The 229421-nt window shown below is 67.1% G+C and carries 207 protein-coding genes and 1 tRNA gene (2 of these 208 only partly in view); 119 read left to right on the forward strand and 89 right to left on the reverse strand.

The annotated features are described in order from the left end of the window. The 3 genes from AS031_RS05950 to AS031_RS05960 all read left to right on the forward strand — a co-directional run. Positions 1-415, forward strand: the 3' portion of a protein-coding gene (locus AS031_RS05950; RefSeq protein ID WP_058267208.1) for an SGNH/GDSL hydrolase family protein. It extends 278 nt beyond the left edge of the window; only the last 415 of its 693 coding nucleotides appear in the window; its start codon lies beyond the left edge, outside the window; it ends in the stop codon at positions 413-415. An 87-nt stretch (positions 416-502) separates the two neighbouring features. Further along, a complete protein-coding gene (locus AS031_RS05955) occupies positions 503-1891 on the forward strand; it encodes a sigma 54-interacting transcriptional regulator (protein WP_058267209.1) in 1389 nt (462 codons plus the stop codon). Between the two features lie 31 nt (positions 1892-1922). After that, entirely contained in the window at positions 1923-3920 is a 1998-nt protein-coding gene (locus AS031_RS05960; protein WP_058267210.1) for a vWA domain-containing protein, read from the forward strand. Between the two features lie 56 nt (positions 3921-3976). On the opposite strand, the gene AS031_RS05965 is transcribed toward AS031_RS05960, so the two are convergent. Next, on the reverse strand, positions 3977-6139 hold the full coding sequence (locus AS031_RS05965; RefSeq protein ID WP_058267211.1) for an amylo-alpha-1,6-glucosidase: 2163 nt from the start codon (positions 6137-6139) through the stop codon (positions 3977-3979). 148 nt (positions 6140-6287) lie between these two features. Here AS031_RS05965 and AS031_RS05970 point away from each other — a divergent pair, with 148 nt between their 5' ends. The 3 genes from AS031_RS05970 to AS031_RS05980 all read left to right on the forward strand — a co-directional run bounded on the left by AS031_RS05970 (position 6288) and on the right by AS031_RS05980 (position 9971). Further along, complete coding sequence (locus tag AS031_RS05970; protein ID WP_058267212.1) at positions 6288-6914, forward strand: dihydrofolate reductase family protein; 627 nt, start codon at positions 6288-6290, stop codon at positions 6912-6914. 121 nt (positions 6915-7035) lie between these two features. Continuing rightward, positions 7036-8967: a GTP cyclohydrolase II RibA gene (ribA, locus tag AS031_RS05975; RefSeq protein WP_058267606.1), complete on the forward strand. Its 1932-nt coding sequence runs from the start codon at positions 7036-7038 to the stop codon at positions 8965-8967. A 56-nt stretch (positions 8968-9023) separates the two neighbouring features. Beyond that, positions 9024-9971, forward strand: a complete 948-nt coding sequence (locus AS031_RS05980; RefSeq protein ID WP_176716511.1) for a 5'-3' exonuclease — start codon at positions 9024-9026, stop codon at positions 9969-9971. 38 nt (positions 9972-10009) lie between these two features. Here AS031_RS05980 and AS031_RS05985 read toward each other — a convergent pair whose 3' ends face one another. From AS031_RS05985 to AS031_RS06010, 6 genes are read right to left on the reverse strand one after another with little or no spacing between them, the layout of a single operon-like run. Further along, positions 10010-11221, reverse strand: a complete 1212-nt coding sequence (locus AS031_RS05985; protein ID WP_058267214.1) for an aminotransferase-like domain-containing protein — start codon at positions 11219-11221, stop codon at positions 10010-10012. After that, positions 11218-12972 (reverse strand): dipeptide ABC transporter ATP-binding protein, encoded by a 1755-nt coding sequence (locus tag AS031_RS05990; RefSeq protein ID WP_058267215.1) that lies wholly within the window; start codon positions 12970-12972, stop codon positions 11218-11220. The genes AS031_RS05985 and AS031_RS05990 overlap by 4 nt, the downstream gene beginning before the upstream one ends. Beyond that, positions 12969-13820, reverse strand: coding sequence for an ABC transporter permease (locus AS031_RS05995; protein ID WP_058267216.1), 852 nt, complete (start codon positions 13818-13820; stop codon positions 12969-12971). Before AS031_RS05995 ends, AS031_RS05990 begins: the two co-directional genes overlap by 4 nt. Further along, complete coding sequence (locus tag AS031_RS06000) at positions 13817-14770, reverse strand: ABC transporter permease (RefSeq protein WP_058267217.1); 954 nt, start codon at positions 14768-14770, stop codon at positions 13817-13819. The genes AS031_RS05995 and AS031_RS06000 overlap by 4 nt, the downstream gene beginning before the upstream one ends. Beyond that, positions 14767-16410: an ABC transporter substrate-binding protein gene (locus AS031_RS06005; protein WP_058267218.1), complete on the reverse strand. Its 1644-nt coding sequence runs from the start codon at positions 16408-16410 to the stop codon at positions 14767-14769. The genes AS031_RS06000 and AS031_RS06005 overlap by 4 nt, the downstream gene beginning before the upstream one ends. Positions 16411-16451: 41 nt before the next feature. After that, positions 16452-17888 carry an FAD-binding oxidoreductase gene (locus AS031_RS06010; protein ID WP_058267219.1) on the reverse strand — a complete coding sequence of 479 codons (1437 nt, stop codon included), beginning with the start codon at positions 17886-17888 and terminating at the stop codon, positions 16452-16454. 346 nt (positions 17889-18234) lie between these two features. On the opposite strand from AS031_RS06010, the gene AS031_RS06015 reads away from it, so the two are divergent. The 5 genes from AS031_RS06015 to AS031_RS19930 all read left to right on the forward strand — a co-directional run bounded on the left by AS031_RS06015 (position 18235) and on the right by AS031_RS19930 (position 23040). Then, positions 18235-18747, forward strand: a complete 513-nt coding sequence (locus AS031_RS06015) for a flavin reductase family protein (protein ID WP_058267220.1) — start codon at positions 18235-18237, stop codon at positions 18745-18747. Between the two features lie 153 nt (positions 18748-18900). Further along, positions 18901-19260 (forward strand): hypothetical protein, encoded by a 360-nt coding sequence (locus AS031_RS06020; protein WP_058267221.1) that lies wholly within the window; start codon positions 18901-18903, stop codon positions 19258-19260. Beyond that, complete coding sequence (locus tag AS031_RS06025; protein WP_141688766.1) at positions 19250-19933, forward strand: hypothetical protein; 684 nt, start codon at positions 19250-19252, stop codon at positions 19931-19933. The genes AS031_RS06020 and AS031_RS06025 overlap by 11 nt, the downstream gene beginning before the upstream one ends. 121 nt (positions 19934-20054) lie before the next feature. Continuing rightward, complete coding sequence (hrpB, locus tag AS031_RS06030) at positions 20055-22724, forward strand: ATP-dependent helicase HrpB (RefSeq protein WP_058267223.1); 2670 nt, start codon at positions 20055-20057, stop codon at positions 22722-22724. 151 nt (positions 22725-22875) lie between these two features. Continuing rightward, entirely contained in the window at positions 22876-23040 is a 165-nt protein-coding gene (locus AS031_RS19930; RefSeq protein ID WP_158505822.1) for a hypothetical protein, read from the forward strand. A gap of 10 nt (positions 23041-23050) precedes the next feature. Here AS031_RS19930 and AS031_RS06035 read toward each other — a convergent pair whose 3' ends face one another. Further along, positions 23051-23737: an alpha/beta hydrolase family protein gene (locus AS031_RS06035; RefSeq protein WP_058267224.1), complete on the reverse strand. Its 687-nt coding sequence runs from the start codon at positions 23735-23737 to the stop codon at positions 23051-23053. 69 nt (positions 23738-23806) lie between these two features. Here AS031_RS06035 and ligD point away from each other — a divergent pair, with 69 nt between their 5' ends. Then, a complete protein-coding gene (ligD, locus tag AS031_RS06040; RefSeq protein ID WP_058267607.1) occupies positions 23807-24829 on the forward strand; it encodes a non-homologous end-joining DNA ligase in 1023 nt (340 codons plus the stop codon). A 36-nt stretch (positions 24830-24865) separates the two neighbouring features. Here the strand turns inward: ligD and AS031_RS06045 are convergent, their stop codons facing one another. Next, complete coding sequence (locus AS031_RS06045; RefSeq protein WP_058267225.1) at positions 24866-25486, reverse strand: L-threonylcarbamoyladenylate synthase; 621 nt, start codon at positions 25484-25486, stop codon at positions 24866-24868. 76 nt (positions 25487-25562) lie between these two features. Continuing rightward, positions 25563-27539: an APC family permease gene (locus tag AS031_RS06050; protein ID WP_058267226.1), complete on the reverse strand. Its 1977-nt coding sequence runs from the start codon at positions 27537-27539 to the stop codon at positions 25563-25565. Positions 27540-27723: 184 nt separating this feature from the next. Between AS031_RS06050 and AS031_RS06055 the strand changes: the two genes are divergently transcribed. From AS031_RS06055 to AS031_RS06090, 8 genes are all read left to right on the forward strand, one after another. Beyond that, positions 27724-29568: a DUF4118 domain-containing protein gene (locus tag AS031_RS06055; RefSeq protein ID WP_228379574.1), complete on the forward strand. Its 1845-nt coding sequence runs from the start codon at positions 27724-27726 to the stop codon at positions 29566-29568. Beyond that, positions 29565-30287, forward strand: coding sequence for a response regulator (locus AS031_RS06060; RefSeq protein ID WP_058267228.1), 723 nt, complete (start codon positions 29565-29567; stop codon positions 30285-30287). The genes AS031_RS06055 and AS031_RS06060 overlap by 4 nt, the downstream gene beginning before the upstream one ends. Positions 30288-30396: 109 nt before the next feature. Beyond that, positions 30397-30828 carry a VOC family protein gene (locus tag AS031_RS06065; RefSeq protein WP_058267229.1) on the forward strand — a complete coding sequence of 144 codons (432 nt, stop codon included), beginning with the start codon at positions 30397-30399 and terminating at the stop codon, positions 30826-30828. Between the two features lie 139 nt (positions 30829-30967). Then, the gene (locus AS031_RS06070; RefSeq protein ID WP_058267230.1) at positions 30968-31648 is read left to right on the forward strand and encodes a hypothetical protein; all 681 of its coding nucleotides are present in this window, start codon (positions 30968-30970) and stop codon (positions 31646-31648) included. Positions 31649-31664: 16 nt separating this feature from the next. After that, the gene (locus tag AS031_RS06075) at positions 31665-32171 is read left to right on the forward strand and encodes an HAD domain-containing protein (RefSeq protein WP_058267231.1); all 507 of its coding nucleotides are present in this window, start codon (positions 31665-31667) and stop codon (positions 32169-32171) included. A gap of 153 nt (positions 32172-32324) precedes the next feature. Then, positions 32325-33644 (forward strand): inorganic phosphate transporter, encoded by a 1320-nt coding sequence (locus AS031_RS06080; RefSeq protein ID WP_058267232.1) that lies wholly within the window; start codon positions 32325-32327, stop codon positions 33642-33644. After that, positions 33641-33862, forward strand: a complete 222-nt coding sequence (locus AS031_RS06085; protein WP_058267233.1) for a hypothetical protein — start codon at positions 33641-33643, stop codon at positions 33860-33862. The genes AS031_RS06080 and AS031_RS06085 overlap by 4 nt, the downstream gene beginning before the upstream one ends. Positions 33863-33930: 68 nt before the next feature. Further along, positions 33931-34482, forward strand: a complete 552-nt coding sequence (locus AS031_RS06090; protein WP_058267234.1) for a dihydrofolate reductase family protein — start codon at positions 33931-33933, stop codon at positions 34480-34482. 4 nt (positions 34483-34486) lie between these two features. On the opposite strand, the gene AS031_RS06095 is transcribed toward AS031_RS06090, so the two are convergent. Further along, positions 34487-34954 carry a hotdog fold thioesterase gene (locus AS031_RS06095; protein ID WP_141688767.1) on the reverse strand — a complete coding sequence of 156 codons (468 nt, stop codon included), beginning with the start codon at positions 34952-34954 and terminating at the stop codon, positions 34487-34489. A gap of 184 nt (positions 34955-35138) precedes the next feature. On the opposite strand from AS031_RS06095, the gene polA reads away from it, so the two are divergent. From polA to rpsA, 3 genes are all read left to right on the forward strand, one after another. Then, positions 35139-37781, forward strand: a complete 2643-nt coding sequence (gene polA, locus AS031_RS06100; RefSeq protein WP_058267235.1) for a DNA polymerase I — start codon at positions 35139-35141, stop codon at positions 37779-37781. A gap of 74 nt (positions 37782-37855) precedes the next feature. Further along, complete coding sequence (locus tag AS031_RS06105; RefSeq protein WP_141688768.1) at positions 37856-39154, forward strand: GNAT family N-acetyltransferase; 1299 nt, start codon at positions 37856-37858, stop codon at positions 39152-39154. Positions 39155-39391: 237 nt separating this feature from the next. Beyond that, complete coding sequence (gene rpsA, locus AS031_RS06110; RefSeq protein ID WP_058267236.1) at positions 39392-40867, forward strand: 30S ribosomal protein S1; 1476 nt, start codon at positions 39392-39394, stop codon at positions 40865-40867. A 196-nt stretch (positions 40868-41063) separates the two neighbouring features. Here the strand turns inward: rpsA and AS031_RS06115 are convergent, their stop codons facing one another. After that, entirely contained in the window at positions 41064-41564 is a 501-nt protein-coding gene (locus AS031_RS06115) for a GNAT family N-acetyltransferase (protein WP_058267237.1), read from the reverse strand. Continuing rightward, positions 41548-42237: an IMPACT family protein gene (locus AS031_RS06120; RefSeq protein ID WP_058267238.1), complete on the reverse strand. Its 690-nt coding sequence runs from the start codon at positions 42235-42237 to the stop codon at positions 41548-41550. The genes AS031_RS06115 and AS031_RS06120 overlap by 17 nt, the downstream gene beginning before the upstream one ends. Positions 42238-42349: 112 nt before the next feature. Here AS031_RS06120 and coaE point away from each other — a divergent pair, with 112 nt between their 5' ends. The 4 genes from coaE to AS031_RS06140 all read left to right on the forward strand — a co-directional run bounded on the left by coaE (position 42350) and on the right by AS031_RS06140 (position 48456). After that, entirely contained in the window at positions 42350-43564 is a 1215-nt protein-coding gene (gene coaE / locus AS031_RS06125; protein WP_058267239.1) for a dephospho-CoA kinase, read from the forward strand. Positions 43565-43643: 79 nt separating this feature from the next. Next, positions 43644-45758, forward strand: a complete 2115-nt coding sequence (gene uvrB / locus AS031_RS06130; RefSeq protein ID WP_058267240.1) for an excinuclease ABC subunit UvrB — start codon at positions 43644-43646, stop codon at positions 45756-45758. A 202-nt stretch (positions 45759-45960) separates the two neighbouring features. Continuing rightward, positions 45961-46989 (forward strand): TerC family protein, encoded by a 1029-nt coding sequence (locus AS031_RS06135; protein ID WP_058267241.1) that lies wholly within the window; start codon positions 45961-45963, stop codon positions 46987-46989. Between the two features lie 138 nt (positions 46990-47127). Further along, the gene (locus AS031_RS06140; RefSeq protein ID WP_058267242.1) at positions 47128-48456 is read left to right on the forward strand and encodes an MFS transporter; all 1329 of its coding nucleotides are present in this window, start codon (positions 47128-47130) and stop codon (positions 48454-48456) included. Here the strand turns inward: AS031_RS06140 and AS031_RS06145 are convergent. From AS031_RS06145 to AS031_RS06155, 3 genes are read right to left on the reverse strand one after another with little or no spacing between them, the layout of a single operon-like run. Then, positions 48442-49761, reverse strand: coding sequence for an alpha/beta fold hydrolase (locus AS031_RS06145; RefSeq protein WP_058267243.1), 1320 nt, complete (start codon positions 49759-49761; stop codon positions 48442-48444). The two genes, AS031_RS06140 and AS031_RS06145, sit on opposite strands and share 15 nt — an antisense overlap. Continuing rightward, complete coding sequence (locus AS031_RS06150; RefSeq protein WP_058267244.1) at positions 49754-50272, reverse strand: GNAT family N-acetyltransferase; 519 nt, start codon at positions 50270-50272, stop codon at positions 49754-49756. The genes AS031_RS06145 and AS031_RS06150 overlap by 8 nt, the downstream gene beginning before the upstream one ends. A 13-nt stretch (positions 50273-50285) precedes the next feature. Then, positions 50286-52829 carry a DEAD/DEAH box helicase gene (locus tag AS031_RS06155; RefSeq protein WP_058267245.1) on the reverse strand — a complete coding sequence of 848 codons (2544 nt, stop codon included), beginning with the start codon at positions 52827-52829 and terminating at the stop codon, positions 50286-50288. Between the two features lie 104 nt (positions 52830-52933). Here AS031_RS06155 and AS031_RS06160 point away from each other — a divergent pair, with 104 nt between their 5' ends. From AS031_RS06160 to AS031_RS06240, 17 genes are all read left to right on the forward strand, one after another. Then, on the forward strand, positions 52934-53713 hold the full coding sequence (locus tag AS031_RS06160) for a trans-aconitate 2-methyltransferase (RefSeq protein ID WP_058267246.1): 780 nt from the start codon (positions 52934-52936) through the stop codon (positions 53711-53713). A 161-nt stretch (positions 53714-53874) separates the two neighbouring features. Beyond that, positions 53875-55605: an ABC transporter ATP-binding protein gene (locus AS031_RS06165; protein WP_169793866.1), complete on the forward strand. Its 1731-nt coding sequence runs from the start codon at positions 53875-53877 to the stop codon at positions 55603-55605. Next, a complete protein-coding gene (locus AS031_RS06170; protein WP_058267248.1) occupies positions 55602-57407 on the forward strand; it encodes an ABC transporter ATP-binding protein in 1806 nt (601 codons plus the stop codon). The genes AS031_RS06165 and AS031_RS06170 overlap by 4 nt, the downstream gene beginning before the upstream one ends. Next, entirely contained in the window at positions 57404-57784 is a 381-nt protein-coding gene (locus tag AS031_RS06175) for a GntR family transcriptional regulator (RefSeq protein WP_058267249.1), read from the forward strand. The genes AS031_RS06170 and AS031_RS06175 overlap by 4 nt, the downstream gene beginning before the upstream one ends. Positions 57785-57831: 47 nt before the next feature. Continuing rightward, positions 57832-60753, forward strand: a complete 2922-nt coding sequence (uvrA, locus tag AS031_RS06180) for an excinuclease ABC subunit UvrA (protein WP_058267250.1) — start codon at positions 57832-57834, stop codon at positions 60751-60753. Positions 60754-60844: 91 nt separating this feature from the next. After that, positions 60845-61561 (forward strand): HAD hydrolase-like protein, encoded by a 717-nt coding sequence (locus AS031_RS06185; protein WP_058267251.1) that lies wholly within the window; start codon positions 60845-60847, stop codon positions 61559-61561. Then, positions 61548-62216 carry a lysophospholipid acyltransferase family protein gene (locus AS031_RS06190; RefSeq protein WP_058267252.1) on the forward strand — a complete coding sequence of 223 codons (669 nt, stop codon included), beginning with the start codon at positions 61548-61550 and terminating at the stop codon, positions 62214-62216. The genes AS031_RS06185 and AS031_RS06190 overlap by 14 nt, the downstream gene beginning before the upstream one ends. A 76-nt stretch (positions 62217-62292) precedes the next feature. After that, positions 62293-64317: an excinuclease ABC subunit UvrC gene (gene uvrC / locus AS031_RS06195; protein ID WP_058267253.1), complete on the forward strand. Its 2025-nt coding sequence runs from the start codon at positions 62293-62295 to the stop codon at positions 64315-64317. Between the two features lie 67 nt (positions 64318-64384). Beyond that, a complete protein-coding gene (gene rapZ, locus AS031_RS06200) occupies positions 64385-65308 on the forward strand; it encodes an RNase adapter RapZ (protein WP_058267254.1) in 924 nt (307 codons plus the stop codon). Next, the gene (locus AS031_RS06205; protein WP_058267255.1) at positions 65308-66327 is read left to right on the forward strand and encodes a gluconeogenesis factor YvcK family protein; all 1020 of its coding nucleotides are present in this window, start codon (positions 65308-65310) and stop codon (positions 66325-66327) included. Before rapZ ends, AS031_RS06205 begins: the two co-directional genes overlap by 1 nt. Positions 66328-66336: 9 nt before the next feature. Continuing rightward, entirely contained in the window at positions 66337-67317 is a 981-nt protein-coding gene (whiA, locus tag AS031_RS06210) for a DNA-binding protein WhiA (protein ID WP_058267256.1), read from the forward strand. 99 nt (positions 67318-67416) lie between these two features. Continuing rightward, complete coding sequence (locus AS031_RS06215; RefSeq protein ID WP_058267257.1) at positions 67417-68043, forward strand: superoxide dismutase; 627 nt, start codon at positions 67417-67419, stop codon at positions 68041-68043. Between the two features lie 257 nt (positions 68044-68300). After that, the gene (gap, locus tag AS031_RS06220) at positions 68301-69311 is read left to right on the forward strand and encodes a type I glyceraldehyde-3-phosphate dehydrogenase (RefSeq protein WP_058267258.1); all 1011 of its coding nucleotides are present in this window, start codon (positions 68301-68303) and stop codon (positions 69309-69311) included. A 10-nt stretch (positions 69312-69321) separates the two neighbouring features. Continuing rightward, complete coding sequence (locus AS031_RS06225; protein ID WP_058267259.1) at positions 69322-70548, forward strand: phosphoglycerate kinase; 1227 nt, start codon at positions 69322-69324, stop codon at positions 70546-70548. 98 nt (positions 70549-70646) lie between these two features. Continuing rightward, positions 70647-71462, forward strand: a complete 816-nt coding sequence (gene tpiA / locus AS031_RS06230) for a triose-phosphate isomerase (RefSeq protein WP_058267260.1) — start codon at positions 70647-70649, stop codon at positions 71460-71462. 49 nt (positions 71463-71511) lie between these two features. After that, complete coding sequence (gene secG / locus AS031_RS06235; protein WP_058267261.1) at positions 71512-71769, forward strand: preprotein translocase subunit SecG; 258 nt, start codon at positions 71512-71514, stop codon at positions 71767-71769. A gap of 129 nt (positions 71770-71898) precedes the next feature. Next, complete coding sequence (locus AS031_RS06240; protein WP_058267262.1) at positions 71899-72294, forward strand: RNA polymerase-binding protein RbpA; 396 nt, start codon at positions 71899-71901, stop codon at positions 72292-72294. Here AS031_RS06240 and pgl read toward each other — a convergent pair. The 6 genes from pgl to tkt are packed head-to-tail and all read right to left on the reverse strand — an operon-like array spanning position 72247 to position 80475. Next, a complete protein-coding gene (gene pgl / locus AS031_RS06245) occupies positions 72247-73065 on the reverse strand; it encodes a 6-phosphogluconolactonase (protein WP_058267263.1) in 819 nt (272 codons plus the stop codon). The two genes, AS031_RS06240 and pgl, sit on opposite strands and share 48 nt — an antisense overlap. Next, positions 73055-73996 carry a glucose-6-phosphate dehydrogenase assembly protein OpcA gene (locus AS031_RS06250; protein WP_058267264.1) on the reverse strand — a complete coding sequence of 314 codons (942 nt, stop codon included), beginning with the start codon at positions 73994-73996 and terminating at the stop codon, positions 73055-73057. Before AS031_RS06250 ends, pgl begins: the two co-directional genes overlap by 11 nt. Next, a complete protein-coding gene (zwf, locus tag AS031_RS06255) occupies positions 73993-75564 on the reverse strand; it encodes a glucose-6-phosphate dehydrogenase (RefSeq protein ID WP_058267265.1) in 1572 nt (523 codons plus the stop codon). The genes AS031_RS06250 and zwf overlap by 4 nt, the downstream gene beginning before the upstream one ends. Before the next feature lie 14 nt (positions 75565-75578). Continuing rightward, positions 75579-77210 (reverse strand): glucose-6-phosphate isomerase, encoded by a 1632-nt coding sequence (locus tag AS031_RS06260; protein ID WP_058267266.1) that lies wholly within the window; start codon positions 77208-77210, stop codon positions 75579-75581. A gap of 6 nt (positions 77211-77216) precedes the next feature. Further along, entirely contained in the window at positions 77217-78332 is a 1116-nt protein-coding gene (gene tal, locus AS031_RS06265; RefSeq protein WP_058267267.1) for a transaldolase, read from the reverse strand. 25 nt (positions 78333-78357) lie between these two features. After that, positions 78358-80475 carry a transketolase gene (gene tkt, locus AS031_RS06270; RefSeq protein ID WP_058267268.1) on the reverse strand — a complete coding sequence of 706 codons (2118 nt, stop codon included), beginning with the start codon at positions 80473-80475 and terminating at the stop codon, positions 78358-78360. 438 nt (positions 80476-80913) lie between these two features. Here tkt and AS031_RS06275 point away from each other — a divergent pair, with 438 nt between their 5' ends. Then, positions 80914-81873, forward strand: a complete 960-nt coding sequence (locus tag AS031_RS06275; RefSeq protein ID WP_058267269.1) for a heme o synthase — start codon at positions 80914-80916, stop codon at positions 81871-81873. A gap of 248 nt (positions 81874-82121) precedes the next feature. After that, positions 82122-84419, forward strand: coding sequence for a SulP family inorganic anion transporter (locus AS031_RS06280; protein ID WP_058267270.1), 2298 nt, complete (start codon positions 82122-82124; stop codon positions 84417-84419). 104 nt (positions 84420-84523) lie between these two features. Here the strand turns inward: AS031_RS06280 and AS031_RS06285 are convergent, their stop codons facing one another. The 3 genes from AS031_RS06285 to AS031_RS06295 are packed head-to-tail and all read right to left on the reverse strand — an operon-like array spanning position 84524 to position 87262. Further along, the gene (locus tag AS031_RS06285) at positions 84524-85468 is read right to left on the reverse strand and encodes a COX15/CtaA family protein (protein WP_058267271.1); all 945 of its coding nucleotides are present in this window, start codon (positions 85466-85468) and stop codon (positions 84524-84526) included. A gap of 7 nt (positions 85469-85475) precedes the next feature. Further along, positions 85476-86288, reverse strand: coding sequence for an ABC transporter permease (locus tag AS031_RS06290; protein WP_058267272.1), 813 nt, complete (start codon positions 86286-86288; stop codon positions 85476-85478). Further along, the gene (locus tag AS031_RS06295; protein ID WP_058267273.1) at positions 86285-87262 is read right to left on the reverse strand and encodes an ABC transporter ATP-binding protein; all 978 of its coding nucleotides are present in this window, start codon (positions 87260-87262) and stop codon (positions 86285-86287) included. Before AS031_RS06295 ends, AS031_RS06290 begins: the two co-directional genes overlap by 4 nt. Positions 87263-87372: 110 nt before the next feature. On the opposite strand from AS031_RS06295, the gene AS031_RS06300 reads away from it, so the two are divergent. The 6 genes from AS031_RS06300 to AS031_RS06325 are packed head-to-tail and all read left to right on the forward strand — an operon-like array spanning position 87373 to position 92477. After that, the gene (locus AS031_RS06300) at positions 87373-88215 is read left to right on the forward strand and encodes a helix-turn-helix transcriptional regulator (RefSeq protein ID WP_074446926.1); all 843 of its coding nucleotides are present in this window, start codon (positions 87373-87375) and stop codon (positions 88213-88215) included. Next, entirely contained in the window at positions 88215-89678 is a 1464-nt protein-coding gene (gene sufB, locus AS031_RS06305) for a Fe-S cluster assembly protein SufB (RefSeq protein ID WP_058267275.1), read from the forward strand. The genes AS031_RS06300 and sufB overlap by 1 nt, the downstream gene beginning before the upstream one ends. Next, positions 89678-90919, forward strand: coding sequence for a Fe-S cluster assembly protein SufD (gene sufD / locus AS031_RS06310; protein WP_058267276.1), 1242 nt, complete (start codon positions 89678-89680; stop codon positions 90917-90919). Before sufB ends, sufD begins: the two co-directional genes overlap by 1 nt. A 28-nt stretch (positions 90920-90947) precedes the next feature. Then, entirely contained in the window at positions 90948-91298 is a 351-nt protein-coding gene (locus tag AS031_RS06315; protein ID WP_058267277.1) for a non-heme iron oxygenase ferredoxin subunit, read from the forward strand. A gap of 44 nt (positions 91299-91342) precedes the next feature. Beyond that, the gene (sufC, locus tag AS031_RS06320; protein WP_058267278.1) at positions 91343-92131 is read left to right on the forward strand and encodes a Fe-S cluster assembly ATPase SufC; all 789 of its coding nucleotides are present in this window, start codon (positions 91343-91345) and stop codon (positions 92129-92131) included. 13 nt (positions 92132-92144) lie between these two features. Further along, positions 92145-92477 (forward strand): metal-sulfur cluster assembly factor, encoded by a 333-nt coding sequence (locus AS031_RS06325; RefSeq protein ID WP_058267279.1) that lies wholly within the window; start codon positions 92145-92147, stop codon positions 92475-92477. 195 nt (positions 92478-92672) lie between these two features. Here the strand turns inward: AS031_RS06325 and ypfJ are convergent, their stop codons facing one another. Then, positions 92673-93557 carry a KPN_02809 family neutral zinc metallopeptidase gene (ypfJ, locus tag AS031_RS06330; protein WP_058267280.1) on the reverse strand — a complete coding sequence of 295 codons (885 nt, stop codon included), beginning with the start codon at positions 93555-93557 and terminating at the stop codon, positions 92673-92675. Positions 93558-93615: 58 nt separating this feature from the next. On the opposite strand from ypfJ, the gene AS031_RS06335 reads away from it, so the two are divergent. Together AS031_RS06335 and AS031_RS06340 are read left to right on the forward strand one after the other, a co-directional pair. Beyond that, on the forward strand, positions 93616-95022 hold the full coding sequence (locus tag AS031_RS06335; protein ID WP_058267281.1) for a class I adenylate-forming enzyme family protein: 1407 nt from the start codon (positions 93616-93618) through the stop codon (positions 95020-95022). Then, positions 95012-96193 (forward strand): thiolase family protein, encoded by a 1182-nt coding sequence (locus AS031_RS06340; RefSeq protein WP_058267282.1) that lies wholly within the window; start codon positions 95012-95014, stop codon positions 96191-96193. Before AS031_RS06335 ends, AS031_RS06340 begins: the two co-directional genes overlap by 11 nt. A gap of 13 nt (positions 96194-96206) precedes the next feature. Here AS031_RS06340 and AS031_RS06345 read toward each other — a convergent pair whose 3' ends face one another. From AS031_RS06345 to AS031_RS06360, 4 genes are all read right to left on the reverse strand, one after another. Then, the gene (locus AS031_RS06345) at positions 96207-96848 is read right to left on the reverse strand and encodes an energy-coupling factor transporter transmembrane component T family protein (RefSeq protein WP_058267283.1); all 642 of its coding nucleotides are present in this window, start codon (positions 96846-96848) and stop codon (positions 96207-96209) included. Further along, positions 96845-97606, reverse strand: a complete 762-nt coding sequence (locus AS031_RS06350; protein ID WP_058267284.1) for an energy-coupling factor ABC transporter ATP-binding protein — start codon at positions 97604-97606, stop codon at positions 96845-96847. Before AS031_RS06350 ends, AS031_RS06345 begins: the two co-directional genes overlap by 4 nt. An 11-nt stretch (positions 97607-97617) precedes the next feature. After that, positions 97618-98259 (reverse strand): biotin transporter BioY, encoded by a 642-nt coding sequence (locus AS031_RS06355; RefSeq protein ID WP_058267610.1) that lies wholly within the window; start codon positions 98257-98259, stop codon positions 97618-97620. A gap of 179 nt (positions 98260-98438) precedes the next feature. Further along, positions 98439-99218, reverse strand: coding sequence for an isocitrate lyase/PEP mutase family protein (locus AS031_RS06360; protein WP_058267285.1), 780 nt, complete (start codon positions 99216-99218; stop codon positions 98439-98441). A 157-nt stretch (positions 99219-99375) separates the two neighbouring features. Between AS031_RS06360 and AS031_RS06365 the strand changes: the two genes are divergently transcribed. The 3 genes from AS031_RS06365 to AS031_RS06375 all read left to right on the forward strand — a co-directional run bounded on the left by AS031_RS06365 (position 99376) and on the right by AS031_RS06375 (position 102829). After that, positions 99376-100440, forward strand: coding sequence for a spore photoproduct lyase family protein (locus AS031_RS06365; protein WP_058267286.1), 1065 nt, complete (start codon positions 99376-99378; stop codon positions 100438-100440). A 144-nt stretch (positions 100441-100584) separates the two neighbouring features. Then, positions 100585-102183 (forward strand): ABC-F family ATP-binding cassette domain-containing protein, encoded by a 1599-nt coding sequence (locus AS031_RS06370; protein WP_058267287.1) that lies wholly within the window; start codon positions 100585-100587, stop codon positions 102181-102183. A 79-nt stretch (positions 102184-102262) separates the two neighbouring features. Continuing rightward, complete coding sequence (locus tag AS031_RS06375; protein WP_058267288.1) at positions 102263-102829, forward strand: GNAT family N-acetyltransferase; 567 nt, start codon at positions 102263-102265, stop codon at positions 102827-102829. A gap of 523 nt (positions 102830-103352) precedes the next feature. Here the strand turns inward: AS031_RS06375 and AS031_RS06380 are convergent. Genes AS031_RS06380 through AS031_RS06395 form a run of 4 tightly spaced genes read right to left on the reverse strand, consistent with a single transcriptional unit; the run spans position 103353 to position 105401 of the window. After that, the gene (locus AS031_RS06380; protein WP_058267289.1) at positions 103353-103829 is read right to left on the reverse strand and encodes a YbaK/EbsC family protein; all 477 of its coding nucleotides are present in this window, start codon (positions 103827-103829) and stop codon (positions 103353-103355) included. 1 nt (position 103830) lies between these two features. Beyond that, the gene (locus tag AS031_RS06385) at positions 103831-104706 is read right to left on the reverse strand and encodes an SURF1 family cytochrome oxidase biogenesis protein (RefSeq protein ID WP_058267290.1); all 876 of its coding nucleotides are present in this window, start codon (positions 104704-104706) and stop codon (positions 103831-103833) included. Then, positions 104707-104973: a hypothetical protein gene (locus AS031_RS06390; protein ID WP_058267291.1), complete on the reverse strand. Its 267-nt coding sequence runs from the start codon at positions 104971-104973 to the stop codon at positions 104707-104709. It abuts the gene before it with no gap. Next, positions 104970-105401, reverse strand: a complete 432-nt coding sequence (locus tag AS031_RS06395) for a DUF3099 domain-containing protein (RefSeq protein ID WP_058267292.1) — start codon at positions 105399-105401, stop codon at positions 104970-104972. The genes AS031_RS06390 and AS031_RS06395 overlap by 4 nt, the downstream gene beginning before the upstream one ends. A 152-nt stretch (positions 105402-105553) precedes the next feature. On the opposite strand from AS031_RS06395, the gene AS031_RS06400 reads away from it, so the two are divergent. Together AS031_RS06400 and AS031_RS06405 are read left to right on the forward strand one after the other, a co-directional pair. After that, the gene (locus AS031_RS06400) at positions 105554-106279 is read left to right on the forward strand and encodes a beta-ketoacyl-ACP reductase (protein WP_058267293.1); all 726 of its coding nucleotides are present in this window, start codon (positions 105554-105556) and stop codon (positions 106277-106279) included. Between the two features lie 138 nt (positions 106280-106417). Next, on the forward strand, positions 106418-107170 hold the full coding sequence (locus AS031_RS06405) for an SDR family oxidoreductase (protein ID WP_058267294.1): 753 nt from the start codon (positions 106418-106420) through the stop codon (positions 107168-107170). Positions 107171-107248: 78 nt separating this feature from the next. On the opposite strand, the gene serB is transcribed toward AS031_RS06405, so the two are convergent. After that, positions 107249-108142, reverse strand: a complete 894-nt coding sequence (gene serB / locus AS031_RS06410) for a phosphoserine phosphatase SerB (RefSeq protein WP_058267295.1) — start codon at positions 108140-108142, stop codon at positions 107249-107251. 143 nt (positions 108143-108285) lie between these two features. Here serB and AS031_RS06415 point away from each other — a divergent pair, with 143 nt between their 5' ends. The 5 genes from AS031_RS06415 (at position 108286) to AS031_RS06435 (ending at position 112318) form a co-directional block, all read left to right on the forward strand. Further along, entirely contained in the window at positions 108286-109071 is a 786-nt protein-coding gene (locus tag AS031_RS06415; protein WP_058267296.1) for an ABC transporter ATP-binding protein, read from the forward strand. 21 nt (positions 109072-109092) lie between these two features. After that, complete coding sequence (locus AS031_RS06420; RefSeq protein WP_058267297.1) at positions 109093-109878, forward strand: sulfite exporter TauE/SafE family protein; 786 nt, start codon at positions 109093-109095, stop codon at positions 109876-109878. Positions 109879-109885: 7 nt separating this feature from the next. Continuing rightward, entirely contained in the window at positions 109886-110695 is an 810-nt protein-coding gene (locus AS031_RS06425; RefSeq protein WP_058267298.1) for a TrmH family RNA methyltransferase, read from the forward strand. A gap of 167 nt (positions 110696-110862) precedes the next feature. Continuing rightward, a complete protein-coding gene (locus AS031_RS06430) occupies positions 110863-111120 on the forward strand; it encodes a type B 50S ribosomal protein L31 (protein WP_058267299.1) in 258 nt (85 codons plus the stop codon). A gap of 100 nt (positions 111121-111220) precedes the next feature. Further along, positions 111221-112318 (forward strand): lipoate-protein ligase LplAB, encoded by a 1098-nt coding sequence (locus tag AS031_RS06435; protein ID WP_058267300.1) that lies wholly within the window; start codon positions 111221-111223, stop codon positions 112316-112318. A 57-nt stretch (positions 112319-112375) separates the two neighbouring features. Here the strand turns inward: AS031_RS06435 and pepN are convergent, their stop codons facing one another. Together pepN and AS031_RS06445 are read right to left on the reverse strand one after the other, a co-directional pair. Further along, the gene (gene pepN / locus AS031_RS06440; RefSeq protein WP_058267301.1) at positions 112376-115018 is read right to left on the reverse strand and encodes an aminopeptidase N; all 2643 of its coding nucleotides are present in this window, start codon (positions 115016-115018) and stop codon (positions 112376-112378) included. Positions 115019-115070: 52 nt separating this feature from the next. Then, positions 115071-116114: a YeiH family protein gene (locus tag AS031_RS06445; RefSeq protein ID WP_058267302.1), complete on the reverse strand. Its 1044-nt coding sequence runs from the start codon at positions 116112-116114 to the stop codon at positions 115071-115073. Positions 116115-116229: 115 nt separating this feature from the next. Between AS031_RS06445 and AS031_RS06450 the strand changes: the two genes are divergently transcribed. From AS031_RS06450 to AS031_RS06460, 3 genes are read left to right on the forward strand one after another with little or no spacing between them, the layout of a single operon-like run. Beyond that, positions 116230-117786, forward strand: coding sequence for a circularly permuted type 2 ATP-grasp protein (locus AS031_RS06450; RefSeq protein ID WP_058267303.1), 1557 nt, complete (start codon positions 116230-116232; stop codon positions 117784-117786). Positions 117787-117834: 48 nt separating this feature from the next. Then, positions 117835-118761, forward strand: coding sequence for an alpha-E domain-containing protein (locus AS031_RS06455; RefSeq protein WP_058267304.1), 927 nt, complete (start codon positions 117835-117837; stop codon positions 118759-118761). Further along, positions 118758-119609 (forward strand): transglutaminase family protein, encoded by an 852-nt coding sequence (locus AS031_RS06460; RefSeq protein WP_058267305.1) that lies wholly within the window; start codon positions 118758-118760, stop codon positions 119607-119609. Before AS031_RS06455 ends, AS031_RS06460 begins: the two co-directional genes overlap by 4 nt. Positions 119610-119641: 32 nt before the next feature. Here AS031_RS06460 and AS031_RS06465 read toward each other — a convergent pair whose 3' ends face one another. The 3 genes from AS031_RS06465 to glgC form a co-directional block, all read right to left on the reverse strand. After that, positions 119642-120109, reverse strand: coding sequence for a pyridoxamine 5'-phosphate oxidase family protein (locus AS031_RS06465; RefSeq protein WP_058267306.1), 468 nt, complete (start codon positions 120107-120109; stop codon positions 119642-119644). Positions 120110-120127: 18 nt separating this feature from the next. Then, positions 120128-121579, reverse strand: coding sequence for an SDR family NAD(P)-dependent oxidoreductase (locus tag AS031_RS06470; RefSeq protein ID WP_058267307.1), 1452 nt, complete (start codon positions 121577-121579; stop codon positions 120128-120130). Positions 121580-121676: 97 nt separating this feature from the next. After that, positions 121677-123083, reverse strand: a complete 1407-nt coding sequence (glgC, locus tag AS031_RS06475; protein WP_058267308.1) for a glucose-1-phosphate adenylyltransferase — start codon at positions 123081-123083, stop codon at positions 121677-121679. A 102-nt stretch (positions 123084-123185) separates the two neighbouring features. Here glgC and glgA point away from each other — a divergent pair, with 102 nt between their 5' ends. Next, positions 123186-124391 (forward strand): glycogen synthase, encoded by a 1206-nt coding sequence (gene glgA, locus AS031_RS06480; protein ID WP_058267309.1) that lies wholly within the window; start codon positions 123186-123188, stop codon positions 124389-124391. Positions 124392-124478: 87 nt separating this feature from the next. On the opposite strand, the gene AS031_RS06485 is transcribed toward glgA, so the two are convergent. Together AS031_RS06485 and AS031_RS06490 are read right to left on the reverse strand one after the other, a co-directional pair. After that, positions 124479-126593 carry an acyl-CoA dehydrogenase family protein gene (locus AS031_RS06485; protein ID WP_058267310.1) on the reverse strand — a complete coding sequence of 705 codons (2115 nt, stop codon included), beginning with the start codon at positions 126591-126593 and terminating at the stop codon, positions 124479-124481. A 1-nt stretch (position 126594) separates the two neighbouring features. Continuing rightward, a complete protein-coding gene (locus tag AS031_RS06490) occupies positions 126595-127377 on the reverse strand; it encodes a TetR/AcrR family transcriptional regulator (protein ID WP_082641962.1) in 783 nt (260 codons plus the stop codon). Between AS031_RS06490 and AS031_RS06495 the strand changes: the two genes are divergently transcribed. The 3 genes from AS031_RS06495 to AS031_RS06505 are packed head-to-tail and all read left to right on the forward strand — an operon-like array spanning position 127376 to position 131055. After that, a complete protein-coding gene (locus AS031_RS06495; RefSeq protein WP_058267311.1) occupies positions 127376-128737 on the forward strand; it encodes an acetyl-CoA C-acetyltransferase in 1362 nt (453 codons plus the stop codon). The two genes, AS031_RS06490 and AS031_RS06495, sit on opposite strands and share 2 nt — an antisense overlap. A gap of 9 nt (positions 128738-128746) precedes the next feature. Continuing rightward, a complete protein-coding gene (locus AS031_RS06500) occupies positions 128747-130087 on the forward strand; it encodes a 3-oxoacyl-ACP reductase (protein ID WP_058267312.1) in 1341 nt (446 codons plus the stop codon). Next, positions 130084-131055, forward strand: coding sequence for a MaoC family dehydratase (locus tag AS031_RS06505; protein ID WP_141688769.1), 972 nt, complete (start codon positions 130084-130086; stop codon positions 131053-131055). Before AS031_RS06500 ends, AS031_RS06505 begins: the two co-directional genes overlap by 4 nt. Here AS031_RS06505 and AS031_RS06510 read toward each other — a convergent pair. From AS031_RS06510 to AS031_RS06530, 5 genes are all read right to left on the reverse strand, one after another. Further along, a complete protein-coding gene (locus AS031_RS06510; RefSeq protein WP_058267612.1) occupies positions 131045-132160 on the reverse strand; it encodes an FUSC family protein in 1116 nt (371 codons plus the stop codon). The two genes, AS031_RS06505 and AS031_RS06510, sit on opposite strands and share 11 nt — an antisense overlap. 67 nt (positions 132161-132227) lie before the next feature. After that, a complete protein-coding gene (locus AS031_RS06515) occupies positions 132228-133337 on the reverse strand; it encodes a serine hydrolase domain-containing protein (RefSeq protein ID WP_058267314.1) in 1110 nt (369 codons plus the stop codon). Between the two features lie 35 nt (positions 133338-133372). Continuing rightward, positions 133373-134452, reverse strand: a complete 1080-nt coding sequence (locus AS031_RS06520) for a glutathione S-transferase family protein (protein ID WP_058267315.1) — start codon at positions 134450-134452, stop codon at positions 133373-133375. A gap of 10 nt (positions 134453-134462) precedes the next feature. Continuing rightward, a complete protein-coding gene (locus AS031_RS06525) occupies positions 134463-135203 on the reverse strand; it encodes a M50 family metallopeptidase (RefSeq protein WP_058267316.1) in 741 nt (246 codons plus the stop codon). Between the two features lie 153 nt (positions 135204-135356). Further along, complete coding sequence (locus AS031_RS06530) at positions 135357-135659, reverse strand: DUF4193 domain-containing protein (RefSeq protein WP_058267317.1); 303 nt, start codon at positions 135657-135659, stop codon at positions 135357-135359. Positions 135660-135868: 209 nt separating this feature from the next. On the opposite strand from AS031_RS06530, the gene AS031_RS06535 reads away from it, so the two are divergent. The 4 genes from AS031_RS06535 to AS031_RS06550 all read left to right on the forward strand — a co-directional run bounded on the left by AS031_RS06535 (position 135869) and on the right by AS031_RS06550 (position 138901). After that, positions 135869-137005: a glycosyltransferase family 9 protein gene (locus AS031_RS06535; RefSeq protein ID WP_058267318.1), complete on the forward strand. Its 1137-nt coding sequence runs from the start codon at positions 135869-135871 to the stop codon at positions 137003-137005. Next, complete coding sequence (locus AS031_RS06540) at positions 137002-137967, forward strand: glycosyltransferase family 9 protein (protein WP_058267319.1); 966 nt, start codon at positions 137002-137004, stop codon at positions 137965-137967. Before AS031_RS06535 ends, AS031_RS06540 begins: the two co-directional genes overlap by 4 nt. A gap of 57 nt (positions 137968-138024) precedes the next feature. Then, on the forward strand, positions 138025-138261 hold the full coding sequence (locus AS031_RS06545; protein WP_058267320.1) for a hypothetical protein: 237 nt from the start codon (positions 138025-138027) through the stop codon (positions 138259-138261). A 139-nt stretch (positions 138262-138400) separates the two neighbouring features. Further along, entirely contained in the window at positions 138401-138901 is a 501-nt protein-coding gene (locus AS031_RS06550) for a DUF805 domain-containing protein (protein WP_058267321.1), read from the forward strand. A gap of 296 nt (positions 138902-139197) precedes the next feature. Here AS031_RS06550 and AS031_RS06555 read toward each other — a convergent pair. After that, positions 139198-139280, reverse strand: a tRNA-Leu gene (locus AS031_RS06555). 166 nt (positions 139281-139446) lie between these two features. On the opposite strand from AS031_RS06555, the gene AS031_RS06560 reads away from it, so the two are divergent. Both AS031_RS06560 and AS031_RS06565 read left to right on the forward strand, forming a co-directional pair. After that, on the forward strand, positions 139447-140751 hold the full coding sequence (locus AS031_RS06560) for a M20/M25/M40 family metallo-hydrolase (protein ID WP_058267322.1): 1305 nt from the start codon (positions 139447-139449) through the stop codon (positions 140749-140751). Positions 140752-140761: 10 nt separating this feature from the next. Further along, complete coding sequence (locus AS031_RS06565) at positions 140762-141922, forward strand: acyl-CoA dehydrogenase family protein (RefSeq protein ID WP_058267323.1); 1161 nt, start codon at positions 140762-140764, stop codon at positions 141920-141922. Between the two features lie 48 nt (positions 141923-141970). Here AS031_RS06565 and AS031_RS06570 read toward each other — a convergent pair whose 3' ends face one another. Then, complete coding sequence (locus tag AS031_RS06570) at positions 141971-142204, reverse strand: DUF5703 family protein (RefSeq protein WP_058267324.1); 234 nt, start codon at positions 142202-142204, stop codon at positions 141971-141973. Positions 142205-142243: 39 nt separating this feature from the next. Between AS031_RS06570 and AS031_RS06575 the strand changes: the two genes are divergently transcribed. Beyond that, complete coding sequence (locus tag AS031_RS06575; RefSeq protein ID WP_058267325.1) at positions 142244-142510, forward strand: hypothetical protein; 267 nt, start codon at positions 142244-142246, stop codon at positions 142508-142510. Between the two features lie 71 nt (positions 142511-142581). Here the strand turns inward: AS031_RS06575 and AS031_RS06580 are convergent, their stop codons facing one another. Further along, positions 142582-143517, reverse strand: coding sequence for an aldo/keto reductase (locus AS031_RS06580; RefSeq protein ID WP_058267326.1), 936 nt, complete (start codon positions 143515-143517; stop codon positions 142582-142584). 52 nt (positions 143518-143569) lie between these two features. Between AS031_RS06580 and AS031_RS06585 the strand changes: the two genes are divergently transcribed. Both AS031_RS06585 and mshC read left to right on the forward strand, forming a co-directional pair. Beyond that, a complete protein-coding gene (locus AS031_RS06585) occupies positions 143570-144403 on the forward strand; it encodes an undecaprenyl-diphosphate phosphatase (RefSeq protein WP_058267327.1) in 834 nt (277 codons plus the stop codon). 15 nt (positions 144404-144418) lie between these two features. Next, positions 144419-145696, forward strand: a complete 1278-nt coding sequence (gene mshC / locus AS031_RS06590) for a cysteine--1-D-myo-inosityl 2-amino-2-deoxy-alpha-D-glucopyranoside ligase (RefSeq protein WP_058267328.1) — start codon at positions 144419-144421, stop codon at positions 145694-145696. Positions 145697-145810: 114 nt separating this feature from the next. Here mshC and AS031_RS06595 read toward each other — a convergent pair whose 3' ends face one another. Beyond that, positions 145811-146716: a PAC2 family protein gene (locus tag AS031_RS06595; RefSeq protein WP_058267329.1), complete on the reverse strand. Its 906-nt coding sequence runs from the start codon at positions 146714-146716 to the stop codon at positions 145811-145813. A gap of 151 nt (positions 146717-146867) precedes the next feature. On the opposite strand from AS031_RS06595, the gene AS031_RS06600 reads away from it, so the two are divergent. The 18 genes from AS031_RS06600 to AS031_RS06685 all read left to right on the forward strand — a co-directional run bounded on the left by AS031_RS06600 (position 146868) and on the right by AS031_RS06685 (position 167410). Continuing rightward, entirely contained in the window at positions 146868-147605 is a 738-nt protein-coding gene (locus AS031_RS06600) for an HAD family hydrolase (protein ID WP_058267330.1), read from the forward strand. Positions 147606-147631: 26 nt separating this feature from the next. Further along, positions 147632-148780 carry a site-2 protease family protein gene (locus AS031_RS06605; RefSeq protein WP_058267613.1) on the forward strand — a complete coding sequence of 383 codons (1149 nt, stop codon included), beginning with the start codon at positions 147632-147634 and terminating at the stop codon, positions 148778-148780. A 96-nt stretch (positions 148781-148876) separates the two neighbouring features. Beyond that, positions 148877-149938 (forward strand): tRNA (adenine-N1)-methyltransferase, encoded by a 1062-nt coding sequence (locus AS031_RS06610; RefSeq protein WP_058267331.1) that lies wholly within the window; start codon positions 148877-148879, stop codon positions 149936-149938. Positions 149939-150020: 82 nt separating this feature from the next. Then, complete coding sequence (arc, locus tag AS031_RS06615) at positions 150021-151772, forward strand: proteasome ATPase (RefSeq protein ID WP_058267332.1); 1752 nt, start codon at positions 150021-150023, stop codon at positions 151770-151772. Continuing rightward, positions 151769-153442 carry a depupylase/deamidase Dop gene (gene dop / locus AS031_RS06620; protein ID WP_058267333.1) on the forward strand — a complete coding sequence of 558 codons (1674 nt, stop codon included), beginning with the start codon at positions 151769-151771 and terminating at the stop codon, positions 153440-153442. The genes arc and dop overlap by 4 nt, the downstream gene beginning before the upstream one ends. 85 nt (positions 153443-153527) lie before the next feature. After that, positions 153528-153731, forward strand: a complete 204-nt coding sequence (locus AS031_RS06625; RefSeq protein ID WP_058267334.1) for a ubiquitin-like protein Pup — start codon at positions 153528-153530, stop codon at positions 153729-153731. An 81-nt stretch (positions 153732-153812) separates the two neighbouring features. Continuing rightward, the gene (gene prcB / locus AS031_RS06630) at positions 153813-154634 is read left to right on the forward strand and encodes a proteasome subunit beta (RefSeq protein ID WP_058267335.1); all 822 of its coding nucleotides are present in this window, start codon (positions 153813-153815) and stop codon (positions 154632-154634) included. Between the two features lies 1 nt (position 154635). Continuing rightward, positions 154636-155346 (forward strand): proteasome subunit alpha, encoded by a 711-nt coding sequence (prcA, locus tag AS031_RS06635; protein WP_058267336.1) that lies wholly within the window; start codon positions 154636-154638, stop codon positions 155344-155346. Between the two features lie 8 nt (positions 155347-155354). Further along, positions 155355-156719 (forward strand): Pup--protein ligase, encoded by a 1365-nt coding sequence (pafA, locus tag AS031_RS06640; RefSeq protein ID WP_058267337.1) that lies wholly within the window; start codon positions 155355-155357, stop codon positions 156717-156719. Between the two features lie 114 nt (positions 156720-156833). After that, the gene (locus tag AS031_RS06645) at positions 156834-157802 is read left to right on the forward strand and encodes an FKBP-type peptidyl-prolyl cis-trans isomerase (protein ID WP_058267338.1); all 969 of its coding nucleotides are present in this window, start codon (positions 156834-156836) and stop codon (positions 157800-157802) included. 75 nt (positions 157803-157877) lie between these two features. Then, the gene (locus AS031_RS06650; RefSeq protein WP_058267339.1) at positions 157878-158273 is read left to right on the forward strand and encodes an FKBP-type peptidyl-prolyl cis-trans isomerase; all 396 of its coding nucleotides are present in this window, start codon (positions 157878-157880) and stop codon (positions 158271-158273) included. Positions 158274-158390: 117 nt separating this feature from the next. Beyond that, positions 158391-160379: a helix-turn-helix transcriptional regulator gene (locus AS031_RS06655; protein ID WP_058267340.1), complete on the forward strand. Its 1989-nt coding sequence runs from the start codon at positions 158391-158393 to the stop codon at positions 160377-160379. 10 nt (positions 160380-160389) lie between these two features. After that, positions 160390-160749 carry a hypothetical protein gene (locus AS031_RS06660; RefSeq protein WP_058267341.1) on the forward strand — a complete coding sequence of 120 codons (360 nt, stop codon included), beginning with the start codon at positions 160390-160392 and terminating at the stop codon, positions 160747-160749. Between the two features lie 32 nt (positions 160750-160781). Continuing rightward, the gene (gene tatA / locus AS031_RS06665; protein WP_058267342.1) at positions 160782-161054 is read left to right on the forward strand and encodes a Sec-independent protein translocase subunit TatA; all 273 of its coding nucleotides are present in this window, start codon (positions 160782-160784) and stop codon (positions 161052-161054) included. Positions 161055-161102: 48 nt separating this feature from the next. Next, complete coding sequence (tatC, locus tag AS031_RS06670; RefSeq protein ID WP_058267343.1) at positions 161103-161897, forward strand: twin-arginine translocase subunit TatC; 795 nt, start codon at positions 161103-161105, stop codon at positions 161895-161897. 20 nt (positions 161898-161917) lie between these two features. Then, positions 161918-164857, forward strand: coding sequence for a DEAD/DEAH box helicase (locus tag AS031_RS06675; protein ID WP_058267344.1), 2940 nt, complete (start codon positions 161918-161920; stop codon positions 164855-164857). A gap of 66 nt (positions 164858-164923) precedes the next feature. Further along, positions 164924-166573: an amidohydrolase gene (locus AS031_RS06680; protein ID WP_058267345.1), complete on the forward strand. Its 1650-nt coding sequence runs from the start codon at positions 164924-164926 to the stop codon at positions 166571-166573. Between the two features lie 93 nt (positions 166574-166666). Further along, positions 166667-167410 (forward strand): polyprenol monophosphomannose synthase, encoded by a 744-nt coding sequence (locus AS031_RS06685; RefSeq protein WP_058267346.1) that lies wholly within the window; start codon positions 166667-166669, stop codon positions 167408-167410. Positions 167411-167500: 90 nt separating this feature from the next. On the opposite strand, the gene AS031_RS06690 is transcribed toward AS031_RS06685, so the two are convergent. From AS031_RS06690 to AS031_RS06710, 5 genes are all read right to left on the reverse strand, one after another. Next, positions 167501-167848, reverse strand: coding sequence for an RNA polymerase-binding protein RbpA (locus AS031_RS06690; protein WP_013600997.1), 348 nt, complete (start codon positions 167846-167848; stop codon positions 167501-167503). A 270-nt stretch (positions 167849-168118) separates the two neighbouring features. Next, positions 168119-169066, reverse strand: a complete 948-nt coding sequence (locus AS031_RS06695; protein ID WP_058267347.1) for an SPFH domain-containing protein — start codon at positions 169064-169066, stop codon at positions 168119-168121. 33 nt (positions 169067-169099) lie between these two features. Beyond that, positions 169100-169564, reverse strand: a complete 465-nt coding sequence (locus tag AS031_RS06700; protein WP_058267348.1) for an NfeD family protein — start codon at positions 169562-169564, stop codon at positions 169100-169102. A 140-nt stretch (positions 169565-169704) separates the two neighbouring features. Further along, a complete protein-coding gene (locus AS031_RS06705; protein WP_058267614.1) occupies positions 169705-170583 on the reverse strand; it encodes a putative RNA methyltransferase in 879 nt (292 codons plus the stop codon). 18 nt (positions 170584-170601) lie between these two features. Further along, positions 170602-171282 carry a peptide deformylase gene (locus AS031_RS06710; RefSeq protein ID WP_058267349.1) on the reverse strand — a complete coding sequence of 227 codons (681 nt, stop codon included), beginning with the start codon at positions 171280-171282 and terminating at the stop codon, positions 170602-170604. 56 nt (positions 171283-171338) lie between these two features. Here AS031_RS06710 and AS031_RS06715 point away from each other — a divergent pair, with 56 nt between their 5' ends. Then, the gene (locus tag AS031_RS06715; RefSeq protein ID WP_058267350.1) at positions 171339-171752 is read left to right on the forward strand and encodes a nuclear transport factor 2 family protein; all 414 of its coding nucleotides are present in this window, start codon (positions 171339-171341) and stop codon (positions 171750-171752) included. 9 nt (positions 171753-171761) lie between these two features. On the opposite strand, the gene AS031_RS06720 is transcribed toward AS031_RS06715, so the two are convergent. Genes AS031_RS06720 through AS031_RS06730 form a run of 3 tightly spaced genes read right to left on the reverse strand, consistent with a single transcriptional unit; the run spans position 171762 to position 174826 of the window. Beyond that, positions 171762-172925, reverse strand: coding sequence for an FAD-dependent oxidoreductase (locus tag AS031_RS06720; RefSeq protein ID WP_058267351.1), 1164 nt, complete (start codon positions 172923-172925; stop codon positions 171762-171764). A gap of 1 nt (position 172926) precedes the next feature. After that, entirely contained in the window at positions 172927-173613 is a 687-nt protein-coding gene (locus tag AS031_RS06725) for a class I SAM-dependent methyltransferase (protein WP_074446927.1), read from the reverse strand. Between the two features lie 4 nt (positions 173614-173617). Then, positions 173618-174826 (reverse strand): type III polyketide synthase, encoded by a 1209-nt coding sequence (locus tag AS031_RS06730; RefSeq protein WP_058267352.1) that lies wholly within the window; start codon positions 174824-174826, stop codon positions 173618-173620. 389 nt (positions 174827-175215) lie between these two features. Between AS031_RS06730 and AS031_RS06735 the strand changes: the two genes are divergently transcribed. The 3 genes from AS031_RS06735 to AS031_RS20130 all read left to right on the forward strand — a co-directional run bounded on the left by AS031_RS06735 (position 175216) and on the right by AS031_RS20130 (position 178161). Further along, positions 175216-176322 (forward strand): tyrosine-type recombinase/integrase, encoded by a 1107-nt coding sequence (locus AS031_RS06735; protein ID WP_058267353.1) that lies wholly within the window; start codon positions 175216-175218, stop codon positions 176320-176322. Continuing rightward, positions 176316-176654: a helix-turn-helix domain-containing protein gene (locus AS031_RS06740; RefSeq protein ID WP_228379575.1), complete on the forward strand. Its 339-nt coding sequence runs from the start codon at positions 176316-176318 to the stop codon at positions 176652-176654. The genes AS031_RS06735 and AS031_RS06740 overlap by 7 nt, the downstream gene beginning before the upstream one ends. 649 nt (positions 176655-177303) lie before the next feature. Beyond that, a complete protein-coding gene (locus tag AS031_RS20130) occupies positions 177304-178161 on the forward strand; it encodes a recombinase XerD (RefSeq protein WP_228379576.1) in 858 nt (285 codons plus the stop codon). A 1076-nt stretch (positions 178162-179237) separates the two neighbouring features. Here AS031_RS20130 and AS031_RS06750 read toward each other — a convergent pair. Beyond that, positions 179238-180089, reverse strand: coding sequence for a hypothetical protein (locus AS031_RS06750; protein WP_058267354.1), 852 nt, complete (start codon positions 180087-180089; stop codon positions 179238-179240). A 12-nt stretch (positions 180090-180101) separates the two neighbouring features. After that, entirely contained in the window at positions 180102-180251 is a 150-nt protein-coding gene (locus AS031_RS20005; protein WP_169793867.1) for a hypothetical protein, read from the reverse strand. A gap of 277 nt (positions 180252-180528) precedes the next feature. On the opposite strand from AS031_RS20005, the gene AS031_RS06755 reads away from it, so the two are divergent. The 3 genes from AS031_RS06755 to AS031_RS06765 all read left to right on the forward strand — a co-directional run bounded on the left by AS031_RS06755 (position 180529) and on the right by AS031_RS06765 (position 181666). Beyond that, a complete protein-coding gene (locus tag AS031_RS06755) occupies positions 180529-180801 on the forward strand; it encodes a hypothetical protein (protein WP_058267355.1) in 273 nt (90 codons plus the stop codon). A 54-nt stretch (positions 180802-180855) separates the two neighbouring features. After that, complete coding sequence (locus tag AS031_RS06760) at positions 180856-181254, forward strand: DUF3054 domain-containing protein (RefSeq protein WP_058267356.1); 399 nt, start codon at positions 180856-180858, stop codon at positions 181252-181254. 130 nt (positions 181255-181384) lie between these two features. Further along, a complete protein-coding gene (locus AS031_RS06765; protein ID WP_058267357.1) occupies positions 181385-181666 on the forward strand; it encodes an Lrp/AsnC family transcriptional regulator in 282 nt (93 codons plus the stop codon). Positions 181667-181676: 10 nt separating this feature from the next. On the opposite strand, the gene trpD is transcribed toward AS031_RS06765, so the two are convergent. After that, positions 181677-182732, reverse strand: a complete 1056-nt coding sequence (trpD, locus tag AS031_RS06770) for an anthranilate phosphoribosyltransferase (protein WP_058267358.1) — start codon at positions 182730-182732, stop codon at positions 181677-181679. A gap of 148 nt (positions 182733-182880) precedes the next feature. Here trpD and ctaE point away from each other — a divergent pair, with 148 nt between their 5' ends. From ctaE to qcrB, 4 genes are all read left to right on the forward strand, one after another. Next, the gene (gene ctaE, locus AS031_RS06775; protein ID WP_176716513.1) at positions 182881-183519 is read left to right on the forward strand and encodes an aa3-type cytochrome oxidase subunit III; all 639 of its coding nucleotides are present in this window, start codon (positions 182881-182883) and stop codon (positions 183517-183519) included. A gap of 86 nt (positions 183520-183605) precedes the next feature. Continuing rightward, positions 183606-184394 carry a cytochrome bc1 complex diheme cytochrome c subunit gene (qcrC, locus tag AS031_RS06780; protein WP_058267359.1) on the forward strand — a complete coding sequence of 263 codons (789 nt, stop codon included), beginning with the start codon at positions 183606-183608 and terminating at the stop codon, positions 184392-184394. A gap of 98 nt (positions 184395-184492) precedes the next feature. Then, positions 184493-185563 (forward strand): cytochrome bc1 complex Rieske iron-sulfur subunit, encoded by a 1071-nt coding sequence (gene qcrA, locus AS031_RS06785; protein ID WP_058267360.1) that lies wholly within the window; start codon positions 184493-184495, stop codon positions 185561-185563. Further along, the gene (qcrB, locus tag AS031_RS06790) at positions 185541-187211 is read left to right on the forward strand and encodes a cytochrome bc1 complex cytochrome b subunit (protein ID WP_058267361.1); all 1671 of its coding nucleotides are present in this window, start codon (positions 185541-185543) and stop codon (positions 187209-187211) included. The genes qcrA and qcrB overlap by 23 nt, the downstream gene beginning before the upstream one ends. Positions 187212-187356: 145 nt before the next feature. On the opposite strand, the gene AS031_RS06795 is transcribed toward qcrB, so the two are convergent. Then, the gene (locus tag AS031_RS06795) at positions 187357-188127 is read right to left on the reverse strand and encodes a GntR family transcriptional regulator (protein WP_058267362.1); all 771 of its coding nucleotides are present in this window, start codon (positions 188125-188127) and stop codon (positions 187357-187359) included. A gap of 163 nt (positions 188128-188290) precedes the next feature. On the opposite strand from AS031_RS06795, the gene AS031_RS06800 reads away from it, so the two are divergent. Next, positions 188291-188602 (forward strand): HPr family phosphocarrier protein, encoded by a 312-nt coding sequence (locus tag AS031_RS06800; RefSeq protein ID WP_058267619.1) that lies wholly within the window; start codon positions 188291-188293, stop codon positions 188600-188602. 90 nt (positions 188603-188692) lie between these two features. On the opposite strand, the gene AS031_RS06805 is transcribed toward AS031_RS06800, so the two are convergent. The 5 genes from AS031_RS06805 to AS031_RS06825 all read right to left on the reverse strand — a co-directional run bounded on the left by AS031_RS06805 (position 188693) and on the right by AS031_RS06825 (position 193908). After that, positions 188693-189094, reverse strand: a complete 402-nt coding sequence (locus AS031_RS06805; protein ID WP_058267363.1) for a cytochrome c oxidase subunit 4 — start codon at positions 189092-189094, stop codon at positions 188693-188695. Continuing rightward, a complete protein-coding gene (ctaD, locus tag AS031_RS06810) occupies positions 189091-190818 on the reverse strand; it encodes an aa3-type cytochrome oxidase subunit I (protein WP_058267364.1) in 1728 nt (575 codons plus the stop codon). The genes AS031_RS06805 and ctaD overlap by 4 nt, the downstream gene beginning before the upstream one ends. Before the next feature lie 10 nt (positions 190819-190828). Continuing rightward, positions 190829-191701, reverse strand: a complete 873-nt coding sequence (gene ctaC / locus AS031_RS06815) for an aa3-type cytochrome oxidase subunit II (protein WP_058267365.1) — start codon at positions 191699-191701, stop codon at positions 190829-190831. 188 nt (positions 191702-191889) lie between these two features. After that, the gene (locus AS031_RS06820) at positions 191890-192276 is read right to left on the reverse strand and encodes a HesB/IscA family protein (RefSeq protein WP_058267366.1); all 387 of its coding nucleotides are present in this window, start codon (positions 192274-192276) and stop codon (positions 191890-191892) included. Between the two features lie 189 nt (positions 192277-192465). After that, the gene (locus tag AS031_RS06825) at positions 192466-193908 is read right to left on the reverse strand and encodes a dipeptidase (RefSeq protein ID WP_058267367.1); all 1443 of its coding nucleotides are present in this window, start codon (positions 193906-193908) and stop codon (positions 192466-192468) included. A gap of 89 nt (positions 193909-193997) precedes the next feature. On the opposite strand from AS031_RS06825, the gene AS031_RS06830 reads away from it, so the two are divergent. Then, positions 193998-194600, forward strand: coding sequence for a DUF3043 domain-containing protein (locus AS031_RS06830; protein WP_058267368.1), 603 nt, complete (start codon positions 193998-194000; stop codon positions 194598-194600). Between the two features lie 172 nt (positions 194601-194772). On the opposite strand, the gene AS031_RS06835 is transcribed toward AS031_RS06830, so the two are convergent. Next, on the reverse strand, positions 194773-195843 hold the full coding sequence (locus AS031_RS06835) for a quinone-dependent dihydroorotate dehydrogenase (RefSeq protein WP_058267369.1): 1071 nt from the start codon (positions 195841-195843) through the stop codon (positions 194773-194775). Positions 195844-195934: 91 nt separating this feature from the next. Here AS031_RS06835 and AS031_RS06840 point away from each other — a divergent pair, with 91 nt between their 5' ends. After that, a complete protein-coding gene (locus tag AS031_RS06840; RefSeq protein WP_058267370.1) occupies positions 195935-196930 on the forward strand; it encodes an alpha/beta hydrolase in 996 nt (331 codons plus the stop codon). Beyond that, positions 196927-197952: an alpha/beta hydrolase gene (locus AS031_RS06845; protein WP_176716514.1), complete on the forward strand. Its 1026-nt coding sequence runs from the start codon at positions 196927-196929 to the stop codon at positions 197950-197952. The genes AS031_RS06840 and AS031_RS06845 overlap by 4 nt, the downstream gene beginning before the upstream one ends. On the opposite strand, the gene AS031_RS06850 is transcribed toward AS031_RS06845, so the two are convergent. The 3 genes from AS031_RS06850 to leuA form a co-directional block, all read right to left on the reverse strand. Continuing rightward, positions 197949-198800 (reverse strand): isoprenyl transferase, encoded by an 852-nt coding sequence (locus AS031_RS06850; protein ID WP_058267371.1) that lies wholly within the window; start codon positions 198798-198800, stop codon positions 197949-197951. The two genes, AS031_RS06845 and AS031_RS06850, sit on opposite strands and share 4 nt — an antisense overlap. 2 nt (positions 198801-198802) lie before the next feature. Beyond that, on the reverse strand, positions 198803-199555 hold the full coding sequence (recO, locus tag AS031_RS06855) for a DNA repair protein RecO (RefSeq protein WP_058267372.1): 753 nt from the start codon (positions 199553-199555) through the stop codon (positions 198803-198805). Positions 199556-199636: 81 nt separating this feature from the next. Next, positions 199637-201376, reverse strand: coding sequence for a 2-isopropylmalate synthase (gene leuA, locus AS031_RS06860; RefSeq protein ID WP_058267373.1), 1740 nt, complete (start codon positions 201374-201376; stop codon positions 199637-199639). Between the two features lie 252 nt (positions 201377-201628). On the opposite strand from leuA, the gene AS031_RS06865 reads away from it, so the two are divergent. Continuing rightward, positions 201629-203581 (forward strand): M13 family metallopeptidase, encoded by a 1953-nt coding sequence (locus AS031_RS06865; RefSeq protein ID WP_058267374.1) that lies wholly within the window; start codon positions 201629-201631, stop codon positions 203579-203581. Between the two features lie 79 nt (positions 203582-203660). On the opposite strand, the gene AS031_RS06870 is transcribed toward AS031_RS06865, so the two are convergent. From AS031_RS06870 to AS031_RS06890, 5 genes are all read right to left on the reverse strand, one after another. Continuing rightward, positions 203661-205247 (reverse strand): LCP family protein, encoded by a 1587-nt coding sequence (locus tag AS031_RS06870; protein ID WP_058267375.1) that lies wholly within the window; start codon positions 205245-205247, stop codon positions 203661-203663. A 96-nt stretch (positions 205248-205343) separates the two neighbouring features. Next, the gene (era, locus tag AS031_RS06875) at positions 205344-206303 is read right to left on the reverse strand and encodes a GTPase Era (protein ID WP_058267376.1); all 960 of its coding nucleotides are present in this window, start codon (positions 206301-206303) and stop codon (positions 205344-205346) included. Next, positions 206287-207618, reverse strand: coding sequence for a hemolysin family protein (locus AS031_RS06880; protein ID WP_058267377.1), 1332 nt, complete (start codon positions 207616-207618; stop codon positions 206287-206289). Before AS031_RS06880 ends, era begins: the two co-directional genes overlap by 17 nt. Then, positions 207615-208088 (reverse strand): rRNA maturation RNase YbeY, encoded by a 474-nt coding sequence (ybeY, locus tag AS031_RS06885; protein WP_058267378.1) that lies wholly within the window; start codon positions 208086-208088, stop codon positions 207615-207617. Before ybeY ends, AS031_RS06880 begins: the two co-directional genes overlap by 4 nt. Then, on the reverse strand, positions 208085-209173 hold the full coding sequence (locus AS031_RS06890) for a PhoH family protein (RefSeq protein WP_058267379.1): 1089 nt from the start codon (positions 209171-209173) through the stop codon (positions 208085-208087). The genes ybeY and AS031_RS06890 overlap by 4 nt, the downstream gene beginning before the upstream one ends. Before the next feature lie 407 nt (positions 209174-209580). On the opposite strand from AS031_RS06890, the gene AS031_RS06895 reads away from it, so the two are divergent. Beyond that, the gene (locus tag AS031_RS06895) at positions 209581-210495 is read left to right on the forward strand and encodes a GerMN domain-containing protein (RefSeq protein WP_058267380.1); all 915 of its coding nucleotides are present in this window, start codon (positions 209581-209583) and stop codon (positions 210493-210495) included. Here AS031_RS06895 and AS031_RS06900 read toward each other — a convergent pair. The 3 genes from AS031_RS06900 to hrcA all read right to left on the reverse strand — a co-directional run bounded on the left by AS031_RS06900 (position 210488) and on the right by hrcA (position 213483). Continuing rightward, positions 210488-211261, reverse strand: coding sequence for a 16S rRNA (uracil(1498)-N(3))-methyltransferase (locus tag AS031_RS06900; protein WP_058267381.1), 774 nt, complete (start codon positions 211259-211261; stop codon positions 210488-210490). The two genes, AS031_RS06895 and AS031_RS06900, sit on opposite strands and share 8 nt — an antisense overlap. Before the next feature lie 2 nt (positions 211262-211263). After that, on the reverse strand, positions 211264-212391 hold the full coding sequence (gene dnaJ, locus AS031_RS06905) for a molecular chaperone DnaJ (protein ID WP_058267382.1): 1128 nt from the start codon (positions 212389-212391) through the stop codon (positions 211264-211266). A 78-nt stretch (positions 212392-212469) separates the two neighbouring features. Beyond that, a complete protein-coding gene (gene hrcA / locus AS031_RS06910; protein ID WP_058267383.1) occupies positions 212470-213483 on the reverse strand; it encodes a heat-inducible transcriptional repressor HrcA in 1014 nt (337 codons plus the stop codon). 169 nt (positions 213484-213652) lie between these two features. Here hrcA and AS031_RS06915 point away from each other — a divergent pair, with 169 nt between their 5' ends. After that, positions 213653-214507 (forward strand): DUF3097 family protein, encoded by an 855-nt coding sequence (locus AS031_RS06915; protein ID WP_058267384.1) that lies wholly within the window; start codon positions 213653-213655, stop codon positions 214505-214507. A 115-nt stretch (positions 214508-214622) separates the two neighbouring features. Beyond that, positions 214623-215042 (forward strand): DUF4870 domain-containing protein, encoded by a 420-nt coding sequence (locus AS031_RS06920; protein WP_058267385.1) that lies wholly within the window; start codon positions 214623-214625, stop codon positions 215040-215042. 162 nt (positions 215043-215204) lie between these two features. On the opposite strand, the gene hemW is transcribed toward AS031_RS06920, so the two are convergent. Continuing rightward, positions 215205-216434, reverse strand: coding sequence for a radical SAM family heme chaperone HemW (gene hemW / locus AS031_RS06925; RefSeq protein ID WP_058267386.1), 1230 nt, complete (start codon positions 216432-216434; stop codon positions 215205-215207). 36 nt (positions 216435-216470) lie between these two features. Further along, entirely contained in the window at positions 216471-218324 is a 1854-nt protein-coding gene (gene lepA / locus AS031_RS06930; protein ID WP_176716515.1) for a translation elongation factor 4, read from the reverse strand. Positions 218325-218517: 193 nt separating this feature from the next. On the opposite strand from lepA, the gene AS031_RS06935 reads away from it, so the two are divergent. Together AS031_RS06935 and rpsT are read left to right on the forward strand one after the other, a co-directional pair. Continuing rightward, entirely contained in the window at positions 218518-219039 is a 522-nt protein-coding gene (locus tag AS031_RS06935; RefSeq protein WP_058267388.1) for a type II toxin-antitoxin system PemK/MazF family toxin, read from the forward strand. Positions 219040-219206: 167 nt separating this feature from the next. After that, positions 219207-219467, forward strand: a complete 261-nt coding sequence (gene rpsT / locus AS031_RS06940; RefSeq protein WP_018761400.1) for a 30S ribosomal protein S20 — start codon at positions 219207-219209, stop codon at positions 219465-219467. 140 nt (positions 219468-219607) lie between these two features. Here the strand turns inward: rpsT and holA are convergent, their stop codons facing one another. From holA to AS031_RS06975, 7 genes are all read right to left on the reverse strand, one after another. Further along, entirely contained in the window at positions 219608-220624 is a 1017-nt protein-coding gene (holA, locus tag AS031_RS06945; RefSeq protein ID WP_058267389.1) for a DNA polymerase III subunit delta, read from the reverse strand. Continuing rightward, positions 220558-222141, reverse strand: coding sequence for a ComEC/Rec2 family competence protein (locus tag AS031_RS06950; protein WP_228379577.1), 1584 nt, complete (start codon positions 222139-222141; stop codon positions 220558-220560). The genes holA and AS031_RS06950 overlap by 67 nt, the downstream gene beginning before the upstream one ends. 655 nt (positions 222142-222796) lie before the next feature. After that, positions 222797-223660: a ComEA family DNA-binding protein gene (locus AS031_RS06955; RefSeq protein WP_058267391.1), complete on the reverse strand. Its 864-nt coding sequence runs from the start codon at positions 223658-223660 to the stop codon at positions 222797-222799. Positions 223661-223709: 49 nt separating this feature from the next. Then, on the reverse strand, positions 223710-224699 hold the full coding sequence (locus tag AS031_RS06960; RefSeq protein ID WP_058267392.1) for a DegV family protein: 990 nt from the start codon (positions 224697-224699) through the stop codon (positions 223710-223712). Positions 224700-224780: 81 nt separating this feature from the next. After that, the gene (gene leuS, locus AS031_RS06965) at positions 224781-227300 is read right to left on the reverse strand and encodes a leucine--tRNA ligase (protein WP_058267393.1); all 2520 of its coding nucleotides are present in this window, start codon (positions 227298-227300) and stop codon (positions 224781-224783) included. Between the two features lie 334 nt (positions 227301-227634). Beyond that, positions 227635-229149 carry a glycerol kinase GlpK gene (gene glpK / locus AS031_RS06970; RefSeq protein ID WP_058267394.1) on the reverse strand — a complete coding sequence of 505 codons (1515 nt, stop codon included), beginning with the start codon at positions 229147-229149 and terminating at the stop codon, positions 227635-227637. A 40-nt stretch (positions 229150-229189) separates the two neighbouring features. Then, on the reverse strand, positions 229190-229421 hold the 3' portion of the coding sequence (locus tag AS031_RS06975; protein ID WP_058267395.1) for an MIP/aquaporin family protein. Its footprint extends 518 nt past the window's final position; 232 of the gene's 750 nt are visible here — the last part of the coding sequence; its start codon lies beyond the right edge, outside the window — the gene reads right to left on this strand; the stop codon is at positions 229190-229192.

Raw genomic sequence — 229421 nt, forward strand, 5'->3', positions numbered from 1 at the left:
AGACGACGACGGCACGTTCGGGACCCAGGTGGAAGACTACGTCACCCCCGACACTGGCATCGTCGTGTTCTTCGGGTCGGAGAACGACCTGGGCTACCCGGCCGACGACATCGCCGGCGCGGCGCTCGCCGCCATGGACCGTGCCGGGGAACTCGCCCCCGCAGCGAGGATCATCGTGGTGGGGCCGCCGTCGTACCTGCCCACCCCCGACCCCGCCCTCGCCGCGATCAACGGCCGGCTCAGGGAAGCCGCAGCGCAGGCCGGCGGGGAGTATGTCGACCCCATCGCGGAGGGCTGGATCAGCGGCGACGTCGCCGACCTGATCGGGCCGGACCAGGACCACCCCACCGTCGCCGGCCAGCACTACCTCCTCGAGCACATCGGTTCCCACCTCGGCCCGGCCGTCCGAAGCTGAACCACCGCGGCCAGGTCCCGGGTGCCGGTGCCCGTGAATCTGCCCGGATCCCTCGATTAGCGGCAGGACCGGGATTACGGTAGAGGGGTGACTGAGCGTCCCGAAATCTTCACTGTTGGTGAACTCCGCGCGTCGGGCCATGAGCAGAAGGACCTGCGCCGGGAAATCCGCGACAACCTGCTGGCCGCGCTCGCGGACGGCCGCGATCCATGGCCCGGGCTTTACGGCTTCAGCCGGACCGTGCTTCCGCAGCTGGAACGAGCCCTGATCGCCGGCCACGACCTCGTGCTGCTCGGTGAACGGGGCCAGGGCAAGACCCGGCTGCTGCGGACCCTGGCCGGGCTCCTGGACGAATGGTCACCGGTGATCGAGGGGTCGGAGCTGAACGAGCATCCCTTTGAACCGATCACCGATGCCTCCCGCGCCCTTGCCGCCACGGAGGGGGACCGGTTGCGCATCGCCTGGCGGCACCGCTCGGAACGCTACGTGGAAAAGCTCGCCACTCCTGACACGTCCGTGGCGGACCTGATTGGCGACGTCGACCCGATGCGGGTTGCCGAAGGCCGGCGCCTCGGCGATCCCGAGACCATCCACTACGGGCTGATTCCACGCTCCAACCGCGGCATCGTGGCCATCAACGAACTTCCGGACCTCGCCGAACGCATCCAGGTGGCCATGCTCAACGTCATGGAGGAACGCGACATCCAGATCCGCGGCTACGTGCTGCGGCTGCCGCTGGACGTCCTGGTGGTCGCGTCCGCAAACCCGGAGGACTACACCAACCGCGGACGGATCATCACCCCGCTGAAAGACCGCTTCGGCGCCGAAATCCGGACGCACTACCCGATCGAACTGCAGGACGAGGTGGCGGTGATCAGGCAGGAAGGCAAGCTGGTGGCCGACGTTCCCGCAGTCCTGCTGGAGATCCTGGCCAGGTACACCCGCGCGCTCCGGCAGTCCCCGGCCATTAACCAGACGTCCGGGGTGTCCGCCAGGTTCGCGATCGCGGGCGCTGAGACGGTGGCAGCCGCGGCCCTGCGCCGGGCCAGCCTCAGGGGCGAGGATGAGGCGGTGGCCAGAATCATCGACCTCGAACCGGCCGTGGAGGTCCTCAGCGGCAAGCTGGAGTTCGAGTCAGGCGAGGAAGGCCGCGAACAGGGCATCCTGGACCACCTCCTGCGGACGGCCACCGCCGAGGCCGTCCGGGCACACTTCAAGGGCATCGACATGGGCCCGCTGGTCGCCGCGCTCGACGGGCACCGGACGGTGACCACCGGTGGCCAGGTCACCGCACGGGAATTCCTGGGGAACCTGCCCTCGTTGAACGGCTCCGGCCTGTACGACCAGATCGGCCAGCGCCTGGGTGCCACTAACGACGGCCAGCGGGCCGCCGCCGTCGAACTCGCCCTCGAAGGGCTGTACCTGGGCCGCCGGATCTCCAAGGAGTCCGACGACGAAGAAACGGTCTACGGCTGAGCCTCGTCCGGCAGCCACAACAGGAGGCAGCATGACCCTGCACGACCGGTCCCGGTACGGCCGGTACACCGGCGGCCCCGACCCCCTCGCCCCTCCGGTGGACCTTTCCGAAGCGCTCGACGCCGTGGCCGAAGACGTCATGGCCGGCTATTCGCCCCGGCACGCCCTGCAGGAGTTCTTGCGAAGGGGCGGACGGAACCGCGACGGCCTGGACGACCTTGCCCGCCAAGTGCAGCAGCGCCGCCGTGACCTGGTGGGCCGGCACCGGCTGGACGGCACCCTGGACGACGTCCGGAAACTGCTGGACACGGCGGTCCTCGAGGAACGCAAGCAACTGGCCCGGGACGCCATGATGGACAACACGGACCGCGCGCTCCGGGAGATGCAGCTGCAGGACCTCCCCGCCTCCACGGCCGCGGCGGTCAACGAACTCGCCTCCTACGACTGGCAGTCCCGCACAGCCCGGGACGCGTATGAACAGATCAAGGACCTGCTGGGCCGTGAGGTGCTGGACCAGCGGTTCGCCGGCATGAAGCAGGCGCTGGAAAACGCCACGGACCAGGACCGTGAAGCTGTGGGTGCCATGCTCCGGGACCTCAACGGGCTCCTGGCCAAGCACCGCCGCGGCGAGGACACGGACGCTGATTTCCAGGACTTCATGGCCAGGCACGGGCAGTACTTCCCGGAGAACCCGCGCTCGGTGGAGGAACTGGTGGACGCGCTGGCCAAACGCGCCGCCGCGGCTCAACGGCTCCTGCAGTCCATGTCCCCGGAGCAGCGTGACGAGCTGATGCGCCTTTCCGCCCAGGCCTTCGGGTCCGGGGAACTGATGGCGCAGCTGGACGAGCTCGACGGCAACCTGCAGGCACTGCGGCCGGGTGAAGACTGGAGCGGTTCTGAACGCTTCGACGGGCAGGACGGGCTGGGCCTGGGGGACGGCACCGGGGTGCTGCAGGACCTTGCCGAGCTGGATGAGCTGTCCGAGCAGCTCTCCCAGTCCTACAACGGCTCACGGCTGGACGACCTGGACCTGGACGCGCTGGCCCGCCAGCTCGGCCCGGACGCCGCCGTCAGCGCCCGGACCCTCGCGGAAATCGAACGGGCCATGCAGGACGGCGGCTACCTGCGCCGCGGAGCCGACGGCGACTTGCGGCTCTCTCCCCAGGCCATGCGGCGGCTGGGCAAGTCGCTGCTGCGCGACACTGCCCGGCAGCTCTCCGGCCGGCAGGGGCAGCGGGACACCCGCCTGGCCGGGGCTGCCGGGGAGCAGACCGGCTCCAGCCGTGCCTGGGAGTTCGGCGATGCCGAGCCCTGGGACGTCACCCGCACCATGACCAACGCCATCCGCCGGACCATGGCCGACGGCGGAAACCCCCGCCCGGGCCTCCGGCTCGCCCCGGAGGACATCGAGGTGGCTGAAACCGAGGCGCGCACCCAGGCCGCCGTCGTCCTCCTGGTGGATGTGTCGTTTTCGATGGCCGCGGAGGGGCGGTGGGTGCCGATGAAACGGACGGCCCTGGCACTGCACCACCTGGTTTCCACGCGGTTCCGCGGTGACAGGCTGGAGCTGATCACGTTTGGCCGCTACGCCCAGTCCATGGACATCGGGTCGCTGACCGCGCTGCCCGCGCTGCGGGAGCAAGGGACCAACCTGCACCATGGCCTGCTGCTCGCCGGACGCTTTTTCCGCCGCCACCCCTCGATGCAGCATGTGCTGCTGGTGGTCACCGACGGGGAACCCACCGCGCACCTCCTCCCGGACGGCGACTCATGGTTCAACTGGCCGCCGGACGCGGAAACCATCCGGGTCACGGTGGCCGAACTGGACCGGCTGGGCCGGTCCGGAACGCTGGCAACATTCTTCCGGCTCGGTGATGACCCGGGCCTGGAACGGTTCATCCAGCGGTTGGCGCTGCGGGTGGACGGGCGCGTCGTCGCCCCCGACGTGGGCGGACTCGGCGCGGCGGTGTTGGGGGAGTACCTCCGGGCCCACGTCCGCAGCACCTATTCCGACGCCGACTGGTTCTGACCGCTTCCAGTTCGAGTTCATTTCCTGGGAGCCTTCGCCGCAGCCGCGGGAACGCGCTAACTGCCCGTGCCGCCGGTGCCAAGGCCCGCCTGCGCCAGCAGCTCGGTCAGCCACGGGCGGTGTTCGCGGTGGTAGGAAAGCCCGTCGGGGAGGCCGCGGACCTGGGCTCCGGCCGCAGTGATGTCGATGGTCATCCGGCCGCCCGCAAGCGGCGCGTTGGTGATGTGCAGGTCGCCGTACGATTCCGGCAGGGCGGGATCCATCCAGAAGCCGCCGCGGGACACATGGGCGTCGTACCGCATCAGGCTGGTGATCAGCATGATGGGCGTGGTCGCCGCCCACGCCTGCGGCGAGCAGGCAGTGGGATACGGCACCGGTTCGGCCACCTGGTCCCGGCTGAACCCGCAGAACAGCTCCGGCAGCCGGCCGTCCGAAAAATCCGCTGCTTCCAGCAGGGCCGTGGCGATCCGCTGCGCCTCATCCACGAAGCCATACCGCATCAGGCCCGCGGCGATGATGGCGTTGTCATGCGGCCAGACTGACCCGTTGTGGTAGCTGGCCGGGTTGTAGGCCCCCATGTCCGTGGCCAGAGTGCGGACGCCCCAGCCGCTGAACATCTCAGGAGACATGAGCCGTTCGGCAACGAGCGGCACCTTGTCGTCGTCGACGATGCCGTGCCACAGGCACTGCCCCATGTTGGACGCACACGCGTCCACCGGCCTTTTCCTGCCGTCCAGCGCCACTGCGAAATAGCCCCGGTCCGGCAGCCAGAACTGGTCGTTGAATTTCCCCTTGAGCCGGGCGGCTTCGGCGGTGAGCTTTTCCGCCAAGGGTGCGTCCCCGGCGTCGTGCGCCATCCACGCCCGGGACAGGAGCGCGGAGTACACCAGCGCCTGGACCTCGCACAGGGCGATCGGAGGTTCTGCCACCGTGCCGTCTGCGAAGTTGATGCCGTCCCAGGAGTCCTTCCAGCCCTGGTTCACCAGGCCCTGTTCATGGAGGCGGGAGTATTCCACGAAGCCGTCCCCGTCCTTGTCCCCGTAGTTGCGGACCCAGTCCAGCGCACGGTCGGCGTGCGGCAGCAGCGCTGCGATGGTGTCCCTGGCAAACCCCCAGCGGCTGACCGAGCCCAGCGTCATCACGAACTGCGGTGTGGCGTCAACGCTCCCGTAGTAGACCGACTTGCCGCCCAGCGCCAACCCGGTGGACACGCCCAGCCGGACCTCGTGCAGGATCTTCCCGGGTTCCTCCTCCGTGACCGGGTCCACCACTGAACCCTGCCGGTCAGCCAGGGTCTGCAGGGTTCCCAGCGCCAGTGACGGGTCCACCGGGAGCGCCATTTCCGAGGCCCACAGGGAGTCCCTCCCGAACAGGGTCATGAACCAGGGTGCGCCCGCGGCAACCACCACGCGCTCGGGGTGGGCCGGATCCTCGATGCGCAGGGCACCCAGGTCGTCGTAGCTGCGGCGGAGCGTCCGTTCGATGGACCGGTTGGTCATCTGCAGCCGGGGGATCTTCGCCACCCACTCCTGCCGCCGGAGGTCACTGAGCGACATGCCCTGCGACGCCGGTCCGGGCACTGTCCGGGGAACGATGCCGTTCCCGGCAGGCAGCACGCTCAACTGCCTGCTCCAGGAGCCGCTGGCCGGGATCACCGCCTGGAACGTGAGGCCTTGGGCGGCGGCGGTGGCGCCGCTGCCGCGGATGAGGACGGTTTTGCGCAGGTCGTTCCAGGTGGCGCTGATGATGAGCGAACCGCCGTCGGAGCCCCGGGTCTCCTCCCAGCGGCGCTGCACCCTGGCTTCCTTCACTTCGAAGAGGTCCGCAAAGTCCGCCTCCACCGAGACGGACACGGTGCAGGTGGCGGGACTGGTTGAGTAGTTGCGGATGGTGACGCCCTCCAGCATTCCGGCGGCAACCTCGCGCAGCCGCTCCACGATGAGGGGGCTGTCCGCGTAGCCGTCCGACTGGGGAACCCGTCCAGTGAACAGTGCCCGGTAGGGTTCCTTGGTCTCTGCCGTGAGGGGCTCCAGGGGCTGGCCGTTCACGGTCAGTTTCCACGCAGACAGGATGCGGGTGTCGTCGTGGAAGACGCCGTGCGGCAGGTCCGGGAGGATGTCCCCGTTGGCGGCTGAAATCGAGAAGGATGAGCCCTCCACCAGCGTGACCGTCCCGGCCCCCACCGGTCCCGCTGCCGTGTCTGCATTCCATCCAGCCATGTCCGCTCCTTTGACGGCGTTGATGGTTCCGGCGCTATAGACGCTACGCCCCGGGCAGGGCCGGGGAAAGGGCCGGGACCTTGAAGGTCCCGCCGTGCGGGCATAGCATTGCCGGCACATCCACGCCCGTCAGTCCAAGGAGCCGGCCATGGGCAGCACCGCAGCGGAACCGCAAGCCACCCTGATGGTGGACCTCATCATCTCGCTGGACGGGTACGCCTCCGCTGAGGGGTGGCCCGGATGGTGGGGCCTGGAGGGGCCGGAGTACCTGGCCTGGCTCGACCAGGAGGCAGCCAAGGATTACACCTTCCTCCTGGGCGCCAACACCTACCGGCTGATGCACGGCATGTCCGCGCAGGCGTCCGCGGACCGGTCGGGTTTTTCCGAGGAGGAGGGCAGCAGCCTTGCGGGCCTGGCCGCCGTTCCCAAGGTGGTCTTCTCCTCGTCCCTGCGGGAGCCCCTCAACTGGGCCAACTCCACTCTCGTCAGCGGGAATGCCGTGGAAGCTGTCCGGGACATGAAGCGCGCCGGAACCGGACCCATGAGCACCCTCGGCAGCATCAGCCTGGCCAGGTCGCTGCTGGTGGCGGGCCTGGTGGACGCGTTCCGGCTGGTGGTTTTCCCGGTGATCACCGGGGCCACGGGCCGGGAACGGATCTATGACGGTTATCCGGACGTCAGGCTGGAGATGGTCCAAAGCCGAACGTTCGACGGCCGCCTGCAGCTGCTGGAGTACGTCCCCACGGTACTCAAAGGACCGCCGGGCTCCGGGTAGCCGGAGCGCCCGCAAGAGCTCCTGAAACGGGAAGCCGCATTTACTTGAAGATTGAACTAACGAGCCGTAGGATTTAGTTAAAGCTTCAAGTAATACCCGCTTGCGAATGCCGAGGACCATCATGACTGCCGTTGCCCACGACGCACCGCCGAACGCCACCCTTCCCGCGGCCGGGGTCCGCAGCCGGGTCACCGTTCCGCTGCGCTTCCACGATGGTTACGCCACCACCGCGGAAGTGTTCACCTTCCACGGCCTTTCCGACGGCAAGGAACATCTCCTGCTGGCCCTGGGCCCGTGGGAGCAGGCGCTGCTCAGCGGCGGACCCTTGGTCAGGATGCACAGCGAGTGCATGACCGGCGACGTCTTCGGCAGCGAGCGCTGCGACTGCGGTCCCCAGTTACGGGAAGCGGCGGAACGCATCACCGGCGCGGGCGGGTTCCTCCTCTACCTCCGCCAGGAGGGGCGGGGAATCGGCCTGTACTCAAAGCTTGACGCCTATGCGCTGCAGGACCCGGGGCTCGATACCTACGACGCCAACCTCGCGCTGGGGCACGGCGAGGATGAACGTGACTATTCCGCAGCTGCGCAGATGCTGCAGGCCCTCGGCGCCACCAGTGTGCGGCTGCTGACCAACAATCCGGACAAGGCCGCCCAACTGGCTGCCCTGGGCATCGGTGTGGGCGAAAAAGTTCCGACAGGAGTGCACCTGTCCGCAGCGAACAGCCGGTACCTGGCAGCCAAGCGGGACCGCACCGCGCATACACTCGACCTGGACATCGCGCCGGACGCGGGCAGCATCCCGGACCCGGGCAGCATCCTGGCCCCGGGCACCAAGGCCGGCCCGGCCGCCGTCGCGCCTTCCGGCAAGGTGGCGCCCGCACCGGCAGTCAACGGACCGGGCCCCACGCACGAGGAGATGGTGGCGCGGGCTGCGGCACTGGTCCCGGGCCTGCGGTCCGCGGCCGAAGAGACCGAGCGGCTGCGCCGGCTGCCGGACGCCACGGTGTCGGACCTGGAGGCGGCGGGAATCTTCAGGATCCTGGCACCCGCCGCCGTGGGCGGTTACGGCCTGGGTGTTCAGACCTACGGTGAGGCGGTCCGGACGCTGGCGCGCGGCTGCGCCTCCACGGCCTGGACCGCCGGCCACCTGGCCGAACACGTGTGGATGCTGGCGCGCTGGCCGCGCGAGGTACAGGACGAGGTCTTTACCGGCGGACCGATGCCGCTGGCTGCCGCCACCAGCGCACCCGTCGGGGCGGCACGGAAAGTACCCGGCGGCTACGCGATCTCGGGGCAGTGGAGTTTCGCTTCCGGCATCATGCATTCGCAGTGGGCGCTGCTGGCCGTGCAGCACGACGGGACGCGGCTGCAGGCCCTCGTTCCCCTCGCCGACCTGGACCTGATCGATGCCTGGCATACGGACGGCCTCCGGGGGACCGGCAGCAACGACCTGCGCGCCAGGGACCTGCTGGTGCCGGACTACCGCGTCATGGACTGGGCGGAGTTGAGCGGCACGGACAGTCCCGGCAGCCGCATCCATCCCGATCCGCTGATCCACGCCCCGATGGCCACGCTGCTGAACCTCGTGGCCCCGGCAGCGGCGCTGGGCTCCGCCGAGTATGCCGTGGAACTGTTCCGCGACCAGCTGCTGGCACCCAGGCTGAAGAATGGGGCCGAACTCCGCCAGGCGGACTCACCGCTGGCGCAGGCACGCTACGCACGTGCGGCGGGGAAGGTTGCTGCGGCGCAACTGCACTGGCAGGCGGCGCTGGCCGGGGCGGCCTCACCGGAGCGTTCGGCGTCCGGCCCGGCGGACGGGGAACGGGCCGCGTTCCGGCTGGCCCTGGCACTGAGCGCCGAAGCCTCCCAGGAGGCCGTGCGGACGGTCCTGGCCGGTTCCGGGGGAAGCGCCCACCGGCTGGCCCATCCGCTGCAGCGCATCCAGCGGGACGTCGGAGTCCTCCTGAACCACCCCACGCTGGGCATCGACACCATCATGGAACAGGCCGGCAGGGGGCTGCTGGGCCTGGGATTCACCTCGGCGTCCTTCTAGCGCCGGCGCAGGGGCCGGCTGCCACCGTTCCGCCCGGTTCCGTGGCAGGATCAGGTATGCCCCAGCGCCTGATGCTGCTCGACACCGCCTCCCTCTACTTCCGCGCCTTCTACGGCCTGCCGGACACCATCCGCCGCCCGGACGGGATACCGGTGAACGCTGTGCGCGGCCTGCTGGACATGATCGCCCGGCTCACCACCGACTACCACGCCACCCACCTGGTGGCCTGCTGGGATGACGACTGGCGCCCGCAGTGGCGCGTGGACCTCATCCCCACGTACAAGGCGCACCGCGTGGCCGAAGCCATCCCGCAGGGGACCGACCTGGAAGTGGTTCCGGATGCGCTGGAGGCGCAGTTGCCCATGATCCGCAAGGCCCTGGAGCTGGCCGGAATCGCCATCGTGGGAGCCGCCCGGCATGAGGCCGACGACGTCATCGGCACCTACGCCAGCCATGCCGAACTTCCGGTCGACGTCGTGACCGGGGACCGCGACCTGTTCCAGGTCTGCGACGACGGCCGCCAGGTCCGGGTGATTTACACGGCCCGCGGCATGCGCAACCTGGAAGTGTGCACGGAAGAAACGGTGGTCGCCAAGTACAAGGTCCTGCCGCAGCAGTACGCCGACTATGCGACCCTCCGCGGCGACGCCTCGGACGGCCTGCCGGGCGTCGCCGGCATCGGGGAGAAGACCGCGGCGTCGCTGCTGCTCAAATACGGCACCCTTGAGGAGCTGCTCGCGGCGGCGGGCAGGAACGACGGCGGTGTGTCAGGTCCGGTGCGCGCAAAACTGGCCGCAGCCGCCGGTTACCTCGAGGCAGCCCCCGCCGTCGTCCGCCTGGTCCGTGACCTCGAGCTGCCCAGCCTTGCCGAGGCGGGTGCCCGGCTCCAGCCGGTGACCGGCGAACCGCGCGCCGAACTGGAGCGGCTCGCCACTGACTGGAACCTGGGCGGCTCGGTCCGGAGGCTGCTGGACGCGCTGGACCTGCGCGGGCAGGCAGACTGACCCGCGCAGGCCCGCCGGCTGCTTGCCGTGCGGCCGGCTCAGAGGCTCTTCAGGGCCCGTCCCAGCCGGGCCGCAGCCTCCTCGAGGCGGGGCACGGAGACGTCGCCGAACGCAAAGCGCAGGTGCCGGTCCGAGTCCGTGCCCGGCCCGGAGGCGAAGAAGGAGCCGCGCTGGTATTCCACTCCTTCGGCGCTGGCTGCAGCCGCCAGCAGGTCAGGGTCGACTCCGGCATCGCGGAGCCGTGGCCACAGGAAAAGTCCGCCGCCGGGCAGCACACTGTCAAACGCTCCCGGAGCCTCCCGGTCCAGCGCCGCGATGAGCGCTGCGGCCCGGGTCCGGTACAGCTCACGCGCACGGCCCAGGGTGGCGTCGAAGAGGCCGGGGTCCGCCGTCAGGGCCTCGCCCACCACTGCCTGAACCAGTGTGGAACTGTGCGAGTCCTGGCGGCTGCGGAGCGCCACGAGGTCCGGGAGCAGGCGCTCCGGTGCCACCAGCCAGCCCAGCCGGAGGCCCGGACCCAGGGTCTTGGTGAAGGTGTTGATGTGGATGACATGGTCCGAGACGTTGAAGGCGTCAACGCTTTCTGGACCGCCCTCGTACCACAGCTCGCGGTAGGGGTTGTCCGCCAGGACTACGAAGCCGTACTCCTTGGCCAGCCCCACCAGCCGGGTGCGGGCCACGGCCGGGAGGGTGCCCTGGGACGGGTTGTGGAAGTCCGGCACCGTGTACAGGGCCGTAGGCCGGGCCCCTCCGCGCAGCTTGTCCTCCAGCTCGTCCACGTCGATGCCGCGGGCTCCAACGGTCACCGGCAGTGTCTGCGCCCCGGAGAGCTGCAGCCCGCGCAGGAACAGCGGGAAGATCGGATTGTCCACGGCCACCAGGTCACCGCGTTCCACTACTGACTGGATGCCGAGGGACAGGCCGTGGAAGCCGCCGTTCGTGATGATGATCCGCTCCACGGGGACGCCTTCGCGGGCGGCGATCCATTCCCGCAACGGTGAAATGCCTTCGGTGCGTGAGTACTGGAGGGACGGCAGTCCGGGCCTGGACAGCACCCGCGCCGTGGCGGCTGCCAGTTCTTCGGCCGGCAGGACGCCTGGGTCAGGGACGCCGCCCAGCAGTTCGATGGCATCCTCCCGCTTGTCCCGCAGGGTGGCATCGCCAAACCCTTGGGGCGCCGTGAAGCCGGCGATCAGGGCGGGCTTGCGTGCGGGAGTCCGGGTGATGGTTGTTGTGGGTGTCAATGTCATAGGGAAGCCTCTGCCAGTTTCGGGGTTTCTTGGATGTCGGGTGCCGTGCCGGTCGGGGACTGGAGGCCGGTGGTGCCGGGGATGGCGTCCAGCAGCGCCCGCGTATACGGATGCCGGGGCTGGTCGAAGACCTGGTCCACGGTGCCCTGCTCCACCACCTGTCCGCTGCGCAGGACCGAGACGGTGTCGGCCACCTGCCGCACCAGGGCCAGGTCATGGGAGACAAACACGTAAGCCAGGCCGAGCTCGCGCTGCAGCCGGGCCAGCAGCTCCAGGATGCCGGCCTGCACGGTGACGTCCAGGGCCGAGGTGGGTTCGTCCAGCACCACGACGTCGGGACGGACCACGAGTGCCCGGGCGATGGCCACGCGCTGCCTCTGGCCGCCGGAGAGCTGGCCGGGGCGGCGGTCCACCACGTCCGCCGGCAGGCCGACGGACTGCAGTGCGTCCCGCACCTGGTCCGCGCGGTCCGCTGTGGTGCCCACGCCGAACCGGTCCAGGGGCTCCCGGACGATCCTGCCCACCCGCCACGTGGGGTCAAGCGAAATGAACGGGTTCTGGTACACCAACTGCAGGTGCCGGCGGACATCACGGATCCCTGCCCGCGACAGGCCTGCCGTGGACTGGCCGCCCACGGCGATGGTGCCGCTGTCCGGTTGCTCCAGTCCGAGCAGCAGCCGGACCGCCGTGGTCTTGCCGGAACCTGACTCGCCCACCAGGGCATGGGTCCGGCCCCGTTCGACGGCGAAGGAGACACCGTCGACGGCACGCACCTCCTTGCCGCGGGTCTGGAAACGCTTGGTGATACCGGTGACGCTGACCTGCACCGGCCGGTCTGCCGTCGCGCTCTCCTGCGGAAACTCCTGTGGCACGTCCCGCGGTTCCTTCAGCGCCACGTCGAGGCGCTGGCTGCGGTACCGGCCCGGATTCAGGGCCGGTACATCGGCCTGAAGCTCCCGGGCGTAATCCGTGCGGGGCGCGGCGAAGACCTGCGCCGAGGGGCCCTGCTCCTGGACAGCCCCGTCCTTGAGCACCACCAGCGTTTCGGTGCGTTCCGCAGCGATGGCGAGGTCGTGCGTGATGAGGAGAAGGCCGATGTCCAGTTCCTTCCGCAGGTCGCCGAGGAGGTCCAGGATGAGTTTCTGGACCGTGACGTCCAGCGCGGAGGTCGGCTCGTCCGCGACGATCAGGGATGGCCGGGGCAGGACGGTCAGGGCGATGAGCACCCGCTGCAGCATGCCGCCGGACAGCTGGTGGGGGTAGGAATCAAAGACCCGGACGGGATCCGGCAGGCCCACCTGTTCCAGCGCCTCCAGGATCATCCGGCGGCGCGCCCCGGGATCCCGTTCGCCGGTCAACGCCGCAGCCTCGTGTGCCTGGGCGCCGATGGTCCGGACCGGGTTCAGTGCCGAGCCCGGATCCTGCGGAATGAACCCGAGCTGCCGGCCTCGCAGGGGACGGAACTGCCGCTCCGGCACGGCCAGCACTTCCTTCCCGTCCAACCGGACGCTGCCGGTAACCGACGCCTCCGACGGCTGCAGCAGCCTTAGGACGGCTTTGGCGATGGTTGATTTCCCGGACCCGGATTCGCCGATCAGGGCAAGGCTGCCGCCCCGGTCCAGCCTGAAGCCGACATCGCGCACCACCTCCTTACGGCCATAGGAGACGTGCAGGCCGTCGACGGCCAGCAGCGGGGGAACGTGGCTTTCCGGCACTGGTGTTTCCTTCCTTCGATTGTCCGGGGTACTCATGATGGGTTCCTCAACCAGCGGCTGATCCGGTTGATGGACAGGACCGTGGCCACGATGACCAGGGCCGGGGCGTAGACCAGCCAGGGGGCCGTGACATAGGTCTTGCCGGATGCGACCAGCAGGCCCCAGTCCGAGGACGGGGGCGGATCCCCATATCCGAGGAACGCCAGCGAGGCGATCACCAGGATGGAGGTGCCGAACTGCAGCACCGCCAGGACCAGCACCGGGCGGTAGGCGTTGGGCAGGACGTGGGTCAGCAGCGCCTGCAGCCGGTTGCCGCCCTCCAGGTAGGAGGCCTCGACAAACGTGGAGCGGCGGACCCGGATGACCTCGGCGCGCATGAGCCGGGCGAAGACGGCCACGGCCGAGACTCCGGTGGCGATGGCGGCATTGATGGTCTGGAACCCCAGTGAGCTGACGATCACCACGGCCAGCAGGAAGCCGGGGATGGCCAGGAGCACATCCACGAACCGGCCCAGGGTGGCGTCCAGCCACCCGCCGCGGAAGCCGCTGGCCAGGCCGATGGCGCTGCCCGCCACGAGCCCGATCGCCACGGCCACCAGTGCGCTGGTCACCGAGGACGCCGTGCCGTACACCACGCGGGCGTACTGGTCCCGGCCCAGGTAGTCGGTCCCGAACCAGTGCTGCAGGCTGGGGGAGTCGAGCTTGCTGCCGGTGTCCCCGTTGACGGGGCTGTAGCCCGTAAACACGGAGGGGAACAGGGACCAGAGCACCACCACCAGGACCACGAGGAGGGACATCAGCACCGTGGGCGGAATGGCTGCCCGGGTGCGGATGGACGCCGCTCCGTCGCTGCGGAGCCGGGCGAAGTTCAGGTCCGCGCTCATGCGTTTGCTGCCTCTCTGACGTTGACCCGCGGGTCAAGCAACGGGGTGAGGAGGTCCGCGGCGAGGTTCACGGCCACGAAGACGACGGCGGACAGCGACACGACGGCCTGCAGGACCGGCTGGTCCTCGCCTGTGACGGCCTTCTGGACCACGGTGCCGATGCCGTCGCGGCCGAAGATGGTCTCGGTGATGACGGAGCCGCCCAGGAGTTCGCCCACAATCAGGGCGATCATGGCCACAGACGGCAGCGCTGACGGCTTCACCAGGTGCCGGGCGAAGAGCTGTGCCCCGGTGAGGCCCCGCGACCGGGCCACGAGGGCATACTCCTGGCGCGATTCGTGGTCCAGGCCGGCGATCAGCACTTCCGCGAGTGGTGCGGAGACCGGGATGGCCAGGGTCACGGCGGCAAAGAGAGTGGCGGTGGCGCTGTTGGGGTCCGTGGTGGTGAATGAGTGCAGCCGGAAAGCGAAGAGCTCGATCAGGACCAGGCCGATCACGAAGTTGGGCACCGACAGGAAGAAGGACGGGATGCAGCGGAGGATGCCTGCCCACCGGGGCGGGGCGTAGTGTGCGCCGTAGGCGATGGCGACGGCGAAGGCCACTGCAATGAAGAGTGCCGTCGAGGCCAGTGTGAGCGTTGAGGGCAGGGCATCGCCGACAATCTGCGACACGGCGAGGTTGGACTGCAGGGAGAAGCCCAGCTCGCCGGTCAGGAACCTGCCCAGCGACAGGGCCAGCTGTACCAGCACGGGCTGGTCCAGCCCGTAATAGGACACGATCCGCTGGATGTCGGCTTCGCTCAGCCCGGACTGCGGGTCGCGCAGCGAGTTGGTGATGGCGTCCCCGGGCAGCACACTGATGACCAGGAACGTCAGCACGTAGGCGAGGAGGACCACCACCGCCGCCTGACCGGCCCTGGCCAGGGCGAAGCGGCCGTAACCGCTGCTCACTTGGCCAGCCAGGCGGTGTAGAAGTTGGCGTAGGCCAGGCCGTTGTACTGGACCCCCTTGACCGTGGGGGAGATGAGGTACAGCCGCTGCACCAGCTGGTTCAGGGGGATGAAATAGCCCTGCTCCAGGACGTACTGCTGCAGTTCGCCGGCGATCTTTTCGCGGGAGGCCCGGTCCGAGGCGCTCGCGATGGCCGTGGACAGGTCGTTGAGCTTCTGGTCGCCGGTGCCCAGGTTGAACCAGTTTTCACCGTTGTTCTGGCTGGTCAGGACACCGGCAACGGTGCCGACGTCGACGAAGCTGCGGGAAGTCTGGAACAGCGGCGGCCGGCTCGCCTGGATTGCGGAGTAGCCGGCGACGTCCACCACCTTGAGGTTGACCTTGATGCCGATGCGCTCCAGCTGCTGGGCAATCAGCTCGTCCTCCGCCTTGGTGGAGGGGACGTAGGGGTTGGGGGTCAGCGGGAATTCGAGGACCTTGCCGTCCTTGACCCGGAAGCCGTCCGGCCCCGGCTTCCAGCCGGCGTCGTCCAGGAGCTTCCTGGGCTTGTCGGCGTCAAAGGCGAAGGCGCTGCTGTAGTCGCCGGCTTCCGGGACATTGCCCTGGATGAACGTGGTGGCGGCGTCCCAGTCCGCGGTGTAGACGGTGGCGCGGATCTCCTCCCGGTCGATCCCGTGCTGGATGGCCTGCCGGACGCTGGGATCATTGGTGGGGAAGGCCTGGGTGTTGACCTGGAAGCCGTCCACGAAGCCGAGGTACTTGGGTGTTCCCACGGTGAAGCCTTGGGCCTTGAGGGACTCAATTTCCTGGGGTTCCACGTTGAAGGCAACCTCGGCCTGGCCGGACGCCACCGTGGACGTCCGCACGGAGGTGTCCTTGATGACCTTGTAGGTGATGGTGTCCAGGCGGGCAGGTCCGGTGTGGCTCAGCGCTGCCGGTCCCCAGTTGTAGTCCTTGCGCTTTTCGAGCACGTAGGAATCGCCCTGCTTCCAGGACTTGAGGACGAACGGGCCGCTGCCGATCTCCTGCGCAAGGTCCGCCTGTGCATCCAGCGGCAGGGCCAGCGTCTTGGGAGACAGCAGGATGCAGCCGTGGTAGGCGAGGGTGGCGATGAAGCCCAGGGCGGGGGAAGAGAAGGACACCTTGACCGTCTTGGCGTCAGCGGCTTCGGCGCTGACGAAGTTGCTGGAGGGGAACAGGCCCACCTTGCTGATGCCGCGGTCCGGGGCGCCCTTGGCCCAGGCATTGAGGTTGGCCACGACGGCGGCCGCGTCCAGGGGCGTGCCGTCGGAGAAGGTCACGCCGTCCTTGAGGTGCAGGACGAAGTCCTTGGCCCCGTTGAGTTCCTCCCAGCTTTCGGCGACCCAGGGGCTGAGCTGGCCCTTGTCGTCGACGTAGACCAGCTTGTCAGTGATCTGGCCCCAGAGGTTGCCTTCGTAGCTGGAGATGGAGGTCTTGCTGGAAACCCAGCCGGTGTCGTAGCCCTGGATCAGGAAGGTGATGTTGCCGCCGTCAACGGGCGTGCCGGCGTCGGACGACGTGCTGGCGGCGGGACCGCCGCAGGCGGTGAGGACGGCGGAGCCGGTTATGGCGGTGATGCCGGCGAGGAAGACGCGGCGGCGGAATTCGGTGGTGTTCATGGGAGGGTCTCCTGGGTGGAAGTGTGGGCAGCCGTGCGTGGCTAGATGGCTTTGCCGGGGTTCAGCAGTGAATGCGGGTCCAGTGCAGCTTTGATGGCGTGCTGGGCCTGGCGGATCCGCGGGGACAGTTCCAGCGCAGCCCAGTCCTGCTTGAGGCTGCCGATGCCGTGTTCTCCGCTGACCGTGCCGCCCAGCGACAAGGCCACACGCACCAGTTCTGTGGCGGCCTCCTGCAGGGCCGCCGGCGGCTGGGCGGGATCGTCGCCGGGCAGCCTGTCGAGGGTGATGAGCGGGTGGAGGTTGCCGTCACCGGCATGCGAGACGGCGGAAATGTCCACTCCAAAACGTGCTTCCAGCACCGGAAACGCCGCATAGACCTCGGCAAGCCGTGACTTGGGAACAGCGATGTCTTCGCCGATGTACCACTTGTGCCGGGGAAGGCCGCGGCCGCTGCGCCGCAGTTCCCAGAGCCGGGCTCCGTCGTCATCCGTTTCCACCGTGACCCGGGCCCCGGCGGCGGTGAGTGCGGTGGCGAGGTCCGCCGACTGTTCGTCGATGCCGTACCCGTCCAGTTCAACCAGGACCAGGGCGGCGCCGCGGCCACGCAGGCTGGTGCCCGAGTGGCTGTCGATGCTGTCCAGGCTGGGGGTGTCGAAGAATTCTATGGCCACCGGACGGACCGGCGAGCCGGTGATGGCGGCGAGGCCGTGGGCGCCGGCGGCTGTGCTGTCGAAGAACGCCGTGACGGTCCTGCGGGCCACCGGGAGGGGCCGGAGCCTGACGGTGGCGCTGACCACAATCCCGAGGACCCCTTCCGAGCCAACGAACAGGGAGGTCAGGTCAAGCCCGGTGACACCCTTGATGGAGCGGTGGCCCACGCTGACCAGGCTGCCGTCCGCCAGGACGACGTCGAGCGCCAGCACCGACTCGCGGGTCACACCGTACTTGGCGCAGCGCAGCCCCCCGGCGTTGGTGGCGATGTTGCCGCCGATCGTGGAGATGTCGAAACTTGCCGGATCGGGGGCGTAGAACAACCCGTACGGGGCCAGCTGCGCATTCAATTCCGCATTGATGATGCCCGGTTCCACCACGGCCACTTCATCGAGCGGTGAGATCTCGATGACCCGAGCCAGCCTGCCGGTGGACACCACCACCTGGCCGGGCCGGGCAGCGGCGCCGCCGGAGAGGCCTGTCCCGGCGCCGCGGGGCACCACAGTGATGCCGAGCCCGGCGGCGAGGCGCACCACGTCCTGCACCTGCCCGGCAGTTTCGGGGAAGACGACGGCGGGACCTTGGCCGGCGTCGTCGTGCAGGGCGGACTTTGCCGTCGCGGCATCGTAACGGTAGGGGCGGGTTTCGGGTCCGGCCGCCAGCACTGCAATACCGGGGTGGCGGGAAGAAAGTTCGCGGAGAAACGACTCCACCGCCTGTTGCGGGTGGACGCCGCGCTGCCGGGCTTCGGGTTCTGCTGATGTCATGCCGGGATCTCTTTCGGACAGTGGCGGAACGAAATAATGCGACGGGAAAGGTCGCCAGGAGTTTCACGTGCGTCATTTTTCGAAGGGGCTTTATGGGAAATTAGCGGTCCGGCGGCTAGTGCCGGAAACCGGGATGACGCCGGAATCAACAATTCGAAATTGCGGGAAATGCGGATCAATAAGCAGTAAGAAAAGGTCATTCAGTGCGTCATGTTGGCGCGATGTGACGCTGTTGGTCCCGGGATGAAGCTGCATTTCGGCCTGCGTCAGCGCATTGCGGCGGTGGTTGTCCAAAACAATTTACGGATGGTTTGGTGAGGTAACGATTCCAACGAGAGGCCTACACATGACTGCCACATCAGATCTGAATCCCCGCCGGCTTCGGGATATTTTTGGAACCTTTGCCAGTGGGTTGACGGTTATTACCGGCTCAACGCCGCAGGGGCCGGCAGGATTCACCTGCCAGTCATTCGCGTCGTTGTCGTTGGAACCTGCCCTGGTGACTTTCAGCCCGGCGCGCACGTCGAGTACCTGGCCCGTCCTCAGGGACGCCGGTACGTTCACCGTGAACATCCTTCCCGCTGAACACCAGCACCTGGCCGGGCAGTTCGCCCGCTCCGGAACGGACAAGTTCGCCGGCGTCAGCCATACCGCCTCGCCGCTGGGCAATCCCATCCTTGACGATGCCCTGGCCTGGATCGACTGCGAGCTGCATGCCGAACACGACGGCGGCGACCACACCATCGTGGTGGCAACCGTGCGGCACCTCAGCGCCCGGGACAGTGCTGATCCGCTGCTGTTCTTCAAGGGCCGGTACGCCGGACTGGCGCCGGCGCGCCTGCTCGAAGCCGCCGGCTGACAGCCTCCTCCTAAGGCCGCCCGGAAGCCGCCCCGCGCCGGGAAAGTCAGCACCGCCGGCACGCCTCCGCCTTGCATCCGGAACTGCTGGTAGTAAGCTTGCTGAGCATTACTACTAAGCTTGCTGATTAACCGGACGAGGGAAGCAGGAGTCATGGGCACAGTCTTTGGTGTCGCCTGGGCGCTGATGCTGGCCGCCGGGGGCGCAGCCTTCGCTGCCGCAGCTCCCGACGGCGGTGCAGCGCAAGGCGGGCAGTATCTCGCGGGCCACGTGCTCCTGGGCGTGGGCATCGGCCAGCTGGCGGCCTTGCTGCTCCGGCACTTTGCCCGCCTGGTGGTTGGCCGGCTCCGGGTGCGCTCCACCGTCCCCGCTCCCGCCCCAGGGCTTCCCGACGGGGAGGCTGCCGCAACACCGCAGCCCGCGGCAGCCGGACCGGCAGTGGCCACCGTGGCCGTCCTGCCCGTGAGGCCGGCGGCGTCCATGGCCCGCCTGCGGGGCCGGCATGCCGCCTGAGCTGCCGCAGGCCTTGCCGGCAGGAACCGCGGCGGCCATTGCCGCAGCGCCGCCGGCGCCTTGGCCCGTGCCCGGTCACGCCCCAACACCCGCGGCACGTCCCGCACCGCGTGCGCAGCGGGCCGGGGCACCCGTGGCCCGGCGCCTGGCAGCCGGTGTGGCGGCCCTGCTGGCCGTCACTGTTGCAGTGATTTTCGCTGTTTCCGCCACCGGTCCGCGCTCCGACGCCGAAACATCCACCCTGCGCGGGCTGCAGATCCGCGTGCTGAGCATCAGCCAGGCAGCCGCCGAAAACAGGCTCGACGGCGCCCTGGCGGCACTGCAGGCCCTCCAGGACGACCTTGACGGCGCCGCGCGTGACGGCAGGATCTCCGCACCGAAGGCCCGGGGAATCGAGTCTGCCCTCGCGGCCGTCCGAGCAGACATCACGGACCGGCTCGAATCCCAGGCCGCCGCAGCGGGCACTGCGGCCGGGACCGCGCCCGTGGCCGCAACGACGGACACTCCCGCGGCGCAGGCACCGGCTCCCGCGCCGGCAGCGGACGTGCCTGCCGTACAGCCGGTGCCACCGGCAGCTCCTGACCCTGCGCCCGCCTCCGGCGCCGGGCAACCCGGTGTACCCGGTCCCGCCAAGGCACCGCCCGGGAAGGCCAAGGGGCACAACAGGCCCTGATCCGGGCACGCGGCCCAGCACGGCCGCGCCACCTGCGGCGGCCGCCCTCAGCGGCCACCTTCAGCGGTCGCCCGGGACGGACACAGCACGCCCCAAGGTCCAACCACGGCAGAATGGACGGGTGAGTTTCCCCCCAAGCCCGGACACGCAAACCGCCCGCGGGCCCTTCAACCTGGAGGCGGCCGGCCATGGCCTGGCCTTCACGGCTTCGCTGCCCGCCCTCCGGGAAACACTGGCGGCCGGAGGCCCGGGCGCTGCGGCAGTGGTCCAGGCGCCGCCCGGTACCGGAAAGACCACGCTTGTGCCGCCGCTCCTGGCCAACCTGGCGGACGGCTCCGGCCGTATCATCGTCACCCAGCCGCGCCGCGTGGCGGCACGGGCGGCGGCCCGGCGCCTGGCCGCCCTGGACAACAGTTCAGTTGGCGGACGTGTGGGCTTTACGGTACGCGGCGAGCACCGCGCGGGACCGCGGACCCTGGTGGAGTTCGTCACTCCCGGCATCCTGCTGCGCCGCCTGCTGGCCGATCCCGGACTGTCAGGGGTGGCCGGCGTAGTGCTGGACGAGGTCCATGAACGGGGCCTGGAAACCGATCTGCTGGTGGGAATGCTCGCCGAGGTGCGCCAGCTCCGCGGCGACCTCCGCCTGGTGGCCATGTCCGCCACCGTGGAGGCCGGCCGGTTCGCCGGACTGCTGGGAGATCCCGACGGCGGCGGGCCGGCTCCCGTCGTCGACTGCCCCTCGGTGCTCCACCCCCTCGAGGTGGAGTGGATGCCTGCCGCCGCGGCGCGCCTGGATGAACGCGGCGTCACCCCTTCATTCCTGGACCATGTCGCGGAGGTGGCCGCAGCGGCGCACCAGCGTGCCGCCGCCGCAGATCCGGGTACCGACGCCCTGGTCTTCCTGCCCGGAGCCAGGGAGGTTGCCAGGGTGGCGGAGGCCTTGCGGAAGCGGGCGGGGACCACCACCGATGTCCTGGAACTGCACGGCCAGGTGGGCCCGGCGGAACAGGACCGGGCGGTCTCCGGCCGCCCGGCCGGGGGCAGGCCGCGGATCATCGTGTCCACTGACCTTGCCGAATCGTCGCTGACGGTGCCTGGTGTCCGGCTGGTCATCGACTCCGGACTGGCCAGGGAGCCCCGGCGGGACGCAGCACGCGGCATGTCAGGCCTGGTGACAGTCTCCTGTTCACGGGCGTCCGCCGAGCAGCGCGCAGGCCGCGCCGCCCGGCAGGGCCCGGGAACCGTGGTCCGGTGCTACAGCCAGCAGGCTTACGGCGCCGCTTCGGCGCACGCCACCCCCGAGATCCGGGTGGCGGACCTGGCAGCCGCAGCCCTGACCCTGGCGTGCTGGGGAGCTCCTGGCGGGCGCGGCCTGCCACTGCCCGACGCACCGCCGCCGCAGGCCCTCGACGAAGCCATCGAGGTGCTGCGCGAACTCGGTGCCGTCACCGACGACGGCCACGCCACCGCCGCGGGCCGGACCTTGGCCGAAATCCCCGCGGATCCGCGGCTGGCCAGGGCGCTGCTCGACGGCGCCGCGGCGGTGGGCGTCCACGAGGCCGCCGGGGTGGTCGCGGCCCTCGCCGGTGACCAGCGCGCGCCCGACGCCGACCTGCCGCGGCTGCTCTCGCAACTGCGCCGTGACGCTGGCCCCGCCGGCCGCCGCTGGCAGGATGAGGCCGTCCGGCTGGAGGCCCTTGCCCGGCGGCACGGCAAGGACAGCGGCAGCGAGGCAAGCCGCCGGTCCGGACGCCGGAACGCGCCGGCCGGCCCCGACCCCGCCGCGGAGGTTGACGGCGGCGTGGCGGGCGCCGTCGTCGCCCTCGCCTACCCGGACCGGGTTGCTCGGCTGGTGCCCGGCGATGGACCCGCCCGGTACCTCCTGGCGTCCGGCACCAGGGCAGGTCTGCCCGCGGGCAGCTCCCTGGGCGGTCACGAATGGCTGGCTGTTGCGGAGGTGTCCCGGGCCGGCGGCCGCGACGCCGCCGGGACGGGCGCGGTCATCCGGTCGGCCGCGCCGCTGACCCCGGACCGCGCCGAAGCGGCCGCCGCCCACCTGCTGGCGGAATCCGTCGAAGCCGGCTTCGGCCAGGGGCGGGTCACCGCGCGGAAGGTCCGGCGGCTGGGGGCGATCATCCTCGCGGACACGCCGGTCCGGCCCACCCCCGAGGCCGGGCAGGCAGCGGTTGCCGAGGCTCTCCGCCGGGACGGCCTGGGCCTGCTGGAATGGTCGACGGCGGCACGCGGCCTGCGCGGCCGTCTCGACCTGCTGCGGCGGGAGCTGGGCGAACCGTGGCCGGACGTTTCCGACGAGGGGCTCCTGCGGCGCCTCGATGAGTGGCTGGGTGCGGAACTGAAGGCTCTTGCCGGCGGCGCCGCCGTCGGCAGCCTGGACCTTGCGGGGGCGCTGCGGAATCTCCTGCCGTGGCCCGAGGCGGCACGGTTCGATGAGCTGGCGCCGGAATGGATTGACGTCCCCAGCGGCTCCCGGGTGCGGATCGCCTATCCGGTGCCGGGGGAGGAAACCACCCGGCCGGTGGCGGCGGTGAAGCTTCAGGAGTGCTTCGGCCTGGCCGAATCGCCGCGGCTTGCCGGCGGCCGGGTCCCGGTCCTGTTCCATCTGCTGTCCCCGGCGCGGCGGCCGCTGGCGGTCACGGACGACCTCACCTCGTTCTGGTCCGGCCCGTACGCCCAGGTGCGGGCCGAGATGCGGGGACGGTACCCCCGGCACCCGTGGCCCGAGGATCCCTGGACGGCCCCTGCAACGGCCCGGACCAACCGCAGGAACTGACACCGGGCGGGTTCGGCCATGGCCCGGTACAGCGGAGTGAGAACTCCGATACGCCCGCGAAACGCGGCGTCGACGTGTTGAAACATCCCTTGCCTACGCTGGTTCCCACGCGGACACGGTGGTCCGCTCCCGCCGACACGAAGGATCCACCATGATGTTTCTCCTGGACAGCCTCACCCTCCTGCTCGACGGCCGCCGCAGCGGCTCCGGCTCGTCCCCGGACAGCGCCGCCGGCGCCTTTCCCGCGGGCAGGCTGACCTCGGAAGCATGGGAAGGGTGGTGGCACGAGGACGCCGGCCACGCCGGGTCCCGGTAATCCTGCCCGGTCAGCGCAGGGACCGGACGAACTCCGCCACGGGCGCCGCCAGGGAGGCGCCCACCTCATCTGCCGGCCGTTTGGTGCCGGCCACCGCAAACGAGTGATCACCGCCGTCCACCCACTGGAGCGCCGCCGTCGGGCCGATCCTGGCCACCACATCCTCCAGGAGGTGGGCGGTGGCAAAGGTGTCCCGGCTGCCCTGCAGGAAGAGCATGGGGGTGGTCATGCCGTACAGGTGTTCGTCCCGCAGCTTCTCCGGCTTTCCCGGCGGATGCAGCGGGTAGCCGAGGTAAACCAGCCCGGCGGCGGGCATCCCCTCAGCGACTGCCATGGACGCCATCCGGCCGCCGAAAGACTTGCCGCAGGCCACCAGGGGACCAGTGTCGCCGTTGTCTGCCGCGTGTCCGGCGGCGGCCTCCATCACCGCCCGCCACGTTGCGATGGCCAGCGGCGGCCGGTCCGGAAACTTCCGCCCGGCGTCGCGGTAGGGAAAATTGAACCGCAGCGTGGCAGCCCCCAGAGCATTCAACGCATCAGTGAATCCGCGGAGGAAGGGGTGCTCCATCCCGGCGCCGGCGCCGTGGGCCACCACCACCGTGGGTACCTGCGCTCCAGGATCGCCGGGCCGGGCGTAGGCGGCGGACACCACGGTGTCGCCAACCGGGATGGACAATTGCTGGTCGGTGTCAGGCATGGCTCCATCATGCCGGACCCTGCAGCGCAAATGTGCCCCGCCGCTGCCGGCGGGGTGTACGTTGGCCCCATGGCGAGCGAACAGACCACCATCACCGTCCCGGGCCCCAACGGCGAGCGCGCGATGCGCATATCAAGCCCCAGCCGGGTCCTGTGGCCGGCGCTCGGCCTGACCAAGCTCGACCTTGCACGCTATATCTGCGACGTCGGTGAGGCGTTCATCGCGGCCAACGGCGACCGGCCGGTATCCCTGCAGCGGTACCCGGACAACATCGACGGCGAGATGTTCTTCTCGAAGAACCCGCCCCGCGGCACGCCGGACTTTGTCCGCTCGGTCAAGGTGGTGTACCCCAGTGCGCGTTCCCACCCGCAGCTGGTGCTCGACGAACCGGCCGCCGCCGTCTGGGCGGTCCAGATGAACACCGTGGTGTTCCATCCCTGGCCGTCGCGGGCGGAGAACACGGACAGTCCGGACCAGTTGCGCATCGACCTGGACCCGCAACCGGGCACTGACTTCGACGACGCCATTCCTGCTGCCAAGGTCCTGCGGGATGTCCTGGCCGAGGCTGGACTGGAATCCTTCATCAAGACCTCCGGCAACCGCGGCCTCCACGTCTACGCACCCATCAAACCCGTCCGCGAGTTCCTGGACGTCCGGCACGCCGTCATTGCGGCCGCCCGGGAGGTGGAACGGCGGATGCCGGACAAGGTGACCACGGCCTGGTGGAAGGAGGAACGCGGTGAGCGGATCTTCCTCGACTTCAACCAGGCGAACAGGGACCGGACCATCGCCGGCGCCTACAGCCCCCGCGCCCTGCCGCACGCCCCGGTGTCCTGCCCCATCACGTGGGACGAACTGGAAACGGTTGATCCGAAGAACTTCACCGTCCTCACCGTCCCGGACCGGCTCAAGACCGTCGGGGACCCGTGGGCCGGGTTCGGGGACAAGCAAGGCAGCATCGACACGCTGCTGGAGTGGTGGGAGCGGGACACGGCCTCCGGCCTCGGCGAAATGCCGTTCCCGCCCGATTACCCCAAGATGCCCGGCGAGCCGCCGCGCGTCCAGCCGAGCCGCGCCCGCAAGCAGGACTAAGCCGCACACCCCGAAACGGGCAACCGCGGCACGGATTTACTCGAAACGGGAAGGATCGCCCATCCCGCGGCGGACCACTTCCGCAACCCCGCTGGAGAAGTCCACCACCGTGGTGGGCTCGGATCCGCAGTCGCCGGCGTCGATCACCGCATCCACCTGGTGGTCCAGCCGCTCCTTGATCTCCCAGCCGACGGTCAGCGGCTCATCCTCGTCCGCCAGCAGCAGGGTGCTGGAGAGCAGCGGCTCACCGAGTTCGGCCAGCAGGGCCTGCACCACCCGGTTGTCCGGGATCCGCACTCCCACCGTCTTCTTCCTGGGGTGCAGCAGCCGCTTGGGGACCTCCTTCGTGGCAGGGAGGATGAACGTATAACTGCCAGGGGTGACGGACTTGATGCTCCGGAACACGTCGTTGCCGATGTTCACGAACTGCCCCAGCTGCGCGAAGTCGCGGCACACCAGCGTGAAATGGTGCTTGTCGTCCAGGTGGCGGATGCTCCTGATGCGGTCCAGTGCTTCCCGGTTGCCCATCTGCGCCCCCAGGGCGTAGCAGGAATCCGTGGGGTAGGCGATCAGGCCGCCGTCGCGCACAATGCGGACGGCCTGCGCGATGGCGCGGGGCTGCGGATCGTGGGGGTGGACATCGAAGAACTTTGCCATCACACGAGCCTACGTTCCTTTTGGTCGGCGGCCAGCACATTTCCCGGTTGCGTCGCCCCTCGGGCGGCGGGGCGGGTCAGCCAACATGCACCCACGGCCGCTGCGTCACATCGGGTTCGGCCTCGCGCAGGATTTCGCGGGTGACCGGGGCGATCTCGCCTTCCCCCAGCACCAGGAAGCGCAGGAGGTTGGACACCGGGTTGCCTTCGGTCCAGCGGAAGTAGATGTGCGGCATCAGGCCGGTGACGTCCCGGATGTGGAGCAGCACGGAGGCGATGGTGTTGGGCACCACCGGTCCGTGGACCTCCAGCACCGGGTAGCCGTGCCGGAGGATCCCGCGCACTTCCAGGGCCGTTTCGAAGTCGGATGAATCGTCCACCACCACCTCCAGGAACAGGGGCGTGACGTTGTCCGGGAAATGGCTTGCCTCGGTGGCGGAGGCCAGCTTGCGGCGGTAGGCCTCGGCGGACTGGCGCAGCGGTTCGTGGGCGATGATGCCAATGGGACCGGACACCGCCGAGGTCACGAATTCCAGCGCCTGGGTGTCCAGGCGCACGTGCGTGGCGTGCAGCTCGAAGGAGCGCAGCACCCTGGACAGCAGCGAGATCGCCACGATGGCCAGGATGAAGAACCCGGCGATCCGGATGCCCTCGGGCCGTTCAAAGATGTTCGCGACGGTGGTGTAGGTGAACAGCAGGGCAATGACGGCGAACGCGGCCGTCCGGCGCCGCTGCCGCAGCCGCCGGGCCGACAGCGTTACGGCCACCGCTGCGGACGTCATCAGCACCAGTACGCCGGTGGCGTACGCACCACCCTGGGCGTCGACGTCGGCCTCGAACAGGATGGTGACCAGGAACCCCGTCAGCGTGAACACCAGCACCAGGGGGCGGACCGCCTTGGCCCACTCGGGCGCCATGCCGTACCGGGGAAGGTACCGGGGCACCAGGTTCAGCAGGCCGGCCATGGCGGAAGCACCGGCGAACCAGAGGATGGCGATGGTGCTGATGTCGTAAACGGTGCCGAACTCGGGACCCAGGTAGGTGTGGGCCAGGAATGCCAGGGCGCGCCCGTTTGCCTCCCCGCCGGGCTGGAACTGCTGCTCCGGGATCAGCACCACCGTGGCGAAGCTGCTGGTGATCAGGAAGGTGCTCATGATCAGGGCGGCCGTGGTCAGCATCCGGCGCGTCCCCCGGATGCGGCCGGCCGGGTTGGCGTCGGTGTCGCCGGCGGCGCCCTTGATCTGGGGCATCACCGCCACCCCGGTCTCAAAACCTGACAGGCCCAGTGCCAGGCGCGGGAAGACCAGCAACGCCACCGCTACCGCCATCAACGGGTTTCCGTGGCTGGTGGTCAGGGCATCCCACCACCCGCTGACGGCCACCGGATGCGTGGCGGCTTCGCCCAGCGCCCGGGCCACCACCACGACGTTCAGGGCAAGGTACACAGCCACCAGCAGCACCGCGACGCCGATGGCTTCGCGGAAGCCGCGCAGGAAGACGGCGGCCAGCAGGCACAGCAGGACCAGGGTGATGGTGACGTTCTGGCCGTGCAGCCAGCCGGGTGCGAAAGGGTTCTCGATCAGGTGGGCCGTGGCGTCGGCTGCCGAGAGGGTCATGGTGATCATGAAGTCCGTTGCGGCGAAGCCCAGCAGGACCAGCACCAGCAGCTTGCCGCCCCAGCGGGGAAGGAGGCGCTCCAGCATGGCAATGGACCCTTCGCCGCGGGGACTCTCCGCGGCCACCCGCCGGTACACGGGCAGCGCGCCCAGCAGCGTCACGGCCACCAGCACCAGGGTGGCCAGCGGGGAGATGGCGCCGGCGGCGAGGGCGGCGATGGCCGGCTGGTAGCCCAGGGTGGAGAAGTAGTCCACGCCGGTCAGGCACATCACCTGCCACCAGTGGTGTTTCCGGTGCCCGCTGCCGGACACCCCGCCCGGACCCTGGTGCGTGCCCTTTGCGTCCTGCAGCCCGAAGAGCAGCCAGTTCTTCAGCACCACCGCACGGGGCAGCGGAGGGGCCGAAGGGTCAGCCGGGGGCCGGCTCATGGTGGTCATCGCCACGCCTTTCACTTCCTGCCCCGGCACGGCGCCCGGGCACAGCCGAACGTAGCACCGGGCCAGGGCCGCGGCCCCCGGAAACCGGGGATCTTGACGCATCCTTAACGCCGCTGTGAGCAGACCCACACGGCGGCGGCCGGGGTGGCATCCGGGCGGCGTCCGTAGTGGAAGAATGTGCCTCATGGCAACCGAACGGATCGTCGTCGGGCTCAAGGGCGGGGACGACGGCGGACCCCTGGTGCAGCGCGCCGCCCGGCTTTCCCGGCGCAGCGGCGGTGACGTCCTGGCCGTGCACGTCCGCACGGCGTCGGGCTCCCGGCGGGAGTCTCCCCGCGCCCTTGAAGAACAGCGCCGGGCCGTGGCCGGGCTAGGCGGCGAATACCACGCCCTTGCCGGGCCCGACGTCGCCCGTGCTCTGCTGGACTATGCCCGGTCAGTCCAGGCCACCCACATCCTGGTGGGACAGTCCCGCCGCAGGAGGTTCGCGGGACTGTTCAAGGGCAGCGTCGAAGCCCGGGTGGTGCGGGACGCCGGAGACATCGACGTCCAAGTGGTTCCGCGCAGTCCGGGCCCCGCGCCGGTGCGGCGGCCGCGCACGGAACTGGGCAGGGCACGGACCCTGGCCGGCTTCGCCCTCGCAGCGTTTGTCCCGGCCGGCCTGCAGCTGCTCCTCGCCGTGTTCGACCACAGCGTGGCCACGGCGGTGCTGGTCCAGCTGGCCGGGGCGGTTGCGGTCGCCCTGGTCGGAGGCCTGTGGCCGGCGGTGGCCGGTGCCCTGTGGAGCAGCCTGCTGGTCAACTACTTCTCAACCCCGCCGGTGGGGGACCTGGCCATTCACGACCCCCAGGACGTCCTGGCGCTGGTGGTTTTCGTGGGAGTGTCCGTGGCGGTGGCCGGAGTGGTGGACGGCTCCGCCAGGCGCTCCAAGGAAGCGGCACGGGCCCGATCCGAAGCGGCCACCCTGGGCGACCTGGCCCTGGGCGCCTCCCGGTCCGAGGATTCGCTGCAGGGCCTGCTCACGGAATCACTCAGCGCCTTCGGCGTGGCGGGCGCGGCCGTCATCGGGGCGGCGGAACCGCCGGGCGGCTGGCGGCTGCTTGCCGGGGCAGGCGACACCACCGGCTGGGAGGACGGCCCCCGGGGTATGGCCCGGAGCGCGGAACCCGTGGACGGCACCACCTGGCTGGTCCTGTTCGGCCGCGACGTCCCGGCCTCCGGGCGGCGCCTGCTGGGTGCCTTCGCCGTGCACGTGAGGGCGCGGCTGGAACGGCGGCAGCTTGAGGCCAGCCGCGCCGAAATTTCCCGGCTGGCCGAGGGGAATGCGATGCGCACCGCCATCCTGCGGGCCGTGTCCCATGACCTGCGCACCCCACTGGCCGGCATCAAGCTGGCCGCGGGCGGCCTGCTGCAGGACGGCGTCGGCTACGGTCCGGAGGAGCGGAGGGAACTGCTGGAAACCATCGACCAGTGCACGGACCGCCTGGACACGCTGGTGGGGAACCTCCTGGACATGTCACGGATTACGGCCCAGTCGGTTGAACCGCTGCTGGAACCGGTCCGGTGGCGGGAGGCGGTGGACCATGCGCTGCGGCCGCTCCCGGCGGGCGCGGTGACTCTCGCGCTGCCGACCAACATGCCGCCCGTGGACGCGGACCCCGGCCTGCTGGAGCGGGCCATCGCCAACATCGTAGAGAATGCCGTGAAGTATGCGGCCGGTACGGGCATCACCATTTCGGGAGTCCCGGCGGGCCTGACCGGTGCCGCGGCCGGCGGCCACCCCGCCGGCGAACTGCGGATCATCGACCACGGCCCGGGCGTTCCGGCCCGGAAGGTGGTGGAGATGTTCCAGCCGTTCCAGCGGCTGGGCGACGCGGACCAGGGGACGGGCATCGGCCTGGGCCTTGCGGTGGCGCAGGGCTTCGTGCAGGCGATGCGCGGAACCCTTGAGGCGGAGGAAACGCCGGGCGGCGGACTGACGATGGTCATCCGGTTGCCGCTTTCGGCCGGAGCGCCGGTGGCGGCATGACGGAGAACGGCGGAGGGACGACGGCGGCAGCCGGCACCGGGGGCGGCGCCCGGGTGCTGGTGGTGGATGACGATCCCCACCTCCTGAAAGCCCTGCGGATCACCTTGGGCGCCCACGGCTACACGGTGGATTCAGCCGGCGACGGGGCGGCGGCGGTAGAGGCCGCCTCCAGGACCGCCCCGGATGTGCTCGTCCTGGACCTCGGCCTCCCGGACATGGACGGCGTGGACGTGCTGCGGGACGTGCGGCGCTGGAGCAACCTGCCCGTCTTGGTGCTCTCGGCCCGACACGGCTCATCGGACAAGGTCGGCGCGCTGGACGCGGGCGCGGACGACTACATCACCAAGCCTTTCGGCCTTGATGAGCTGCTTGCCCGGCTGCGCGCCCTGCTGCGGCGGGTTCCGGCCCCGGAAGCCGCGCCGGTGGTGGCCTCGGCGGCGTTCAGCGTGGACCTGGCCGGCCGCCGGGTGGACCGAGGCGGCAGCCCGGTCCGGCTGACGCCCACGGAATGGAAGATCCTCGAAATCCTCGTGACGAATCCTTCCAGGCTCGTCACGCAGCAGCAGCTGCTGGCCCGGGTGTGGGGGCCGGGATATGTCAAGGAAGCAAACTACCTGCGCGTGTACATGGCCCAGCTGCGGCGGAAGCTGGAGCCTGACCCCGGCAAGCCCCGCCACCTGCTGACCGAACCGGGCATCGGATACCGGTTCGTTCCCTGACGCAGGGGGCCGCCGGACCTTCCACGGACCCCTACCACCCGGGCAGCCTTTGGGGCAGGATGTTGTCTGGTTCCACCATGAGCACATCCCCACGCGAAGGAGATTCAGCATGCCGACCATCCTCAACCCCTACATCAGCTTCCGGGACAACGCCCGGGAGGCGCTGAACTTCTACCAGTCCGTCTTCGGCGGCGACCTGCGGGTCAGTACCTTCGGCGAATACCAGATGGCCGAGGACCCGGCCGAGGCGGAGAAGATCATGCACGGGATGCTGACCACTCCCAACGGCCTGGTCCTCATGGGGTCGGACACGCCCAGCAGCATGGAATTCTCCGAGGGCTCCGCCATTTCCATTTCGCTCAGCGGCGAGGACGAAACGGAACTGCGCGGCTACTACGACAAGCTCAGCGACGGCGGCTCGGTGACGGTGCCCATGGAGAAGTCCCCCTGGGGTGACGTGTTCGGCATGTGCACGGACCGGTACGGCGTTGCGTGGCTGGTCAACGCCAACGCAGGGGAGCGCGCCGCTGACGCGCCCTGACAGCAGGCCCGCAGCGCAGGGGTCCGGTCCGCGGGATGCGCGGGCCGGGCCCCTTGCCTGAGGGACGGACTTGTGCGCCCCGCGGGAGCGGGGGAGAGGGCGCCTTGAGGGAGCCTGTGGTCCCTGCGAGGATGGGGGAGTGGAATCCCTTTTTGAGTTCCTCTCCGACAAGTGGTGGCTTGTCTTTCCGTTGACCGCGTTCGCCGGGCATTACGCGAATTCGTGGCGCAAGGCCAGCGAACGCCGGCACCGTCGGAAGGTGGAGCTGCTCACGCTGAAGAACCAGGCCCGGGAGTCCGGGAGGGCCGCCACCGCGGAGGTCGAGGCCCTGATGGCCACCCACGACGCCACCAACCGCCGGTGGCTGGAATACGAACTCGACGTCGGCAAACTCATCGACTTCCCGCTGATGACAGACGTGCGTGAACCGCTGACCGTGGCCTTCCTGCGGGCCAAGCGCGACGCCGACGGCCAGCGGCCCGTCTCCCCGGCGGACCTGCCGGCCGCCCACATGGAGTCCTACCGGAAGGCCGTCAACGCTTTCGCGGTGGCCCTGGAGGTGGCTGAGAGGGAAGCGCGGCGGATCCGTGACAGCAAATTCACCGGTCCGGAGCGGGAGCGCCTGGCCACTGCCCGGAAGCTGCTCATGATTGCCGAGAACGGTGCCGCGACCCCGGCCGAGCGGCAGGCGGCCTACAAGCGGGCACGCCGTGAGCTGGACGGGCTGATCGTGCTGCCGGACGTGACCATTGCCGCGCTGGAGAGGCGGGCCGCGCCGGGCCTGGACACCGGCCGCGCGCCGTCGGACCAGCCGGGCTGAACCACCGGGGCATGCGTTGGCACGGACGCTCTACCTCGACGTCGACGGCGTCATTTGCCCTTTCGGACCGGCTGGTACCACCGGCTGGGGCACCCCGTGGCGGACAGCCGACGCCGGACTGCTGCCGGTTGCCTACGCCGCCGAACTGGTCGCAGGACTCAACAGCATCTCCCGTCAGGACGGCGTCCGCTGCGTCTGGCTGACCAGCTGGGAGGAACTCGCGCCCCGGTATCTGTGCCCGGCCATCGGGCTCGACGGCGGCACGTGGCCTTGGCTGTCCGCTGACGGGCCGGCCTCCGGAGACGGCTGGTGGAAGCTGAGGGCCCTTCAGGCCGACCTGGAGGCCACCGGGCCGGAGGCCGTTGCCTGGATCGATGACCAGCTCGACCATGAGGCCGAAGCAGGGCTTTGGGCCCGGCTGCTCGGTCCGCGGCTGCTGGGGGTTTCGCCCGATCCGCGGCACGGAATTTCACCCGCCCAGTTGCAGTCCGTGACCACTTTCCTGGCCGGGCCGGTGTTTTGACCTGCTGCCCGGGGCGCGTACGATCGATAGGGTTTCACACCGGCTTGGTAAACCGCACAGGACATTCCCCGCGAACATCCGGTGAATTATGCTGTGCAAGGCAGCCGGGGGCACAGAAACTGCTGAACGCCAACACTGCAGATTGGGCAACAGGTGGACATCACCTTCATGGTGGCGCTGGTCATCGCACTGGCTCTATTTTTCGACTTCACGAACGGCTTCCACGACACCGCGAACGCCATGGCAACCCCCATCGCCACGGGGGCCATCAAGCCGAAGACAGCGGTCACTCTGGCGGCCCTGCTGAACCTGGTGGGTGCCTTCCTGTCCACGGAAGTGGCCAAGACGGTCTCCGGCGGCATCATCCGTGAAGGTGCCGACGGGGTCCAGATCACGCCGGAGATCATCTTCGCCGGCCTGATGGGCGCCATCCTCTGGAACATGATCACGTGGCTCAAGGGCCTGCCCTCCAGTTCCTCCCACGCGCTGTTCGGCGGGCTGATCGGTGCTGCAATTGCCGGCATCGGCTTTGGCTCGGTGAACCTGGAGACCCTCCTGCAGAAGGTCATCCTCCCCGCCGTGTTCGCCCCACTGATCGCGGGACTGGTGGCCTACGTCTGCACCCGCCTGGCCTACGCCCTGACTTCCCGGCACGACCCCGAAACGGGCAGCAAGCTGACGCAGAAGCGCGGCGGTTTCCGGACCGGCCAGATCTTCACCTCCAGCCTGGTGGCCCTGGCCCACGGCACCAATGACGCCCAGAAGACCATGGGCATCATCACCCTGGTCCTCATCGCAGCAGGCACCCAGGCACCCGGCACCGGGCCGCAGTTCTGGGTCATCGCCGCCTGTGCCTTCGCCATCGCCATCGGCACCTACTCCGGCGGCTGGCGGATCATCCGCACCATGGGCTCCGGCCTCACGGAGGTGAAGCCTGCCCAGGGCTTCGCCGCCGAGACCAGCACGGCGTCCGCCATCCTCGCCTCCTCGCACCTGGGCTTCGCCCTGTCCACCACGCAGGTGGCCTCCGGCTCAGTCATCGGCTCCGGCATGGGCCGCCGCGGCACCACGGTCCGCTGGAGCATGGTGGGCAGGATCGCGCTCGGCTGGCTGTTCACCCTGCCGGCCGCCGGAATCGTGGGCGCCCTGACCGCCCTGCTGGTCAACACCGGCGTCGTGGGAATCCTCATTGCCGCCATCGCAGGAACCGGCGCGGTCCTGTTCATGTTCTTCTACTCACGCAAGTCCGCCGTGGGCCACCACAACGCCGTCGAGGTGGAAGAAGCGGGCCAGGCCGTCCGCTTCGCCAAGAAGAAGGCACGGGCGAAAGCCCGGGCCGACGCCAGGGCCAAGGCCTCGGCAGAAGCCAAGGCCAAAGCCGACACCAAGGCCCAACCCAAGCCCCGCGCGGAAACGGACGCCGCGGCACAGTCCGACGCCGATGCCACCACCCCCAAGGAGACGCAGCGATGAAGTGGTTGGAACTCCTGACGGTGGCCGGCGCCACCCTGATCGCCGCCGCAACCGTGGTGACGCTCTACTCGCTCGGGGTCCGGCTCACCGCGATCGCCGCGGACGCCGAGCAGCCATCACCGGGCACCAAGCGCTCCCTGGCCTACCTCTGCTTTGGCCTGTGCGGGCTGGCGGTGCTGTTCGGGCTGTACCTGATCATCCCGTACTTCTCCAAGTAGCGCCCCCGGGCATCTGCCGCCGCTGCAAAGTGCTGTCCAGCCGTTGCGCGGTTGGCTAGGCTTGGCCCATGCCACGGATCCAGTACTACGTCGCCGCCTCCCTGGACGGCTTTATCGCCACCTCCGCCGACGACCTCGGCTGGCTCCTGCAGTTTGACGGCTTCGAAGGCGGCACCGAAAGCTACGAGGCGTTCATGGCCGGCGTCGGCTGCATCGTCATGGGCGGCGAAACCTATGCATGGCTGATGGCGCACGAACCCGGCCAATGGCCGTACCCGGGCACCCCGTGCTACGTCTTCACCCACCACGAGCACAGTGCGCCCCCGGGCGCCAACATCACGTTCGTCCGTGGACAGGTCACCGAATTCGTGGACGACTTCCGCAGCGACGCCGCCGGGAAGAACATCTGGGTGGTGGGCGGCGGGAACCTGGCCGCCCAGTTCGCCGCTGCCGGCCTGCTGGATGAGATCATCCTGTCCGTCATTCCCGTTGTCCTCGGCGACGGCAAACGCCTGCTGCCGGTCCAGGGCCCGACGCCGGCCCTTGAGTTGACTGCCTCGCGCACCCTGGGCAGGGGCGTGGTGGAACTGCGGTACCTCCTGGGCGGCAGCGCTTCCTGACCCGCTAGTCCCGGGCGTTGTCCCGGAGCATGTTGGTGATCCTCGCCGTGGACAGCCGGCGCCCCCCGCTGTCGGTCATGACAATCTCATGTGTGGTGAGCGTGCGGCCCAGGTGGATGGCCGTGCACGTGCCGGTGACCAGGCCCTGCGAAATCGACCGGTGGTGGGTGGCATTGACCTCGATTCCCACGGCGTGGCGTCCCGGGCCGGCGTGCATTCCCGCCGCGAAGGAGCCGAGGGTCTCCGCCAGCACCACGTGCGCGCCGCCGTGCAGGATCCCTGCCACCTGCGTGTTGCCCTCCACCGGCATGGTGGCCACCGTCCGTTCCGGGCTCATCTCCAGAAAACGGATTCCCATTTTCACCACCAAAGCACCGATGCCGTACCGTCCCAGCCATCCGTGCAGGTGGTCCGGGATGCCGGCGGCGGCCAGCTCCCCGGCATAGGGGCCCGGCGTGAAATTGTCCATCATGCCAACTAGGCTGGCACCTGTGAGTGAAACAACCAAACCGGCCCCTTTTCCATCCCCAGTTCTGCCGCAGGCCGCCGACCCCCGGGTGTCGGCACCCTCAGCCGGTGGGTCGGTTTCAGCCACTGACGCCCCCGTCGTCCCCATGACCGGCCAGCCTCGGCTGCTGGTCCTGGACGGCCACTCGATGGCCTTCCGCGCGTTCTTTGCCCTCCCGGCGGACAAGTTCTCCACTTCCAACGGGCAGCACACCAACGCCATTCACGGCTTCACGTCCATGCTGATCAACCTGATCAAGGAACAGCAGCCCACGCACATCGCCGTCGCCTTCGACGTCTCGGATGAATCCACGCACCGGAAGGCCGAGTACAGCGAATACAAGGGCGGCCGGAACGAGACGCCGCGCGAGATGAGCGGCCAGATCGACCTCATCGCCCAGGTGATGGAAGCCTGGGGCATCAAGACCATCAAGATGCCCGGCTACGAGGCCGACGATATCCTCGCCACCCTCGCCGCCATGGGCGAGAAGGCTGGCTTCGAGGTCCTGCTGGTCTCGGGCGACCGGGACGCCTTCCAGCTCGTCACGGACAACGTCTTCGTCCTGTACCCGAAAAAGGGCGTCAGCGACATCCCCCGGATGGACGCCGCCGCCATCGAAGCCAAGTACTTCGTCCCCCCGTCCCGGTACTCCGACCTCGCCGCACTCGTGGGCGAAACGGCAGACAACCTCCCCGGTGTTCCCGGCGTGGGCCCCAAGACGGCGGCCAAATGGATCAACCTCTACGGCGGCCTCGAAGGGGTCCTGGAGCACCTCGACTCCATCGGCGGCAAGGTGGGCGACGCCCTCCGGGAGAACGTGGAGAACGTCAAGCGCAACCGCCGCCTGAACCAGCTGCACACTGACCTTGAACTGCCGGTCACGCTGGAGGACCTGCATGAGCCCCGCCCGGACCAGGCGGCGCTTGAGGACCTGTTTGACCAGTTGGAATTCAAAACCATCCGCAGCCGGCTCTTCGCCCTGTATGGCGACGCCGACGCACCGGCTGCCGAACGGGAAACCATCGAAGCGCCTGCCTTCACCACCCCGGCCACTGCCGCTGAGCTGGCCGCGTTCCTGGCCGGGGGAGAAGGCCTACGGTCCGCCCTCGCCGTGGACCTGGTACCCGGCCGGATCGGGGAGGACGCCGCCGGCGTGGCGATCGTCCGGGCCGGCGCCGCCGCCTACATCGACCTCGCTACACAGGACGCCGACGCCGAAAACGTGCTGGCGGGGTGGCTGCGGGACCCCGGGGCGGCCAAGGTGCTGCACGGGTACAAGGCGGCTCTCAAAGCGCTCACCGCCCGCGGGCTCGACCTTGAAGGCGTCGTGGACGACACCGCCATCTCGGGCTACCTCATCCAGCCTGACCGCCGCACCTACGAGCTGGCCGAGCTGGCCCAGCACCACCTCAACGTCGGCATCCCCGCAGCCACCGCGAAGGCCGGCCAGCTGGAGCTGTCCTTCGACGGTGACGACGCAGCCGCAGCCGGGGCACTCGTCCAGGCTGCCGCCGTCGTGCTCGCGCTCAGCCGGTTCTTCGAGACGGAACTGAAGGACCGCCGCGCCGAGGAGCTGCTGTCCACCCTGGAACTGCCCGTCAGCCGGGTCCTGGCGGACATGGAACTGGCGGGTATCGCCGTGGACATGGACCGCATGGACGAGCAACTCGCGGACCTTGCCCGGGTCATCGACCAGGCCCAGGAACAGGCCTTCGCCGCGATCGGGCACGAGGTCAACCTTGGCTCTCCCAAACAGCTGCAGACTGTGCTCTTCGAGGAGCTGCAGCTGCCCAAGACCAAGAAGATCAAGTCCGGCTACACCACAGACGCCGCGTCCCTCAAGAATCTCCTCGAGAAGACCGGGCACGAGTTCCTGGTCCAGCTGATGGCGCACCGCGAAGCGGCCAAACTGCGGCAGATGATCGAGTCGCTGAAGAAGTCCGTGGCGGAGGACGGCAGGATCCACACCACCTATGCGCAGAACGTTGCAGCGACCGGCCGGATCTCCTCCAACAACCCCAACCTGCAGAACATCCCCATCCGCAGTGAGGAAGGCCGCCGGGTCCGCGGGATCTTCGTGGTCAGCGACGGCTACGAGTGCCTGCTCTCCGCCGACTACTCGCAGATCGAGATGCGGATCATGGCCCACCTGTCAGGCGACGAGGGCCTGATCCAGGCCTACCGTGACGGCGAGGACCTGCACCGGTTCGTCGGCTCGAACATCTTCCACGTGCCCACCGACCAGGTCACCAGCGCCATGCGTTCGAAGGTCAAAGCCATGTCCTACGGCCTGGCCTACGGACTGACGTCCTTCGGCCTGTCCAAGCAGCTGGAAATCTCCGTGGACGAGGCCCGCACCCTGATGAAGGACTACTTCGACAGGTTCGGCGCCGTCCGCGACTACCTTCGCGGCGTGGTGGACCAGGCACGCGTGGACGGCTACACGTCCACCATCGAGGGCCGCCGCCGCTACCTGCCGGACCTCACCAGCACCGACCGGCAGCTGCGCGAAAACGCCGAACGCATCGCCCTCAACAGCCCCATCCAGGGCTCGGCGGCTGACATCATCAAGCGCGCCATGCTGGGCGTGCATGCCGAACTGCAGTCCCAGGGCCTGAAGTCGCGGATGCTGCTGCAGGTCCACGACGAACTGGTCCTCGAAGTCGCCGCCGGGGAGCGGGCGGCCGTGGAGAAACTGGTGACCGAGCAGATGGCTGCCGCGGCCGACCTGAGCGTTCCGCTGGAAGTCCAGATCGGCGTCGGGCCCAGCTGGTACGACGCCGGACACTGACAACCTGGCCCCGGGCTGCTCCCGGGCGTGTCTGTGCTGGTCAGGCGCCGGATGTTTTGGCTAGGCTCTCAGCTGTGGCTGATCTGAGCGGAAACTATGACATCCGGCGCTTCCCCGCCGTCTCCCAGGGCAAAGCCGGGTATGCGGAGGCCGAAACCTGGGCCAAGGCCGTAGGGTTCGGTTTCCACGAATCCACCCGGACGCCGGAACACCGGGCACGGTCCCTGGCCACCTATGAGGTGGACGGCCGGATCTTCACCGGGGCCTACCAAACGGGTGAGGTGGCGCCGTCGTCGCTGCCGGCCGACGTCCCCGTGGCCACGTTCGGCACCCTCCGCAAAACCCTCAACATCGGTTTCGGCCGGATGCTGGAGGCCCAGCTGGTCACCGCGGTGACCGTGCGGACCTCGCACCGGCGGCGCGGGCTGCTGCGGCGGATGATGACCGAGGACCTGCAGGCCGCCAAGGACGACGGGATCGCGGTAGCCGCGCTCACCGCCTCCGAGGGCACCATCTACGGCCGCTTCGGCTACGGCGTGGCCAGCCTGGAACGGTCCGTCAAGGTGGACACGACGGCCAGGTTCAGGCTGCTGCACCAGCCCACCGGGACCGTTGAGGTCGCCGAACCCAAGGTGCTCCTGGACGTCGCGCCGGCTGTCTTCGACCGCGTCCACCGGCATACCCCGGGCTCCGTCGGCCGCCAGGAGTTCTACCGCCAGATGGCCTCCGGCGAGCTGGGCCGTGACGGCAAGGAGGACCCCGCCATCAAGGCGACACTGCATTACGGTCCGGACGGCGGCATCGACGGCTACGTGTCCTACAAGTTCCTCGGCTGGGACACCGAGCCTTACACCGTGGAAGTGGTCGATCTCGTGGCCGCCACCGACTCCGCGTACCTTGAGCTTTGGCAGTACCTCGCGGCGATCGACCTCGTGGACCGCGTCTCCTGGCCCGAGGCTCCCGTGGATGATCCCCTCGCCTGGGCACTGGCCGACCCGCGCTGCATCGACGCCTCCGACAGCAGGGACATGCTCTGGGTGCGGATCCTCGATGTGCCCGCGGCACTGGAGGCCCGGCACTACCCGGCAGACGGCAGCCTGGTCCTCAGCGTGACGGACCCCCTCGGACTCACCGGCGGAACCTTCCGGCTGGAGATCAATGGCGGGCAGGCCGCCGTCGAACCCGTCCCCGCGGGGACCCCCGCCGACCTCGAGCTGGACGTGTCCGCCTTGTCGTCCATCTATTTGGGCGGAGTGTGTCCGGTGACCCTGCGGGCGGCCGGAAAGATCAGGGAACTGGCCTCCGGATCCGCGCTGCGCGCCCGGCAGATGTTTGCCGTGGAGCGGGCAACCCACTGCCTGACGCACTTCTGAGGGACGCCTGGATTGCTGGTTTTGACCCCGTGTTGGGGCTGCGACTAGAATAAACGGGCGTGTACCACGTGCACGCTTCTGCGGTGATAAAACACGGCAGTAAGAACTACACCAATCCACAAAATCAGGATGACCCGGGGAATCCAACGGATTTGCCGAGAATCGCGCCTGCGTTCCACGACGCGGGCGCGCCGGTTTGCCTGACCGACTAACTATCCACAACGGAGCCCCTACTACATGACCATCACCTCCACCGAGAAGCCCGGTACCCCGCAGGTCGCCATCAACGACATCGGTACCGCTGAGGACTTCCTCGCAGCAGTCGACGCGACCATCAAGTACTTTAACGACGGAGACCTCGTCGAAGGTACCGTCGTCAAGGTCGACCGCGATGAAGTCCTGCTCGACATCGGTTACAAGACCGAAGGTGTCATCCCCTCCCGCGAGCTTTCCATCAAGCACGACGTTGACCCCGGAGAAGTTGTCTCCGTCGGCGATCAGGTCGAAGCCCTGGTGCTCACCAAGGAAGACAAAGAAGGCCGTCTGATCCTCTCCAAGAAGCGTGCTCAGTACGAGCGTGCCTGGGGCGACATCGAGAAGGTCAAGGAAGAAGACGGTGTTGTCACCGGTACCGTCATCGAGGTTGTCAAGGGTGGTCTTATCCTCGACATCGGCCTGCGCGGCTTCCTGCCCGCATCCCTCGTCGAGATGCGCCGTGTGCGCGACCTGGCTCCGTACATCGGCCAGCAGATCGAAGCCAAGATCATCGAACTGGACAAGAACCGCAACAACGTGGTCCTGTCCCGCCGTGCATGGCTCGAGCAGACCCAGTCCGAGGTCCGCTCCACCTTCCTCAACAAGCTGGAAAAGGGCCAGGTCCGTCCCGGCGTCGTTTCCTCCATCGTCAACTTCGGTGCCTTCGTGGACCTGGGCGGCGTAGACGGCCTGGTTCACGTTTCCGAGCTGTCCTGGAAGCACATCGACCACCCGTCCGAGGTTGTCGAGGTTGGCCAGGAAGTCACCGTCGAGGTCCTCGAAGTGGATCTGGACCGCGAGCGTGTCTCCCTGTCGCTCAAGGCTACGCAGGAAGATCCGTGGCAGACCTTCGCCCGCACCCACGCCCTGGGCCAGGTTGTTCCGGGTAAGGTCACCAAGCTCGTTCCGTTCGGTGCGTTCGTCCGCGTCGAAGACGGCATCGAAGGCCTCGTCCACATCTCCGAGCTGGCTGTCCGCCACGTGGAACTGGCCGAGCAGGTTGTGTCCGTTGGCGACGAACTGTTCGTCAAGGTCATCGACATCGACCTCGAACGCCGCCGCATCTCGCTGTCCCTCAAGCAGGCCAACGAGGGCGTCGACGCCGACAGCACCGAATTCGATCCTGCTCTGTACGGCATGGCCGCAGAGTACGACGAAGAGGGCAACTACAAGTACCCCGAGGGCTTCGACCCCGAGTCCAACGAATGGCTCGAAGGCTACGAAGCGCAGCGCGCCGCATGGGAGCAGCAGTACGCTGACGCCCAGGCACGTTGGGAATCCCACAAGAAGCAGGTTGCCCAGCACGCTGCCGACGACGCTGCCGCAGCGACGTCCGGTGACGGCGACTCCGGCGCCACCAGCTACTCCTCCGAGCCCGCTTCCACCGACTCCGGTGCAGGCACCCTGGCATCGGATGAGGCTCTTGCCGCACTGCGCGAGAAGCTGACCGGCAACTAATTGCCACCGGCCCGGGTCCTCCGGGCCGACAAGCAGCAGACCCCCTGCCCTTCCGGCAGGGGGTCTGCTGCTTTAAGGTCGATGCCCCGGCCCAAAGGCCTGGTTTTTGGCTGCCCGAAACGGAAAGTTCCCTACTGTGCACCGGGGCGCAGGCCGCCCGGTGCGCATAAATGACGCATTCCGGTCGGCCGGGCGGTCAGAGTTCGACGACGGCGAGCACCGTACCGTCGTCGTCATGCGCCAGGGCCGCCCCGGCGGACGCCAGAAGCCGCTGGGCACTTCCGTTGGCGGCCAGGGTGCGGGCAGTGACGCGGCGCAGGCCCGCGCGGCGTGCTTCCGCGAGGACCAGGTCCAGCGCTGCTGCGCCGATCCCGCGGGAGCGGAAGCTGCGGCCCAGCCAGATGCCGGTTTCCGCCGTGGGAACATCCGCGCCGGCATCCCGCTTAAGCCGGATCGATCCGGCCGGTTCGCTGCCGCTGAAGACAGCCCAGGACTTCTCACCGGCCGGGCCGTCGAGTCCGGCGGCGGCCGCATGGTGGTAGCCGAAGAACCAGGCCGTGCGCTCAAGGTTCCAGCCAGGGCCGCCGAGCGGGGGAGCGACCTCGTCCGGGGACGCGTCGCGCTTGGCCAGTTCCAGGAGCTGGTCCGCCATGGCGTCATCAACGTCATGCAGGGTTACCTCAGGCGAGGACTTCATCGACCCATTCCGTTCCTTCGGGGACAAGGCTGGCAGCACCGGCGGTGAGCTGCAGGATTCGTTCGGCCGCGGCGGCAACAGCGTCGGCGTCATCGGGCACGGCGATCCGCAGCACTGTGTGCCGGTCCCGGTACTCGGGGCCGGCCATCACCATACCCGCGGACCGCAGGTCGTTCTCCAGCCGTCCCGCTGCCGCGTGCGCCACCGCCGCCGAGCAGATCCGCAGCCGGCTGCGGCGCACCATGGGGGCCTGGTCCAGGGACGCAGAGATGGATTCCGAGTAGGCCCGCACCAGGCCGCCCGCTCCGAGGAGGACGCCGCCGAAGTAGCGGACGACGACGGCGCTGACGTCGCTGAGGTCCGTCACCCCGGGCCCGGTTTCCCTTTTCAGGAGGGCCTCAAGCATGGGGACGCCGGCCGTCCCGGAGGGTTCGCCGTCGTCGCTGGAACGCTGGATGGTCCGGTCCGGCCCGAGCACGAACGCCGAGCAGTGATGACGGGCATCATGGAACTCGCGGCGCAGGCCTGCCACCAGGTCCCGGGCCTCCTCCTCGGTGCCTGCCCGGCGGAGCACCGTGATGAACCGGGAGCGCTTGATCTCCAGTTCGTGCCGGTAATCCGTCCCGGGCGCCAGGGTTGTGTAGGCCGTGGCCCGGCTGTCGTTATCCTGCACTCGGCAAGTCTAAGGGCTGCCGGCCGGCCCCGCGGCGACGCCCGGTCCGCGGTGACCTGGGCTGGGCCTGCCGCAGCGGGGTCAAGGGGAGTCCGGCGCGTAGGGTGGGAGGGTGCTGAAGATCGGATTGACGGGCGGTATCGCCTCGGGGAAGTCAGTGGTTGCCGCCCGCCTGAGGGAACGCGGCGCCGTGCTCGTCGACGCCGACGCCCTGGCCAGGGAGGTGGTGGAGCCCGGCACCGACGGCCTGGCCCGGATTGTCGCGGAGTTCGGCGCCGGGATGCTCGACGCCGAAGGCCGGCTTGACCGGCCCAGGCTCGGCGAAGCGGTGTTCGGCAACAAGGACCGGCTCGCCGTGCTGAACGGAATCGTCCATCCGCTGGTCCGTGCCCGAGCCGCGGCCATGACTGCCGCGGCCGCCGCTGACGCCGTGGTGGTCCAGGACATCCCCCTGCTGGTGGAAACCGGCCAGGGGAGCAGCTTCCACCTCGTCGTCGTCGTGGACGCCCCGGACGACATCCGGCTGCAGCGCATGCTGGAGCACCGGAACATGGACGCCGACGCCGCCCGCGCCCGGATGGCTGCACAGGCGGCGCGCGAAGTGCGGCTGGCCGCTGCCGACGTCGTCCTTGACAACTCAGGGTCCCTGCAGCAGCTGCTGGACCAGGTGGACCGGCTGTGGGACTCCCGCCTGGTGCCGTTCGCACGGAACCTGGCCGCGGGAACCCGTGCGCCGCGGTCCGGGGGCCCGGTGCTGGAGGCCCACCGGCCGGAATGGGCCCGGGAAGCAGCCAGGCTGGCCGCGCGGATCACGGCGGCCGCGCCGGAACTCGTCCTGGCCGTCGACCATGTCGGTTCCACGTCCGTCCCCGGGCTCGCCGCCAAGGACGTCATCGACCTGCAGGTTGCGGTGCGGGACCTCGACGCCGCGGACCGGCTTGCCCCGCTCCTGGCCGCAGCAGGATTCCCGGCAGTCCGCGGCGTGGAACAGGACACCCCGAAGCCGGACGATCCGGACCAGTCCGCGTGGCTGAAGCGGTTCCACGCCAACGCCGATCCCGGACGCCCCGTCAACGTCCACGTGAGGGCTGCAGGATCTGCCGGATGGCGGTACGCCCTGATGTTCAGGGACTGGCTGCGGGACGACTCCGAAGCGCGGGGCCGCTATGGAGACCACAAGCTGGCCCTGGCCGGCCGCTTCGCCGGTTCGCCAGGCACCCGGGACTACGCGGAGGCCAAGGAGCCCTGGTTCACGGACGTCGCGTGGCCCCTGATGGCCGCCTGGGCCGCGGCAACCGGGTGGGAACCGCCGTCGTACGCTTCCTGACGCCCCACGCGCACCGGCCGGTGTTCGCCCGTAACGGACTCGGCGGTCCGGTGTCAGTGGCCGGTTGTAGATTAGATGCATGAGCCTTGCGCAGGATATCAACCGTGTTGTCGCTCCCTTCGAAGTCATCAGCGAGTTCAAGCCCGCCGGTGACCAGCCCACGGCCATCGCGGAACTGACTGAACGCATCAACAACGGCGAAAAGGACGTGGTGCTGCTCGGAGCCACCGGTACGGGCAAGAGCGCCACCACCGCCTGGCTCATCGAACAGGTGCAGCGCCCCACCCTGGTGATGGTGCAGAACAAGACCCTCGCCGCCCAGCTGGCGAACGAGTTCCGGGAACTCCTGCCCAACAACGCGGTGGAATACTTCGTCTCCTACTACGACTACTACCAGCCCGAAGCCTACGTGGCGCAGACGGACACCTTCATCGAGAAGGATTCCTCCATTAACGAGGAAGTCGAACGGCTCCGCCACTCCGCCACCAACGCGCTGCTGACCCGGCGCGATGTCATCGTGGTGGCCACGGTGTCCTGCATCTACGGCCTGGGAACCCCGGAGGAATACATTTCCGGCATGGTCACCCTGCGAAAGGGTGCCGAAATGAACCGGGACGACCTCCTCCGCAAGTTCGTCTCCATGCAGTACGCCCGCAACGACGTCGACTTCCACCGCGGCACGTTCCGGGTGCGGGGCGATACCGTGGAAATCATTCCGATGTACGAGGAACTGGCCATCCGGATCGAGTTCTTCGGCGATGAGATCGAGAACATTTACACGCTCCATCCGCTCACCGGCGAGGTCATCCGCGACGAGGAAGAGATGTACGTCTTCCCGGCCTCGCACTACGTGGCCGGCCCGGAACGGATGGCGCGGGCCATCAAGCGAATCGAGGACGAACTGGCGGACCGGCTGAAGGTGCTGGAAAGCCAGAACAAACTCGTTGAAGCTCAGCGCCTGCGGATGCGCACCACGTACGACCTCGAAATGATGCAGCAGATGGGTTTCTGCAACGGCATCGAGAACTACTCGGCGCACATCGACGGGCGGGGGCCGGGCACCGCACCCCACTGCCTTTTGGATTACTTCCCGGATGACTTCCTGCTGGTGGTGGACGAGTCCCACGTGACCATTCCGCAGATCGGCGCCATGTACGAAGGTGACATGTCCCGCAAACGGAACCTGGTGGACTTCGGCTTCCGCCTGCCGTCCGCCATGGACAACCGGCCCCTGAAATGGGACGAGTTCCTGGAGCGCATCGGCCAGACCGTCTACCTTTCCGCCACCCCCGGCAAGTATGAGCTGGGCAAGGCCGACGGCTTCGTTCAGCAGATCATCCGTCCCACTGGCCTGGTGGATCCCGAGGTGGTGGTCAAGCCCACCAAGGGGCAGATCGATGACCTCCTGGGCGAGATCAAGACCCGGGTGGAGAAGGACGAACGCGTCCTGGTGACCACGCTGACCAAACGCATGGCGGAGGACCTCACCGACTACCTGCTGGGCCACGGCGTGAAAGTCGAATACCTGCACTCCGACGTCGACACCCTGCGGCGCGTGGAGCTCCTGCGTGAGCTGCGGTTGGGATCCTTCGACGTCCTGGTGGGCATCAACCTGCTCCGTGAAGGACTCGACCTTCCCGAAGTGTCCCTGGTCAGCATCCTGGATGCGGACAAGGAAGGCTTCCTGCGTTCCTCCACTTCGCTCATCCAGACCATCGGACGTGCCGCACGCAACGTCTCCGGCCAGGTGCACATGTACGCGGACCGGATCACGGACTCGATGGCGAACGCCATCGACGAAACCAACCGGCGCCGCGCCATCCAGGTGGCGTACAACGAGGAACATGGCGTCGATCCCCAGCCGCTCCGGAAGAAGATCGCCGACATCACGGACCAGTTGGCCAAGGAAGATGCCGACACCGACGCCCTGCTGGGCAGCTTCGACTACGGCAAGGGCAAGCGCGGCATCACCGGAGCCACCAAGCCCGGTGCCAGGAAGGGCGCCGCGCAGGTCCGTTCCGACGGGCTGGCCGCGGCGCCGGCCGAGGACCTGGTGGGCCTGATCGAGCAGCTCACGGAGCAGATGCACGGGGCGGCGGCGGAACTCCAGTTCGAGGTCGCCGCACGGATCCGGGACGAGGTCTCCGAACTGAAGAAGGAACTGCGGCAGATGCAGTCGGCCGGGCACGCCTGACACATACGTCACCGGGCGGTCGCGTCCGGCCGGGCTGCGGTACAGTTAACGTCACGTAGGGGAGTATCCCAAGCGCTACGATCGTCAACACGCAGGGCATGGTTGCCCGGCCGGGCGTAGCGGGCCGCCACATCAGCACCAAGTGCACAGGCAGGCCGGAGAGACTTACACCGCTTCTCTGTGCCCCGCGAAAGGTTTACCTGTGCTCGAATTGCCCTTGTGGTTCGAGGTCGGCTCTTTTGTCGTCCTCGGACTGATCCTCCTGATCGACCTCCTCCTGGTGGTCCGACGCCCGCACGAGCCCTCCATGAAGGAGGCAGGCCTGTGGGTGGCGTTCTACGTCACCCTGGCACTGCTGTTCGCCGGCGCCATGTTCGTCTTCGCCGGACATGAGTACGGCGGCCAGTTCGTGGCGGGCTGGGTCACGGAGTACAGCCTCAGCATCGACAACCTGTTCGTCTTCATCATCATCATGGCCCGGTTCTCCGTGCCCCGTAAGTACCAGCAGGAAGTGCTGATGGTGGGCATCATCATCGCGCTGGTCCTTCGCGGCATCTTCATCCTGCTCGGCGCCATCGTGATCGAGCAGTTCAGCTGGGTGTTCTACATCTTCGGCGCGTTCCTGCTGTGGACCGCATGGAAGCAGGCCCAGGACGAGGGTGAAGACGAAGAGGACCGGGAGAACCCGCTGATCGCCAGGATCCGCAAGGTCATCCCCATGTCGGAGAAGTTCGACGAAGGCAAGCTGCGCACCACCGTGAACGGCAAGCGGGTCTTCACCCCCATGCTGATCGTCTTCATCACCATCGGCCTAACGGACCTGCTGTTCGCCGTCGACTCGATCCCCGCCATCTTCGGCCTCACCCAGAGCCCCTTCATCGTGTTCACCGCCAACCTGTTCGCCCTGATGGGCCTGCGCCAGCTGTACTTCCTCCTCGGCGGCCTGATGAACCGGCTGGTCTACCTCAAGCACGCACTGTCCTTCATCCTGGCGTTCATCGGCGTCAAGCTGGTCCTGCACGCCATGCACGTCAACGAGCTGCCCTTCATCAACGGCGGCAAGCACATCGAGTGGGCCCCTGAAATCCCCACGTTCGTGTCGCTGGCGGTCATTGTCGGCACCATCATCATCGCCGTGGTCGCCAGCCTCCTCAGCTCCAAGGCCAAGGAAGCCCACCTGGACCCCCGTCTCGAAGAGGACGTCCGCAAGAGCCACAGCGAAGTCGAGTAGCAGTCTCCACTGCCGCCCGGCACGTGGATCAGCAGTCCCGGCCCGTTCCCACGCGGCCGGGACTGCTGCGTTTCGGGTGCTGCGGGCTGGGGCCCGCCGCCCCTGCCCTCCGCCGTGCTGCAGGACTATCCTCAAGACATGGCCCCTACGATGATGACGGAGCAGGACGTCCGGCGGGTGCAGCGGCGCACGGTGGCGCTGCTCGGGACCGCCCAGGTTTTCGGCGGCATCGGAACAGGCGCCACCGTTTCCATCGGCTCCATCCTCGCCGTCGATCTTTCCGGCTCCAACGCCTGGGCCGGAGCCGTGGCCACCGTCATGACCCTGGGGGCAGCCCTCGCTGCCATCCCCCTGGCATCGCTGGCTGACCGCCGGGGACGCAGGGCGGGCCAGGTCACCGGGATGCTGGCAGCCTTTGCCGGTGCGGTACTGATGGTGCTCTCAGTCGTGCTGGCGGCCTTCCCGCTCCTCGTCCTGGGTGCCGCAGGCATTGGTGCCGGAACCGCCGCGAACCTGCAGGCCCGGTTCGCCGCCGTCGACCTCGCTGAAGCCGAGCACCGCGGCCGGGCGCTGGCCACCGTCGTGTGGGCCGTGACGCTCGGCGCCGTCGCCGGCCCAAACCTGATCCAGCCCGGCGCGGCGGTCGGACTGGCGCTGGGCCTGCCGGCGGTAGCCGGACCGTTCGTCATCTCGGGCGCGGGGCTGCTGATCGCCGTCATCCTGGTCTTCGCAGGCCTCAGGCCGGATCCCCTGCTGCTTGCGCGGGAGCTGGCCGCCCGGACCACGGCCGGGGACAGTGCCATGCCCGGCGCGGCTCCCGGCGGCAGGCTGCGCAGGGGACTGCGGGCCATCCGGGCGTCCAGGCCCGCGGTCCTGGCCGTCAGCGCAATCGTTGGGGCCCACGCCGTCATGGTGGGGGTCATGTCCATGACGCCGGTGCATTTACAGCACCTGGTCGAAGGGCCGGGCGCGTCCCACGCCGGCCACGCTGCCGAGGGCGGGGTCCTGGTGATCATTGGTTTCACCATTTCCCTGCACATCGCCGGCATGTTCGCCCTGTCGCCGGTGATGGGATGGCTGACGGACAAAGCCGGCAGGACGGAAACCATCATGCTCGGCTTCGCCGTCCTGATCGCGGGAGTCGCCGTCGCCGGCTTCGGGGAGGACTCCACGACCGCCGTCGCGGTGGGCCTGGTGCTGCTGGGACTGGGCTGGTCCGCCTCGACGGTCGCCGGCTCCACCCTGCTGGCCGAAAGCGTCGGCCAGGACGCCCGGGTGGCGGTCCAGGGCGTCTCCGACATGCTGATGGGCGCCGCCGGAGCGATCGGTGGGGCCGCCTCCGGCCTGGTGCTGAGCGGGACCGGTTACTTTGGCCTCAACATGCTGGCAGCCGCCGTCGCCGCCGGCGTCCTTGCCGCCGCCTCCGTCACCACCATCTCCGCGCGACGCAGGTCAGCGGCGGCCTGACCTGGCCATGCCCAGGAGCCTGGCAAAGATCCCCTCGCCGTCGTCGGCGATGCCGTCGTGGTGGAAGTCGCCGGTCTCCCACACCTGCAGGCCGCGGACGGCGGACGCTGTCTCCAAAGACAGCTTCCGGTCCACGTAGATATCGTCCGCGTAGACAGCGGCCGCCGCCGGGACCCGGTTGCGGGCCAGCCGCGCCATGTCGTAGAGCGGCTTCCAGTCGCTCTTGGCCGCCAGCAGGCCGGCAACGTCCCGCAGGGGCTGCAGCGCAGGGTCCTGTTCGAAGTACCAGGGGTAGACCATCTCGCCGGTCAGGAGCAGCGGCGTGGCATCGGGCCGGAATTCGGGGTACTCGTCCAGTACCCGCCACGCTGCCCAGTCCGTGGCCTGGCCCTGCCCGTAGATGGACTCGTGCATCAGGGCGTACAGCGGGTTGGAGCGGCGTGAGGCAACTCCCTGCATCTGGTCCAGGAAGCTGTCCGAGAGCCGGGGCCCGCCGGGGGTTTCAACGAACGCATCTTCCAGGAGGTAGTGCAGGCTGTCCACCCGGGTGTTGCCGCCCAGGAAGGCTCCCGCCATCTGGAAGCGTTCCACGGTGAGGGGGCTGCCGTCCGGAAGCTGTTCAGCGGTTGCGCGCAGGTGACCGGCAATGCGCTCGACGATCTCCCGGTCCTCCGGGTACCACGAAAAGTATTCGGCGTTCCGGGCCGCCACCCGCTGGAACGTTGCGCGGTACACGTCGTCCGCGGGGCCCGTCAGGGGCGCCAGGCCCCCGGTGATCAGCACCTCGCGGAGGGCTTCCGGGGCAAAGGACAGGTAGGTCAGTGCGCAGAACCCGCCATAGCTTTGGCCGTAGATGGTCCAGTAGGGGATGCCCAGGGCCTTGCGGATCAGTTCGGCGTCGGCAACGATCGAATCCGCGCGGAAGTGTTCCAAGTAGGCAGCCTGGTCCCGCGCCGTGCCCCGCAGCGGCAAAGTGTTCCGGTCGGCAGGGGTGGACAGGCCGGTGCCACGCTGGTCCAGCATCAGGATCCGGAAGTCTTTGGCCGCTGCCTTGCTCCAGCCGCCCAGGGAGCCGAACCTGTTCCCGCGGCCGCCCGGGCCACCCTGCAGGAACAGCAGCCAGGGAAGGTTTTCCGCTTCCTCCGGCGTGTGCCCGGCAGCCACATACTCCCGCGCGAACACGGTGATGGTTTCCGCGTCCCGGCCCGCGGCCGAGTGGTCAAGGGGCACGGTGAAGTAATGTTCCACGGTGCGCATGCCCCGGAACTCGTGGCGGGCGTGGATCCGGTGTACTGCCTCAGCCATGGGCTGCTGCGGGGACGGATCGGCCGTGCCGGGCTGTGCCCCCGAAGTCCTGCAGCGCCTCGCCGGCCAGCCGGAAGGTGGACCAGCCGTCCATGGGGCGTGCCCCGAGTTTGCGGTAGAAGTTGATGGAGGGTTCGTTCCAGTCCAGCACGCTCCACTCCACCCGGGTGTATCCGTTCCGTACTGCAATCCCCGCAAGGTGCTGCAGCAATGCCTTGCCGTGCCCCTCGCCGCGTGCCTCAGGCCGCACGTAAAGGTCCTCGAGGTAGATTCCGTGGACGCCTTCCCAGGTGGAGTAGTTGAGGAACCAGAGCGCGAAGCCCTGCACCTCGCCGGCCGCGTTTTCCGCCATGGCCGCATACACCCGGGGGTTGTCACCGAACAGCACCCCGTGCAGCATCTCCGGCGTGTTCCGGACCGCGTCCGGCTCCTTTTCGTAGTGCGCCAGTTCGTGGATCATCCGGAGGATCCCGGGGACGTCATGCTCGGTTGCGGGGCGGATTACACTCATGGTCCGAGCTTACCTAAAGCCGGTTGACGGCCGTGACGCGCAGGACTGCCGTGCCTGTTTCGTCTGATCCGTCCAGGTCCACCTCCGCGGAGATGCCCCAGTCGTTGTTGCCCGCCGGGTCGTCGAAGATCTGCCGGACCCGCCAGAGGCCCTTTTCCTCGGTGATGATCAGCAGGTTGGGCCCGCGGGCGTCCGGTCCGGTGCCAATGTCGTCATGCTCGTCGAAGTAGGCGTCCAGGGCGTCTTCCCAGCGGTCGGCATCCCAGCCGGAGCCGGCGTCCAGTTCGCCCAGGGCGGCGCTGTCCTCGTCGGCGAACAGTTCCACCCGGCGGAACATTTCGTTGCGGACCATCACCCGGAAGGCGCGGATGTTGGACGTCAGCGACGGCGGGGGAGGCGGCGGTGCGTCGTGCGGGGTCGGCATGGCCCCGGACGCGAGTTCCTCCCACTCATCCAGCAGGCTGGAGTCCACCTGCCGCACCAGTTCGCCCAGCCAGGCAACGAGGTCCTCCAGGTCATCGCGGAGCAGGTCCTGCGGGACGGTCTGGCGCAACGCCTTGAAGGCATCAGCGAGGTACCGCAATACAATGCCTTCGGAGCGGGCCAGCCCGTAGAACTGGACGAACTCGCCGAAGTTCATGGCGCGCTCGTACATGTCGCGGACCACGGACTTGGGGGCGAGTTCGAAGTCGCCCACCCAGGGTGCCGCCTTGCGGTATACCTCAAAGCCCTCCGCCAGGATCCCCGCCAGCGGCTGGGGGTAGCTCACGTCCTCCAGCATGGCCATCCGCTGGTCATACTCGATGCCGTCGGCCTTCATGGCGGCCACGGCCTCGCCGCGGGCCTTCTTCTGCTGCGCCGACAGGATCTGGCGCGGCTTTTCCAGCGTCGCCTCGATCACGGACACAACGTCAAGGGCGTACGACGGCGACTCCGGGTCCAGGAGCTCCAGCGCCGCGAGCGCAAAGGGGGAGAGCGGCTGGTTCAGCGCGAAGTTGGGCTGGAGGTGGACCGTCAGCCGGACCGTCCGGCCGTCCTGGCCCCGTTCGGCCTCGGGGATGCGTTCGACCACTTCCGCTGCCAGCAGTTCCCGGTAGATTCCCAGCGCCTTCTTCATCAGCCGCAGTTGTGCAGGGCGGGTTTCGTGGTTCTCCGTGAGGAGCCGGCGGGCAGCGGCGAAGGGGTCGCCGGGGCGTTCCATCAGGTTCATCAGCATGGCGTGGGTGACGGTGAAGCTGGACGCCAACGGATCCGGCACCGACTCCACGAGGCGCCGGTAGGTGGGCTCACCCCAGGACACGAATCCTTCCGGTGGCTTCTTCTTCACCACCTGCCGCAGCTTCTTCTGGTCGTCGCCGAACTTGGCTTTTGCCTTCGCCATGGCCCGGACATTCTCGGTGACGTGCTCCGGCGCCTGCACCACCACGGTCCCGGCGGTGTCGTACCCGGCCCGTCCCGCCCGCCCTGCAATCTGGTGGAACTCACGGGAGTTGAGCAGCCGGGTGCGGACGCCGTCGTACTTGCTCAGTGCCGTGAGCAGGACGGTGCGGATGGGCACATTGATGCCCACACCCAACGTGTCGGTGCCGCAGATGACTTTCAGCAGGCCGGCCTGCGCCAGTTGCTCCACCAGGCGGCGGTACTTGGGCAGCATGCCGGCGTGGTGCACGCCGATGCCGTGGCGGACCAGGCGGTTGAGGGTCTTGCCGAAACCGGCGGCGAAACGGAAGTTCGCGATCAGTTCGGCGATCCTGTCTTTTTCCTCACGCGTGCACACATTGATGCTCATGAGCGTCTGGGCGCGGTCGATCGCTTCGATCTGGCTGAAATGCACCACATACACCGGGACCTGCCTGGTGCTCAGCAGCTCCTCAAGGGTCTCGTGGACCGGCGTCTCGTGGTAGTAGAAGTGCAACGGGATGGGGCGTTCGGCCGAGCTGACGGTCGTGGTGGGACGCCCGGTCAGGTCCGTCAGCCCCTTCTCGAACCGGGTCACGTCGCCCAGGGTCGCGGACATCAGCAGGAACTGGGCCTGGGGCAGTTCCAGGAGCGGAACCTGCCACGCCCAGCCGCGCTGCGGGTCCGAATAGAAATGGAACTCGTCCATGACCACGGCGCCGAGGTCTGCTGCGGCGCCCTCGCGGAGTGCGGTGTTCGCCAGGATCTCCGCCGTGCAGCAGATGATCGGCGCGTCCTGGTTGACGCCGGAGTCGCCCGTGATCATGCCCACGTTCTCAGCCCCGAAAATGTCGCAGAGGGCAAAGAACTTCTCGGACACCAGCGCCTTGATCGGTGCGGTGTAGTAGCTGCGCCGCCCTTGGGCCATGGCCTGGAAATGGGCCGCGACGGCAACCAGGGACTTGCCGGAGCCGGTGGGGGTGGCGAGGATGACGTTGGCGCCCGTCGCCAGCTCCATGATGGCCTCGTCCTGCGCCGGGTACAGCGACAGTCCGCGGGCTTCGGTCCATTCCAGGAAGCGCGTGTACAGCTCGTCGGGGTCGACGGCGGACGAAGCGCCAGGTGCGGACAGGTGGGACAGCTGGTCAACGAGTTTCATTGGTTTCCAGCTTAGTGCCACGCTGCGGGCACGGTCCGCGGACGCCCGCGGTGCGGCTAGGCTTCCCCGTAGCAGGGTGGCCGGCGGAGCAGGGAGATGCAGGGATGAAATGGGATCCGGTGAAGTACGTGGAGTTCGGGGACTACAGGAACCGGCCGTTCTTCGACCTGACCGGCAGGGTGCGGGCGGAACGGCCCCGCCAGGTGGTGGACCTTGGCTGCGGCCCCGGGAACCTGACCGCGACCCTTGCCGGCCGGTGGCCCGGCGCGCAGGTGACCGGTGTCGATTCCTCGGCCCACATGCTGGCCACGGCAGCGGAGGTTGCCGCCGGGACGCAGAACCTCGGCTTCGAGCAGGCCGACATCCGCGGGTGGATGCCCGCTGAAGCCACCGACGTCGTGGTCAGCAACGCGGCGCTGCAGTGGGTGCCGGGACACCAGGAGCTGATGCGCACCTGGCTGGCAGCGCTGCAGCCCGGCGCTTGGTTTGCCATGCAGGTCCCCGGAAACTTCAACGCCCCGTCCCATCAGCTGATGCGTGAGCTTGCCGGGTCGCCGCGGTGGGCCGCCACGCTCGACGGCGTCCTGCGGGGAGGTGAGTCGGTCGCCGAACCGGCGGAATACCTGGAGATCCTGCTGGACGCCGGCTGTGCCGCCGACGCTTGGGAAACCACCTACCAGCAGGTGCTCCCCGGCGGGGACCCGGTCCTGGAGTGGGTGCGCGGCACCGCACTGCGGCCCGTCCTGGCTGTGCTGTCGCCGGAGGAGGGTGCGGCGTTTGAAGCGGAATACGCAGCAGCGCTCCGGGCGGCCTACCCCCGCGGCCGGCACGGCACCGTGTTTCCTTTCCGCAGGATTTTCGCGGTGGGCCGCAAGGCAGGCTGACTGGCTGTTCCCGCGGCCGCACGGATCCACGGTCCTGTCATGTCCTTGACAGCGGCAGAAAGTGATCTGGCTTACAATGACGGAGTGGCTTTGGGGGAGAAGCCGGCGTCAGGCCCCAACGGCCCCCGATCGAAACTGGAGGTGCGTTGCTGATTGGTCTGATGAGGCGGCTGCTCTCCGACCAGAAGGGCGCCGTCACCGCCGTCGTCTTCCTGCAACTGGTCCAGGCAGCTGCCAACCTGTTGCTGCCCACCGTCAACGCAGCAATCATCGATGACGGCATCGTCCCCGGGAACACCGGAGTGATCTCCCGCCTTGGTGTGGTGATGGCGTGCATCGCTGCCGTCCAGGCGGCCGCAGCGATCGGAGCCGGGTATCTCGGCGCCGTGGTGGCCATGCGGATCGGGCAGCGGCTCCGGGCGGACATCTTCAACCGGATCCAGTCCCTGTCCTCGCTGGAAGTGGCGCGCTTCGGCACGCAGACCCTGACCACCCGGGCCACCAATGACACCCAGCAGGTCCAGTCCTTCGCCCTCCTGGTGCTGACCATGCTCGTGGCCGGGCCTGCCATGGGCATCGGCGGCATCATCCTGGCCCTGCAGCAGGACGTGGCACTGTCCGCCGTCGTCATCGTCATCGTCCCACTGCTCGTGCTCATCATGGCCCTCATTGTCCGCCGGCTGATCCCGCTCTACCGCGACGGGCAGGAGCTGCTGGACAGGGCCGGGGGAATCCTGCGGGAACAGATCATCGGGGCCAACGTCATCCGGGCGTTCGTCCGGCAGGACCATGAGATGGACCGCTTTGCTCGGGCCAATTCCGGCCTGACGGCCAACAACCTGCAGTCCGCCCTGCTCGTGGCGGGAATGCTGCCCCTGATCATGCTGGTGGTGAACCTTTCCTCGGTGGCGGTGGTCTGGTTCGGCGGGCACCGGATCCAAGCGGGGGAGATGAACCTGGGCGCGCTGACCGCCTTCATCGCCTACATCCTGCAGATCCTGTTGGCCATCATGATGTCGATGTACGTGCTCATGACCGCTCCCCGCGCGGCCGTATGCGCGGAGCGGATTTCCGAGGTGCTGGATACCGTCCCGTCCGTGACGCACTCCGCTGCGGCCTCCGGAGCCGGGACGGCGCCTTCCGCAGGCACGGGCCACGTGGAGTTCCGGGACGTGGAGTTCGCCTATCCCGGAGCGGAGGAGCCAGTGCTCTCCGGCATCAGCTTCACCGCAGCCGCCGGCACGACGACTGCCATCGTAGGGTCCACCGGGAGCGGAAAATCCACGCTTTTGAACCTTGTTCCCCGGTTCCTCGACTCCACGCACGGCGACATCTTCCTGGACGGCGTCAACGTCCGCGACCTGCCGCTGGACGTCCTGCGCAACAGCATGTCCATTGTGCCGCAGCATTCGCACCTCTTCACCGGCAGCATTGCGGACAACCTGCGGATGGCCTCACCCGGCGCCTCGGACCAGGAACTCTGGGAGGCGCTGGAGGCCGCCCAGACCATGCGCTTCATGCGCGACCTGCCGCTGGGCCTGGCAACTCCCGTTGGCCAGGGCGGCACCAACTTCTCCGGCGGGCAGCGGCAGCGGCTGTGCATCGCCCGGGCCCTGCTGCGCCGGGCACCGCTGTATCTCTTCGACGACAGTTTCTCGGCCCTTGACTACGACACGGACACCAGGCTCCGCCGGGCGCTGGATACGAGGCTTGCCGCAGCCACCAGGATCATCGTGGCCGAGCGCATCGCCGCCGTGGAGGACGCCCACCTGATCCTCGTGCTCGACGGCGGCCGGCTCGTGGCCCAGGGAACGCACCATGCGCTGCTGGAATCGTCGCCGACCTACCGCGAAATCGCCGAGTCGCAGCTGGCTTTGGACGGGCCACAATGACCGCCATGGCCGAAACGGAAACAGAATCCGCAGGGTTCTGGCGGACCGGCGGACGGTTACTGGGCCTGCTGCGCCCGTTCCGCACGCTCATGCTGGGCGCCGTGGCCGCCACCTGCGCTTTTGCCGGGCTGAACGTTGCTGCTCCGAAGCTTCTCGGCGACGCCACCGACGTCGTCGTGGAGGGCGTCATGCGGGGAAGCCTGGACCAGGAGATGCTCGGCCTGCTGCTCGCCGCTGTGGCGGTGATGTACGTGTTCACCTCGCTGTTCAACTGGATCCAGGGAGCGTTGACCGCGCGCTCGGTCCAGGGCCTGATGTTCGGCCTCCGCAGCTCCGTCGAGGAAAAACTGCACAGGCTCCCGGCCACCTACTTCCGCGAGCGTTCCCGCGGCGACGTGCTCAGCCGTGCCACCAACGACATCGACAACATCTCCCAGGCCCTGAACCAGCTGCTGACCCAGCTGATCATGTCGGTCCTGATGCTCTGCGGCTCGCTGGCCATGATGCTGTGGATCTCGCCGCTGCTCGCCTGCATCGCCATCGCATCCGTTCCGCTGTCCATGGGCGTCACCGTCCTCGTCGCCCGCCGGTCGCAGGAGCACTTCGCCCGGCAATGGACCGAAACGGGGGAGTTGAACTCCCACGCGGAGGAGTTCATCAGCGGCCACGAGGTGATCAAGGCGTTCGGGCAACAACCGCACGCTGCAGAAGTGTTTGCCGCGAGCAACGACCGGCTGGCCCGCGCCGCCACCAAGGCACAGTATTCCGCCGGGGTGGTGCAGCCCCTGATGGTGCTGATGGCTAACCTGAACTACATCGCCGTTGCCGTGGTGGGCGCCCTGCAGGTAATTGCCGGCGCCATGACCATCGGCGGGATCCAGGCCTTCATCCAGTTCAGCCGGCTGTTCACGCAGCCGGTCGGCCAGATCGGCGGCCTGCTGAACCTGATCCAGTCCTGCGCGGCGTCAGCCGAGCGGGTTTTTGCCCTCCTTGACGCCGAGGAAGACGCCGATACGGGAGTCCGGGACGCCCCCGCGGGAGGGCGGATCGTCTTCGACGACGTCACCTTCGGGTATCCCGGGGCGGCCCCTGCTGTCCGGAACCTTTCCTTCACCGTCGAACCCGGTCAGACCGTGGCCGTGGTGGGCCATACCGGAGCGGGGAAAACCACGGTGGTCAACCTCCTGATGCGCTTCTACGAGCCCGGCTCCGGACGGATCACCATGGGCGGCACCGACATTGCGGAGGTGCGGCGCGATCAGCTGCGGCGACAGTTCGGCGTGGTGCTCCAGGATGCCTGGCTGTTCGGCGGAACCATCCGGGACAACATCGCCTACGGCCTTCCCGGAGCCACCGACGAGGACATTGTGGCGGCCGCAGAGGCCAGCTACGTGGACCGGTTCGTCAGGTCCCTGCCGGAGGGCTACGGCACCTTCCTGGAAAACGGCGGCGAGCCCCTCAGTCAGGGACAGCGGCAGCTCATCACCATCGCCCGGGCCCAGCTGGCCCGGCGGGCCGTGCTGATCCTGGATGAAGCCACCAGCTCCGTGGATTCCCGGACGGAACTGCTCATCCGGCAGGCCACCAGCCGGCTCCGGAAAGGCCGGACCAGCTTCGTGATCGCCCACCGTTTGTCCACCGTCCGGAACGCTGATCTAATTCTCGTCATGGACCACGGACGCATCGTCGAGCAGGGAACCCACCAGGGACTGCTCGCGGCCAACAGCTTCTACACGAGGCTTTACAACGCCCAGTTCGCTGCCGCCCCGGGACGTGAACGGACCATCGAGGCCGGCCTGTGAACACCGGGCCTGACTTTCCCGGCACCTGGAAGCCCAACCCCGGCAGCACCGTGGCCCTCTTCGAGCAACTGCGGCTCCAGGTGATCCACCAGGTGGACAACGGCACCTTGCCCCCCGGCGCCAGGCTCCCCGCCGTCCGCGCCCTGGCCGGCCTGCTGGACGTGGCACCGCACACCGTGGCACGGGCCTACAAGGAACTGGAAGCCGCCGGCGTCGTCGCAACCCGTGGCCGCAACGGCACCGTGGTGTGCGCCCCCGATGAACGCCTCGGCGGGCTCTCCGCCGCTGCCGCCGCCTATGCCCGGACCGCAAAGGCCCAGGGAGCAACCTTCGCCGAGGCCGTCAAGCTGCTGGCAGCCGCCTACGATGTTCCCTGAGGGCGGAACCGCGCGAGTTCGAAGAAGTTTTCGATTAGCATTATGGGGTGCCTAAAGCCGTAGCCGAAGAAACAGCCGCCCCCGCTTCCTTCACCGCATCCTCCGCTGACATCCCGCAGCGCCACGACCTTTCCCGCCTGGTGGTGAAGGGCGCCCGCGAGCACAACCTCCGCAACGTGGACCTGGACCTGCCGCGCGATGCCATGATCGTCTTCACCGGCCTGTCCGGCTCCGGCAAGTCTTCCCTGGCCTTCGACACCATCTTCGCTGAAGGCCAGCGCCGCTATGTGGAATCCCTGTCCGCCTATGCCCGCCAGTTCCTGGGGCAGGTGGACAAGCCGGACGTCGACTTCATCGAGGGGCTCTCCCCGGCGGTGTCCATCGACCAGAAGTCCACCAGCAAGAACCCCCGCTCCACCGTGGGAACCATCACCGAGATCTACGACTACATGCGCCTGCTGTGGGCACGCGTGGGCCGCCCGCACTGCCCGGTCTGCGGGGAGCCGGTGGCCAAGCAGACTCCGCAGCAGATCGTGGACCAGCTCCTGGAACTGGACCAGGGGACGCGCTTCCAGGTCCTGGCGCCAGTGGTGCGCGGGCGCAAGGGCGAATTCGTCGACCTCTTCAAAGAGCTCACCGCCAAGGGGTACTCCAGGGCGCGCGTCGACGGCGACCTCATCCAGCTCAGCGACCCGCCCAAGCTCGGCAAGCAGTTCAAGCACACCATTGAAGTCGTGGTGGACCGCCTCGTGGTCAAGGAAGGCATCAGCCAGCGGCTCACGGACTCCATCGAAACCGCCCTCGGCCTGGCCGAAGGCCGGGTACTCGCCGAATTCGTGGACCTCGATGCCGACGATCCCCACCGGATCCGGGCTTTCTCGGAAAACCTGGCCTGCCCCAACGAACACCCGCTGGCCATTGACGAAATCGAGCCGCGCTCCTTTTCCTTCAACAACCCCTTCGGCGCCTGCGCCGCGTGCAGCGGCATCGGCACCAAGCTGGAGGTCGACGAGGAACTCATCGTCCCCAATCCGGAACTCTCGCTGTCCGAGGGCGCCATCGCCCCCTGGTCGCTGGGAACGGCCACCACCGAGTACTGGAACCGGCTGCTTGAGGGCCTCGCCAAGGAACTCGGCTTCTCCATGGACACGCCGTGGGAAAAGCTGGGCAAGGACGTCCGCCAGACGGTCCTGCACGGCAAGGACCACAAGGTCGTGGTGCAGTACCGCAACCGTTTCGGACGCGAACGCAAATACAGCACCGGCTTCGAGGGCGCCATCCAGTACGTCCACCGCAAGCACGGCGAAACCGACTCCGACTGGGCGCGCGACCGCTATGAAGAGTACATGCGGCAGATTCCGTGCCCCGCCTGCAACGGCGCGCGCCTGAACCCGGCGTCCCTGTCGGTGCTCATCAACGGCAAGTCCATTGCCGAGGTCGCAGCGCTGCCCATGCGCGATTGCGCAGGGTTCCTGGACAACCTTGTCCTGACCGGCCGCGAAGCACAGATTGCCCACCAGGTGCTGAAGGAGATCCAGGCACGGCTGACCTTCCTGCTGGACGTCGGCCTGGAGTACCTGAACCTTGAGCGCCCGTCGGCCACCCTCTCCGGCGGTGAAGCACAGCGAATCCGCCTTGCCACCCAGATCGGCTCCGGCCTGGTGGGCGTGCTGTACGTGCTGGACGAACCCTCCATCGGGCTGCACCAGCGGGACAACCGCCGCCTCATTGACACCCTCACCAGGCTCCGCGACATGGGCAACACCCTCATCGTCGTGGAGCACGATGAAGACACCATCCACGTGGCGGACTGGATCGTGGACATCGGACCCGGCGCCGGCGAGCACGGCGGCAAGGTGGTCCACTCCGGGTCCTACAAGGAGCTCCTGGACAACACCGAGTCGCTGACCGGCGACTACCTGTCCGGCCGCAAGAGCATCGACATCCCCAAGAAGCGCCGCAAGTACGACCGCAAGCGTGAACTCAAGGTCGTCGGCGCCCGGGAGAACAACCTCAACAACGTCGACGCCGCGTTCCCGCTGGGGCTGTTGACCGCTGTCACCGGCGTCAGCGGGTCGGGCAAATCCACGCTCGTCAACGAGATCCTGTACAAGGTGCTGGCCAACAAGCTCAACGGCGCCAAGCAGGTGGCGGGCAGGCACAAGACGGTCCAGGGCCTGGAGCACCTGGACAAGGTGGTCCACGTGGACCAGAGCCCCATCGGCCGGACTCCGCGGTCCAACCCGGCCACCTACACCGGCGTCTTCGACAACATCCGCAAGCTCTTCGCGGAAACCACGGAAGCCAAAGTCCGCGGCTACCTGCCGGGTCGGTTCTCCTTCAACGTCAAGGGCGGCCGCTGCGAAGCCTGCTCCGGCGACGGCACGCTCAAGATCGAAATGAACTTCCTGCCGGATGTCTACGTGCCCTGCGAGGTGTGCCACGGCGCGCGCTACAACCGCGAGACGCTCGAGGTGCACTACAAGGGCAAGACCATCGCGGATGTCCTGAACATGCCCATCGAGGAAGCCGCGGAATTCTTCGCTGCCTTCTCGCCGATCGCACGCCACCTCAACACCCTGGTGGATGTCGGGCTCGGCTACGTCCGGCTGGGGCAGCCCGCCACCACCCTCTCCGGCGGCGAAGCCCAGCGCGTCAAGCTGGCCTCGGAACTCCAGAAGCGTTCCAACGGCCGCAGCGTGTACGTCCTGGACGAACCCACCACCGGCCTGCACTTCGAGGACATCCGGAAACTGCTCCTGGTGCTCCAGGGCCTGGTGGACAAAGGCAACACGGTCATCACCATCGAGCACAACCTGGATGTCATCAAGAGTGCCGACTGGATCGTGGACCTCGGCCCGGACGGCGGGTCCGGCGGCGGCCAGATCGTCGCCACCGGCACGCCTGAGCAGGTGGCAGCCGCCGCCGGCAGCCACACGGGGACGTTCCTCGCGGAAATCCTCGGCTGAACCCGGAGCGGCCGCCGCAGCGTGGCCGGGAAGTATGCCTTCGCGGGCATGCGAGTTTCAGGCACCCGCGAAGGCATGAGAAACTAACCCGGTGACTTCAACAACAGTGCCCGTGATCTTCGACCTGGACGGCACTCTTGTCGATCCCGCCGGCGGCATCACCGAGGGAATTGCCTCGGCCCTGAGGGAACTGGGGCTGCCGGTCCCGGCCCCGGAACTGCTCGATTCCATGATCGGACCCAAGCTCAGTGACGCGCTGCTGAACGTTGCACAGGTCCCGGCAGACCGTCTGGACGAGGTGATCCGCCGCTACCGTGCGTTCTATGCGGAGACCGGGATCGCGCAGAGCAGGCTCTACCCGGGCATCCGGGAGCTCCTGGAAAGTTTCGCCGAGGCCGGGCTGCCCGTCTCCGTCGCCACGCAGAAACCGCAGACGATCGCCCGCACCGTCCTGGCGCATCACGGCATTGACGGCTTCTTCCAGGGCATTCACGGCTCGGCGGACGACGAGTCCGCAGTTGACGGGGTGCCGCTGGGCAAAACCGAAATCATCGCCGCTGCCCTCAAGGACCTGGACACCCAGCACGCGCTCATGGTGGGGGACCGCGCCCAGGATGTCTCCGGCGCCATCGCCAACGGGCTGGACTGCATCGGTGTCGCCTGGGGATTCGCGCCCGACGGCGAGCTGGAGAACGCAGGCGCCTTCACAGTGGTCGCCTCCACCGCGGAACTGGTCAGGACCATCGAACGGCTGCAGGCAATCCACGCTGCCGCCATGAGCGAGGTGACCAACGATGGAAATGTTTGATGTCGTCCGCTGGACCACGCGCAACCTGATCTCCGGCACCTGCCGGCCCACCGTCGTCGGGCTGGAAAACGTGCCCACGGACGGCCCGTTCATTGTGGCACCCAACCACCTCTCCTTCTTCGACAGCGTCATTGTCCAGGCCCTCATGCCCCGGCCGGTGGCGTTCTTCGCCAAGGCCGAGTACTTCACCACCGGCGGGGTCAAAGGCAAGGTCATGAAGGCATTCTTCGAGTCCGTCGGGTCGATCCCCGTGGAGCGCGGTGAACAGGCCGCCAGCGTCCAGGCACTGAAGACCCTGCTGGACATCCTCGAGGCCGGCAAGGGAATCGGCATCTACCCCGAAGGAACCCGGTCCCGGGACGGCATCCTGTACCGAGGCCGCACCGGTGTGGGCTGGCTGGCACTGACCACCGGTGCCCCGGTCATCCCGGTAGGCCTGATCGGTACGGAGAACCTCCAGCGTGCCGGCGAGAAGGGCGTCAAGCCGCAGCACTTCACCATGAAGGTGGGGGAGCCGCTGTACTTCGACAAGACCGGCCCGGACCACTCGCTGCCCGCACGCCGCGAGGTGACGGACCGCATCATGGATGCCATCGCGGAACTGAGCGGCCAGGAACGGTCCACCAGCTACAACCAAAGCAAGGTCGCCGAGTAACACCGCGCGTATCCCCGCCGCGGCCCCGGTCAGGGCGGCGGCAAAGACAGCCGGCGCGGCTCAGTAGAATGGATAGGTGGCAAATCCAGCAAGTTACCGGCCCAAAACCGGTGAAATCCCCACCAACCCGGGTGTCTACCGGTTCCGTGATCCGCACGGAAGGGTCATCTACGTCGGCAAGGCCAAGAGCCTCCGGTCGCGCCTGAACTCATACTTCGCCAACCCGGCCGGGCTGCTGCCCAAGACCTACGCCATGGTCCATGCGGCCAGCAGCGTCGAATGGACGGTGGTGGGCAGCGAACTGGAGTCGCTGCAGCTGGAATACACCTGGATCAAGGAATTCAAGCCACGGTTCAACGTCGTCTTCCGTGACGACAAGACCTACCCCTACCTGGCCGTGACCCTCAGCGAGAAATACCCCCGCGTGCAGGTAATGCGCGGAGACAAGCGAAAAGGCACCCGCTACTTCGGCCCCTACACCGCCGGTGCCATCCGAGAAACCATGGACACCCTGCTCCGGGTGTTCCCGGTCCGCAGCTGCAGCGCCGGGGTGTTCAAGCGGGCCGAGGCCAGCGGCCGGCCGTGCCTGCTCGGCTACATCGACAAATGCTCGGCGCCCTGTGTGGGCCGGATCTCGCCCGAAGACCACCGCGCCCTGGCGGACGACTTCTGCGCCTTCATGGGCGGTGAAGCCAAGCGGTTCATCAACAAGCTGGAAAAGAAGATGGCGGCCGCGGTCAGCAGGCTGGACTACGAGCAGGCCGCCCGGATCCGCGACGACATCACCGCGCTCCGCAAAGTCTTTGAACGCAACGCCGTGGTGCTCGCCGAAGAAACCGACGCCGACGTGTTCGCCCTCCACGAAGACGAGCTCGAGGCGGCCGTCCAGGTGTTCCACGTCCGTGGCGGCAGGATCCGCGGCCAGCGCGGCTGGGTAGTGGAGAAGGTGGAGGATTTCACCACACCCGACCTCGTGGAGCACCTGCTGCAGCAGGTGTACGGCGAGGACGGCGACACGCACGGCCGGCTGCCGCGCGAAGTACTGGTCCCCGTGGTGCCAAGCAACGTTGATGAGTTGGCGCAGTGGCTGGGCGGCATCCGCGGCGCCAAGGTGGACATCCGCGTCCCCCAGCGCGGTGACAAGGCGGCCCTGATGTCCACCGTGCGGGAAAACGCCGAGCATGCGCTGAAGCTGCACAAGACCCGGCGTGCCGGGGACCTGACCGTGCGGTCACTGGCCCTCCAGGAACTCCAGGAAGCCCTGGACCTTCCCGTGCCGCTGCTCCGCATCGAATGCTTCGACATTTCACATGTGCAGGGCACCAACGTGGTGGCCTCCATGGTGGTGGTGGAGGACGGGCTCCCCAAGAAGTCCGATTACCGGAAGTTCTCGATCACCGGCCCAGCCGCCGTGGATGACACAGCAGCCATGCACGACGTCCTTACCCGGCGGTTCCGCCACTACCTCCAGGACAAGTCCGCCCAGGTGGACGAGGACGTCCTCGAGGCAGGCACGGCCGAGGCTGCCGCGGAAGCAGCTGCGGACGCGGCCGCCGCGGCCGCCGTGGCGGACACCACCACGCCGGCGCCCAAGGGCAAGTTCGCGTACCCGCCCAACCTTGTGGTGGTGGACGGCGGCAAGCCCCAGGTGAACGCTGCCGCCAGGGCTTTGACGGACCTTGGCATCGACGACGTCTACGTGGTGGGGCTGGCCAAGCGGCTCGAGGAAGTCTGGCTCCCGGACAGCGATTTCCCCGTGATCCTTCCCCGCACATCCCAGGGCCTCTACCTGCTCCAACGCATCCGTGACGAAGCCCACCGGTTTGCCATCTCCTTCCACCGGCAAAAGCGCGGCAAGGCCATGACCGTCTCCGCGCTGGACGGTGTTCCAGGGCTCGGCGCCTCCAAACGCAAGGCGCTGCTGTCCCACTTCGGCTCGGTGAAAAGCGTCAAGGCCGCCACCGCCGAGGAGCTCGCCCAGGCCAAGGGAATCGGTCCCGCCCTGGCCGGCGCGATCGTCAGCCACTTCGCCGCGGACGGTCCCGGCGCGGTCACAGTGCCCGCCGTCAACATGACCACCGGCGAAATCATTGAAACTTAGCTAGGGTAAGTGGCGGGGTTCGCGCCGGCGCTGCCCCGGGAACAACAACGGAAACGGGGCGGACTTAATGGCAGGAACTTCGGCGGAATCCGGGGCGGGGCAGGACGGAATGGAACCCGTCAAACCCCTTGAAGCGGAACTGCTGGTGGTCACCGGGATGTCCGGTGCGGGCCGCAGCACCGCCGCGGATGCGCTGGAAGACCACGGCTGGTACGTCGTCGAGAACCTGCCGCCGCAGATGCTGGGCACCCTGGCCGAACTTGTCTCCCACGCCCCGCAGTCCATTCCGCGGCTGGCAGTGGTCATCGACGTCCGCAGCAAGGGACTGTTCGCGGACATCAGGGCCGCCCTGGGCGCACTTGCCGCCAGCGGCGTCACCTTCCGTGTCCTGTTCCTCGACGCCAGCGACAACGTCCTGGTGCGCCGCTTCGAGCAGGGACGCCGGCCGCATCCGCTGCAGGGCGGCGGCCGCATCCTGGACGGCATCGCCGCCGAACGCGAGCTGCTGCAGGAACTGCGCGACAGCTCCGACGTCGTGCTGGACACCTCCGGCTACAACGTCCACGGCCTTGCCACGGCCATCACCGAGCTCTTCAGCGAAACCGGCCCGGTGGCACTGCGCCTGAACATCATGAGCTTCGGTTTCAAGTACGGACTGCCCGTTGACGCCAACTACGTGGCGGATGTCCGGTTCATCCCCAATCCCCACTGGGTGCCCCAACTGCGACCGCACACCGGGCTGGACAAGGACGTGAGCGACTACGTCCTGGAAGCCGAGGGCGTCAAGAACTTCGTGGACCGCTACGTCATGGCCCTGGAGCCCGTCCTGGAGGGATACCGCCGGGAGAACAAGCACTACGCCACCATTGCCGTGGGCTGCACGGGCGGCAAGCACCGCTCCGTGGCGGTCGCCGTCGAACTGTCCAAGAAACTGGCGCAGTATCCCCGCGTCACGGTGACCACCACGCACCGGGATCTGGGCCGCGAGTAATGGCGCTGTTCACCGGCGCACTCCCGCTGGTCCCCCCTGCCACGGGACCCGGCGCCAGCCAGCAGGACACCGACCCCAACATCGTGGCGCTCGGCGGCGGGCACGGGCTGTCCGCGTCGCTGTCCGCGCTCCGGCTGCTCACGTCCAAGCTCACCGCGATCGTCACGGTCGCGGACGACGGCGGCTCGTCCGGGCGCCTGCGCGAAGAGTACGGCGTCCTTCCGCCCGGAGACCTGCGGATGGCCCTTTCTGCGCTGTGCGACGACACTGACTGGGGACGCACCTGGCGGGACGTCATGCAGCACCGGTTCCGGCCGCGCAGCGGGCCCGGCGGGTCCCTCGACGAACACGCCATGGGCAACCTGCTCATCGTCACCCTCTGGGAACTGCTGGGCGACGCCGTCGCCGGACTCACCTGGGCGGGTGCCCTGCTCGGCGCCCGCGGCCAGGTGCTGCCCATGTCCACCGTGCCGCTCACCATCGAGGGCGACGTCCGCGTGCCGGCCCCCGACGGCGGATCGGTGCTGCAGACGGTCCACGGCCAGGCGCGCTGCGCGGTGGCCGGCAGCCTGGAAAACGTCCGCCTGCTGCCCGAGGCTGCACCGGCCTGCCCGGAGGCCCTGACTGCCATCGAACTGGCCGACTGGGTCATCCTGGGGCCGGGCTCCTGGTACACCTCCGTGCTGCCGCACCTGCTGCTGCCGGAGATGCGGCAGGCCCTGTGCAACACCCCCGCCAAGCGGTGCCTGACCATGAACCTGGCCACGGACACCAAGGAAACATCCGGCATGACCGCGGCGGACCATCTGCATGTCCTGCGCCGCTACGCCCCCGGGTTCAGCGTGGACGTGGTCCTGGCGGACCCGGCTTCGGTCCCGGACCGCAAGGAATTCGAGGAGGCTGCCGGGATGATCGGCGCCGAGGTGGTCTTGGGTAAAGTAGGGGCGTCGGGACGCCGTCCCGTCCATGACCCCCTGCGTCTGGCCACGGCGTACCAGGACATTTTCGGGAACAGTTAGGAAGGTGCCATGGCACTGACAGCATCGGTCAAAGAGGAACTGTCCCGTCTGGACATCAAAAAGTCGTCCGTTCGCAAGGCAGAAGTCTCCGCGATGCTCCGGTTCGCGGGCGGCCTGCACATCATCTCCGGCCGGATCGTCATCGAGGCGGAGGTTGACCTTGCCTCCACCGCACGGCGCCTGCGGGCAGCCATCGCCGAGGTTTACGGACACCAGAGCGAAATCATCGTCGTGTCCGCCGGCGGTCTCCGCCGCGCCAGCCGGTACGTGGTCAGGGTGGTGCGCGACGGCGAGGCGCTGGCCCGCCAGACCGGCCTCCTGGACGGCCGGGGACGCCCCGTGCGGGGGCTGCCGTCCGCCGTCGTCAACGGCTCGGCAGCCGACGCCGAAGCGGTCTGGCGCGGCGCCTTCCTGGCGCACGGGTCGCTGACGGAGCCCGGCCGCTCGTCGTCCCTTGAGGTCACCTGCCCCGGACCGGAATCCGCCCTCGCCCTGGTGGGCGCTGCACGCCGCCTCGACATCCAGGCCAAGGCGCGCGAGGTCAGGGGAGTGGACCGCGTGGTCATCCGCGACGGCGACACCATCGCCGCGCTCCTGACCCGCATGGGCGCGCACGACGCGCTCATGGTGTGGGAGGAACGGCGGATGCGCAAGGAAGTCCGCGCCACCGCCAACCGGCTCGCGAACTTCGACGACGCCAACCTCCGCCGCTCGGCGCAGGCAGCCGTCGCCGCCGGCGCCCGCGTGGAACGCGCCCTGGAAATCCTTGGCGACGACGTCCCTGACCACCTCAAGTACGCCGGCGAGCTCCGCGTGGCGCACAAGCAGGCGAGCCTCGATGAACTCGGCCGCCTGGCGGACCCCGTCATGACCAAGGACGCCATCGCCGGGCGGATCCGGCGGCTGCTGGCCATGGCGGACAAACGCGCCGTTGACCTGGGAATTCCCGGGACCGACGCCAATGTGACGCCCGAAATGCTGGACGAGTAGCAGCCCCATAGAATCAAAATAATTCCGGGCGCCCGACGCCCGGATGCACAATCCGAGAGTCACCAACCGGACCGACGGTCCACGATATTGGAGGATTTTGTGACTGAGTACGTATTGCCCGAACTCAAGTACGACTACGCCGCACTGGAGCCGCACATTTCTGCGCGGATCATGGAGCTGCACCACAGCAAGCACCACGCAACCTACGTTGCCGGCGCCAACAACGCACTGGCCCAGCTTGCCGAGGCACGTGAAAAGGGCGATTTCGCCAACATCAACCGGCTCTCCAAGGACCTCGCGTTCCACACCGGCGGCCACATCAACCACTCCGTCTTCTGGAACAACCTGTCCCCGGACGGAGGCGACAAGCCCGAAGGTGAGCTGGCTGCCGCCATCGACGACGCCTTCGGTTCCTTCGACGCGTTCCGCGCCCAGTTCTCCGCTGCCGCCCTGGGGCTGCAGGGTTCCGGCTGGGGCTTCCTGGCCTACGAGCCCATCGGCGGCAACCTGGTCATCGAACAGCTGTACGACCAGCAGGGCAACGTGGCACTGGGCACCACCCCGCTGCTGATGCTGGACATGTGGGAGCACGCCTTCTACCTGGACTACGTCAACGTCAAGGCAGACTACGTCAAGGCGTTCTGGAACATCGTGAACTGGGCCGACGTTGCCAAGCGGTTCGACGCCGCCCGCAGCAACGCCACCGGGCTCATCACCCTCCCGTAACCTGCAGCACACACGCTTGTTACAAACTTCACATTCGGACTTAAACCGCCCGTGATGTGGACCGGCCGCCCCCGCACTTGCGGGGGCGGACCCAATTAAACGTAAGATAGGTCACGGAAGGCGGTTAGCCTTCAGCAATGAGGCTGGTCGCCCTCCGTCTGTAAATCATCTCTGCCCAATGGCGTGCGGGATCTGTTAGTTGGCTTGAACGCCCGCTCAACTAGTAGTGCTTCGAAAAGCACCAAGGAGACGAAAAAGTGACGACCCGTATTGGTATCAACGGCTTTGGCCGCATTGGCCGCAACTACTTCCGCGCAGCACTCGCACAGGGTGCGGACCTGGAGATCGTTGCCGTCAACGACCTCACCAGCCCGGAAGCCCTCGCCCACCTGTTCAAGTACGACTCCGTCGGCGGCCGGCTGCAGGAAACCATCGAGGTGAAGGACGGCAACATCGTCGTCAACGGCAACGTCGTCAAGGTCCTGGCGGAGCGCGACCCCGCCAACCTCCCGTGGGGCGAGCTGGGCGTGGACATCGTCATCGAATCCACCGGCTTCTTCACCAAGGCCGCTGACGCGAAGAAGCACATCGACGCCGGCGCCAAGAAGGTCCTGATCTCCGCTCCCGCGTCCGATGAGGACATCACCATCGTGATGGGCGTGAACCACAACCTGTACGACAACGACACGCACCACATCATCTCCAACGCCTCCTGCACCACCAACTGCCTCGGCCCGCTGGCCAAGGTCGTCAACGACGAATTCGGCATCGAGCGCGGCCTGATGACCACGGTGCACGCCTACACCGCGGACCAGAACCTTCAGGACGGCCCGCACAAGGACCTGCGCCGTGCACGCGCCGCCGCCATCAACATGGTTCCCACCTCCACCGGCGCCGCGAAGGCCATCGGCCTGGTCCTGCCGGAGCTTAAGGGCAAGCTGGACGGCTACGCCATCCGCGTCCCCGTCCCCACCGGTTCCGCCACCGACCTGACCGTGACCGTCTCCCGCGAAACCACCGTGGAAGAAGTCAACGCCGCCCTCAAGCGCGCCGCTGAGTCCGACGAACTGCAGGGCTTCCTGACCTACACGGAGGAGCCCATCGTGTCCTCCGACATCGTCGGCGACCCCGCTTCCTCGATCTTCGACGCCGGGCTGACCAAGGTCATCGGTAACCAGGTCAAGGTTGTGTCCTGGTATGACAATGAATGGGGCTACTCCAACCGCCTCGTCGACCTTACGGAGCTTGTCGCGTCCAAGCTGGGCTAGGGTTAGACACATGACATCCCACACCCTCAACGAACTGATCGCTGAAGGTGTCCGCGGGCGGTACATTCTGGTCCGAAGCGACCTGAATGTGCCGCTCGACGGCTCTACAGTCACTGACGACGGCCGCATCAAGGCCTCCCTTCCAGTGCTGTCAAAGCTCACGGACGCCGGTGCCCGCGTGCTGGTAACAGCCCACCTTGGACGCCCCAAGGGCGCTCCCGAGGAGAAGTACTCCCTCCGCCCCGCAGCAGACCGCCTCGCAGAGCTGGCGGACTTCAAGGTCACCCTCGCCGCCGACACCGTCGGCAGCTCCGCCAGGGAAGCTGCAGCCTCCCTGCAGGACGGTGAAGTGCTGGTCCTTGAAAACGTCCGTTTCGATCCGCGCGAGACCAGCAAGGACGACACCGAGCGTGGCGCCTTCGCTGACGAGCTCGTGTCCCTGACCGGAGACAACGGCGCCTACGTGGACGACGCCTTCGGCGCCGTGCACCGGAGGCACGCCAGCGTCTACGACGTCGCCACCCGGCTTCCCTCCTACCTGGGCGACCTGGTGCACACCGAGGTGGAAGTCCTCCGGAAGCTCACCGCCGACACCCAGCGGCCCTACGTCGTGGTCCTTGGCGGTTCGAAGGTCTCGGACAAGCTTGCCGTGATCGACAACCTGCTGGGCAAGGCGGACACCATCCTGGTGGGCGGCGGCATGCTGTTCACGTTCCTCGCCGCGGCGGGCCACAAAGTGGCGTCCAGCCTGCTCGAGGAAGACCAGATCCCCGTGGTCCAGGACTACCTGAAGCGCGCAGCAGACGCCGGTACCGAATTCGTCATCCCCACGGACGTCGTCGTCGCGGAGAAGTTTGCCGCTGACGCCGCGCACGAGACGGTCGCCGCGGATGCCATCGAATCCAGCAGCTTCGGAGGCGGCGGCATCGGACTGGACATCGGACCCGCTTCGGCTGCAGCCTTTGCGGAACGCATCAAGGGTGCCAAGACCGTTTTCTGGAACGGCCCCATGGGCGTTTTCGAGTTCGAGGCATTCTCCGCCGGGACCCGGGCCATCGCCCAGGCTCTGACGAAGACCGGCGCGTTCACCGTGGTGGGTGGCGGCGACTCCGCTGCCGCAGTCCGTACCCTCGGCTTCGCCGATGACCAGTTCGGACACATTTCCACCGGCGGCGGCGCCAGCCTGGAATACCTCGAAGGCAAGGAACTCCCGGGCCTGAGCGTCCTGGACCGGTAGCCAGGCCGCCGGAAGCAGTTCCTTCTTCACCCCTCCGGCCGGCAGGTTGCCAGCGGCAGCCTGCCGGCCGCACACATTTCACGACCTTTGGAGAACACGTGACGACGTCAACGAACGGTGCTTACGACCGCAAGCCCTTCATCGCCGGCAACTGGAAGATGAACATGGACCACGTGCAGGGCATCACCCTCCTGCAGAAGCTGGCCTGGACCCTTTCGGACGCCAAGCACGATTACAGCCGCGTCGAGGTTGCTGTGTTCCCGCCCTTCACGGACCTCCGCGGTGTGCAGACACTCGTCCAGGGCGACGACCTCGAGGTGGCCTACGGCGGCCAGGACCTGTCCCAGTTCGATTCCGGCGCCTACACCGGCGACATCTCGGGACAGTTCCTGAACAAGCTGGGCTGCAAGTACGTCCTGGTGGGCCACAGTGAACGGCGCACCATCCATAACGAATCCGACGAGGTCCTCAACGCCAAGGTCAAGGCCGCCTTCAAGCACGGGGTGACTCCGGTCCTCTGTGTGGGCGAAGGGCTGGAGATCCGGCAGGCAGGGACCCACGTCAACCACACCCTGGAGCAGCTCCGGGCCGGGGTTGCCGGCCTGACCGACGAGCAGGCCGCCGAACTCGTGGTCGCCTACGAACCGGTGTGGGCCATTGGAACGGGCGAGGTAGCCGGACCGGAAGACGCCCAGGAGATGTGCGCTGCCATCCGTGCCGAGCTTGAGTCGCTGTTCGGAGCGGACGTGGCCGCGAAGACCCGGCTGCTGTACGGCGGTTCGGTCAAGGCGAACAACGCCGCCGCCATCCTGAAGGAACGGGACGTTGACGGCGTGCTCGTGGGTGGCGGCAGCCTCGATCCGGCTGAATTTGCTAATATTGTCAGGTTCGAGAGCCACCTGGTGACGGACTAGTCTGTCCGCCATCCGTACTCCCGCCTTACCAACCACCTGAAAGGCCGTCGTGGACGTTCTTCATGTCATCCTGCAGATCCTCCTGGGCATCACCAGCCTCCTGCTGACGCTGCTCATCCTCCTCCATAAGGGACGCGGCGGAGGTCTGTCGGACATGTTCGGCGGCGGCATGAGCTCAGGCCTGAGCTCCTCCGGCGTGGCCGAACGGAACCTCAACCGGTTCACCGTCATCCTCGGCGTGACCTGGGGAGTGGTCATCATCGCCCTGGGCCTGATCATGCGCTTCAGCGGCGGAGGGGATTCCTGATCCTCCTCCCGTTGCAGGAAGGCCCTTTGGCCCTCCCGCCCTGCGGGCCAGCGAACTAAACTGTGGCTGTCGGCTTCCGACAGCCACAGTTTTGTTTAACCCGCAGAACCAGCAACGGCAGGAGCTCACATGGTCCATCCAGCAACAGGTTTCCGGGGCACCCGGGCGGGCGTGACGGCGGGGTCCGGGTCGAGTCTCCGAGGCGGCGAGGACCACGGCAGCCCGCTGCCGCGGATCAGGGTTTCCTACTGGTGCGCCAAGGGGCATGTCACCCAGCCGGTGTTCCTGCAGTTGCCCGAAGTCCAGATTCCGGCCGTCTGGGACTGCCGGCGGTGCGGTGCCCCGGCTTCCAGGGACGGTTCGGACGCTGCGGGTTCCGAGGCACTCGAGGAAGGCTTCAAGACACACCTTGAGTACGTTAAAGAAACGCGCTCCGACCAGGACGCCGAAGACGTACTGGCCGGAGCGCTGGAGAGGCTACGCGCCCGTGGCATCCTTCCGGACGAGCTGCTGCGGGACACGTGAGGCAGCGTTCTCGTCAATAAGCCACAGGGTACGGGACGTGCCGCGAGGGCCCGCCGCCGGTACCTGAACAGGGGTTGCTCCCGCCAGGGCCAGCCCAACAGCGCCGGCCTTGTCCTCACCGGCCACCACCATCCAGACCTCGGCAGCCGTGTTGATGGCAGGCAGCGTCAGTGAAATGCGCAGCGGCGGCGGCTTGGGGGAGTTCCTCACACCCACCACCGTGCGTTCCTTCTCACGGATGCCTGCCTGTTCGGGGAACAGGGAGGCCACGTGGGCATCCGGCCCCACACCCAGCAGCACGACGTCCAGCCTGGGCAGCGCAGCGGGCTCCTCGGGCCGGTCATCGGACATGTCCGCAGCGTGCTCCGCGGCGGCAGCCTCACGCAGCCGACGCGCGTAGTCCTCCGCGGCTTCCTCCGGGGTCTCGAAGTCATCGGACGAACCCGGAATGTGGACACGGTCAGGATCCACGGGGATCCTGGACAGCAGGGCATCAAAAGCCTGCCCCGCGTTCCGGTCCGGGTCGGCAGAACCGACGAAACGCTCGTCCCCCCACCAGAAGTTGACCTTTGACCAGTCGACGGCCGGAGCCGCCGGAGAGTCAGCAACAGCCTTCAGCGTACCGATGCCCACCGTGCCGCCGGTCAGCACCACGGTGGCTTCACCGTACTTGTCCTGGACATCGACGAGCTTGGTGATCAGGCGGGCCGCAATGGCCGCCATAAGGACGGACGAGTCAGGATGGATGCTTACTCTTGGGTCAACGCTCACTGGGCCGGACGCTCCTTAGGTTTGTACGTGGCAGTCCAATAGTAATCACTTCCCCGAACACCTCATCCGGGTCCAGCCGCCGCAGCTCCTCGGCGAGGCAGTCGCGCAGGCTGCGACGGGGAAGGGAGATGCGCTGGGCAGGCTGCCCGGGCTGGGTGAGTTCGGCGACGGTCAGTCCGGGCCGGAACAACTGGACATCCCCGCCGGGCCGGCTCAGCCGTACGCGCCGGATCCCTGTGCCGGCGGGATCGGCAACAATCGTCACGGGCGCGTCGAGCGTCATGGTGAGCCACGCCGCAAGGAGGATGGTGCTCGGGGAGTCCGAGGCCCCCTCCACGGCAACAGCCGTGACCGGGGAGCTGTCCACTTCGTCCAGGGCCGCGGCGAGCTGGATGCGCCAGTTGGTCAGGCGGGTCCAAGCGAGGTCGGTGTCGCCGGCCTTGTAGGTGGCGTGGATCCGTTCCAGTGCTGCCTGGGGGTCCGGCTCGTTCGCGGAGTCGGTGATCCGGCGGTGGGCGATGGCCCCGATGGAGGTTTCGCAGGCGTTTTCCGGGGCGCCGTGCGGCCACCAGGCCACGATCGGTGCGTCCGGGAGCAGCAGGGCTGCAACCAGGGATTCGGACTCATGGGCCAGCTGGCCGTAGCCGCGCAGCACGATCACTTCCGAGGCGCCGGCGTCACCGCCGACACGGATCTGCGCGTCCAGCCTGTCGGGGGCCTCCTGGCCGGCGTCGGCCAGGACGATGATCCGGCAGGGGTGCTCGCGGGAAGCGTCGTTGGCGGCCTCGATGGCTTCTTCCTCGAGTCCGGACTTCGTGACCACCACCAGGGTCAGGACACGGCCCAGGGCGATCACGCCGCCCTGCTCGCGCAGGGCCATGATCTCCTTGGAGACCTTGGACGTAGTGGTGTCGGGCAGGTTTACGATCATGGCCTTCTCCAGGTTCGTCCGTCACGGGCCAGCAGCTCATCAGCGCTGGCCGGTCCCCAGGAGCCCGGGGCGTAGGGTTCGGGCTGCTCGCTCAGCGATGCCCAGTATTCCTCGAACGGGTCAAGGATCTTCCAGGAGAGTTCCACTTCCTCGTGCCGCGGGAACAGCGGAGGCTCGCCCAGGAGCACGTCCAGGATCAGGCGTTCGTAGGCTTCCGGAGAGGACTCGGTGAAGGAGTGGCCGTAGCCGAAGTCCATGGTCACGTCCCGGACTTCCATCTGGGTGCCGGGCACCTTGGAACCGAAACGGATGGTCACGCCCTCGTCAGGCTGGACCCGGATAACCACTGCGTTCTGGCCGAAGTCATCCTCGCCGTGGTCGCGGAACAGCAGGTTGGGGGCGCGTTTGAACACCACCGCGATTTCCGTCACCCTGCGGCCCAGGCGTTTGCCCGCCCGGAGGTAGAACGGAACCCCCGCCCACCGGCGGGTGTGGATGTCCACCCGCACGGCCGCGTACGTTTCCGTGGTGGAGTCAGCCGGGATGCCCTCTTCCTCCAGGTATCCGAGGACCTGCTCGCCGCCCTGCCAACCACCGGTGAACTGACCGCGGGCTGAGTGCGTGGACAGGTCCTCGGGGAGCTTGACCGCAGCGAGGACTTTTTCCTTTTCCGCGCGCAGGTCATCGGCGTTGAACGAGATCGGCTCTTCCATCGCCGTCAACGCCAGCAGCTGCAACAGGTGATTCTGGATCACGTCGCGGGCGGCGCCGACACCGTCGTAGTAGCCTGCGCGGCCCCCGGTGCCGATGTCCTCGGCCATGGTGATCTGCACGTGGTCCACGTAGTTGGCATTCCACAACGGTTCAAACAACTGGTTCGCGAAGCGCAGCGCCAGGATGTTCTGGACCGTTTCCTTGCCCAAGTAGTGGTCGATCCGGAACACGGCGTCGGCAGGGAAAACCGACTCCACGATGTCGTTCAGCTGGCGGGCGGACTCGAGGTCGTGCCCGAACGGCTTTTCGATGACCACACGCCGCCACTTGTCGCCGTCGGCCTGTGCCAGGCCGTGCTTGGACAGCTGCCGGCACACCTGCTCGAACGCCTTGGGCGGGATGGACAGGTAGAAGGCGTGGTTCCCGCGGGTGCCGCGGACGTCGTCGAGTTCCTTGATGGTCTCGCCCAGCCGCTCGAAGGCGGCGTCGTCGTCGAACTCGCCCTGGACGAACCGGATGCCCTCGGAGAGCTGGTTCCAGACCGACTCGTCGAAGGGCGTCCGGGCGTGGGCCTGCACGGAGGCCTTCACCTCGGCGGCGAAGTCCTCCTTGTCCCACTCACGGCGGGCGAAGCCCACCAGCGCGAAGCTCGGCGGCAACAGGCCCCGGTTGGCCAGGTCATAGACCGCGGGCATCAGTTTTTTCCGCGCAAGGTCACCCGTCACCCCGAAGAGCACCAGCGAGGACGGACCGGCAATCCGGTTCAACCGCCGATCCCGCGGATCCCGCAAGGGGTTCCGCCCTGCCCTTCCGGAACGCGTCCCGGATGTCCTGCCGTATTCAGTTTCTGGCATGGTGCGTCTGCGCCTTAGCTTTCGGTAGCGGATGCCCGGGAGGACAGTGCAGCGACGATGTCCTGCAGCTGCGCCACACCGGCGGCACGGTCGGTCAGGTGCAGGCGGAGCACGGGCCGGCCGTGCTCTTCGAGTACCTGGGCGTCGCCTGCAGCCTGGGCGGCAATGAGCTCGCCGAAGGTGAAGGGACGCTCGGGGATGGCAAGGTCCTCCGCGGCGGCGGCAGTGACCTGCAGGAACACGCCGATGGCCGGTCCGCCCTTGTGGAACTGCCCGGTGGAGTGCAGGAACCGCGGGCCCCAGCCGAACGTCACGGGACGCCGGGTCACGGCGGCGAGCTCGTCACGGACGCCTTCGAAGCCGGCATAGGCCAGCCGGTCGAAGTAGGCCTGGACGCTGAGGTAGCTGTCCGCCGCCAGGGTGTCCAGCAGGGCGCTGACGGCCTCGGCCGCGGTGGACGCGCTGCGCAGCCACTGCCCGCCGCGGACCTCGATGGCACCGTCAACGAAGGCTGCCGGCGTGGGCTCGGGTTGTGCGTCCAGCAGGCCGCGGGCGGCCACCTTCGCGGCCTCCACATCCGGCTGGTCGAACGGGTTGATGCCCAGCAGCCGCCCGGCCACTGCCGTGGCGAACTCCCACACCATCATCTGCGCGGCCAGTCCGCCGGCGATGGCCACCTGGTTTTCAGCAAGGTCGACGTCGGCGTCCGCGGCCACGAGCCGCACCACCAGCACGTCGTCAGCGCCCTCGGCCACCTCGGGGGAGCCGGGACCAGCGACGACGGGCAGCACACCGGTGCCCAGCTTGCCCGTGGATTCGGCGATGAGCTGCTCAGCCCAGTCAGCGAACCCCTTGATTCCGGACCCGTCCTCAGCGATCACGATCTTGTTCCGCAGCGGGGTGGTGCCGCCCAGGGCGGTGCCAAGGGCCAGGCCGATGTTCTCCGGTGCGTCCTCGTTCAGGACCTCAGCCGTTTCCTCCGCCTCGTCCAGGAACGCCTGGATGTCCACGCCGGCCAGGCCGGAAGGGACCAGTCCGAAAGCGGTCAGCGCCGAGAACCGGCCGCCCACGTTCGGGTCGGCATTGAACACGGCACGGTAACCGGCTTCCCGGGAGGCCTTGTCCAGCGGGGAACCGGGGTCGGTCACGATGATGATGCGGCTGGCGGCGTCGATGCCGGCGTCGTTGAACGCCTGCTCGAAAATACGCCGCTGGGAGTCGGTTTCCACCGTGGAACCGGACTTGGAGGACACCACGATGGCCGTTTCGGCCAGGCGGTCCGCCAGGGCAGCACGGACCTGGTCAGGGTCCGTGCTGTCCAGCACAGTCAGCTCGACGCCAGCAGTACCGGCAATGACCTCGGGGGCCAGCGAGGACCCGCCCATGCCGCACAGCACGATGCGGGTGACGCCCTCAGCCCGGAGGGCTTCGCGCAGTTCCAGGATGTCCTTCACCAGCGGCTGCGAGACAGTGGCGGCCTCAACCCAGCCGAGGCGGATGGCCGACTCGGATTCAGCGTCGGAACCCCACAGCGTATGGTCCTTCGCGAAAATCCGGGTGGCAATCCTGTCCTCAACAAGGGCGGGAAGATGCTGTTCAAGTGCCTGCTGCGCGGCACCGGTGGCTTCGTAGCTGAGTGTGCTCATGGGTGGTTAGGAGGCCTTCCGTGCTGAGGCGAGGGCGCCTTCGACGTCAGCCAGCAGTTCTTTCCAGCTGGCCACGAACTTGTCCAGGCCCTCGGTTTCGAGGAGTGCGACGACGTCGTTGTAGGAGACGCCAAGCTTTTCGAGCGCGTCCAGGGTGGCGTTGGCCTCGGCGTAGGTGCCGGAGACGGTGTCACCGGTGACCACGCCGTGGTCGAACGTTGCGTCCAGGGTCTTCTCGGGCATGGTGTTGACGACGCCGGGCGCCACGAGTTCGGTCACGTAGAGGGTGTCCGGGTAGGCGGGGTCCTTCACGCCGGTGGAGGCCCACAGGGGACGCTGGGGGAGGGCGCCGGCTTCGGCGAGCAGGGCCCAGCGTTCGGTACTGAAGAGTTCCTCGTAGACCTGGTAGGCGAGGCGGGCGTTGGCGACGCCGGCCTTGCCCTTGAGTGCCTTGGCCTCGTCCGTGCCGATCTTGTCCAGTCGCTTATCGATCTCGGTGTCCACGCGGGAGACGAAGAAGGATGCGACGGAGTGGATCTTCGAGAGGTCGTGGCCGTTTTCCTTTGCCTGCTCCAGGCCGGACTGGAAGGCGTTGATGACCGCGCGGTAGCGCTCCAGGGAGAAAATCAGGGTTACGTTGACGCTGATGCCCTCGGCGAGGGTGGCGGTGATGGCTTCCAGGCCCTCGATGGTGGCGGGGATCTTGATCAGGACGTTGTCCTTGTTGACCTTCTTGAAGAGGTGCTTGGCTTCGGCGATGGTGCCGGCCGTGTCCCAGGCAAGGCGCGGGTCCACCTCGATGGACACGCGGCCGTCCACGCCCTTGGTGGCTGCTGCCACGGGGGCGAACAGGTCGCAGGCGTCGGCGACGTCGGTGGTGGTGATCTCGAAGATGGTGTCCTCGACGCTGGCGCCGGCGGCCGCCTGGGCGGCGATGGTGGCGTCGTAGTCGGTGCCGGCCGTGATGGCGGCGTGGAAGATGGACGGGTTGGTGGTCACGCCGACCACATTCTTTTCCTCGATGAGCTTCCGCAGGGTGCCGGTGTCCAGGCGTCCGCGGGAAAGGTCGTCAAGCCAGATGGAGACTCCGGCTTCGGAGAGCTGCTGGGTGGGAGTAGTCATGGTGTTTATCTCCTGGAAATCGTTGTTAGGCGTTCAGGCCTGCGAGGGAGTCCTTGGCAGCGGCGGTGACTGCTTCCGCCGTGATGCCGAACTCCTGGAAGAGGCGCTTGTAGTCGGCTGAGGCGCCGTAGTGTTCGAGGCTGATGGAACGGCCGGCGTCGCCGACGAATTCCTTCCAGCCGAGGGCCAGGCCGGCCTCGACGGAGACGCGGGCCTTGACTGCGGCGGGCAGCACGGACTCGCGGTAGGCGGCGTCCTGCTTGTTGAACCACTCGACGCACGGCATGGAGACGACGCGGGCGGCGATGCCTTCGGCCTGCAGGGCTTCGCGGGCCTGGACGGCCAGCTGCACCTCGGAGCCGGTGGCGATCAGGATGACGTCGGCCGGTGCGGTGGCGCCGTCCTTGGAGGCTTCGGCGAGGACGTAGCCGCCCTTGGCGGTGCCGGCTGCGGAACCGAACGTGTCGCCGTCGGCTGCTCCTTCGCCGCGTTCCCAGGTGGGGATGTTCTGGCGGGTCAGGACGATGCCGGCCGGGTTGGAGTGGTTCTCCAGCATGGTCCTCCAGGCGACGGCGACCTCGTTGGGGTCACCGGGGCGGACGACGTCCAGGCCTACGATGGCGCGCAGCGATGCGAGCTGTTCCACCGGCTGGTGGGTGGGGCCGTCTTCGCCGAGGCCGATGGAGTCGTGCGTCCAGACGTACAGGGACGGGACACCCATCAGGGCGCCGAGGCGGATGGCCGGGCGCTGGTAGTCGGAGAAGATCAGGAACGTGCCGGAGAATGCGCGGGTGTTGCCGTGCAGGCTGATGCCGTTCACGATCGAGGCGGCGGCGTGCTCGCGGATGCCGAAGTGCAGGACGCGGCCGTACGGGTTGCCGGACCAGGCGTCGGTCTGCTTGGACGCGGGAACGAACGACGGCGAGCCTTCGATGGTGGTGTTGTTCGATTCCGCGAGGTCGGCGGAGCCGCCCCAGAGTTCGGGCAGGACCGGGCCGAGGGCGTTCAGGACCTTGCCCGACGCGGCGCGGGTGGACACGTCCTTGCCGGCCGGGAAGACGGGCAGCGCGGCGTCCACGCCTTCAGGGAGTTCCTTGGCCTCGATGCGCTGCAGTAGGGCCGCGCCTTCCGGGTTGGCGGCCTGCCAGGCGTTGAAGGACTCTTCCCATTCCTTGCGGGCTGCTGCGCCGCGGTCCACGACGGAGCGTGCGTGGGCGAGGACTTCGTCGTCGACCTGGAAGGACTTGGCGGGGTCGAAGCCCAGCACCTCTTTCAGGGCTGCGACCTCTTCGGCGCCCAGGGCGGAGCCGTGGATCTTGCCGGTGTTCTGCTTTTTCGGTGCCGGGTAGCCGATGATGGTGCGCAGCGAAATGATGGACGGCTTGGAGGTCTCGGCCTTGGCGGCGCGCAGGGCGGAGTAGAGCTCCTGCACGTCTTCCTTGTAGTCGCCGGTCTTGGTCCAGTCCACCCGCTGGGTGTGCCAGCCGTACGCTTCGTAGCGCTTCAGGACATCCTCGGTGAAGGCGATGTCGGTGTCATCCTCGATGGAGATGTGGTTCTCGTCGTAGATGACCACGAGGTTGCCGAGCTCCTGGTGGCCGGCCAGCGAGGAAGCCTCGGAGGTGACGCCTTCCTGCAGGTCGCCGTCGGAGGCGATGACCCAGATGGTGTGGTCGAACGGGCTGGTGCCCGGTGCGGCATCGGCGTCGAACAGGCCGCGCTGGCGGCGCTGGGAGTAGGCGAAGCCAACCGAGGACGCCAGGCCCTGGCCCAGCGGGCCGGTGGTGATCTCCACACCGGCGGTGTGCTTGTACTCGGGGTGGCCCGGGGTCAGCGAACCCCAGGTCCGCAGCGCCTCGAGATCCTTCAGCTCCAGCCCGTACCCGTTGAGGAACAGCTGGATGTACAGGGTCAGCGAGGTGTGGCCGGGGGACAGGATGAACCGGTCACGGCCCAGCCACTGCGGATCCCGCGGGTCGTGGCGCATCAGCTTCTGGAACAGCAGGTACGCGGCCGGCGCCAGGCTCATCGCCGTACCGGGGTGTCCGTTGCCCACCTTCTCCACGGCATCCGCGGCCAGCACGCGAATGGTATCCACCGCACGCTCGTCCAGGTTCGTCCAGGACAGTTCTTGCTCTTCCAAATGTGGCACGAAAACCGGGCCCCTCTCTTTGCTGACGGCGCACGGCACACCCGGTCCGGTTGTAGGCACGGAATTGGGCGCCCGCTGCGGTGTGTACCAGTCGCCGTCGAATGTTGGTCTCTCGCTCAGCCGCGAGCCGCGTGGGAATGCGTTTTCCACCGCTTTCTTGCTGCGTGCTGATCTGGTGACAGCTTAGCTCCATTCCATCGGCCGGGAGGCCGGAATCTCACGTTGTGGACGCAATTTCCCCTTTTGTGAATCAGCCTGAAGTGAGGATGAGTTAATCTGCTCGAATCGGCCTGCGAGCGATCAAGTGCGCATATCAGCGGGCCTTTGGGCGGGCGCCGGCACGGTATGATATTCGGAGGCCAATGCCGGGCGCGGACCTATTTAGCCGCCCGCAGCTGCAATGCCAGATACAACTGCCACACAGAACGGGTGACTGCCACCGTGAGCACAACAGATACGCCGCTGAACGCTTCCCGGGCCACCCGCCCCGGGATTGCCCGTAAGGCGAAGGCGTATCTCGCCCTCACCAAGCCCCGCGTCATCGAACTGCTGCTGGTCAGCACGCTGCCCACCATGATCTATGCGGAACGGGGCTTCCCGTCGATTGGCCTGATCCTGGCCACGCTGGTGGGCGGTGCTTTCGCGGCCGGCAGCGCCGGTGCCTTCAACTGCTACATCGACCGCGACATCGACAAGCTGATGCACCGTACGGAGAACCGGCCCCTGGTTACCGGCGAAGTCACGCCGCGCGAGGCCCTGGTGTTCTCATGGCTCCTGGGGGCCGCCGCCATCGCCATTCTCTGGTTCGGCGCCAACCCGCTCTCCGCCTGGCTTGGCCTGGGTGCCATTTTCTTCTACGTGGTCATCTACACGATCATCCTCAAGCGACGCACGGCCCAGAACATCGTGTGGGGAGGGGCTGCCGGCTGCTTCCCGGTGCTGATTGCCTGGGCAGCCGTCACCAATTCGGTGGAATGGCCCGCACTGATCCTCTTCATGGTGATCTTCCTGTGGACGCCGCCGCACTACTGGCCGCTGTCCATGCGCTACGGCGAGGACTACCGCAACGCCAAGGTCCCGATGCTCGGTGCCATTGCGGGGGCCAAGGTGGTCTCCGTCCAAGTGGTGCTGTACGCCTGGGCCATGGTGGCATGCTCCCTGCTCATGGTTCCCGCCGGCGGCGCCGGCTGGGTATACACCGTCACCGCTGTACTGGCGGGAGCGTGGTTCCTGTACGAATCGCACGCGCTGTACAACCGCGCGCAGCGTGAGGACATCCCGGACAAGCGGGCCATGAAGGTGTTCCACGGCTCCATCAGCTACCTCACCCTGCTGTTCATTGCCTTGGCGGTTGACCCCTTCGTGGGGCCGGCGGTCATCGGAGGCTAGGCTCCGCACCGTTTCTCAGGAAGGCCCGGACATCTCCGGGCCTTCCTGCATTTAGAAGACATCATTTGACGGGCGTCCTCTGCGGGCGCTGAAGCGTACACCCCGGCTCCGGCGTATGCCCGCGCCCCCGTTGTTCCGGCGCTGTGCATGCAGTGACAAGTTTTGTCATATCCGTCACTTTGAGTGTCATTACGCGTGACGGACTGCTTACGGTGGAGTGGATCCTTCCCGAAAGCAAAGGAAATCCCATGACGCCTGGCCCCTCCACCTCTGCCGCCTCCAACCACAGCCCGCCCGGCGCCGCGCGGAAAGGATCCAGCCGGTTCCTTTCCAACCTCGGCGCCGACGTCCCTGCCTCCCTGGTGGTCTTCCTGGTCGCGCTCCCGCTGTCCATCGGAATTGCCGCCGCGTCCGGAGCCCCGATCATGGCAGGGCTCATCGCTGCAGCCGTAGGCGGCATAGTCGCCGGCAGCCTCGGGGGCGCGGCACTGCAGGTCAGCGGGCCGGCAGCGGGCCTGACCGTGATCGTGGCCGGCCTCGTCCAGGAGTTCGGCTGGCAGGCGACCTGCGCCATCACGGCCGCTGCCGGCGTCGTGCAGCTCCTGCTGGGCATCAGCCGGGTGGGCCGGGCGGCGCTGGCCGTCTCACCCGTCGTCGTCAAAGCCATGCTTGCCGGCATCGGCGTCACCATCATGGTGCAGCAGATCCATGTACTGCTCGGATCAGGCCCTGCGGGATCGGCCGTCGAGAACCTGGCCAACCTGCCCGCCTCCATCACCAACATCGAGCTGCATGCGGCACTGCTGGGCCTGACGGTGGTGGCCATCCTGCTCGCCTGGAAGCACCTGCCCGCGGCAGTCCGCAAAGTACCCGGCCCGCTGGCCGCTGTAGCCCTCGTCACGGCCATCTCCGTTCCGTTCGCACCGGGCGTCGAGCGGATCTCCTTCTCGGGTTCCATCCTGGATGCCGTCGCCCTGCCCGAGCTGCCGGACGGCAACTGGCGTGCCGTGGCCTTCGCCATCCTCTCCATGGCGCTCATCGCCAGCATCGAATCGCTCCTGTCTGCCGTGGCCGTGGACAAGATGCACTCCGGTCCCCGCACCAACCTGAACCGCGAACTGATGGGGCAGGGCACCGCCAACATTGTCTCCGGAGCGCTCGGCGGCCTCCCCGTCACCGGCGTGATCGTCCGCAGTGCCACGAACGTGGAGGCCGGAGCCGCCTCCCGGACCTCGGCCATCCTGCACGGCATCTGGGTCCTCGCCTTTTCCGCCTTCTTTGCAGGCCTGATCCAGCTCATTCCGCTCTCCGTCCTGGCCGGTTTGCTGTTGATCATCGGTGGAAAGCTCATCAAGGTCGCCGACATCCGCACCAGCAGGCGCACCGGAGACCTGCTGATCTACGTGGTGACCCTTCTCTGCGTTGTCTTCCTCAACCTGCTGGAAGGGGTCCTGATCGGGCTGGCGCTTGCCGCCGCCAGCGTCCTGTGGCGCGTGCTGCGCACGGCGATCCGCGTGCACGAGCCGGTCCCGGCGTCGTCATCGTGGCGCATCACCATTGCCGGATCGTGCAGTTTCTTCGCCCTCCCGCGGCTGAACCGGGTGCTGCACTCCGTGCCTGAAGGCAAGGACGTGGTGGTTGAACTCAACGCGGATTACGTGGACCACGCCTTCCGGGAGTCACTGGTGGCGTGGCGGGACCAGTACACGGCCACCGGCGGCTCGGTGGAGCTGGAAGAGTACGGGAATACGCTGTTCCGCGACGCTGAGCACCGCGCTCCGCAGCGGCAGGAAGCCCGGGAACTGCCGCTCCCGCCGCGCACCTCCCGCAACGCCGGCGGGGCCACGGGGGAGGACGTTCGCCCAGGCCGACTGCCCGGCGTGCTGGCCGGCATCAGCAAATACCACCGGCGCTTCGCGGACCAGGTCCGCCCCCTCGTGGAAGACCTTGCCGAACAGCAGAACCCGGACACCCTGTTCGTCGCGTGCGTCGACTCCAGGGTTAATCCCAACCTCATCACCAGCAGCGGCCCCGGTGACCTCCTGACCCTGCGCAACATCGGCAACGTGGTCTGCCACGACGGGCAGGACGCCTCAATCGACTCGGCGCTGTCCTTTGCCGTCAAAGCCCTGCAGGTGGACACCGTAGTGGTCTGCGGCCACTCCAACTGCGGCGCCATGAAGGCTGTCATCTGCGACGCCGAAGGTGCGGGCAACAAGGACCTGGGCAAGGGCTTCGACGCGTGGCTGGAACATGCCCGCCCCAGCTACCTTGAACTGATGGCCGGCCACCCGGTGGCGGAAGCCGCCGCGGCCGCCGGATTTTCCCGGCTGGACCAGCTGGGCATGGTCAACGTGGCGGTTCAGCTTGCCAAGCTCGACCAGCACCCGGTGGTGGGGCCGGCACTGGCAGCCGGCAACGTCCAGGCCACGGGGCTGTTCTACGACATCACCACTGCCCGCGTTGTCCTGGTGGCGCGGGACGGGATCGAATTCCTGGACCCGGCACAGGCAGCGGTGAAAAAGGCCAACGTGGGAGCCCGCTGACGCCCGTCCCTGGCATGAGCAAGGCGCCCCGGTCCTGATGGATCGGGGCGCCTTGGTGCGCGGCGGGCCGCGCAGACTGTCAGTGCAGCTGCTGCTTACTCCGCTCACTTCACGGGACTGGACTTCGCCAGGTCCCAGGCGTTGGTGGCAGTGCCCATCAGGAGCGCCGCGCCCAGCATGTGCGCCGCCACCAGCGGGGCCGGAATGCCGTTGTAGTACTGGGTGAAGCCGATGACTGCCTGCAGGACGGTGACCGCCAGGAGGGCAAAAACTGCTGTGCGGAACGGGCCGGGAATGCGCCGCATCAGCACCAGGGCCAGCGCCACCAGCGTGCCCGCTGTCACCAGGTAGGCGGGCACGGCATGGATGTGGGAAAACAGGTCCCAGTCGAGGCCGTTCCGGGGGGCATCGGCGTCGCCGGCGTGGGGGCCGGCGCCGGTGACCACCACACCGAGCATCACGGCCAGGGCGGAAAAAACCGCGACGGCGGACGTCACCGGGCGCAGGGCTCCGGGCAGCGGGTGCAGCGCGGCAGTGCGGAACCGTCCGGTCCGCCCAAAGGCCCGGTTGACCAGCAGCGTGGCAAAGACAACCAGGGCCATGGACACGAGGAAGTGCAGGCCCACCACCCAAGGATTCAGGCCGGTGAGGACGGTGACGCCGCCGATCACCGCCTGGGTCGGGATGCTGGCCAGGAGGCCGAGGGCCAGGAGGAACAGGTCGCGGCGTTCCTTGCGGAGGTTCCACAGGTACACCAGCATGAGGGCGGCCACGGCGGCCAGGGCGAAGGTGAGGAGGCGGTTGCCGAACTCGATGAAGCCGTGGATGCCCATCTCCGGCGTGTTGACCAGCGAGGTGTCGGTGCAGCGGGGCCAGGTGGGGCAGCCAAGGCCCGAGGCCGTCAGGCGCACTGCCCCGCCGGTGACCACCAGGAGTGTCTGGCCCACCAAGGAGGCTACCGCGAGGCGGCGGACGCGGGCGTCAACGGTGCGGGGCAGCCGCGCCGCCAGGCGGCCGGTGATCTGGGGGAGGCGCGAAGCCGTGCTCACGAGTTTCTCAATTCCACTTGAACCAACGGATGGCTGCTGCCCCGGCGATTGCCGTCCAGAGCACCAGGATGACGGCGGCGCCGCCGTTCAGGGCACCCCCAAGGAACGCGGTGCGCAGGGATTCGCCCAGCGCACCGGAAGGCAGGAAATGCACCACGGACTGCGCAGCGGCCGGCAGCCGGTCAGCTGGAATCACGATTCCCCCCAAGGCTCCCAGCAGGATCCACAGCAGGTTGGTGATGGCCAGTGTCGCCTCGGGCCGTACCGTACCGGCGACCAGCAGCCCCAGCGAGGTGAACGCCGCAGCGCCCAGGAACAGCAGCACCAGCCCGGGCAGCCAGCCTGCCGCCTCCGGCCGCCAGCCAAGTGCCGCCGCCACTGCCGAGACCACCGCAACCTGCAGGCACAGGACCGCCATGACGGACAGCACCTTTCCGGCGATCAGCCCGCCGCGGCCCAAGGGCGTGGTGGACAGGAAACGGAGCACCCCGTAGCGGCGGTCGAAGCCGGTGGCGATGCCCTGGCCGGTGAAAGCGGTGGACATGGCGCACAGCGCCAGGATGCCCGGCACGGCCACGTTGACGCGGCTGGAGCCCAGGCCGTCCAGGAACGGCGTGACGGTAAGCCCCACCAGGGCAAGGAGCGGAAGCACCACGGCCAGGATCAGCTGCTCGCCGTTCCGCAGCATGGTGAGTGCCTCGTACCTGCCCTGCAGCAGGACCCGGCGCAGCAGCGGCGCAGGCTGCTGCCGGCCCGCGGAAACACCCGCGAGGCTGCTTCCGGACGTGCTGTCCGCAGCGGCTCCGGCAGTCCCGTTCATCGAATGTCCTTTCCAGAAATGTCCAGGAAGACGTCTTCAAGGCTACGCGCCTGCAGGCTCATGGCGGCCGGCATGACGTCGTTGGCCTCCCACCAGGAAGCCAGCGCCGCCAGGTGGCCCGGCCTGAGCACGCCCGTGACCGAGTAGCTCCCGGCGCGTGTTTCGACGACGACGGCCCCCTCCGGAAGGACGCCGGACAGGTCCAGTCCGGGACGGGCATCGAAGACCAGCGTCCGGACGTGCCCGCCGCTGCCTGTGCCGCTGTCCACTCCCGGCTCCCGTGCGAGGAGCTGCTGGACGGTTCCCTCGGCGACGTTCCGGCCGCCGTCGATGATGTAGACGTAGTCCGCCAGCCGCTGCGCGTCGTCCATGAGGTGCGTGGTCAGGATGATCCCCATGCCGCTGTCACGCAGCTCCGTGATCAGGTTGAAGACCAGGGCGCGGGACTGCGGGTCCAGGCCCGCGCTGGGCTCGTCCAGGAACAGCACCTCAGGCCGGCCCACCAGTGCCGCAGCGAGGGCAAGGCGCTGCTTCTGGCCGCCGGACAGCCTGCGCACGCCGGTCCGGCTGAAGGTGTCGATGGCCAGCCGTTCCACAAGGTCATCCACGGGCCAGGGGTCGGCGTACAGTCCGGCGATATGCCTCAACAGCGGCAGCGGCCTGGCCGACGGCGGGAGGCCGCCGTCCTGCAGCATCACACCGACGCGGGAACGCAGGCCGGCGCCGGCGGTGGCGGGGTCCGCGCCGAGCAGGGAGATGGTGCCTCCGGTGCGCTTCTGCAGGCCCTGGGCGCATTCAAGCGTGGTGGTCTTTCCGGCTCCGTTGGGTCCCAGCAGCGCGGTCACCTGGCCGCGTTCGGCGGTCAGGGAAACGTCACTGACCACCCGGAGCATTTTGCCGTCCAGGCCCGCCAGGGGGCCGACGTCCTTGACGAGTCCATTGATGGACAGGACGGGGGAGAGGGGGGATCGCACCCGAATATTCTACGTGATGTAGTACGGCCGGCCGGCCCGGCGGTGGAGGCCAGGGGTAGGTCAGCCTGCCCTTACTGGAGCCCGGGACTAAATTACGACATGATTGTGTTGTGTATTCAGTGAGCAATGCTACTGCTGTGCCCTTCGCCGGGCACGGGGCCGTCCAGGCCCAGGAGGGGCGCGCCCAGGCGGCGCCCGGCCCTGTGGCCGATGCTGACGAGCGCACGCGCGACCGCGTCCTGTCAGCAGTCCTGGAACACGGACCCGTCAGCGCCGCCGAACTCGGCGACATGCTGGGATTCACTCCGGCAGCCGTCCGCCGGCACCTGGACCATTTATCCCGCGCCGGCGTCATTGAAGTCAAAAAGGTGGCCAGGCCGGGAGCCGGCGCAGGCCGTCCCGCCCGCCGCTACGTCCTCAGCTCCGAGGGCCAGTCAAGCCTGGGCAACGACTATTTGGACATCGCCGCACGCGCCCTCCAGCAGCTCCAGAAAGTGGCGGGCCAGGACGCCGTCCGCGCTTTCGCCGTCGAACGCTTCGCGGACATGGAGCGGCGCTATGCCCCGGAAATCGACAAGGCCGGGCCGGACATCGCCGACCGCGCCAAGGCGCTGGCAGATGCCCTGAGCCGCGACAAGTTCGTGGCGTCCGCAGCGTCCATCGAAGCGAAGGCCCCGCTCCCTGCCGCGCTCTCCAGCGTGCAGCTCTGCCAGGGCCATTGCCCCATCCAGCAGCTCGCCGCCCGGTTCCCGGTGTTCTGCGACGTGGAAACCGAAGTGTTCTCCCGCCTGGTCGGCGTCGACGTTCGCCGGCTTTCCACGCTGGCCCGCGGCGGACACGTCTGCACCACCCACATTCCTACAGGCAGGCTGTCTGCCCAGGGGCCCACAAGGCCTTCGGCAGCCCCCGCCGGCCTGGACGAAGTAACAAACCATCTGCAAGAAAGGCCGTGATGACGGACCAACTATCAGAGAAAGCAGTCGCCGAAAACACTGTGATCTCGGAGATTCTGGAAAAGAATCCCGAGCTGCACGGCATCGGCAACTACGAGTACGGCTGGGCTGACAAGAACGACGTCGGCGCCAACGCCCGCCGTGGGCTGGACGAAGAAGTAGTCCGCGACATCTCGGCGAAGAAGAGCGAGCCCGAGTGGATGCTCGACCTGCGCCTGAAGGGCCTGAAGTACTTCGACCGCAAGCCCATGCCCACTTGGGGTGCAGACCTCTCCGGCATCGACTTTGACAACATCAAGTACTTTGTCCGATCCACCGAGAAGCAGGCCGCCAGCTGGGAAGACCTGCCCGAGGACATCCGGAACACCTACGAGAAGCTGGGCATCCCGGAAGCCGAGCGTAGCCGCCTCGTCTCCGGCGTGGCAGCCCAGTACGAGTCCGAGGTGGTGTACCACCAGATCCGCGAGGACCTCGAGGCCCAGGGCGTCATCTTCCTGGACACCGACACCGCGCTGAAGGAACACCCGGAAATCTTCCAGGAGTACTTCGGCACCGTGATCCCCGTCGGCGACAACAAGTTCGCGTCGCTGAACACGGCAGTCTGGTCCGGCGGATCGTTCGTCTACGTCCCCAAGGGCGTGCACGTCGACATCCCGCTGCAGGCCTACTTCCGCATCAACACCGAGAACATGGGCCAGTTTGAGCGGACCCTGATCATCGCCGACGAGGACTCCTACGTCCACTACATCGAAGGCTGCACGGCTCCGATCTACACGTCGGACTCCCTGCACTCGGCCGTGGTGGAAATCATCGTCAAGAAGGGCGCCCGCGTCCGCTACACCACCATCCAGAACTGGTCGAACAACGTCTACAACCTGGTCACCAAGCGCGCTGTCTGCGAAGCCGGCGGCACCATGGAATGGGTGGACGGCAACATCGGCTCCAAGGTGACCATGAAGTACCCGGCCGTCTACCTGGTGGGCGAGCACGCCAAGGGTGAGACCCTGTCCATCGCGTTCGCCGGCGAAGGCCAGCACCAGGACACCGGCTCCAAGATGGTCCACATCGCGCCCAACACCAAGAGCTCCATCATCTCCAAGTCGGTGGCCCGCGGCGGCGGCCGTGCAGCCTACCGCGGCCTGGTACAGGTCCGTGAAGGTGCCAAGCACTCCGCCAACACCGTCCGTTGCGACGCCCTGCTGGTGGACACGATTTCGCGGTCCGACACCTACCCGTACATCGACATCCGCGAGGACGATGTGCAGCTGGGTCACGAGGCAACGGTTTCCCGCGTCAGCGAGGAACAGCTCTTCTACCTCATGTCCCGCGGCATGCCCGAGGACGAGGCCATGGCCATGATCGTGCGCGGCTTCATCGAGCCGATCGCCCGCGAACTCCCCATGGAATACGCCCTTGAGCTGAACCGCCTCATCGAACTCCAGATGGAAGGATCCGTCGGTTAATGACTGCCGAAGCAACTACCGAAAAGGCCCGCATCGGCGCGCCGTCGATCGCCGGTTTCACCGAGGAGGGCGAGCACCTCGTCGCCTCCAAGGTTGACCGCCACCACAGCCACGGCACGCAGGTCATGGCTTCCCGCGCGGAGCGCCTTACCAGCCACGACGTCGCCGACTTCGCCCTGCCCAACGGCCGGGAAGAGGAATGGCGCTTCACGCCCGTCCGGGAACTGGCCAACCTGCTCGCCGACGCACCCACCGATGCCGGCGCCCTCGCCGTCAGCGTGGAAGCCCCGGACACCGTGGCGCAAGGCAGCCTGCGTGCCGGCGAAGCCCCCCGCGGCGCCACGCTGGTGCCGGCGGACCGCGCCGCCGTCGTCGCTTCCGCGAACGTCGACGAAGCCCAGCACATCCGCATCCCCGCGAACGCCGAACTGGACCAGCCCGTCCGCGTGGTCCTGACCGGCAGCGGCGCAGGCCGCCGCACCAACACCCACCACGTCATCGAGGCCGGCGAGAACAGCCGCGCCGTGGTGATCCTGGAGCACGAGGGCGCGGCGGACCACAACGGCAACGTCGAGGTCTTCGTCCGCGAAGGCGCCCAGCTGACCGTGGTCTCCGTCCAGCTGTGGGAAGACGATGCCCGCCACCTGGCCCAGCACGACGCCGAAGTGGCCAAGGATGCCGTCTACAAGCACATCGCCGTGACGCTCGGCGGCAAGATCGTCCGCCTCAACTCCAACGTCCGCTTCGCCGGCGAAGGCGCGGACGCAGAGCTCCTGGGCCTCTACTTCGCCGACGCCGGGCAGCACCTGGAGCACCGCTCCTTCGTTGACCACAACGTTCCCAACTGCAAGTCCAACGTCCTCTACAAGGGCGCGCTGCAGGGCAAGGGTGCGCACACCGTCTGGGTGGGCGATGTCCTGATCCAGAAGCAGGCCGAGGGGACCGACTCCTACGAAAAGAACCAGAACCTGGTCCTGACCGACGGCTGCCGTGCGGACTCCGTGCCCAACCTCGAAATCGAAACCGGCCTCATCGAGGGTGCAGGCCACGCCAGCGCCACCGGCCGTTTCGACGACGAGCACCTGTTCTACCTGATGGCCCGCGGCATCCCCGAGGACGTTGCCCGCCGCCTGGTGGTCCGCGGCTTCCTCAACGAGATCATCCAGCAGATCAAGGTCCCGGCCCTCGAAGAGCGCCTGACCGAGGCTGTGGAACGCGAACTCGCGGCTACGGACAACTGACAACACACAGACAGGCAGGCAGGAACGCATGAGTGCAAAGCCCAAGGGCGAACTGGTGTGCAGCGCCAATGACATCCAGGTCAAGCAGGCGCTGCGCATCCTGATCGACGACTACCCCGTGGCCGTCGTCAGGGATTCGATGGGTGATATCCACGCCATCGGTGACACCTGCTCGCACGCCGACATCTCGCTCTCCGAAGGCGACGTTGAAGGCTGCGCCATCGAATGCTGGGGCCACGGCTCCCAGTTCGACCTGCGCAGCGGCCAGCCGCTCCAGCTTCCCGCCTACGACCCCGTCCCGGTGTTCGCCGTCGAGCTCGACGGCGACGACGTCTACGTGGATGTCACCAACGTTTTGAACGGCGCCTCAGTCAACTGAGCGCCCGGCAGCACAGACTTACGAACGAACACAGAAAGAAGAGCATGTCTACTCTTGAGATCAAGGACCTGCACGTCAGCATTGAGACGGAGCAGGGCACCAAGGAGATCCTGAAGGGCGTCAGCCTCACCATCCGCACCGGTGAAACCCACGCCATCATGGGCCCCAACGGTTCCGGCAAGTCCACCCTGGCCTCCACCATCGCCGGGCACCCCCGCTACACCGTCACCAGCGGCTCCATCACCCTGGACGGCGAAGACGTCCTCGAAATGAGCGTCGACGAGCGCGCCCGCGCCGGTGTCTTCCTGGCCATGCAGTACCCGGTGGAGGTTCCCGGTGTGACCATGACCAACTTCCTCCGCACCGCAAAGACCGCCATCGACGGCGAAGCACCCAAGCTGCGTACCTGGACCAAGGACGTCAAGGACGCCATGGAGCAGCTGCGCATCGACGCCGACTTCGCGCAGCGTAACGTCAACGAGGGCTTCTCCGGCGGCGAGAAGAAGCGCGTCGAGATCCTCCAGCTCGAACTCTTCAAGCCGAAGTTCGCCGTCCTCGACGAGACCGACTCCGGCCTGGACGTTGACGCGCTCAAGATCGTGTCCGAGGGCGTCAACCGGGCACACGCCGAGGGCAACATGGGCACCCTGCTCATCACGCACTACACGCGTATCCTGCGCTACATCAAGCCTGACTTCGTCCACGTGTTCGTTGACGGCCAGGTTGTCGAAGAGGGCGGCCCGGAACTTGCCGACCGCCTGGAAGAAGAAGGTTACGACCGCTACGCCAAGGGTGCCGGCGCCGCTGCTGCCCCCGCAGCAGCACAGGCCTAGTAAGGACTTTGCGATGACCGAAATCACGCCGGGCCGCACGGCCCTGGAGGACGTCGAAGAGGCGCTCAAGGACGTCATCGACCCCGAGCTTGGGGTCAACGTGGTGGACCTCGGGCTGCTGTACGGCCTGAAGTACTCCGACGACGACGGCGCGCTCCTGATCGACATGACGCTCACCACCGCCGCCTGCCCGCTCACCGATGTCCTCGAGGAGCAGGTGGGCCAGGCGCTGGACGGCGTCGTGGACGACTGGCGCCTGAACTGGGTCTGGATGCCGCCATGGGGTCCCGAACGGATCACCGACGACGGCAAGGACCAGATGCGGGCCCTGGGCTTCAACATCTGAACAAGTACGACGACGGCGGGTCACCTTTCGCACGAAAGGTGACCCGCCGTCGTCGTTCCCTCATCGATTGCTCCCCACCGGCCCCCTAGCCTCGCAAGCTCGGCCAGGGAACCCTACCGGCGTGGGCCCACGTAAGCGCCGCTTTGGGGCGCCATAAGGGCGCTTACGGAGCAATCGATGGGGTCAGGTGATGGGTTAGAGAGTGGCGGCCGAGAAGGTGTCGCACTGGTTGATGTCGCCGGACTCGTAGCCGCGGGAGAACCAGCGCTGGCGTTCCTCGCTGGAGCCGTGCGTCCAGCCCTCCGGGGACACCCGTCCGGTGGCCGCCTTCTGGATCCTGTCATCACCCACAGACGCGGCCGCCGACAGCGCGTCACTGAGGTCCTGCTGGGTCAGCGGCTCCAGATACGGCTGGCCGGTGTCCGGATTTGCCGTGGTGGACGCGTACTTGGCCCACAGCCCGGCATAGCAGTCCGCCTGGAGCTCGGTGCGGACGGACCCGGACTCCGGGCCCTGCGGATCCTGCTGGGCCCGGCCCAGGTCACCCAGGACATTCTGGATGTGGTGCCCGAACTCGTGTGCCACCACATACTCCTGCGCCAGCGGACCGCCGGAGGAACCGAACCGGTCCACCAGTTCCTGGAAGAAACCGGGATCGAAGTAGGCAGTGGTGTCCGTGGGGCAGTAGAACGGTCCCACCTCGGAGGTCGCAGCGCCGCACCCGGTGTTGGTGCCGCCGGTGAAGATCACGGCTTCCGGCCGCGGGTACTGGACGTTGTACTGCTGGAGGTAGCCGGGCCAGAACGCGTTCAGGCTGTTGACCGTGCCCGTGATCCTGCAGTCCAGACGGGCATCGGCGTCGGCGCCGGTGCTGCAGGCCGGTGCGGTGCCCTGCGCCTGCCCGCCGCCGCCTCCGCCGTCTGTCAGCCCGCCCAGGAGGTTGGGATTGATGCCCAGCAGCAGCGCAACGAGCAGCACCAGGCCGCCGCCGATTCCGCCGCCAACCTTCACGCCGGTGCCCATGCCGCGCCGGTCCTGGACCTGCGACGGGTCAAGCTGCACGTTGTCGTTGAAACTCATATCGTCACAATACCCGCGGAACGGCCGCGCAATCAGGGGCGCCGGTAAAGTTGATCCGATGCCTTTCCTCGACCGAATCCAGCGCTGGGCCGACGACCGTCCGGACGACACTGCGGTGGCCGTGGCCGGCAGCCGCCTTTCCTGGGCAGACCTGAGGGACCAGGCCGCGGCGCTGGTGCCGCACACCCCTTCCGTGACCACGCTGTGCGAAACCAACTCGACCGGTTTCGCGGTGAAGTTCGCCGCCGCGGTGTCTGGCCAACGCCAATGCGCTGTCCTGGACCCCGCCTGGCCCGCACACCTGCAGGACGACATTGCCGGCCGGGTGGCTGCCACTGCCCGGGCGGCGGCTGTCGCCGCCGAGGACGGCCTCGTAGACGGCCCGCCCGGCTCACCGTTCCTGATCGGCCTGACGTCCGGCACCACGTCAGTGCCCAAGGCGTTCACCCGGTCCCGCAGATCCTGGCAGCAGTCCTTCGATGCCTCCATCGAATTCTTTGGCCTGCGGCAGGACGACGTCACCCTGGCCGTCGGACCGCTGGCGGCCAGCCTCAACCTCTACGCCCTGGCCGAGTGCCTCTACGCCGGCTCCGAATTCCAGACCCTGGAACAGTTCGACGTCGGCGACGTCCACGCGGCCATCACCCACGACCACGTCACCCGGCTGGTGCTCGTGCCCACCATGCTGCGCATGCTCAGCGAGCGCGGCCTGACCGGCTGCGTGGATGCTTCAGGGATCCGCAGCATCATCTGCGCAGGATCAAAGCTGGACGCCCGGACGTTGGAGGCCGCCCGCCGCTGGGCGCCCAACGCCACCATCTACGAGTACTACGGCGCCTCGGAACTGAGCTTCGTGTCCGGTGCCGGCCTGGGCGCCGGGCGGCCGCCCGCCGTCGGCAGCACCTGCATTGGCCGCCCGTTCCCGGGTGCGGAGGTCAGCATTCGGGACGACGCCGGACGGCCCGTCCCCGACGGCGGGTACGGCAACATCTGTGTCCGCAGCGGCATGGTCAGCGACGGCTACCTGTGGGGCGACGACGGCCAGGCGCTGCGCTGCTTCGACGGCTGGTACACCGTTGGCGACCAGGGCTACCTGGGACCGGACGGGCTCCATATCCTGGGGCGCCGCGCGGACATGATCCTCACGGCGGGCCGGAACGTGTACCCGCACGAGGTGGAACTGGCCCTTTCCGCCGTGCCGGGCGTCTCAGCCGCGATCGCTGCCGGCATGCCGGACGACCTGCGCGGGCAGAAGGTGGTGGCCGGCGTCGTGCCCTCCCACGGCGGCATCACCGCGACGCAGCTGCGGGCCGGCCTGGAGGACATCCTGGCCCGCGACAAACGGCCCCTGCAGTACTTCATCCTCGCCGAACTGCCCGTCACGGACCGCGGAAAGGTCAGCCGCAACCTGCTGCTGGACTGGATCGCCACCCGGGACCCGCGGGTGCGGAACCTTGCGGGCTGAGCTGCTGCCGCCGGACCGGCAGCCGGTCATCATCGCGGCGCGGCGGACTCCTGTTTGCCGAGTCAACGGGGCACTCCGGGCGCTGCGCGCACACCAGTTGCTGGCCCCGGTCCTCAGGGCGCTCCTCACCGAATCCAACGTTGAACCCGCTGACGTCACCGACGTCGTGGTGGGCAACGCAGTGGGAGCCGGCGGCAACGTGGCCCGCCTGGCCCTCCTGGAAGCCGGCCTGCCAGTCAGCGTCCCGGGGATCACCGTGGACCGGCAGTGCGGTTCCGGGCTGGACGCCATCGCGCTTGCCTCGCAGCTGGTGGCTGCCGGCGGCAGTCCGCTGTACCTGGCCGGGGGAGTGGAGAGCACCAGCACGGCACCGCTGCGTGCCCACCGGACGGACGACGGCGGCGCGGACTTCTATGCCCGCGCGCAGTTCGTGCCGGAGCGCTTCGGCGATCCGGACATGGGTGCGGCGGCGGAGACCGTTGCGCGGCGGTTCGGTATCTCTCGCTTGCGGCAGGATGAATTCGCGCTGGGCAGCCACCGCAAAGCACTTGCTGCCGCGGCGGCGGGCCGCTTTGCCGCCGAAACGGTTCCGCTGTCGGTGCCCGGGGGCACCGTGACTGCTGATGACGGGCCGCGCCGGGGCCTGAGCGCCCCCGTAATGCGACGGTTCCCCGCCGCCTTCGCCGCCGGCGGCACCGTGACCGCGGGGAACTCATGTTTTGACGCAGACGCGGCCGCCGCTGTCGTCATCACGTCGCTGGAGCGTGCCCGTGACCTCGGCGCCGTGGACGCGCTCCTGGTCCTCGGCACCCGCACGGCGGGTGTGGAACCCGAGGTGCTGGGAGTGGGAGCGGCCGAGGCGGCGCAGCAGCTCTTGTCGCTGCAGGGGGTGGCTCCGGACAGCCTGGGACTTGTGGAGTTCAACGAGGCGTTTGCGTCGCAGACCCTGGCCTGCCTTGACGCGCTGGACATCGACTCCCGCCGGGTCAACGCCGACGGCGGCGCACTGGCGTTGGGTCACGCGTACGGCGCGTCGGGGGCAGTGCTGGCGGTGCGGCTGCTCGCCCAGGCGCGCCGGGCAGCAAGGCGGGGAAACCTGGCCCTGGCGATGATCAGCGGCGCCGGCGGACTGGGGACGGCCACCCTCATGCGCTACGAGCAGCTGGCCTGACTTCAGCTCCGGCTCAGTCGTCGTCGGGCTCCTGGTCACCGGCCTCGCCGAGCCCGCGGGCAGCGAGCGCTTCCCCGGTCTGCCGGGCGTAGGCCACCGAAGTGATGAAGACGGGCAGGACGAGGGCACGGGGGTTCCGGTCCAACCCGCGGGCCCGGGCAGAGTCGCGGACGTCGGCAAAGGTTCCGGCGATGTACGGGATGCTGCGGAGCATGATCCCGATGGTCAAGGCGAAGCGCTCCGGATCGGCGCCAAGGCGTGTGAACGGCCCGGCGGCCTTGACCACCCCATCCAGGAGCCGCTGCACCGGCGTGGTGGCAGTCAGCAGCGAGGCAGCCAGGACGCAGACCAGGATGTTCAGCACAATCCTGGCCGCTGTTGCCCCGCCCAGTTGCCACCACTGGAACGCGCCGATCACTAGCAGCACGGGGGCCAGCGGCCGGAAGGCGCGGACCAGCCTCCGGGACCCGGCGCCGCTGGCCAGGAAGAGCCCGCACAACCCGGCCAGCACCGCAACCGACACCCGCCAGTCCGAAATCAGGAAGGACGCCAGGCCGCTGGCGAAGACCAGCAGGAACTTCACCGCCAGCGGCGTCCGGTGGATCAGCGAGTTGCCGGGAACGTAGTTGGCCAGCAGGAAGCCGTGGCCCCTCACGACGCCCCCGGCTGCCGGACAGTGCCGGGGGAAGACGGTGAAGGGAAGGCAGGGGGGCCGGCCAGGCAGAGGGCACGGTAGGCGGCCACGGCCGCGGCCGGGGAACCATCGAACACCACGGAGCCGCCCTCAACCACCAGGACACGGTCCATGTCCAGGGCAAGGTCGAGATCGTGGGTGGACATGATGATCTGCTGCTCCAGTCCCGCCAGGGTACGGCGCAGCAGTTCCCGGTTGCGCAGGTCAAGGAGCGTGGACGGCTCGTCGAGGACCAGGACCGACGGATTGACCGCCAGGACGGCGGCGAGGGCCATGAGCTGGCGCTCCCCGCCGGAGAGCTCATAGATGCTCTGGTCTGCCAGCGGCAGCAGGCCCAGGCGCTGCAGGGCTGCCTCCGCCTTCTCCCGGCGCTCATGCCCGTTCCGCACGGAGCGGCGGAGTGACAGCTCAACGTCCTCCCGGCCGGTCGGCATGACCAGCTGTGACAGAGGGTCGGTGAAGACGAAACCCACGTTCCGCCGGACCCGGCGTACGGCACTGACGGTGCTGTCGCCGTCGACCGTGACTGTGCCCGTGGTGGGCTGGAGGAGTCCGTTGACCAGGCGCAGCAGCGTGGACTTACCTGACCCGTTGGCGCCGATGACGCCGATGCGGTCTTCCGCCAGCCGCAGGTCGATGCCGTCCAGGAGGACCTTGGACCCGGGGGACTGGTCCGTCTCCACGGCGACGGTGACCTGGTCGAAAGCGACGATTGGCATGGCGTCCGGACCTAGGATCCGGCCGGAACCGCGGTGCTGCGGCGGACCCGGCGCACCAGGATGTCCGGGAAAGCGCGGTGCAGGGCGACAGCGATGCCGGCGGCGAGGACGTTCTTGACGATGTCACCGGGGTAGAACACCAGGTCGCTCACGAAGGCCTGGCCGATGGTGGACTTGGTATTCAGGGCGATGCCCGCCACGCCGAGGGTGTGGACAACGACGATGCTGGTGACAGTGGCGGCGAGGAACAGCCACAGCGCGCGTGCCTTGGCGGTGCGCTTGATGATCACCGTGGCCAGCCAGCCCACGAGGGCTGCGGCGATGGGGAAGGCGATGAGGTAGCCTGCGGACGGTCCGGCCAGGATGCCCAGGCCGCTGCGGCCCTGGCTGAAGATGGGCAGGCCGGCCAGCCCCAGGAGGGTATAGAGACCCACCGCGGCGAAGCCCCTCCCGGGCCCCAGGACCAGGCCGGTGAGCATGACGGCGAGCGTCTGGAACGTGATGGGAACTCCGAACCCGTTGACGGCAAGCCCGGGCACCAGGGCGGCGCCGGCCACCAACGCGGCAAACACGCCGATAAGGCCCAGGTCTGTGGCGTTCCAGCGGCGGCGTGCGGGGGAGAGGCCCGTGCGGGCGGTTTCAGTGTTGCTCATGGCGGTCCTGTCGGGGTTGTACAAGCGAAATCCAATGTACAGCCGACGTTACTGGGACGGAACCGGCTCCATTTTGTAGGGGTTCCACCAACCGGGGCACGGTGGGCTGGTATGGCGGCAACAAACTCCGGCAGGGCATCTCCGGGCCGCACCGGGCCCGGAGATGCCAGGGTTCCTGCTCAGTTCAGCGCGGGGGTGTCTTCCGGAATCACACCGGAACCATAAAGATCGGTGGCAAGGTCCCGCAGTGCCCTCAGCGCCACCCGCTGGGTGAACGGTCCATAGGAAACCCGGGCGACGCCCAGCTCCTGGAGCCGCTCCGCGGGCAGTGCGCCCGGGGCACCGATGACCGACAGCTTCCCCCAACCGAGGCCCTCAACGAGGGGATCAATGGTCTCTTCCGTGAGGGCGCCGGGGACAAACACCAGGGCGGCACCGGCGTCCAGGAACGCCCGGCCGCGGGCAACGGCGTCGCTGAGGCTCTCCTTGATCGGCCGGTCCCCGGCGCGCACGATGGCATCCGTGCGGGCGTTCAGCTGGAAGGGCACGCCCTCCGTATCCGCGGCCGTCACGATCGCCTGCACCCGCGCAACCGCTTCGTCAAAGGGCCGCAGCCTGTCCTCGACGTTGGCTCCCACGATGCCGAGGCCGATGGCCCTGCGGATTGTTTCGGCCGGGTCCGCGTAGCCGTCGTCCAGGTCCGCGGTGACGGGCAGGTCAACGGCGTCGACGATTCTCCTGGCCCCTTCCAGCGCCACGTCCAGCGGCATGGTCCCGTCGGCGTAGCCCAGCGCTGCCGCAATCGAGTGCCCCGCCGTTGCGATGGCCTTCGTTTCGGGCAGTCCCGCGACAGTGGTGGCACTCACCGCGTCCCAGACGTTCACCACCCGGAGGATCCCTGGGGCTTCGTGGAGGGACTTCAATTCCTGTGCACGCTCTGCTGTGGTCGTCTCAGTCATCCGTCTTTCTTCCTCATCCATGGGGTTGGTCCTGGAACCAGGCGCTGTTCCTACCTATCCACATGCTGCTGCTCCAAGGCAAGGACCGCGGACGTGTCCGCCTGTGCCCTCGGCTTAATGGGGCACGGGGGACGCCGGATCCGGGAAGAATGGGCGCATGGAATTCAACCGGCTCCTGCAGATCCGGCGGATCTTCGCCCAGCCGGAAGCGCTGGAATTGCCGCGCGGCCGGGAGATCGTCGGGCGGTGGCCCGACGCCGACGTCGTGCCGGTGGAGAACCACTGGAACATTCCTGAACTGCACGGCGATGAAACGAACGTGCCCCGCTGGTCCCGGATCAAGACCGAGGCGCTGGTCCTCGGCGTCAAGAAGTCACTGACCGTCAAACCCAACGGCCGCTCCGCCGACTTCATCGCCCCCTCCACGGCCAACGGGTGCGCCATGGCATGCGCCTACTGTTACGTCCCCCGCCACAAGGGATACAGCAACCCGGTCACCGTGTTTGCCAACATCGACCAGATCGCCGCGGCCCTCGAACGGCACGCCACCCGGCAGGGCATCAAGCTCGAGCCCAACCAGTGCGATCCGGAACTGTGGGTCTACGACATCGGCGAAAACAGCGACTGCTCCGTTGACGCGCTGATCAGCGACAACGTGGAGGACCTTGTGGGGCTTTTCCGCGAACTGCCTGCCGCCAAGCTGTCCTTTGCCACCAAGTACGTCAACCGGGACATGCTGGCCTGGAACCATGGCGGCCACACCCGGATCCGTTTCTCGCTGATGCCGGCCCACCTGGCGAAATCAGTCGATGTCAGGACATCGCCGGTGGCCGAACGGCTGGCCGCCATCAACGACTTTGTCGACGCCGGATACGAGGTCCACGTCAACTTCTCTCCGGTCATCATCACGGAGACCTGGCTCGATGACTGGCGTGCGCTGCTGCGGCAGGTCGACGATACCCTGAGCCCCGCAGCCAAGGCGCAGCTTGCCGCGGAAGTGATCTTCCTGACCCACAACGAAGGGCTTCACCGGGTTAATCTCGGCTGGCACCCGCAGGCCGAAGCTGTGCTCTGGCGTCCTGACCTGCAGGAGGCCAAGACCTCCTCCAACGGCTTCAGCAATGTCCGGTACCGGGCGGGAAGCAAAGGCCGCTACGTCCGGCAGCTGATGGCCCTGATCGAGGACGTCACGCCTTACTGCCGGGTCCGCTATGCCTTCTAGGGCCGGGCGGCGCCGGAACCCGGCCGCCTGCGGTTGCCCCGGACGGTAGACTTGTCTGGGCCGTTCTCCGGCCATACATGCCCCGGACCGCCACAGACGTGGTGCGCCGGCGGCACATCCCTGCTGTGAAAGGCTCTACCTGCTGTGATTACTGTCCAGGATCTTGAACTGCGTGCCGGCGCCCGCCTCCTGATGGACCAGGTGAGCTTCCGCATCGACAAGGGGGACAAGATCGGGCTGGTGGGCCGCAACGGGGCGGGCAAGACGACACTCACCCGTGTCCTCGCCGGTGAAGGCCTTCCAGCTGCCGGGAAGGTGACCCGGAGCGGCGAGATCGGCTACCTGCCCCAGGATCCCCGCACTCCGGACATGGAACAGCTTGCACGTGACCGGATCCTGTCGGCACGCGGCCTGGATGTCGTCGTCGGAAAGCTCCGCAAGGCGCAGGCGGACATGGCGAGCGACGACGCCGACGTCCAGCGCAAGGCCATGGCCAAGTACGACCGGCTCGAAGCCGAATTCCTTGCCGGCGGCGGCTACGCGGCCGAAGCGGAGGCGGCGGCGATTTCGTCGAACCTGGCGCTGCCGGACCGCATCCTCAACCAGCCGTTGAAGACGCTCTCCGGTGGCCAGCGACGCCGTGTGGAACTGGCGCGGATCCTTTACTCGGGCGCCGAAACCATGCTGCTCGACGAGCCGACCAACCACCTGGACGCCGATTCCATCTCCTGGCTGCGGGACTTCCTCAAAAGCCACCAGGGCGGCCTGATTGTCATCAGCCACGACGTGGAGCTGCTGGAGGCCACGGTCAACAAGGTTTACCACCTTGACGCGAACCGGGCACAGATCGATTTCTACAACATGGGCTGGAAGCGGTACCTCCAGCAGCGCGAAACGGACGAGCGGGCACGCAAGCGTGAACGCGCCAACGCCGAGAAAAAGGCCCAGGTGCTCATGGACCAGGCCAACAAGATGCGGGCCAAGGCCACCAAGGCCGTGGCGGCGCAGAACATGGCCAAGCGCGCCGAACGGTTGCTCAGCGGCCTGGAAGCCGTGCGCGAGCAGGACCGCGTGGCGGCACTGCGCTTCCCGGAGCCCTCACCCTGCGGCAAGACCCCGCTCACCGCTGAAGGCCTCAGCAAGTCCTACGGGTCCCTGGAGATCTTCACGGATGTGGACCTGGCGATCGACCGCGGGTCCAAAGTGGTCATCCTGGGCCTCAACGGCGCCGGCAAGACGACGCTGCTGCGCATGCTCGCGGGCGTGGACAGGCCGGACACCGGCGACATCGTTCCCGGGCACGGGCTTAAGGTGGGCTACTACGCCCAGGAGCACGAAACCCTCGACCACGACCGCACAGTGCTCGAAAACATGCGCTCGTCCGCACCGGACATGAAGGACGCCGAGGTCCGCGGCATCCTGGGCTCGTTCCTGTTCTCGGGTGACGACGTCGACAAGCCGGCAGGCGTCCTGTCCGGCGGTGAGAAGACCCGCCTGGCCCTCGCCACCATCGTGGCCTCCAGCGCCAACGTCCTGCTGCTGGACGAGCCCACCAACAACCTGGACCCCGCCAGCCGCGCCGAAATCCTGGGTGCGCTCAGGAACTACACCGGCGCCGTCGTTCTGGTCAGCCACGACGAGGGGGCCGTCGAGGCTCTGAACCCGGAGCGAGTGGTGCTGCTGCCGGACGGCGTCGAGGACCACTGGAACGAGGACTACCTGGACCTGATCACCCTGGCGTGACGAAGGGTTGGACGGCCCGACGCCGGATACCGGCCAGGCCGTCTGCGGCGCCTCACGGGCCGGGTCAACTGGAAGGCCTATGATCGAACGGGTGGATGAAGTTCTGGCGCTGCGGCAGCATGATGAGCTCAGCACGAGGGATCTTGCCGCCCTGGAGCAGCTGTTCAACCGGGAGTACCTGCGCGATTATGGCCCGTGGACTCCGGATGCCCCGTACGGTTATTCGCCGGCCGATTTCCATGTGCTGGCGTTTCAGGGCGGAGTCCTGGCGGGCCATGTAGGCTTCCAGCGCCGTGCGATATCGGTGGGAACCGATGACGTACTGGTGGCCGGGACCGGAGGAGTGCTGGTTGATCAATGCTTTCGCGGTACGGGCCTCGGCGTCCGCGCGATGCGCCACGCCCAACGGGCGATGCGCGATGAAGCCGGGGTGGACTTCGGATACCTCGGCTGCCGGAAAGAGGTGGTCCCCTTCTACGGGTCTGCGGGGTGGGTTCAGGTGCAGGCCACGGAGCGGTGCCTGTCCAACGCGGACCAGACAACAATCATCGTGTCCCATGACGGGCCCACGCTCATTTGCTCGTCCATTCGCGATGCGAGTGAATGGCCGGACGGCGACATTGATCTTCGCGGCACTCCCTGGTGACCTTGAGACTCAGAGGGCCTACCCGGACCTACATTTGCCCGATGCACGCATGCCGGCTTTATTGGGGCCACCGAATCGTGCTGCCGCTTAGAGCGGCCGCCCGTAGGGATAATCAACCCACAGGCCGGTGCCCTCCTCGGGGCAAGCCGAGCGAGCCCCCTGTCGGGTCGCCCAGTAGTCGGCGGGGAACCGTGCACCTTGGAGTACGGAGTCCAAATTCACGCCGTACTCCTCGCGCCAGTCAGCGAAGCGTGCGTCATAGCTGATGCTGCGGTAACGGCTCTTCAGCCATCGCCGCCGTCTCCAGGAGGCAGAGGCCCGGATGGCGACAGGAATTTCTGAACTCATTATTTGATTCTGCCTTGGTGCCGGGAAGACCCCAAAGTCCACGGGCATAAGTCGTTGTTGAGTCCTCTTTCCGGGCTTTTGTTGATTGCCGCAGTAGTTCCAGGCACTCCCGCATGGAATATTTCTCCGCAAGATTCCTGGTGGCCACCGGTGATGCCCCCGCCTGACGGTTATGTCAGCGGACCGGCATTTCCTCGGCCCCGGTAATCCTGTGCAGGTCCTGGTAGGTGATGCTGAACATTGAGTAGTGGTCTCCGGCTCCTGCCCACAGCAGGTCCTGGGACCGGAGGGACGCGTCCAAAAGCGTCCTGATGCGGCGCGGGTGGCCCACCGGCGCCACACCGCCCACCCCTTGTCCCGTGTGCTCCAGGACGAAATCCGGGGCAGCGCGGCGGATCCGTCCCTCGCCCAGGCGGTCAGCCACGAGGGCGGTGTCCACCCTTGCCGCGCCGCTGGCGAGGATCAGCAGGGGAGCTCCGCCGAGGTTGAACACCAGGCTGTTGGTGATGGCCGCGACGTCACAGCCGAGCGCCCCGGCCGCCGCCGCGGCAGTGGGCACACCGGCGGGAAAGGTCCGGATCGTGTCGCCCACCCCTGAGGCGACCAGCACAGTACGCACCCGGGTGACCGGGCCGCCGTCGGACGTTGTCACGTCAGTACCCCTGCGCGTCCAGCAGCGCGTCTTCCTCTTCCTCGGACGTCGCCTTCTTCCGCTTCCGCGGAGGTGGCGGACGACGGCGGGAGCTCACCGCCGCGTGGACGGTTCCGCCGGGTTCCGCCGCGTCATCGTCCTCGGCGTCAATGGCCGCGTTGCGGGCCTGCTGCCGGGCCGCGTAGCCGAATCCCACGAACATCAGCACACCGAAGGCAAACCACTGCAGGGAGTAGGACAGGTGCGTGCCTTCTTCCGTGGAGGGCTTGGGAAAGGCCACCGGCATGTCGGCGGCCGGCGGGGTTTCAGATGCCAGCTGGCCGTAGGCTCCGGTAAGGATGGGATATCCCAGCTGGGCACCGTAGGCGTTCAGGTCGATGGACGCCAGCTGCCCCTGCGGTGCGCCGCGCTGGAGTTCCGGTTCGGGGTGCTTCAACCGGACCACCGCGGTGACCTCGCCGGCCGGGGGCGCCGGAACGGAGTCCGGACTTCCGGGGTTCTTGTTGCCGATCGGCAGCCAGCCGCGGTCGATGATCACCGTCCCGCCCGAGGCTAGCCTGAACGGCACTACCACCTCGTAACCCGGCTGCCCGTTCAGCGGCCGGTTGCGGACAATACGCTGGCCGTCCACGTCGTAGGTGCCCTTGAGTTCCACCTGCGTCCACTCTTTGGCGGGGTCCAGCCGGGTGAACTGGTCCCGGGCTGCGGAGAAGGGGATGGGCGTGGCGGAATAATTGCTCACCACCCGGTTGATTTCGGCGAGGGTCTCAGCGCGGCGGTCCATCTGCCAGCGGCCCAGGAACACGCAGGCGGTGGCGAAGATCACGGCCAGCAGGAGATAGCCCAGCCACTTGCTGGAAAAGAGGAAACGGTACATTCAGTTGTCCTGCTCCAGGGGGCCCGCTGCATGGTCCGGCAGGAGGGGCAGCGTTTCCTTCCACAGCCCGCGGGTCTGAAGGTAGTCCTCCAACCAGCCGCGGTGGTCGTCGCAGGCCAGCCAGGACTTGCGGCGCTCCGGGGTGTGGATCTTCGGGTTGTTCCACAGCAGCTGCCAGGACGCTCCCGCGCGGCAGGCCTTCCGGGAACAAATGGCCGCCGCGTCAATGTCCGGGCTGCTTCCGGCGGCGAAGTCAAAGATGTTCACGGTACCTGCCGCTCCTGTCCGGTGTCCGGGTCCTCGTCGTCAATCAGTTCGCCCTGCAGGACCTCGTGGCCGTGCTCATCATTGGCGGACGGCGGGGCGGGCGCCTCCAGTTCCGCCAGCGGAGCGGAGTCCAGGAGGGCGTCGCTGTGCCCCTCGGCCATGTCGCTGCCGTTGGCGATCACCACCGCAATCCACGGCAGGAACACAGCACCGGCCACCGCAATGATCTTGAACCAGCCGTCCAGCACGAAAATCAGCACCAGGCACACCATGCGGATACCCATGGCCAGCGCGTACTTGACCATGCGCCGGCGCATATCCTCGGAATGGGCTTCCGCGGCTTCGGTGATGCTGTGGACTTCCGTGTCGCCGGAGAACCGTCCCGGTTCTTCGGGCGCGGAACGTCCAGCGTGGTTTTCAAGGGTCACGGTGATTTATCACGCTCCAAAGGCTTGGATCAATTCTCTCACCATCGGCAGTGGCGCCCAAACCCGGGCGGAGCCGGGCGCTAAGATCGGAGGCAGCCAAATTCCACCTTCCTACCGCGGTGCAGCGCGCCGCAGAATCACGGAGCCCCTCCATGACTGAAGCAGCCACCACCTCCCGCAGCGTCCTTGTCACCGGCGGCAACCGCGGCATCGGCCTGGCCATCGCCAAGGCGTTCCTGGCCAACGGGGACAAGGTGGCGGTCACCTACCGCAGCGAAACGGAACTGCCGGAAGGGATCCTGGGAGTCAAGGCGGACGTCACGGACGAGGCTTCCGTGGACGCGGCCTTCAAGGAAGTTGAAGCGGCACACGGCCCGGTGGAAGTCCTGGTGGCCAACGCCGGCATCACCAAGGACACCCTGTTGCTGCGGATGAGCGAAGACGACTTCACCTCCGTCCTGGACACCAACCTCACCGGCGCGTTCCGCGTGATCAAGCGCGCCTCCAAGGGCATGATCCGCCTGCGCAAGGGGCGCGTGGTCCTCATTTCCTCCGTATCCGGCCTTTACGGCGCGCCGGGCCAGATCAACTACTCCGCGTCCAAGGCCGGCCTGGTGGGCATTGCCCGGTCCCTGACGCGCGAGCTGGGATCCCGCGGCATCACCGCCAACGTGGTGGCCCCCGGCTTCATCAACACCGACATGACGGCCGAGCTGCCCGAAGCCACCCAGAAGGACTACCTGGCGAGCATCCCGGCCGGCCGCTTCGCTGAAGCCGATGAGGTGGCCAACGTGGTCCGCTGGATCGCCAGCGACGAGGCAGCCTACATTTCCGGCGCCGTGATCCCCGTGGACGGCGGCTTGGGCATGGGGCACTGACGCTGCCCGCATCAAGTTGCGGCAACCAGCCGGTCCCGGCCTTCTTTGTGGAACCCGGACAAAGGAATCGCCGGCGTGCGCTGGCATGATGGACTGCAGAGCCGCTTCACTTTAGACGTTTCAAACAAAGGAGCCCCTATGGGACAGCTGGACAACAAGACAGCAATCGTCACCGGATCATCGCGCGGAATCGGCGCTGACGTGGCGAAGATCCTCGCAGGCGAGGGCGCCGCCGTCGTGGTCAACTACCGGCAGAAAGCGCCGCGCGCCAACAAAGTGGTGCAGGGCATCGAGGCAGAGGGCGGCCGCGCCGTGGCCGTCGGCGCGGACCTCACCACCCAGGAGGGCGTGCAGGCACTGGCGTCCGCCGCCATGGAAAACTTCGGTTCCCTGGACATCCTGGTCCTGAACGCCTCCGGCGGCATGGAAACCGGCATGGGGGAGGATTACGCCCTCAAACTCAACCGCGATGCCCAGGTGAACATGCTCAACGCCGCCGTTCCGCTGATGAAGGAAGGCTCCCGCGTCGTCTTCGTCACCAGCCACCAGGCGCACTTCATCAACACCGTTCCCACCATGCCCGCCTACGAGCCGGTGGCCCGCAGCAAGCGCGCCGGCGAGGACGCCCTGCGGGACCTCATCCCCAACCTCGCGGAGAAGGGCATCAGCCTGGTGGTGGTGTCCGGCGACATGATCGAGGGCACCGTCACCGCCACGCTGCTGGACCGTTCGACGCCGGGCGCCATCGAAGCCCGCCGCGCCGAGGCCGGCAAGCTCTACTCCGTGGAGGAGTTTGCCCAGGTGGTGGCTGGGATGGTCACCGCCGACGTCGAATCCGGACACACCGAGTACGCCGGCGGCGCCGACTACTTCGGCAAGAGCGGCCAGTAACTTCAACCGGCAGGAAAACAGATGCCCGGCGCCTCAGGCGCCGGGCATCTGTCGTTTCGTTGCAGATCCTGTACGCGTTCAGACTCCGGCGATATGCCGGACCGCGTCAAGGTAGGGCATGTTGATGGCGGCATCGGCCACGGCGCGCACGGCAGGCTTGGCGTTGAACGCCACCCCTATGCCTGCCGCGCCGAGCATATCGAGGTCGTTGGCGCCGTCGCCCACCGCGATGGTGTGTTCCAGCGCGATTCCTTCAGCCGCGGACCATTCGCGGAGGTACTTCTCCTTGGCAGCCCGGTCCACCGCCGCGCCCAGCACCTTGCCGGTCAGGGCGCCGTCGACAATCTCCAGCTCGTTCGCCTGCCAGTAGTCCAGGCCCAGGTCCGCAGCGATCGGCTCCAGGATCTGGTTGAATCCGCCCGAAACCACGGCAACGCGGTGCCCTGCCGCCTTGAATGCCGCCACGAGCTCAGCGGCACCTTCGCTGAGCTTCACTTCGTCACGGACGGAATGGACGACGTCGGCCGGCAGACCCGCGAGCACCGCCACCCGGGCGTGCAGGCTCTGGGCGAAATCCAGTTCGCCGCGCATGGCCGCCTCAGTCACCGCAGCAACTTCGTCGCGCTTGCCGGCATAGGCTGCCAGCAGTTCGATGACTTCCTGCTGGATCAGGGTGGAGTCCACGTCCATGATCAGCAGTTTCCGCCCTGCTGCACGCAGGCCGGCGGGCACCAGTGCGGTGTCCATGCCGGCTATGGCGGACCCGGCCACCGCGCCGCGGAGGGCTGCCAGTCCCGCCGCAGTGGCGTCCGCCAATTCCAGGTCAGCGGTGTGCACCTGGAACCGGTCGTCGCCGCCACGGGAGACGGTGCCCACGGCCGCCCCATGCGCCGCCAGGACGGCGTGCAGCTGCTCCAGTCCGGTCGCCGTCAGATTTTGGCCATAGCTGACCGCAGTCACGTTCGAAGTCATGCCTGCAATCTTATCCAGCGCCGGCAGCCGCTCCGGAATTCATTGCGCCGCCCCGGCCCCGGAACAGCGGGGCCGACGGCCGCCCGGAGGACCCTTACGCCCGGTTATCAGTCGGCCACTTTTTTGTCCTAGTGTCTATTCCTATGAGTGATGTTCTGGAATTGGACTCCGTCAGCGTTGTCCGCGGTAAAAAGACCCTGCTGGACAAGGTCGACTGGCAGGTCAACGAAGGCGAACGCTGGGTCATCCTCGGCCCCAACGGTGCCGGCAAGACCACCCTCCTCCAGATCGCAGCTGCCCGCCTGCACCCCAGCAGCGGCAAGGCCGGTATCCTCGACGAGATCCTGGGCCGGACGGACGTGTTTGAACTGCGTCCCCGCATCGGGCTGTCATCGGCAGCGCTGGCCACCCAGATTCCCGAACACGAGAACGTCCTCAACGTGGTGGTTACCGCTGCTTACGGCGTCACCGGCCGCTGGCGCGAGGGTTACGAGCGCGACGACGAACGCCGCGCCTTCCGCCTCCTGAACGACTGGGGGATGGGCCCGCTGCTCAACCGGACCTTCGCCACACTCTCCGAAGGCGAACGCAAGCGCGTGCAGATCGCCCGGGCCCTCATGACCGACCCCGAACTGCTGCTGCTGGACGAACCGGCCGCCGGCCTGGACCTCGGTGGCCGCGAAGAGCTGGTCCACAAGCTCGGCCAGCTCGCCCAGGATGAAGCAGCGCCAGCCATGGTCCTGGTCACCCACCACCTTGAGGAAGTGCCTCCGGGCTTCACCCATGCCATGCTGCTCCGCGACGGCGGGGTAGTTGCCGCCGGTCCCATCACCGAGGTCCTCACCGATGAGCACCTCAGCGAGACGTTCGGGCTGGCCTTGGACGTCACGGAGAGTGGTGGCCGCTACGCCGCCACCGCCCGCCGCTAAGGGCAGGGCTGAATACTTCCTGTGGAGATCCTTAGCAGCATCCTGGTCTTTTTCGCCGGCCTGTGGGCCGGCACCATCAACGCGGTGGTCGGCTCCGGAACACTGGTGACCTTCCCTGTCCTCATCGCGCTGGGCATCACACCCGTTGTCGCGTCCATGAGCAACGCCATGGGCCTGGTGGCCGGCACCGCCGCCGGAGCGTGGGGTTACCGCCGCGAACTCGCCGGACGCGGGCGCCAACTCCTGAAGCTGCTCCCTGCGTCCCTGCTGGGCGGCATCACCGGCGCCTGGCTTCTCCTGCACCTGCCGGAGAAGGTTTTCCACTACGTAGCACCCGTCCTGCTGGTCCTTGCCCTGCTCATGGTGATGTTCCAGCCGAAACTGCAGTCCTGGGTGCGGACCCGTGAACAGAACCCGGAGCACGCCGTCCGGGACCGCAGCCACGGCGTGCTGCTGGTGGTGCTCGTTTATCTTGCTGGCGTGTACGGCGGGTATTTCGTGGCCGCCCAGGGCATCCTCCTGGTGGGCATCCTCGGAGTGTTCCTCAGCGGCACCATGCAGAACGCCAACGCCATGAAGAACATCCTGGTCCTGGGCGTCAACATGGTGGCTGCCATCTCCTACCTGCTGTTCGCCTTCGATCGGATCAACTGGCTGGTTGTCCTCCTGATCGCCGTGAGCTCCACCATCGGCGGACTCGTTGGCGCCAGGGTGGGGCGGAAGCTTTCCCCGAAAGTCCTCCGCGGCGTGATCTTCACCCTGGGTATGGTGGCCCTCGTCGTGATGGTCGCCAACCTGCTGAAATAATCGCCCGGTGACTTTCCACTACCTCGAAACCGCCAACGACCCGCGCGTCAGCGACTACACCACGCTGACCGACGTCCACCTCCGCAAGCTCCGCGAACCGCGCGAGGGGATGTACATTGCGGAGTCCTCCCGGGTCCTGAGGCGCGCCCTCGCTGCCGGCCACCAGCCGCGTTCGTTCTTCCTCGCGGAGAAGTGGCTGGCGGACCTCGAGGACGTCTTCCAGGCCTACCCTGATGTCCCGGTCTTCATCGGCAAAGCCGCACTCCTCGAGGAAATCACGGGCTTCCACCTTCATCGGGGCGCCATGGCAGCCATGGAGCGCCCCGACCCCGTGCCGTTGCCGGAGCTCCTGGCGGGCGCCCGGCGGGTGGCGGTCCTCGAGGACATCGTGGACCACACCAACGTGGGGGCGATCTTCCGGTCTGCCGCGGCGCTGGACATCGACGCCGTCCTGGTCTCTCCCCGCTGCGGCGACCCGCTGTACCGGCGCAGCGTCCGCGTCAGCATGGGCACGGTCTTCCAGGTGCCGTGGGCGCGGCTGGAGAGCTGGCCGGGGGACCTGGCGGTCCTGAAGGACCACGGCTTCACGGTCGCGGCCCTCGAACTGACGGACGACGCCATGGACGTGGACGCCGTCGCCGCTGCCAACCCGGACAGGCTTGCCCTGGTGCTCGGCACCGAAGGCGCCGGCATGAGCGCGGAGACGCTGGCCGCCGTCGACCTCGCCGTCAAAATCCCCATGCGCAACGGCGTGGACTCGCTGAACGTGGCAGCGGCCTCGGCGGTGGCGTTCTGGGAGCTCCGGGCACGGGACTGACCTGCGGCTGAGGGCACCCGCGCAGTTCGCGGGAGCACCGGATGTCCGCTATGATTGACTGCTGGCCCTCCTGATGCTTTTCGGCACAGTCCAGAGATTCAGAATCCGGCCATCCCATTCATACCTGGCAACTGGCAAAATCCAGCTGCGTGAACAAAGGTCCCATTATGAAGTCTGATATCCACCCGAAGTACGAAGCCGTCGTTTTCAACGACCTCGCCTCCGGCACCAAGTTCCTGACCAAGTCCACCGTGTCTTCCTCGAAGACCATCGAGTGGGAAGACGGCAACACCTACCCGGTCATCGACGTCGAAATCTCCTCTGAGTCCCACCCGTTCTACACGGGCAAGCAGCGCATCATGGACTCCGCCGGCCGCGTGGAGCGCTTCAACGCACGCTTCAAGGGCTTCGGCGCCAAGAAGTAATTCCTTCGCCGCAGTTCTTTCCGGGAAAGCCCGCACCGTCCACGGTGCGGGCTTTCCTTGCGTTGGCGGCAGTGGCACACCGTACGGCAGGATGGAACACATGAGCGAGCAAACGCACCCCGGCCACCACGCTGCAGCCAACGGACGCCGGCACGGCGAATACAAGGTCCCGGGTGGCAAGCTCGTGGTCGCAGACCTCCGCGTTGCGGACGGCGTGCTGGCCGACGTCTCCATCAGCGGCGACTTCTTCCTCGAACCCGACGAGGCGCTCGTCGACATCAACCGGGCACTGACCGGCCTCCCGGACACCACCCCGGCAGCGGACCTGGCGGCCGCCGTCGCTGCCGCCCTGCCCGAGCGTGCCGTCCTGTTCGGATTCTCCGCCGACGCCGTGGCCGTCACCGTCCGGCGTGCCTTGGCCAAGGCCACCTCCTGGGCCGACCACCAATGGGATGTCATCGGCCCCAGCGTGCTGCCCACGGAGATCAACGTTGCCCTCGACGAGGTCCTCACCGAGGAAGTGGGTGCCGGCCGGCGCAACCCCACCCTGCGTTTCTGGGACTGGCAGGAACCCTCCGTGGTCATCGGCAGCTTCCAGTCGGTCCGCAACGAGGTGGATCCCGACGGCGTGGCCCGGCACGGCATCAAGGTGGTCCGGCGCATCAGCGGCGGCGGGGCGATGTTCATGGAAGCCGGCAACTGCATCACCTACTCGCTGTACGTGCCGCAGACGCTCGTGGACGGCCTCAGCTTCGCCGACTCCTACCCCTTCCTCGATTCCTGGGTGATGGCCGCCCTGGAAAAGATCGGCGTGAGCGCCTTTTACGTCCCGCTCAACGACATCGCCACGGACCAGGGCAAGATTGGCGGGGCCGCACAGAAGCGGCTTGCCAGCGGCGGGATGCTGCACCATGTGACCATGAGCTACGACATCGACGCGGACAAAATGGTTGAGGTCCTGCGCATCGGCAAGGAAAAGCTCTCGGACAAGGGCACGCGCAGCGCCAAGAAGCGCGTCGACCCGCTGCGCCGCCAGACCGGAATGGCCCGCACTGACATTATCGGCGCCATGATGGACGTGTTCACCGGCCGCTACGGTGCAACCCCTTCACGGCTGACGGACGCCGAGCTCGCCTCCGCCCGGGACCGCGCCGCCGCCAAATTCGGCACCGAGGAGTGGCTGCACCGGGTTCCCTGATGCGCTGACAGGCGGGCTGGCTTCGCAGGGACTGTCCCGGCGCATCGAGCGCCGCCGTCAGTGCGCGGGCGGGACCGGGGTGGGGGAATCCACGACGGCGGCCTGTGCCGTCAGTGCCCGCAGCAGGTGGTCCCGCTGTTCCACTATGATCCTGCGCAGGGCCCCGGGCGCCCCGGCATTGGCTTCAAGCCATTCGTCCGTCCGCCGCAGCACCGGGTGGCCGGCAGGGTCCATCCCGTCCGCCAGGTCCTGGCCGGCCGGGTAGAGGCCCCGCACGATCCGGCTGGCGATCTCGATGCTCCGGACGTCCCACACGTCCCGGAGGCACTCGAAATAAGGCTCCACGAACGGTTCCAGGAGCTCCGCCGGCGCCGTGGTGAAGCCGCTGATGGTGGCGGTCAGCAATTGGTTGGACAGTGACGATCCCTGGACCGCCGCGGCCCACGCGGCTGCCTTCACTTCCGTGTCCGGCCTGGCCGCGGCAGCGGTGGCATGGCCTGCCCGGCCGGAGGCAGTGGTGTCCCGTGCCAGCTCGGCATCCAGCTCGGCGTCGGTCGCCTGGCCGTTGGCCGCCAGGGCGTGCCAGAAGTGCCAGCGGAGCTCGGCGTCGACCGCTAGTCCGGCAACAGCGGCGGAGCCGTCCAGCAGCCCCTTCAGCAGTGGCAAGGCGGAGCGGTCATGCCGGCTGAGCGTCCCCAGGGTGCGTGCCCACGCCAGCTGCTGGTCCGAGCCCGGCGCTGCGCGCTTCAGTTCGGCGGACACGGCAGCCAGGAAGGAGGCACGTACCTCCGGCCTTTGCGCGGCGTGCGTATAGCGTTCGACGGCGGTGCACGCGTTCTCGAGGATGTTCAGCAGGACGCCGATGCCGGTTTCGGACGGCCCGAATGCTGCCACTGCGGATACGTAGCGTCCTGCCGGTGCGTCGCCGTCCCGGGCAGAGTTCCAGAGCGCGGTCCAGCACAGGGCCCTGGCCATGGGGTCTGCGATCCTGTCCAGTGACGCCAGCACTGTTGCCTCCGACGCAGGGTCGAGCCTGACCTTCGCGTAGGTAAGGTCGTCATCGTTGACCAGCAGGAGGGCCGGCCGCGGTCGGCCGGCAAGGCCTGGCACATCGGTCCGGTTCCCGGTCACATCCAGTTCTTCGCTGTCACCCCTGACCAGGGCGCCGGCCGCGTTCAAGTCGTAGGATCCGATGCGCAGGCGGTGCGGGCGCAGTTCCTGGCGGCCCGTCACCGGGTCCACGGCCTCCTGCACCACGACGGCGGAAGCCAGGGCGCCGCCGTCGGCAGGCGTCGTCTCCAAGGCCAGGGTGGACATGCTCGAGGTCTGCAGCCAGGCGCGGGCCCACTCCGAGAGGTCCCGTCCGGAGGCTGCACTGAGTGATTCGAGGAGATCCGCCAGCGTGGTGTTCCCGTAGGCGTGTTTCCTGAAGTATTCCCGGGACCCGGCAATGAACGCGTCAAAGCCCACGTACGCCACCAGTTGCTTGAGGACGGAGGCGCCCTTGGCATAGGTGATGCCGTCGAAGTTCTGCTTGGCTGCTTCCAGGTCCGGGATGTCCGCGACGATGGGGTGCGTGGTGGGCAGCTGGTCCTGCACATAGGCCCAGGCCTTGCGCTTGTTGGCGAAGTTCACCCAGGCGGTGTCCCAGTCGGTGGCGCGGTCCACGGCGAGGGTGCCCATGTAGTCGGCGAAGGATTCCTTGAGCCAGAGGTCGTCCCACCACTGCATGGTCACCAGGTCCCCGAACCACATGTGCGCCATCTCGTGCATCAGCGTGTTGGCACGACCCTGGTACTGCGCGTCTGTGGCCCGGGAGGTGAAGACGTAGCTTTCCGTGAACGTGACCAGGCCCGGGTTCTCCATGGCGCCCAGGTTGTATTCCGGCACGAAGGCCTGGTCGTACTTGCCCCAGGGATACGGGACGTCGAACAGCCGGTTGAAGAAGTCCAGCCCGCGCTTCGTCAGCCGGAACAGTTCTGCGGTGTCAAAGGAGTCCGCCATGGAGGCCCGGCAGTAGAGGGCCAGCGGGACGTCAAGCTGCGTGCCGTCGTCGAGCGTTGCCTGCCAGCGGTCCTCCGCCTTTGAGTAGGGGCCGGCCAGGACCGTGGTGATGTAGGTGGACATGGGAAGCGTTGTGGCGAAATCCCACCGTGCCGCGGCGGGGTCGCTGGTAAGCGCCGTCCGGGCAGTTTCCGCGCCGTTGGAGGCAACCTGCCAGTCCGCGGGCGCCGTGACGTGGAAAGTGTATGCGGCCTTCAGGTCCGGTTGTTCAAAATTGGCGAACACCCTGCGCGCATCGGCGGGCTCGTACTGGGTGTAGAGGTAGGTCCGGCCGTCGGCGGGGTCAACGAAGCGGTGCATGCCCTCGCCGGAACGGCTGTAGAGCGCGGTGGCGGTGACCGTCACCTGGTTCTCGTGCTGCAGGTTGTCCAGCCGGATCCGTGCCCCGTCCACCACCTCCGCGACGTCCAGGCCCTTGCCGTTGAGCTGGACGCTGTGGACACTGCTGCCGATGAAGTCCAGGAATGTCGACGTTCCGGCTTCCGCGGCGGTGAACGTGATGACGCTGCGGGTGGCGTAGCCGGGGGTGTCCGGGTCAGCGGCCGTGCGGACGTCCAGGGACACGTCGTAGCTGGCAGTGGTGATCAGGGCCGAGCGGCCGGCGGCTTCATCGCGCTGCAGATTCTCATGTGACACTCCGCTATCTAATCACGCTGCGGATCCCGCCCTGCGCGCCGTGGACGGCCGGCTAGCCCACGATCAGCAGGGCCGCGGCCAGCCCCAGTACGGCGATCAGCAGCCAGGAGGCCAGGGCCGCCCCCAGCGCACGCCCTCCGGTCAGCAGGAGCGTGCGGATCCGCACGGCGGACCCCAGCCCGAACAGGGCGGCGCCCAGCAGGATGTCCTGCAGCACGGCACCTGCCTCAAGTGCCCCGCCGGGCAGCCAGCCGGTGGACCTCAGCCCCACCATCGCCACGAAACCGAGGACGAACAGGGGCACCACGGGCGGCAGGCCGGCGTCGGTCCCGGACGGGCGGAGGGAGATCCGGTGATGTGCCCCCGCGAGGGCGGCCACCGGGGCGAGCAGGAGGACCCTGGTCAGCTTAACGACGACGGCGATGCCCAGGGCCGCGGTTCCCGCGGTCTGCGCGGTGGCCACCACCTGCCCCACATCGTGTACCGACGCTCCGGTCCAGGCACCGAACACTTCCGCGCTGAGTTGCAGCGGATGAACCAGCAGGGGCAGGACGCCGATGGCGAGCGTCCCGCACAGCGTCACCAGGGCCACCGGGAGGACGGTGTCCACGTGCCGGATGCGCCGCACCGCGGCCATGGCCCCGATGGCTGAGGCGCCGCAGATGGAAAACCCCGTGGCCACCAGCAGCGACGTCACCGGCGACAGCCTGAACAGCCGCGAGATCAGGTACGTCCCGCCGAAGCTGGCCGCCACCACGGCGGTGATCAGGAGGAGGGACTGCCACCCCAGCCCCAGGACGTCGCCGATGCCCACCTTCAGGCCCAGCAGCACGATCCCGGCCCGCATCAGGTGCTTGCCGGCGAAGTCGAGTCCGGGCCGTGCACGCCCGGCGGTCCAGGCACCGGACCCGGGAAGGTTGGCGGCCAGGACGCCGAGCACCACGGCCAGCGTCATTGCCGGGAGCTGCGGCACCAGCCAGTGGATGGAGAAGGCAGCCGCCAGGGCTGCTGCAGCGGCAGCCAGGCCCGGAATCAGCCGGCGGGCCTGCCTGCTGCGCCCGGAACCGGGATCGGGGAAGCTTCTGCTGACAGGCACCTACATACTGTGCCGGAAGATGCCCGGAATCAACGAACCGGGGCGTCCCCGGCCAACACGCCACAAAGAAGGCCCGTTTATGAATTCGAAACAAAAAGATGGTTGGCTATTGGGCATGTCAGACCTCTTCCAGGATTACTCCGAGGCCGCCGGCCGGACCGGAGCCTACGACGAAATGTTCGCCCCCGGGCAACAGGCCCGGGACTCGTATGAGCAGGTGGCGGAGGCGCTCCGCAAGCTTTCGCTGGCGGACGTCAGTGCCCGCGCCGATTCAATGGCCCGCACGTTCCTGGACCGCGGCGTCACCTTCGATTTCGCAGGGGAGGAGCGCCCCTTCCCTCTGGACATCGTGCCCCGCGTGATTCCCGCCGCCGAGTGGGACGTGATGGAACGTGGTGTGGCGCAGCGCGTGCGCGCCCTCGAAGCCTTCCTCAACGATGTGTACGACAAGATGACCGTGGTGTCCGATGGCGTGATTCCACGGCAGCTGGTGACTACCAGCGCGCACTTCCACCGGCAGGTCCACGGGTTTGAACCGGCCGGCGGCGTCCGCGTCCACATTTCCGGCATCGACGTGATCCGGGACGCCGCGGGCACCTTCCGGGTACTCGAGGACAACGTCCGGGTGCCGTCCGGTGTCAGCTACGTGCTGGAGAACCGCCGGGCCATGGCCAAAGGCCTTCCGGAGGCCTTCGGGCAGCAGCTCATCCGTCCTGTGGAGGAATACCCCCGGCGGCTGCTGTCGGCCCTGCGGAAGACCGCCCCCGCCGGCGTGGACGACCCCACAGTCGTGGTGCTGACCCCCGGCGTGTTCAACAGCGCCTACTTCGAACACACGCTGCTGGCCGGCCTCATGGGCGTGGAACTGGTGGAGGGCCGCGACCTCATCTGCCGCGGCAACCGCGTGTACATGCGCACCACAGCCGGTGAACAGCGCGTGGACGTCATCTACAAGCGCATCGACGACGACTTCCTGGACCCGCTGCAGTTCCGTGCCGACTCCATGCTCGGCTGCCCCGGACTGGTCAACGCCGCACGTGCCGGCGGGGTGACCATCGCCAACGCGGTGGGCAACGGCGTCGCGGACGACAAACTGGTCTACAGTTACGTTCCTGACCTGATCCGCTACTACCTTGGCGAGGAGCCCATCATCGCGAACGTGGACACGTTCCGCCTCGAGGAGAAGGAGGCCCGGGAGTACACCCTGGACAACCTCGCCGAGCTCGTGGTCAAACCGGTGGACGGCTCCGGCGGCAAGGGCCTGGTGATCGGCCCTGACGCTTCCAACGACGAACTCGACGCGCTGCGCCAGCGGATCATTGCCGATCCCCGCGGCTGGATCGCCCAGCCGGTGCTGCAGCTTTCCACCGTGCCGACCCTCAGCGGCGACAAGTTCGGCCCCCGCCACGTTGACCTGCGCCCGTTCGCGGTCAACGACGGCGACAACGTCTGGGTGCTCCCCGGTGGCCTGACCCGCGTGGCGCTGAAGGAAGGCTCCCTGATTGTGAACTCAAGCCAGGGCGGCGGCTCCAAGGACACCTGGGTGCTTGCCGATTCGCCGCAGATGCCCGTGGAATCCGTTCCCCGGCAGTCTGTCACCGTGCGCGAGAGGGTGTCCGTCTGGCCGGTGGAGAGCAACTGGCGGGACCGCCAGTCGGAGCAGCAGCAGTGACCCGCCCCCTTTCCTTCCCCGCCCCGGCCCCGCAGGAGGTAGCCGCGAATGCTTAGCCGTATTGCCGAATCCCTGTTCTGGATCGGCCGCTACGTGGAACGTGCCGACGGCACCGCCCGCATCCTCGACGTCCACCTCGAACGCCTCAACCACCTCCCCATGGAGGAACGGAAGAACGTCGCCCAGGAACTGCTCGCCGTCATGGGCGCACGCCCGCAAAGCGAGGACTTCGGGCTGCCCGAACTGCTGCACGCCCTGGCCTACGACAAGACCAGTGCCACGTCCATCGCCGGTTCCCTGGGTGCCGCGCGCGAGAACGCAAGGCGCGCCCGGGAAACCGTGTCCTCCGGGCTGTGGGAAAGCCTGAATACCACCTACTACGGGCTGAGCCAGCACCGCAAGGACGTGGTGGGGACGTACCGGTTCTGCAACTGGACCCTGGAACGGACAGCCATGGTCAGCGGCCTGGCCGACACCACGGTCAGCCACGATGAGAGCTGGCTGTTTTTGGTACTGGGCCGTTCCCTGGAACGCGCCGACATGACCGCCAGGATGCTGTCCACCCGCGACGTGCTGTCCGCCGGCATGTCGTGGGTCAACATGCTCCGCTGCGCCGGCGCCTACGAATCCTTCCTCCGCACCCGCCGGGCCGCTTTCGGCGACCAGCATGCCGCGGAATTCCTGCTGCTGGACCGGCTGTTCCCGCGGTCCATCGTCTACGCGCTCCGTGACGCCGACGAGTGCCTGGCCAAGCTGGATCCTTCGGCCCAGCGCGTGGGCTTCATCAACGATGCGCGCCGGATCGTCGGCCAGGCCCGCACCTTCCTGGAGTTCCACCGCACGGACGACCTCATGTCCGAACTGCCCGAGCACATGGAGCGGGTGCAGAAGGCTGTTGCCCAGGCGTCGGACGCCATTTCCCGTAAGTACTTCAATCAGGCGGACGAACTGGCCTGGGTGGGAGAACTGTCATGACCCGGCTGAGCATCGTCCACCGGACGGCGTACAAGTACAACAAGCGCGTCACCCTGTCCTACAACGAGGCCCGGATGACCCCGCTGACGGACTCGCAGCAGGTGGTCCTTGAGTCCGTCGTCAAGGTGTCGCCCACGCAGGCGGCCGTCAGCACCTACCGCGACTACTGGGGGACGCGGGTCACCGCATTCGACATGCAGATGCCGCACGAGCACCTCGAAGTGGTTTCCAACATCACCGTTGAGGTGCACCGGGCCGAAAAGATCCCCGCGGAGTCGGACATTGTGGGCTGGGACGTCCTGGCTTCACCTGAAACCCTGGACGCCTTCAGCGACTGGCTGCCGCAGTCCCGGCTCAGCGGTCCCGGCGATGAGGTCCTCGGAATCATCCCGGACGTCGTGGCGGGCCGGAACCCGCACGAGGCCGCCATGGCCGTCTTCGCCTGGATGCGGGGCGAGATGACGTACATGTCCGGATCCACCGCCGTCACCACCAACGCCGAAGAGGCCTGGAACCAGCGCCAGGGCGTCTGCCAGGACCTGGCACACCTGGCCATCGGGGCCCTGCGCAGCTGCGGCATCCCGGCCCGGTACGTCTCCGGTTACCTGCACCCGCGCTCCAGCGCCGGCGTGGGCGAGACGGTTGCCGGCCAGTCACACGCCTGGCTGGAGTGGTGGGACGGTGAGTGGCGCAGTTGGGATCCGACCAACCACAAGCCTGCCGGCGACTTCCACGTGACCGTGGCGCGGGGACGGGACTACCGTGACGTGTCGCCCCTGAAGGGCATCCTGTCCGGCGGCGGCGGGTCGGCGCTGAGCGTCAGCGTCGAAATCACCCAGCTGGCCTGACGGGAGGCCGCCCCGGGGGCCTTGGCTGGAGGTTACTCGTGGGCGGTCTTGACCGAGTTGCTGATCTGGGTCCACCAGGTCATCGGCTCGGTGACCTTGAAGCGGCGGCCGGTGACGGAGTCCGGCGTGATGCGCACGAACGCGTCTTTCCGGCCGGCCTGCCAGGGGAAGAGGTAGAGCCGGGAGGTGTCCAGGACGTCCTCGGCTGCCGTCACCACCGCTGCCGTCCCCTTAACGACGACGCTCCAGGCGAGGCCGCTGTCCGGGTCGACGCCGTCCGCTTCCACGGCAACGTCGGCGTCACCTGAGGCGGCGGACAACTTGGTGCCCTGGCCGGTTCGGTACACCACTGTTCCGCCGTCCACGGTGTAGTTGATGGGGAAAATATCCGGGCGGCCGTCAGCCAGGACGGCGAGCCTGCCGACAGACACCGTCCGCAGCAGGGCCCAGCATTCGTGGTGCTCGAGGTTCTGGACTTCGGGGGATGGCTCGTTGCTCATGCCGTGAGCATACGCCCTTCACCAGGGGCTGGGCTTGTAATCCTTGAGGAAGACGCCGTACTGGTCCTCGCCGTTCTCACCCATGACGATGGGATCGTAGACACGTGCCGCCCCGTCCACCAGGTCCAGGGGAGCGTGGAAGCCTTCCTCCATGAGCCTGACCTTGGTGAAGTGGGGACGTTCGTCCGTGATCCACCCCGTGTCCACGGCCGTCATGAGGATACCGTCGGTGTCCAGCATTTCCTGAGCGCTGGTGCGGGTCATCATGTTCAGCGCAGCTTTGGCCATGTTGGTGTGCGGGTGGCCGGGGCCCTTGTAGGCCCGGGAGAACTGGCCTTCCATTGCCGAGACGTTCACGATGTACTTCCGCCGTGCCGTGGAGCGGCGCATGGCTCCGCGGAGCCGACTGACCAGCAGGAAGGGGGCCGTGACGTTGCACAGCTGGACCTCAAGCATTTCCAGCGGGTCCACCTCGTCCACCACCTGGGTCCAGCTGTTGATGGCGGCCAGGTCCGGGACCAGTCCTCCGGCGTCGATGGCGGTTCCGGCGGCGATCCGGTCCAGCGACGCGGAACCGGTGGACAGTGCCAGGGACGTGATGGCGTCGCCGGCCAGGACCGGGTGTTCGGTGACGCTTCCGGCCAGCGCCAGCGGGTGCTTGTCATGGGCATGGCCGAAGGTCAGCAGCTCGGGGCCGCCGTTCGCCTGCTCCAGCGCCGCCGGCAGCGGCTCGTCCTCGGCGTCCACGAGGGGCTTGTACGCGTTGCCGGACCGGCGGACGGTCTGGGCGGCATTGTTGATGATGATGTCCAGCGGGCCGGCCTCGTTGAGGGAGTCGGTCAGGGCCATGACCTGTGCCGGGTCCCGCAGGTCGATCCCCACGATCCGCAACCGGTGCAGCCACTCCGCGCTGTCCTCCATGGCGACGAAGCGCCGGGCTGCGTCCTTGGGGAACCGGGTGGTGATGGTGGTGTGGGCGCCGTCGCGCAGGAGCCGCAGCGCGATGTACATGCCGATTTTGGCGCGGCCGCCGGTCAGCAGGGCACGCCGTCCGGTGAGGTCGGTCCGTGCGTCCCGTTTGCCGTGGCTGAAGGCCGCGCAGTCCGGGCACAGCTGGTGGTAGAAAGCATCCACCTGGGTGTAGTGCTGCTTGCAGATGTAGCACGGGCGGGACCTGATCAGGTGCCCGGCCACCTTGCCGGTGGCCGAGGTTGCCAGCTTGTTGCCGCGGGTTTCGTCATCGATCCGGTCCGGGGCGGCCGTAGCCGTCAGGGCGATGACCGCCCGGTCTGCCTCGGCTATTGAGTCCCGTTTGGTGACCCGGCGGTGCCGCTTGACCGCTTTGAACATCTTCCCGGTGGCCCGGCGGACCGACACGTAGTCCGGGTGCTCCTCGTCATAGGCGTGGATCGTGTTCAGGACCTTGAGGCAGGCCTGGATTTCCTCAGGGGTCAGGTCGGGGGAGCTCATTGGGTCAATTTTACAGCGTGCAGGGGTGCCCGGACGCAGGAGGACCGGCGGCACCATCAAGGTGCCGCCGGTCCTGTAAAGGGGCTTCAAGCGGGGATCAGGCCGGGCGGCCGCCCGTGGTGGACTGCGCTGCCGCGGCGTGGGTCTGCGCCACCTTGTCCACCGACTCGCGGACTTCCGGGAAACGGTCGGCCGCGGCCTTCACCGCGTTGGGGACCAGGTGCAGGTTCCTGGCCGCCAGCTGGCGCTCGTGCTCATCCGGTTCGGGCACGTCCTGGTACTTGGACAGCACGGTAATTCCTGATTCGGTGACCTTGAAGCCACGTGCCCGGTCGAGCTCCGGGTCAAGGCCGATGGCCGCGCCGGCGGGCACCCGGACGTTCTTGTCGATGATGGCGCGGTTGACCACTGCGCCCTCGCCGATGTGCACCTTGTCCATCAGGACGGAATCGATGACGCGGCTGCTGGTGCCCACGTAGACATCGTTGGACAGCACCGAACCTTCCACGACGCCGCCGGAGATCACGACGCCGCTGGAGACGATGGAGTCCAGCGCGGTGCCAACGGTGTCGTTCAGGCCGCGGACAAACTTGGCGGGCGGCGAGATGCTCTGCCGCGTGTAGATGGGCCACTCGGAGTTGTACAGGTTGAAGACCGGCAGCGGGGAGATGAGGTCCATGTGGGCGTCGTAGAAGGAGTCGATGGTGCCGACGTCCCGCCAGTAGGTCCGGTCGCGCTCGGTGGAGCCGGGTATCTCATTCAGCGTGAAGTCGTAGACACCGGCCTCGCCCTGGTTGACGAAGTAGGGGATGATGTCGCCGCCCATGTCGTGCTTGGTATCGAGGCGTTCAGCGTCCACGTGGAGGGCAGCCACCAGGGCGTCGGCGTCGAAAACGTAGTTGCCCATGGATGCCAGGAACTGGGACGGATCTGCCGCGAGGCCAGGGGTGCTGGCCGGTTTCTCCACGAACGCCGCGATCTTCTGCGGATCATTCTGGTCCACCTCGATGACGCCGAACTGGTTGGCCATGTTCAGCGGCTGGCGTACAGCCGCCACCGTTGCCTTGGCGCCGCTGTTGACGTGCTGGGCCACCATCTGGGCGAAGTCCATCCGGTAGACGTGGTCGGCGCCGACCACCACAACGATGTCCGGGTTGGCGTCGTGAATGAGGTTCAGGGACTGGTAGATGGCATTGGCGCTGCCCAGGAACCAGCTCTTGCCCACGCGCTGCTGGGCCGGGACGGAAGCGACATAGTTGCCCAACTGGGTGGACATGCGCCAGGTTTCGGAGATGTGCCGGTCCAGGCTGTGCGACTTGTATTGGGTGAGGACGACGATCTGCAGATAGCGGGAATTCACCAGGTTCGACAAGGCGAAGTCGATCAGCCGGTAACTTCCCGCGAAGGGCACCGCGGGCTTCGCGCGGTCTGCCGTCAGTGGCATCAATCGGTTTCCCTCGCCGCCGGCGAGGACTATGGCCAGGACTTTTTTCGTCAACGGCATATTGGTCGCTCCTGTACGCCCTCGTAACTCCCCAAAACAGTCCGGATGGCCCGGACTCCTTCACACTAGAACAGTTATGCGTGAAGGACTACCTTGGGTCTTGTGCGAATAGACATTGTGACTAAAGAGTTCCCGCCGGAGATCTACGGTGGCGCCGGGGTGCACGTAGCCGAATTGAGCAGGGTGCTTAGTAAGCATGTTGACCTGCAGGTTCGTGCTTTTGGTGCCCCACGCGACGCCGACTACCACGGGGCGGCCGTCACGTCCTACCAGGTGCCGGAGGACCTGGGAGGGGCCAACGCGGCGGTCCAGACACTCGGTGTGGACCTGCGCATTGTGCCGGACGTGCAGGGCGCGGACCTGGTCCATTCACACACCTGGTACGCCAACATGGCCGGCCACCTCGCCTCGCTGCTGCACGGAATTCCGCACGTTCTCAGCGCCCACAGCCTCGAACCCCTGCGTCCGTGGAAGGCCGAGCAGCTCGGGGGCGGCTACGCGCTTTCCTCCTGGGTGGAGAAGACAGCCTACGAAGCGGCGGCTGCCATCATCGCCGTCTCAGAGGGCATGCGCCAGGACATCCTGCGCAGCTACCCGGACGTCGATCCGGAGAAGGTGCGCGTGGTGCACAACGGCATTGACGTCGAACTGTGGCAGCGCGACGGGAACGACGACGCCGTCCGGGCATTGGGCATCGACCCCGGCAAGCCGAGCGTGGTCTTCGTGGGAAGAAACACACGCCAAAAGGGCGTCCCGTACCTCCTGCGGGCGGCAGCAAAGCTCCCGGCGGACGTCCAGCTGGTCCTGTGCCTCGGCGCCGCCGACACCCCGGAACTGGCCGCCGAAACGGCAGCCCTGATCGAGGACCTGCAGAAGCAGCGGACCGGTGTGGTCCTGATCGAGCGGATGCTGCCCCGCAACGAACTGATCCAGGTGCTCAGCCACGCCACGGCTTTCGCTTGCCCGTCCATCTACGAACCGCTGGGCATCGTCAACCTCGAAGCGATGGCGTGTGGAGCCGCAGTAGTGGCCAGCGCCACCGGCGGCATCCCGGAGGTCGTGGACCACGGGCGCACCGGGCTGCTGGTGGAGCTGGAACAGGTGACCGACGGCACCGGGACGCCGCTTGATCCCGAAAAGTTCGTCAACGAGTTTGCGGCGGCCCTCACCGAGGTGGTGTCCGACCCGGACCGTGCCCGGGCCATGGGGCAAGCGGGCCGCGAGCGTGCCGAGAAGCATTTCTCCTGGGAGTCCATCACGGAAACCACCCTTGAGGTGTACCGCTCGGTGCTTCCCGCCGCCGGCTGACCTTTCCGCCACGACGACGACGGCGCCGCTCCCCACGCCAGGGGAGCGGCGCCGTCGTCGTGTCACACCGCGGGGACGCGCCGCCCGTCAGCTCTTGCGGCCGGCGGCGGTACGGGCCAACAGTACCTTTTCGTCAACCGGCGACTGACCGCTGGCGCGCTGGCTGCGGAAGTAGGCGCGGGCTTCGTCCTGGCGCTGCTTTTCGGCCCCGGTGGCGATCCGTGCACGCAGGTGTTCATCGGTGTAGCCGAAGGCGTCCACCAGGTCCATGGCGTGCGGCCGGATTTTCTCCAGCAGCCGGTTGATGTACCCGCCAACGGTGCGGGCCCGCTGCATGGACAGCCTGCCGTTCATCAGGTACCAGGAAAGGTTCTTCTCGATCAGGGACAGGCCGAACAGGTCACGCAGCCAGGTCAGGACCTTCCTGGTGCCCGGATCGGCCACCTCTGCGAGCGCCTCCGTGAAGGCCTCCCACTGCAGCAGTTCGGCATGGGCCTGCGCGGCGTCGATCAGTTCGTTCTGGTGCCGGTTGAACAGTGCGGCACCCTTGTCCTGCGGGAGCCGGTTGCTGCCCTTGAGCGCTGCTGCGGCCTCCGCCACCATGGTCTGGACCCTGTCGGTCAACAGGGCGCGCTGGCTCTCCTCGTCGCGGAGGGCTATGGCGGCCTTCTGGACCAGCCCGGTGTCGGTGATGAACTGGGCCACCTGGCGCAGCCCGGTGCGGTGGATGGCTGCGCCGGTGGCCTGGCCCACCACGTAGCGTGCGAGCACGCCGAAGTCGACGTTCCGGAATTCCTTGGCGTAGTCGGCGAGGAGCCGCTTGGCCACCAGTTGGAGCAGTACCGTGTTGTCGCCCTCGAAGGTGGCGTAGACATCCAGGTCCGCGCGGAGCGAGGCAAACCGGTTTTCGATCAGGAAGCCGGCGCCGCCGCAGGCTTCGCGGCATTCCTGCAGCGTGTCCAGCGCGTGCCAGGTGCTGAGCGGCTTAAGGGCTGCGGCGAGGGTTTCGAGGTCCTGGCGGTCTTCGTCGGTGTCGGCCGCGCCGGAGAAGACGTCGTCGAACTTCCGCAGCAGCTGCTCATGCGCAAAGCCCGCGGCGTACGTGGTGGCCAAACGGGTGAAGAGCCGGCGCTGGTGCCGCTGGTAGTCCAGCAGGACTTCCTCGTCGGTGTGGGAGGAGGCGTTGAACTGCCGCCGTTCGGTGGCGTACTGGATCGCGGCCTTCAACGCCACCTTGGACGCGGCCACGGCCGCCCCGTCCAGTGAGACCCTGCCCTGGACCAGGGTCCCGAGCATGGTGAAGAACCGGCGGCCGGGGCTGGCGATGGGTGAACTGTAGGTGCCGTCCGCGGCCACATCCCCATAGCGGTTCAGCAGGTTGGTGCGCGGGATCCGGACGTTGGTGAAATGCAGCCTGCCGTTGTCGATCCCGTTCAGGCCGCCCTTGATGCCGTCGTCCTCGCCGCCGATGCCTGGCAGGAACTCCTTGGTCGCGGGATCGCGGAGATCCACGTAGAAGGCGTGGACGCCGTGGTTCACTCCCTGCGTGATGAGCTGCGCAAACACGACGGCGCCGAGTCCGTCAGTGGCGGCGTTGCCGATGTAGTCCTTCCAGGCTGCCCGGAAGGGAGTGTGGATCACGAATTCCCCGGCGGCGGGATCGTAAGTGGCCGTCGTGGCGATGCTGGCCACATCGGACCCATGCCCGGTTTCGGTCATCGCAAAGCAGCCGGGAATGTCCAGGCTCATGATGCCCGGCAGCCACTTGGCTTGGTGCCCGGCGGTTCCCAGGTGCATCACGGCGGACCCGAACAGGCCCCACTGCACGCCTGCCTTGATCTGCAGCGAGGGGTCTGCCACCACCAGTTCCTCGAAGCCGGCGATGTTGCCGCCGTGGTCGTCCGAGCCGCCGAGGTGCTTCGGGAAGGCCCGGTGCACGGCCCCGTTGTCCACGAGGTACTGCAGCTGGCCAAACACGCGTGCCCGGTGCTCGGTGTGCGTCTGCCCTTCGATCTTGTGGAGTTCCGGACGGCCTGCCAAGTCGCGGGCCTGGATGCGGACGGCTGCCCACTTGCCCAACAGCTGCCGGCCGAGGGCCTCGGTGTCCACGGCCGCGGGCTGGCGTTCGGAGTGGGCGGCCGCCTTGGCCGTCGCTCCGGGGCGGGAGCCCTTGCGGGCGGGGCGGTCCACTACTTCGGTCATGTCATTGTCCTTCGTTGGTGCTGACAGGGTGTTTGGTGGTGTTCAGGGAAAGTTCGGGCGCGATGCCCACGCAGAGCCAGTCCGTGATTTGGCGTGCCATGGCGTCCTGGCCCGGCTTCCCGGCCGTGTCCGGTGTGCTCAGCCACTGCTCGCCGGCATTGCGCACCAGTCCAATGGCAGCCTTGGGCCAGTATCCGATCACGTTCTCCCGGCCTTCGCCCAGGTGCGAGCGCATGGGGCTTGCGATCATCCCGGCCACTGCATCGAAGAAGTGCCCCAGAGCTCCGGAGACGGCGCCGCTGCCGGGCGCTTCGGCCGGCTCCGCGGATGCGTGGCGGGTCACGAAGGTGTAGACGTTCGGGCTGGTGGCTGCCATCTGCAGATAGGCCGACACCATGGCGAGCAGTCCCTCCCGCGGTGTGTCGGCACTCTGGGCTGCTTCGTGGATGCGGCGCTGCATCTGGTCCAGCACCACCTCGCCAACAGCCTGCTGCAGGCCCGCTTTGTCGCCGAAGTAGCGGTAGAACACCGACTTCGAAGTGCCGGCGGCGGCAGCAATTTCCTCCATCGACGCGTCACTGCCAAGGGAGTGCACGGCACGCCTGGCCTGCTTGATCAGCTGCCGCCGGCGCTCCTCGCGGTGGGTCTGCCACCGTGAGGAACGGCCGTCCGAGGCGGGTGCCGAAGGAGGTTCTTCAAGGCCAGGTTCCGGGATGTTCACGATACCCAGCGTATCAGGTACGCTGGGTATCGGTAACCGCTTGCGACCAGAGGAGACACCCATGTCCAGTGACGGACAGTCCGCGCCCGCCCCTGCCGGCACGCCCAGCAACGCCGCCGCAGCCCCCGCCCCGCGCCGCGCGGTCATCGTGGGCGGCAACAGGATTCCCTTCGCCCGCGCTGGAGGGGCCTACGCCAAATCGTCCAACCAGGACATGCTGACAGCAGCCCTGGACGGCCTGATCGCGCGCTTTGGCCTGCAGGACGAGAGGCTGGGGGAGGTTGCTGCCGGCGCCGTGCTGAAGCACAGCAGGGACTTCAACCTGACCCGGGAAGCGGTCCTCGGCTCCGCCTTGTCCGCTGAGACGCCTGCCTATGACCTCCAGCAGGCCTGCGCCACCGGCCTGGAGACCCTGGTGGGACTGTCCAACAAGATCCGGCTTGGACAGATCGACTCCGCAGTGGCAGGCGGGGTGGATTCGGCGTCGGACGCTCCCGTGGTGGTGAGCGAAGGACTGCGCGACGTCATCCTGGACCTCAACCGGGCCCGGAAACTGCCGCAGCGCCTGCAGATCCTCAGCCGGCTCCGCCCCAAGGACCTTGCCCCGCTGGCACCCGGTACGGCCGAGCCGCGCACCGGCCTGTCCATGGGAGAGCACCAGGCACTGACCACCGCCCAGTGGAAGATCACCCGGGAAGCCCAGGACGAGCTGGCCCTCAACAGCCACCGCAACCTGGCGGCCGCCTACGAATCAGGTTTCTTCGACGACCTCATCACCCCGTACCGGGGCCTGTCCCGCGACGGGAACCTGCGCGCCGACACCTCGGCGGACAAGCTTGCGTCCCTGAAGCCCGTCTTCGGGAAGAACCTCGGCGTTGGAGCCACCATGACGGCAGGCAACTCCACCCCGCTGACAGACGGGGCCTCCACCGTCCTGCTCGCTTCGGATGAGTGGGCGGACGCACGCGACCTGCCCAAGCTCGCCGTCGTGGTGGATGCCGAAGCCGCGGCAGTCGACTTCGTGCACGGCAAGGACGGTTTGCTGATGGCACCGGTCTTTGCGGTGCCGCGGCTGCTCGCACGCCACGGCCTGACCCTCGCGGACTTCGACTTCATCGAAATCCACGAAGCGTTCGCAGCCACCGTCCTGAGCACGCTCGCCGCGTGGGAGGACGAGGACTTCGGCCGCACCCGCCTTGGACTCGACGGAGCCTTCGGCAAGGTGGACCGTGCCCGGCTGAACGTCAACGGGTCCTCGCTGGCCGCCGGCCACCCCTTCGCAGCCACCGGTGGACGCATCGTGGCCTCACTGGCCAAGCTGCTGCACGCCAAGGGCAGCAGCGAAGGCCGCCCGGCCCGTGGACTTGTCTCCGTGTGTGCTGCCGGCGGCCTGGGCGTCGTCGCCATCCTGGAATCGGCGTAGGGGGCGGCCATGGCGGACAAATACACCCAGTTGGTCAATCAGGGCGTGGGCAAGAGCGTGGCCAGGAAGCTCGGGCTGCCCCAGCCGGCAATCCTGCGCAGGTACCGGCCCGGCAGCCCGCTGGTTCCCGGACCTGTCGTCGTCCTCGGAGACTCGCCGGCGTCGGACAAACTGGCCGCCGAGCTGCTGTCATGGGAACTGGACATCCGCAGGCACGCGGTCCCGCGGGAAAAACTCGGAGCCATCATCCTGGTCCTGGACAATGTCCAGCGCCCGGAAGACCTTGGCAGGCCCGTCCTTGCGGCGGCGGCTTCCCTCCGTGACCTTGCCCCCGGGGCGCGGGTCCTCACCGTGTCCCGGCCGGCAGCCACGGCAGCAAGCCCGGCCATCGCCGCCGCCCGGCAGGGAATCGACGGACTGCTCCGTTCGCTGGCCAAGGAACTCCGCGCCGGAGCCACCGGCAACGGTATCCTCCTTGCCGACGATGTTGAGGCGACCAGTCCCAGCGCCCTCGGCGCCGTGCGCTTCTTCCTGTCCGGACGTTCGGCTTTCGTGGACGGCCAGTTCCTGACGGTCTCAGGACAGGGCGGCACCTTGCCGCCGCAGGCCGATACGCCCCTGGCGGGCAAGGTCGCCGTCGTGACCGGTGCGGCGCGGGGGATCGGCGCCGACATCGCGCGGACCCTGCACCGCGACGGCGCCACCCTGGTGGTGGTCGATCTGCCGTCCGCGGGCGACCACCTTGCGGCGGTGGCCAACGAGGTCAAGGGAACAGCCCTGCAGCTTGACATCACACGGGACGACGCCGGCCAGCGGATGATCGACCATGCGGTGCAGCGGCACGGCCGCCTGGACATCGTCATCCACAACGCGGGCATCACCCGGGACAAGCTGCTGGCCAACATGGACCCTGCACGGTGGGACTCTGTCATCAACATCAACATCGCCTCGCAGTTGCGGATCAACGAGGCACTTCTCGCCTCCAAACACTTCCGGTCCGCACCCCGTATCGTGTCGGTAGCGTCCACCAGCGGGATCGCCGGGAACCGGGGCCAGACCAACTATGCGGCCTCCAAGGGAGGGGTCATGGGAATGGTCAGGGCCACTGCCTCGCTGATGGCCGGCAACGGCGGCAGCATCAACGCCGTGGCGCCGGGGTTCATTGAAACCGAGATGACCTCCCGGATTCCCCTGGCGCTGCGGGAAACAGCCCGCCGCCTGAATTCCCTGAAGCAGGGCGGCCAACCGGTGGACGTCGCCGAAGCCATTGCCTTCCTTGCCAGTGACGCGGCCGCCGGGATCAACGGCGAAGTCCTGAGGGTATGCGGACAGAACCTGGTGGGGGCGTGATGGCAGCACGGCCGGTGGTCCTGGGGGAGATGCCGTCGCTTTCGAAGCTGTACGTCAACGCGGCAGCCCAGGCGGCCCGCCACCGGCTGCTGGGTTCGGGGAATGCGGCTGTCCTCCCGGAGGAGGGCCACCAGGTCCGCGGAGTAACGGTGGACGTGGCCAACCTCACCGCCTACCAGCACCTCTTGGGGGAAACGGCCAGCGACGTACTGCCCGCCGGTTTCGTCCACGCCCTGGCCTTTCCGCTGGCCATGAGCGTGATGAACCGGGACGACTTCCCGCTGCCGCTGCTGGGCATGATCCACCTGCGCAACAGGGTGGAGCAGCGCGTCCCGCTGGTGTTTACCCAACCGCTGGACATCACCGCCCACGTGGAAAACCTGCAGGGGCACCGCTCCGGGACCCAGGTGGATGTGGTGGCCGAAGTCCGGAAGTCGGGCACCGGCGCCGTGTGCTGGCGGGGCGTGTCCACCTACCTGGCGAAAGGCGTCTTCCTGCCGGGGATCGACAAACCGGCGGCCCACCCGGCCAGGGAGGAGTTCAGGGCACCCGACCCGACGGCGCTGTGGCAGCTGGGCGTTGATACCGGCCGCGCCTATGCCGCCGTGTCCGGTGACTTCAACCCCATCCACTTGAGCGTGCTGTCCGCCAAGGCCTTGGGGATGCGCAGGTCCATTGCACACGGCATGTACCTGGCCTCGAGGGCGCTCGCCGACGTCGGACCGTCGCGCGGAGATTCCTTCACCTGGGAGGTGGAGTTCGACGCGCCTGTCTTCCTGCCGTGCCGGGTGGCCCTGGACATCAGCACCGAACAGGAAACGTCCGGAGCGTGGAAGCGGTCGGACTTCGTGGCCTGGAATCCCCATTCCGGCAGGCGCCACTTCAAGGGTTCAGTCGCTTCGGCTGATGTGGACGCAGGGGCGCCTGGCCGGGAAGACCAGGTCCAGGCCACGCACGTCAGCCAGTAGGGCGCACGGCGCGCAGGATGCGGTGGAGGCTGAGCAGCAGGGATTCCGACGCCGGCACCTTGCCTTGCTTCTCCGGCTCACGGTCCGCGGTGGAGGTCATACAGGCCTCCACCGCCGACCTGGCAGCATCGAACCGTTCCTGGTAGCCCTTTTCGTCATCCTCGAAGTAGGAACCCAGCAGTTCGCCGGTGGCCGTGATGGCTTCCGACAGCGGGCCGCTGTCCTGGACCGGCACGGCATAGGGCACGTCGCTTTCCCAAATCACGTCGGACAGGACGTCCGTCATGTCCTGGATGTGGAAGGTCACCCGTTCCAGCTCGCGCAGGTTCCGGTAGTCCTTTTCCATGTCCCGCGGGTGGAGGCGCCGGCGGGGGTTGCCGCGACGACTGGCGTCCGCTTCGCTCACCAGGTGGCGCACGGACCGGGTCGCGGCCGCCAGTTCGTCCGAGCGGCGCGACCACTCCTCGTGTTCGGGCGGCCACTCTTCCCGGAGGGCCTTGCCCATGTCCGTCAGTTGCGTGCCCAGGGCGCGGCGCAGTTCGTCAAGGCTGGCCGCGGCGGCATTAAAGTGCAGCGGAGGAAAGATCAGGAAGTTCACGCCGATGCCGATGACCACTCCCACGCCCATCTGCAGGAGGTAGCCGAAGGAAAAGTCGTCGGGATCGCTGTTGCCCACCAGAAGGACCAGGAGGGCTGCTGTCGGGATCCAGTCCTTGCCCGACCCGATTCCGGGCAGCCCGCCCAGCAGGACGCCGATCCCCATGAAGAACGCCACCGTCAGCGGTGATGGGTCGGTGTACGCCACCAGCACGAAGGCCAGCCCGATCCCGACAGCCAGGCCGGCCAGTGCCTGGACCCCTTGGCGGACGGATCCGGCAACGTTGTGGTACATCGCCACGAGGGCGCCCAGCGGAGCGTAGTAGGGGTAGTTGGCGGCGGCCCCCGGCATCAGCGGCGCGATCAGGAAAGCCAGGCCGGCAGCGATGGCTGCCTTGGCCGCCAGCTGGAGCCGCTGGGCGGCGAAGGCTGCCGTCAGGCCCCCGACGGCGCGCTTCAGGATTTCGGTGCCCCGGCCCCATGTGACTTGCTTTGGCGCTCTCGGCATGCTCATCCGCCCAACCTTAGGGTGGTTTTCCCCCATCCCCAAAAGATGCTGGTCAGGGGCGTTGCCTTCATGACAGGGCTGCAGCCGACCTTCGGATTTCCGCTGCCAGCCGGTGTGCCCTGCCGGCCGTCCGCCCTTCTTCGGCACGGCGGGGTATGTAACCGAAGCCCAGTGAGTACGCCGGGTCCGCGAAACCCAGCGCCGCATTGGCGCCCTCATGGCCGAAGGCCCGGTGGCTGCCAAAGTTCCGTGACGGGTGGGGTTTCATGAAGACCACGGCGAAGGCGTTGTCCAGGCCGGAAGACCGGTCCAGGCCCCATACCTGTTCAGCGGACATCAGGCGGATGGTGTCCTCGGCCAGGAAAGCCGGGGCGTCGTCCACCCCCGTCGTTGCCGCTGCATAAAGACGCGCCAGGCCCATCGCCGATCCCACGCCCCCTGCCGCGGACATCCCGGAAGCCCGGACAGTCCTGATGTTCGGCAACTCCATGATCCCGCTGACGGGGGAGTTGGCGTTAAGGCCCTCCAGGCTGAGCGGGTCCAGCCACTGCTGGCCGTCGTCGTCGGCATACAGGACGTCGCGGTACCGGGGCTCCAGCGCGGCGGGCAGGCCGAGGAAGAAATCCACGCGGTGGGGCTGACGGATCCTTTGTTCGTACAGCTCCTGAAGGGTTGATCCGGACGTGCGGCGGCAGAGCTCTTCCATAATGATGCCGATGGTGAGGGCGTGGTAGCCGAACTGCCGGCCTGGCCGCCATAGGGGAGGACTCGCGGCGAGACGGGCAGCGGCAGCGGGGGTGGTGAACCCGTCCACCGGGAAGCCGCCTTCAATGCCCGGGACCCCCGCCTGGTGGGAGAGTGCTTCCCGCACCTTCAGCCTGTCCTTGCCGTGGGCGCCGAACTCAGGCCAGTAATGCGCCACTGGACGGTCAAGGTCGAGCGCGCCGTCCTGAACCAGCAGGGCGATGACCATGGCGGCAACACCCTTGGAGCAGGAGTAGGCCCCGGTGAGCGTGTCCGGCCCCATGTCCGGGCCGCCGGTCAGGTCCACCACAGGGGTCCCCTCGTGGACGGCCGCCAGCTGGGCGCTGTAGCCGGGGTCTGCGGAAAGGAAGGATTCGAAAAGTTTCAGGACGTTTTCGTAGCCGGGCGACACATGTCCGTGAAGAAGCTGCATGGCGCCCAGCTTAGCCGGAAATCGCTTTCCAGCCCTTAGCCGGCCCCGTGTCCGGCTGCCACTTCCTCGCCCTGCCTGACCGGCCCGGGCGGCGTTCCGTCTCCGAAGGGGCGGCCGCCAAGTTCCTCCCGCCCATGGGCGCTGAGCCAGCCGCCCAGGTCGGGACCGGCGGGAACGATGCCCGTGGGATTGATGTCCTCATGAACGATGTAATAGTGCTGCTTAATCTGCACGAAGTCCGTGGTGTCACCGAAGCCGGGTGTCTGGAACAGGTCCCGGGCGTAGCCCCAGAGCGCAGGCATTTCGCTGAGCTTTTGCCGGTTGCACTTGAAATGGCCGTGGTAGACGGCGTCGAACCGCGCCAAGGTGGTGAACAGGCGGACGTCGGCTTCGGTGATGGTGTCACCCACCAGGTACCGCTGCCGGGAGAGCCGCTCTTCCAGCCAGTCGAGGGCGGTCCACAGCCGCTGGTAGGCGGCGTCATAGGCTTCCTGCGATCCGGCGAAACCGCACCGGTATACGCCGTTGTTGACTTCGGTGAATACGCGTTTGTTCACGGTGTCGATCTCTTCGCGCAGGCGCCCGGGGTACAGGTCGGGCGCTCCGGGCCGGTGATACCTGGTCCACTCCGTGGAGAAATCGAGCGTGATTTGGGGAAAGTTGTTCGTGACCACGCCCCCGGTGGCCACGTCCACGATGGCGGGGACCGTGATGCCGCGGGGGTAGTTCGGGAATCGCTTGAAATAGGCCTCCTGCAGCCGCTCGATGCCCAGGACGGGGTCGCGGCCGTCGGGGTCCAGGTCGAAGGTCCATGACCGCGCGTCGTGGGTGGGCCCCGGCTGGCCCAGCGATATTGCCTCCTCCAGGCCCAGCAGCCGCCGGACAATGACCGTGCGGTTGGCCCACGGACAGGCGCGGGCAGCGATCAGCCGGTAACGACCGGCTTCAACGGGCCAGCCCGGCTCACCGTTGACGCCCGGCCTGCCGTCGCTGGTGATGCGGTCTTCGATGTAGTTGGTGTCGCGGGTAAATTCCTGGCCGCCGGTGACATAGGCACCGCGTGTGCTGTGCTCTGTTCCGCCGGCAGCCTGGGCGCTCTGGGTGTCGTGGCTCATGCCCCCAAGCCTATGCCCCGGCAGAGAGGACCGCTGCGACAGGCTGGATTGCCAGGGCCCAGGCGCCGCCCACGGCTGTCATGAAAAGGAAGATCCAGATGCCCGAGGGGACAGAGGTGGCCCTGTACAGGATGTAGGCGTCCGAGGTGGCGAGCCGGCTGCGCCGCCGGAAATGGACGTGGACCAGTTTGACCAGGTCCCTCACCGCACCGACGAGCAGTGCGAGGCCCAGAGCAACAGCAACGTGGCCAATGAACCCGCCGGGAACCAGCAGGAGCAGGGCCAGCGCCCCCGCAATCGCAGCGGCCGTGATCAGGTATCCTGCCGGATTTCGCAGGAACACCAACGTTGACGCCAGAGCCGCGGCACCGGCAGCAATGGACGCCGGTCCCCAGCCGTGGAATCCGCACAGGACAAACGCGGCCCCCACCACAGCAGGCACGGGGTAGCCCCAAAAACAGGACCACACCGTGGCGGCCTTGCTGCGGCTGTATGTGGTGGTGGTCCCCGAATGGTCCAGGCGAAGGTGGATCGCCGAGAGCCGTTGGCCGCTGGTGACGGCGGCGAAGGCATGGCCGAGCTCGTGGGCCGCGGTGGTCAACAGGCCGAAATACTTCCACGAACGCCGCGGCACCGACAGCGCAGCGGCCGCCACAATGGCCAGGATGAGCTCTACGGAAGTGACCGGGGGCGGTGCTGTGCGGCTGACCGCCGACAGCAACGTCTCCCACAGGCCGGCAGGGCTGCTCATCCGGACGTCCCGGGATTCGTCAGGTGATGGCTTTCCACGGCTGCAACGCTACCGGGCGAAACTGGGTGGTCCCTTAACGCCGGAAGGCACGCCCGTGGGCGTGCCTTCCGTTGTGGCCGGACCGGCAGCGGTCCGCGGACTGTGATCCGGAAATCAGCCTTCGCACTCAACGCAGTAGCTGTGGCCGTCCTTCTGCCGCGCTATCTGGGACCGGTGCCGGACCAGGAAGCAGGAGTAGCAGGTGAACTCGTCCTCTGCCTGGGGGATGACCTGCACCACGAGTTCCTCGGCAACGAACTCGCCGCCCGGAACGCCGGCGCTGTCAAGCCCGTCCGCCTCATCCAGCTCAAGGACCACGCTGCGTGCGTCGGGAGCATTGGCTGACTGGAGCTGCTCGAGCGAGTTGTCCTGCGACTCCTTGACGTCGGAGCGCAGTTCATCATAATCGGTTGCCAATTTAGGTGCTTCTCTTTTCTTTGGTTGGCCTGTCGCGTATGAAACGTACAGCATCAGGCAGGTATTCCCCAAGAGAGGGAGTATATTCGCTCCGCTCCTGGGTACTGGTACATCGGGACAGCCGCGGCTCCGGAAGCCGGAAAGCGGCTGCAAAAACCGTCCGGGGGCACCAACTCGACGCGTGCCCCCTCCGATCCAGAGGGGTGTCAGTGGAACAACGTACGGCGGAGTCCGGTGGTGCCGCGGTTGCGGCGGTGGGTGTGGGACCGGTCCTTGAAAAGTTCGACGGCGTCTCCCGGATTGCCGTGCTTCGCGGCGGCGGACTCGGGGACCTGATGTTCGCCATCCCGGCGATGGCGGCGCTGAAAGCCGCCTATCCGACGTCCACCCTGACGCTCCTGGGGACTCCGGTCCACCAGGCGCTGCTTGCCGCCGTCGAGAGCCCCGTGGACGAGGTGTGCGTGCTGCCGTATGCCGAAGGCGTCCGGCCCGGGACGGAAGATCCCGCGGACCTCGAAGCGTTCTTCACCAGCATGAGGGAACGCAGGTTCGACCTCGCCGTCCAGCTCCACGGGGGTGGCCGGTATTCCAATCCCTTCCTGCTCCGCCTCGGTGCACGCCATACAGTAGGAACCCGCACCCCCGATGCGGCCGGCCTCGAGCGCACAGTTCCTTATATCTACTATCAGCATGAGCCACTGCGCGCCCTGGAAGTGGCGGGGTTTGCCGGCGCTGCTCCCGTAGACCTGGAAGCCCGGCTTGCTCCCCGGGTGCGGGGCGGCCAGGACATGACCGCAAAAGACAGCAGCCCCATGGTGGTGATCCATCCCGGCGCAACGGATCCCCGGCGCCGCTGGCCGGCGGAACAGTTCGCCGAACTCGCAGCGGCGTGCGCGGCCGACGGCGGCCGCGTTGCCATCGTCGGTGATGCCGGCGAACAGCAACTGGCTGAACATATCGTGGCCCTGGCCTCATCCCCGGCGGTGCAGTCCGTGGCCGGAAAACTGGACATGGCGGGACTCGTGGCGCTGTTGGCCGGGGCGGCCGTCGTCGTGGGCAACGACAGCGGCCCCCGCCACCTCGCCCAGGCCCTGGGGATTCCAACGGTGGGCATCTTCTGGGTGGGGAATGTGATCAATGCGGGCGCACTGGCCAGGACCCTCCACCGGATCCACATGGCTTGGGTCACTGCCTGCCCCGTGTGCGGGATCGATGTGACCCAGGTGGGATGGACGGCGCCGCGGTGCGGGCACGACGAGTCCGCGGTGGCCGCTGTCCAGGTTCAGGACGTCCTTGAGGACGTCAGGAGCCTGCTCGCCACGACGCTCGGCCGGGAGGCGGCGTGACCGGGGCGGAGGAGGGCGTACGAGCGGGTGCGGACGGAAGGCCGGAACTGCTGGTCCTGCGGGCGCTTAAGCTCGGCGACCTCCTGGTCGCCGTCCCCGCGCTCAAGGCCATCCGCAGGCACTTCCCGGAGCACAGGCTGCGGTACGCGGCACAGGGGTGGTTGGCCGAGGCACTTGACCTGGTGGGAGGGTATGAGCTGCTGCCCACCCACGGACTTGATGAGCCGCTGGCCGTGGCGCCCGGGACAGTGGACGTGGCGATCAACCTGCACGGCAACGGTCCCGAGAGCGCGGGCCGGATCGAAGCCCTTCGGGCCCGGCGCTCCATCGGCTACCAGAGCCGCCACCGGAGCGGTCCCGGCTGGCGGGCCGAACTGCACGAGCGGGAACGCTGGACGCACCTGCTGGACTGGCACGGGATCGAGGCCGACCCCATGGACCTGCACCTGGACCGTCCGCGCGTACCCGGGGCTGCCCCCCGAGCTGCTGCGGTGCATGTCGGTGCGGCCTATGGAAGCCGGTTGTGGCCGGCAGAACGGTTCGCTGCCGTAGCCGCGCAACTGCACCGCGCCGGCCACCAGGTGGTCTTCACTGGAGGTGCGGCGGAAAAGGAGCGCGCCTCGGCAGTGGCACGGCTTGCAGGCCTTCCGGACGAAGCAGTCCTGGCCGGCCGGCTGGGCCTGGCCGAATTCGCCGCCACCATTGCAGAGGCCACAGTGGTGGTCACCGCCGACACAGGGGCCGCGCACTTGGCCTCTGCCTACGGCACGCCGTCCGTGGTGCTTTTCGGCCCGGCTCCGCCGGAAATCTGGGGCCCGCCGCCCGGTCCCCATATCGTGTTGACCCGTGCAGAACTGCGGCGGGGGGACACCTTCTCCGACCTGCCCGACCCCGCCCTGTTGGCGGTGGAGGTGGATGACGTCCTGGCGGCCGTGGACAGGCTCGGCGTGGCAGCAGCTTGAGCAAATATTGTGACTGTCCGCGGTGCCGCAGCACAGCAGAGATCCTAAAATGGAGCCATGGGCACCGAGATGGGCATTGCCTTGGTTTTTGCAGCAGCGTTTGTCTGGATGGCTACGACGCTGGTCATCCTGTCCGCCATCGACAGGCCCGAGCGCAAGGCCCGGCGCCAGGAACGGCGTGAAATCCGCGCGGATGACCGCCGGCGCCGGATCGAATACCGGCCGGTTGCTCCGGGAACACGCCCAGGACCACGCAGCAGGCACCCGCGGACCCGCAGGCTGCGTCCGCACTAGTCGCACGAAGGCCGAAATATTTCCCGCCGGGAACACCGCGAAGAAAATCTCATGAAGTTTATCCATCAAAAGGACTTAGGTGGACTTTTACCCCTACGATGGTCTGGCATCACTCTGACAACCATTCCGGGGGGAATTCATGAGCTATCCGCAATATCCGCACCAGCAACAGCAGCAGGCGTCTTACCAGCCCGGCGGCGAACCGCCCCTGTGGGCGCCCTACTACGGCGCCACCCTGCCCATCGCTGTCCGCCGGTTCTTCAAGAAGTACGCCACGTTCTCCGGCCGGGCCAGCCGGAGCGAATACTGGTGGTGGACGCTGGCCGCGTTCATTGTCAGTGTCGTCCTGAACATCATCATCCAGATGGGTGGCGCAGCCGGCGCCTCGGTATCCGCCAGCGGCACCGTGACGCCCGGTCCGGGGATCTTCGTAGGGGTCGCCTTGGCCCTCGTGTGGGCCCTGGCCACCATCGTGCCGTCCCTGGCGCTGCTAGTGCGCCGCCTGCATGACGTCAACATGAGCGGCTGGCTGGCACTGATCATCCTGGTGCCGTTCCTGGGCGCCCTTGCGCTGCTGGTTTTTGCCATCCTGCCGTCCAACCCGGCCGGGCAGCGCTACGACCAGCCCGCGGGTTACTGACCAGCCCGGCGTCAGCACAGAGGAGCCCGGCCAGTGCGGCCGGGCTCCTTTGCGTTTAAGGGAAGGCCGGCGCCACGCCCCGTTGGCTGACGGCCCAGGCGGCGGAGCGGGCTGTAGCACTGCGTCACAGAACCGGCTGCTGCCGGGTGGCCGGCTTTCGCCGGGGCGGGTAGTCCACACCGACTGTGACCAACTGCACAGCGCCGAAGCAGCATGGGGCAAAGCTGTTGACCGCAAAGGGACTTAAACGAAGGAAAGCCCCGGAAAATCACTGATTTTCCGGGGCTTTCCCATTGTGCGCGGAGGGGGACTTGAACCCCCACCCCCTTGCGAGGACTAGCACCTCAAGCTAGCGCGTCTGCCATTCCGCCACCCGCGCAGGTGGTATTCCGGAGCCGTCCACACCTTCCGGTGTTTCGCGCCTCTCCGAAGCAGCGAGAAAAACTCTAACACGACTTTCCGGGAACAACGAATCGGGCCGGATGGGTAGGCTGAGGGCAGCGGTTTCGCGCGCAAGCCAGTCATTCCCTATGAAGGAGCTTCCAATGCCTGACGTCCTGCCCGAGGATGAAGTTGTCCGGATCTGCCAGGAACTCATCCGCATCGACACGTCCAACTACGGGGACGGTTCAGGTCCGGGGGAGCGGGCGGCGGCAGAGTACGTTGCGGGCCTGATCAACGAGGTCGGGCTGGAGGCCGAGCTCTTCGAATCGGAGCCGGGGCGCGCCAACGTCGTCACCCGCATGGCCGGCGAAGACCCGTCCGCCAGCGCCCTCGTGGTCCACGGCCACCTTGATGTGGTTCCCGCACTCCGCGACCAGTGGACGGTGGACCCGTTCGGCGCTGAGCTGAAGGACGGGTTGATCTGGGGCCGGGGCGCCGTGGACATGAAGGACATGGACGCGATGATCCTTTCGGTGCTGCGCAGCTTCGCCAGGGAGGGCCGGAAGCCCAAGCGGGACATCATCTTCGCGTTCTTCGCCGATGAGGAGGCGGGCGGAAAATACGGTGCACGCTATGCCGTGGACAACCGCCCCGAACTCTTTGAAGGCGCCACGGAGGCCATCTCCGAAGTGGGTGGCTTCTCCGCCACCATCGGAGGCCAGCGCACCTATCTCCTGCAGACGGCTGAAAAGGGCATCTCCTGGCTCCGGCTCGTGGCGCACGGCCGGGCCGGACACGGCTCACAGATCAACACCGACAACGCCGTGACCCGCCTTGCCGCTGCTGTGACCCGCATCGGCGAATACAAATGGCCCATCGAACTGACGCCCACCACGCGGCAGTTCCTGGACGGCGTCACCGAGCTCACCGGCGTTGAGTTCGACGCCGACAATCCGGACCTCCTGCTCAACCAGCTGGGCACCGTGGCCCGTTTTGTCGGTGCCACTTTGCAGAACACCACCAATCCCACCCTCCTCAAGGGCGGCTACAAGCACAACGTCATCCCCGAGTCCGCAGAGGCCCTGGTGGACTGCCGGACCCTGCCCGGCCAGGAGCAGCAGGTCCTGGAGATCGTCCGTGAACTGGCCGGTAACGGCGTGGACGTCAGCTACGTCCACAACGACGTCTCGCTGGAGGTCCCCTTCGCCGGAAACCTCGTGGACTCCATGATCGATGCGCTCCACAAGGAGGATCCCGGTGCGAAGGTCCTGCCGTACACCCTCTCCGGCGGCACGGACAACAAGTCGCTGAGCCGCCTGGGCATCACCGGCTATGGATTTGCACCGCTGATGCTTCCGGACGACCTCGATTTCACCGGCATGTTCCATGGCGTGGACGAACGGGTCCCCGCCGAATCGCTGAGATTCGGTGCCCGCGTGCTGGACACCCTGCTCACCAACTACTGACGGGACCGCCATGACGCCGGAGGAAGTGCTCCCGGACGCGCTGCTGGAACGTCTCCGCGGCCGGGCAGCCGACTACGACCGGAAGAACGCCTTCTTCCACGAGGACCTGCAGGACCTGGCCGCCGCAGGCTACCTGAAGCTGTTCGTGCCAACGTCCGACGGCGGCCTGGGCCTTGGCCTCGCAGCGGCGGCGCACTGCCAACGCAGGCTGGCAACGGCTGCCCCGGCCACCGCCCTGGCCGTCAACATGCACCTTGTCTGGACCGGCGTCGCGCACGTCCTCCAGGCCCGGGGCGACACCTCACTGGCTTTCGTCCTTGCCGAGGCCGGGCAGGGCGAGGTCTTTGCGTTCGGAAACTCCGAAGCAGGCAACGACTCGGTGCTGTTCGATTCCCGTACGGTGGCTGTCCCGCTGCCCGGCGGCGGCTACTCCTTCACCGGCACCAAGATCTTCACCAGTCTCTCGCCGGCATGGACCCGGCTGGGCATCTTCGGCAAGGACCCGGGGGCGCGGGACGGGGCCGGGGAACTGGTCCACGGGTTTATCACCCGGGAAACCGGCGGCTACCGCATCCTCGACGACTGGGACACCCTGGGCATGCGGGCCAGCCAGTCCAACACCACGGTCCTGGAAGGGGCTGAGGTGCCGGCCAACCGGATCTTCCGGAAGCTGCCGGTAGGGCCCAATGCCGACCCGCTGATCTTCGCCATCTTTGCCTGCTTCGAAACGCTGCTCGCAGCCGTCTATACGGGGCTGGGGGAGAGGGCCCTCACCCTCGGCGTTGACCATGCGAAGCGGCGCACCTCGTTTAAGAACGGTGGCCGAAGCTACGCACAGGACCCGGACATCCGGTGGAAAGTCGCCGAGGCTGCCATGGCCATGGACAACCTGTACCCGCAGCTGGCCGCCGTCGCGGCCGACGTCGACGCCCTGACCGACCACGGACCGCTGTGGTTCCCCAAGCTCGTGGGGCTCAAAGTCAACGCCACCGAGACGGCCCGCCGCGTCGTGGACCTCGCCATCAGGGTCAGCGGGGGGTCGAGCTACTTCCGCGGATCTGAGCTGGAACGGCTCTACCGCGACGTTCTGGCCGGCATGTTCCACCCGTCGGATGACGAATCAGCCCACAACACGGTGGCAAACGCCTGGCTGGGACCGCTGGATAATTAGGCGGTCCGCCAGGCGGCGCTTCCTGGACGGTCCGCTGGACGGTGTTTCCTAGACGGTCCGCTGGACCTGCATCACCCGGCGGCGGAGCCAGAACCGCCGGCCACCGCCCAGGTACAGCTTGCTGCGCTCCAGCTCCCACTTGCCGTACTCGGAATGTTCCACTAGGCGGCGGCGCGCTTCAGGCAGGGATTCGTTGGGACTGACCGTCAGTACGAGGTATTCGTACTGCCTCAAATAATCCCGTTCCCGCTGGACCGAGCTGGTGAGAAATTGTTCCTTCATTGCTCTCCATTTTCGTCCTTTTCCGGCTAACGTGAAGTCATGAGCATCGATCCGCGTGTCGCGCTTTCGTCCCTGACCACCGCTTTGGAAGAACACCTTATAGCAGCATCGAACCGGCGCGGAGACGGTGACCCCTCCGTCGAGGCGGCTTTTTTCGCAGTGGCAGATGCGTTCGAAGTGTACGAGGACGCACTCTACGAGGCCTACAACGAAGTCACCCCGCTTCAGGTCTTTGATGATGAGGATGACGAGGACGAGGAAAGCGACGTGGACGACGACGAGGACCTGGAGATCGTCGAGGAATAGCTCCCGCGCAACGCCCCGGAAAGATCGGCGCCCATAGCCGTTACTGCCCCTGGAATTCCGCGGGCACGGGGCTACTGCGGGGCAGACACGTCCTCGAGGGCACGGGAGATTTCCGGCGGCAGCGGGTTCAGTTGCGCTTCGAGGGTTTCCTTCAGCTGGACGGGTGTCCTGGGGCCCACGACGGCGGTTGCCACACCGTGCTGCGACAGGACCCAGCTCAGGGACACATCCTGGGGCGTCCGGCCCAGGCCCTTGGCGGCCGTGCACACCGCTTCGACTGTCCGGGATGGCTTCTCCGCAAGATACGGCTCCACGGATGCCGCCCCGACACCCGCTGCCCCCCGCGAATCCGACGGAATGCCACCCCGGTACTTGCCCGTGAGGACACCGCGTCCCAGCGGTGCGCAGGCCATCAGGCCCAGGCCCGCGTCCTCGATGGACGGGATCAGCTCGGACTCGGGAGAACGGCGCACCAAGGAGTACTCGGCCTGGGAGGCCACCAACGGGAACCCGGCCAGCACCGCCGCCTTGGCCACCTGCCAGCCGCTGTAGTTGGACACCCCCGCGTAACGGGCACGTCCGCTGCGGACAGCGAACTCCATGGCGGACAGCGTCTCCTCCAGCGGAACATTCGGGTCCCAGGCCTCAGCGAACCAGATATCGACGTAGTCCGTCCCCAGGCGCGCAAGGCTGGCATCGAGACCGGTGAGCATCGCGTTGCGTGAGGTATCGACGCCGCGCCGGCCATCCGGCGTCGTCATGCCCGCCTTGGTGGAGATCGTCACGCCGGTCCTGGACACCACGTCGCCCAGGAGTGATCCGAGCAGCGCCTCGGAGCGCCCGTCCGCGTAGGACGCCGCAGTGTCGACGTGCCGGCCGCCGGCGGCGAGGAAGATCCGCAGCAGTTCCGAGGCATCCTGTTCGTCTGTTTCGGTGCCCCACGTCATGGTGCCAAGTGACAAGGCTGAAACCCGCAACCCACTGTTGCCGACGTAACGCTGCTGCATAGCAGCTAGCTTACGGGCAGAACCACCCTGGCCCATGCCGTAGGGTCTTAGCGTGAACTGGTTTGAAGCGGCCCTGCTGGGCCTTGTGCAGGGACTGACCGAATTTCTACCGATTTCATCAAGTGCGCACCTGCGGATCGTGGGGCAATTCCTCCCCAATGCCGACGACCCCGGTGCCGCCTTCACCGCCATCACCCAGCTGGGTACGGAAACCGCTGTGCTTGTCTACTTCTGGCGGGACATCGTCAGGATCATCAAGGCGTGGGCAGGGTCCCTCACCGGCAAGGTATCGCGGCAGGACCCGGACGCCAGGATGGGCTGGCTGGTGATCCTTGGCAGCCTCCCCATCATCGTCCTGGGCCTGCTGTTCCAGGACCAGATCGAATCGGTGCTGCGGAGCATGTGGATCGTGGCCACCATGCTGATTGTCTTCGGCCTGATCCTGGCCGTCGCCGACGCCGTGGGGAAGCAGCAGCGGGACCTCACACAGCTCACCTACAAGCACGGCATCCTGTACGGCCTCGCCCAGGCCATGGCCCTGATTCCCGGCGTTTCCCGCTCCGGCGGCACCATCACCGCAGGCCTGCTCATGGGGTACACCCGTGAAGCCGCAGCCCGGTACTCCTTCCTGCTGGCCATCCCCGCCGTGTTCGGCAGCGGCCTCTACCAGCTCTACAAGGTGGTGTCCAAGGACGGGATCTCCGGCCCTTACGGGCTGCCGGAGACCGCCCTGGCCACCGTCATCGCCTTCGTGGTGGGCTACGTCATCATCGGCTGGTTCCTGAAGTTTGTGTCCACCCGCAGCTACCGGCTGTTTGTCTGGTACCGGATTCTCCTGGGACTGGCGCTGTACCTGCTTCTCGGTTTCGGCGTCATCAGCGCCTAGCACTAGGCTTGGTCTGTGAAATCCTGGACTTCCCGCCCCGTTCCAAACCTGCCCGGCACCATGCCTGCCATCCGCTTGTTCGATACCGCAGCAGGCCGCGAGGTGGTGCTGGAGTCCGGCCCCCGGGCGTCAATGTACGTCTGCGGCATCACACCGTATGACGCCACCCACATGGGCCACGCTGCCAGTTACGTCGCCTTCGACCTGCTCAACCGCGCCTGGCGGGATGCAGGCCAGGACGTCTCCTACGTGCAGAACGTCACTGACGTGGATGACCCGCTCCTGGAACGCGCCACCGCCACCAACGTCGACTGGCAGGAACTGGCCCAAAGCCAGATCGAACTGTTCCAGACCGACATGGAGGCACTCAACGTCCTGTCTCCGGACCACTACGTCGGTGCCGTGGAATCGATAGACCTCATCGTTCCGGAGGTGGAACGGCTCGTCAGCCAGGGCCTGGCCTACCGCGTGCCGGGTACCAACGGCGAACCGGACGGAGACGTCTACTACGACGTCGAAGCGGCGGGGAAGCAGTCAGTTGCCCCGGACGCGTGGAGCCTGGGCTCCATCTCCGGACTGTCCGAGAGCGAAATGCTTGAGCTGTTCGCCGAACGCGGCGGCGATCCCGGCCGTGCCGGCAAGCGGCAGGCCCTCGATCCGCTGCTCTGGCGCGTGGCGCGGGACGGCGAGCCGCACTGGCCCGGCGGCAGCCTCGGCGACGGCAGGCCGGGCTGGCACATCGAGTGCACCGTGATCGCACAGAAGTACCTGCCCGCTCCCTTCACGGTCCAGGGCGGCGGCTCCGACCTGATCTTCCCCCACCATGAGATGGGCGCCGGCCACGCGTATTCCCTGGCCGGCGTGCCCCTCGCCAAGCATTATGCCCACGCCGGCATGGTGGGTCTGGATGGCGAGAAGATGAGCAAATCCAAGGGCAACCTGGTGCTGGTGTCCAGGCTCCGTGCCGCGGGGGAGGACCCCGCCGCCATCCGCTTGGCCATCCTGGCCCACCACTACCGGTCCGACTGGTCCTGGACGGACGAAGGGTTCGCCGCCGCGAAAGCGGACCTGGCCTCTTGGCGCCGGGCGCTCGATCATGCCCCCGAAAGTTCGGCAGCGCCGCTGCTCGACGAGATGCGGGCAGCGCTGGCCGCCGACCTGGATGCCCCCGCAGCGGTCGCTGCCGTCTCCCGGTGGGCGCGCCGTGCGAACGACGGCGGCACGCCGGCAAGTGCCGCAGACCAGGCCCTGGTGCGGGACGCCGTCGACGCCCTGCTGGGTATCCGGCTTTAGTCCAGGCGCCGCCCGTCTGCGGCGTACGTGCAGTCCTTAACGGAGCAGGGGCCAGGCCGGGAATGACCCGGCCTGGCCCCTGCTCTTTCTTCAAGACATCAGGCCCGCAGCTGGTCAGGGCCTGTCCTGGCCGCGGCGCTTGAGGTAACGCTCGAACTCGCGGGCTATCGATTCCCCGGTGGCCTCCGGAAGGTCCGCCGTATCTTTGGCCTCCTCCAGTTGCCGCACATACGCAGCAATTTCCGGGTCTTCAGTGGCGAGCTCATCAACCCCGCGCTCCCATGCATCCGCTTCCTCCGCCAGTTCATGCGTGTCCAGCGGAACCTGCAGCAGTTCCTCAATGCGGTGCAGGAGCGCCAGCTGGGCCTTGGGGGACGGGGCCTGTGCGACGTAATGCGGTACGGCGGCCCACAGCGAAACCGTGGGAAGGCCGGCCAGGAGCGCCACCTCTGAAAGGACTCCCACAATCCCTACCGGCCCCTCATACTGTGAGGCCTCGAGGTTCATGCGCTCCCGCAACGGGGCATCGTCCGATGAGGTGCTCACGGGAATGGGGCGGCTGTGCGGCACATCGGCCAGCAGGGCGCCCACCAGGATCACGTAGTCCACGTTCAGTGCCTCGGCGTGGACCAGCAGTTCGGCCGTGTAGGCACGCCATTTATAGGACGGCTCGGTTCCCTGGACGAAGATCACGTCCACGTTGGAGTTGGGGGCGCTGGCTTTGTAGATGCGCGTGGAAGGCCACTTGATCTTCCGTTCTCCCGCGGCATTCCTGCGCACCGTGGGACGGGTGAACTGGAAGTCGTAATACTCGTCGGCATCAATGGATGCCACCTTCTTGCCGCCCCAGAGCTTATTCAGGTAGCGCAGCGAATCGCTGGCGGCTTCCCCGGCATCGTTCCAGCCTTCAAAGGCGGCAAGCATCACCGTCACGCGCTGTCCACCGGCCACTGGCTGCAGGAACCGCTCCCGTTCGGGCCCGGCACCTGTGTCGGCGGTGTCTCCCTCGAAGCTATTCATTCCATCACCCTACGTCCAAGGAGCACGCGCGTGCAGTGAATGAAGCGCCGGAAAAGCCGCAGTGCCCGCGCTGAAGGGCGGGCTGCGGCCAGTATTCGCCAAGGGCGTAGCCCACAGGGACCGTCCAGCAAGTCCCCGTAAACTGGTCAGCATGCGACTTCCAGGCACTGAAACTCCGCTCAAAGCCGTCCTGTGGGACATGGACGGCACCATCGTGGATACAGAGCCGTACTGGATTGCCGCCGAACACGCCCTCGTCGAAGCGCACGGCGGAACCTGGTCCCATGAGCAGGCCATGCAGCTGGTGGGACAATCCCTGACTTTCTCGGCCGGTCTCCTGCAGAAGGCCGGAGTCGCCATGGAAATCCGCGAGATCATCGACACCCTGACCAGCCAGGTGATCAGCAGCGTCCGGCAGCAGGTGCCGTGGCGCCCCGGTGCCCGGGAGCTGCTCGAGGACCTGCACCAGTCCGGTGTTCGCTGCGCACTGGTGACCATGTCCGAAGGTCCGCTGGCCCGGCAGGTGGTGGACAGCCTTCCCCGGCAGTATTTCGAATTCCTGGTCACCGGTGACACTGTCAGCCGCGGAAAACCGCACCCGGAAGCGTACCTGACAGCAGTGGAACGGCTGCGCGAAACCGATCCGCACCTGCACCTGGGCCATTGCGTGGCGCTGGAGGACTCGGCGCCGGGCGTTGCTGCAGCGGTCGCCTCCGGTGTTGCCACAGTGGCCATCCCGCACATTGTGCCGCTGCCCGAGCACTCCCACTACACCCTGTGGGACACACTGGAAGGACGAACCCGGGAAGACCTCGAGCAACTCCTCACGGAGGCGGGCAACCATGGTCCTGCCGGTGAGCCCGCATCCGCAGCCGGGAACACGCCGTGACCGCCCCGGCCCCCGGCGAGCCGGGCATGCGCGAACCTGCCGCCGGCGGGTCCGCCAGGGCAGCCCGCCGTGAAGGCATCCCCCTGGGCAGGATCGCCGGGGTTCCGATCATCCTCGCCTACTCCTGGTTCATCATTGCCGCGTTCACGGTCATCGTCTACGGTCCGGTGCTGCACCGGAACAACCCGGCCTTGGGAACCAGCGCCTACATCGTGGCTTTCGCCTATGCAGTCCTGCTCCTTATCTCGGTACTGGTGCACGAACTCGCCCATGCCCTCACCGCGAAAATCTACGGATGGCCCACGCAGAAAATCGTCCTGAACCTCTGGGGCGGCCATACGCAGTTCGAAAGCTTCACCGCTTCCCCTGGGCGTTCAGTCCTCGTTGCCCTGGCAGGTCCGGCCGCAAACTTCATCCTCGCCGCCGGTGCGTGGCTTGTCCTGAACTCTGTCCCCATGGGCAGCGTCGCCGAAATCCTGACCAACATCTTCATGTGGGCCAACTTCCTCATCGGCGTCTTCAATGTCCTCCCCGGGCTCCCGCTCGACGGGGGACGGCTGGTGGAGTCGGCCGTGTGGAAGGCCACCGGAAGCCAGGCCAAGGGAACGGTGGCTGCCGGGTGGGCGGGCCGCATCATCGTCATCGCGCTGGTTGCCTGGTTCATCCTCCGGCCCCTCCTGCTGGGCAGCGACCCGGACTTCACGCTGGTGATGATCACCGTCCTGGTGTGCGGATTCCTCTGGATGGGAGCCTCCGCGTCCATCCAGCAGGGCACCCTCCGAGCCAGGCTGCCGCTGGTCAGTGCTGCGGCGCTCTCCACGCCCGCAGTCGGAGTGCCTGCCACGGCAACAGTCCTTGACATCCTGCACCACCCCCGCCCTGGCAATGCCGCGGTGGTGGTCTGCGGCCAGGACGGCAGGCCGCAGGGCGTTGTGGACGGGGCGGCCATGGCTGCCGTGCCCGGCGCGGCCGCCGGGACGACCCCTGTCACGGCGGTGTCCTTCGCGCTGGCTCCCGGCGCCTACGTCCCCGAATGGTCCAAGGGGCAGGAACTCATCCAGTTCCTGGCCCAGCTGGAAGGGAAGCACTACGCCGTCGTGGACCACAACGGCCGTGTCACCGGGCTCCTGTCCCAGGACGCCGTGCTCGCCGCCATCACCGGCAGGAACCGGTAGAGTTACCTGCCGGTGTGCATTGCCGCCGCGCAATCAGGTGGCGGGCAGCGGGCAGCCAGGCGCCGGCACCAGAGGTTTACAGGAGCGAGGAACATCATGAGCAGCGAAACCGCCGTTAACGACGCCGCAGCAGCCGGGGCCGGCAGCGCCACCGGCGGGACCCAGCCCGTGGGAGCCGCGCGCCGCCGCGGACCCTTCCGCGAGGGCGAGCGTGTCCAGCTGACGGATGAACGCGGCCGGATGAATACGGTCATGCTGGAGCGCGGCGGAGCCTTCCACACCCACCGCGGCTTCCTGAACCATGACGACATCATCGGCAAGCTGGACGGATCTGTGGTGGTGAACAACGTGGGGCAGCAATACCAGACCCTGCGCCCCCTCCTGTCCGACTTCGTCCTGTCCATGCCGCGGGGCGCCGCCGTCGTCTACCCCAAGGATGCAGGGCAGATCGTCACCATGGCGGACATCTTCCCCGGCGCGCGCGTCGTGGAAGCAGGCGTGGGATCCGGCGCCCTGTCCATCTCGCTGCTGCGTGCCGTCGGTGACCAGGGCTACCTGCATTCCTTTGAGCGGCGCCAGGAATTCGCGGACATTGCCCGCGGCAACGTTGAGACAATTTTCGGCGGTCCGCACCCGGCGTGGCAGATCTCGCTGGGCGACTTCCAGGAGGAAGTGGTCAAGGCCGAGGCGCCCGGGTCCGTGGACAGGGTGGTCCTGGACATGCTGGCCCCGTGGGAATGCCTCGACGCCGTCGCCACCGTGCTCGCCCCTGGCGGCGTCTGGATCAACTACGTTGCCACTGTCACGCAGCTCTCCCGGACGGCCGAGGCCATCCGGGCAGACGGCCGCTTTACGGAACCTGATGCCTGGGAGTCCATGGTCCGCGGCTGGCACCTTGAAGGCCTGGCCGTACGGCCGGACCACCGCATGGTGGCCCATACCGGTTTCCTGCTGGTGACACGCCGGCTGGCAGACGGAGTCACCGGAATTTCGGTCAAGCGCCGGCCCTCCAAGACCGAGTTCAACGAAGAGGACGTCAACGCCTGGACACCGGGTGCGGTGGGTGAACGCGCGGTTTCCGACAAGAAACTCCGCCGCGCAGCGCGTGATGCGATGGCCGGAACCAACGTCAGGGACGCTCCCGAGGTCACGAACTAGTCCACATTTCGGGAGTCTCCATCCCTTGCCGCCTTCTTGGGACTAATGTCTTAAGGGAAGAGCAGGAAGGGGCTGATGCATCATGGAGACACCGAACCAGGACTCCGGACGTACACCGGCAGAGCAGTCTGCCGCCAATGACCTCTCGGTTGCGGACCGCCAGGTCAACATCCTCCGGGACAAGCTCAGGCATATCGACCGCCAGTTGGCTGCAGCCACGCAGAACAACACCAAGCTGGTCAGCATGCTTGAAACCGCGAAGGCGGAGATCCTCCGCCTGAAGAATGCGCTCGACCAGGAGGGGCAGCCGCCCTACAGCTTCGGCACCATTCTGCAGCTGAACCCCCGGCGGCAGCCGGGCCCCGGCAGCAGCGGGCAGGCCGCCACCGAGGAATCGGCGGACATCTTCAATGCGGGCCGGAAGATGCGCGTGGGGCTCAGCCCGCTGGTCAACATCAACCAGCTGGCCGTCGGCCAGGAAGTCCTGCTGAACGAGGCGCTGCTCATCGTGGCCGGCCTCGGGTACGAACGTGCCGGCGAACTTGCCACGCTCAAGGAGATGCTCGGCACGGACCGTGCACTCGTCGTCGGACGCGCCGACGAAGAACGCGTGGTCCGTCTTTCCGGCGCCCTGCTGGCTGAGAAGCTCCGGGTGGGCGATGCCCTGTCGGTGGATTCACGCACCGGATATGCCCTTGAGAAGGTGCCGCGCTCCGAGGTGGAAAACCTGGTCCTGGAGGAAGTCCCGGACATCACCTATGAGGACATCGGCGGGCTCGGACCGCAGATCGAGCAGATCCGCGACGCCGTCGAACTGCCGTTCCTGCACCCGGACCTTTACCGCGAACACGGCCTCAAGGCGCCCAAGGGCATCCTGCTTTACGGCCCGCCCGGCTGCGGCAAGACCCTGATCGCCAAGGCCGTGGCCAATTCACTGGCAGCCCGCGCAGCCGAACGCTCCGGCAACGTGGACCTCAAGAGCTACTTCCTCAACATCAAGGGACCGGAACTGCTCGACAAGTACGTGGGCGAAACTGAGCGCCACATCCGCCTCATTTTCTCGCGGGCACGCGAGAAGGCGTCGGACGGCAGCCCCGTAGTGGTCTTCTTCGACGAAATGGACTCACTGTTCCGCACCCGCGGCACCGGAATCTCCTCCGACGTCGAAACGACCATCGTTCCGCAGCTACTCAGCGAGATCGACGGCGTCGAGCGGCTGGACAACGTCATCGTCATTGGTGCGTCCAACCGCGAGGATATGATCGACCCCGCCATCCTGCGGCCCGGCCGGCTGGACGTCAAGGTGAAGATCCAGCGCCCCGACGCCGAAGCAGCGGCGGACATCTTCAACAAGTACATCACCACCGACCTGCCCTTCCACGAGGCCGATCTCGCCGAGCACAGCGGCGACATCCAGGCCACCGTGGATGCCATGGTCCAGCGGACCGTGGAGGCTATGTACTCCACTGACAAGTCCAATGAGTTCCTTGAGGTGACGTATGCCAACGGTGACACCGAGATGCTGTACTTCAAGGATTTCAACTCCGGAGCCGTGGTCCAGAACGTGGTGGACCGGGCCAAGAAGTACGCCATCAAGGACCTGCTGACCACGCACCAGAAGGGGCTTCGGATCGAACACCTGCTGCGTGCCGTGGTGGACGAATTCCGCGAGCACGAGGATATGCCGAACACCACCAACCCGGACGACTGGGCCAGGATCTCCGGCAAGAAGGGTGAACGGATCACGTACATCCGCACCATCGTGCAGGGCAAGGCGGGCCAGGAACCCGGCAAGTCCATCGAAACCATGCCCACCACCGGACAGTATCTGTGACGGCTGCACCGGAGCCCGTCGCCGGGGGCGCACTCCCCGCCGGCGGGGCCATGCGGGTCATGGGGGCGGAAACCGAGTACGGCATCCACGCGCCGTCCGCACCCACGGCCAACGCCACCATGATGAGTGCCCGCGTTGTCCAGGCGTACGCCCAGGTGACCAGGCAGCGGGCGGCCGGGGGAGCGGAAACCCGTTGGGACTACACGGACGAGGAACCCCTGCACGACGCCCGCGGCTGGACCGTGGACAGGGGCGCCGCCCACCCCAGCCAGCTCACTGACCAGCCTCCGGTGCTCGACGCCGAGGCCGTTGCCCTGGCGTATGGCCGGGAGGAACTGGAACTGGACGGCCAGGACGAATCGGGGACCCTCCTGATGAACATGGTCCTGGGCAACGGCGCACGGCTGTACGTGGACCACGCGCACCCCGAGTACTCCAGCCCCGAGGTGACCAACCCGCGCGATGCCGTTATCTGGGACGCCGCGGGCGACCTCGTGGGGTTGGCGGCCGTGCGCAGGCTGTCTGCCGACCCCGACCTGCCGCCGGTGAACCTGTACAAGAACAACACGGACAACAAGTCGGTGTCCTACGGTTCACACGAGAACTACCTGATGCCCCGGTCCGTGCCATTCGGGGACATCGTCCGCGGACTCACGCCCTTCTTCGTCAGCCGCCAGGTGGTCTGCGGGGCTGGGCGGCTGGGACTGGGCCAGGACAGTTCCACCGCCGGCTACCAGATCAGTCAGCGGGCGGACTTCTTCGAGGCCGAGGTGGGGCTGGAAACCACTATCCGCCGGCCCATCATCAACACCCGGGACGAGCCGCACGCCACGGCCGACAAGTACCGCCGCCTGCACGTCATCATCGGCGACGCCAACCTGAGCGAGGTATCCAACTACCTCAAGTTCGGGACCACGGCCATGGTGCTGAGCCTCATCGAGGCCGGCCTGGCACCCAAAGTCGAAGTCTTCGAGCCGGTGAAGGCCCTGCAGGACATCAGCCATGACACGTCATTGAAGGCCACGGTCCGGCTGCTCGACGGACGCCGCGTGACCGCCCTGGACCTGCAGTGGATGTACCACGAGGCCGCCGCCAAGCTGGCCCAGGACACGGGGGTCGGCGACGCCGTGGATGGTGACGGGCACACCCACGACGTCCTTGAGCGCTGGGCCGAGGTCCTCACCCAACTCGACAGCGACCGTGCCGCTGCCAAGTCGTCCGTTGAATGGCTCGCCAAACTGTCACTCCTGGAGGGATACCGGCAGCGCGACGGGCTCGGCTGGGACGATGCCCGGCTGGGCCTGGTGGACCTCCAGTGGGCCGACATCCGTCCCGAGAAGGGCCTTTACTACCGGCTGCTGGCCCGGAACCGGATGCGCCGGGTGGTGGACGACCGCACCATTGCGGCCGCCGTCGGCGAGCCCCCGGCTGATACGCGGGCGTACTTCCGGGGGAAGTGCATCAGCAGCTTCGGCAAGGACGTCGTCGGCGCCAGCTGGGACTCGGTCATCTTCGATGTGCCCGGGTATGGCCGGCTCCAGCGCGTGCCGACCCGGGAGCCGCTCCGGGGAACAAAAGCCCTGACGGGAGGCCTGTTCGAGCGCTATCGGGAGGCCGGGCAGTTCCTCGGCGAGCTGCTGGGACACAACACCGCTCCGCCTGCGGCGTAAACCGCCCGGGACGCTCCCGGCCGTGGCAGGATGGGCTTATATTGGTGGACCACCGGATCCACCGGCACCAAGGGAAGGAACAGCAATGGCAGGCCAGGAGCACCAGCAGCCGCAGTCACGCGACAGCCAGGTCGACGAAGACATTCCCGAGGCACCCCCGGCGCCCCCGGAGGCACAGGCGTCCGCAGCCACTGAAGGCGTGGACGACCTGCTGGACGAAATCGACGGCGTCCTCGAATCGAACGCCGAGGAATTCGTGCGGGCTTTCGTGCAAAAGGGCGGTCAGTAACCCGGGGACCGGAGGGTGGCGGAAGCCGCGGACGGCCGGGAACTGTACCGACGTTGATCACCACGTTTTAGGAGTGCATGAGTGCAGGAAACAACCGCCAACCAGGTAGCCGCAAACGCCACCTCATCCTTTACCGAGCACCTGCAGCGGGACAGGCCTGAGCTCCTGCCGTTCAACCGGTCGGGCCAGGGCAGCGCCACGTCCGCGGCCCCGCTGCAGGTTCCGCACGCCACGACGATCGTGGCCATGGCCTACGACGGCGGTGTGCTGATGGCGGGGGACCGCCGCGCCACCATGGGCAACGTCATCGCCAGCAGGCACATCGAAAAGGTCTTCCCGGCGGACCGGTACTCAGTACTCGGCATTGCGGGAACCGCCGGAATCGCCATCGACCTGACGCGGCTGTTCCAGGTGGAGCTCGAGCACTACGAAAAGATCGAAGGCACCCTCCTCAGCCTTGAAGGCAAGGCGAACCGGCTCGGAGCGATGATCCGCGGCAATCTTCCACTTGCACTGCAGGGCCTGGCGGTGGTGCCCCTGTTTGCCGGCTACGACACCAGTGCCGGTGTTGGCAGGCTGTTCTCCTACGACGTCACCGGCGGCCGGTACGAGGAACACGAACACCACACGGTGGGCTCGGGTTCCGTCTTTGCCCGCGGCGCCCTGAAGAAACTCTGGCGGCCCAACCTCACGGCGGCCGAGGCCGTCTCGGTCGCGGTCGAAGCACTCTACGACGCCGCCGACGACGACTCCGCCACCGGCGGCCCGGACACCGTGCGCCGGCTCTGGCCCGTGGTGTATGCCGTGGACAGCAGCGGCGCGAGGCGGGTGCCGGAGGAAGAGCTTGCTGCCGCATCGCGGCAGGTCATCGAAGCCCGCACCATCGCCGGACGGGAGGCCTGAGATGACACAGCAGTTCTACGTATCCCCGGAACAACTGATGAAGGACCGTGCCGACTTCGCACGGAAGGGCATCGCACGCGGACGGTCCGTGGTGGTGATCAGTTGCGAGGACGGCATCGCCCTGGTGGCCGAGAACCCCTCCCCGTCACTGCACAAAATCGGTGAGATCTACGACAAAATCGCCTTTGCGGCCGTCGGCAAGTACAACGAATTCGAAAGCCTCCGGCAGGCAGGGGTGCGCTACGCCGATGTCCGCGGCTACTCCTACGACCGCGAGGACGTCACCGCCCGCGGGCTGGCGAGTGTCTACGCGCAAAGCCTCGGCGCCGTGTTCACGGCGGAGCAAAAGCCCTTTGAAGTGGAACTGGCTGTGGCCGAGGTCGGATCCACACAGGCCGAAGACCACCTCTACCGCCTCACGTTCGACGGGTCGATTGCCGACGAGCACAGCTTCGTGGTCATGGGCGGCCAGGCGGAACGGGTCTCCGCGGCCATTGACCAGGGCTGGCGGGCGTCCCTCGGGTTCCCCGAGGCCGTGCGGCTCGCACTGAACGGCCTCGCCCCGGCGCCCGATGGCGAAGAGCAGACCAAACCGCTCCCGGCACGGGCACTCGAAATTGCGGTCCTGTACCGGCACTCGGAGGAAACCCGCGGCACGCGCCGCGCGTTCCACAGGCTTAACGACGCAGACATCACTGCACTGCTGGCCTAGGAGGACAGATGGACAAGAGAATCTTCGGTATCGAAACCGAGTTCGGCATCTCCTATTCAAGCCCTGATTCGAGGCCTCTTGCTCCGGAGGAGGTGGCCCGCTACCTCTTCCGCAAGGTCGTCAGCTGGGGCCGGTCCTCCAACGTGTTCCTCACCAACGGCTCACGGCTGTACCTCGACGTCGGATCCCATCCGGAGTACGCCACGGCAGAGTGCGACGACCTGGCTCAGCTGATCGCCCATGACCGGGCAGGTGAGCTGATCCTGGACGACCTCGTCGACGAAGCCCAGGCCCGCCTTGCGGCGGAGGGCTTCAACGGAACCGTGTACCTGTTCAAGAACAACACGGATTCGGCCGGCAACTCCTACGGCAGCCACGAGAACTACCTGATTCCGCGCCGGGGTGAGTTTTCCCGCCTCGCCGAAATCCTGATTCCCTTCCTGGTCACGCGCCAGCTCATCGCCGGCGCCGGCAAGATCCTGAAGACACCGCACGGGGCAACCTACGCCTTCTCGCAACGCGCCGACCACATCTGGGAAGGCGTTTCCTCGGCGACCACGCGGTCCCGGCCCATCATCAACACCCGTGACGAACCACACGCAGACGCCGAGTTCTACCGGCGGCTCCACGTCATCGTGGGCGATTCGAACATGTCCGAGACCACCGCCCTGATGAAGGTCGGCACCGTGGACCTTGTCCTTCGCATGATTGAGGCCGGCGTCATCATGCGGGACATGCGGATGGAGAATCCCGTCCGCAGCATCCGGGAAATTTCGCACGACCTTAGCGGCCGGGCCCTGGTCCGGCTCGCCAACGGGCGCCAGCTGACTGCACTGGAAATCCAGCAGGAGTACCTGACCAAGGTCACCGCGTTTGTCCAGGAAAACGGCGCCCACAACCCGCACGTGCCGCTCATCCTCGACCTGTGGGCGCGCACCCTGAAGGCCATCGAAAGCGGCGACTCCCGCGGCATCGACACCGAAATCGACTGGGCCATCAAGAAGAAACTGATGGACAACTACCGTGAACGCCACAACCTCGGGCTCGACGCGCCCCGGATCGCCCAGCTGGACCTGACGTACCACGACATCTCCAGGAGCCGCGGCCTGTATTACCTGCTGCAGTCACGGGGGGCTGTCCGGCGCGTGGTGGAGGACACCGTGATCAAGGACGCCGTGGATGCCCCGCCGCAGACCACCCGCGCCAAGCTCCGGGGCGACTTTGTCCGCAGGGCGCAGGAACTGGGCCGTGACTACACGGTGGACTGGGTGCACTTGAAGCTCAACGACCGGGCCCACCAGACCATCCTGTGCAAGGATCCGTTCCGGAGCGTCGACGACCGGGTGGACGCTTTGCTGGACTCTATGGGCTGACTCCCAGAATCAGGGGCTATTCTGGACAAGGCCCTTTTTGGGGGCCCGCAGCGCTGCTGTCCGCTGCCATGCGGAGCACCGCGTCCACCCTGCCCCGACGAAAGTTCATTTTACGTGCGCCGACTACTAGCAATCCTTCTCCCCGGTCTGCTGCTGCTTACCGCCTGCGGAGGCACCACCGCAGAGCCGGAACCCACCAGCCAGTCCGCTGGCGAGACTGCCAAGTTCGACTCCCTCAAACTGACGGACAACGGGGACAAGAAGGCCCCCGGCCTGGACTTCCCCAAGCCCTTGGAAGTGGCTGAACCGACCATCAAGGTGGTCAACGAGGGCAGCGGTGATGCCGTCAAGGCAAACCAGATCGCCAACATCTCCGTCCTGGCCGTCAGCGGTGCCGACGGTTCCACCCTGGAAGACACCTTCCCCAACGAGCCGGAACCGCTCGAGCTCAATGACCAGCTCAAGACCAACAGCGCCGTCATCTACAACGCGTTCGTCGGTGCGAAGGTGGGCTCCAGCATCGCCCTGGCCGTCCCGGGGCAGCAAAGCGCCCCCGGAGCCAGCCCCAGCCCGTCCGCCGGCGCGACCCCGAGCCCCAGCCCTGCTGCCGGCCCGACGCAGCTTCTCATCATCAAGATCCTTTCCGCTACGGACGTCACCCCTGCCCTGGACAAGCCGCAGGGTGAAACCGTCACCCCGCCGGCAGGGCTTCCGACCGTCACCGAAAAGGACGGCGTTCCGGAGATCAACGTCGAGGGTGCAGCGGCCCCCACCGCGCTGGTATCGCAGGACCTGATCAAGGGCACCGGCGCCACCGTCAAGGAAACTGACACCCTGACCGTCAACTACGTGGGCGTCAACCTGGTGGGCGGAACCAAGTTCGACTCCAGCTTCGACCGTGGCGAACCGACAAGCTTCGCACTCAACCAGGTCATCAAGGGATGGACCCAGGGCCTGACCGGAAAAACCGTGGGGTCGCGGGTGCTCCTGGTCATCCCCAAGGACCTTGCCTACGGTGACGCCGGACAGGGTGAAGCCAAGGGCGATCTTGTGTTCGTAGTGGACATCCTCGGCGCCAAGTAGACACACTTACTGTCAGGCCGTGGCCCAGGCCGCGGCATCTACACACCATCACAGCACCGACCAAGAGGAGCAACCATGTCATTTGGACAGCGGGACTTTGACCGCCAGAAGCCCGAGATCGACTTCCCCGAAGGCGACGTCCCCACCGAACTGGTCATCACCGACCTCATCGAGGGTGACGGCCGGGAGGCCAAGGCAGGCGACACCGTTTCCACCCACTACGTGGGCGTCGCCTGGTCCACCGGTGAAGAATTCGACGCATCCTGGGGCCGCGGCGCTCCGCTGGACTTCCGGGTCGGCGTCGGCCAGGTCATCCAGGGCTGGGACCAGGGACTGCTGGGCATGAAGGTCGGCGGCCGCCGCCGGCTCGAAATACCCTCCGAGCTGGCCTACGGCTCCCGCGGCGCGGGCGGGGCCATCGCCCCGAACGAAGCCCTGATCTTCGTGGTGGACCTCGTCGGGATCCGCTGACCCCGAACGGCAGAACAGCCGGGTCCGCCGGCCACAGCGCGTCAGTTCCCGGGACAACCGTCCCGGGAACTGACGCGCTTTCTGCGTTCCGGGAAGGACTTTAGTAACGTACACAGGGTGTCCGTATCCCGCACTGAACGCCTGCTGAACCTGCTGATCGCGCTGCTCAACACCCGCTACGGCCTGCGCCGCAGCGAACTGCGGGAGAAGGTCTACCACGACGAATCCGGAAACGACGTCGCGTTCGGCCGGATGTTCGAGCGGGACAAGAACGATCTCCGCGCCTTCGGCTTCGACGTGGAGACCCTCACGGAGCACGGGTGGAGCGAGGATGATCCGGCCACCACCCGCTACAGGATCGGCAAGGAATCCAACCGCCTTCCCGACGTCGAACTCGATCCCCAGGAATGGACCGTGCTGCTGCTCGCCTCACAGCTGTGGGAGCGGGCAGCCCTGGGCTCAGCCGCCCAAAGCGCCCTCCGCAAGCTCCAGGCATCGGGGCGGATGGCCGACGTCGAACTTCCCGCCGGCGTCCAGCCGCGCATCAGGCCTGCGGGACAGGCGTTCGACGACCTCGTGGCGGCCATGCACTCCCGCCACCCCGTGACCTTCCCCTACCTGGCAGGGACCACAGGCAAGGAAGAAGTCCGGACGGTGGAACCGTGGGGACTGGGAAGCTGCTTCGGACAGTGGTACCTGATGGGTTTTGACCGCGCCCGCCAGGCGCCGCGCCACTTCAGGCTGTCACGGTTCACCGGAGCCGTCTCCACCCTGGTCAAGGAACACTTCGAGCCGCCCGCCAACTTCAGCATTCGGGAAGAACTGTCCCGCCTGCCTGAACTGCCGCTCCGCACCGCCGTCGTGGATGTCCGCAAGGGGCGCCTGCTTGCGCTCAGGCGCCGTGCCCGCCATGAACCGGAGACAGCGGACGCCGTCCCTGCTCCTGCGGCCGAAGACGAACGCCTGTACGTGGACTTCAGGGACCCCGAAGCCCTCGCCGAAGAACTCGCCTCCTACGGGCCCGACGCCGTGGCAGTGGCCCCGGACGAACTTGCCGCCTCCGTGCAGCGCAGGCTCCGGGCGGCGCGGGATTTCAGCTCGGCGCCGCGGCCGGCCTATGCCTTCCCGGAGGTCCGCACCCGGGCGGCACGCCGGGGCACCTCGGAAGACCAGCTCATGCGGATGCTGCAGCTGGTGCCGTTCCTGGTCCACAACCAGGGGCTGCATATCAGCGACGTGGCACAGCACTTCGGTGTCACCAGGAAGGAGCTGGAAGACGATCTGCGGATCCTGATCTGTTCAGGGCTTCCCGAGGGTTACCCGGACGACCTGCTGGACATCCAGTGGGAAGACGGACACGTCTTCATCACGCAGGACCTCGACCTGAAGAAGCCCGTGCGGTTCACAGTGGACGAGGCCTGCGCCCTGCTGACCGGCCTGGAGACCCTGAACGGGCTGCCTGACGTCGTGGAGGGCGGCGCCCTCGAGTCCGTCACCCTCAAGCTCCTCGCCGCCGCGGGGGAGGAGGGCCTGCGGGCCGCCACACTGTCCGGTCCGGAGGTGGCGCCCGGCGACGCAGGCACGCACGCGACGGTCAGGGAGGCCATCGCCTCAGGGGCCCAGCTGCACCTGGCCTACCTGTCCCCGCAGCGCGATGCCGTCTCCGAGCGCGACGTGGATCCGCTCCGGCTCTACTCACTGGACAACACCTGGTACTTCGAGGCCTACTGCCACCAGGTGGGCGGGCTGCGGAACTTCCGGCTTGACCGCGTACAGGACGTCCGGCCCAACGGACAGCCCATCGCGACGGGGAGTGTCCCCAGTGACGGGGTCCCGGCGAAACTCTTCACCCCAAACGACGACGACACCACCGTTACCGTGCAGCTCACACGCAGTGGCCGCGGTTTGGCCGAGGACTACTACGCGGAGCGCACGGCAGAACTGTCTGACGGCGGTTTGGTCGCCGAGATCCGCTTTGGCAACACCGGGTGGCTGCCCATGTTCGTCGCCCAGCACGGCGGCGCAGCGCGGATCCTGGAGCCCGCCGAACTGGCAGACCGGGCCCGTGCATGGCTGGACGCGTCCCTGGCACGGTACGGAGGCTAGACTTCTCAGCATGCCTTGGTGGTCCTGGATCCTGTTATGGGTGGCGCTCGTCGCCGTGTCCCTTCTCTTCTACGGTGTGCTCGGCGTCCGGTTGTTCCGGAAGTTCATGGCAACCGTCAAGGACCTGGGAGCGGCGGGCGGGAAACTCGGGCACCTTGCCCCGCTGCCGGAGGCGGCCCGCACGGCGGTTCCCGGGAGCGCAGAAGGGCGGGCCCCGGCAGGCTCAGCCGTTTTTGCCTCACCCGCCGACATGCGACATGATTACGAGGCATCCAAGTCCTCCCGCCGGGAAGAACGCCGCCTTCGGCGAGTGCAGCGCAAGAAGGACCGGGGCCAGCCGCAGGCCCTCGCAGATCTCGACTTCACATAGAAGTAGGATGTTTCTAGAGGAAAGGATTTCCCATGGGAAGACTCTTTGATGGCCCTTGGCCCATCGTGATTATCATCGTTGTGGCACTGCTTCTCTTCGCCGCGCCCAAGCTTCCTGCGATGGCGCGCAGCCTTGGCCAGTCCATGCGGATCATCAAGTCCGAGGTCAAGGAAATGAAGAACGACGGCAAAGCCGATTCCACCGACGCTTCCGGGCCCGTGGAAGGCACCATTGTGAACCACCCCAAGGCGAAGCCCGGAGAGCCGACAGACGGCACTGACGTTCCGCCGTCAAACCGCGCCTGACCCCCAGTGGCACTGTCGCGGGCCCGCAAAGCCAACCCAGAGGGGCGGATGTCCCTCTGGGACCACCTCAAGGAGCTGAAGAACCGACTGATCAAGTCGGCCATCGGCGTCGTCATCGGCGGCGTCGGCGGCTGGATTCTCTATGATCCGCTGCTGAAGGCACTGGCTGAGCCCGTTAACCGCATCACGGACCAAACCGGCGGCCTCGCAGCCATCAACTTCGGCAGCATCGCCTCACCGTTCGATTTCAAGCTCCAGATGTCGCTCCTGATCGGCGTCGTCATCTCCAGCCCCATCTGGATCTACCAGCTCTGGGCCTTCATCACGCCGGGGCTGACAGCGAAGGAACGCCGTTACACCCTGGGCTACATGGCCGCTGCGGTTCCGCTCTTCCTCGCCGGCATCTGGGCCGGCTGGCTGGTGGTGCCGCAGGTGGTCCACGCGCTCACGCAATTCACTCCCGAAGGCTCCTCCAGCGTCATTGACGCCCGGACGTACATCGAGTTCGTCACCCGGATGGTCCTGGTCCTGGGCGTGGCCTTCCTTGTTCCCGTAGTGCTGGTCGGCATCAACATGGCCGGCATCATCTCCGGCCGAACCATCCTCAAAGCGTGGCGCATCACCGTTTTCCTGGTGTTTGTCCTCGCGGCCATCGCAGCTCCGGGCGCTGACGCCATCTCCATGTTCATGCTGGCCGGTCCGCTGCTGGTGCTCTTCTTCGCAGCCATTGGCATCTGCCTGATGAACGACAAGCGGCGGGCCCGCCGGCAGGCCAAGGTCGCAGCCGAGACCGATGCCACGGCAGACCTCGCAACTCCCAGCAGTGAACTGAAGAACCTTTGACCTGCCATTAGGCTTGAGGTATGTCCTCCAATACCGGGCCGTTCTCCACAGGCCCATCCACCAGCGGACCGTTCTCCCCGGGGCCGGGTGATGTCGAGGATCTCTCTCCCGCTGAGAGGTACAGGGCCAGCGCGGAACGGCGCGCCGAGGCCGCCACCCGGCTTGGATCCTTCATCCGCACCCTGGACTTCGAACTTGACGATTTCCAGCGCCAGGCGTGCCGGTCCCTCGAATCCGGCAAGGGCGTCCTGGTGGCAGCTCCGACGGGTGCGGGCAAGACGATCGTTGGCGAGTTCGCCATCTACCTCGCCCTCAACCGCGGACTCAAGGCGTTCTACACCACCCCCATCAAGGCCCTCAGCAACCAGAAGTTCACCGAACTCGGCGAGAAGTACGGCACGGAGAACGTCGGCCTGCTGACCGGTGACACCAGCATCAACGGCGAGGCGCCGGTGGTGGTCATGACCACCGAAGTCCTGCGGAACATGCTGTACGCCGACTCCGCCACCCTGGACGACCTCGGGTACGTCGTCATGGACGAGGTGCACTATTTGGCGGACAGGTTCCGCGGAGCCGTGTGGGAGGAAGTCATCATCCACCTGCCCAGCGAGGTCCAGGTTGTTTCCCTCAGCGCCACGGTGTCCAACGCGGAGGAGTTCGGCGCCTGGCTGGACACCGTCCGCGGCGACACGGACATCATTGTCTCCGAGCACCGGCCGGTTCCCCTCTGGCAGCACGTCATGGTGGGGCGGCGCATCATGGACCTGTTTGCCGGGGAAACCACTTTCGACGAGATCGCCCCGGCCGTCGGCGGTGCAGGGGACGGGCAGCCGGAACAGGTCAAGGACCGCTCCGGGAACCGCGGCTTCGACGTCAATCCGGAACTCCTCACCGTTGCCCGCAGCGAGGGCCAACAGGGGTTCCGGAGCCGGCCCGGACGGGGACAGCGGGGCCGCCGCGGCAACGACAGGCCGGTGCGGAGCGTGGAACAGGCGGGCGTCCGGCGGGCCAGCCGTCCCCAGGTCATCGCGAGCCTGGACCGGATGGACCTCCTGCCCGCCATTACCTTCATCTTCTCCCGGGCCGGTTGTGACGCCGCAGTGGCGCAGTGCGTGTCATCCGGGCTGTGGCTGACCACCGAGAAGGAACAGCGGATCATCGCCGCCCGTGTGGACGAGGCCGGGCACGACATTCCGCCAGACGACCTCGATGTCCTGGGCTTCTGGACGTGGCGCGACGGGCTGCTGCGCGGTTTTGCCGCCCACCACGCCGGCATGCTTCCCACCTTCAAGGAAGTCGTGGAGAAGCTGTTCGTCGACGGCCTGGTCAAGGCCGTCTTCGCCACCGAAACCCTGGCCCTGGGTGTCAACATGCCGGCGCGTTCCGTGGTGCTGGAGAAGCTGGATAAATTCAACGGCGAGGCGCACGTCGACATTACCGCGGGCGAGTACACCCAGCTGACCGGGCGTGCCGGCCGCCGGGGGATCGACGTCGAAGGCCACGCCGTGGTGCTCTGGCAACCCGGGACTGACCCGACAGCGGTGGCCGGCCTGGCGTCCAGGCGCACCTACCCGCTCAACTCCAGTTTCCGGCCCACCTACAACATGAGCATCAACCTGCTGGCCCAGTTCGGCCGGGCCAGGGCACGGGAAATCCTCGAATCCTCGTTCGCCCAGTTCCAGGCTGACCGGTCCGTCGTGGGCCTGGCCCGGCAGGTGCGCAGCCGGGAGGAGTCCCTGGCCGGCTACGCGAAGTCCATGACCTGCCATTTGGGCGACTTCACCGAATACGCCCGGCTGCGGAGGGAACTTTCCGACGCCGAAAACGCCACCTCACGCGCCAAGTCGCGTGCCCGGAAGTCGGTGAGCGACGATTCGCTGGCACGCCTGCTGCCGGGCGACGTGGTGGATGTACCGGGCGGCAGGGCTCCCGGGCCCGCCATTGTGCTCAGTTCCGACCACAGCAGCCGCGAACCCCGCCCGGCGGTGCTGACGCTGGACAACCAGCTCCGCAGGATCGGCACCGACGACTTGGAGGGTCCCATCGCCCCGGTGACCAGGATCCGGATCCCCAAGTCGTTCAACGCCAAGGTCCCCAAATCGAGGCGCGACCTGGCGTCCTCCGCGCGGAACGCCCTTCGGGAGAACCGGCCACCGGCCCCGGGCCACAACCGCAATCACGATTTTGGCCGGTCCGCTGCGCTCCCCAACCAGGAGAAACGGATCGCGGACCTGCGCCGGGCGCTGCGTGCCCATCCATGCCACGGCTGCAGCGAACGCGAGGACCATGCCCGCTGGTCCGAGCGATGGTGGAAACTACGCCGGGAAACCGACGGGCTGGTGCGGCAGATCCAGGGCCGGACCAACACCATCGCCAAGACATTCGACCGGGTCTGCGACGTCCTGTCGGCGTACGGCTACCTTGACGCCGAGGGTGATGGCCGGCTGACCATCAGCCCCGCAGGCCAGCGGCTGCGGCGGATCTACGGTGAAAAGGACCTGTTGATTTCCCAGTCCCTCCGCCTGGGCGCTTTCGATGACCTGGATGCCATCGAGGTCGCTGCCCTCGCCAGTGTGCTGGTCTACCAGGCCAAGCGGGAGGACCGTGGCCTGCGTCCACGGATGCCCAGCGTGTCCCTTGAGACGGCCGTGGACATCGTTATCAGGGAATGGTCGGCGCTGGAGGACGTGGAGGAGGACAACAAGCTTCCGCTCACCGGTGAACCTGAGCTTGGCCTGGTGTGGCCCATTTACAAGTGGGCCCGCGGCCGCCACCTGCAGGATGTGCTCAGCGGAACGGACCTGGCCGCCGGCGACTTTGTCCGGTGGGTGAAGCAGGTGGTGGACCTGCTGGACCAGCTCGCCAAGATCCCGGGCCTCGAACCCAGGCTCGCGCGGTTGTGCGCCGAAGCCATCGGGCTGCTGCGCCGCGGCGTCGTTGCCTACTCTTCCGTCCTCTAACCCAAGAACCCCTGGGAGGGGCCCGCACGCGGGCCCTTTCCGTGCCATGTCAGGAGACTTTGCTTCATGAGCCCGACCAGTCCTGCACCCGCTGCCCGGCCCGTCCTCTACCGCAACGGGTCCGTGTACACCGCGGCCGACCCGTTCGCCACGGCCATGCTGGTGGATGGCGACACCGTGGCCTGGGTGGGTTCCGAACAGGCGGCTTCGTCCATCGCCGACTCCTCGATGGACGTCATCGACCTGCGCGGCGCACTGGTCACCCCGGGGTTCGTCGACTCGCATGCCCACCTCACCGAGACAGGCATAGCCCTGGATTCCCTCAAGCTGGGATCCGTGTCCTCAGCCCTGGAGCTTTTGGATGCGGTGGCTTCGGCCGGCGGTGACGGGCCGGTTCTGGGCCACGGCTGGGATGAGACCGCCTGGCAGGACCCCACCTTGCCCACACCGGAGGAACTGGAGCGGGCTGCCGGCGGACGGTCCGTGTACCTGTCCCGGGTGGACGTCCATTCAGCGCTGGTGGCGGGGGCATTGGTCGCCGAGGCACAGCTTCAGGATGTGCAGGGGTACGACGGCGGTGCAAGGGTTTCGCGGGCTGCCCACGCAGCTGCCCGGCGGGCCGCCCGGCGCCTCCCGGAGCCGGTCCTTCGCAGCTACCAATCCAAGGCCCTGTCCGAAGCGGCAGCCAACGGGTACGTCGCCCTGGCCGAGATGGGAGCCCCGCATATCGGCGGGGCCGAGGACCTGCGGAGCGCGGCCGCGTGGAACCATGCCGGACGTGATACGCCTGCCGTTCCCGAGGTCCTTCCCTACTGGGGGGAGCTGGCAGCGTCGGAGGAGCAGGCCCGAAGCCTCGCTGCCCAATTCGACGTCGGCCTCCGCGGGCTCGCGGGGGACCTGAACATCGACGGTTCCATCGGTTCGCACACCGCTGCCCTGCGCAGCAGCTACAGCGACGCCCCGGATGAACACGGGACGCTGTACGTCACGGTGGAGGAAGCAGCTGCGCACCTGGCAGCCTGTTCGCTGGCCGGCCTGCAGGGCGGCTTCCACGTCATTGGCGACGCCGGCCTCGACTTGGCGCTTGCAGCGCTGGAACTCGCCGCGGCGCAGGTGGGGGAACAGCGCGTCCGGGCCGCCGGGCACCGCTTCGAACACGTCGAAATGACGGACGCCGATGCCGTGGCCCGGTTGGCCAAGTACTCGGTCACGATCAGTGCCCAGCCGGCTTTCGACGCCCTGTGGGGCGGCCACGGAGGGCTGTACAGCAAACGCCTGGGGGAGCGCAGCGGGTCCATGAACCAGTTCGCGGACTTCTACTCCGCCGGCGTACCGGTCTGCTTCGGCAGCGACAGCCCGGTGACCCCGCTGCGGCCCTGGTCAAGCGTGCGTGCCTGCCTGGAACACCACACCAATAGCCAGCGCATTTCCGCCAGGGCCGCCTTCCTCGGGCACACCCGTGCCGGCTGGCGGGCAGCCCGGCACCCCAACCCAATGGCCGGGCAGCTGGTGCCGGGCGCGCCTGCAAGCTTCGCGGTGTGGGAGGTGGAGGAGCTGATGGTCCAGGTGGCGGACGGCCGGGTCCAGTCGTGGAGCACCGATCCCCGCGCCCGCACGCCCCTGCTTCCCGCGCTGGACACCGGCAGCGATCCGCTGTGCCTGCAGACGGTGCGCGACGGCGCCGAATTGTTCGCAAGCCCGGCGCTGCGTTCCTGACCCCGCCGCCGGTCCTATAATGGGTAGTTGCGCCAACAGGCAGCTAGCTTGCCGGCCGGTGCATTGACCGCTTCCCACCAGGAAAGGCCCTTTGTGCGCGTCCTCACCATCATCCCCACCTACAACGAACTGGAATCGCTGCCCAAGACGCTCCAGCGCCTGCGGACGGCCGTCCCGGCGTCGGACGTGCTGGTGGTTGACGACAACAGCCCGGACGGTACCGGCCAGCTGGCCGATTCCATCGCCGCCGGGGATTCTCAGGTCCACGTGCTGCACCGCAAGGGCAAGGAAGGGCTGGGCGCAGCGTACATCGCCGGTTTCACATGGGGGCTGGAGGCCGGGTACGAAGTGCTCGTGGAGATGGACGCCGACGGATCGCACCAGCCCGAGCAGCTGCCGCAGCTGCTCGGAGCGGTGGAGCAGGGGGCAGACCTTGCCATGGGTTCCCGGTGGGTCCCCGGCGGAAAGGTGGTCAACTGGCCGCTCTACCGGCAGGCAATTTCACGCGTGGGCAGCACCTATGCGCGCCTGATGCTGGGCCTGAACATCAAGGACGTCACCGGCGGCTACCGGGCCTTCCGGCGGACGACGCTGGAAAAACTGAACCTGGACCAGGTGGACTCCGTGGGCTACGGCTTCCAGGTGGACCTCGCCTGGCGTGTGGCGCGCATGGGCCTCCGGATCGAGGAGCGGCCCATTACCTTCGTTGAGCGGGAACTCGGCGCCTCCAAGATGAGCGGCAACATCGTCGTCGAAGCCATGGTCAACGTCACCAGGTGGGGACTGGCGGCCCGGTGGAACACGCTGGCGCGGCGCTTTCAGGGGGCCAAGCGGTAGTTTTCCGCTGCGACCCAACGACTAAAAGGGACTGCCCCGGCACCACAGTGCCGGGGCAGTCCCTTTTGTTGTCTTCGTTGGCCGGTACGGCTAGGCGGAGCGGCGCTCTCCACGGCGTTCGCGCAGGATGGTCAGCCGGTCCTCGAGAATCTGCTCCAGTTCGGGCAGGGAGCGGCGTTCCAGCAGCATGTCCCAGTGGGTGCGTACTGCCTTGTCGTTGCTTGTGTCGGGGCGTTCGCCGTCGACCAGCAGCGCTTCCTTGCCGGTCTTGGAAACCCATACGGGAGGAATTTCCGCCTCTGAAGAGAAAGTGACAAAGACCTGCTCGCCGTCCTCGCAACGGTACTCGACGCGCTGGCGCGGAGCCGGCTCGACGCCAGACTCTGTCTCCATGCTCTGCGCGCCAAGGCGCATACCCCGCAGGCTGCGATCGCTCATGTTTTCTCCCTCTGGTCGGTGCGCGGAATGGAAACCCGCGCTAGCCGGTGGCGTCCAGGCGCCGCCGGACTACTGTGTGCTCTGTGCTGCATCGTTAGATTCAACGCATTCCGAAGCTTTGTTGTTCCAACGGGATAACTCCTGCCGGACAAATACCCAATTATACGGGGTTGAGACCCTGCCGGCCAAAAGGGCCCTCCGCCGGTGGATGCGGACATAGGGGAGGGGAGGAACCGTTGCCGGTTCCTCCCCTCCGTGTTCCCGTCGTGTCTAGGGGTTGGCCTGCTTGGACGCCATGTCGTCGAACAGGCCGCCCGAGGCTTCCGGGTCCGGGTTTGTTCCGCCCAGGGCACTCCCGATGCCCTTGAGGGCTTCGCCTACTTCGCTGGGAATGATCCACAGCTTGTTGGACGTACCCTCGGCCAGCTTCGGCAGCGTCTGCAGGTACTGGTAAGCCAGCAGCTTCTGGTCCGGGTTGCCCTTGTGGATGGCGTCGAACACCTTTTGAATGGCCTGTGACTCACCGTCAGCCTTGAGGATGGCCGCTTTGGCTTCACCCTCGGCTTTCAGGATCGCTGCCTGCCGCTGGCCTTCGGCCGTGAGGATGGCTGACTGCTTGGTGCCCTCCGCGGTGAGAATGGCGGCGCGGCGGTCGCGTTCGGCGCGCATCTGCTTCTCCATCGAATCCTGGATGGAGTGCGGCGGGTCGATGGCCTTGAGTTCAACCCGGGAGACGCGGATTCCCCACCGGCCCGTGGCCTCGTCCAGGACGCCACGGAGCTGTCCGTTGATCTGGTCGCGGGAGGTCAGGGCCTCCTCCAGGTTCAGGCCGCCCACCACGTTGCGGAGCGTGGTGGTGGTGAGCTGTTCAACGGCCTGGATGTAGTTGGCGATCTCATAGGTCGCGGCCCGGGGGTCAGTCACTTGGAAGTAGACCACCGTGTCGATGGAGACCACCAGGTTGTCCTCGGTGATGACCGGCTGCGGCGGGAAGGAAACCACCTGCTCACGAAGATCGAGCAACGGAAGGAGCCGGTCCACGAACGGAATCAGGATGGTCAGGCCCGGATTCAGGGTGCGCTGGTACTTGCCCAGCCGTTCAACGACGCCGGCGCGGGCCTGCGGGATGATGCGCACCGACCGGACCAGGACGATGATGACGAATATGATCAGAACCACCAGCACCACGGCCAGTGCGGTTCCGCCTACGCTTTCCATAGAACTCCTTGTTCCCCAATTGATAAGGCTGTACTAGGACTGGGTCCCTGCGGCCGGCGGCGGCGCCACCACCGCGGTGGCGCCCTCAATGGCAGCCACCACCACTTTCTGGCCGGCCGGCAGGATTCCTGCCGCGGAGCGGGCGCTCCAGATGTCGCCACCGATTTTTACCAGGCCGCCGTCGATGCTGACGGGCTCCATCACCACGGCCTGCTCGCCAATGAGGCGGTCCACGTTGGTCCGCTGTTCAGCGGGGCCCTTTTTGAGATGGGTGAGGGCCACGGGCCGGACGAAGGCGACCATCAGGAGGGAGACGATGCAGAAGACAACAATCTGGAGCCACGGATCGGCGCCGGCGAAGTCTGCAACGAGGGCGGCCAGTGCGCCGCCGCCCAGCATGATGAAGAAAAGGTCGAGGGTGATCATCTCAACCACTGCGAACGCGAGGAATGCGGTGAGCCACACCGCCCACCAGTTCTCTCCCAACCACTCGAACATTGCGTTCCCCCTTCGTTACGGGGCCCGGGCACGGGCCGGCCGGTAACTGTCTTTTCATCCTAGTCGGGCCCCGTGGACCGGGGGCGGCCGAGGGAGCCGGGAGCAGGGAACGTGGCCAACTCGTTACCGGGACGGCCCGGTCAGGCGGCCTTGAGGGGGCGGTACACGAGGACCCTGAACCGGGCCTCGTCGCTCAGCGGTTCGGGGCTGCTCTCGAGCCGGGCGGCGATGTCCGCGTGGGAGTGATGGTGCCCCGCGGGTCCCATGAACGCCAGGTCAGCGGCCTCCCGGCGGGTCAGGGACAGCGTGATGTCGACGTCTGACGTGCTCTCGTGCTCGAAGTACTGCGCCATGGCTGCGGCCAGCCGTTCATCCTTGCCTTCCTCGATCCCGAGCATTCCGGTCACGGCCGCGATCGCGGACAGGTGCCCGGGCCGCGGCGTCACCACCACAAGCCGGCCGGCGGGGCGCAGGACGCGCGCGAACTCAGCAGCGTTCCGCGGCGCAAAGACCACCGTCACGGCGTCCACCGACTCATCAGCCAAGGGGAACCGCTGCCACACGTCCCAGACGAGGTTGAGGGCTTCCGGATTGAGCCTCGCTGCCCGGCGCAGCGCGAATTTCGAGATGTCGATGCCCATGGCCGCTACGTCGTGGCCCTGGGCGGCCGCCGTGTCCAGTACGGTCCGCAGGTAGTGGCCGGTCCCGGTCCCTGAGTCCAGGACCGCGCCGTCTCCGGGGCTCAGGCAGGGCACGACGGCGGCAGCCACCGCGTCTGCCAGCGGCTTGTAGTGGCCTTGGCCCAGGAAGGTGAAGCGCGCCTCAACCATGGCGGCCGTATCGGGTTCAAAGGGTGTGCCCTTGCCGACCAGCAGGTTGAAGTAGCCTTGGCGTGCCGCATCAAAGCTGTGCCGCGACGCACAGGCCAGGCGCGCCGGGCCGGTGCCCTGCCCTCCTGCGGGCGACAATGCCTGGGAGCACACCGGGCACTGAAGGGGAAGGTCCGTGGAAGATGGCATGGGGACCATCTTAGATGCCTACGCCAGACTGATTCCGGCGGGGCCGTCGCTGAATCCCAGGCCCTCCCGGGCCCGGGCAATACCGGGTTCCGCCCAGTGCGCGGCGTATTCCGCGTTGCTGCTGAGCGATCGGAGCTGCGCCCGGTCCACGTACAGGATGCCGTTGAGGTGGTCCGTTTCGTGCTGCACGATCCGCGCCTGCCAGCCGGAAAACTCCTGTTGCCGCGCCTCACCGCCGGGCGTCTGGAAGTCCAGCAGGACGGTGTCCGGCCGGGACACCACAGCCTGGAGCCCGTTCAGGGACAGGCATCCCTCGTAAAAGGCCGCCCGGCCGGTGCCCACTGCGGTGTAGCGGGGGTTGAGGATGGCGAGGAAGTCCAGCGGCTCCCTGTTGCGCAAGGCAGCAGCCTCGGAGTCGACGTCGTAATGGTCCTCCAGGACCGCAACCTGCAGCGGGATGCCCAACTGCGGCGCTGCGAGGCCTACGCCCGGGGCCTCATGCATGACCTGCCGCATCAGGGCAATCAGCCTGTCCAGCTGGTCGGCGGAAAGCTGGCCGTCGAAGGCTGCTGCTTCCTGCCGCAGCACGGGGTGGCCCGCCTGGACGATAGGCGGCAATGTTGCCGCCGACAGCAGCCGCTCCACGGTTTCCTGGATCTGGCCGGGACTGGGAACGGCAGCCGGTTTAGCATGGGTCATGGAGCCAGCCTACTGGTTTGTCCAGGGCGCCCCACCGCTGGGTTAGTGTCTATGCCATGGCTTTTGACAGCACCCAGACCGCGAGTCCGCTGGACCGCGTCCTCGAGTTCATCCGTGTACTGGAAGCGGGCGGGGGAGCGGCTGAGATCCGGCCGTACCTCGCGGACTCCTTCGTCCTTGTCGAGGCGCCCCACCTGCTGGCGCCGGAAGGATCCACCCGGACGCTCGATGATGTCCTGGCAGGCGCGGATCAAAGTTCGCAGGTGGTGGCAAACCAGAAGTTCGTGATCCGGCGAACCACCTGCGAGGGTGGCCGGGTAGCGGTCGAGGCGGACTGGTCGGCGACCGTGTTGATGGACATCCGGTATTGGGACCGCGGCGAAACCATCCGGGCCCGCACATCCTCCGTGTTCGAGGTCCGGGACGGCCTGCTCACCAGCCAGGACAGTTACGACTGCTATTTCCGCTGACGAGGCCTCTTACCCTGCCGCTTCCTGCTGCATGGTGAACCGCCTGGCGACCCACCGGTTGAGGGCAGGCCAGGCCGCGGCGCCCCGGATCGCGGAGTTCCGGAGGGCCAGGGCAGGCGCCGGCAGGGGCCTGCCCAGCAGCATGTTGATTTCCGACTGCCGCCGTGCCCGCAAGGCGGCCCGGAACCGGCGGTCTTCGAAGCTGCGGTAGGCTGCGGGGTCGTGCCGCCCCGACACGGACCGCACCATCAGCGGCGCCAGGTCCCGGGCGTCCAGCCAGCCCAGATTCATTCCCTGGCCCCCGATGGGGCTGATTTCGTGGGCGGCGTCGCCGATGAGGACCACGTTGCCGGCAACCGTCCGCCGGGCAAGGGTGGAGCGGACGCTGAAGGCGCTGATCATGGTGTTGCTGGCCGGATCAGGGCGGTGGCCGGTGCGATCAGCCACCAGCCTGGCGAGGTCGTCCGGACCTGCCCCGCCAGCGGGGCGGCCCAGCCGGACAACCCAGCGGCGCAGCCCCCCGGGCAGGGGAAAGGACTCGACGATCCCATCGCCCTCCAGGAAGAGCACTGCCGCGTCGTCGGGCAGTCCGGAAGCTGCAAAGTCACCCATCAAATAGTGGTCCGGGTAGGTTTTCCTGCGGACGGGGAAGCCCATCAGGTCCCGGACAGTGGAGCGTGCACCGTCGGCGGCGACCAACATCGACGCCCTGATCGTCTGCTCACTTCCGGGGGCACCGGGGGCGGGCCGGGCGCAAATGGTGACGTGGCCGCCGTCGGACGCTACGCCCTCCACTTCGAAGCCCTTTAGCAGCGCGCCGCTGTCCGCCGCCGCCACCTGTTCCTCCAAGAGCTGCTCGGTGCGGTGCTGCGGCAGGGACAGCACGAAAGGGAACCCGCCGGAAATGTCGCTGAACGGCATGGTGCCCACGGCGTGTCCGCGGCTTACAGCCTGGCCGGTGCGGATGGGTACCCCGCTTGCCACCAGGGACGGGGCGATGCCCAGCTGGTCCAGCGCGGCCAAAGCCGGCGGATGGATGCCGATGGCCCGTGAATGGCGGTCCCTGGTCAGCCGCCGTTCCAGGATGCGGACAGAGAGGCCGCGGCGGAGGAGTACGGCGGCGAGGTACAGGCCCACGGGTCCGCCGCCGACGATCACCACATCCAGGGGCATGTCAGGTCCTCCGCAGGGCGAGGATCTGGTGGAAGGGGGCGCCCGCTTCCACACGCCACCCGGCGGGGGCGGCGGCCGTCAGCTCGGCGGGCGTGTAGCTGCGCCGGATGGAGGTCAGTCCGTCCTCGCGGATGAAGGATGCCGGCAGGGGAAGGGTGGCCACCCCGAAGAGGGCGAAGGCAAGCCGGCTGCGGCGCAGGTCGTTATGCAGAGCCTTGTTCCGGGCGAGTTTCCCGGAATGGTCCAGCAGCACGCCCAGCTCGCCGGGGGTCAGGTGGTGCAGGACGTGGTTGGAGATGACGACGTCGAACACTGCGCCCTCCCTGATCAGCGCGGAGCTGTGTGCCTGCCGGAACTGCACGCCGCGCACCGGGGGCCGCCGGAGTGCGAATCCGATAGCTCTGGGGTCAGGATCGATTCCCGTGACGTCGAGCACCAGGCCGTCGCGCAGCGCCCACCGGGCCAGCATGACGGCGATGTCCCCGCCGCCGCAGCCGATGTCCAGGATGGTTGTGGGCGCCACGGACAGCAGTGGGCGGAGTTCGCGGAGGTAGAGGCGCCTCCAGCCGGAGACGGCCCTGTTGACTGCACCGAATTGCCGGTAGGTGTTGTCCAGCCTGCGCGGGTCGCAGTCCGGTTTGTCCATCTCCTCCAGATCGTCGGAGGCACGGTCCGGCCAGTTGAGCACCGGCTCAGGCCACCGGCACTTCCTGGTGGACCTGGTCCGCGGTGGCGTCCCGGGAGGAACCGGGCGGCGCCTGGCGCAATTTGGTCAAAAGGGCGGTTTCGACCGTCAGCCCCGGGCCGAACGCCATGGAGCAGATCCTTTCACCGCCCGTATCAAGGCCCTGCTCCGGCATATCCTGCTCAAGGATGTGCCGGAGGACAAACAGGACCGTGGCGCTGCTCATGTTGCCGTAGTTGCGCAGCACCTCCCGGGCGGGCACGAGCTGCTCGTCAGTGAGGCCAAGGCGGGACTGGACTTTGTCGAGGATGCTGCGGCCGCCGGGGTGGATGGCCCAGTGCGTGATGCCGGTGTAGGGGAGTGCCGCCAAGTTCGGTTCTCGGGCGAGGAGGGGCTGCAGGGCTCCGACAATGTGGTCGTCGATGATGTGCGGGACGTAGTTGCCCAGGACCATTTCGAATCCGTTGTCGCCGATGTTCCAGGCCATGGAGTCTTCTCCGACGGGCGTCAGCACTGTCTCAAAGTGGTCCAGCTGGAGCAGTGCGTGGTTTCGTGCCGCAGGGTTTGCCGTGACGACGGCGGCCGCCGCGCCGTCTGCGAACAGGGCCGAGCCCATGATGGTGTCGGGGTCGTTCGAGGTGCGCACGTGCAAGGAGCACAGTTCGGCGCAGACCACCAGGACGACGGCGTCAGGGTCAGCCTCGCAGAACAGCTTGGCGGCGCGAAGGGCCGGAAAGGCCGCATAACAGCCCATGAAGCCGAGGTGGTAGCGCTGGACGGCGGGGTCGAGGCCCAGTTCGCGCACGATCTTGTAGTCCGGTCCGGGGTTGAAGAAGCCGGTGCAGGAGACTGTTACCAGGTGAGTTATGTCAAGTAAATCGAGATCCGGGCACGCCTCGACGGCCGCCCGGGCAGCGCCAACGAAGAGCCGCGTGGCCTCGCGGGCGAAGATGTCGTTCCTGACCTTCGTACTCGGGTTCAGGAGCAGGCCGGAATCCCGGTCATAGAACTGGGGGTTGTCTGAGCGGAACTCGTTGGTAAGTTCGTCAACGGCGGTGTACCTGGTGTCGATGGCTGCCGAATCGAAGCACGTGCCGACCAATCTGGTTCCGAGCCGGTTCAAGCCCGGCTGGGCGGCAAAGACGTCGCGCGCCTCGGTCTGGATGAGCTTTGTTGCCGGAACTGCAGTTTCAAGGGAACGCACGTAGACCGTCATTGACTCATTCTTAACGAGCCTTCGGACAAAGACAATGCCTGCGGCCACTGACCTGCAGGAATATCTGATCACCCCACTTTCCGCCCGCTAACAAAGCGCCGATAATCTACATTATGTCAAGTAGTACTCTGCGTATTGCATCAGATGAATCAATTGCGCCGATCCCCCGGGACCCGCGAGGAGTTCTCTTACTTCGTTGAGATTCCGCGGAATATGGAAGCCTGTCGGTTCTGGTGTGCAGCTGACCACGGTGCTCCTGACGGTTGCAACACCCAGCCCTCGAAGCGGCCGGTACCAGCGTCTGACCTGCGGTTTTGTGCTAATGATGCATTTGATGAATCATTGATTCAGGCTTTGAGCACAAACTTCGACGGAACTGTGGGGCGAAAATGGGGGTCGACGCGTCCGGACGTGTGCTGCAGCTGAGCGCTGTTCAGCTCCTGCATCCCGAGGAACAGACGCTTGAGGACATGCTGACCGGGTGGCGCAACCAGCAGCTCGCCAGGAACCTCCAGTTCGACACGATCGACAAGGCCATCGAGTGCGTCCGCCGGTTCGTCAACCATGTGAACGAGTTCCCGTGGAACTGGGCACCGGAGCATGTCGAGGAGTATTTCGGTGACCTCCGCTCGATCCACCAGCTGAAGCACTCCACTATCCGCGGCTACCAGTCCACGCTCCGCCGGTTCACGTCATACGTGTCGAACCCCGACTACGGCTGGGATCAGGTCTGCGAACAACGCTTCGGCACACACCCCTCCCAGGTCTTCTTTGACTGGAACACCGCCTCCCACACACAGGAGTACGAAGGACGCGCCTCCAAGCGGCCCTTCACCAAGACCGAACTGCAGATGCTGTTCGATCACGCCGACGACCAGGTCGAACTCATCGCCGCCTCAGGCAAGAAAGGTTGGCAGGCAGCCTACCGGGACGCCGTCATGCTGAAAGTCGCCTACTCATACGGGCTCAGATTCAACGAACTCAGGCACCTGCAAACCATCGACTTTGCGACCAACCCCCAAGCACGAAGGTTCGGCAAGGCAGGCGTGTGCAAGGTCCGGTTCGGCAAATCACGCAAGGGCTCCCCGCACAAACCCCGCAGCGTCCTGACGGTCTTCGACTGGACCGCCGGCGTTATCGAGGACTGGCTCGCCAACGGACGGGGCACGCTCGACACGCTGGACCTGTTCCCCAGCGAACGCGGCGGCCTGATCTGTGAATCCACCCTGCTGCGCCGGCTCCGGCGCTACCTCAACGAGCTGGGCCTGCCGCTGGATGGCCTGGACCTGCATTCGCTCCGGCGCTCCTATGCAACGCACTTGCTGGAGGACGGATGGGATCCTAGATTCGTGCAACATCAGATGGGTCACGAACACGCCTCAACCACCGGGATCTACCAGTTCGTCAGCGACGACTTCCGCAACGCGACCCTCCGGGCGGCGCTGGACCGCACCATGGAAGAAGTCCTGGGCGTGCAGATGAGGGGTCAATGGTGAGACGCGAAGTCGAATACAAGTGGCGGCTTTCCGAGCTCATGGCAGCGCGGGGACTGCACAACACCACGGACCTCATCCCCCTGCTGGCCGAGCGCGGCATCACCTTGTCCCGGCCCCAGGTCTACCGGCTCGTCAACCAAAAACCCGAACGCGTTGCGCTGCAGGTCATCGCCGCGATCTGCGACATCTTCTCCTGCGGACCCGAGGACCTCATCACCGTCACAGCCGCCGACGTCCGCGCCCGCAAGACAGGAACCAGCGCCCCCAACGTCGTTGACCTGAACCGCACCGTCAGACCCCGACGGGCACGCGTCATCGACGATGACTACTGACAAACCCGAAGGCCTCAGCCCCCGCAGCACCAGCCGCGGCCGGCCCCGCACCACCGGGACAGCGACGTGCGCACGTTGCGGCCGGGCCGCCGGCCGAACACGCGCCACCTGGCCCGAAGGCCGAATCTGCGGGCCCTGCTTCACCACCGCCACCCGCACCCACGGGACCTGTCCGGAGTGCGGCCAGCACAGACTTCTACCCGGACCACCGGACAGCAGCGGAGGGCCCCGCTGCGCGCCCTGCGCCGGCATCCTCCATGACTTTCACTGCACCCGCTGCAATGTTGAAGGTGAGTTCTACCGACGCGGTATCTGCGCCCGCTGCGCCCTCCAGGAGGACCTCATTGAGCAACTGCTGCCAGAATCTTCCGACCCCGAAACAGCCAGCAGAATTGTCGATGTCCTCTGCAAAGCAGACCGGCCTGAAAGCATCATCACGTGGAAACGCTCCCCCAAAGTCCAAGCCCTCCTCCGCTCTCTATCGAGCGGGGAGACTCCGCTGACGCACGAAGGACTCGATGCCGCGGCTGAGTCAGCGAACCGCGAAGCCAATCACCTGCGCGCCCTGTTCATTCATCACGGACTCCTCCCCTACCAGGACCCGTATCTGGCCCGGTTCGAGACCTGGGTTGAGAACAAGCTCCGCGACTTGTCCGAGGAGGTGGCCAAACCCGTCGCGCAGTTCGCCACCTGGCATCACCTCCGGCGCATCCGGTCCATGACAACACCGGAGAAGAGTGCCCAAGCCCCAGTGCACTCCGCCAAGCAGGAGATCACGGAGACCATCAAGTTCCTGGACTGGCTCTGGGATACCCATCAGCGGACGGCTGCGAGCTGCACCCAGCAAGACATCGATACTTGGCTCGCGGCCGGTCCCACGACCAGGAAAGCAATCCGCACCTTCGTCGTCTTCATCAAGAACACCGGCACAAACCACCGAGTGGACATGGGCCACTACACCCCCAAAACGCGGCCAACAATCACCCAGGACCAACGGCTGGCATGGCTGCGGGAACTGCTGACCGGCACCAGCGAATCCCTGCCCTACAGAGTCGCCGGCATCCTGCTGCTTCTCTACGCCCAACCGCTCGTGCGGGTGGCCAAGCTCCGGACCGACGCCGTCGAAACCAGCGAAACCAACGGCAACGTGAGGATCAGCATCGGCGCACATCCGGTACCCGTTCCCAGGCCTTTCGCAGAACTACTTCAAGAACACCTCGCCAGCCGTCCAAATCTCAGAACCGGAGCGGACACTCAAAGCCCGTGGCTCTTCCCGGGAACCCGCGCCGGCCAGCCACTTCACCCAAACACCATCATGGACAGGCTCCGCAGCCTCGGCATCGACCTGCGCGGCGCACGAAACACTGCCCTGGACGAACACCTGTTAGTCTCACCGCCGCCACTGGTCGCCGACGCCCTCGGCTACAGCCATCAAATCGCGTTCCTCCACGCCGACGCAGCAGGCGACGCCTGGTCCCGCTACGTCAACCTCCGAACCAAACCATGACCAAGTTGGTTCTGCCAACTGGAAGCCCGCCAGGACCCGCCTCTCAGCTGTTGTAACGTCTTGAGGTCTTGACCGACGGGGCTATGCTTCAAGCAACCTTGGAGCAGTCGCGACGACAGTTCGATATGGCACCACGAGGGGAAACGTGAGACAAATTGAAGCGCCTCGCACTTCGGCCGTATGGGCAGGCCTAGGAATCGTGTTGTGGCTGGTGCTTGGGCTGATCGACATAGCGGACAACGGCGCCTCCTGGCGGACTGTTGCCTACGCCCTATTAGAAGCGGGGGCGATCTACATTTTCGTTAGGGCGATTAGCACTCTGCGTCATAGGAGAACTCCGCGCACCTAACAAGCAGGTAGGAGTGGAACGAGCCAAAGGACGTTCCTCTGGCGCCCGTCTTTGGCTTCCTTAGCCACCTAACGTCAGGGTCTGACCAAGGAATACGCCCAGACTCAATCCGCAGGGATGCCAGTAGTGCGAATGGAAGGGATGGGGACCTACCGAACCCCCTCCTCCGGCTGAGCCCGCAAGTCGATCAGAGCTCGCATCTCTGGCCATGGCCTGTAGGCCACGCCCGAAGCAGCCGCCGTGGCGTGGTCCGAGACAAATTCAATTCTCACGCCTTCCGGCGCCCCTCACCACGGATGGAAAGCAGTCGATGACAAAACTGTCCGGAGCGGTGACTGGTTCGTCGGTGTCAGCAGAACCCTTTCGGGCGGATGGATTGTTTCCGGGCTGGCGTGCGGAACCCCTGGAACGTAGCGCTCCAGCGTCCTGGCAGTGCGGTACAGCTCCACGCGAATCGCGTTTCGACCTGCCCTTCCTACGTACTGCTCCCCCGGCCCCTGACGCAGAATTTGGCCACGGAATGGCAGGCATTGCCTCAAGAATTTACAGGTCCCATTCAATTCTTGAACCGGCCAGTGCCGCGCATAATCCTGCCGCGCTGCTCAGAAGCTTCGCCTCTGGTACAAACGGTCGGGGACCTGAGCGCACGTACACTCCTCAATACCTGTGCTTCTGCACCCCTGCCGTACCTGCAACCGGCAGCTGCCCCTCCCCCGCCTGGAAATCGTCAGGACGCCGGGCCCGGCAGTACAAGCAGGTAGCCCGCCGGCAGGCTGCTGCTCCACCTTCGTGGTTCACGCACTACGAACTGTGTAGCCAGCTGCTCGGGTGACAACAGGCTGTTGGGTTCCGGAGACGGCCCCCACTGTCCACTGCCATAGGGATACAGCGGGTCGAGAACCCTCACGCCGGTCACCTGAAAATCCGGAAAAACCGACGGATCCCCCAAGGACTCGAATCCGCTCATCACCCAGGCGTGCCGCCCGCTCCACATCACCAGCCCGACGGGACGGCCCGTTTCTGCGATGGCCCGGGCCGCCGTTTGCAGGGCTTCGTTGTAGTCCGCGACGCTGACCACACTGTAGGGACCCAGGCCGGAGGCCGTCAGTACTTCCGCCCATCCATAGGGATTGGCCCCGTTGAAGGAATCGGATGACCTTGCCCTGGCCATTTCCCACAATTCCCCCTGCTGGGAGCGGTCTGCCCACGTTCCGCCGCTTGTGTCGTCGATCAGGTTGTGGGCCATTTGAATGCTCGCCGCCACGCACCAGTCGAAGGTGTACTGGGGAACAAAATCACCGTCCCGGTAGAGATTCAGCGCGAAGGGCTGGCGCAGCGGTGCAGGCGTGGCAGGGGGCGTCGGGGCCGCAGCGGACGCAGTGCGCGGTCCGGATACGGCGGCCGGTTCTGTGGACGAAGCGTCAGGGGACGGTAAGGTGGTCGCCTGTGCCGCTTCCACCGCGACGGGTGAAGATATGCCGTCCTGGGCCGCACCGGACCCGTCGACCGGACTGCAGGCCACAAGAAGGCTGGCAGCCACGGCCAGCCAAAGTGAGCGACGCGGGCCCATACTTCCCATGACCGCTCTAGTCTAGCGCTTCACCCCGATGCCGGCCCCGACGACGGCACCCACCCCCAGGCCCAGGGCGAACCCAAGGAAGGGGCTGTCGAAGAACGCCAGCCCAATGGCGATGCCCACCGCCGCACCAACCAGGCAGCAGATCCATAGCGGCTTGTTCACCGTTCCTCCAGCATGTCCGGCCACCGGGCGGGGCGTGTAATCAGAGGGTACTTCATCCCCTTTTCGGCCAGGCTGGATTTCGACGCCCGGCAAGTACATGCCGCCGGCGAATTCAAGTACAGCGTACGGATGCGGCGTGGGAGGCAGGACGACTACCGTCAAAGCCTCAGGAACCGGCGCAGCAAGTCCCCTCAGGGATGTGGGGCCGGGGCCGGCCAAGCCGCCATTGCCTATGAAAAACGGCGTTGACGAACACTCCAGCCTGCCAGGACGTCATATGCCGCAGTCACCCTATCTCGAAGACCAGAGCACCACATCCTATGTGCTCCCCCATTCCCCCGTCCGCCGTGCGCGGTCCGCCCTGCGCGACGATGCGCTGCGTGAATCGCCGGGCCGCGCCGTCGTGGTCCTTCACCCTGTTCCCGTGCGGGTGAGGGCAACGGCAGGCTTGGCCATTGCGTACACAGTCACCCACGTCCTGGTGGAAAGCGACGGCGACGGACCTTACAGCGTCCAGTGGGAACCCAGCTGGCTGGTGCACCGCTTCTGATCCCGACCTCCGTCCGGTCAAACCCACTGTACGGTCCGGGTTAGGCTCGGACGCATGAGTTTTCCCAAAACCCCGGGCGGAGTCCGCCCGGAACGCCTCGTGATCGCCGCCGCCGCCGCGGATTTCCTGCTGATCCTGGTCTTCGCTGCGATCGGCCGTGACGCGCATGCACGGGGAGACATCATCAGCGGCGTTTTCCTGACAGCGTGGCCGTTCCTCGCGGGGGCGGCGGCCGGTTGGGTGGCGGGCCGCGCCTGGCGGGCGCCGATTTCCCTGCCCAGGGCTGGGCTATGGGTGTGGCTGGGAAGCCTTATCGGCGGCATGGTGCTGCGCGCCCTGACCGGACAGACCGTTGTAGTGCCCTTTGTCGTCGTCGCCCTCCTGAGCCTGGGCCTGCTGCTGCTGGGCTACCGTGCCCTGTATGGCCTGGTGGCGCGCCGCCGGGGGGCCTGAGGGATCCCTCACGAAACCCCGCCGCCTGCCCTGAACAGATCACGGTGCGGCCTGCGGCGATGTAATAGGCTGGCAGGACCAGAAACGCGCCGGCCACTGCTGCGGCGCACCAGATCCGGAGGGTTTCAACGTGATCACCGCATTCGTCCTGATCAAGACCGACGCTTCCCGCATTCCCGAGACCGCCGAGGAGATCTCCGCCATTGAGGGGATCAGCGAGGTCTATTCGGTCACCGGCGAATGGGATCTGATCGCCGTTGCGAGGGTATCCCGGCACGAAGAACTTGCCGACGTCATTGCCGACCGCCTGTCAAAGGTGCCCGCAGTGGTGCACACGACCACCCACATTGCCTTCCGCGCGTACTCGCAGCATGACCTCGATGCGGCGTTCTCGCTGGGTTTCGAGCAGTAGGTCCGGCTGCCTAGGCTGCGGAGAGCGAAACCCACCGGTCCAGCACCCCTGCGGCCGCACCGCTGTCAATCGATTCGGCGGCGCGGGCGAAGGCGTTGCGCATACGGTCCAGGAGCGGTCCTTCGGCCGAAAGATCGAACGCCACCAGGCCGGCCGCAGCATTGACCAGCACGGCGTCGCGGGCGGGTCCTTTCTTCCCTGCCAGCACGTCCCGGACCACGGCGGCATTGGCCGTGGCGTCGCCGCCACGCAGCTGCTCCACGGTGGCCAGGCTGATTCCGAGGTCAAGCGGTGAGAAGACCGATTCGACGACGTTCCCGTTACGGATCTCCCACACGGTGGACGGTCCGGTGGTTGTCAGCTCATCAAGCCCGTCGTTGCCGCGGAACACCAGGCCCCGGCTCCCCCGCCTTGCGAGCACACCAGCCACGAGGGGTGCCATCCTGGCGTTCGCCACACCCACGGCCGAAGCCTGCACGTTGGCCGGATTCGTCAGCGGCCCCAGGAAGTTGAAAGCAGTGGGTATTGCCAGTTCCTTCCTCGGCACCGCGGTATGTCGGAAGGACGGATGGAACACCTGGGCGAAGCAGAATGTGATTCCCGCCTCCTCGGCATTCCTGGCGACCTGTTCGATGGGCAGGTCAAGCCGCACTCCCAGCGCTTCCAGGACATCGGCAGAGCCGGACGACGACGACGCGGCCCGGTTGCCGTGTTTAACCACCCTTGCGCCCGCCCCGGCCGCAACCAGGGCTGCCATGGTGGAGATGTTCACCGTATTCAGCTGGTCGCCTCCGGTGCCGACGATGTCCAGCTTCTCGCCCTGGATGGCGATGGGGTTCGCGTGCGCCAACATGGCGTCCACCAGGCCGGACAGCTCTTCCACCGTCTCGCCCTTGCCGCTCAGTGCCACCAGGAAGCCGGCGATCTGGGATGGCGTTGCTTCCCCGGACATGATGGTGTCCATCGCCCAGGAGGTGTTGTCCGCCGTGAGGTCGCGCCCGCTGATCAGTGCAGAGATCAGCCGGGGCCAGGTGTTGCCGGACACTGGGGAAGCCTGTGAAGTCACCTGCTGATGCTATCGAGCGAGGGCGGCGGCTGACCAATGTGAACCGGCGAAGGAACTTTTCCGCACGATTTCGCGTCTTTGTAGAAAAAGTCCCTCGAAAAGGCGGTTTGCGTTGGGCAGCACGGACTTTTGCAGACATAATGTCTATGTGACATCTGCGACCCATGCCCCCAGTACCCCGGCGCACCCCACGCTGAACCGCCCGAATATGGTTTCCGTCGGAACCGTTGTGTGGCTGTCCAGCGAGTTGATGTTCTTCGCCGGTCTCTTCGCCATGTACTTCACTCTGCGCTCCACGAGTGCCCAGATGTGGGCGGACGAGACGGCCAAGCTCAACTTCCCGTTTGCGCTCATTAACACCATCGTCCTCGTGGCCAGTTCCTTTACTTGCCAGATGGGCGTCTTCGCCGCCGAGCGCCTCCAGCCGCGCCGCACCGGAGGGGTGTTCGCGTTCTCCCGTTGGGGCATGAACGAGTGGTTCATCCTCACCTTCCTCATGGGCGCCTTCTTCGTCGCCGGCCAGACCACCGAGTACGCAATGCTGGTCTCCGAGCACGTCTCGCTCTCGTCCAACGCCTACGGCTCTGCCTTCTACATGACCACCGGCTTCCACGGCCTCCACGTCATCGGCGGACTCGTCGCCTTCCTGCTCATCATGGGCCGGTCGTATGCAGCCAAGAAATTCGGCCACTTCGAAGCGACGTCGGCGATTGTCACCTCCTACTACTGGCACTTCGTTGACGTTGTGTGGATCGGCCTCTTCCTGGTCATCTACGTCCTCAAGTAGCCGGCTTTGATTCTTTTTCTACAAGAGGCAGAATTTCAGGTGGCGGCTCCAGGGGCCGCCGCAGGAACGAATAAAGGAACCACCACGTGAAGGCACTCTCACAAAAGCGGCGTCACCCACTCGCAGCGATAGCGCTGCTCCTGATGGGGCTTCTCCTTACGGGTGGGCTGTACGCTGTGGCCACCACCGTCAACGAGGCCAAGGCTTCCACCACCACTTACAGTGCAAACGACACTGAAGAGGGCGGCAAGCTCTTCGCCGCCAACTGCGCAACCTGCCACGGCATGGGTGCCAGCGGAACCGCTGACGGGCCTTCACTGGTTGGTGTCGGCGCCGCCGCTGTCGACTTCCAGGTGGGCACCGGCCGCATGCCGATGCAGATGAACGGACCGCAGGCACTCAAGAAGCCCGCACAGTTCAACGACGAGCAGACCCACCAGCTTTCAGCGTATGTCGCTTCCCTGGGCGCAGGCCCGGCAATTCCTGAAGAGGAGCTGGTGAACGGCGGCGGTGACGCGGCTGCCGGCGGCGAGCTCTTCCGCACCAACTGCGCCATGTGCCACAACGCTGCTGCTGCCGGCGGTGCACTGACCCGCGGCAAGTTCGCACCTGCACTGGCCGACGTATCCGGCAAGCACATCTACGAGGCCATGGTCACCGGCCCCCAGAACATGCCGGTGTTCAGCGACTCCAACATCACCCCCGAGGGCAAGAAGGACATCATCACGTTCCTGAAGCAGATCGAGAGCACCGGTTCCCCGGGTGGCGCTGATCTTGGTTCGCTGGGTCCTGTTGCTGAAGGCCTGTTCGTGTGGGTTGCCGGTCTGGGCGTCATCATCGCCTTCACCATCTGGCTGACGTCGCGTACTTCCTGACGCCGGGCAAGACCCAAAGCTTCTGCTGCTTTGTTCAGCAGGTTGATATTAGAAACTAACCCGGCAGCCGCCGGGACGAGAGAAGGATGAGGCGAATTATGGGCAACCATAGTGACGGCAGTCCGAACCACTCGGGCACCGTAGCTACGGCTGGTCAGAATGAGGTGGAGAAGTTCCAGGATCCTGGAATTCCCCCGCATCGTTTGCGCCTGGCTGACACGGACCCGAAGGCCGCCAAGCGGGCAGAACGACAGGTCGCCTTACTATTTGGCATTTCTGTTGTTGGAACCCTGATCTTCCTGGTGGCGTACTTCGCCATCGACCTGGGCGATGACTCGAGCATTGCCACCATCAGGCTGCAGAACGCACTGCTCGGCGTCGGCACGGCCTTTGCCATGCTCGGCATCGGCACCGGCATTGTCCACTGGGCGAAGGCTCTCATGCCGGACCACGAAGTCTCGGAAGAGCGCCATGCCATCCGCCACGAAGAAGACCGCCAGGCAGCTGTGCGGATCGTGGACGACATTGTCGAGGAAACCGGCATCAAGCGCCGTCCGCTCATCCGCAACACGCTCCTTGGCGCCGTTGCCCTTGCGCCGCTTCCGGCTGTGGCAATCTTCGGTGACCTCGGTCCCCGTCCCGACGACAAGCTCGCGCACACCATGTGGGCCCCGCAGGACGGCAAGCTCAAGCGTCTTGCGCGGGACCCCGACGGTACCCCGATCAAGGCGTCTGACGTCACGATCGGTTCGGCCTTCCACGTTATTCCTGAAGGCCTGAACGAACTCCACGAGGGCAAGCTCAACGAGAAGGCCAAGGCCGTTGTCCTCCTGATGCGCCTGGATCCGGCATCGCTGAACCCCTCCCCGGGCCGCGAGGAGTGGGGCTACAACGGCATCGTTGCCTACTCCAAAATCTGCACCCACGTTGGTTGCCCGGTTGCTCTGTACGAGCAGCAGACGCACCACCTGCTGTGCCCGTGCCACCAGTCCACCTTCGACCTTACGCAGGAATGCAAGGTGATCTTCGGCCCCGCCAGCCGGCCTCTCCCCCAGCTGCCCATCGCAGTTGATGACGAAGGCTACCTGGTCGCCACCAGCGACTTTCATGAACCTGTAGGACCGAGTTACTGGGAGCGTGATTCGCATGAGCGCAGCATCAACAGCTGAGCCCGCATTCGTCGCCAAAACCAAGACAGGCCGGTTTACCGACTTCGTCGATTCCCGCGTCGGCGGTTCCGGAATCCTCCGCGAATTCGGCCGTAAAGTCTTCCCCGACCACTGGTCCTTCATGTTCGGCGAAGTTGCCCTCTACTCGTTCGTCATCCTGCTCCTCTCGGGCACGTTCCTGACGTTCTTCTTCGATCCGTCCATGGCGGAGACGCATTACGACGGGTCCTACGTCCCGCTGAAGGGCGTGGAGATGTCGGTTGCGTACAACTCCTCGCTGAACATTTCGTTTGACGTCCGCGGCGGCCTGTTCATGCGCCAGGTCCACCACTGGGCTGCGCTGCTGTTCGTGGCTTCCATCGCCGTGCACATGCTCCGCGTCTTCTTCACCGGCGCGTTCCGCCGTCCGCGTGAAATGAACTGGGTCGTCGGCAGCGTCCTGCTGATCCTGGCCATGGCCGCAGGCTTCACCGGCTACTCACTCCCCGATGACCTGCTGTCCGGCAACGGCCTGCGCATCATCGACGGCGTGATCAAGTCCATCCCGGTCATCGGTACCTATATCTCGTTCTTCCTGTTTGGCGGCGAGTTCCCGGGTACGGCCATCATCAGCCGCCTCTACATGCTGCACATTCTCCTGGTGCCGGCCCTGATCCTGCTGATGATCGTGCTCCACCTGTTCATGGTGGTTGTCCACAAGCACACCCAGTACCCCGGCCCGGGCCGTAATGACAACAACGTCGTCGGCTACCCGCTCGGCCCGGTCTACGCTGCGAAGGCCGGTGGCTTCTTCTTCATCGTCTTCGGTGTCCTGGCACTGATGGCAGCGTTCTTCACCATCAACCCGATCTGGAACTACGGACCGTACGACCCCTCCCCGGTGTCCGCCGGTACCCAGCCTGACTGGTACATCGGCTTCGTCGACGGCGCACTCCGCCTTATGCCGGGCACCTTCGGTGACTGGCATGTCGAACAGGTATGGTTTGGGCACGTCTTCACGTTCAACGTGCTGCTGCCGGCACTGGTCCCTGCAGGCATCCTCTTCACCGTGATGTTTGCTTACCCCTGGATCGAACGCTGGATCACCAAGGACGACCGCGAACACCACGTGCTTGACCGCCCGCGCAACGCTCCGACCCGTACGGGCATCGGTGTTGCAGGCTTCATCTGGTACTGCGTGATGTGGGCCGCAGCAGGCTCCGACCTCATCGCCACGCACTTCCACGTGTCGCTGAACGACGTCACCTACTGGCTGCGTGCACTGTTCTTCGTCGGCCCGATCATCGGTTTCATCGTCGCCAAGCGCGTTGCTCTGGCCCTTCAGCGCAAGGACCGCGAGATTGCCCTCCACGGCCGCGAGACCGGACGCATCGTCCGCCTCCCCCACGGCGAGTTCATCGAGGTTCACGCACCGCTGGACGAGTACAAGCGCTACAAGCTCGTGGGCTTCGAGTCGCCCCAGGTCCTGCCTGCTGTTCCGAACGAACACGGCGTTGTGACCCGCAAGGAGAAGCGCCGGGCGGCACTCTCCAAGTGGTTCTTCGAGGATCGTGTCGCACCTGCGACTCCTGCAGAGCTCGAAGCAGCACACGGCCACGGCCACGCAGCTGTGGAGGCTCCCGAGGAAAGCAAGAGCCTCTCTCACTAGATCCACCGCTTCAAGCGGAAAGGGCCCGGTCCACATGGACCGGGCCCTTTCTGTTTAAGCGCTTGGAAGCAGAGCCTCACCTGTGTCCCGGTTCCCCTCTGTGCAGCGCTGGACGAGGACGGGAAAGAACCGAAGCGGGCTCTATTCAGTGGTTCCGGGCACGCCGCACTCCCGGGCGCTGCAGCGGCACCCACAGCTTGTAGCGGTCCGCGCGGTAGTAGGACACCGAGTAGTCCACCATGGCCTTGGCCACGAAGGCATGGCGCTGGATCTTGAGGAGTGGCGAGCCCACTTCCACGTTCAACAGGCGGGCCGTGGAAGGCGACGCTGCAGTTGCTTCAATCATGTCCTCGCCCCACTCCATGACGAGCCCGAACTGCTCGCTGAGCACGTTGTACAGCGAGGTGGGCGGCTCCCCATCCAGGAGTCCGGGGACACGGTGCGCTGGAATGAAGTTCTCGTCGACGCTCATGGGTTCGCCGTCGGCCAACAGCAGCCGCCGGAACCGGACCAGCGGCGTCCCTTCGTCCAGCTGCAGCTCCCGCGCCAGGAAGGCACTGGCGCCAATCTGTTCAAAGCTGAGGACTTTGGCGGCCGGCACCATGCCGCGCCGCTGCATCTCTTCGCTGTAGGACGTCAGTTTCACCTGAAGATCCAGCTTGGGCCGCCGCACGAAGGTGCCCAGGCCCACGACGCGCTCGATGACTTCCTCGCCAACCAGCGCGTCGATGGCCTGGCGGACAGTCATCCTCGCCAGCCCGAAGCGTTCAGCAAGGTCGCGCTCCGACGGAAGCGCGGAGCCGGGAGGGCACGACTCGGCGATGTAGCTGCGGAGGATCTCCCGCAACTGAATGTAAATCGGAATACCACTGCTGCGGTCGATCTCGCCGGCAATGGTCTTAGCTACAGCAGCCATGGGCCGTCATCTCCTGCTTCTTGTACCGCTCTTAATGGTAGGGCAGGTCTAGACCAGGGACGCCACAGACGCTGCGTCCTTGGCGGAGCGCGATTCCGGAGGACTATATTTGGTCAGGAAAATGACGCATGACGGGCGCACCGTCAGGATGAAGGAGTCCCCCTTGCCATCACACCAGGCCGTGGTCACGGCCGCCGTGGGCCTGCATGCCAGGCCGGCGGCCATGTTCGTCCGAGCCGTTAACGAGACCGGCCTTCCGGTGCTCATCGCCAGGAAAGGCATCAGCGCCGTGGACGCCCGCTCCCTGCTGCAGGTGATGGCTGCCGATTTCCAGACCGGCTGCACCGTTGAACTGTCCGTCAATGAGGAACTGCTGGACGGCCCGGAGAGCGCAGCACATGCCCTGGCGGCCCTCCAGTCGCTGGGATCGCTGCTGGAGTCCCAGGGAGCCTCACAGCAGCCCGTAGGAAGCTAGTTCCGGGCGCCGTTCCGGACGGGAACAGCAACGCAAAAACGCCGGCCCCCACCATGAGGTGGGGGCCGGCGTTTTGCTCAGTGGCTTTGGCTAGTGCGCGTGGTCGCCGCGGCTGTATTCGTAAACCCAGCCAACGAGCGCAACGACGGCGATGCCGGCCGCGATGAAGACGATCCAGAAGCCCACGGCCAGGCCCAGGAAGCCGGTGGCGCAGGCGAGGCCGAGGACCAGAGGCCACCAGCTCCAGGGGCTGAAGTGGCCCTGTTCACCGGCGCCCTCATGGATTTCGGCGTCACTGCGGTCCTCAGGGCGCAGGCCGACGCGCTTGGCGGTGAAGCCAAGGTAGGCGCCGATCATACCGGCGAGCCCGCCGACAAGCAGGACACCAAGGATGCCGACCCATTCACTCCAGTTGGTCAGGAAACCGTAAACGATGGAGACAGGGATGAAGAAGAAGACTCCTGATCCGAAGATCCAAGATTCGATTTTCACTGTGCGGTGTCCTTCTGGTCGGCGTTGCCGAGGGCCTTGGCTGCGGGAGCCGGCGACTCGACGGTGTGCACCTGGCGAAGCTCAGGGTGGTGCAGGTCCAGGGCGGGGCGCTCCGAACGGATCCGGGGCAGCGAGGTGAAGTTGTGGCGCGGCGGCGGGCAGGAGGTTGCCCATTCGAGCGAAGCTCCGAAGCCCCACGGATCGTCAACCTGAACCTTCTCGGCGCTGCGCCACGTGATGTAGACGTTCCAGAAGAACGGGATCAGCGAAGCACCCAGGACGAAGGACGCCACGGTGGAGAACTGGTTCATCCAGGTGAAGTTGTCTTCCACCAGGTAGTCGGCGTAACGGCGGGGCATGCCCTCAACACCGAGCCAGTGCTGGATCAGGAAGGTGCCGTGGAAGCCGAGGAACAGCAGCCAGAAGTGGATCTTGCCGAGGCGTTCGTTGAGCATCTTGCCCGTCCACTTGGGCCACCAGAAGTAGAACCCGGCGAACATGGCGAACACCACGGTGCCGAACACCACGTAGTGGAAGTGTGCCACCACGAAGTAGGAGTCGGAGACATGGAAGTCCAGCGGCGGCGAAGCCAGGATGATGCCGGTCAGGCCACCGAAGAGGAAGGTGATGAGGAAGCCGATGCTCCACAGCATGGGGGTTTCGAAGGTCAGCGAACCGCGCCACATGGTGCCGATCCAGTTGAAGAACTTCACACCCGTCGGGACGGCAATCAGCATCGTCATGAAGGCGAAGAACGGCAGGAGGACCGAGCCGGTGACGTACATGTGGTGGGCCCACACGGTCACGGACAGGGCGGCGATGGCGATGGTTGCGTAGACCAGGCCCTTGTAGCCGAAGATCGGCTTGCGGCTGAAGACCGGGAAGATCTCCGAAACGATACCGAAGAACGGCAGCGCGATGATGTACACCTCGGGGTGGCCGAAGAACCAGAACAGGTGCTGCCAGAGGACTGCACCGCCGTTCTCGGGGTCGAAGATGTGGGCTCCGAAGCGGCGGTCGGCGCCGAGGGCGAATAGGGCGGCGGCCAGTGGCGGGAACGCCATCAGGACCAGGATGGCCGTGATGAGGGTGTTCCAGGTGAAGATCGGCATGCGCCACATGGTCATGCCCGGAGCGCGCATGCAGATGATCGTGGTGATGAAGTTGACCGCGCCGAGGATGGTGCCGAAGCCGGACAGTGCCAGGCCGAAGACCCAGAGGTCACCGCCGATGCCCGGGCTGAACGTGGTGTTGGACAGCGGAGCGTAGGCGAACCAGCCGAAGGATGCGGCACCCTGCGGGGTGATGAAGCCGGAGACGGCAATGGTGGATCCGAAGAGGAAGAACCAGAAGGCCAGCGCGTTCAGCCGCGGGAAGGCGACGTCGGGAGCGCCGATCTGCAGCGGCATGATGACGTTGGCGAACCCGGCGAAAAGAGGGGTTGCGAACATCAGCAGCATGACGGTGCCGTGCATGGTGAACAGCTGGTTGTACTGTTCCTTGGTCTGCAGGATCTGCATGCCGGGCTCGAACAGTTCGGCGCGGATCAGCAGCGCCATGACGCCGCCGAGGCAGAAGAAGACGAACGAGGCGATCAGGTACATGTACCCGATGGTCTTGTGGTCGGTCGAGGTGATCCAGTTGACGACGATGCGCCCCTTGGATTTGGGAACCACGGGGGCCTGGAGGGACCCTGCGGGTGCGGATTGAGTGTACGTAGCCACGTCGCTCCCCTTACTTAATTTCGTTCAGGTTAGGGTTGCGGTCGTACTCCACACCAAGCAGGCCGGTGTTGCCTGCTGCCTTCAGCTCGTCCATGTGTGCCGTGAATTCGGACTCAGACACGACCTTGACGCGGAACAGCATTTCGGAGTGGTACTCGCCGCAGAGTTCGGCACACTTGCCGTCGTAGGTCCCCTCCTTGGTGGGGGTGAACCGGATGTAGTTGGTCTTTCCGGGGATCATGTCGCGCTTCTGCAGGAAGGCGGGAACCCAGAAGGAGTGGATGACGTCGCGGGCGTTGAGTTCGAGGTCAACGGACTTGTTCACCGGCAAGTACAGCGTGGGGAGCTGCTCCTTGTCGATGGTGTTGCCGGTCAGGTGAGCCTGCACGCCGGCCTCGTGGACGTCTTCCTGGATGACATCGCCGGACTTGTAATTGAAGTCCCATGCCCACTGCTTGCCGCGGACGTCAACGACGACGTCGGCCGGCTGGGAACGGTCATCGATGGCCTGCTGGTCACGGTCGGTGAAGTAGAAGAACACGACGACCATGAAGATCGGGATGGTGAGGTAGAAAACCTCGAGCGGCAGGTTGAAGCTGGTCTGCCGCGGGAATCCGACGGTCCCCTTGCGGCGGCGGTAGGCCACCAGGCACCAGATGATCAGGCCCCATGTAATGGTGCCCACCACGAGGGCGGCAATCCATGAGTTGACCCAGAGGTCCATGATGCGGTCGGTGTTGCTGGTGGTGCCGCGCTCAGTGGGCAGCCACCCCTTCTCTACCTCTGGCGAACATCCGGTCAAAACCAACGCGCCGGCAATAGCCAAGCCAGTGATCGTTGTGATCGTTTTGCGTCGGCTGCCGGTTCGGTTCTGCGAACTCACAGACGGCCCTTCCTACTTGTTGCTGCTGTCCGGGCAGCCATCGGCGGCCCCGGGCACACTAAAAAGTTTTACTACTCGATGTAGAGCTTACCGCTCCCCCGGACGTTTCGCCCACATGTCGGCGCCGTGCCTCCCGGCCAATTGGATTGGCAGGAAGCACGGCGCAGACATACGGCAAAATGACCGGCTTAGTGGAAGGAATCTCCACAGGCGCAGGAGCCACCGGCGTTGGGGTTGTCGATGGTGAATCCCTGCTTTGAAATGGTGTCCTCGAAGTCGATGCTGGCGCCGCTGAGGTACGGAACGCTCATCTTGTCCACCACGACCTCGACGCCATCGAAGTCACGGACGGCATCGCCGTCGAGAATCCGCTCGTCGAAGTACAGCTGGTAAATCAGGCCGGAGCAGCCGCCGGGCTGCACGGCAACCCGAAGGCGCAGGTCTGTGCGGCCTTCCTGTTCGAGAAGGCTGCGTACCTTGCCTGCGGCGACATCGGTCAGGTTGACCTCGTGGACCGGCAGTTCGCCGGATTCGCTGGTGGTTGCGGTGCTGTTCTCATTGGTTGCGGTGCTCATTGGCCTACCTTCTTGGGACGGGTCCTGGCGGCCCCGCTTCTGCGGTGCCTGCCCCTACGGATTGGGTATGGGCTATAGCTACATGCTACGTCGGACAGCCCTGTAGCTCTAACTCCTGACGTAACCATGGGAGCCTCCCGGTTGTTCCCCGGGAGGCTCCCCCCAACCCATGGGTCCAGGGGTTTCCACTCACAGACCGTCGCTGTTCAACCGGGCCAGCAGCAGTGCTTCGGCAACAATGGCGTTGCGGAAGTCGCCGAGGTCCAGTGACTCGTTGGCGCTGTGGGCCCGAGAGTCGGGGTCCTCCACGCCCGTGACAAGTATCTGTACTTCGGGATAGAGCTCCATGAGGTCCGCAATAAAGGGAATGGAACCGCCAATGCCCGTTTCCACCGCGGGCACGCCCCAGGCTTCACCCAGCGCCCACATGGCCATCCGAGCCGCGGGCGATGCGGTGTCGGTCTGGAACGGATTGCCGCTCTCCCCCGGCGTGAAGGTGACCCTGGCCCCGAAGGGTGCGTGGGACTCGACGTGGCGGCGTACCGCGTCCATGGCGGCGTCCGGGTCCTGGCCCGGCGCGAGGCGAAGGCTGAATTTTGCCCGTGCCCGCGGCAGCAGGGTGTTGGAGGCGACGTCGACGGCGGGTGCGTCGAAGCCGATGATGGACAGTGCAGGTTTGGTCCAGAGCCGGGATGCGATGCTGCCGCTGCCGGCGAGGCGGACGCCGTCGAGCACCGACGCGTCGGCGCGGTAGTCCGCCTCGGGGAGGTCGACGGAAGCCGTGTCCCTGGCGACCAGCCCTTCGATGGCGACGTTGCCGTCGTCGTCGTGGAGCGTGGCAATCAGCCGTGCCAGCAGCGTGGGCGCGTCCAGGACCGGCCCGCCGTACATGCCGGAGTGGACTGCGTGCTCCAGGACCTGGACCTCTATGGTGCCATCAACCAGGCCGCGCAGGCTGGTGGTCAGGGCAGGGATGCCCACCTTCCAGTTACTGGAATCAGCCACCACGATCACGTCCGCCCTCAGCAGTTCGCGGTTGGCTTCCAGGAACGGGCGGAAGGTGGGTGAACCGGCTTCCTCTTCCCCTTCGAAGAAGAAGGTCACGCCAAGGCCCAGCCGGTCACCGAGGACGCCGGCCACGGCGGCGTAGGCGGCGAGGTGGGCCATGATGCCCGCTTTGTCGTCCGCGGCGCCGCGGCCGTACAGCCTGCCGTCCTTTTCCACTGCCGTAAAGGGACTGGTGTCCCACAGGGCTTCGTCACCCGCCGGCTGGACGTCATGGTGGGCGTACAGCAGGATGGTGGGCTTTCCCGGAGCGGCAGGACGGCGGGCGACGACGGCGGGACCTCCCGGGGTGCCGTCCGGCTTGGCGCAGGAAAGGGTCTGCACGTCCTCCAGGCCGGCGCCGCGCAACAGGCCGGCTACAGCTTCGGCGCTGCGTTCCAGGGGTGCCCGGTCGAAGCTGGGCCACGCAATGCCCGGGATGGCCACGAGGTCTTTGAGATGCGCCAGGGTCTGGTCAAAGGATTGGGCGACGGCGGCCCGAAGTCCGTCGGCCAGCGCGTCGGCCCCGGTGTGCGCGCCCGCGGTGCCCTGCGGTTCTGAAGTATGTGCCGTTGGCGATGAAGTCATGGCGAAAACATTACTCCCGTCACATCTTCAGCTCTGGCACCAGCTGCCGGGCAGGGATTCCGGCTGCTCCCGCAAGGTATTCTGTTCTGGTGTTCGGACGTAAAAAGGAAGCGCCCACGGCGCAGGAAACAGTTGACCAGCAGGCTGCCGAGGCAGCTGCGCGCCAGGCAGGAATGACGGGCAAGGGCGCACCGACGCCGACCCGCAGGGCCCAGGAGGCTGCCCGCAGGCGTCCACTGGTGCCGGAGGACCGCAAAGCTTCCAAGGCGGCCGAACGCCAGGCGATCCAGGACCAGCGCCAGAAGATGCGCCAGGCCCTGGACACCGGAGACGAGAAGTTCCTGCCGCTGCGTGACAAGGGGCCGCAGAAACGCTATGCCCGCGACTACGTTGACGCCCGGTTCAGCCTGGGCGAGTTCCTGATGTTCGGTGCCCTGGTCTTCGTTTTGGTGTCGTTGGTGGTGCCGGCATCCAGCGAGTACATGGTCTACGTCCTGGGCGGGTTCTGGGTCATGTTCCTCGCTGTCTTCGTTGACGTTTTCATTCTTTCCCGCAAGCTGCGCAAGCGCCTTGCGGACAAGTTCGGCGAGGTGGAACGCGGCACTGTTTGGTACGGCTCCATGCGGTCACTGCAGTTCCGCAAGCTGCGGCTTCCCAAGCCGCAGGTCGGCCGGGGACAGTACCCCTCCTAAGCCACCCTTAGGCCTCCATCCTTAAACGGTGATCCCCGGCAGGAGTTCCTGCCGGGGATCACCGTTTAATGCGTACTGTTCAGGCCCACCGTTGCTTCAAAGGCAGCGCTCCGTGGCGATCACCATTCACGGGGCGCCGCGCCAGTCGCCACCGGGTTTGCGCGGCGCGGCGTCAGGCTTTGCGGTTCCGTGCCAGGCGCCGGTTGATCCGGGCCGCCCAGAATGGCCCCTCGTAGAGGAAAGCGGTATAGCCCTGCACGAGGGTTGCTCCCGCGTCCAGCCGTTCCTGAACATCCCGGGCATCCTCCACTCCGCCGACCGCCACCAGGGTGAGGCTGCCGCCCGTGGCGTCCTTGAGCCGGCGCAGGACTTCCAGGGACCGCTTCTTCAGCGGGGCACCGGACAATCCCCCGGCTCCGCATTCCTCCACCTGGCCGGCCGGTGATGTGAGCCCGGTCCTGGCGATCGTGGTGTTGGTGGCGATGATGCCGTCAAGCTTCAGGTCCAGTGCAAGCCGGGCAACGTCGTCGATATCCTCATCGCTGAGGTCCGGAGCGATCTTCACCAGCAGCGGGACACGGCGGCCCGCGGCCCGGTCCGCTTCTTCCCGCACCGCGGTGAGCAGGGGCCGGAGCGTCTCCACATCCTGCAGCAGCCGAAGCCCGGGGGTGTTGGGGGAACTGACGTTCACCACCAGATAATCCGCCGCCGGCGCCAGCGTGCGTGCGCTGACACGGTAGTCGTCCACCGCGTCGGCGAGCTCGACGGCCTTGGTCTTGCCGATGTTGACGCCGATCACCGGCCGGACGCCGGGATAACGCCGCTGCAGCGCAGCACGCGCCGACTTCAGGCGTGGAGCGACGGCGGCCGCACCGTCATTGTTGAACCCCATCCTGTTGATCACTGCACGGTCCTGGACCAGGCGGAAGAGCCGCGGTTTCTCATTGCCGGGCTGCGCCTGGCCGGTGATGGTGCCGACTTCGACGTGGCCGAAACCCAGCTCGGTCAGGGCCTCAATGCCGTGGCCCTCCTTGTCGAATCCCGCGGCCAGCCCGAACGGCGAAGGAAAGGTCACCCCGAAAGCGGTGGTCTGCAGCGACGGCGCCGGGGCCGTCAGCTTGTGCAGCAGCCTGCCGGCGCCGGAGGCATGCGCGAGCCGGATGCCTTTGAACCCGAGAGTGTGGGCGCGTTCAGCGTCCATCCATGAAAAGGCCAGCTTAAAGAAGGTGGGGTAAAGGCGCATGCCTCCAGTTTTCCGTCTTACGCGGCGTAGACCAAAACGGAGACGCCAAAAACCGGCTGGAAGCAGGCAGGCACCGGATTAGCATGGGTCCATGGCATGGGAGCAGGACATTCTGGGGACGGAGTTCCAGTCCCTCGCGTTCCGGGCCGCAGGTGCAGACGGCGTGGAGCGGACCGCGACGCTTGTCCGCCACCGGCCGAAGGGCGTAGTGGCGTCCCCGCCGGGCAGCCGGCAGGCGGTCCTGTTCCTGCACGGCTGGAGCGACTACTTCTTCAACGTGGACCTGGCCCGGTTCTGGAGCGGCGCCGGGTACGACTTCTATGCGCTGGACATGCACAACCACGGCAGGAGCCTGCGGCCCGGCACGCACGGCGGATATGTAGGGCACCTGGCCGACTACGACGCCGAGATTGCTGCGGCGACCGCGCTGATCGGGGATCATGGCACTCCCGGACCGCTAACCCTCATGGGACATTCCACGGGCGGCCTGGTGGCGGCGCTGTGGGCCAGCCGCCATCCCGGAGCGGTGTCCCGCCTGGTGCTCAACAGCCCTTGGCTGGAGATGCATGGCAGCTCGCTGGTACGCCGAGCGGCGGCTGGAATGCTGGCACCCCTGACCCGGGTGCGGCCCGAAACGGTTCTCCGGTTGCCGGAACGGGGCTTTTACTGGCGGACCATCAGCAGTGCAGCCGAGGGCGAGTGGACCCTGGACGACCGGTACCGCCCGCCCCTGGCGTTCCCTGTCCGGGCGGGTTGGCTCAGCGCGGTGCTGGCGGGCCAGGCACAGGTGGCCCGTGGCCTCGGCATCGAGGTGCCCATCCTGGTCCTGCTGTCCGGCGGCAGCGCGAACGGGCTGCTGTGGTCGGAGGAGATGCGGCGCACGGACGCTGTGCTGGATGTCAGGATCATCGGGGCAAGGGCACTCACGCTGGGCCGTTCTGTCACCGTTGAACGCATCGACGGGGCGCTCCATGATGTGTTCCTCTCCCCCGATGCTGTGCGCCGGGACGCGTATGCCAGGCTGGAACGCTGGCTCGCCTCCTACGGCCATGACACCGCTCCGGACCAGACGAGCGACGCGCCGTGAGCGGTGCAGAAGCGGGCCGCGGGAACCTGACGGATCTGTGGACCGCGGACGTGCTGGGAACTGCCTTTGAGCAACTGACGCTGCCGCTGGCCCCGGATGATGAAGGCGACGTCCAGGCGACGCTCGTGCGGTGCGTCGCAGCCGCCGCGCCGCGCACATCGGACCGGCCGCAGGCGCTGAACGTGGTCCTGTACGTCCACGGGTGGGCGGACTACTTCCTGCAGGCCGAGGTGGCAGAGCACCTCGCGGCTCGGGGCATCCCCTTTTACGCGGTGGACCTCCGGAAGTTTGGCCGCAGCCTCCGCCCTTGGCAGACCCCCGGCTACACCGATGACCTGGCCGTCTACGACGAAGACCTCGCTGCAGCCCTGGCGGCGATCCGCGGGGATGTGGCACAGCTGTACGGCGCGGACGTGACGCCGGCAGTGCACGTGCTGGCCCATTCCCTGGGCGGATTGGTCGCTGCCCTCTGGGCGGACCGCAACCCCGGACTCGCCGCCTCCCTGGTCCTGAACGCCCCCTGGCTGGAGCTTCAGGGCAGCAGCATCATCCGGACCATCGCGATGCACCTGGTGGACCCGCTGTCCAAGGCCGATCCGCGGCGGCCGCTGTGGCTTCCCGAAATGCCCGGCTACTGGCAAAGCGTCAGTTCCGAAGCGCACGGCGAATGGCAGCTTGACCCGGCATGGCGGCCCCGCGCGTCGTTCCCGATCCGCGCCGGTTGGGCGAAGGCAGTCCTGGCCGGCCATGCCGCCGTGGAACGCAGGCTGCACATCCGGGAACCTGTCCTGGTCATGCTCTCAGACCGGACACGCATCCAGATTGAATGGTCGGCGGACATGATGGAAGCGGACGCCGTGATCAACGTGGAGGAGACCGCAGGACGGGCCCTGCGACTGGGCCGGCGCGTCAGCGTTTACCGGTATCCCGGCGCACTCCACGACGTGTTCCTTTCGCGCCGGGCCGTCAGGGAAGAAGCCACCCGGGACCTGGCAGCGTGGGTGGGATGCTTTCCGGCCTAGGTTCCGTCGGTGGCGGCCGGTGAGCCTGCCGGTGCCGCCGCGGCATCGACGGCCCCGCCGTACCTGCGGTCCCGGCGCGCATATTCTTCCACCGCCGCCCAGAGGGTCCGGCGGTCTACATCCGGCCACAGCGTGTCCATGAAGACGAACTCGGCGTAGGCCGACTGCCAGAGCAGGAAGTTGGACAACCGCTGTTCACCCGAGCTGCGAAGGAACAGGTCCACGTCCGGCAGGTCCGGCTCGTCGAGGTACTTCTGGATGGTGCGCTCGGAAATCGCCGAGGGCTTCAGCTTGCCGGCGGCGACGTCAGCGGCGATGGCCGACACCGCGTCCGTGATTTCGGCCCGGCCGCCGTAATTAACACACATGGTCAACGTGCAGGTGTTGTTGCCGGCGGTGAAGGCTTCCGCCTCCTCCAGTTCCCGGATGACCGAACCCCACAGTTTGGGCCGGCGGCCGGACCACCTGACCCGGACGCCCCACTCGTCCAGCTGGTTCCGCTGGCGTCGCAGCACATCCTTGTTAAATCCCATCAGGAAGCGCACTTCCTCAGGAGACCTGCGCCAGTTCTCCGTGGAGAAGGCGTACACACTCACGTACTCGATGCCCAGCTCGATGGCGCCGGCCATGACATCGAGCAGGGCGGGTTCGCCGGCCTTGTGCCCTTCGATCCGAGGCAATCCCCGCTGGTTCGCCCACCGGCCGTTGCCGTCCATAACGATGGCGACGTGCCGCGGGACGAATTCGGCCGGGATGGACGGGGGCACGGCACCCGACGGGTGCGGGTACGGTGCCGTTACGGGACGGGTCCGCGTGCGGGGGGTGTTGGTTTTCTTGCCCAGGGCCACTGTCAGCTACGCTCCACGTGTTTGAGGGATTTGAGCACCCGTTCCAGGTGCCATTGCAGGTAGGCGGCCACCAGCCCCGCGGCTTCCTTGCGGTGCAGGGGAAGGGAAGCGTCCGCGGTGGCCCAGTCGCCGGTGAGCAGGGCGGCCAGCAACGTGACGGTCTCCGGGGCAGGCGCCGGCGAGCCCGGCGGCCGGCAGCCGGCGCAGACCATGCCGCCCAGGGCCGCCGCGAAGGCGGTGTGCGGGCCTGGCATGCCGCACCGGGCACAGGCGGTGAAACTGGGGGCCCAGCCGCCTGTTGCCAGGGCGCGGAGCAGGTAGGAATCCAGGATCAGGCCTGCCGCATGCTCATCCCGGCTCAATGCTGCCAGCGCGCCGACCAGCAGGTTGTACTGCGCGGTTCCCGCTTCGCCGTCCACGTCCGTGAGTTTTTCCGCAGTCTCGGTCATGGCCGCGGCCACCGTGTAGCGGGCGTAGTCCGCCGCAATGCTTCCGCCGTAGGCGCCTTTAGCCACAGCCTGGGTCACGATGTCCAGGGTCCTGCCCGAGACCAGCTGCAGGTCTGCGACCATGAACGGTTCAAGCCGCGCACCGAACCGGCTGCTGGTACGGCGCACGCCTTTGGCAACGGCCCGCACCTGGCCATGGTGCTTGGTGAGGAGGGTGATGATCCGGTCCGCTTCACCCAGCTTGTGGGTACGCAGCACCACGGCATCGTCCCGGTACGCACGGGAAGCGAACGATTGTTGGGCCACGCTTTATCTTCCCATCCCCGGCGGCCACCGGATCCCGCGCCGCCGCGCCCCGCGTGTTCGCTGGGCGCGGCGGCAGGCGGATCAGGACTGGGCGTCGCGGATGGCCCGGTTGACCGCCGAAATGACAGCCTTCAGGGAGGACATGCTGGTGTTGGCATCGATGCCGACACCCCAGAGCACCCGCTCCCCCACGGCGCATTCAACGTAGGCCGCGGCCATGGCGTTGCCGCCTTCGGACAGGGCGTGCTCGCTGTAGTCCAGCACCCGGACGTCCACGCCGTCCTGGGTCAGGATGTCCAGCAGCGCCGCGATGGGCCCGTTCCCGGTGCCGGTGCGGCTGACCTGTGCGCCGTCGACGGTGAGGGACGCGTGCAGCGTCATGCCGCCGTCGTTATCCGTTTCCGTTTTGACTGCGCCCAGGGAGTAGCGGCCCCACTGGCCGTCGGCCTCGCCGGAGGGCAGGTACTCATCCTTGAAGATCTGCCACAGCTGCGCACCGCTGACTTCGCCGCCGACGGTATCGGTCCGACGCTGGATGACGCCGGAAAATTCGATCTGCGCGCGGCGGGGCAGGTCCAGGCTGTGTTCGTTCTTGAGCAGGTAGGCGACGCCGCCCTTGCCCGACTGGGAGTTGACGCGGATGACGGCCTCGTAGCTGCGGCCCAGGTCCTTGGGGTCGACGGGCAGGTACGGGACCTGCCAGGTGAAGTCGGCGACATCCTGGCCGGCGGCCTTGGCGTCCCGCTCCAGGGCTTCGAAGCCTTTCTTGATGGCGTCCTGGTGCGAGCCGGAGAAGGCCGTGAATACCAGGTCGCCGCCATAGGGGGACCGTTCGGGGACGGGCAGCTGGTTGCAGTACTCCACGGTCCGGCGGACCTCGTCAATGTCCGAGAAGTCGATCATGGGATCGATGCCCTGGACGAACAGGTTCAGCCCCAAGGTCACCAGGTCGACGTTGCCGGTCCGTTCACCATTGCCGAACAGGCACCCCTCGATCCGGTCGGCACCGGCCATGTAGCCCAGTTCGGCGGCGGCGACGCCCGTGCCGCGGTCGTTGTGCGGGTGCAGCGAGAGGATGATGCCTTCGCGCGGGTGCAGGTGGCGGCTCATCCATTCGATCGAGTCCGCGTAGACGTTGGGGGTGGCCATTTCCACCGTGGCGGGCAGGTTGATGATGACCTGGCGGTCGGCAGAGGCCTCGAAGACATCGGCCACGGCGTTGCACACGCGCACCGCGTACTCCAGTTCGGTGCCGGTGAAGGACTCCGGTGAGTACTCGTACGTGATGTGGGTGTCAGCCAGGGTTTCCTCGTATTTCCTGCACAGCCGGGCACCCTGCAGGGCGATGTCGAGGATGCCGTCCTCGTCCTGGTTGAAGACAACGCGCCGCTGCAGCACGGATGTGGAGTTGTAGAGGTGCACGATGGCCTGCTTGGCACCGACCAGGGACTCGTAGGTCCGCTCAATCAGGTGTTCGCGGGCCTGGGTCAGGACCTGGATGGTGACGTCGTCGGGGATGTGGTTGCCCTCGATGAGCTGCCGGACAAAGTCGAAGTCAGTCTGCGACGCCGACGGGAACCCGACCTCGATCTCCTTGTAGCCCATCCGGACCAGCAAATCGAACATCTTCATCTTGCGGGCCGGGCTCATGGGATCGATCAGCGCCTGGTTTCCATCACGCAGGTCCACGGCGCACCAGCGCGGGGCCTTGGTGATTACCTTGTCGGGCCAGGTCCGGTCCGGAACCTCAACCTTGATCTGGTCCTGGAACGGCGTGTACCGGTGGAAGGGCATTCCGGAGGGCTTCTGTGCGTTTCGCATTACTTGGGGCCTTTTCTAAAGATCTTCATTGAAAGGGTGGCCGGGCAACACAAACTCCGCAGCGAGGGTGGGCCTTGCGCTAGATCGCGTCTGTGGCCTCGCCGCGGCAGCTAAGGAGAAGGAGCTCTGCACGCACCTTTTGAGGGTAACACGGGTGCGTAAGATGAAAGGGCACTACCGTCCGTAAAGTCCAGCATGCAGACGTATCCGGTATCTGTGCCGGCTGCGGCGTTGCAGAAATAAGGAGTCTCAGTGCCCATTTCGGGGATCGACCTTTCCACCTTTGATCACACGGTCCGGCCGCAGGACGACCTTTACCAGCACGTGAACGGCGCCTGGCTGAAAGCCACCGAGATTCCCGATGACCGCCCGCTCGAAGGGACCTTCACCGCCCTGCGGGATGGCTCCGAAATCGCCGTGCGGGACATCATCGAGGAAGCGGCGGCCAAGGGAGAGGACGCCACCGGCATCGAGCGGAAAATCGGCGGCCTGTACAACAGCTTCATGGATGAGGCCGCGGTGGAAGCCAAGGGCCTGGAGCCCATCCGTCAGCGGCTCGCGGATGTTTTCGCCACGGCGACGGCCGAGGACCTGCTCGCGCTCGCCGGCAGGCTCTTCCGCGCGGACGTGGGCGGTTTGTTCTACATCTACCCGGCCCCGGACGCCGGGAACCCCGACCGGGTCCTGCTGTACACAGGCCAGGGCGGCCTGGGCCTGCCTGACGAGTCCTACTACCGGGAAGAAAAATTCGCACCCACCGTCTCCGCCTACCGTGCCCATGTAGCCACCATGCTGGAGCTTGCCGGCTACGGCGACGCCGCAGCCGCTGCGGGCCGCGTCGTGGATCTGGAGACACAGCTCGCGGGCCATCATTGGGACAACGTCACCCTGCGGGATCCGCAAAAGACCTACAACCTCAAGACGGCGGAGGACGCCTCGGCGCTGTTCCCGCTCCTGCCCACGTGGTTTGAGGCGGCGGGGATCGCCCCGGACAAACGGCAGGAACTCGTGGTCAGCACCCCGGACTTCTTTGCGGGTGCTGCCGGGCTGCTGGAGACCGTCCCGCTGCAGGCGTGGCAGGAATGGCTCGCCCTGCGCGTCGTCAGCGCAGCCGCCCCGTACCTGCCAAAGGCTTTCGTTGACGCGAACTTCGCCTTCTACGGCACCACCCTCAGCGGTACGCCCCGCAACAAGGACCGCTGGAAGCGGGGCGTGGCCGTGGTGGAAGCCGCACTCGGCGAGGCCGTCGGGCAGATCTACGTGGAGCGCCACTTCCCCGGTTCCCACAAAGCGCGCATGCAGGCACTGGTGGGCAACCTCATTGAGGCCTACCGGAACAGCATCACGGAAGTGGGCTGGATGGGCGGGGACACCAAGGCGGAGGCCCTGCGCAAGCTTGACGGTTTCCGCGCCAAGATCGGTTTCCCGGATGAATGGATCGACTACTCCGCGGTGGAGATCGATCCCAGTGACCTCCTGGGCAACGTGGAACGCGCCCACAACGCCGACGTCGACCGGCACCTCGACGAAGTCGGCAAGCCGGTGGACCGCAACAAGTGGCTGATGACGCCGCAGACGGTCAACGCCTACTACCACCCGATGATGAACGAGATCGTGTTCCCCGCCGCCATCCTGCAGCCACCCTTCTTCACGGCTGACGCTGACGACGCCGTCAACTACGGTGGCATCGGCGCCGTGATCGGGCATGAAATCGGCCACGGCTTTGACGACCAGGGTTCCCAGTTCGACGGCGGCGGCGCCCTGCGGAACTGGTGGACGGACGAGGACCGACAGGCTTTCGAGAAGCTCAGCGCCCGGCTGGTGGAGCAGTACGACGCCCTGTCACCGACCGCAGCGCCGGGCCATCACGTCAACGGCCGCCTCACCCTGGGCGAGAACATCGGCGACCTCGCCGGACTCGCCATCGCCTACAAGGCGTACCTGATCAGCCTCGACGGCAAGGAGCCTGAGGTGCTGGACGGGCTGACCGGTCAACAGCGCTTCTTCGCCTCGTGGGCCGCGGGGTGGCGGCAGGTCATCCGGCAGGAGGAAGCGGTCAGGAGGCTGGCCACCGATCCCCACTCCCCCAACGAGTTCCGGACCAACGCCATTGCCCGGAACCTGGACGCCTTCCATGACGCGTTCGACGTGACCGATCAGGACGGCATGTGGATGCCGCCCGCGAAACGCGTCAGCATCTGGTAGGACCGGATACAGGAAACGGCCGGGGCCAGCCATCAGGCTGGTCCCGGCCGTTTCCGTTTGTAGTTGACTGGGACGCAGGCTACCTGACGATCAGCTCGGGGTTTGCCTGCTGGCACCGCGCGTCACCGGCGGTCTGGTTGACGATGTCCTTCGGCAGTTCGGTTTGCGTGCCGGCCCCGTACGCAGTGCCGCTGGTGAAGTCGCTGCCCACGTAGACCTGGACACCCGTGACACCGGGGGCAGGAATGACCTGGGCGGCAGGGATCCCGAGCAGCGCAGCAACGTCAGTGGCGACGTCGGCGAAATTCGTTCCGTAGTACACCGCAGACTGGCTGACAGCCTGCGCCTCGAACTGCGCCGTCTGGCTGAAGCCGCCGGTGACCAATGCTTGGACGAGTTCCTGGGCGCGCCCGGGGACTCCTGATCCGTTGGCCACAGAGACCGGCTGGAGCGCCTTGTCATACGGCGGCAGCGGGGCGGCAGTTTCCGTGGGCGTCGCGGACGGGGACGGGCTTGCCGAATCAGTCGGCGACGGCGAGGTGGGCGCTGTGGGGTCGGTCAGGTCGACGTCTTTGCGGAGCGCCGAGAACAGCTGGGAGCCGGCAGGTTCCGCGATCTCCAGCCGGTTGGGGTCGGACACTGCGGGCGTGGTGGGCACCGAAACGAAGGCGACCTTGCTGACATCGATGTCCTTGAGCCGGTTGCCGATGGTGAGCAGCGTGGGGACCGAGGCAAGGCCGTCGTCAACCGTGAGGTTCTGGGTGACCACGTCGGCGATCTTGAGCATCTTGGCGGGATCGGTCAGCGTCCCCTCGTCCTTGATCTTGCGCGTCAGTGAGGAGAGGAAGCCCTGCTGCGCCTGGATGCGCCCCAGGTCACCGCCGTCGGCAAAGGCGTGGCGGGTGCGGAGGAAGGCGAGTGCCTGTTCACCCTGGACAGCTGACGTGCCCGCCGGAAGCCGGAGCCGGGAATCGGGGTCGTAGATGGCGTCGCTGACGCAGACGTCCACGCCTCCGACCGCATTGGACAGTTCCTTGACGGCGTTGAAGTCCGCCATCATGAAGTGGTCCACTTCAAGGCCGGTCAACTTGTTGACGGTGTCCACGGCGCAGCCAATTCCTGCCTCGCCCATGGCTTCGTTGATCATCACTCCGCTGCGGGCAGGGTACTCACGGCCGGTTTTCGAGTCCTTGCATGCCGGGATGTCGACGAGGAGGTCACGCGGGAAGCTGATGACGCTCACGCGCTTGTTGTCCTCGGAGATGTCCATCAGCATCATGACGTCGGACTTTCCGTACCCGGTGGAATCATCCGAGGTCCCGTACTCGGCGTTCTTCCCGTCGCGGGTGTCTGAGCCGAGGATGAGGATCTGCATCCGGCCCGTGGCGTCGTTGATCGGCCCCTCCGTGCCTGTCCCGCCGGCGTTCAGCGGGGCCTTGGAGATGTTGTTCTGCAGCCGGACGAACCAGAACCCTGCGAAGGCGAGGCCACCCACCAGCACCACCGCCACCACGGCAGTGACGACCTTCAGCCAGCCGGGCATGCCGCGGATCGGCCCAAGGTGCCGCGCGGCGCCCAGGCCGGCCTGGTTTGCGTGCCTGGAAACGGGTCCCGACCCGGGTGGCGCGTCCGCGCCGAACTCGTTCTTGTCACGGCCTCGCGCCACGTGGTGAACCTTCCTCTAAATTCAGAATCCGGTCCATTTTAGTGGCCGAGTCTGTGAAATTACCGGACGGGGCCCTGCGACACCAGACCCAGGGGCTCAGAATCCGAGCTTGACCAGCTGTTTTGGATCCCGCTGCCAGTCCTTGGCCACCTTGACGTGAAGGTCGAGGTAGATGCGGGTGCCCAGCAGCGCTTCGATGCCCTTGCGGGCGTTCGTGCCCACTTCGCGCAGCCGGCTGCCACCCTTGCCGATGATGATGGCTTTCTGGGAGGGACGTTCCACATACAGGTTGACCCGGACGTCGAGCAGCGGATTGTCCTCGGGCCGGTCCTCGCGGGGGACGATCTCCTCCACCACCACGGCCAGGGAATGCGGAAGCTCATCGCGCACGCCCTCCAGGGCAGCCTCCCGGATCAGCTCCGCCACCATCACTGCTTCCGGTTCGTCGGTCAGTTCACCGTCAGGGTACAGCGGAGGCGACGGCGGCATGTGGCGGATGAGCACGTCGGCAACCGTGTCCACCTGGAAACCGTCGCTGGCCGAGACGGGAACGATGTCCTTCCAGCCGTCGCCGCCCAGCACTTCGCGGCCGAGTTCCGCCACTGCCAGCAGCTGCTCGGTGAGCGCCTGCTTGTCCACCAGGTCGGCCTTGGTGATGATCGCAACGACAGGCTTCCGTCCCGCCGCTGCCAGCTGGGCGGCGATGAACTTGTCGCCCGGGCCGATCTTCTCGTTGGCGGGGAGGCAGAACCCGATGGCGTCCACCTCGGCCAGCGTGTCCGCCACCAGGTCGTTGAGCCGTTTGCCCAGCAGGGTCCGGGGCCGGTGGAGTCCCGGCGTGTCCACCAGGATCAGCTGGGCGTCGTCCCGGTGCACGATGCCCCGGATGGTGTGCCGGGTGGTCTGCGGCTTGGCGGAGGTGATCGCCACTTTCTTGCCCACCAGGGCGTTGGTCAGGGTTGACTTGCCGGCGTTGGGGCGCCCGACAAGGACTGAGAAACCTGCCCGGAATCCGCCAAAATCATCGGCTGGTTCGGTCTTACTTTTCTTGCTCACGTGGAACTCCCTGCTGGGTTGCTTCCGCCTCATGGAAGAGGTCTTCAAGGTCAGTGTCTACTCTCGGCACGGGCGCCGCAATGATGTGGCTGACGCGGTTCCGGCGGCCCTCGAGCCGGTCGGCGCGCAGCGAGACGCCCTGGACCTCCACGTGGCTGCCCACGATGGGAACCCGGCCCAGCGCCTTGGCGAGGAGGCCGCCGACGGTGTCTACCTCGTCGTCGTCAAGTTCCATGTCGAACAGTTCACCGAGGTCGTCGATGCTCATCCTTGAACTGACGCGGTAGGAACCGTTCCCCAGGTCCACGGCTTCGGCGCTTTCGGTGTCGTATTCGTCCACGATCTCGCCGACGATCTCCTCGATCATGTCCTCGAGGGTCACCAGTCCCGCAGTCCCGCCATACTCGTCAATGACGATGGCCACGTGCGTCGATTCCTTCTGCAGTTCACGCAGCAGGTCGCTGACGGGCTTGGACTCCGGCACGTAGCGGACTTCGCGGGCCAGCGTGTCCACGGTGGGCGGCTCGGCGCCGGGTCCGAGTTCATGCACGACGGCGGCGACGTCCTTGAGGTAGACGATCCCCAGGATGTGGTCGGTGTCCTCGCCGATGACGGGAACCCGGGAATAGCCGGAGCGGAGGAACAGGGACATCGCCTGGTGGAGGCTTGAGCCGGATTCGATGCTGACGATGTCGGTCCGCGGCACCATGACGGCGCGGACCAGCGTGTCGCCGAAGTCGAAGACCGACTGGATCATCTCCGCTTCGTTGTCCTCGATCATGTCGGATTCGCTGGCACGGTCCACGAGTTCCCGGAACTCCTGCTCGCTGAAGAACGCCTCGTCCCCTCCGGGCGCCCCGGGAGCTGCAGCGCTGCCCAGCGCCACAAGCCAACCCGGGATGGGACCCAGGATCCAGGTCAGGAACCTGATGAGCGGGGCCGTGAGGCGGACGACGGCGGCGGAATGGAGCCTGCCCAGCTGGCGCGGCGAAACGCCGACAATGACGAAACCCACCAGGGCCATGGTTCCTGTTGCTGCCAGCCCGGCCAGCCAGACGTTGTCCAGGACGCTGTAGAGCAGCACGGCGACGGCGACGGCGGACGCCATTTCAAACCAGATGCGCCAAAACCTCAAGGCCCTGACGTGGGCCACGGGTTCGCTGAGGATGCTGCGCATGGCCGTTCCCCGGCTGCGGACAAGCGCTTCCTCGGCGTCGTGGCGCGGAAGGAAGTTGAAGGCCGCTTCGGCGGCTGTCAGGACGGCGGCGATGGCCAGGAAAACCAGGGCCATCGCCACCAGGAGAAGCTGCGTCACTGGGTTGTCTCGGCGGGTGCTTCCTTGCCGGTGAAGCCGGTCAGGAGTTCGCGCTGGAGCCCGAACATCTCTTCTTTTTCTTCGGGTTCTGCGTGGTCATAGCCCAGGAGATGGAGAATGCCGTGCGTGGTCAGCAGCAGCATCTCATCCTCCAGCGCGTGGCCGGCGTTCTTCGCCTGGACCTTCGCCACCTGGGGGCAGATGGCGATGTCGCCAAGCATCCCCTGGGGGGTGGGCCGGTCCGGTGTGCCCGGGGTGAGTTCGTCCATGGGAACGGAGAGGACGTCGGTGGCGCCGGGCTCATCCATCAGCTCGATGTGGAGTTTCTCCATGGCCGGCTCATCCACGAGCAGAATGGACAGTTCTGCCTGCGGATGGATGTACAGCTGTTCGAAAATGTACCTGGACAGGGCAACGAGTGAGGCTTCGTCCACCTGGACGCCTGATTCGTTGTTCACCTCGATGCTCACGCGTGATCCCCCCGCTGTTCCTTGGTGGCCGGCTGCTTAATCCGGCTCCGTTGCCGTTCGTCCCACAGGCTGTAGGCGTTGACGATATCCCCCACCAGGCGGTGCCGCACGACGTCGGCGGCGTCCAGGACGGAGAAGCTGACGTCATCGATTCCCTGCAGGATTTCCTCCACGATGCGCAGCCCGGAGCGGGTGCCGAAGGGAAGGTCCACCTGGGTGATGTCTCCGGTGACCACCATCTTGGACCCGAATCCCAGCCGGGTCAGGAACATCTTCATCTGTTCCGGGGTGGTGTTCTGGGCTTCATCCAAAATGATGAACGCGTCGTTGAGGGTACGCCCGCGCATGTACGCCAGCGGCGCCACTTCGATGGTGCCCGCGGCCATCAGCCGGGGAATTGATTCCGGGTCCATCATGTCGTGGAGGGCGTCGTATAGGGGTCGCAGGTAGGGATCGATCTTGTCGCTCAGGGTTCCCGGCAGGAAGCCCAGCCGCTCCCCCGCCTCTACCGCGGGGCGGGTCAGGATAATCCGGCTGACTTCCTTTTGCTGCAGGGCCTGTACCGCCTTGGCCATGGCAAGGTACGTCTTGCCCGTGCCGGCGGGACCAATGCCGAAAATGACGGTGTTGTCATCGATGGCGTCAACATAGTTCTTCTGGTTCAGCGTTTTGGGGCGGATGGTCCGTCCACGGCTGGAGAGGATGTCGTGCGTGAGGACGTCCACAGGGTTTTGCATCGACTGGCTGCGCAGCAGCGCCACGAGTTGCTGCAGCACGGCAGGGGTGATGACAGTGCCCCGGGACACCAGGCCCCGGACTTCCTGCAGGAGCCGCATGATCCGGGGAACGTCGCTGGAGGGGCCGCTGATGGTCAGCTCGTTGCCTCGGACGTGGAAGTTGACCGCCGGGAACTGTTCCTCGATATACCGCAGCGCCTCATCGTGGCTGCCGAGTGACTGGACCATCTGGTCGGAATTGTCGAAAAGGACTACCTCGGTCCGGACACCGGGAAGGGTGTGGGGAAATTCCCCGGCGATGCCCTCGCCCGTGGTGAGCCGGCGCTTTCCGTTGGCTGATTCAGTCATGGTGGTGGCCCTCGGGCCTATGGTCCCCTCAAGGTGGTCTTCAACTGTTGTCCCGTCCGCCGCATGGGTTTTCGGCGTCCCGTGATCCTTTTATCTTACGCCAGCACACTCCCCGCGCCGGGATACCCGCCGGCCCGCCTGGAGGGCAGGCAGCTTCGGGAACCCCGGCCGGGTGCCCCACGGCACAGCCGCATGCCATTAGGTATCAACTTCATATCGTCCTCATATCGTTCACGTTGCAGTTGGGCGTGGAACGAAAAAGTGGGCAAACCCGGCAGGCCTGCTGTGCAATGCTGGAAATCCAGCCACATCTGCACCATTGGGCCTCCGGGGGGAACGGCCGCCACGCCAGGAAAGGACAGCCGCCAGTGCCGGATACCACTGTGCCCCGCGGGGCCGGTCGACGCATGGGACGCATGCAGGCACTTGCGCTTGCCGCCGTCCTGACGGCTGTCCCGGTCCTCGCCGGATGCGTGGCGGAACCCGGACCGTCACCCACCAGCCCGCTGGCTTCCGGTCCCGCCGCCACCGGCAGCGCCGCGCCGCCGTCCACCAGCGCCCCGCTTGAGACGACGCAGTCGTCCAACAAGGCGCCGGTGTATTGGATCGGCCGCAGCAACAGCAACATCTTCCTGTACCGGGAGTTCCGCGACGTTCCGGAGCAGGAAAACCCTGTGACCCGCGCGTTGCGCGCCATGATGTCCGAAAAGCCGCTGGACCCAGACTTCTTTACGCCGTGGCAGAACCCGGGCAAGCTTGCCACGTCCATTTCCGGCAAGGACGTCATCACTGTCGATGTGTCCGAGGACGCGTTCAACAGCAACCTCGACGCCGACATGGCTGCCAGGGCCGTCCAGCAGCTGGTGTACACCGCCACGGCGGCCGCCGCCAGCTCGGGGCTCATCGACTCCGGGCAGCAGATCCGGGTAAGGATCCTGGTGGACGGGCACACGGACTACATGGCATTCGGCCACGTGCAGCTCGGGGCGCTGATGACCCGGCAGGCCGGGCTGGTGGCGCCTGTGTGGATCGTCGATCCCCAGGAAGGCGTGGAGGTGGCGGACGGCAGCGTCAAAATCACCGGACGGAGCCTTTCCGCTGGCGGAAAGCTGCGCTGGCAGATCCTTCGCGGCGGGGAGAACGGCGCCAAGGCTCCGTTCCTGACGGGTGAAACCACGGCGTCCTCGGACCAGGGCCAGGCCGGTGTCTTCACCCTGGCGCTGACCTTGCCCACCGGCGACTACGAGCTCAAGGTTGCCCAGGCCGGCACCGGAGAAGGGCCGGACCAGTTCGAGGACACCCGGACCTTCAAGGTCAGGTAGTTCGCCAGCGGCCCAGGATGTCGCTGCAGAGCACGACGGCGGCCGGGCCCGCGGTGGACGAGCGCAGCACATGGTGCCCCAACAGTGCGGTGGCTGCGCCCCGGTCGCAGAGCCGTGTCACCTCACGCGGGCTGATGCCACCCTCCGGTCCCACAATCAGGAGGATTTCACGCGGCTCGGCGGACCCGGCTGCCTGCCACGACTCGATGACGTCGCGGAGCGGCCTGACCGCGTCCTCGTGCAGGATGACTGCGAGGCCGGCGGCGCCAACGGCGGCGGCCAGGGCCGGGGTGTCGACGGCGGCGCGCACCTCGGGGATCCACGCCCGGCGTGCCTGCTTGGCCGCCGCCGTGACCACCGACTGCCATTTGGCATGCGCCTTGGCCGCCCGGTCACCCTTCCACCGCACGATGGACCGTTCCGACTGCCAGGGGATGACTGCGTCGATGCCCAGTTCCGTTGCGGTCTCAATGGCGAGCTCGTCCCTGTCACCCTTTGCCAGGGCCTGGACCAGCACCAGGCGGGTGGCCGGGCGATCCTCGACGGTCACGGAGGAGCAGCTGACGGCCAAGCGGCCCGCCTCGGCTTCCAGGACCGTGCCGCTCATCCGCACCCCGGCGCCGTCGACAATGTCGACGGCTTCGCCGGGGGCAAGCCGCTTCACGGTCACGGCGTGCCGTGCTTCCGGGCCTTCCAGGACGAATTCCGTGCCCTCGCCGAGGCCGTTAAGGGAGCCGGCCGGAGTAAAGAAGACGGGGTTGCTCACCGCTACAGGTTACCGAGCCGGTCCCGCAGCTTCGCGAACATGCCGCCGCTGGCTGCAAGCTTGCCCTCGGTGATCTGCTCATTGCGGAGTTTCGCCAGCTGCCGCAGGAGGTCTTCCTGGGCGGCATCGAGCTTGGCGGGCGTTTCCACCTGCAGGTGGACTTTCAGGTCGCCACGGCCATAGCCGCGCAGGTGGGTAACCCCGAGGCCGCGCAGCGTGATGACCTCACCGGACTGGGTGCCCGGCTTGACGTCGATGTCCTGGGTTCCGTCGAAGGTTTCCAGGTTGACCTCGGTGCCGAGCGCCGCGGCGGTCATGGGGATGTTGAGGGTTGCGTGCAGGTCGTCGCCGTCGCGCACATAGGTGGGGTCGCTGTTCACACGGACCTCAACGTAGAGGTCGCCGGAGGGCCCGCCGGCAGGTCCGGCCTCACCCTGGCCAGCCAGCTGGATCCGGGTGCCTGTGGCGACGCCCGCGGGAACCTTGATGGTCAGCGAACGGCGGCTGCGGATGCGGCCCTGGCCGCTGCACTCGTTGCAGGGGTCCTTGATGACGGTTCCAAAACCTTCGCAGCTGCCGCAGGGGGCCGCGGTCATGACCTGGCCCAGGATGGAGCGGACCGCCCGCTGTACCTGCCCGCTGCCGCCGCAGATGTCGCAGCGTTCCGGCTGGGTACCCGGCCGGCAGCAGGAGCCTTCGCAGGTGGGGCAGGTGACGGCGGTGTCCACTTCGAGCTTCTTGTTGACGCCGAAGACGGCGTCGCGCAGGTCGATGCGGACGCTGATCAGCGCGTCCTGGCCGCGGCGGACGCGTGAGGCGGGCCCGGACGAGCCGCCCGCGCCGAAAAAGGTGTCGAAGATGTCCTGGAACGCAAAACCCTGCCCGGCGTAGCTGCCGCCGCCGAATCCGTTGTCCGTACCGTTCTCATTGCCCGTGGTGTCGTAGACCCGGCGCTTCTGCGGATCGGAGAGGACTTCGTAGGCGTGGGTGACCGCCTTGAAGCGGTCCGCGGCCTCTTCACCCGGGTTCACGTCCGGGTGGAGGGTACGGGCAAGCTTACGGTAGGCCTTCTTGATTTCTTCTCCGGTAGCTTCCGGTGAGACTCCAAGGACGTCGTAGTGGCTGCTCAAAGTTCGTATCTCTTCCTTGTTGTTTTGCCTTCGGTGGGCTTCCCCGCTGGACCCGGCGTTGCAGCCGGGAAAGTACGGTCAGGGACCCAAAATCCGGGAAAGGTAACGGGCAACAGCCCTCACGGCGGCCATGGTGGTGGGATAGTCCATCCGGGTGGGGCCCAGGATGCCTACCTTGGCCATGCTGTCCGGCCCGTACCCTGTGGCCACCACGGAGGCTTCGGCCAGGCCGTCATAGGGATTTTCGCGGCCGATGCTGACGGCCACCCCGTGATGGTCCTGCGCCATTTCGCTGAGCAGGCGCAGCATCACCACCTGCTCCTCCAATGCTTCCAGCACCGGGCCTATGCTCAGCGGGAAGTCCACGTTGGACCGTGCCAGGTTGGCCGTGCCGGCCATGACCATCCTGTCCTCCCGGCTGCTGTGGGCCAGCACCTCCAGCGCGTGCGCCAGTGCCTGTGCTGCCTGCCGCTGGGCCGGGCTCACAGATGAGACGACGGCGGGAAGCGCCTGGGACAGGCCGGCCAGCGGAGTGCCTGCCAGGGAAGCCAGGAAACGGGCCCGCAGCCCGGCCAGGGCATCGTCACCGAGGTCCTGACCGGCGTCGATGACCCGCTGTTCCACTTTGCCGCTGTTGGCGATGAGCACCACCAGGACCTTGCGGGGGGCCAGCAGGACAAATTCGATGTGCCGGATCAGGGCCCGGCTGAGGTGCGGGTACTGGACCACGGCCACCTGGTTGGTCAGCTGGGCCAGCAGGCGGACGGTACGGTCCAGGACGTCGTCGAGGTCGTCCGAGCCCTCAAGCAGTGACTGGATGGCCCGGCGTTCGGCCTGCGAGAGCGGTTTAACCGCTGAAATCTGGTCCACGAAGAGCCGGTAGCCCTTGTCTGTGGGAATCCGTCCCGCGCTGGTGTGCGGTGCCGTGATGAGGCCCTCATCCTCCAGTGCCGCCATGTCGTTGCGGATCGTGGCGCTGGACACGCCCAGCTGGTGCCGCTCCACCAAAGCCTTGGACCCCACTGGTTCGCGGGAGTGGACGTAATCCTCGACGATGGCACGCAGTACTTCCAGTTTGCGCGGCTCGCTCACACTCCACCTCCGTCCGGGTCCGGGCGAGGTGCCGCCCGTTCCGTCTTGCCAGTCTTTAGCACTCGACATGCCCAAGTGCTAACAGTCTATTATGCCTTGGCCCGTTGTTAGCATTGGTACCGCTCCGGGCGAAATTCCCGGCTGACATCGAGCGCGAGGCGGAACAACCATGGATTACCAGAACTGGGGCCCGCGGGACATGGCCGCTCCGGTCCGGACGCAGCTTCCGGAAGTTCCGGTGGAGCGCGGCATGGTGCTGGAGGAAGTCCAGTCCGGCTGGGTGGGGGCCGTGACCCGGGTGGAGAAATCCGGCGGGATGCATGTGGTGGCCCTCGAAGACCGGCGCGGCAAGTCCCGCAGCTTCCGGCTCGGCTACGGGTTCCTCCTCGAAGGGCAGGCCATCCGGCTGATGCCGCAGGCACCACGACCCGCCGGTGGCGGCGGCCCGGCGGCCGGCCGCACCGCCTCAGGATCAGTGCGCGTCTCTGGGCAGCGGGCCCAGGTGGCCAAGGCCAGCCGCATCTGGGTGGAGGGCAAGCACGACGCAGAACTCGTGGAGAAGGTCTGGGGCGACGATCTTCGCGTGGAGGGCATCGTCGTCGAACCGCTCCACGGCATTGACGACCTTGCCGCCGCCGTCGCAGATTTCCGTCCCGGCCCCGGCCGCCGGCTGGGGGTCCTGGTGGACCACCTTGTCCCCGACTCCAAGGAATCACGCATTGCCGACGCCGTGATGGCCTCGCCGGGAGCCGCCGGGAACGTCCTGATTGTGGGGCACCCGTACGTCGACGTCTGGCAGGCCATTCGGCCCGCGGTGCTGGGGATTGACCAGTGGCCTGCCGTGCCGCGGGGCCAGGACTGGAAGACCGGCATCCTGAAGGCCTTCGGCTGGCCGCACGCCACCAAGGAAGACATCGGCCTCGGCTGGCAAAAACTCCTCGGCGCCGTCCGTACCTACGCGGACCTGGAACCCTCGCTGCTGGGCCGGGTTGAGGAAGTCATCGACTTCCTCACCGTCCCCTGAGCACAGGCGGCCCGGCGAAGAGCCAGTATTCTTGGTAATGCAGTGCACTGCGGGTTCCCCGGGACCGGCAGGCAACTGCAACCCGAAGCACCAATTGCACCCGAAGGAACAGACAGTGGCAGAAAACGCACGCGAGCACAGGGACGGCCACGGCAGCGCCGACCGTTCCGAATACCACGGCGTCCCGGCGAACGCGCTGCCGCTCACGGCCAGCGAGGACCGCCAGTGGGCAACCCTGGCGCACTTTGGCGGCATCCTCGGCTGTGTGCCCGCACTGCTGATCTTCCTCATCTTCCGGGACCGCGGACCGTTCACGGCTCAGGAGTCGAAGGAGGCGCTGAACTTCAGCCTGCCGCCCACCATCGCCGCCGTGGTGGCGAACCTCCTGGTGTTCATCCCCGTGATCGGAAACATCTTCGCCGTGGTCGCCACCCTCATCTGGATTGCCTTGACGTGCTTTTCCGTGTCGGCGGGAATCCACGTGAACCGCGGCCAGCCGCACCGCTACCCCTTCAACCTGCGCTGGATCAAGTAATCCCCGACGGCTCCCAGGCCTCGCAAGCTCGGTCCGGGCCCCTCGCCGCCGTGGCCCCACCCGACGGCTCCCAGGCCTCGCAAGCCCGGTTCGGGGCCCTCGCCGCCGTGGCCCCAGGGTCTCCACCGTCCGCCCGGCTCCGCAAGGGGCCGGGCGGCGGCGTTAATCGGGCAGGATACGCCGGACCACGGCATCGGCCAGCAGCCGCCCCTTGAGCGTCAGCACCAGCCGGCCCTTGAAGGCGGCGGCCGGGTCTACCAGCCCGTCGGCGATCAGCCCGGCCACTTCGTGGCGGCCCACCGTTTCCAGTGCGGCCAGTTCGAGCCCGGACTGCAGGCGCGCTTCCAGCATCACCCGTTCCATGGCGCGGGTATCGCGGTCCAGCGTTTCCCGGCCCGCGGCCGGCGAAGCCCCTTGGGCCAGCCGGCCCGCGTACGCGGCGGGGTGCTTGACGTTCCACCAGCGCACCCCTCCCATGTGGGAGTGCGCTCCGGGACCGATCCCCCACCAGTCGTCTCCGCGCCAGTAGGCAAGGTTGTGGCGGCACGCCTGCTCAGGGGTGCGCGCCCAGTTGCTGACCTCGTACCAGCCAAGCCCGGCGTCGGTGATGAGGCGGTCGGCGAGTTCGTACTTGTCGGCGTGGTCGTCGTCGTCAATCTCCGGAACTTCTCCACGCCGGATCTGGGCGGCCAGCTTGGTGCCTTCCTCGACGATCAGCGCGTAGGCGCTGATGTGGTCGGGCCCGTAGGACAGTGCAGTCTCGAGAGAATGCTGCCAGTCGGCCAGCGACTCCCCCGGCGTTCCATAGATCAGGTCCAGGCTGACGGCCAGTCCGGCGTCCCGCGCCCATTGCACCACCTGGGGAACCCTGGCGGGCTCATGGGTGCGGTCCAGCACTTTCAGGACGTGCGGCACTGCGGACTGCATGCCGAAGGAGACACGGGTGAACCCGGCCTCCCGCAGGATGGCCAAGGACTCAGGGGTCACCGAATCCGGGTTCGCCTCAGTGGTGACCTCGGCGCCCTCCTCGATCCCCCACGCGGCAATGGCTGCCGTAAGGATGGAGGCAAGGTCTTCCGCCGGCAGCAGCGTCGGGGTGCCGCCGCCAAAAAAGACGGTGCTGAGCCTGCGCGCGGGCAGGCCTGACGCTTCCAGCACGCGGGCGGCGAGTTCCACCTCCGCCACGGCGGTCCCGGCGTAGGCGTCCTGGGAGGCTCCGCCGCCCAGCTCCTTGGCGGTGTAGGTGTTGAAGTCGCAGTATCCGCAGCGCACCGCACAGAAGGGAATGTGCACGTACAGGCCCAAGGCGCGGCCGGCTGCGCCGTCCAGCACCTGGGCGGGCAGGAGGCCGTCCGACGGCGCGGGGTCGCCCAGTGGAAGAGCGCTAGGCATTGCTGCGGCCCGGGATGGAAGCGGCCACGGTCATCACTACTTCTTGGCCTTGTCCTTGGAGTCGTCGGTGGTCAGCGCCGCGATGAACGCTTCCTGGGGCACTTCCACGCGGCCCACCATCTTCATGCGCTTCTTGCCTTCTTTTTGCTTTTCCAGCAGCTTGCGCTTACGCGAGATGTCGCCGCCGTAGCACTTGGCCAGGACATCCTTGCGGATGGCCCGGATGCTTTCCCGGGCGATGATCCGGGAGCCGATGGCCGCCTGGATGGGTACCTCGAACTGCTGCCGCGGGATGAGCTCGCGCAGCTTTCCGGTCATCATCACACCGTAGGCGTAGGCCTTGTCCTTGTGCGTGATGGCGCTGAAGGCATCCACCTGCTCGCCCTGGAGCAGGATGTCCACCTTCACGAGGTCGGATACCTGCTCGCCGTCGGCCTTCCAGTCCAGCGAGGCGTACCCGCGCGTCTTGGACTTAAGGATGTCGAAGAAATCAAAGACGATCTCGGCCAGCGGAATCCAGTAGCGCAGCTCCACCCGGTCCTCGGACAGGTAGTCCATGCCTTTCATCTGTCCGCGCCGGCCCTGGCAGAGTTCCATGATGGCGCCCACGAACTCGTTGGGCGCCAGGATGGTGGCCGCCACCATGGGTTCGCGGACTTCCCGGATCTTCCCGGCGGGGAACTCACTGGGGTTGGTGACGGTCATGACCGTCTTGTCTTCAAGCGTCACTTCGTACACAACGTTGGGCGCGGTGGAGATCAGGTCCAGGTTGAACTCGCGTTCCAGGCGCTCGCGGACAATCTCCAGGTGCAGCAGGCCCAGGAACCCCACGCGGAAGCCAAAGCCCAGCGCCGCGGACGTTTCCGGCTCGTAGACCAGCGCCGCGTCATTGAGCTTGAGCTTGTCCAGCGCGTCGCGAAGCACAGGGTAGTCGGTGCCGTCCAGCGGGTAGAGGCCGGAGAACACCATGGGCTTGGGGTCGGCATAGCCACTGAGGGATTCCGACGCCGGCTTGGCCAGGTTGGTGACGGTGTCGCCCACCTTGGACTGTCGGACGTCCTTCACGCCGGTGATGAGGTACCCTACTTCGCCGACGCCAAGGCCCTTGGTGGGGGTCGGCTCCGGGGCGCTGACGCCGATCTCGAGGAGTTCGTGGGATGCCTTGGTTGACATCATCTGGATGCGCTCGCGCGGGTGGAGCATGCCGTCCACCACCCGGACGTAGGTGACCACGCCGCGGTAGGTGTCATAGACGGAGTCGAAGATCATGGCGCGGGCCGGTGCGTTGGCATCGCCCACGGGCGCCGGCAGGTCGGTGACGATCTTGTCCAGCAGCGCCTCAACGCCCACGCCGGTCTTGCCGGACACCAGGAGCACGTCCTCCGGGTCTCCGCCGATCAGGTTGGCCAGCTCCGCCGCGTACTTCTCCGGCTGGGCGGCCGGAAGGTCGATCTTGTTGAGCACCGGGATGATGGTGAGGTCGTTCTCCATCGCCAGGTAAAGGTTGGCGAGCGTTTGGGCTTCGATGCCCTGTGCGGCGTCCACCAGCAGGACAGCCCCCTCGCAGGCGGCCAGGGACCGGGATACCTCGTAGGTGAAGTCCACGTGGCCGGGGGTGTCGATCATGTTCAGCGCATAGCTCACGCCGTCAACTTCCCACGGCATGCGGACAGCCTGGGACTTGATGGTGATGCCGCGTTCACGCTCGATGTCCATGCGGTCCAGGTACTGGGCCTTCATGTCGCGTGCCTGCACCACGCCGGTGGACTGCAGCATGCGGTCTGCCAGGGTGGACTTACCGTGGTCAATGTGCGCGATGATGCAGAAGTTCCGGATAATGGCCGGATCTGTCGCGGCGGGCACCGGGGCGGTGCGGGCCATGGGAGACACGCAGGGTCCTTACTGTCGGCATTTTTCCGCGGCCCCCGCAAGGCACAGCGCTGACGCACCGCGGGTCGGCCGCATTTCTTCAACCTCCAGTGTCCCACGTCCGGGCCCCTGCCACTGCATTCGCAGCTTTCCGTTGGCGGCAGGACCGCGGCGGGCATGGGGCGGCAGGATGCCGGGACTATAGGGTGGCGGCATGGCAATCACCTTCCGAACGATGCGCAACGCCGTGCTGCGGCTGCTCGGGGCCAGTCCCCGCCCGGCCGGCAGCCCTGCAGGTCCCCCACCCGCCGGGGGTGCGGCGGATCTGCACGCGGCCGGCTACCCCTGGGACTTCACCGGCCGGGCGGTTGTCCGGTACGCGCCCAAGCCTGACGGGCGTCCGGATCCCGGCGAAGTGGTGTGGACGTGGGTCCCATATGAGGAGGACTACACGCAGGGCAAGGACCGGCCGGTCCTGATTGTGGGCCGGAGCGGCGCCTTCCTGCTGGCACTGATGCTGACCAGCAGGGACCGCGTTCCTGCCGGCTCCGCTGCCGGGGACTACGTCGATGTGGGTACCGGCGCCTGGGACAGGCAGCGGCGTCCCAGCGAGGCCAGGCTTGACAGGGTCCTCACCATCCGGCCCGAGGCAATCCGCCGTGAAGGTGCGGTGCTGGGCCGGGCGCGGTTCGCCGCGGTGGCCGACGCCTTGCGGAACAGGCACGGCTGGTCATAGCCCGGAAATGGCCATATCCGCTGCTGACCTGCTATTCTTTTTAGCTGTGTGTCCGTGCAGGTCGACGGTCACTGATGGTTGGCCGCCATAGGTATCCCCACGCCGCTCAGTCAAGGCCAGCCTGAAAGCCCTCTAGACCATTTCCGCATTACAAAGAGAGTTCACACGTGGCGAATATCAAGTCCCAGAAGAAGCGCATCCTGACCAACGAGAAGGCTCGCCTGCGGAACAACGCAGTCAAGTCCGAGCTGAAGACTGCCATCCGCGCCGTCAACACCGCCGTTGAGTCCGCTGACAAGGAAGCTGCTACTACTGCGCTCGTTTCTGCCAGCCGCAAGCTGGACAAGGCCGTGAGCAAGGGTGTTCTGCACAAGAACAACGCAGCGAACCGCAAGTCGGCGATCTCCAAGAAGGTCAACGCCCTCTAAGGTTTCCAGTTCCCTGAACTGATGGCTGTGGCCGGCACCCTCGGGTGCCGGCCACATCTTTTTAACCGTAGCCGCAGCAGCCACCGGGTACGCGCCGGATCCCGCTGCCAAGCCCGGGCGCGCGCAGGTGATCCTGTCTGCTAGCGGCCCTGGACCGACATGGATATCACGGTGACTGCGTGCTCCACCGCGTAGACGGGATCACGTGACAGGCCCTTGACCTGGGCGTCGGCTTCCGCAGTGGCCTGGATGGAGCGGACCAGGCCGTCCGGGGTCCAGCGCCGGACGTCACGCTGGGCCTGCTCCACCAGCCATGGCTGCATTCCCAGGTCGGCCGCAATCTGGGCCGGAGAACCCGAGGCTCCTGCCACGCGGGCCACGGTCCTGAGCTTAGCCGCGAGGGCCGCGACCAGGGGAACCGGGTCAGCGCCGGTGGCCAGGGCGTGGCGGAGCGTGGACAGGGCCAGCGGACCGTTGCCCGCCATGGCGGCATCGGCAACCTTGAAGGCGGTCGCCTCGACACGGCCACTGTAGTACCGGTCGACGGTGTCCGCCGTGACCGTGCCGTCGGAATCGGCCACCAGCTGGGAACATGCAGCCGCCAGTTCAGAAAGGTTGGCGCCGACGGCGTTCACCAGCGCAAGGACGGCTTCCTGGTCGATCCTCCGGCTTGCGGCCTTGAACTCGGCGGAGACAAAGGCCATCTTGTCCGCGTCCTTCTTCAGCGGCTGGCAGTCCACCACGGGCCAGCCGCCTTTTTTGATGGCGTCCAGCAGCTTCTTGCCGCGGGTACCGCCGCCATGGCGCAGCACCAGGACGGCGTCGTCCTCCGGGTGGCCGAGGTAGGCCAAAGCGTCGGCCAGGAAGGCGTCGTTCATGGACTCGACGGCCTCAACTTCAATCAGTTTGCTCTCCCCGAACAGGGAAGGGCTGACCTGCATCAGCAGCGTTCCGGCCTCGTAGCCTGCCGCGTTGAGGCGGCTCACCTCAACGTCCGGAGTCGCTTGCCGGACCTGGGCACGGATGCTGTCCATGGCCCTGATGCCGAGGTACTCCTCGGGGCCCGCCACCAGGACGATCGCGGCGGGCGTCACGTTGCGCCAGGCGGCGGGATCCTGCGCCTGCGTGCGGTTTCCGCGCTTTTGCGCAGCAGCCATGGTGGGTTCCTTCCGGAAAAGTTCGTGGAGGCTTTAAGCCTGTCATGCCGGCGCCGAACGTCAAAGCTGTGGTCAATGCCGTCCCGGCCGGCTGAAGGAGCAGGTTGCCGCCGTGTTGCGGCGGCCCTGGTTTCCATCAGGAACAGGCTTCTTTCGATCCGGCCGTGGCATGTGAGAACGAATGCGACCGCCTGCGCCGGCCCCGCCACAGCCTTCACCACGAAAAGGGTCAGTGCGGAGAGCAGCACCATGGTGGCCATGCCCGGTACGCCCTCAGGCCAGGGCAGCGACGACCCCGGCAGGCCCGCAAAGAACCGCGCCGTTGCCGCCACGCCGCCGCTGAAGATCCCCGCTGCCCCCATCAGGGCGGTGGCCAGCCATGGCAGGGCGACCAGCAACGGAACCGCCGCCGTTCCAAGGAGCGTGACGGGTGCCACCAGCGGGGCTGCCACAACATTGGCCACCAATGCGTAGGTGGAGAACTGCGGCTGCAGCAGGATGATGACCGGGCTGCACATCAGCTGGGCTGAGAGGGGCACGGCGACGGCTGCCGAGATCCACCGCGGCACCGCAGCCGGTGTCCAGTCCATGATGCGCCGCCCCACCGTGATGATGCCCAGCGTGGCCAGGACTGAGAGCAGGAAACCGAAGCTGCCGCCAAGCGCGGGGTCCAGGAGAAGCAGCCCGATGACTGCCACGCAGAGGAAGCTCAGGCCGCGGCCGGTCCGCCCTCCGGCTATCGAAGCCACGCCCACGGCACCCATGAGGGCGGCGCGGAGGACGCTGGGGTCCGGCCCCACCAGGACCACAAAGAGCCCCAGCCCCGACAGCGCCGCAGCGGCGGCGGGAGCGCGGGGGAGCCGCAGGCGGCGGCACAACAGCAGCAGTGCGCCCAGGACGAGGCTGCAGTTGGCGCCGCTGACGGCCGTGAGATGGGTCATACCCACGACTTTCATCGCGTTTCCCAGGCCGTCGTCCAGGGCGCTGTTATCACCCGTGACCATGCCTGGCAGGAGTCCGGCTGCATCTCCGGCCAGGAAAGCTGAGCCCTTCACGAATCGTGCCCGAAGGTCGGTTGCTGCGGACTGGAGGGCCGCCGCCCCGGCGTGGCGGTCGGGGCCGGTCGCGGCGGAGAGTCCGCCGGCTTCGGGTCGGCCTGGCTCCGGCGGACGGAGCTTGCCGGCAGCCCGCACGATTTGCCCTTGGACAAGCTGTTCCCACTGCCCTCCCCCTGTCACCACGAGCTGGGCCCTCGTGCGCAGCAGTGCCCCGCCGGTGCTCACCTCACGGGTCCACACCGGCACGGACCAACGCCCGGCCCCTGCGGCGGGGCCGGCCCCTCCCAAGGGCCGTGGGGTTCCGGCAACCTCCAGGACGGCGACCACCGTCTTCCCGGCCTGGATGGCCTCCGCGAGGGGACCTTCGAAGCGCTGGCTTGCCGCTGCCGCGGAATGCGCTGCGGCTGCCACGGCCAGGAGCAGGCCCACAGCAACGGTGGCCGTGAAACGCCTGGCCACCGGCGCGTGCCGGCGGCGGACGGGCCGGCGGAGGGAACGGTGGCGGAGGCCCCTGCCGCGGAGGGAACTGCGGCGGAGGCCCTTGCCGCGGAAGCGCGCGCCGCCTGCCAGAGGCCCGCGAAGGCCCGGGAGGAACAACAGGCACGCGGCCACAACCGTCAACGCGAGGCACAACCCCAGGAGCGGAGCGGGCTCTAGCCACAGTCCGGCTACCGCCGCGGCCCATACCAGGGCGGCAGGCACGGCGAGCCGGACGTCGGTCCTGCGCAGCGGTCCGGTCCTGACCTCCGCAGGACTGGCCTGCCCGGGGGAACCGGATGATTGTTGACTGGCTTGTCCGGAACTGCCAACCCGGCTTCTGCCACCCTTCCCTCGCGCCGCCCCGGCGGCCCACGTCCACGCCCTCCGCGCGGCGCTGCCCCGCACCGCGGGGGCGCCGGCAACGCCGTGGCCCGGCAGCCAGCTCCCGGCGGGCACCCCGTTCCCGGGGGCCCGGCCTGCACTGGTCCGGCTGTCCGGCGGCGCGGCGTGAGCGGCGGACGGGGCCGCGTCCGATGGGGCGGACCGCACCGCGGACTCAACGTACCGGTGCCAGGGACTGGCACGGGGTGGCCGCCGGCGGGGACTCTCCTGGTCCTTGTCCGGTACGTCCATGTCAGACCGTCACCAGCGGCAGGAGGGATTCGAGCATCTTGGGACCCACCCCATCCACCGCGTCAAGGTCCTCGACGGCGGAGAACGGCCCATGTTCGGCCCGCCAGTCAACGATGCGCTGGGCGAGGACCGGGCCAACCTTGGGCAGGGTGTCCAGTTCTTCGACACCGGCTGTGTTGAGGTTGACTTTGGCCTCCTTGCCCGGCAGGGCCTGCCCGGAAGGCACGGCGGTGCCCGGCCGGGCTGCGCCGTCTCCGGTACCAGGGGGCTCGCCATGGCGGGGAACGTGGATCTTTTGCCCGTCCGCGGCTTCCTGGGCCAGGTTCAGGGCGTCCAGGTCGGCGTCGTCAGCCGCGCCGCCGGCCAGCTCAACGGCCTGGTGGACACGGCTGCCCGGCGGAAGTGCCACCACACCGGGAGCCCGAACGGCACCGGACACGTGCACCACCATGGTGTTCCCGGATGGAGCGGGCGTCGCTGCGGCGGACCCACTGGGCTGCGCGGGCGGGGAGCCATCCACTTCCGACGGGCCAGTGTCCCTGCTGATGGTGTCCAACGGCAGGACGTCGGGCCGGCCGGCTGCGGCCTGCCACCAGAAGAGGGCCCCTGCAACGACAGCAAGAACGCCCAACAGCACGGCGGCCCGCATCCCAAGCCGCCAGCGGACGGAAGGGCGCGTTCCGCCCGGGCGGCCTGAATCCGGGTGCAGCGGGGAATCGCCGCCGTATTCGAAGGGCTCTCCCCCGCCTCCGTCCGGCCGGTCGCCGGTCAGCAGGCCGCGGGACGCGTCCCCCAGTGTTGCCTGCAGCCGATCGCGGGCATGGCGGGGCCGCTGGCCTGCTGCTGCAGCATCCCGGCGTGACATTCCTCCACGCTAGGCAGTGTGGGGATCGCGGTAGAAGCCCCGCGCCGGCCTATGTGGACAGCCCGCCGGTAGTGCCCGTTTCCTGGCCGACGATGACTGCCAGGACCCCCAGGCCTGCATGGGCGGCAAGGACTGCCGGCAGGGAGCTGATTTGCGCAGGAGGGCATTCCGGCAATGCAGCGGCCAGCCGGGTGGCCAGGCGATCGGCTTCCTGCGGGTTGCCGAAATGGTGGATGGCCAGGCGCACGCTTCCGCCCGGACGCTTCCGGGCGTCCTCGGCGACGATCTCCTCGAGCCGCGCGACCGCCCTGACGGCCGAGCGGACCTTTTCAAGCGGAACGATCTTGCCGCCGTCGACGGCGAGGATGGGTTTGATGGCCAGCATGGTTCCGAGCAGTGACGCTGCGGCCCCGATCCGTCCGCCGCGGCGCAGCTGCTCCAGGCTGGGCACGTAGAAGTAGACCTTCGTCCCTTCGGCCTGCAGCGCGGCGGCTGTGGCGACGGCGGTCTGCCCGGCTCCCGCGGCAGCGGCTTTGACGGCAGCCTGGACGGCCATGCCTTGGGCCATGCCCACGGTGCGGGAGTCGATCACCTGCACGGGAATGTCCACGCGCCTGGCAGCCAGGCGGGCAGCGTCCACAGTTCCGGACAGGTCGCCGGAAATATGGACGGAGACCACGGATTCGTAGCCATTGCGCTGTGCTGTGCGGTATGCCTGTTCGAACTGCCCCGGAGAGGGGCGCGAGGTCTTGACCTGGGTTCCGGCGGCCAAAGCCAGGGCGATGGTCTCCAGGATGTCGTCCTCGCCCTCGCCGTAAATTTCGGCTCCGACCATGACGGGCATGGGGGTGACGGTCAGCAGCCCGTCGCCGGGCAGCGCTTCAACGTAACGCGCCGGCAGGGCCGCAGCGGAGTCGGTGACGACGGCGGTGCGCAGCTTCTGCGCCTCGCTGCGGCCCGTACCGGGGCGGGGCGCCGGCCGCAGGGCGGACAGCCGGGCGCGGACCCATGGCCAGGGCGCGGCGTTGGTGTCGGGCACGTGGCCTCCCGGGGGTCGGTCCTTGACGCAGAAGCCGGCCGCGGGGAAGTCCCGCGACCGGCTCCTGCTGTTGCTATGCGGCTAGGCCGGAACGATGTTGACCAGTTTAGGGGCACGGACGATCACGGTGCGGATGCCGCGGCCGTCAAGCGCACGCTGGACGTTCTCCGAGGCCAGTGCCAGTTCGCGGAGCTGGTCCTCCGAGATGTCCGGGGAAATTTCCAGCCTGTCACGGACCTTGCCCTGGACCTGGACGACGGCGGTGACGGTGTCCTGCACCAGCAGCGAGGCGTCGTGGGCAGGCCAGCCGGCGTTGGCCACGGACGCCGGGTGGCCCAGCACGTTCCACATGTCTTCGGCCGTGTAGGGCGCGAACAGGCTGAGGATCACGGCCACCGCTTCGGCGGCTTCGCGGACTGCGGGGTCGGCTGCGCCGGCACCGGAGTCGATGGCCTTGCGGGTGGCGTTCACCAGCTCCATCAGCTTCGCCACCACCACGTTGAACTTGTTGGCGTCCAGGAGTTCGGCGGCGTCGGCGATGGTCCGGTGGGTCACGGACCGCAGTGCCCTGTTGCCGGCGCCGGCGTCGGTTCCGGGTGCGCTGGTCACGTCCTGTGCCAGGCGCCAGGCGCGGGCCAGGAACTTGGCGGATCCGGACGGGGAGACATCGGCCCAGTCAACGTCGTCCTCGGGCGGGGAGGCAAAGACCATGGTCAGGCGGACGGCATCCACACCGTACTTGTCCAGCTGTTCGCCGAGGTCCACGCCGTTGCCCAGTGACTTGCTCATGGCCTTGCCGCCGTTGAGCACCTGCCCTTGGTTGAGCAGGGCGCTGAACGGCTCGGTGGCGTCGATCATGCCGAGGTCGTGGATGACCTTGGTGAAGAAGCGGGCGTACAGCAGGTGCAGGATGGCGTGCTCGACGCCGCCCACGTACTGACCCACCGGCATCCAGTTGTTGATCTTCTCGGGATCGAACGGGCCTTCGGTGTACTGGGGCGAGACGAACCGGAGGAAATACCAGGACGAGTCGACGAAGGTGTCCATGGTGTCTGTGTCCCGCTTGGCAGGTCCGTGGCAGCTGGGGCATTCCACGTTGACCCATGCTTCGGCAGCAGCCAGCGGGGACGTGCCCTTGGGGGCCAGGTCTTCACCGCGCAGGTTGGACGGCAGGGTCACCGGAAGCTGCTCGTCGGGAACAGGGACCTCGCCGCAGGACGGGCAGTGGATGATCGGGATGGGCGTGCCCCAGAAACGCTGGCGGCTCAGCAGCCAGTCCCGGAGGCGGAAGTTGACGAATTTTTCGCCCGTTCCCTGGCGTTCCAGGATGGCGATGGCGGCGGGAATGGCCTCGGCCTTGGGCAGCCCGTCCAGTTCGCCCGAATTGATCAGGGTCCCCTCCCCCGCGGTCGCGGTGCCGGACACTGCGGGGTCTTCCTCGCCGGTGTCCAGGACGGCGCGGACCGGCAGGTCGAACGTGCGGGCGAAGTCGAGGTCGCGCTGGTCGTGCGCGGGGACCGCCATGATGGCGCCGGTGCCGTAGTCGGCGAGGACGTAGTCGGCGGCCCAGACGGGCAGCTTCTCGCCGTTAAGCGGGTTGACGGCGTAGCGGCCGGTGAAGACGCCGGTCTTTTCCCGTTCGGTGGACTGGCGTTCGATCTCGGAGAGTGCCTTGACCTTTTCGCGGTATTCGTCCAGCGCAGCGGCGTGTTCGTCCGTGACGAGCTCGACGGCGAGGGGCGCGTCGGCGGCGACGACGAAGAAGGTGGCCCCGTACAGCGTGTCGGGGCGGGTGGTGAACACCGTGACGTCCTTGGCGGGCTTGCCGGCGTCGGCCTCGACCACGAAGTTCACGTGGGCACCTTCGGACCGGCCGATCCAGTTCTTCTGCATCGCCAGGACGCGTTCGGGCCAGTGGCCGCGCAGCTGTTCCATGTCATCGAGCAGCCGGTCGGCGTAGTCGGTGATCTTGAAGTACCACTGGTTGAGGGACTTCTTGGTGACCGTGGTGCCGCAGCGTTCGCAGGCACCGTTGACCACCTGTTCGTTGGCCAGGACCGTCTGGTCTTTGGGGCACCAGTTGACGGGTGAGTTCTTCCGGTAGGCCAGTCCGCGCTCGTAGAAGCGTTTGAAGAGCCACTGGGTCCAGCGGTAGTACCCGGGGTCGGAGGTGTGCAGCCTGCGGGACCAGTCGGCGGAGATGGCGTAGCGCTTGAACGACGCCGCCTGGGTATCGATGTTCGCGTAGGTCCACTCGCTGGGGTGGGCGTTGCGCTTGATGGCGGCGTTCTCCGCCGGCAGGCCGAAGGAGTCCCAGCCGATCGGGTGAAGGACATCGAAACCCTGCTGGCGCAGGTAGCGGGCCACGACGTCGCCCATGGCGAAGGCTTCGGCGTGGCCCATGTGCAGGTCGCCGGACGGGTAGGGGAACATGTCCAGCACGTAGCGGCGTTCCCGCGATCCGTCGTCGACAGGGGTGAAGACCTTGAGGTCCTCCCACACCTGCGGCCACTTGGCCTCCATCGCGGTAAAGCTGTACGTACCCTCCGCGGGTACTTCCGTTGCTGCTGCTCCGGTCTCTGTCTCCGGCTGAACGCCCACTGCTGCCCTCTTCTGTTCTGCTACGGCATCTGTGCTGCCCTATAGGCCTGATCCCCTGCTGCCGGCCCGGTTTGCTCCCGGACACACAAAAGCCCCTCGCCAAGGGAGGGGCTGCCGCTCAGCTATCCACGTGATGGATAACCGGCGGCTAACTAAGCAGAAGGATCGCACGCATAGATCTACCTTAGCGCAAGTCCACACCCCTCAGCGTAAGTCGCATACGAGCGGCTGAGGGGTGTGACGATTAAGTTGATGGCAGCCGCACCTCGCCCGGGTGTGGTGGGCACCGCGAAGCGGGCGGGGCAGGTGCGGCTGCCATCAACGATGGGTCACACTAGCGAACGTCCTCGTCGACCCAGTCCATGGACTTGGTGACGGCCTTCCGCCAGAGCCGCATCTGGCGGTCCTGTTCGGCTTGGTCGAGCTGCGGTTCCCAGCGCTTGTCTTCGGACCAGTTGGCGGAAAGCTCGCCGAGGTCCTTCCAGAAGCCGACGGCGAGGCCGGCGGCGTAGGCCGCTCCCAGCGCCGTGGTCTCAATGACCTTGGGCCGGATCACGGGGACGCCCAGGATGTCTGCCTGGAACTGCATGAGAGCGTCGTTGGCCACCATGCCGCCGTCGACCTTCAGCTCGGACAGCGGAACACCGGAGTCCGCGTTGACGGCGTCCAGCACCTCGCGGGTCTGGAACGCCGTCGCTTCCAGCGCGGCCCGCGCGATGTGGTTCTTGTTGACGAACCTGGTCAGGCCGACGATGGCGCCGCGGGCGTCGGAGCGCCAGTAGGGGGCGAACAGCCCGGAGAACGCCGGCACGATGTAGACGCCGCCGTTGTCCTTGACTGATGCGGCCAGCGTTTCGACTTCCGGTGCGCTGCTGATCATGCCCAGGTTGTCGCGCAGCCACTGGATGAGCGAGCCGGTGACGGCGATGGAACCTTCCAGGGCGTAGTGCGGGGCGGCGTCGCCCAGCTTGTAGCCCACCGTGGTCAGGAGCCCGTTCTTCGAGTGGACGATTTCCTCGCCGGTGTTGAAGATCAGGAAGCAGCCGGTGCCGTAGGTGTTTTTCGCCTCGCCGGTGTCGAACGCCGCCTGCCCGAAGGTTGCCGCCTGCTGGTCGCCGAGAATGCCGGCCACCGGGGTTTCGCGGAGCAGCTGGGAGGTGTGCACCGTCCCGTACACCTCGGAGGACGATTTGATCTCCGGCATCATGCTGCGCGGCACGCCGAAGATGCCGAGGATTTCGTCGTCCCACTGCAGGGTTTCGAGGTCCATGAACAGCGTCCTGGAGGCGTTGGTGACGTCGGTGACGTGGACGCCGCCGTCCACGCCGCCGGTCAGGTTCCACAGCACCCAGGCGTCCGTGTTGCCGAACACCAGGTCACCGGCTTCCGCTTTCTCCCGGGCGCCGTCGACGTTGTCCAGGATCCATTTGATCTTCGTGCCGGAGAAGTAGGTGGCCAGGGGTAGGCCCACCTTTTGCTTGAACCGGTCTCCGCCGCCGTCCTTGGCCAGTTCATCGACGATGTCCTGGGTCCGGGTGTCCTGCCAGACGATGGCGTTGTAGACGGGCTCGCCGGTGGTCTTGTCCCACACGACCGCGGTTTCGCGCTGGTTGGTGATGCCGACGGCGGCAATGTCGTGCCGCGTCAGGTTCGCCTTGGACAGGGCGGAGGCGATGACTTCGCGGGTGTTGTTCCAGATCTCCGCGGCGTTGTGCTCCACCCAGCCTGCCTTGGGGAAGATCTGCTCGTGTTCCATCTGCCCGGAGGAGACAATGGCGCCGCTGTGGTCAAAGATGATGGCGCGCGTACTGGTGGTGCCCTGGTCGATGGCGATTACGTACTGGTTCATTGTGACGTCCTTGTCTGGTTGGTGGGTTGTGGAGGGAGGTTCAGGCTGCGGCGGTGATGATGATGGGGGCGATCTTGGCTACGATGCCGCCAAGGGCGCCGCCGACCAGTGGGCCAACCACCGGGATCCATGAGTAGCCCCAGTCGCTGGAACCCTTGCCTTTGATGGGCAGCAGGGCGTGGGCGATGCGGGGCCCGAGGTCACGGGCCGGGTTGATGGCGTAGCCCGTGGGACCGCCCAGTGAAACGCCGATGCCGACGACGAGGAGGGCA

Source organism: Pseudarthrobacter enclensis, from assembly GCF_001457025.1.
Classification (GTDB): Bacteria; Actinomycetota; Actinomycetes; order Actinomycetales; family Micrococcaceae; genus Arthrobacter; species Arthrobacter enclensis.

What these genes read in the sequence shown, in the direction of transcription:
- AS031_RS05960 (WP_058267210.1), top strand. Translation starts at nt 1,923, where the DNA reads ATGACCCTGCACGACCGGTCCCGGTACGGCCGGTACACCGGCGGCCCC.
- AS031_RS05965 (WP_058267211.1), bottom strand. Translation starts at nt 6,139, where the DNA reads ATGGCTGGATGGAATGCAGACACGGCAGCGGGACCGGTGGGGGCCGGG.
- AS031_RS05970 (WP_058267212.1), top strand. Translation starts at nt 6,288, where the DNA reads ATGGGCAGCACCGCAGCGGAACCGCAAGCCACCCTGATGGTGGACCTC.
- ribA (WP_058267606.1), top strand. Translation starts at nt 7,036, where the DNA reads ATGACTGCCGTTGCCCACGACGCACCGCCGAACGCCACCCTTCCCGCG.
- AS031_RS05980 (WP_176716511.1), top strand. Translation starts at nt 9,024, where the DNA reads ATGCCCCAGCGCCTGATGCTGCTCGACACCGCCTCCCTCTACTTCCGC.
- AS031_RS05985 (WP_058267214.1), bottom strand. Translation starts at nt 11,221, where the DNA reads ATGACATTGACACCCACAACAACCATCACCCGGACTCCCGCACGCAAG.
- AS031_RS05990 (WP_058267215.1), bottom strand. Translation starts at nt 12,972, where the DNA reads ATGAGTACCCCGGACAATCGAAGGAAGGAAACACCAGTGCCGGAAAGC.
- AS031_RS05995 (WP_058267216.1), bottom strand. Translation starts at nt 13,820, where the DNA reads ATGAGCGCGGACCTGAACTTCGCCCGGCTCCGCAGCGACGGAGCGGCG.
- AS031_RS06005 (WP_058267218.1), bottom strand. Translation starts at nt 16,410, where the DNA reads ATGAACACCACCGAATTCCGCCGCCGCGTCTTCCTCGCCGGCATCACC.
- AS031_RS06010 (WP_058267219.1), bottom strand. Translation starts at nt 17,888, where the DNA reads ATGACATCAGCAGAACCCGAAGCCCGGCAGCGCGGCGTCCACCCGCAA.
- AS031_RS06015 (WP_058267220.1), top strand. Translation starts at nt 18,235, where the DNA reads ATGACTGCCACATCAGATCTGAATCCCCGCCGGCTTCGGGATATTTTT.
- AS031_RS06020 (WP_058267221.1), top strand. Translation starts at nt 18,901, where the DNA reads ATGGGCACAGTCTTTGGTGTCGCCTGGGCGCTGATGCTGGCCGCCGGG.
- AS031_RS06025 (WP_141688766.1), top strand. Translation starts at nt 19,250, where the DNA reads ATGCCGCCTGAGCTGCCGCAGGCCTTGCCGGCAGGAACCGCGGCGGCC.
- AS031_RS19930 (WP_158505822.1), top strand. Translation starts at nt 22,876, where the DNA reads ATGATGTTTCTCCTGGACAGCCTCACCCTCCTGCTCGACGGCCGCCGC.
- AS031_RS06035 (WP_058267224.1), bottom strand. Translation starts at nt 23,737, where the DNA reads ATGCCTGACACCGACCAGCAATTGTCCATCCCGGTTGGCGACACCGTG.
- ligD (WP_058267607.1), top strand. Translation starts at nt 23,807, where the DNA reads ATGGCGAGCGAACAGACCACCATCACCGTCCCGGGCCCCAACGGCGAG.
- AS031_RS06045 (WP_058267225.1), bottom strand. Translation starts at nt 25,486, where the DNA reads ATGGCAAAGTTCTTCGATGTCCACCCCCACGATCCGCAGCCCCGCGCC.
- AS031_RS06050 (WP_058267226.1), bottom strand. Translation starts at nt 27,539, where the DNA reads ATGACCACCATGAGCCGGCCCCCGGCTGACCCTTCGGCCCCTCCGCTG.
- AS031_RS06055 (WP_228379574.1), top strand. Translation starts at nt 27,724, where the DNA reads ATGGCAACCGAACGGATCGTCGTCGGGCTCAAGGGCGGGGACGACGGC.
- AS031_RS06060 (WP_058267228.1), top strand. Translation starts at nt 29,565, where the DNA reads ATGACGGAGAACGGCGGAGGGACGACGGCGGCAGCCGGCACCGGGGGC.
- AS031_RS06065 (WP_058267229.1), top strand. Translation starts at nt 30,397, where the DNA reads ATGCCGACCATCCTCAACCCCTACATCAGCTTCCGGGACAACGCCCGG.
- AS031_RS06085 (WP_058267233.1), top strand. Translation starts at nt 33,641, where the DNA reads ATGAAGTGGTTGGAACTCCTGACGGTGGCCGGCGCCACCCTGATCGCC.
- AS031_RS06090 (WP_058267234.1), top strand. Translation starts at nt 33,931, where the DNA reads ATGCCACGGATCCAGTACTACGTCGCCGCCTCCCTGGACGGCTTTATC.
- AS031_RS06095 (WP_141688767.1), bottom strand. Translation starts at nt 34,954, where the DNA reads ATGATGGACAATTTCACGCCGGGCCCCTATGCCGGGGAGCTGGCCGCC.
- polA (WP_058267235.1), top strand. Translation starts at nt 35,139, where the DNA reads ATGGCCTTCCGCGCGTTCTTTGCCCTCCCGGCGGACAAGTTCTCCACT.
- rpsA (WP_058267236.1), top strand. Translation starts at nt 39,392, where the DNA reads ATGACCATCACCTCCACCGAGAAGCCCGGTACCCCGCAGGTCGCCATC.
- AS031_RS06115 (WP_058267237.1), bottom strand. Translation starts at nt 41,564, where the DNA reads ATGAAGTCCTCGCCTGAGGTAACCCTGCATGACGTTGATGACGCCATG.
- uvrB (WP_058267240.1), top strand. Translation starts at nt 43,644, where the DNA reads ATGAGCCTTGCGCAGGATATCAACCGTGTTGTCGCTCCCTTCGAAGTC.
- AS031_RS06140 (WP_058267242.1), top strand. Translation starts at nt 47,128, where the DNA reads ATGGCCCCTACGATGATGACGGAGCAGGACGTCCGGCGGGTGCAGCGG.
- AS031_RS06145 (WP_058267243.1), bottom strand. Translation starts at nt 49,761, where the DNA reads ATGGCTGAGGCAGTACACCGGATCCACGCCCGCCACGAGTTCCGGGGC.
- AS031_RS06150 (WP_058267244.1), bottom strand. Translation starts at nt 50,272, where the DNA reads ATGAGTGTAATCCGCCCCGCAACCGAGCATGACGTCCCCGGGATCCTC.
- AS031_RS06155 (WP_058267245.1), bottom strand. Translation starts at nt 52,829, where the DNA reads ATGAAACTCGTTGACCAGCTGTCCCACCTGTCCGCACCTGGCGCTTCG.
- AS031_RS06160 (WP_058267246.1), top strand. Translation starts at nt 52,934, where the DNA reads ATGAAATGGGATCCGGTGAAGTACGTGGAGTTCGGGGACTACAGGAAC.
- AS031_RS06165 (WP_169793866.1), top strand. Translation starts at nt 53,875, where the DNA reads ATGAGGCGGCTGCTCTCCGACCAGAAGGGCGCCGTCACCGCCGTCGTC.
- AS031_RS06170 (WP_058267248.1), top strand. Translation starts at nt 55,602, where the DNA reads ATGACCGCCATGGCCGAAACGGAAACAGAATCCGCAGGGTTCTGGCGG.
- AS031_RS06190 (WP_058267252.1), top strand. Translation starts at nt 61,548, where the DNA reads ATGGAAATGTTTGATGTCGTCCGCTGGACCACGCGCAACCTGATCTCC.
- rapZ (WP_058267254.1), top strand. Translation starts at nt 64,385, where the DNA reads ATGGCAGGAACTTCGGCGGAATCCGGGGCGGGGCAGGACGGAATGGAA.
- AS031_RS06205 (WP_058267255.1), top strand. Translation starts at nt 65,308, where the DNA reads ATGGCGCTGTTCACCGGCGCACTCCCGCTGGTCCCCCCTGCCACGGGA.
- whiA (WP_058267256.1), top strand. Translation starts at nt 66,337, where the DNA reads ATGGCACTGACAGCATCGGTCAAAGAGGAACTGTCCCGTCTGGACATC.
- AS031_RS06225 (WP_058267259.1), top strand. Translation starts at nt 69,322, where the DNA reads ATGACATCCCACACCCTCAACGAACTGATCGCTGAAGGTGTCCGCGGG.
- AS031_RS06240 (WP_058267262.1), top strand. Translation starts at nt 71,899, where the DNA reads ATGGTCCATCCAGCAACAGGTTTCCGGGGCACCCGGGCGGGCGTGACG.
- AS031_RS06250 (WP_058267264.1), bottom strand. Translation starts at nt 73,996, where the DNA reads ATGATCGTAAACCTGCCCGACACCACTACGTCCAAGGTCTCCAAGGAG.
- zwf (WP_058267265.1), bottom strand. Translation starts at nt 75,564, where the DNA reads ATGCCAGAAACTGAATACGGCAGGACATCCGGGACGCGTTCCGGAAGG.
- AS031_RS06260 (WP_058267266.1), bottom strand. Translation starts at nt 77,210, where the DNA reads ATGAGCACACTCAGCTACGAAGCCACCGGTGCCGCGCAGCAGGCACTT.
- tal (WP_058267267.1), bottom strand. Translation starts at nt 78,332, where the DNA reads ATGACTACTCCCACCCAGCAGCTCTCCGAAGCCGGAGTCTCCATCTGG.
- AS031_RS06280 (WP_058267270.1), top strand. Translation starts at nt 82,122, where the DNA reads ATGACGCCTGGCCCCTCCACCTCTGCCGCCTCCAACCACAGCCCGCCC.
- AS031_RS06290 (WP_058267272.1), bottom strand. Translation starts at nt 86,288, where the DNA reads ATGAACGGGACTGCCGGAGCCGCTGCGGACAGCACGTCCGGAAGCAGC.
- sufB (WP_058267275.1), top strand. Translation starts at nt 88,215, where the DNA reads ATGACGGACCAACTATCAGAGAAAGCAGTCGCCGAAAACACTGTGATC.
- sufD (WP_058267276.1), top strand. Translation starts at nt 89,678, where the DNA reads ATGACTGCCGAAGCAACTACCGAAAAGGCCCGCATCGGCGCGCCGTCG.
- AS031_RS06315 (WP_058267277.1), top strand. Translation starts at nt 90,948, where the DNA reads ATGAGTGCAAAGCCCAAGGGCGAACTGGTGTGCAGCGCCAATGACATC.
- sufC (WP_058267278.1), top strand. Translation starts at nt 91,343, where the DNA reads ATGTCTACTCTTGAGATCAAGGACCTGCACGTCAGCATTGAGACGGAG.
- AS031_RS06325 (WP_058267279.1), top strand. Translation starts at nt 92,145, where the DNA reads ATGACCGAAATCACGCCGGGCCGCACGGCCCTGGAGGACGTCGAAGAG.
- ypfJ (WP_058267280.1), bottom strand. Translation starts at nt 93,557, where the DNA reads ATGAGTTTCAACGACAACGTGCAGCTTGACCCGTCGCAGGTCCAGGAC.
- AS031_RS06335 (WP_058267281.1), top strand. Translation starts at nt 93,616, where the DNA reads ATGCCTTTCCTCGACCGAATCCAGCGCTGGGCCGACGACCGTCCGGAC.
- AS031_RS06350 (WP_058267284.1), bottom strand. Translation starts at nt 97,606, where the DNA reads ATGCCAATCGTCGCTTTCGACCAGGTCACCGTCGCCGTGGAGACGGAC.
- AS031_RS06355 (WP_058267610.1), bottom strand. Translation starts at nt 98,259, where the DNA reads ATGAGCAACACTGAAACCGCCCGCACGGGCCTCTCCCCCGCACGCCGC.
- AS031_RS06360 (WP_058267285.1), bottom strand. Translation starts at nt 99,218, where the DNA reads ATGACTGAGACGACCACAGCAGAGCGTGCACAGGAATTGAAGTCCCTC.
- AS031_RS06365 (WP_058267286.1), top strand. Translation starts at nt 99,376, where the DNA reads ATGGAATTCAACCGGCTCCTGCAGATCCGGCGGATCTTCGCCCAGCCG.
- AS031_RS06375 (WP_058267288.1), top strand. Translation starts at nt 102,263, where the DNA reads ATGATCGAACGGGTGGATGAAGTTCTGGCGCTGCGGCAGCATGATGAG.
- AS031_RS06385 (WP_058267290.1), bottom strand. Translation starts at nt 104,706, where the DNA reads ATGTACCGTTTCCTCTTTTCCAGCAAGTGGCTGGGCTATCTCCTGCTG.
- AS031_RS06400 (WP_058267293.1), top strand. Translation starts at nt 105,554, where the DNA reads ATGACTGAAGCAGCCACCACCTCCCGCAGCGTCCTTGTCACCGGCGGC.
- AS031_RS06405 (WP_058267294.1), top strand. Translation starts at nt 106,418, where the DNA reads ATGGGACAGCTGGACAACAAGACAGCAATCGTCACCGGATCATCGCGC.
- serB (WP_058267295.1), bottom strand. Translation starts at nt 108,142, where the DNA reads ATGACTTCGAACGTGACTGCGGTCAGCTATGGCCAAAATCTGACGGCG.
- AS031_RS06415 (WP_058267296.1), top strand. Translation starts at nt 108,286, where the DNA reads ATGAGTGATGTTCTGGAATTGGACTCCGTCAGCGTTGTCCGCGGTAAA.
- AS031_RS06430 (WP_058267299.1), top strand. Translation starts at nt 110,863, where the DNA reads ATGAAGTCTGATATCCACCCGAAGTACGAAGCCGTCGTTTTCAACGAC.
- AS031_RS06435 (WP_058267300.1), top strand. Translation starts at nt 111,221, where the DNA reads ATGAGCGAGCAAACGCACCCCGGCCACCACGCTGCAGCCAACGGACGC.
- AS031_RS06450 (WP_058267303.1), top strand. Translation starts at nt 116,230, where the DNA reads ATGTCAGACCTCTTCCAGGATTACTCCGAGGCCGCCGGCCGGACCGGA.
- AS031_RS06455 (WP_058267304.1), top strand. Translation starts at nt 117,835, where the DNA reads ATGCTTAGCCGTATTGCCGAATCCCTGTTCTGGATCGGCCGCTACGTG.
- AS031_RS06460 (WP_058267305.1), top strand. Translation starts at nt 118,758, where the DNA reads ATGACCCGGCTGAGCATCGTCCACCGGACGGCGTACAAGTACAACAAG.
- AS031_RS06465 (WP_058267306.1), bottom strand. Translation starts at nt 120,109, where the DNA reads ATGAGCAACGAGCCATCCCCCGAAGTCCAGAACCTCGAGCACCACGAA.
- AS031_RS06470 (WP_058267307.1), bottom strand. Translation starts at nt 121,579, where the DNA reads ATGAGCTCCCCCGACCTGACCCCTGAGGAAATCCAGGCCTGCCTCAAG.
- glgC (WP_058267308.1), bottom strand. Translation starts at nt 123,083, where the DNA reads ATGCCGTTGACGAAAAAAGTCCTGGCCATAGTCCTCGCCGGCGGCGAG.
- AS031_RS06485 (WP_058267310.1), bottom strand. Translation starts at nt 126,593, where the DNA reads ATGACCGAAGTAGTGGACCGCCCCGCCCGCAAGGGCTCCCGCCCCGGA.
- AS031_RS06495 (WP_058267311.1), top strand. Translation starts at nt 127,376, where the DNA reads ATGTCCAGTGACGGACAGTCCGCGCCCGCCCCTGCCGGCACGCCCAGC.
- AS031_RS06490 (WP_082641962.1), bottom strand. Translation starts at nt 127,377, where the DNA reads ATGGGTGTCTCCTCTGGTCGCAAGCGGTTACCGATACCCAGCGTACCT.
- AS031_RS06500 (WP_058267312.1), top strand. Translation starts at nt 128,747, where the DNA reads ATGGCGGACAAATACACCCAGTTGGTCAATCAGGGCGTGGGCAAGAGC.
- AS031_RS06510 (WP_058267612.1), bottom strand. Translation starts at nt 132,160, where the DNA reads ATGCCGAGAGCGCCAAAGCAAGTCACATGGGGCCGGGGCACCGAAATC.
- AS031_RS06515 (WP_058267314.1), bottom strand. Translation starts at nt 133,337, where the DNA reads ATGCAGCTTCTTCACGGACATGTGTCGCCCGGCTACGAAAACGTCCTG.
- AS031_RS06520 (WP_058267315.1), bottom strand. Translation starts at nt 134,452, where the DNA reads ATGAGCCACGACACCCAGAGCGCCCAGGCTGCCGGCGGAACAGAGCAC.
- AS031_RS06525 (WP_058267316.1), bottom strand. Translation starts at nt 135,203, where the DNA reads ATGAGCAGCCCTGCCGGCCTGTGGGAGACGTTGCTGTCGGCGGTCAGC.
- AS031_RS06545 (WP_058267320.1), top strand. Translation starts at nt 138,025, where the DNA reads ATGGGCACCGAGATGGGCATTGCCTTGGTTTTTGCAGCAGCGTTTGTC.
- AS031_RS06550 (WP_058267321.1), top strand. Translation starts at nt 138,401, where the DNA reads ATGAGCTATCCGCAATATCCGCACCAGCAACAGCAGCAGGCGTCTTAC.
- AS031_RS06560 (WP_058267322.1), top strand. Translation starts at nt 139,447, where the DNA reads ATGCCTGACGTCCTGCCCGAGGATGAAGTTGTCCGGATCTGCCAGGAA.
- AS031_RS06565 (WP_058267323.1), top strand. Translation starts at nt 140,762, where the DNA reads ATGACGCCGGAGGAAGTGCTCCCGGACGCGCTGCTGGAACGTCTCCGC.
- AS031_RS06570 (WP_058267324.1), bottom strand. Translation starts at nt 142,204, where the DNA reads ATGAAGGAACAATTTCTCACCAGCTCGGTCCAGCGGGAACGGGATTAT.
- AS031_RS06575 (WP_058267325.1), top strand. Translation starts at nt 142,244, where the DNA reads ATGAGCATCGATCCGCGTGTCGCGCTTTCGTCCCTGACCACCGCTTTG.
- AS031_RS06580 (WP_058267326.1), bottom strand. Translation starts at nt 143,517, where the DNA reads ATGCAGCAGCGTTACGTCGGCAACAGTGGGTTGCGGGTTTCAGCCTTG.
- AS031_RS06595 (WP_058267329.1), bottom strand. Translation starts at nt 146,716, where the DNA reads ATGAATAGCTTCGAGGGAGACACCGCCGACACAGGTGCCGGGCCCGAA.
- AS031_RS06600 (WP_058267330.1), top strand. Translation starts at nt 146,868, where the DNA reads ATGCGACTTCCAGGCACTGAAACTCCGCTCAAAGCCGTCCTGTGGGAC.
- AS031_RS06605 (WP_058267613.1), top strand. Translation starts at nt 147,632, where the DNA reads ATGCGCGAACCTGCCGCCGGCGGGTCCGCCAGGGCAGCCCGCCGTGAA.
- AS031_RS06610 (WP_058267331.1), top strand. Translation starts at nt 148,877, where the DNA reads ATGAGCAGCGAAACCGCCGTTAACGACGCCGCAGCAGCCGGGGCCGGC.
- arc (WP_058267332.1), top strand. Translation starts at nt 150,021, where the DNA reads ATGGAGACACCGAACCAGGACTCCGGACGTACACCGGCAGAGCAGTCT.
- AS031_RS06625 (WP_058267334.1), top strand. Translation starts at nt 153,528, where the DNA reads ATGGCAGGCCAGGAGCACCAGCAGCCGCAGTCACGCGACAGCCAGGTC.
- prcA (WP_058267336.1), top strand. Translation starts at nt 154,636, where the DNA reads ATGACACAGCAGTTCTACGTATCCCCGGAACAACTGATGAAGGACCGT.
- pafA (WP_058267337.1), top strand. Translation starts at nt 155,355, where the DNA reads ATGGACAAGAGAATCTTCGGTATCGAAACCGAGTTCGGCATCTCCTAT.
- AS031_RS06650 (WP_058267339.1), top strand. Translation starts at nt 157,878, where the DNA reads ATGTCATTTGGACAGCGGGACTTTGACCGCCAGAAGCCCGAGATCGAC.
- AS031_RS06660 (WP_058267341.1), top strand. Translation starts at nt 160,390, where the DNA reads ATGCCTTGGTGGTCCTGGATCCTGTTATGGGTGGCGCTCGTCGCCGTG.
- tatA (WP_058267342.1), top strand. Translation starts at nt 160,782, where the DNA reads ATGGGAAGACTCTTTGATGGCCCTTGGCCCATCGTGATTATCATCGTT.
- tatC (WP_058267343.1), top strand. Translation starts at nt 161,103, where the DNA reads ATGTCCCTCTGGGACCACCTCAAGGAGCTGAAGAACCGACTGATCAAG.
- AS031_RS06675 (WP_058267344.1), top strand. Translation starts at nt 161,918, where the DNA reads ATGTCCTCCAATACCGGGCCGTTCTCCACAGGCCCATCCACCAGCGGA.
- AS031_RS06680 (WP_058267345.1), top strand. Translation starts at nt 164,924, where the DNA reads ATGAGCCCGACCAGTCCTGCACCCGCTGCCCGGCCCGTCCTCTACCGC.
- AS031_RS06690 (WP_013600997.1), bottom strand. Translation starts at nt 167,848, where the DNA reads ATGAGCGATCGCAGCCTGCGGGGTATGCGCCTTGGCGCGCAGAGCATG.
- AS031_RS06695 (WP_058267347.1), bottom strand. Translation starts at nt 169,066, where the DNA reads ATGGAAAGCGTAGGCGGAACCGCACTGGCCGTGGTGCTGGTGGTTCTG.
- AS031_RS06700 (WP_058267348.1), bottom strand. Translation starts at nt 169,564, where the DNA reads ATGTTCGAGTGGTTGGGAGAGAACTGGTGGGCGGTGTGGCTCACCGCA.
- AS031_RS06705 (WP_058267614.1), bottom strand. Translation starts at nt 170,583, where the DNA reads ATGCCATCTTCCACGGACCTTCCCCTTCAGTGCCCGGTGTGCTCCCAG.
- AS031_RS06710 (WP_058267349.1), bottom strand. Translation starts at nt 171,282, where the DNA reads ATGACCCATGCTAAACCGGCTGCCGTTCCCAGTCCCGGCCAGATCCAG.
- AS031_RS06715 (WP_058267350.1), top strand. Translation starts at nt 171,339, where the DNA reads ATGGCTTTTGACAGCACCCAGACCGCGAGTCCGCTGGACCGCGTCCTC.
- AS031_RS06720 (WP_058267351.1), bottom strand. Translation starts at nt 172,925, where the DNA reads ATGCCCCTGGATGTGGTGATCGTCGGCGGCGGACCCGTGGGCCTGTAC.
- AS031_RS06730 (WP_058267352.1), bottom strand. Translation starts at nt 174,826, where the DNA reads ATGACGGTCTACGTGCGTTCCCTTGAAACTGCAGTTCCGGCAACAAAG.
- AS031_RS06735 (WP_058267353.1), top strand. Translation starts at nt 175,216, where the DNA reads ATGGGGGTCGACGCGTCCGGACGTGTGCTGCAGCTGAGCGCTGTTCAG.
- AS031_RS06740 (WP_228379575.1), top strand. Translation starts at nt 176,316, where the DNA reads ATGGTGAGACGCGAAGTCGAATACAAGTGGCGGCTTTCCGAGCTCATG.
- AS031_RS06750 (WP_058267354.1), bottom strand. Translation starts at nt 180,089, where the DNA reads ATGGGAAGTATGGGCCCGCGTCGCTCACTTTGGCTGGCCGTGGCTGCC.
- AS031_RS06755 (WP_058267355.1), top strand. Translation starts at nt 180,529, where the DNA reads ATGCCGCAGTCACCCTATCTCGAAGACCAGAGCACCACATCCTATGTG.
- AS031_RS06760 (WP_058267356.1), top strand. Translation starts at nt 180,856, where the DNA reads ATGAGTTTTCCCAAAACCCCGGGCGGAGTCCGCCCGGAACGCCTCGTG.
- qcrA (WP_058267360.1), top strand. Translation starts at nt 184,493, where the DNA reads ATGGGCAACCATAGTGACGGCAGTCCGAACCACTCGGGCACCGTAGCT.
- qcrB (WP_058267361.1), top strand. Translation starts at nt 185,541, where the DNA reads ATGAGCGCAGCATCAACAGCTGAGCCCGCATTCGTCGCCAAAACCAAG.
- AS031_RS06795 (WP_058267362.1), bottom strand. Translation starts at nt 188,127, where the DNA reads ATGGCTGCTGTAGCTAAGACCATTGCCGGCGAGATCGACCGCAGCAGT.
- AS031_RS06820 (WP_058267366.1), bottom strand. Translation starts at nt 192,276, where the DNA reads ATGAGCACCGCAACCAATGAGAACAGCACCGCAACCACCAGCGAATCC.
- AS031_RS06825 (WP_058267367.1), bottom strand. Translation starts at nt 193,908, where the DNA reads ATGACTTCATCGCCAACGGCACATACTTCAGAACCGCAGGGCACCGCG.
- AS031_RS06835 (WP_058267369.1), bottom strand. Translation starts at nt 195,843, where the DNA reads ATGCGCCTTTACCCCACCTTCTTTAAGCTGGCCTTTTCATGGATGGAC.
- AS031_RS06840 (WP_058267370.1), top strand. Translation starts at nt 195,935, where the DNA reads ATGGCATGGGAGCAGGACATTCTGGGGACGGAGTTCCAGTCCCTCGCG.
- leuA (WP_058267373.1), bottom strand. Translation starts at nt 201,376, where the DNA reads ATGCGAAACGCACAGAAGCCCTCCGGAATGCCCTTCCACCGGTACACG.
- AS031_RS06890 (WP_058267379.1), bottom strand. Translation starts at nt 209,173, where the DNA reads ATGACTGAATCAGCCAACGGAAAGCGCCGGCTCACCACGGGCGAGGGC.
- AS031_RS06895 (WP_058267380.1), top strand. Translation starts at nt 209,581, where the DNA reads ATGGGACGCATGCAGGCACTTGCGCTTGCCGCCGTCCTGACGGCTGTC.
- AS031_RS06915 (WP_058267384.1), top strand. Translation starts at nt 213,653, where the DNA reads ATGGATTACCAGAACTGGGGCCCGCGGGACATGGCCGCTCCGGTCCGG.
- hemW (WP_058267386.1), bottom strand. Translation starts at nt 216,434, where the DNA reads ATGCCTAGCGCTCTTCCACTGGGCGACCCCGCGCCGTCGGACGGCCTC.
- AS031_RS06935 (WP_058267388.1), top strand. Translation starts at nt 218,518, where the DNA reads ATGGCAATCACCTTCCGAACGATGCGCAACGCCGTGCTGCGGCTGCTC.
- holA (WP_058267389.1), bottom strand. Translation starts at nt 220,624, where the DNA reads ATGGCTGCTGCGCAAAAGCGCGGAAACCGCACGCAGGCGCAGGATCCC.
- AS031_RS06955 (WP_058267391.1), bottom strand. Translation starts at nt 223,660, where the DNA reads ATGTCACGCCGGGATGCTGCAGCAGCAGGCCAGCGGCCCCGCCATGCC.
- glpK (WP_058267394.1), bottom strand. Translation starts at nt 229,149, where the DNA reads ATGAACCAGTACGTAATCGCCATCGACCAGGGCACCACCAGTACGCGC.